Annotated in this window: 150 protein-coding genes and 1 riboswitch; of the genes, 64 read left to right on the forward strand and 86 right to left on the reverse strand. The window is 38.3% G+C overall.

Annotated features, from left to right (window positions below; all coding sequences use genetic code 11):
• Positions 1-326 precede the first annotated feature (326 nt).
• From trpA to AAOP42_RS13770, 13 genes are all read right to left on the reverse strand, one after another.
• Positions 327-1100: a tryptophan synthase subunit alpha gene (trpA, locus tag AAOP42_RS13710; RefSeq protein WP_349529101.1), complete on the reverse strand. Its 774-nt coding sequence runs from the start codon at positions 1098-1100 to the stop codon at positions 327-329.
• Between the two features lie 106 nt (positions 1101-1206).
• Positions 1207-2424: a tryptophan synthase subunit beta gene (gene trpB, locus AAOP42_RS13715; protein WP_349529102.1), complete on the reverse strand. Its 1218-nt coding sequence runs from the start codon at positions 2422-2424 to the stop codon at positions 1207-1209.
• Complete coding sequence (locus tag AAOP42_RS13720; RefSeq protein WP_349529103.1) at positions 2425-3042, reverse strand: phosphoribosylanthranilate isomerase; 618 nt, start codon at positions 3040-3042, stop codon at positions 2425-2427. It abuts the gene before it with no gap.
• Between the two features lie 30 nt (positions 3043-3072).
• Positions 3073-3852 (reverse strand): indole-3-glycerol phosphate synthase TrpC, encoded by a 780-nt coding sequence (trpC, locus tag AAOP42_RS13725; protein WP_349529104.1) that lies wholly within the window; start codon positions 3850-3852, stop codon positions 3073-3075.
• A gap of 28 nt (positions 3853-3880) precedes the next feature.
• A complete protein-coding gene (trpD, locus tag AAOP42_RS13730) occupies positions 3881-4870 on the reverse strand; it encodes an anthranilate phosphoribosyltransferase (RefSeq protein ID WP_349529105.1) in 990 nt (329 codons plus the stop codon).
• An 87-nt stretch (positions 4871-4957) separates the two neighbouring features.
• Complete coding sequence (locus AAOP42_RS13735) at positions 4958-5527, reverse strand: anthranilate synthase component II (RefSeq protein ID WP_349529106.1); 570 nt, start codon at positions 5525-5527, stop codon at positions 4958-4960.
• Between the two features lie 36 nt (positions 5528-5563).
• Positions 5564-6973 (reverse strand): anthranilate synthase component I family protein, encoded by a 1410-nt coding sequence (locus AAOP42_RS13740; RefSeq protein WP_349529107.1) that lies wholly within the window; start codon positions 6971-6973, stop codon positions 5564-5566.
• A 198-nt stretch (positions 6974-7171) separates the two neighbouring features.
• Positions 7172-8050, reverse strand: a complete 879-nt coding sequence (locus AAOP42_RS13745; protein WP_349529108.1) for a DUF4249 domain-containing protein — start codon at positions 8048-8050, stop codon at positions 7172-7174.
• A 4-nt stretch (positions 8051-8054) separates the two neighbouring features.
• Positions 8055-10691: a TonB-dependent receptor gene (locus AAOP42_RS13750; protein ID WP_349529109.1), complete on the reverse strand. Its 2637-nt coding sequence runs from the start codon at positions 10689-10691 to the stop codon at positions 8055-8057.
• 212 nt (positions 10692-10903) lie between these two features.
• A complete protein-coding gene (locus AAOP42_RS13755) occupies positions 10904-11899 on the reverse strand; it encodes a FecR family protein (protein WP_349529110.1) in 996 nt (331 codons plus the stop codon).
• 65 nt (positions 11900-11964) lie between these two features.
• Positions 11965-12558 carry an RNA polymerase sigma-70 factor gene (locus AAOP42_RS13760; RefSeq protein WP_349529111.1) on the reverse strand — a complete coding sequence of 198 codons (594 nt, stop codon included), beginning with the start codon at positions 12556-12558 and terminating at the stop codon, positions 11965-11967.
• 102 nt (positions 12559-12660) lie between these two features.
• On the reverse strand, positions 12661-13878 hold the full coding sequence (locus tag AAOP42_RS13765; protein WP_349529112.1) for a nucleoside permease: 1218 nt from the start codon (positions 13876-13878) through the stop codon (positions 12661-12663).
• Between the two features lie 124 nt (positions 13879-14002).
• Complete coding sequence (locus AAOP42_RS13770; protein ID WP_349529113.1) at positions 14003-14521, reverse strand: hypothetical protein; 519 nt, start codon at positions 14519-14521, stop codon at positions 14003-14005.
• Between the two features lie 311 nt (positions 14522-14832).
• Here AAOP42_RS13770 and AAOP42_RS13775 point away from each other — a divergent pair, with 311 nt between their 5' ends.
• The 4 genes from AAOP42_RS13775 to AAOP42_RS13790 all read left to right on the forward strand — a co-directional run bounded on the left by AAOP42_RS13775 (position 14833) and on the right by AAOP42_RS13790 (position 18204).
• The gene (locus tag AAOP42_RS13775; RefSeq protein ID WP_349529114.1) at positions 14833-15198 is read left to right on the forward strand and encodes a hypothetical protein; all 366 of its coding nucleotides are present in this window, start codon (positions 14833-14835) and stop codon (positions 15196-15198) included.
• 148 nt (positions 15199-15346) lie between these two features.
• Complete coding sequence (locus AAOP42_RS13780) at positions 15347-16918, forward strand: SulP family inorganic anion transporter (RefSeq protein WP_349529115.1); 1572 nt, start codon at positions 15347-15349, stop codon at positions 16916-16918.
• 16 nt (positions 16919-16934) lie between these two features.
• Complete coding sequence (gene can, locus AAOP42_RS13785) at positions 16935-17534, forward strand: carbonate dehydratase (RefSeq protein WP_349529116.1); 600 nt, start codon at positions 16935-16937, stop codon at positions 17532-17534.
• A gap of 109 nt (positions 17535-17643) precedes the next feature.
• Positions 17644-18204: a DUF2911 domain-containing protein gene (locus AAOP42_RS13790; protein WP_349529117.1), complete on the forward strand. Its 561-nt coding sequence runs from the start codon at positions 17644-17646 to the stop codon at positions 18202-18204.
• A 75-nt stretch (positions 18205-18279) separates the two neighbouring features.
• Here the strand turns inward: AAOP42_RS13790 and AAOP42_RS13795 are convergent, their stop codons facing one another.
• The 3 genes from AAOP42_RS13795 to AAOP42_RS13805 all read right to left on the reverse strand — a co-directional run bounded on the left by AAOP42_RS13795 (position 18280) and on the right by AAOP42_RS13805 (position 20913).
• Complete coding sequence (locus AAOP42_RS13795; protein ID WP_349529118.1) at positions 18280-19542, reverse strand: hypothetical protein; 1263 nt, start codon at positions 19540-19542, stop codon at positions 18280-18282.
• A 268-nt stretch (positions 19543-19810) separates the two neighbouring features.
• Complete coding sequence (locus AAOP42_RS13800) at positions 19811-20392, reverse strand: YqhA family protein (RefSeq protein ID WP_349529119.1); 582 nt, start codon at positions 20390-20392, stop codon at positions 19811-19813.
• Positions 20393-20508: 116 nt separating this feature from the next.
• Positions 20509-20913: an RDD family protein gene (locus tag AAOP42_RS13805; protein WP_349529120.1), complete on the reverse strand. Its 405-nt coding sequence runs from the start codon at positions 20911-20913 to the stop codon at positions 20509-20511.
• 98 nt (positions 20914-21011) lie between these two features.
• On the opposite strand from AAOP42_RS13805, the gene AAOP42_RS13810 reads away from it, so the two are divergent.
• Positions 21012-21551 carry an SRPBCC family protein gene (locus AAOP42_RS13810; RefSeq protein WP_349529121.1) on the forward strand — a complete coding sequence of 180 codons (540 nt, stop codon included), beginning with the start codon at positions 21012-21014 and terminating at the stop codon, positions 21549-21551.
• A gap of 82 nt (positions 21552-21633) precedes the next feature.
• Here AAOP42_RS13810 and AAOP42_RS13815 read toward each other — a convergent pair whose 3' ends face one another.
• The 6 genes from AAOP42_RS13815 to AAOP42_RS13840 all read right to left on the reverse strand — a co-directional run bounded on the left by AAOP42_RS13815 (position 21634) and on the right by AAOP42_RS13840 (position 30176).
• Positions 21634-23115: a hypothetical protein gene (locus AAOP42_RS13815; RefSeq protein ID WP_349529122.1), complete on the reverse strand. Its 1482-nt coding sequence runs from the start codon at positions 23113-23115 to the stop codon at positions 21634-21636.
• A gap of 21 nt (positions 23116-23136) precedes the next feature.
• Positions 23137-24618 (reverse strand): oligosaccharide flippase family protein, encoded by a 1482-nt coding sequence (locus AAOP42_RS13820; protein ID WP_349529123.1) that lies wholly within the window; start codon positions 24616-24618, stop codon positions 23137-23139.
• Positions 24619-24623: 5 nt separating this feature from the next.
• On the reverse strand, positions 24624-25337 hold the full coding sequence (locus AAOP42_RS13825; RefSeq protein ID WP_349529124.1) for an O-methyltransferase: 714 nt from the start codon (positions 25335-25337) through the stop codon (positions 24624-24626).
• A gap of 1 nt (position 25338) precedes the next feature.
• Entirely contained in the window at positions 25339-26550 is a 1212-nt protein-coding gene (locus AAOP42_RS13830; protein WP_349529125.1) for a glycosyltransferase family 4 protein, read from the reverse strand.
• A gap of 11 nt (positions 26551-26561) precedes the next feature.
• Positions 26562-29003, reverse strand: a complete 2442-nt coding sequence (locus tag AAOP42_RS13835; RefSeq protein ID WP_349529126.1) for a hypothetical protein — start codon at positions 29001-29003, stop codon at positions 26562-26564.
• A gap of 72 nt (positions 29004-29075) precedes the next feature.
• Positions 29076-30176 carry an aminotransferase class V-fold PLP-dependent enzyme gene (locus AAOP42_RS13840; protein WP_349529127.1) on the reverse strand — a complete coding sequence of 367 codons (1101 nt, stop codon included), beginning with the start codon at positions 30174-30176 and terminating at the stop codon, positions 29076-29078.
• A gap of 85 nt (positions 30177-30261) precedes the next feature.
• On the opposite strand from AAOP42_RS13840, the gene AAOP42_RS13845 reads away from it, so the two are divergent.
• Positions 30262-31443, forward strand: a complete 1182-nt coding sequence (locus AAOP42_RS13845) for an XdhC family protein (RefSeq protein WP_349529128.1) — start codon at positions 30262-30264, stop codon at positions 31441-31443.
• Positions 31440-32027: a nucleotidyltransferase family protein gene (locus AAOP42_RS13850; protein WP_349529129.1), complete on the forward strand. Its 588-nt coding sequence runs from the start codon at positions 31440-31442 to the stop codon at positions 32025-32027. Before AAOP42_RS13845 ends, AAOP42_RS13850 begins: the two co-directional genes overlap by 4 nt.
• Before the next feature lie 387 nt (positions 32028-32414).
• On the opposite strand, the gene AAOP42_RS13855 is transcribed toward AAOP42_RS13850, so the two are convergent.
• The 10 genes from AAOP42_RS13855 to AAOP42_RS13900 all read right to left on the reverse strand — a co-directional run bounded on the left by AAOP42_RS13855 (position 32415) and on the right by AAOP42_RS13900 (position 50386).
• A complete protein-coding gene (locus AAOP42_RS13855) occupies positions 32415-33164 on the reverse strand; it encodes a sulfite exporter TauE/SafE family protein (RefSeq protein ID WP_349529130.1) in 750 nt (249 codons plus the stop codon).
• Positions 33165-33312: 148 nt separating this feature from the next.
• A complete protein-coding gene (locus tag AAOP42_RS13860) occupies positions 33313-35385 on the reverse strand; it encodes a penicillin acylase family protein (RefSeq protein WP_349529131.1) in 2073 nt (690 codons plus the stop codon).
• Between the two features lie 43 nt (positions 35386-35428).
• Positions 35429-36907, reverse strand: coding sequence for a Gfo/Idh/MocA family oxidoreductase (locus AAOP42_RS13865; RefSeq protein ID WP_349529132.1), 1479 nt, complete (start codon positions 36905-36907; stop codon positions 35429-35431).
• 20 nt (positions 36908-36927) lie between these two features.
• Complete coding sequence (locus AAOP42_RS13870; protein WP_349529133.1) at positions 36928-37779, reverse strand: alpha/beta hydrolase; 852 nt, start codon at positions 37777-37779, stop codon at positions 36928-36930.
• 103 nt (positions 37780-37882) lie between these two features.
• Positions 37883-40267 (reverse strand): GH92 family glycosyl hydrolase, encoded by a 2385-nt coding sequence (locus AAOP42_RS13875; RefSeq protein ID WP_349529134.1) that lies wholly within the window; start codon positions 40265-40267, stop codon positions 37883-37885.
• A 145-nt stretch (positions 40268-40412) separates the two neighbouring features.
• A complete protein-coding gene (locus tag AAOP42_RS13880; RefSeq protein ID WP_349529135.1) occupies positions 40413-41864 on the reverse strand; it encodes a sulfatase in 1452 nt (483 codons plus the stop codon).
• Positions 41851-45666 carry a glycosyl hydrolase family 95 catalytic domain-containing protein gene (locus tag AAOP42_RS13885; protein WP_349529136.1) on the reverse strand — a complete coding sequence of 1272 codons (3816 nt, stop codon included), beginning with the start codon at positions 45664-45666 and terminating at the stop codon, positions 41851-41853. Before AAOP42_RS13885 ends, AAOP42_RS13880 begins: the two co-directional genes overlap by 14 nt.
• 6 nt (positions 45667-45672) lie before the next feature.
• Positions 45673-47286, reverse strand: a complete 1614-nt coding sequence (locus tag AAOP42_RS13890) for a glycoside hydrolase family 28 protein (protein WP_349529137.1) — start codon at positions 47284-47286, stop codon at positions 45673-45675.
• 39 nt (positions 47287-47325) lie between these two features.
• A complete protein-coding gene (locus tag AAOP42_RS13895; protein WP_349529138.1) occupies positions 47326-48720 on the reverse strand; it encodes a BNR-4 repeat-containing protein in 1395 nt (464 codons plus the stop codon).
• A gap of 118 nt (positions 48721-48838) precedes the next feature.
• A complete protein-coding gene (locus AAOP42_RS13900; RefSeq protein ID WP_349529139.1) occupies positions 48839-50386 on the reverse strand; it encodes a sulfatase in 1548 nt (515 codons plus the stop codon).
• 322 nt (positions 50387-50708) lie between these two features.
• Here AAOP42_RS13900 and AAOP42_RS13905 point away from each other — a divergent pair, with 322 nt between their 5' ends.
• From AAOP42_RS13905 to AAOP42_RS14010, 22 genes are all read left to right on the forward strand, one after another.
• The gene (locus AAOP42_RS13905) at positions 50709-54782 is read left to right on the forward strand and encodes a hybrid sensor histidine kinase/response regulator transcription factor (protein ID WP_349529140.1); all 4074 of its coding nucleotides are present in this window, start codon (positions 50709-50711) and stop codon (positions 54780-54782) included.
• A gap of 209 nt (positions 54783-54991) precedes the next feature.
• Entirely contained in the window at positions 54992-57247 is a 2256-nt protein-coding gene (locus AAOP42_RS13910) for a PVC-type heme-binding CxxCH protein (protein ID WP_349529141.1), read from the forward strand.
• A 306-nt stretch (positions 57248-57553) separates the two neighbouring features.
• Positions 57554-58153, forward strand: coding sequence for an RNA polymerase sigma factor (locus AAOP42_RS13915; RefSeq protein ID WP_349529142.1), 600 nt, complete (start codon positions 57554-57556; stop codon positions 58151-58153).
• 71 nt (positions 58154-58224) lie between these two features.
• Positions 58225-59277: a FecR family protein gene (locus tag AAOP42_RS13920; protein WP_349529143.1), complete on the forward strand. Its 1053-nt coding sequence runs from the start codon at positions 58225-58227 to the stop codon at positions 59275-59277.
• Positions 59278-59434: 157 nt separating this feature from the next.
• On the forward strand, positions 59435-62833 hold the full coding sequence (locus AAOP42_RS13925; protein WP_349529144.1) for a SusC/RagA family TonB-linked outer membrane protein: 3399 nt from the start codon (positions 59435-59437) through the stop codon (positions 62831-62833).
• 12 nt (positions 62834-62845) lie between these two features.
• A complete protein-coding gene (locus AAOP42_RS13930; protein WP_349529145.1) occupies positions 62846-64414 on the forward strand; it encodes a RagB/SusD family nutrient uptake outer membrane protein in 1569 nt (522 codons plus the stop codon).
• A gap of 208 nt (positions 64415-64622) precedes the next feature.
• Positions 64623-65954 carry a sulfatase family protein gene (locus AAOP42_RS13935; protein WP_349529146.1) on the forward strand — a complete coding sequence of 444 codons (1332 nt, stop codon included), beginning with the start codon at positions 64623-64625 and terminating at the stop codon, positions 65952-65954.
• Complete coding sequence (locus tag AAOP42_RS13940) at positions 65954-67093, forward strand: Sb-PDE family phosphodiesterase (protein ID WP_349529147.1); 1140 nt, start codon at positions 65954-65956, stop codon at positions 67091-67093. Before AAOP42_RS13935 ends, AAOP42_RS13940 begins: the two co-directional genes overlap by 1 nt.
• A gap of 94 nt (positions 67094-67187) precedes the next feature.
• Positions 67188-68591, forward strand: a complete 1404-nt coding sequence (locus AAOP42_RS13945) for a sulfatase family protein (protein WP_349529148.1) — start codon at positions 67188-67190, stop codon at positions 68589-68591.
• 8 nt (positions 68592-68599) lie between these two features.
• Positions 68600-70984, forward strand: coding sequence for a GH92 family glycosyl hydrolase (locus AAOP42_RS13950; RefSeq protein WP_349529149.1), 2385 nt, complete (start codon positions 68600-68602; stop codon positions 70982-70984).
• Between the two features lie 2 nt (positions 70985-70986).
• Positions 70987-72405: a sulfatase family protein gene (locus AAOP42_RS13955; RefSeq protein ID WP_349529150.1), complete on the forward strand. Its 1419-nt coding sequence runs from the start codon at positions 70987-70989 to the stop codon at positions 72403-72405.
• Between the two features lie 46 nt (positions 72406-72451).
• Positions 72452-73885 (forward strand): sulfatase-like hydrolase/transferase, encoded by a 1434-nt coding sequence (locus AAOP42_RS13960; RefSeq protein ID WP_349529151.1) that lies wholly within the window; start codon positions 72452-72454, stop codon positions 73883-73885.
• Complete coding sequence (locus AAOP42_RS13965; protein ID WP_349529152.1) at positions 73882-76152, forward strand: GH92 family glycosyl hydrolase; 2271 nt, start codon at positions 73882-73884, stop codon at positions 76150-76152. The genes AAOP42_RS13960 and AAOP42_RS13965 overlap by 4 nt, the downstream gene beginning before the upstream one ends.
• A gap of 31 nt (positions 76153-76183) precedes the next feature.
• Complete coding sequence (locus AAOP42_RS13970; protein ID WP_349529153.1) at positions 76184-78052, forward strand: sulfatase-like hydrolase/transferase; 1869 nt, start codon at positions 76184-76186, stop codon at positions 78050-78052.
• A 57-nt stretch (positions 78053-78109) separates the two neighbouring features.
• Positions 78110-79756, forward strand: a complete 1647-nt coding sequence (locus AAOP42_RS13975; protein WP_349529154.1) for an alkaline phosphatase D family protein — start codon at positions 78110-78112, stop codon at positions 79754-79756.
• Positions 79757-79857: 101 nt separating this feature from the next.
• On the forward strand, positions 79858-81441 hold the full coding sequence (locus AAOP42_RS13980; RefSeq protein WP_349529155.1) for a sulfatase family protein: 1584 nt from the start codon (positions 79858-79860) through the stop codon (positions 81439-81441).
• 24 nt (positions 81442-81465) lie between these two features.
• Entirely contained in the window at positions 81466-83040 is a 1575-nt protein-coding gene (locus AAOP42_RS13985; protein WP_349529156.1) for an arylsulfatase, read from the forward strand.
• A gap of 126 nt (positions 83041-83166) precedes the next feature.
• A complete protein-coding gene (locus AAOP42_RS13990; protein ID WP_349529157.1) occupies positions 83167-83691 on the forward strand; it encodes a DUF4494 domain-containing protein in 525 nt (174 codons plus the stop codon).
• A 270-nt stretch (positions 83692-83961) separates the two neighbouring features.
• On the forward strand, positions 83962-84198 hold the full coding sequence (locus tag AAOP42_RS13995; protein ID WP_349529158.1) for an acyl carrier protein: 237 nt from the start codon (positions 83962-83964) through the stop codon (positions 84196-84198).
• A 26-nt stretch (positions 84199-84224) separates the two neighbouring features.
• Positions 84225-85478, forward strand: coding sequence for a beta-ketoacyl-ACP synthase II (fabF, locus tag AAOP42_RS14000; protein ID WP_349529159.1), 1254 nt, complete (start codon positions 84225-84227; stop codon positions 85476-85478).
• A gap of 86 nt (positions 85479-85564) precedes the next feature.
• Positions 85565-86224 (forward strand): ribonuclease III, encoded by a 660-nt coding sequence (gene rnc, locus AAOP42_RS14005; RefSeq protein WP_349529248.1) that lies wholly within the window; start codon positions 85565-85567, stop codon positions 86222-86224.
• A 130-nt stretch (positions 86225-86354) separates the two neighbouring features.
• Positions 86355-88238 (forward strand): NAD(+) synthase, encoded by a 1884-nt coding sequence (locus tag AAOP42_RS14010; protein ID WP_349529160.1) that lies wholly within the window; start codon positions 86355-86357, stop codon positions 88236-88238.
• Positions 88239-88241: 3 nt separating this feature from the next.
• Here the strand turns inward: AAOP42_RS14010 and AAOP42_RS14015 are convergent, their stop codons facing one another.
• Together AAOP42_RS14015 and accC are read right to left on the reverse strand one after the other, a co-directional pair.
• Positions 88242-88820, reverse strand: coding sequence for a Maf family protein (locus AAOP42_RS14015; protein ID WP_349529161.1), 579 nt, complete (start codon positions 88818-88820; stop codon positions 88242-88244).
• A gap of 38 nt (positions 88821-88858) precedes the next feature.
• Positions 88859-90364, reverse strand: a complete 1506-nt coding sequence (gene accC, locus AAOP42_RS14020) for an acetyl-CoA carboxylase biotin carboxylase subunit (RefSeq protein ID WP_349529162.1) — start codon at positions 90362-90364, stop codon at positions 88859-88861.
• 234 nt (positions 90365-90598) lie between these two features.
• Between accC and AAOP42_RS14025 the strand changes: the two genes are divergently transcribed.
• Positions 90599-91852, forward strand: coding sequence for an aminotransferase class I/II-fold pyridoxal phosphate-dependent enzyme (locus tag AAOP42_RS14025; protein ID WP_349529163.1), 1254 nt, complete (start codon positions 90599-90601; stop codon positions 91850-91852).
• A 100-nt stretch (positions 91853-91952) separates the two neighbouring features.
• Positions 91953-92126, forward strand: coding sequence for a BF3379 family histone-like protein (locus tag AAOP42_RS14030; protein ID WP_349529164.1), 174 nt, complete (start codon positions 91953-91955; stop codon positions 92124-92126).
• 72 nt (positions 92127-92198) lie between these two features.
• Here the strand turns inward: AAOP42_RS14030 and AAOP42_RS14035 are convergent, their stop codons facing one another.
• Positions 92199-93341, reverse strand: coding sequence for an ABC transporter substrate-binding protein (locus AAOP42_RS14035; RefSeq protein WP_349529165.1), 1143 nt, complete (start codon positions 93339-93341; stop codon positions 92199-92201).
• Positions 93342-93473: 132 nt separating this feature from the next.
• A riboswitch (cobalamin riboswitch) is annotated at positions 93474-93683 on the forward strand.
• A 111-nt stretch (positions 93684-93794) separates the two neighbouring features.
• Here AAOP42_RS14035 and AAOP42_RS14040 point away from each other — a divergent pair.
• From AAOP42_RS14040 to AAOP42_RS14060, 5 genes are read left to right on the forward strand one after another with little or no spacing between them, the layout of a single operon-like run.
• Positions 93795-95693 (forward strand): TonB-dependent receptor plug domain-containing protein, encoded by a 1899-nt coding sequence (locus AAOP42_RS14040; protein ID WP_349529166.1) that lies wholly within the window; start codon positions 93795-93797, stop codon positions 95691-95693.
• An 8-nt stretch (positions 95694-95701) separates the two neighbouring features.
• Positions 95702-96382: a Dph6-related ATP pyrophosphatase gene (locus tag AAOP42_RS14045; RefSeq protein ID WP_349529167.1), complete on the forward strand. Its 681-nt coding sequence runs from the start codon at positions 95702-95704 to the stop codon at positions 96380-96382.
• 24 nt (positions 96383-96406) lie between these two features.
• The gene (locus AAOP42_RS14050) at positions 96407-96583 is read left to right on the forward strand and encodes a C1orf53 family protein (protein ID WP_349529168.1); all 177 of its coding nucleotides are present in this window, start codon (positions 96407-96409) and stop codon (positions 96581-96583) included.
• 4 nt (positions 96584-96587) lie between these two features.
• The gene (locus tag AAOP42_RS14055) at positions 96588-97313 is read left to right on the forward strand and encodes a Dph6-related ATP pyrophosphatase (protein ID WP_349529169.1); all 726 of its coding nucleotides are present in this window, start codon (positions 96588-96590) and stop codon (positions 97311-97313) included.
• Positions 97314-97368: 55 nt separating this feature from the next.
• Complete coding sequence (locus AAOP42_RS14060; RefSeq protein ID WP_349529170.1) at positions 97369-98502, forward strand: ISAs1 family transposase; 1134 nt, start codon at positions 97369-97371, stop codon at positions 98500-98502.
• A gap of 131 nt (positions 98503-98633) precedes the next feature.
• Here the strand turns inward: AAOP42_RS14060 and AAOP42_RS14065 are convergent, their stop codons facing one another.
• Positions 98634-99335 (reverse strand): hypothetical protein, encoded by a 702-nt coding sequence (locus tag AAOP42_RS14065; protein WP_349529171.1) that lies wholly within the window; start codon positions 99333-99335, stop codon positions 98634-98636.
• A gap of 338 nt (positions 99336-99673) precedes the next feature.
• Positions 99674-100666 carry a methylmalonyl Co-A mutase-associated GTPase MeaB gene (meaB, locus tag AAOP42_RS14070; protein ID WP_349529172.1) on the reverse strand — a complete coding sequence of 331 codons (993 nt, stop codon included), beginning with the start codon at positions 100664-100666 and terminating at the stop codon, positions 99674-99676.
• A gap of 294 nt (positions 100667-100960) precedes the next feature.
• On the opposite strand from meaB, the gene AAOP42_RS14075 reads away from it, so the two are divergent.
• From AAOP42_RS14075 to AAOP42_RS14085, 3 genes are all read left to right on the forward strand, one after another.
• Complete coding sequence (locus tag AAOP42_RS14075; protein ID WP_349529173.1) at positions 100961-102202, forward strand: CHASE2 domain-containing protein; 1242 nt, start codon at positions 100961-100963, stop codon at positions 102200-102202.
• Between the two features lie 31 nt (positions 102203-102233).
• Positions 102234-103151: a hypothetical protein gene (locus AAOP42_RS14080; protein WP_349529174.1), complete on the forward strand. Its 918-nt coding sequence runs from the start codon at positions 102234-102236 to the stop codon at positions 103149-103151.
• A 115-nt stretch (positions 103152-103266) separates the two neighbouring features.
• On the forward strand, positions 103267-104163 hold the full coding sequence (locus AAOP42_RS14085; RefSeq protein ID WP_349529175.1) for a gluconolaconase: 897 nt from the start codon (positions 103267-103269) through the stop codon (positions 104161-104163).
• Between the two features lie 31 nt (positions 104164-104194).
• Here the strand turns inward: AAOP42_RS14085 and AAOP42_RS14090 are convergent, their stop codons facing one another.
• The 4 genes from AAOP42_RS14090 to AAOP42_RS14105 all read right to left on the reverse strand — a co-directional run bounded on the left by AAOP42_RS14090 (position 104195) and on the right by AAOP42_RS14105 (position 113991).
• Positions 104195-105601, reverse strand: a complete 1407-nt coding sequence (locus AAOP42_RS14090; RefSeq protein WP_349529176.1) for a sialate O-acetylesterase — start codon at positions 105599-105601, stop codon at positions 104195-104197.
• Between the two features lie 73 nt (positions 105602-105674).
• Positions 105675-108275 (reverse strand): carboxylesterase family protein, encoded by a 2601-nt coding sequence (locus AAOP42_RS14095; RefSeq protein WP_349529177.1) that lies wholly within the window; start codon positions 108273-108275, stop codon positions 105675-105677.
• A gap of 190 nt (positions 108276-108465) precedes the next feature.
• Positions 108466-112689: a CHAT domain-containing protein gene (locus tag AAOP42_RS14100; protein WP_349529178.1), complete on the reverse strand. Its 4224-nt coding sequence runs from the start codon at positions 112687-112689 to the stop codon at positions 108466-108468.
• A gap of 162 nt (positions 112690-112851) precedes the next feature.
• Positions 112852-113991 (reverse strand): glycosyltransferase family 4 protein, encoded by a 1140-nt coding sequence (locus tag AAOP42_RS14105; protein ID WP_349529179.1) that lies wholly within the window; start codon positions 113989-113991, stop codon positions 112852-112854.
• A gap of 190 nt (positions 113992-114181) precedes the next feature.
• Between AAOP42_RS14105 and AAOP42_RS14110 the strand changes: the two genes are divergently transcribed.
• Complete coding sequence (locus AAOP42_RS14110) at positions 114182-115114, forward strand: fatty acid desaturase (protein WP_349529180.1); 933 nt, start codon at positions 114182-114184, stop codon at positions 115112-115114.
• Positions 115115-115142: 28 nt separating this feature from the next.
• On the opposite strand, the gene AAOP42_RS14115 is transcribed toward AAOP42_RS14110, so the two are convergent.
• Positions 115143-116090, reverse strand: a complete 948-nt coding sequence (locus tag AAOP42_RS14115) for a fatty acid desaturase family protein (RefSeq protein ID WP_349529181.1) — start codon at positions 116088-116090, stop codon at positions 115143-115145.
• A 184-nt stretch (positions 116091-116274) separates the two neighbouring features.
• Here AAOP42_RS14115 and AAOP42_RS14120 point away from each other — a divergent pair, with 184 nt between their 5' ends.
• The 6 genes from AAOP42_RS14120 (at position 116275) to AAOP42_RS14145 (ending at position 122788) form a co-directional block, all read left to right on the forward strand.
• Positions 116275-117399, forward strand: a complete 1125-nt coding sequence (locus AAOP42_RS14120) for a phospholipase D-like domain-containing protein (RefSeq protein ID WP_349529182.1) — start codon at positions 116275-116277, stop codon at positions 117397-117399.
• A 113-nt stretch (positions 117400-117512) separates the two neighbouring features.
• Positions 117513-118448, forward strand: a complete 936-nt coding sequence (locus AAOP42_RS14125; protein ID WP_349529183.1) for a CDP-alcohol phosphatidyltransferase family protein — start codon at positions 117513-117515, stop codon at positions 118446-118448.
• Positions 118449-118514: 66 nt separating this feature from the next.
• Positions 118515-119252: a phosphocholine cytidylyltransferase family protein gene (locus AAOP42_RS14130; RefSeq protein WP_349529184.1), complete on the forward strand. Its 738-nt coding sequence runs from the start codon at positions 118515-118517 to the stop codon at positions 119250-119252.
• Between the two features lie 58 nt (positions 119253-119310).
• Positions 119311-119928 carry a deoxynucleoside kinase gene (locus tag AAOP42_RS14135; RefSeq protein ID WP_349529249.1) on the forward strand — a complete coding sequence of 206 codons (618 nt, stop codon included), beginning with the start codon at positions 119311-119313 and terminating at the stop codon, positions 119926-119928.
• 128 nt (positions 119929-120056) lie between these two features.
• On the forward strand, positions 120057-122078 hold the full coding sequence (locus tag AAOP42_RS14140; RefSeq protein ID WP_349529185.1) for a dipeptidyl-peptidase 3 family protein: 2022 nt from the start codon (positions 120057-120059) through the stop codon (positions 122076-122078).
• Between the two features lie 116 nt (positions 122079-122194).
• Positions 122195-122788, forward strand: a complete 594-nt coding sequence (locus tag AAOP42_RS14145; RefSeq protein ID WP_349529186.1) for a TetR/AcrR family transcriptional regulator — start codon at positions 122195-122197, stop codon at positions 122786-122788.
• A gap of 7 nt (positions 122789-122795) precedes the next feature.
• Here AAOP42_RS14145 and AAOP42_RS14150 read toward each other — a convergent pair whose 3' ends face one another.
• Positions 122796-125666, reverse strand: coding sequence for an FAD-binding and (Fe-S)-binding domain-containing protein (locus tag AAOP42_RS14150; RefSeq protein WP_349529187.1), 2871 nt, complete (start codon positions 125664-125666; stop codon positions 122796-122798).
• A gap of 165 nt (positions 125667-125831) precedes the next feature.
• On the opposite strand from AAOP42_RS14150, the gene AAOP42_RS14155 reads away from it, so the two are divergent.
• Positions 125832-126659 (forward strand): AraC family transcriptional regulator, encoded by an 828-nt coding sequence (locus AAOP42_RS14155; protein ID WP_349529188.1) that lies wholly within the window; start codon positions 125832-125834, stop codon positions 126657-126659.
• Between the two features lie 6 nt (positions 126660-126665).
• Here AAOP42_RS14155 and AAOP42_RS14160 read toward each other — a convergent pair whose 3' ends face one another.
• Positions 126666-127436, reverse strand: coding sequence for a creatininase family protein (locus AAOP42_RS14160; RefSeq protein ID WP_349529189.1), 771 nt, complete (start codon positions 127434-127436; stop codon positions 126666-126668).
• A gap of 249 nt (positions 127437-127685) precedes the next feature.
• Between AAOP42_RS14160 and AAOP42_RS14165 the strand changes: the two genes are divergently transcribed.
• The 6 genes from AAOP42_RS14165 to AAOP42_RS14190 all read left to right on the forward strand — a co-directional run bounded on the left by AAOP42_RS14165 (position 127686) and on the right by AAOP42_RS14190 (position 137577).
• Positions 127686-129668, forward strand: a complete 1983-nt coding sequence (locus tag AAOP42_RS14165) for an FGGY family carbohydrate kinase (RefSeq protein ID WP_349529190.1) — start codon at positions 127686-127688, stop codon at positions 129666-129668.
• A gap of 159 nt (positions 129669-129827) precedes the next feature.
• A complete protein-coding gene (locus AAOP42_RS14170) occupies positions 129828-131312 on the forward strand; it encodes a xylulokinase (RefSeq protein WP_349529191.1) in 1485 nt (494 codons plus the stop codon).
• A 23-nt stretch (positions 131313-131335) separates the two neighbouring features.
• On the forward strand, positions 131336-132673 hold the full coding sequence (gene xylA / locus AAOP42_RS14175) for a xylose isomerase (RefSeq protein ID WP_349529192.1): 1338 nt from the start codon (positions 131336-131338) through the stop codon (positions 132671-132673).
• A 98-nt stretch (positions 132674-132771) separates the two neighbouring features.
• The gene (locus tag AAOP42_RS14180) at positions 132772-134331 is read left to right on the forward strand and encodes a Helicase associated domain protein (RefSeq protein ID WP_349529193.1); all 1560 of its coding nucleotides are present in this window, start codon (positions 132772-132774) and stop codon (positions 134329-134331) included.
• A gap of 217 nt (positions 134332-134548) precedes the next feature.
• Entirely contained in the window at positions 134549-135964 is a 1416-nt protein-coding gene (xylE, locus tag AAOP42_RS14185) for a D-xylose transporter XylE (protein ID WP_349529194.1), read from the forward strand.
• A gap of 239 nt (positions 135965-136203) precedes the next feature.
• Positions 136204-137577, forward strand: coding sequence for an amidohydrolase family protein (locus AAOP42_RS14190; protein WP_349529195.1), 1374 nt, complete (start codon positions 136204-136206; stop codon positions 137575-137577).
• 175 nt (positions 137578-137752) lie between these two features.
• On the opposite strand, the gene AAOP42_RS14195 is transcribed toward AAOP42_RS14190, so the two are convergent.
• The 4 genes from AAOP42_RS14195 to AAOP42_RS14210 all read right to left on the reverse strand — a co-directional run bounded on the left by AAOP42_RS14195 (position 137753) and on the right by AAOP42_RS14210 (position 142451).
• Positions 137753-139222: a NupC/NupG family nucleoside CNT transporter gene (locus AAOP42_RS14195; RefSeq protein ID WP_349529196.1), complete on the reverse strand. Its 1470-nt coding sequence runs from the start codon at positions 139220-139222 to the stop codon at positions 137753-137755.
• A gap of 125 nt (positions 139223-139347) precedes the next feature.
• The gene (locus AAOP42_RS14200; RefSeq protein ID WP_349529197.1) at positions 139348-140340 is read right to left on the reverse strand and encodes a FecR family protein; all 993 of its coding nucleotides are present in this window, start codon (positions 140338-140340) and stop codon (positions 139348-139350) included.
• Positions 140341-140420: 80 nt separating this feature from the next.
• A complete protein-coding gene (locus AAOP42_RS14205) occupies positions 140421-141785 on the reverse strand; it encodes a carboxypeptidase-like regulatory domain-containing protein (protein ID WP_349529198.1) in 1365 nt (454 codons plus the stop codon).
• Between the two features lie 114 nt (positions 141786-141899).
• Positions 141900-142451, reverse strand: a complete 552-nt coding sequence (locus AAOP42_RS14210) for an RNA polymerase sigma-70 factor (RefSeq protein ID WP_349529199.1) — start codon at positions 142449-142451, stop codon at positions 141900-141902.
• A gap of 195 nt (positions 142452-142646) precedes the next feature.
• Here AAOP42_RS14210 and AAOP42_RS14215 point away from each other — a divergent pair, with 195 nt between their 5' ends.
• Positions 142647-143717, forward strand: a complete 1071-nt coding sequence (locus AAOP42_RS14215) for an AMP-binding protein (protein WP_349529200.1) — start codon at positions 142647-142649, stop codon at positions 143715-143717.
• Between the two features lie 515 nt (positions 143718-144232).
• On the opposite strand, the gene AAOP42_RS14220 is transcribed toward AAOP42_RS14215, so the two are convergent.
• On the reverse strand, positions 144233-145780 hold the full coding sequence (locus AAOP42_RS14220; protein WP_349529201.1) for a sulfatase family protein: 1548 nt from the start codon (positions 145778-145780) through the stop codon (positions 144233-144235).
• Positions 145781-145954: 174 nt separating this feature from the next.
• Between AAOP42_RS14220 and AAOP42_RS14225 the strand changes: the two genes are divergently transcribed.
• Complete coding sequence (locus AAOP42_RS14225; RefSeq protein ID WP_349529202.1) at positions 145955-147235, forward strand: parallel beta-helix domain-containing protein; 1281 nt, start codon at positions 145955-145957, stop codon at positions 147233-147235.
• A 2-nt stretch (positions 147236-147237) separates the two neighbouring features.
• Entirely contained in the window at positions 147238-148314 is a 1077-nt protein-coding gene (locus tag AAOP42_RS14230; protein ID WP_349529203.1) for an SO2930 family diheme c-type cytochrome, read from the forward strand.
• Between the two features lie 459 nt (positions 148315-148773).
• Here AAOP42_RS14230 and AAOP42_RS14235 read toward each other — a convergent pair whose 3' ends face one another.
• The 34 genes from AAOP42_RS14235 to AAOP42_RS14400 all read right to left on the reverse strand — a co-directional run bounded on the left by AAOP42_RS14235 (position 148774) and on the right by AAOP42_RS14400 (position 204091).
• Positions 148774-149073, reverse strand: a complete 300-nt coding sequence (locus AAOP42_RS14235) for a GIY-YIG nuclease family protein (RefSeq protein WP_349529204.1) — start codon at positions 149071-149073, stop codon at positions 148774-148776.
• 394 nt (positions 149074-149467) lie between these two features.
• Positions 149468-152383 carry a leucine--tRNA ligase gene (locus AAOP42_RS14240; RefSeq protein ID WP_349529205.1) on the reverse strand — a complete coding sequence of 972 codons (2916 nt, stop codon included), beginning with the start codon at positions 152381-152383 and terminating at the stop codon, positions 149468-149470.
• A gap of 467 nt (positions 152384-152850) precedes the next feature.
• A complete protein-coding gene (locus tag AAOP42_RS14245; protein WP_349529206.1) occupies positions 152851-153573 on the reverse strand; it encodes a 3-keto-disaccharide hydrolase in 723 nt (240 codons plus the stop codon).
• 36 nt (positions 153574-153609) lie between these two features.
• Complete coding sequence (locus AAOP42_RS14250) at positions 153610-156066, reverse strand: prolyl oligopeptidase family serine peptidase (protein ID WP_349529207.1); 2457 nt, start codon at positions 156064-156066, stop codon at positions 153610-153612.
• Between the two features lie 257 nt (positions 156067-156323).
• On the reverse strand, positions 156324-157871 hold the full coding sequence (locus tag AAOP42_RS14255) for a sulfatase family protein (RefSeq protein ID WP_349529208.1): 1548 nt from the start codon (positions 157869-157871) through the stop codon (positions 156324-156326).
• Between the two features lie 45 nt (positions 157872-157916).
• Positions 157917-159479 carry a sulfatase family protein gene (locus AAOP42_RS14260; RefSeq protein WP_349529209.1) on the reverse strand — a complete coding sequence of 521 codons (1563 nt, stop codon included), beginning with the start codon at positions 159477-159479 and terminating at the stop codon, positions 157917-157919.
• Positions 159480-159492: 13 nt separating this feature from the next.
• Positions 159493-160971, reverse strand: coding sequence for a sulfatase family protein (locus tag AAOP42_RS14265; RefSeq protein ID WP_349529210.1), 1479 nt, complete (start codon positions 160969-160971; stop codon positions 159493-159495).
• Positions 160972-161059: 88 nt separating this feature from the next.
• Entirely contained in the window at positions 161060-162508 is a 1449-nt protein-coding gene (locus tag AAOP42_RS14270; protein ID WP_349529211.1) for a sulfatase family protein, read from the reverse strand.
• A gap of 20 nt (positions 162509-162528) precedes the next feature.
• A complete protein-coding gene (locus tag AAOP42_RS14275; protein WP_349529212.1) occupies positions 162529-164238 on the reverse strand; it encodes a sulfatase-like hydrolase/transferase in 1710 nt (569 codons plus the stop codon).
• Positions 164239-164435: 197 nt separating this feature from the next.
• Entirely contained in the window at positions 164436-166739 is a 2304-nt protein-coding gene (locus AAOP42_RS14280; protein ID WP_349529213.1) for a glycoside hydrolase family 95 protein, read from the reverse strand.
• 30 nt (positions 166740-166769) lie between these two features.
• Positions 166770-169118: a glycoside hydrolase family 95 protein gene (locus AAOP42_RS14285; protein ID WP_349529214.1), complete on the reverse strand. Its 2349-nt coding sequence runs from the start codon at positions 169116-169118 to the stop codon at positions 166770-166772.
• A gap of 118 nt (positions 169119-169236) precedes the next feature.
• On the reverse strand, positions 169237-170148 hold the full coding sequence (locus tag AAOP42_RS14290) for a ThuA domain-containing protein (RefSeq protein ID WP_349529215.1): 912 nt from the start codon (positions 170146-170148) through the stop codon (positions 169237-169239).
• Between the two features lie 28 nt (positions 170149-170176).
• Positions 170177-171730, reverse strand: coding sequence for a sialate O-acetylesterase (locus AAOP42_RS14295; RefSeq protein ID WP_349529216.1), 1554 nt, complete (start codon positions 171728-171730; stop codon positions 170177-170179).
• 23 nt (positions 171731-171753) lie between these two features.
• The gene (locus AAOP42_RS14300; RefSeq protein WP_349529217.1) at positions 171754-173727 is read right to left on the reverse strand and encodes a sulfocyanin-like copper-binding protein; all 1974 of its coding nucleotides are present in this window, start codon (positions 173725-173727) and stop codon (positions 171754-171756) included.
• A gap of 14 nt (positions 173728-173741) precedes the next feature.
• Positions 173742-175634 (reverse strand): 3-keto-disaccharide hydrolase, encoded by a 1893-nt coding sequence (locus tag AAOP42_RS14305; RefSeq protein ID WP_349529218.1) that lies wholly within the window; start codon positions 175632-175634, stop codon positions 173742-173744.
• Positions 175635-177200, reverse strand: coding sequence for a sulfatase (locus tag AAOP42_RS14310; RefSeq protein ID WP_349529219.1), 1566 nt, complete (start codon positions 177198-177200; stop codon positions 175635-175637).
• 29 nt (positions 177201-177229) lie between these two features.
• The gene (locus tag AAOP42_RS14315; RefSeq protein WP_349529220.1) at positions 177230-179458 is read right to left on the reverse strand and encodes a DUF7133 domain-containing protein; all 2229 of its coding nucleotides are present in this window, start codon (positions 179456-179458) and stop codon (positions 177230-177232) included.
• Positions 179459-179661: 203 nt separating this feature from the next.
• Positions 179662-181287: a sulfatase family protein gene (locus AAOP42_RS14320; protein ID WP_349529221.1), complete on the reverse strand. Its 1626-nt coding sequence runs from the start codon at positions 181285-181287 to the stop codon at positions 179662-179664.
• Between the two features lie 152 nt (positions 181288-181439).
• Entirely contained in the window at positions 181440-182927 is a 1488-nt protein-coding gene (locus AAOP42_RS14325; RefSeq protein WP_349529222.1) for a sulfatase family protein, read from the reverse strand.
• Positions 182928-182939: 12 nt separating this feature from the next.
• Positions 182940-184466 (reverse strand): alpha-L-fucosidase, encoded by a 1527-nt coding sequence (locus AAOP42_RS14330; protein WP_349529223.1) that lies wholly within the window; start codon positions 184464-184466, stop codon positions 182940-182942.
• Complete coding sequence (locus AAOP42_RS14335) at positions 184463-186004, reverse strand: sulfatase family protein (RefSeq protein WP_349529224.1); 1542 nt, start codon at positions 186002-186004, stop codon at positions 184463-184465. Before AAOP42_RS14335 ends, AAOP42_RS14330 begins: the two co-directional genes overlap by 4 nt.
• Entirely contained in the window at positions 186001-186687 is a 687-nt protein-coding gene (locus tag AAOP42_RS14340; RefSeq protein WP_349529225.1) for an SGNH/GDSL hydrolase family protein, read from the reverse strand. Before AAOP42_RS14340 ends, AAOP42_RS14335 begins: the two co-directional genes overlap by 4 nt.
• 11 nt (positions 186688-186698) lie before the next feature.
• The gene (locus AAOP42_RS14345) at positions 186699-188111 is read right to left on the reverse strand and encodes a sulfatase (RefSeq protein ID WP_349529250.1); all 1413 of its coding nucleotides are present in this window, start codon (positions 188109-188111) and stop codon (positions 186699-186701) included.
• A gap of 6 nt (positions 188112-188117) precedes the next feature.
• Positions 188118-190511 (reverse strand): hypothetical protein, encoded by a 2394-nt coding sequence (locus tag AAOP42_RS14350; RefSeq protein WP_349529226.1) that lies wholly within the window; start codon positions 190509-190511, stop codon positions 188118-188120.
• A gap of 656 nt (positions 190512-191167) precedes the next feature.
• On the reverse strand, positions 191168-191866 hold the full coding sequence (locus tag AAOP42_RS14355; protein ID WP_349529227.1) for a carboxypeptidase-like regulatory domain-containing protein: 699 nt from the start codon (positions 191864-191866) through the stop codon (positions 191168-191170).
• A gap of 136 nt (positions 191867-192002) precedes the next feature.
• Positions 192003-193868, reverse strand: coding sequence for a SusD/RagB family nutrient-binding outer membrane lipoprotein (locus tag AAOP42_RS14360; protein ID WP_349529228.1), 1866 nt, complete (start codon positions 193866-193868; stop codon positions 192003-192005).
• A 12-nt stretch (positions 193869-193880) separates the two neighbouring features.
• A complete protein-coding gene (locus tag AAOP42_RS14365; protein ID WP_349529229.1) occupies positions 193881-197666 on the reverse strand; it encodes a SusC/RagA family TonB-linked outer membrane protein in 3786 nt (1261 codons plus the stop codon).
• 138 nt (positions 197667-197804) lie between these two features.
• Positions 197805-198857, reverse strand: coding sequence for a FecR family protein (locus AAOP42_RS14370; RefSeq protein ID WP_349529230.1), 1053 nt, complete (start codon positions 198855-198857; stop codon positions 197805-197807).
• A gap of 104 nt (positions 198858-198961) precedes the next feature.
• Positions 198962-199555: an RNA polymerase sigma-70 factor gene (locus AAOP42_RS14375; RefSeq protein WP_349529231.1), complete on the reverse strand. Its 594-nt coding sequence runs from the start codon at positions 199553-199555 to the stop codon at positions 198962-198964.
• A gap of 102 nt (positions 199556-199657) precedes the next feature.
• Complete coding sequence (locus AAOP42_RS14380; protein ID WP_349529232.1) at positions 199658-200563, reverse strand: alpha/beta hydrolase; 906 nt, start codon at positions 200561-200563, stop codon at positions 199658-199660.
• A gap of 8 nt (positions 200564-200571) precedes the next feature.
• Positions 200572-201360 (reverse strand): polysaccharide deacetylase family protein, encoded by a 789-nt coding sequence (locus tag AAOP42_RS14385; protein ID WP_349529233.1) that lies wholly within the window; start codon positions 201358-201360, stop codon positions 200572-200574.
• 50 nt (positions 201361-201410) lie between these two features.
• Complete coding sequence (locus AAOP42_RS14390; protein ID WP_349529234.1) at positions 201411-202124, reverse strand: MCP four helix bundle domain-containing protein; 714 nt, start codon at positions 202122-202124, stop codon at positions 201411-201413.
• 70 nt (positions 202125-202194) lie between these two features.
• Positions 202195-203250 carry a S66 peptidase family protein gene (locus tag AAOP42_RS14395; protein WP_349529235.1) on the reverse strand — a complete coding sequence of 352 codons (1056 nt, stop codon included), beginning with the start codon at positions 203248-203250 and terminating at the stop codon, positions 202195-202197.
• Positions 203251-203383: 133 nt separating this feature from the next.
• Positions 203384-204091 (reverse strand): YebC/PmpR family DNA-binding transcriptional regulator, encoded by a 708-nt coding sequence (locus AAOP42_RS14400; protein ID WP_349529236.1) that lies wholly within the window; start codon positions 204089-204091, stop codon positions 203384-203386.
• Positions 204092-204308: 217 nt separating this feature from the next.
• Between AAOP42_RS14400 and dnaE the strand changes: the two genes are divergently transcribed.
• From dnaE to AAOP42_RS14440, 8 genes are all read left to right on the forward strand, one after another.
• On the forward strand, positions 204309-208529 hold the full coding sequence (gene dnaE, locus AAOP42_RS14405; protein ID WP_349529237.1) for a DNA polymerase III subunit alpha: 4221 nt from the start codon (positions 204309-204311) through the stop codon (positions 208527-208529).
• A 211-nt stretch (positions 208530-208740) separates the two neighbouring features.
• The gene (locus AAOP42_RS14410; protein WP_349529238.1) at positions 208741-209502 is read left to right on the forward strand and encodes a PKD domain-containing protein; all 762 of its coding nucleotides are present in this window, start codon (positions 208741-208743) and stop codon (positions 209500-209502) included.
• A 45-nt stretch (positions 209503-209547) separates the two neighbouring features.
• Positions 209548-212892: a SusC/RagA family TonB-linked outer membrane protein gene (locus AAOP42_RS14415; protein WP_349529239.1), complete on the forward strand. Its 3345-nt coding sequence runs from the start codon at positions 209548-209550 to the stop codon at positions 212890-212892.
• Positions 212893-212906: 14 nt separating this feature from the next.
• On the forward strand, positions 212907-214436 hold the full coding sequence (locus AAOP42_RS14420; protein WP_349529240.1) for a RagB/SusD family nutrient uptake outer membrane protein: 1530 nt from the start codon (positions 212907-212909) through the stop codon (positions 214434-214436).
• 17 nt (positions 214437-214453) lie between these two features.
• On the forward strand, positions 214454-215344 hold the full coding sequence (locus tag AAOP42_RS14425) for a substrate import-associated zinc metallohydrolase lipoprotein (RefSeq protein ID WP_349529241.1): 891 nt from the start codon (positions 214454-214456) through the stop codon (positions 215342-215344).
• A 3-nt stretch (positions 215345-215347) separates the two neighbouring features.
• On the forward strand, positions 215348-216730 hold the full coding sequence (locus AAOP42_RS14430; RefSeq protein WP_349529242.1) for a DUF4302 domain-containing protein: 1383 nt from the start codon (positions 215348-215350) through the stop codon (positions 216728-216730).
• Positions 216731-216828: 98 nt separating this feature from the next.
• Positions 216829-218142 carry a ribosome biogenesis GTPase Der gene (der, locus tag AAOP42_RS14435; RefSeq protein ID WP_349529243.1) on the forward strand — a complete coding sequence of 438 codons (1314 nt, stop codon included), beginning with the start codon at positions 216829-216831 and terminating at the stop codon, positions 218140-218142.
• Positions 218143-218214: 72 nt separating this feature from the next.
• Positions 218215-218829: a transcription elongation protein SprT gene (locus AAOP42_RS14440; protein WP_349529244.1), complete on the forward strand. Its 615-nt coding sequence runs from the start codon at positions 218215-218217 to the stop codon at positions 218827-218829.
• A gap of 2 nt (positions 218830-218831) precedes the next feature.
• Here AAOP42_RS14440 and AAOP42_RS14445 read toward each other — a convergent pair whose 3' ends face one another.
• Genes AAOP42_RS14445 through AAOP42_RS14455 form a run of 3 tightly spaced genes read right to left on the reverse strand, consistent with a single transcriptional unit; the run spans position 218832 to position 221063 of the window.
• Entirely contained in the window at positions 218832-219407 is a 576-nt protein-coding gene (locus AAOP42_RS14445; RefSeq protein WP_349529245.1) for a hypothetical protein, read from the reverse strand.
• A gap of 1 nt (position 219408) precedes the next feature.
• A complete protein-coding gene (gene murQ / locus AAOP42_RS14450; protein WP_349529246.1) occupies positions 219409-220218 on the reverse strand; it encodes an N-acetylmuramic acid 6-phosphate etherase in 810 nt (269 codons plus the stop codon).
• Positions 220215-221063, reverse strand: a complete 849-nt coding sequence (locus AAOP42_RS14455; protein ID WP_349529247.1) for an N-acetylglucosamine kinase — start codon at positions 221061-221063, stop codon at positions 220215-220217. The genes murQ and AAOP42_RS14455 overlap by 4 nt, the downstream gene beginning before the upstream one ends.
• Between the last annotated feature and the right edge of the window lie 446 nt (positions 221064-221509).

Raw genomic sequence — 221509 nt, forward strand, 5'->3', positions numbered from 1 at the left:
TTTGGTTGACTTCCCTGTCAAACACAGATTTACTGCCATCATTTTGAACTCCTTATCGAAGTGTCTTCTTTCTTGTTTCATCTTATGTAAATTTAGCTTAACGAGCTTAACTTACTGTCCTGTCAAATGTAGCAGTTCCACTGTGAATCACAAGTTACAATACACCTTTCCCAGACACCAAATACACTAAGTTTCGAATTGAATTATTTTAGTGTCTGTAATAGAAAAAAATACATCAACTATAAATTCTTATTACCACATATAATCAATTGATTTAAAAATAGTTAAGTATACATTTTTAGACAAGACTAAAAATGAAAAAGTGGCTAATTTGGTCGTATTTCCTGGATGAAATTACTGATCCTTTGGTCCAGGCTCCCCTCCTCTTTCAATGCATTGACAAAGGCACTTCCTATGATTCCTCCTTTGGAATATTGGCATACTTCATTGAAAGTATTGTTGTCGGAAATACCGAAACCAATGAGCATAGGAGTTGACAGTTCCAAGGATTTCATACGCTTGAAATAAGCTAGTTGCTCCTCAGAAAACTGACCTTTTGAACCTGTGATACTTGAGGAAGATACCAGGTAAATAAAACCTGTTGACTGCTCGTCTATGGTTTTAATTCGAGACGCAGATGTAGTTGGTGTGATCAGTAAAATATTATGAATTCCGTAAGTATCAAACATTGTTTTGTACTCACTTTGATACACATCTATCGGAAGATCAGGAAGGATCAATCCATCGATCCCCACCTGTTTGCATTGCTCACAAAATGCTTCCATTCCATATTGAAGGGTTGGATTAAGCGAACTCATAATCACTACAGGAATGGTAATCTTCTTCCTCATCCCCTGCAACTGTTCGAAGAGCAATTTCACTGTCATGCCATTTTCAATTGCCTGTAAATTGCTCTGTTGGATTACGGGCCCATCCGCCACTGGATCAGAAAATGGAATTCCAATTTCTATCATGTCCACACCTTCTGCCTGAAGCTTCTCCAACACAGGAATGGTATCCGTAAGGTTAGGATATCCAGCAGTGAAAAATATCGTAAGGATGTTGCTTTTATTTTCCAGTAAGTTATTTATTCGATTCATGTTTTTATTAGTCAATGGTGAACGGTGAACAGTTAACTGTCAATGGTCAACAGTTAAAAAGGTAAAGCACTTCAAAATACAAGCTTTAAGAATCCTGAAAGACTTCTCAAAGCACATTAGCGTCAACCTTCGATTGGTATTTGATATAAGTTTCCAAATCCTTGTCGCCTCTTCCAGATAAGTTGATGACGATAGTTTCCCCTTCAATAATATCAATTTTATCCAAAACAGCCAAAGCGTGTGACGACTCAATGGCTGGAATAATTCCTTCTGTTTTGCACAAAGCCATTCCGGCAACCAAAGCTTCATCATCAGTAACGGCCTCAAAATGCACCCTACCAGATTTAAACCAATGCGCCAAAGCCGGCCCGATTCCGGGATAGTCCATCCCTGCCGAAATAGAATAAGGTTCTACCACCTGTCCATCATCCGTCTGCATAAATGTAGTCATGCTGCCATGAAGCACTCCTCTTTTGCCAAGGAAAGTAGCCGCCGCAGATTCCCCCGAATCAATTCCCAATCCTGCTGCTTCTGCTGCAATCAATTCTACTCCATCATCTTCAATGTAGTTGAAGAAAGCCCCTGTGGCATTACTTCCGCCACCGACGCAAGCAATCACTTTATTTGGCAAAGCATTCCCAGTTTTCTCCAGCAGTTGTTTTCTAATCTCCTCACTGATCACAGATTGAAAGCGAGCGACCATATCCGGATAAGGATGAGGCCCTACGACAGATCCGATAATGTAATGCGTGTCAGAAGCATGGTTGATCCAATACCTGAGTGCTTCATTGGTGGCGTCCTTCAACGTTCTGTTGCCAGACATTGCTGGAATCACCTCAGCTCCTAAAAGCTTCATACGTCCAACATTTGGCGCCTGACGTTGAATATCCAATTCTCCCATAAACACCTTGCACTCCAATCCCTTCAATGCGCAGACTGTGGCAGTTGCCACACCATGTTGCCCTGCTCCCGTCTCTGCTATTATTTTTTTCTTACCAAGCCGTTCTGCCAACAGCACCTGACCAATAGTATTGTTTACTTTATGCGCACCAGTGTGGCATAAGTCCTCCCTTTTCAAATAAATGTTTGCCTTGTATTTTTCGGACAGTCTTTTAGCATAGTACAAAGGTGTTGGCCTTCCAGCATAGTCGTGCAACAACAGTTGCAATTCCTCCTGAAACGAAGTATCACCCATGATGGCCAAATATTGTTCCTGTAATTCCTGAACATTGGCATGCAGCATTTCGGGGATAAAAGCCCCACCGAAACTCCCAAAATATCCTTTTTCATTCGGGTACAATTGTGTCAATTCTTTCTCTTCCATCTATCTTATTGTCTTAATAAACTCCTTAACTTTTGTTGCATCTTTTAAGCCCGGCTTTATTTCAAACCCGCTATTCAAATCCGCACCCCATAGGGCATCCATCATTAAACCAGCTACGTCCTCGGCATCTTCCACTGTGAGCCCACCACTCAATAAAAAGGGCTTGCTCAGTTTATAATCCTCCAATGCCTTCCAATTGAATTTCATCCCATTTCCGCCATAGTTTTTCCCTTTGGTATCAAAAAGAAAATAATCAACAACATCCTCGTAATTCTTCAATTCGGCCTCATTCAAAGTGTCTTTTACTGAAAATGCCTTTATGATTTTATACCCTGCTTGCTTCAAGCTCTCACAATATTCAGGTGATTCATCTCCGTGCAATTGGAGAAGGTCAAGTTGGTATGCTTCGGCTATGTTCTTCACCTCTACCTCCTCTTCATTCACAAACACGCCTACCTTCATCACATTTAGTTGAGTAACAAATTTAGCATCTACATCCCCTTTACCCACACTTCTTGGTGATTTGGAGTAAAAGATCAATCCTATCCAGTCAACTCCAGCTGCTATCACCTCCTCTATATTCGATTGAGTATTTAAACCACAAACTTTAACTTTCATACTGATTTTACCTGGTTATCAACAATTTCACTAAACGGCTAAAAATGATTTCAATTCCCGGGCAGGGTCAGCATGCCTCATAAACTGCTCTCCTATCAAAAACCCTTTATATCCTGCCTGATTGATCAAATTCAAGTCGTCAATGCTCCTCAATCCGCTTTCGGATATTTTCACCACATCCTTTGAAAGTTTCTCTGCCAAATTGATGGACGTGTAAATACTGGTTTCAAATGTTTTCAGGTTTCTATTGTTTACTCCCAGAATGTCGATGTATTCCATCAAATCTTCCTGATATTCTTCTTCAGAATGGATTTCTAAAAGGATTTCCAACCCAACTTGCCTGGCCAGTTTTGCCAGATTCGTTATTTCGGTTTTGGAAAGGCATGCAGCAATCAGCAACATTACATCCGCTCCCATTGCTTTGGTTTCTATCACCTGATATTCATCGACAATAAAATCCTTTCTCAGCACAGGGCAAGTCAACTCCTTTCTTGCACGAATGAGGTCTTCGTAAGTCCCACCAAAAAACGGAGTATCAGTCAATATAGAAATACCTGATGCTCCAGCATGCTGATAGCCCTTTGTGGTTTCCACTACATCTAATTTATCGTTGATGATTCCTTTGGAAGGGGATTTTCTTTTAAATTCTGAAATGATTCCAAAAGGTTCAGCATCAATCAACCGTCGCTTCAATGAGATGCCTTTTCTTTGAAAGGATTCTCCTTTTTCCAGTTCAGATACCTTCATATTTTCTTTATGGGCAGCTACTTCCTTTTTCTTCTCTAAAACTATCTTTTCCAGTATATCCATTTCTCTTATTTCCTAAACCTATAAGGATTTATTTCCCTAAAAACTTATTAAAAGCATATAATGCCTTACCTGAGACCAATGATTCTCTTGCCATCTCTACTCCTTCTTTAAGACTATTTGCTTTTGAAGCACAAAACAAACCCAGTCCTGCATTGGCAATAGTTACGTCTATCTGAGCGTCTGTTGCTTCATTTTTCAACACATTAAGAAAAATCTTAGCTGACTCCTCTATTGTTCCCCCTGCATACAACGATTCTGGTGACAAGTGCTTCAAGCCTAAATCTTCGGGTTTGTATAGGTTAATACCGTTTTTATCGGCAACCATAAAATCACCTGTCAGTGAGATTTCATCGTAACCATCTACTGCATGCACCACAGCAAACTCAATGTTATCTTCTTTCAATAACGACTGATACAATCCCTGCACCTCCAAATTATAAACTCCGGACAATTGCTTCTTTGGACGGCTGGGATTGACCAAAGGGCCAAGCATGTTGAAAAATGTCTTCATTCCCAATTCCTTTCTCGCTGGACCTACGTGCTTCATGGCAGGATGAAACAACGGCGCATGAAGAAAACAAATCCCTGCCTGATCTATTTCTTTTCGCAGGCGATCTGCATCATTGGTAAACTCATAGCCAAAATGATTGAGCAGGTTAGATGAACCACAAGAAGAAGACACTCCATTGTTGCCATGCTTGGCTATATTTTGTCCAGCTCCGGCTACTACAAAAGAAGCCAAAGTAGAAATGTTAAACGTATCTTTTCCATCCCCTCCAGTACCACACATATCCATGACATCATAATCACTCAAATCCACTGGTACACAAAGATCTAGCATCGCATCTTTAAACCCTCCTAACTCCTCAGGAAGTATTGGCCTCATCATAAATACTGTCAGAAAGCAGGAAATTAAGCTATTGTTATGAGCACCACTGGCCAGCTCTGTCAAAGCTTCCCGTGCTTCCTGCCTGTTTAGGGTCTGATTCTCTAAAAGTTTGTTTAAGATGTCTTTCATATTCTATTAGGCTAAAGCCTTTTTGTTTTTAGTGCCACGGGTTAAAGCCTCGTGGCAAGTCAATACTCCTTATCAAGGATTCCAATTTCAAGTCTTCACCCAGTTTTCCATCATAATCTTTCCATGCTCGGTAAGGATAGATTCTGGGTGAAATTGTACACCTTTTACATTATACTCTTTGTGAGAGATGGCCATGATTTCTCCTTTTGGATCTACTGCTGTCACCTTCAAGTCTGCACCAATAGTATCGGGCCTGATAGCCCATGAATGGTAACGGCATACCTTAAATTTCTCAGGAATATTGCTGAAAAAAGCATCATTCCCCTGAGTCATCACATCGGTAGTTACTCCATGCAATACATCGTCCATATTGTACAATGAAGAGCCAAATACCTCACCAATAGCCTGATGCCCAAGACATACACCCAAAATTGATTTTGTAGGTGCGTATTTTCTAATCAGCTCCATCATTATCCCGGCATCCACCGGAACACCCGGGCCAGGCGAAAGCAATATTTTATCATAACTTTCCACCTCTTCCACAGTCATCTGATCGTTTCGAATAACATCCAGTTTTGCTCCATAGCCCAATTCCTTGAGGATATGCACCAGATTGTAGGTGAAAGAATCATAATTATCTAAAACCAATATTTTCATTATACTTTTATATTAATTCTTTATCTCCTTTGTAAACTATCCGATTTTCTCTGCCAATTCTATAGCCTTCACCAACGCTCCTACTTTATTGTAAACCTCCTGAACCTCACTGTCAGGAACAGACTTTGCCACTACTCCGGCACCTGCCTGAAAAAACAATGTATTGTTCTGACTCAATAGTGACCTGATGATAATAGCATGATTAAAATTACCCGAGAAATCCATAAACCCAATCATACCTCCATAATACCCTCTTTTCGTTTTCTCATAGCCATCAATCAACTGCATGGCTCTGTGCTTTGGAGCACCGGATAATGTCCCGGCAGGAAAAGTATCCGCAGCAACATCAAGTATGCCTTTATTCAACTGGGCTGACACTTTAGACACCAGATGTATTACATGCGAAAAGTATTGTACCTCCTTAAACTTTTCCACAACAACACCTTCACCTGACTTGCTCAGGTCATTTCTTGCCAGATCAACCAGCATTACGTGTTCAGATGTTTCCTTTTCATCGTTTGAAAGCTGAAGAGCCAACTCATAATCACGCTGATCGTCCCCTGTCCTTCTGTACGTTCCCGCAATAGGAAATATAGAAGCCTTATTGTCCTGTACTACCAGTTGTGCTTCCGGCGAAGAACCAAAAATCGTATAATTGCCATAGTCGAAATAGAACAAGTACGGCGATGGGTTGATACTTCTCAATGCCCTATAGACCTGAAAATCATCCCCTTTATATTTGGTAGAAAAACCACGAGAAAGCACCATTTGAAAAGTATCTCCCTTCTTGCAATGCATTATAGCTTTCTCCACGACAGACTTAAATTCTGCATCTGTAATCGGAGACACAATATTTTTATCAGTTTCAAAATCCAAAGTTGCAGGAGTATCATTGGAGTTGATCAATGCCAATACATCCTTTAGTCCGGATTTTGAATCAACTCCTTCGATGGTATTTTCTGTAATAAAAATACGGCTATTGAAGTGGTCAAAAGCTATGACATACCTAAAGAATACATAGTGCATAAGTGGCACATCATATTTAGAGTCTTTTTGTTTATCAAGTTTAATATCTTCAAAGTGTTCTATTGCTTCATAAGCTGTAAAACCAAACAACCCATTTCTGATGTACTTATCATTTTTAGTTTCCGCAGAAAAGGAAGCAACAAAATCCTTCACCTCATCCAATAAATTAATTTGAACTGTTGGTTTTTTATCAGTTTTTCCATCAGGATATGAAATGATAAGAGAATCTGAATCTGCTTTTAGATGAGCAATTGGATCTAATCCTAGGTATGAAAAGCTATTTTCACGAGCATGGTAATCAGAACTTTCCAGTAAAAAAGAATTAGGATATTTTTCACGCACTCTCAGGTAAACCCTGACGGGAGTTTCCAAATCTCCTAACATTTCTTTAGTTTCTGAAATTATTTTATAGTCACTCATATTGATTAAAAGTCATAAAAAAAGCCCGCTTGAACAGCGAGCTTTTGTAGTTTTATTTTTTACAAATACAGATTAATGCCGTTCACAACTCATATTGAATTGTTCCACCACCAAATCATATTTGTGTTAATCGTCTTCATTGTGCTGCAAACATAAAGTATGAAATGAATTAAAAAAATAAATTACCATAAAAAACTTTTATGGAGTCACTTCTGCATATTTCACTGTAATTTCAGAAGCACCAAAATAGCCCAGCACCAGCTCTTCTTGGTCATCCAGACAAAATATATTCCCCTTTACGGTAGAAGGCGGAGTGCTTGGCCCTATCTGATCACTACTTATCTGAGAGATCAATAACGAATAGTAATCAAATGCTCTCTGGCTTAGTGACCATTGCTCCAACTTCAATTTGTCTCCTGATTTCAAAAACACATCTGTCACCTTAGTCTCAAATACATTCCCATTAGTAAACTTATCATCAAAAATCACAATTTCTTCCGGTTTGTTCTTTAATGTATCATTGATATACATTTTCCATCTATAAAAATTCCGAACATTGGGAATATCATTGATAGCTCCTTTGGTGAAATACACTTTTGCATTTGGGTCTGTTATGGGCAGCTCCGGATCGAATGCAGTATCAAAAAACACTGTATCCAAATCAGATACAGCATTCAATACTTCCCAAGCCGAAGCATACTGCGACCCTCCCGAAATATTTACATGTAATACATAAGCATTTCCGGGAGTGCCCACCAGTTCGCTGGCATTGGAATGATATGTACCCGATTCATTCGTTTCTACAAAATCAAAACGATTAGAAAATCTATCCAACACATATACTTCAGCTCCGGAAATCCCAGGGTCGGTAGTTTGATCATTGAAACCAACGGTTCGGCTTACCGAAACCGTATAAGGCTCTTCCAAATTGGTAATCCATCCTGAAATAACTATTCTTTCAGCTCCCAAAGGCAAATCCAGATTAATAGAATCTTCACAGCATACTGCTAAAATAAAAACACAAAAAGCCAGTGTGTTTCTTTTCCATCTGGTAATATGACTTTGATAATGTTTCAAAAATTCAAAATTTAAAGTTGTAAGTTACGGAAGGAACCAAAACCCCTAAAAGGGAGTACCTTACCACCTCTGTTTGCTCCGGATTTTCTTCACTTTCCCTAAACAAATAAGCCTGAGTGTTCCTTCGACTGTACACGTTATACATGGAAAAAACCCAATAGCTTTTAGTCTTCTTTACTTTTCCATTCTTTTTAATTTGGCGTCCCTCTAGTCTGGCTGCCACATCCAACCTGTGATAATCCGGTAACCTATTCCTGTTTCTTTCTTCGTAATGGGGCACTATAAAACCATCAAAATTATATTTACCTGAAGGAAAAGAAAATGGCCTTCCTGTCTGATAAACGAAATTAGAAGATAAAGTCCATTTTTTGTTCAGACGATAAATTGCCGATAAGGACAAATCATGAGTACGGTTAAAGTCTGTTGGAAAATAGGTTCCATTATTAATCTTTTCTTCCTCATATTCTCCATCCACCATAATCTCCGACTTTGACAAAGTATATCCCAACCATCCACTCAAATTTCCCAAATCCTTCTTAAGAAAAACCTCAAATCCAAAAGATCTGGACGTACCCGAAAGTAATTCTGTCTCAATGGCCGGATTAAACAACAAATCTGCTCCTCCCTTAAATTCTACTATATTCTTGTTTTTTCTATAGAAAGCTTCTGCAGAAGCCTCAAAGCTGGATTTTTTAAAATATTTATAATATCCCACAGTAAATTGATCTCCTGTACTGGGTTTTAAGTAGGTGCCACTTGCTTTCCAAATATCAGAAGAAGAAGGGGTAATGGTATTAGACAACCTGTGCATATATTGCACCAAACTAGAATAATTCACCTTAAGCGCACTGGTTTCATTTAGTTGATACTTCAATGTAATTCTGGGATGAACATTGAAAAATGTCTTAATATTTTCTCCTGATGAATAAGATACAGTATCAACAATTGTATTGATTGTTTTTGTTGTGCCGGATGAATACATAAAAACATCGCCGGGACCAAGAAGAGAAAAATGTGAAAATCTAAGCCCTGAAGTCATTGTAACCTTCGGATTTAGTTTTATTTCATTACTGAAATAGGCATACGATTCTACCGCATGTTCACTTCCAAGGTCCACTTCATTGTTGGTTGAACTAACACCAGGAATCCTTTTACCAGGTGCCAGCCTATGAAAAGTAACCGAACCACCAAAATTATATATGTGTTCAGGGTTTCTAAAATAGTTGAAATCAGATTTCAAAGCATAGTCTGTGATTTTGGAAGTTCCAACAAAACTCGCTTTGTCGTCTTCTTCAATTACCCGATATGAATAGTTGCTGATGTATGCTGTAAAATTTGAAAAAAGCTTGACATTATGAATATGATTTAACCTCATACTAAACACATCATTACCCCATTTGCGTAATACATCTAATCCAAATTTATTTTCATCCTGTCCCACATAACCCGAAAAATAGATCTTGTTATTTTTATTAATATCAAAATTGAATTTTGCATTAAAATCTCTGAAATTGGCTCTATAGTCACTGATGGCAGGATTGTTGGCTCCTCTGGTTAAAAAATCCCAGAAAGTAGATCTACCTGAAATCAGATAGGAGCTCTTGCTTTTTTGAATAGGCCCTTCTAATAAAAGGCGACTGGTTATTAATCCCAATCCACCTGAAAGACTAAATTTTTCATTATTTCCATCTCTATGCCTGATATGCATCACAGATGAAAGCCTTCCCCCATAATTCACCGGGTAACTCCCTTTATATATTTCAATATCATTCACTGCATCCGGATTAAATACTGAAGTAAGACCAAAAAAATGGTGAGAGTTGTAAATAAGTGCTTCATCCAGCAATATTAAGTTTTGATCAGAGGAACCTCCCCTGACATTTATTCCGGATGTACCCTCTCCTACATTGGTTATTCCCGGAAGCAAAAGTGAACTCTGAAATACATCTACTTCACCCAAAAAATATGGAATATCCCCTACTACATCCATATTAAGTTTATTAGTTCCCATCAAAGTGTTTTGATAAGACATTTCTATTTCAGACTTGCTTTCCACTACCACATCGAGTAGTTCCTGGAGTTTAGGATTTAAAGAAAAATTGAATACTGTATTTTTGGTAAGGTGAATAGATTCCTCAATTGATTCATGCCCAATAAAATTGACCTTGACATTGTGTTTCCCTCCGGGAAGAGTCAACGAGTAAAAACCATAGGCATTGGCTACAGCACCTTTCTGATTTTCCTCAGACAATATGTATGCTCCAATTAATGGTTCATTGGTACCCTGTTCTCTTATTTTACCACTGATGGTATATGAATACTCATATTCCGGTCGATTGTAAAATTTTAAGAATATTTGATTATCCTCTTCGACCCAGACCAAATCCTCATTTCTGATGATTTCATCTAACACCTTCCCTACCTGATTTATCTTTTGTTTGAACCTGATTGTTTTTTTGAGAGGAACAATGTTGTCACTATAAGAAATTTGAATTTTATAGGAAGGAAAAACTTCTCTTAACACCTCTTCTACCAACAATTTGTCTTTCGGTAATTCAATCCATTTTTGTGATAATGAGCTTTGGGCTAAACAAAAAACAGTAGAGGTAATAATCATACATAGGGTAAAAGCAAGTTTCATTTTGCACCTTAATACTTCCATTGCGGCCTATTAACAGGATAGTCTTTCTTCTTATAATTCCTAACTATCCACGAAGATAGTATAGATTTATTTGTCAAAAATGAGATGTGAGAACGGAAAGTAAAAATAAACCATTTAGAGGGGGCATAACAAAACAGACATAAAAAAACCCACCGATGGTGGGTTAAATAAGTCCTGTTTTAAAGTTGAGATTATTGGCATCCTGGCCCTGAAAGAAGGATAACACCTTTATCCTCAGAGGATTTTATTTGGGCTATTATTTCAAAAACATTCAGTACCTGTTTCAAAGATTTATTTTCGAATGTAGAAGTAATCAGACATTTAGAAATATTGTCATCATAATCGATGTTTACTTTATACATTTTTTCCAGAACAGGTACAACTTTTGAAATTGGGGTTCCGTCAAATCTCAAATTGCCGGTTTTCCAGGATAAAGCATTTGGATCAACCTTAGCCAACGCTATAGTTTTTCCATTTTGGAATACTGCACCTTGCCCCTTTACAAGAACCACATTATTACCCTTTTCAGCCAGATTTCCAAATGCGACCCTGCCACTATACACATCCACTGAAGCAACATTGTTAGCAGTTCTTAAATTAAACGAAGTTCCTAAAACCTTTGTAGATGCACTTGGTGAATATATAATGAATGGCTTATTTGCATCTTTTGCAACTTCGAAAAAGGCTTCTCCCAGCAAATACACTTTCCTGCTATCTCCTTCAAATTGTTCTGAATATTTAAACTCAGAATTTTCATTCATCACAACCCTGGTACCATCGGACAGCATAAACTCTTTCACTTCTCCCTCTTTTGTAGCATAAGACAATTGAAATGAATCAAAGTCATCTTTGGCTAAGAAAAAGTAAGAAATACCCACAGCTATTACCAACATCGCTGCGATTCTAAAAAACAGTTGTAGATTGAATGATTTAGTGTCTTCACTCCCCAAAGGCATTTGTATCTCTTTTGTGGGAAATAAATGACCACTCACCTTTGACCAGCCTTCCTCTATATTGGGATTATAAGCTTTAGCATCATATAAAGAGAATTCATGAATTCTCTTTATTTTCTCAAATTCAATTCTATTTTCTTCTGATTCAGACAACATAGTCTCAATCTCTTTGGCCTCTTCCTGATCGGAAAATCCATTTAAATAGTTGAATATTTTTTCTTCTTTTAATAGCATGGCATTATGTTGTTCATTGGTGAGTCAAAATAAATCAGCTCCCCCCCTAAACAAATTTCTTTTTTTTAATTACAAATAAACATCAAAAATAAAATCACCTTATCCCACACAGGATTCAATTGCTCTCGCAATTTCTTAAGGGCTATTCCTATTTGGTTTTCTACTGTTTTTACAGAAATATCAAGTTCTTCTGCTATCTCCTTGTAAGTAAGCCCGGAATTTCTACTCAAATTAAATATCACCTTGCATTTTGAAGGAAGTGAGTCAATAGCCCTAGCTACATATACCTGTAAATCTTCAAAGACTATATCTTCTTCTTTATTTGTGGTATCAATAAATCCTGCATCATCAATATCTACCTTTTTATACTCCTTTGGTAATTGAAGTTTGATATAATTGAATGACTTATTGCGAACCGCAGTAAAAAGATATGATTTCATTGATGTACTGATACTAAGCTCATACCTGCGCTCCCAAATATTGATAAATATCTGCTGCACCAGCTCTTCTGCTATATCATAATCCTTGACGTAAGTCACACCGAACCGACACAAATCCTGATAATACGTTTTAAATATATACTCAAATGCCTTTCTGTTATCTTGTGCAAGGCATTCCATCAATTGAGCATCTTCTAGTTGACCAAAGTCTTTTTCCATCTAAAAAAATAGAGTTGATGTATTAATTGAAAAAACAGGGTGCTAAGTTAAAAGTATTTGTAAATTATGTTGTGTTTGAAATGTCATTGGTTACTTAACTTCTTAGTTTCCGCTCTCAGCCTTGTCTTCTGGTTGTTTAAAGGTTATGAAAAACATCACTGCCACCAGCAAAGCAAATATGGCTGGAATCCACCAGAATGTGGACCATTCTCTTTGTCCGCCAGTAGTAAACATATCCAGTACATTCCCGGATATTACCGACCCGATACCCATCCCTACTCCATAAGTAATCAAGGTAATAAATCCCTGCGCACTGGCTCTAATATCTTTGGGTGCTTTTTTATCCACGTAAATTTGTCCCGTAACAAAAAAGAAATCGTAACATATACCATGCAATGCAATACCCAAAAACAGCATCCATACCATTTCATCGGTATTGCCCATAGCGAACATTCCGTATCGAATCAACCAAGCGAGCATTCCGACCAAAAGCATTTTTTTGAGACCTAGCCTGACAAAAAACCAAGGCATTAAAATCATAAAAAGGACTTCAGACATTTGTCCTATACTTTGGATAGAAGCAGCATTTCCTACATTCAAATCATTAAGAAACAGATTGGTGAAGCTATAATAAAACGCCAATGGAATAGAAATCAATAAGGAACACAAAACGAAAATTGCAAACGAAGTATCTTTCAACAACCTCAATGCTTTTATTCCCAGAATATCTCCTATCGAAACATCCTTTCCTGTATTTTGAGGTGGTGTATTAGGAAGTGTAAATGAATATAAACCCAATAGTACTGAAATGACAGCTGCCATTTTTAATGGAAGTGTGGTAAGTTCTACATTGTCAAGCATAGAACCCAAAATGAAGTTTATTGACAACCCGGCTGCAATCCACCCTATTGTTCCCCATACTCTGATTTTAGGAAATTGTTCTCCCGGGTTTTCCATTTGCTGAAAAGAAATGGTATTGACCAAAGCCAATGTTGGCATGTAGCAAGCATTGTACACTAATAAAGTCAAAATAAGTGAGGCTGTTTCCGTAATACCGGTTGCAAAATAGATTACTCCTCCCCCAACTATATGCAACACACCCATTACCTTTTCAGATGAAAAAAAGCGATCTGCCACCATACCTATAAAGAATGGCGATAAAATAGCCGCTATGTTATTCATCAAATAAGTAGTACCTATCTCTGCTCCGCTAAATCCGATTTTTCCCAAATATGAACCTACAGTAACAAACCATCCCCCCCAAATAAAAAATTGAAGAAACATCATAAAACTTAGTCTTACATAAGTAGTGTTTGTCATTTGTTTAGCGTTTTAGTTGGCAATTCAAAGTAGTCCGGAATGTCTGTTATTTATAAAAAAACAATTCTTGTTTATCATATTCATTGGTAAACCTTACACAAAATCAAGTAATGCATTACAGGTACTAAAAAAATACTTTTGGTCCCGATTGCAACAAATCTTGAAATTCTGACGGCCCATCAACGAATTCATTTTTAAATTTATCCAAATCATCTAAAGTTTCTTGCGAAAGCAAATCTACAACCTCATCTAAAGCCACTCCACTTACCATATAAGGAAAGTGACCAAGTAACATTTGTTCTCCGCTGCATTGCGCATATACCTGACACTCACTCAAGTCCCCAATAATGATGTCTTTGACTATACACCTGTTTAACCAGTTTTCTACATCTGAATTTTCATTTTCCAACAATTTTCTTCTTGTTCTATTGGGATCAAAATTTTGTGAAAAATATTGATTGATGTTCTTCATTGAGTGTGCAGAAATCAAATTTCTCATCTTACCTGCACATGGCATACACATAGCATACTCAAAAATCGTAGAGTATGAAGAATATCCCTTGTATGGCTTTAGTGCTTTTTCTATTACATATTCAGTACCCGAAACCAGCAAATTACATTCACACGAAATACACTTATCCATTAGTGTTCCTGTCAAATCTGAGTAAAACACTTTAGGGATATCAACCGATAAAGGTGGGAATGAGTGACCTTCTTGCATTTGTCAAAAATAATTCTTTAAACAATGAATTGGTAAATCCTCTCAATATTTATGACTTTGAAACTTTGCATCAACCAAATTCTCCAACTACCGTTAAATGTGTGGTAATAAATACTGTTGTTACCTCAGCGTATTAATACTGTTAAATTATAGCTTTTAAGAACATAAATTTATTAGAATGATATACTTTTGCAAAGATGAACAAATGGCGTAAAAGCATTTTTATTAAAAGCATGGTTGTTATTCTTAGTTTTGCTATGATTGAACAAGCATATTCTTTTTCTGCCAATACCTCAAAAAGAATCCCGTCTTTGAGTGCAAATTCTATACAGGTTCTTCTACAGAGTTTGTTTGATAATGATTTTACCAAAGCTTCGGAAGCTACTCCGAAATCAAATCCTTTAAGTGAAAGTTTTCCTGAACAACAAGATGGTGAATCTGAAGAAGAAGGTTGTGAAGAAGACGACTTAAAACTTTTGTTTGCAGTATCAAAAACATCATACACACTTAGTATCGTACTTAAAAAGTACGATGATCACGATTTAGCATCCCTTGGATTCATGTTGGGGAAAATTCCAACACCTCCTCCCGAAGTGTAAATCACAACATCCACATTTTTTTGATGTAACCAAACATCAAACTCTCAAGAAAATCTAATCTTCTCTACTATGTATTGCTGTGCAATAGCAAAAGTATATATGGAGAAAGATCAAATGTTATAGTCAAAAAATTACACATCAAATAAGTATGAATTTCAAAGAAATATTTTTTCTTAAGCACATAAAGAATGACCTTTTATCAAGTGTAGTGGTTTTCCTTGTAGCCCTCCCCTTATGTTTGGGGATAGCTCTGGCTTCAGGAGCTCCCCTTTTTTCAGGCCTGATTTCCGGGGTAGTTGGAGGTATAGTTATAGGATCTTTGAGCAAATCTCACCTAAGTGTGAGTGGCCCTGCAGCTGGTCTGGTGATAATAGTACTCAATGCTCTCGAAACCCTGGGAAGTTTCCAAGCCTTTCTCCTGGCACTCGTGCTTGCAGGAGTTATTCAGGTATTTCTGGGCTATATGAGAGCAGGCATCATCGGTCATTATTTCCCTTCATCTGTCATCAAAGGAATGTTGGCTGCCATAGGATTGATATTGATCCTGAAGCAAATTCCGCACATGATTGGGTTTGACTCAGACGCCTTTGGAGAAATGGAATTCATCCAATCTGATGGTAGTAATACCCTGTCCTATTTAATAGCGTCTTTTGATCACATACACTTTGGGAGCATGTTGGTTGGTGTTGTTTCATTAGGTCTGTTCATTTTTTGGGAATCTAAATTCATAAAACAAAATCAAATACTAAAACAGGTACCTGCGGGTTTATTGGCCGTAATTACAGGATTATTAATAAACATTGGATTAAAATCTGCTTATCCAGAAATGGCTATTTCAGGCAGTCATCTAGTCAACATTCCAGTAATTTCAGGGATAAGTTCGCTATCATCAGTGCTCCAATTCCCTGATTTTTCATTCTTAACTGACATTAATGTATATATTATAGCCATTACACTAGCCATTATTGCAAGTTTAGAGACACTTCTTAGCGTAGAAGCTGTTGATAAAATGGATCCATTGAAAAGAAGGACTTCTCAAAACGCAGAATTGAAAGCTCAGGGTGTTGGTAATATAATATCAGGGTTGATTGGTGGACTCCCCATTACAGCGGTAATCGTACGAAGTACTGCAAACCTAGACGCAGGAGCCAAAAGTAAGATGTCAGCCATTTACCATGGTGTTCTTTTGTTGGTAGCTGTTGGCTTTTTTCCATTGGTCATGAATGAGATTCCACTTGCATCACTTGCCGCTATATTGATAGCTGTTGGGTATAAATTAACCAAACCAGCACTATATAAGACGTTATTTAAAATGGGAAAAGGACAGTTTATACCTTTTATTACAACTGTGGTCGCCATACTTTTCACTGACCTGCTCATTGGTATTTGCATTGGTATGGCAGTAGGTATATTCTATATCCTCCGAACCAATTATAAGGTTCTTTACCATTACGATGAAACAAAACACCCGGAAAATGATACAAACCTTATCACCATAAAATTAAGTGAGCATGTGTCATTTCTCAATAAAGCAGGGCTACAATTGACCTTCGAACGTCTTCCTGAAAACAGCCATGTATTGATAGATGGAAGTCATTCTAAAGAAATTGATCATGATGCATTGGAAGTGATTTATAATTACAAGAGCAATGCACACGAGAGAAATATCACATTCGATTTAAAAAACATCCCAGATTTAAAAACCACCAACTTTAACTAAGTAAATAAGAAATAACATGAAAACATATTATAGCAATCTAATAGACAACAACCGTAAGTGGGTAAGTGAAAAATTGAATCAGGATAGCGACTTTTTCAACAAGTTAGCTCATGGCCAGAAACCTCCTGTACTGTGGATAGGATGTGCAGACAGCAGGGTGCCTGCAAACGAAATTACCGGAACTCAGCCTGGTGAAATGTTTGTTCACAGGAACATAGCCAACATGGTAATACATACTGACATGAACATGCTAAGTGTTCTGGATTATGCTGTAAATGTACTCGATGTAAAGCATGTCATTGTTTGTGGGCATTATGGGTGTGGTGGAGTACTTGCAGCGATGGACACTAAAGAATATGGTCTTATTGACAACTGGATACGGCACATTAAAGATGTGTACCGTTTACACAGGCATGAATTGGACAGCATAGAAGATATGAAAGAAAGAGCCAATAGATTTGTGGAAATCAATGTTATCGAACAAGTAGCCGATTTAAGCAAAACTTCAATCATTAAAAATGCGTGGAAAAATGGAAAAGACACACAAATTCATGGGTGGGTGTATGACATCAAAAATGGACTAATTCAGGAGCTTGATGAACAAATCAAGTTTTAATAAGCGGTTTTACTTTTTTATATTTCATTAAATTGATTCATCTTTATATTTTACACTTAAAGAGTAGTTATCTAATTATTAAAATTTTAATCTAACAAAAAAATCGATTATGAAAATCATTAAAATGACCTTTGCTGTACTATTGATGCTTGTGAGTTTAAGCTCTATTGCACAAGACAAAAAACCAATGCCAAGCCCTCCCGGATCAGTATCTACTACTGTAGGCCTTACTGATATAAGTATTACTTATTTCAGACCTCAAATGAAAGGAAGAAAGATCTTTGGAAGTGGAGATGGGTATCTTTTGCCATATGACAAATTGTGGCGTGCGGGAGCCAACTCTGGTACTGTGGTGACATTTAGCGATGGTGTGAAAGTTGGAGGTAAGGATTTACCAGCCGGAGAATACTTGTTATTAGCCACACCAGGCAAGTCAAGTTGGACTGTTTTATTCTACAAAGACAAATCTATAGGCGGAAACATGTCTAAAGTAGAAGATGCTAACATCGCTGCGAAAGTAACTGTAAGCCCAACAAAATTGGGAGATACAATTCAGGTGTTGACTTACAATATTACTGACATCAGTAAAGACAGCAAATCAGCAAACATAGAGTTGGCTTGGGAAAATACTTCAGTTAAAATACCTGTTGTTGTTTCTTTAAATCAATAACCTTAAAAAAAGGTGGCCTGTTGTAAATCCAGCAGGTCATCTTTTTTTAAATTTCTAAGTGTTCAATAAAATAGCCTAAGAAATCTGATCTTTTCTACAAACAGTAAAACGATCTGATTCTTCACCAGTCATTCTGGTTTTTGCATCTACCACCACATATCTGTTTTCAGATTTAAAAATAGCATCAAATTGATTTTCATCTAGTGATATGTTGGTAGTTAATCTGGTATTATAGACCATATTCATGATACTGGTAACCATCCCTTCAAGGAAAAAGCAGATAGGAGCTTTGGTTTTTCCTACCATCTTAAGAAAGGCATTGGATTCACTACTTCCTGTAATATTAAACGTACTCTTGCCAGAAGGATTAAACCTTTCGACTTCCCATTTACCCCATCCAAGTGTATTGATAAATGCTAAAATTCCATGAAGCTGATCGTCTGTGCTATTTACAGATGGAGCAATGGTGGTGCTCCATTCTTTAGAAGAAATAAGGTTACCCAATAAATGGAATGCACTCATTTGGGCTGATTGTATCATGATGGTTTTGGCTTTGATTACTCCATCACGCTTGTATTTCTTCTCTAACCCCATCAATATGCGTACACTGATCAAACTGTAGTAGTTGGCATAATGCCGGGTAATTGTACTTCCAAAAGCTTCCATCAAGCCTGTTTCTTCATTGCCCTCAACTTCGACGGACGTAAAGGCCTCCAGAATATCACTGTAATTAATGGCTGTTTCTGTCGATTGGGGCTGGTTCTCAAAAGTTTGGACTACCCCTTCTCCTACTGAATTTTGAAGCTTCTTCTTCAGCCCTCTAAAAACATCTATTCTGGTGGATGCATCTCCTTTAGAAACACATCGAATTAGCTTGGCATCAAAGGTTCCCAATGCTATATCATGTATGGCCTCAGTAGCTCCACACAAAAAACCCATGGTAAAGTATGCTACTCCATGCTCTTCAGGTTGCCTTTGTCCATATATCTTTTTCCAGGAAAGACCATAATGCTCACTCTCAGTCTCAACATAACCACCCTTCCTATGTACGTTTTTGAGATTTATCTTTCCAAAACCACAAAAACTATAATAATTCCCAACAATTTCCTTCCGTTTCTCTGCCGACCAATTAGGTTTATTCTGAAAACACTTACTAAACTGAGAGTAAGCTATTTCTTGAGCAGAATTGATAAGTATAGAGTTGACATCTATATATTGTTTGATCTCTTCTATTGCCTTTTGAAGAAAGCAATTATAATAGTCTGTATGAATTGTTAATGGTTCCCCTGCAAAAACATAGGCATTTCTATCTTTATGGTACGATCCAAATTTCATCATCTACAATTCTCGTTTTTAATAAATTTCAAGATACAAATTAAATAGATATTAAAGCATATTGATCTATTATATCGAAATTTTTATATACTCTTTTTACTTTAATCTAAATTTCAATAGTCAACATTTAATATCCTTATAATCAAAATATTAGAATTAAATATTAAATAACAATAGTAAACATTAAAATTGAATACACAAAGGGAAGAAAAAAGGCAGTCAGAATTATCTGACTGCCTTAAATGCTTTTTTTAGCGAAATACTTGTATCTCTATTCCTCTTCTAAACCTTCCTTGTGTTTATGACCTATCGCATGATAAGAATGTACGGTTTTTTCTGTAACAGAAAGCAACAAAGCAGAAAGGATAAACACCATGTGAATACCAATCTCCATCACCACACTAATTACTTCTGGCTTATCACCAATTGCTGACTCCCTATAATCGACGAATGTTTTCAACAACTGCACTCCTGAAATAGAAGCCAGTGAAGTAGCCAGTTTAATCTTCAACATGCCAGCATCCAACCCATCCAGCCATAGAGGCTTATCATCATGCATATCTACATCTATTTTACTGGTAAAAATAGAATACCCACCAATAGTCACCATCACCACCAGATTCATCACCATAGAAATATCAACCAAACTCAATACGATTAACATGATCTTAGCTTCACCTTCGATTAGTAAAACATGTTGCAAATGCAGGAGTTCTTGAAAAAATTTGACAAGGTATAGAAAGGAACCGATAGCCAATCCGCCATACAAAGGTGCCTGTACCCACCTACTCCAAAAAACAAAAGCCTCAAAAGTATTCTCTAAACCATTAAAAGTCTTCTTAAAACTAGCCATGTGTTGATTTTATAAGTTTTGTAAAAATGTAAGGATAAAAATAGTGCTTATTTTGAATAATAAAACCGTATTAGACAATAATTATATTATTATTTAGGTAAAAATACGGATAAATTTCACTCTCGAACTACCAGGGTTTTCAGGATGATATCATGTAAGGATTTTCTGTCTTTCCTGAAATAAATGATAAAAATACCCAGAAAAAGAAACAATATTGAAACATACTTTAATAACACCCTGCAAAAAGCAATCGGTACAGAAATTCTGGTTCCATCCTCATTTATTACTTTAAGTTGATGGTACTTTTTCCCCGGGGTTCCCTGCCACACTGAAGATTCAAAAAGGGTGAAATAAAGAGTGATAACGGTCAAACAAATGGCGTATAATACAGTATTGCTTTCTACTACAAATGAACAAATCAAAAAAAACAACATCAGTATGGTAATATCAATATTGTAAGCGAACAATCTGGCGGAAAAACCAACAGGCTCGTATTTATTATCAATACTTTTGTGTTCCATACTCTTTCACCTATATCAAATTTGCAACACAAATTAAGTCAATATTTTGAAGGGAAATTTGATTTATTTAACTTCATACCAAACAAAACCAATCTAATATGAAAATCATTAAAATCATCGGAATTGCTATAGTGGCAATCATTGGTGTAGTTCTTATCGTAGGAATGTTATCACCAAGAGAGGTAGAACTGGAACGGTCGATTACAATCGACGCAAATGCAGAGTCTGTTTTTGAAGAGATCAAAGGAATAAAAGCATTGAATTCATGGTCTCCATGGCAAAAAATTGATCCTCAAGGTACTAAATACACTTTTGAAGGACCTGAAACGGGAGTTGGCTCTAAGATGTCCTGGGAGAGTGAGCATCCAGATGTAGGTACCGGATCTCAGGAAATTATAGAAAGTGTTGAAAACAAAAAAGTAAGGACTGAACTTTACTTTGGAGGTTTTGATACACCTAACTACGCCGACATAACGATCGAACCTGATGGTTATAAAAGTAAAGTAACCTGGACTTTTGAAGGAGATATGGGCTCAAATCCTGTATGGAAATTAATGGGACTCATGATGGACAGCATGTTGGGGCCATCCTACGAAGAAGGCCTTCAAAACCTCAAAGCTCAGGTAGAGTCAAAATAGAAAAAAGCAATGTTGAATCAACATAAAATTTAGAATATTCTTCATTGAAAGAAGGAATAATGCATAACCTGAAAATTGAACTTTAATTGGCTTTTAGCAACAGTTGAATCTTCTTGTATATCGGATATATTCTAAAAATCACCAACCATTTAATGAGAATGTATTTTAAACTTCCATTAACAGGAACTGCAAGTACATCTATTGATAATTTCTCAATGATTTTTCTATGTAGAACAGGGTTATACCTATCTCTGTATTTTTCATCCACTGACAGAAATATGGTCATTAACTCCCTGCAATTGAAAGGCGAAAAATCTTCAATAGCTGAACCCATAGCAGACCTGCCATTAGCAAACCAATTACCCATCTTCTCTTCCCAATAAAACATATCCAGAATATTATACCCATTATTCTTAAACGAAACTGCATTGTTGTCTATCCATTTTTGATATTGATCCTTCACAAAATCAAACTCCTCGAATTTATTCAATCGGGCAAGTATTGCTCCCGAAACATTGTTCTGGTTGGCTTGGTAATGGAAATAATTTCGGGCAGCTTCACTTACACAGGTAACATTCAATCTATCCTTATACTTTTTGAAAAATTCATTGTAAAATGCAGGATATAAAACAGGATTAGACAACTCGACATTCTTTGTCATCAAGGCTTTGACATCATCTTCCAGTTCAGCATCATACTCTATTACATAATAATCGACTCCCAAAATTTCCAACAACTTCTTAGGCGTTTTGATGTCTTGGTCTGTATCCTTAAGGTGTTTGTGCTTGAAAATAAAATAATGATGGCTATCAGGTATGTGCATAGATGCAGCCAGCATCATTCTACTATCCCATCCACCTGTCACAGCAATCATCAACTTATACCTATAGCTAGCGGCTTCTAAAAAGCCCTTGATGTATTTTGAGCTAAGCTTCACAGCCTCTTCCAATGGTAGTTTTGTGACTTTTTTCCCTGGGTAATATCTAGTGGATTCACCCCTGTGTAAATCGAGATAATGATTGACAGACAAATGTTTGACGCCAAAATATTGAGTAGTATCCAAAATTCGCTCTTTCCGCAATTGAAATTTTTCGGAGTTGTAAAACTCAGCTCCTTCAACACATTTCTGTAGCTCAACATATTCTGACAACAAACTAGGCTGTGAGGCAAGCCAAAGACTGCCTTTTTTCAAATAAAATACTTCCCTCTGCCCCGCTGCATCATGAAACAATTTAAAATTCCGGTCATCACAATAGATAATAAGAAACCGACCTGCATACTTTGCTGAATTTTCTAAGACCGCCTCAAATGTCTCATTTTCAACCAAGATATCTACTATCTGCTGATTGCCAAAAGTCGGATTTTTAGAATCAAAAATAAAACCAATAAGAACTACAGACTTACCATAAATGCTACTAATAGCAACCTCCAAATTGGGATGTGAGTAAACGAAGAGATTACCAATATTCGTGGTATTCCATTCATTGAACCCATTCAATTCAGAAGAAGTAATAATAAACTGTCTGTTAAATAAAAGCTCGTTTTTTTCTTCTTCTGTCATCATGGACAATTAAAATGAGATCAATCAATTGAATTTCTTAAGCAATTTCAGCAATGACGAATTTATGTCTTCAGAAATCTTTAATCCAAAAGCGGGAATCCAGTATATTAAGGTCAAAAGGGTTCCTCTGATAAGTATATTCAAATATAAATTTTCAAATACAGGTATAAATACCAGCAAACCAAAGCATACCAAGCCTAAAAGAGTAATCTTGATGATGTTGCTATCAAACGGTTGATAATCTAGTTTGATAAGTAGAAATACATATCTCAAAACATTCACCAATATAACAGCAAGAGCGGACGCTATAGCCGCACCTGTAATTCCATACAGGGGAATGAAAATATAGTTTAGAACGATCACCAAAAGAATCAATCCCGCTATGAAAAATGTGTTGTACCTGAAGTACTTGGAAGTGGAAATAATCTCAGTGTTTACCCCTGTCAGCATATCAAACAATTGCCCAATGCCAATGAACAATATCACATATTTACCCGCAGAATATTCTACGGGTATAAGTTCGAAAACAAAATCAATATTGAGCCATACCCCCAAAAACAAATAGACTGCAAACAGAAACTGGTTCAAACAACTCTTAGAATACACTTCCTTTATGGTAGATAAGTCATTGGCTTTCCAGGCATCTGAAACCACTACAATGGCTACTCTTTTGACACTTTTAGCAGGTATACTGACAAAAATACCAAAAAAGAATACGGTGGTGTAGATCCCATTCTCAGCAAGTCCCAACATATTGCTAATCATTACCCTATCCACTTCCAAAACTATAATAGTTCCCATACTCCCCAGCAATCCGTACAACCCCAACATCTTTATTTCTTTACCCAATCCTGTACTTGCTCTTTTGAATTTGGACAAGTCAAGATTGAAACTATTCTTGTAAAAGACATAAACCACTGTAACTATACCGGGAACACTCAAGCCAAAGATGTAAAGGATAAACAGATAGATAAAGTCATACCCTTCCAGCAACCAATAGGCAATCAGAGCAAATGTAAGAATGATTTTAGCCAGAAAGTTTTCTGTAATAGCACCAAGTACCGAATTGTACAGCATTCTAATGAATGTATCAAAATTCTTAAAGATCAAACGAAATAGAAACAACACAGTAAATCCTGCGACAAAGGGAGCAAAATACTTAGCTTCATTCCTGTCTTCTATTAACACATTTTCAAGTAATAAGAATGCAATTATCCCTAGAAGTCCCCCTATTACTGTCATTATCAATGAAAACGAAAAGTATCCGTTGTGACTTGAACTGCTCTGGTCTCTGAACTTAGGGAATATTTTTACCGTAACCAATGGAATACCCAAAGCAAAAATAGTAGAAAAAATCACGGTGGTAGAATTAAGAAAGCCAAGTAAACCTATGTCTTCCTTTGAAATAAGATTGGGCATCAATATGGTAGAATTCAAAAAACCAACAGCCACACCCATGTAGTTGAAAAGAGTAGATTGTATGGCTTGTTTTTTAATGATCCCCATATATGTTAGGGTTTAACCCAAAATGTAGTGTCTGTTGATCCTGAAGTGCAAGTGTAACTTTTCCACTCGCTTAATTTGTCAAAAACGATAGAATACCTTTCTCTTTCGGAATTGTCAAGAATCATTAAACCTCCACTTTTCAAATGTTTCATACTGGTAAACAAGCATTCAGGTCTGGCACGTCCATCTATCAGAATGTAATCAAAATAGCCATTTTCAAAGTCCTTCAGCACATTAAAGTAGTTGTTGTACATTTTTCGGTACTCAAAGTCCTTTGTCTTGAGGTTCCATTCCTTGTAAAATGCAGGCAGTTCCATTTCTTCACTTTCCGAATTGGCTGGCACAAATCTATAATCAACATTGTCAATTCCTTCTTTTTCCAGTTTTTGTTTCACCATGTGATACCAAGTTTCGTGGTGCTCTATACTCACCACAAATTTTGACCTTTCACAAAAAAAATGAGTGCTTCTGCCACTACCGAACTCCACTCCGATCATTTCATCGGTCAAGTATTTCTTAAAAAACTCGATGGCAGTGATACACAACCAAGGCAAACCCGGGTTAAAAGACTGATAGACCTTATTGTAAAATTTTATTAAAGGCCTTTGAACTCTCCATACCATATAGTCCAACCCTCTTTTTTTACCAGTTTTATAGTTTTTGGTGATAATTAAAGGATTACTATCAATCTTTTTCAACAACTCTAATGGATTGCCCATATCAACTAATCAATCTTTTTTTATAATATTCAACCAACTCCTGCCCCGTTTTATTCCAATGATACTTTTGAGCAACCGCCAGTTTTCCTTGCTCCGCACATTTGCTCCTTTTGGCTTCATCATTGAACAGTTCCAATGTTTTCAAAACAAAATCATCAACAGACCTGTCTTTAAAAACCATTCCTGTTTCGGTTTCATTCACCAGATTTTCTTGTGCAGTGCAGTCACTTACCAACAGTACTCCTCCCAATGCCATATATTGGAACAACTTGTTGGCATAAGTAGTATCATGATGGATGTTTCTTTCCAAAGGAGAAATGCAAATATTACTGGCTGCAATATAGGATGGAAACAAATCTGATTGCTGCCAGCCCAGGAAATCAACCTGTTCGGTAATTTTTAGGGATTCTACCAATTGAGCTAATTGGCTGTCAAAAGAACTTTTTCCAACCACTACCAGTTTTATATTCTGAATAGAACTCTTTAGTTTTTCAACTGCCTTGACGGCTGTAATCAATCCACGGCGCTCCGAAGTATCTCCCAAATACAACAACACAAAATTATCCTGATATCGATCTACAATAGTACTGTCTATAGATTGGCTAGAAGCATAATCCTCTTCAACTACATTTGGTGCCACCACTATTTTATCCTGAGCAATTTCTGTACGATTAACAATCTCTTCTTTGGCATGTTTGGTTACCACCACCACCCCATCGGATTTAGAGATATACTCCTCTTCTCTTTTTTTCCATATCGAAGGATAAATTAGAAGCTTCCACGGAAATGACCTGACATGTTTGTAAAACTTCATTATTTCAGGCCTGTTTTCATGTAAATCCAACACTACTTTAAAGTCGATTTTAGATTTGATCATAAAAACAGCTCTCGCCACCTGAACATCATGAATATGAACCACATGGCAACCCACTGTTCGGATGAATTCCGCAATTGGTTTTTTTAATAAAATGTGATAAAAAGGAAAAGTATATGCCAATGCAGATAGCTTATACAACAGCTTACTGCAATAAAACCTATGAACATGTATGCCTTTATAGATTTCCTGCTTGACAAAATCCTTGGAATAAGAAAATGCAAAAAGATGGACTTCCATTCCTGCATCGATCAAAACCCTGGCTTCATTCTCCACCCTGGGATCGGGAGGAAAATCATTGTCCAAAATCATACCGACTATAGGTTTCTTTTTTTCCAAAGAGAGAAAATCTAAGATTTTTTAACTGAAAGGTAAACACCACCCACAAAAACCAACAGTATCACCACGTTGAAAAACAACATTATCTTGTTGCCGATATAGTAAGAATCAGGTTTGAACTCAAATTCAATCAGATGGTTGCCTTTGGCCACTTCCAATCCCCTAAGGATGTAATTGACTCTTAAAATATCTACTTCCATATCGTCAATTTTAGCAATCCATCCTGTTGGGTAGTAAACCTCCGAAAACACCGCAAATCCATCTTCAAAACAATTGGTTTCATACTTTAGGTAATTGGGTTTCTGCTCAATCAATTGAATAATATTGGCTGCACTGTACTTGCTCTTATTGGTCTTGAAAAGCGTGGTATCTACTACGGCTGTTGATTTGGTATTGATTTCATTCAATACTTTCATCTCTTCATCCGCTCCTGAGACTTTCCTGATCTCACTGACATACCATGCATTTCCATTGGCTTCAGGATTGGCAATAACCGCATTGGCCTGGTCTCCAGCAACAAAGTATTTGGTATTCAACATATTGATCACATTGCTTTGACGAAAGTCAGGACTTCCACTTTGCAAGCCTGAAATCAAAGTGGAAGTTTCAGAGGTAATACCAAACTCTATCAGATCCTGATAACGCCTCATCTTAGCTCCATGGTAGCCCCCTATTGATTGATGAAAATAAGATGTACGTGCATCATTAAATGCACCAAGCAAATTATATACTCTGTAACTAAGGCTTTTGTCTTTCAGAATCTGTTGATCGGCAGCATTGGGAGTAAAATTGGTTTTGTGAGGGTTTCTTTTGAAAGAATCAGAATCAATAAATCGCTTATCGACTAAAAACATATCCAGAAATACCAATACACCAACTACTACCAAAGCAATATTCAGTTTCACTTTGCCTTTGAAATACAACCATAGAATGGCTGCTGAGGCAAGCACATAAAACAAAGACCGCAACGCATCCATACGTAACAAGCTCAGCCTGTCTGCCCTCAATGCAGGAAGGTACCAATCAGGAAAGCCCGCCAAACGCTGGTCTATAGGCCCGGCAAAACTTCCCATGCCAGCCAGTAATACGGTCAGCAAAGCAAATCCACCAGTAATCCCCACTGCCATCAAAAATTTCTTCTGTAGCTGATTTGACCAACCATCATTGATCATTTTTTCCAATCCTAAAAAACCACCCAGAATCATGGCAAAAACTGCTATCACAATAGCAAAAGTCACCGACCTGAATTTGTTGTAACCGGGCAAATAATCAAATAAAAAGTAATTGACTGATGAAAAATTACTTCCCCAACTCAATACTATTCCCAATACAAAAGCCCCCAAGATCCAATACTTTACTTTTTTGTCCAAAACAAAAAGTCCTAAAACAAACAGAAAAACAACCACAGCTCCTCCATAATAAGGTGCTGTCAATGGCTGATCTCCCCAATAAGCAGGTGCATTTTCAACCTGACTTTTGATTTGCCTCCTATCCATTCCATTTTTTTGCAATGCTTTTTCCAAATTGGAATTGCTGCCTAAATCCTGCTGAGATGCTCCACCAAAAAAATTAGGAATAAATAAAAATATAGGCTCTGCAATCCCATTGCTGTATTGAAAAGCATAGTCTTTATCCAACCCGGAAGTTTTGGCATCTTCCGTAGAGGTCAATTCTGATTTTCCACGAATGGAATACGGTCCATATTCATAAACAGTCCACAACCTCCCAATGTTCGCACCAACAGCCAATAACGCAGCTACGATAAGTATTCCCGTTGTTTTAGCGAAATTGACTTGCTCCTTTTCCATAATGGCAATCACCAACCTCGACAATCCGTAAATCAACGCAATGAGCAAAAGATAATAGGTGATTTGCAGGTGATTTACACGTAGCTCCAATGCCAAGCCAAGACTGGTAAGGATAAAACCCCAAAGCCTGTTTCTGGTATATGCCAAATGGATACCAGCTATTACCAAGGGCATAAAAGCCACCGCTGCTATTTTTATATTATGTCCTGCACCTATGGCAATGATTACAAACCCTGTCAAACCAAAAGCAAGTGCAGCCGGAATGGCCAACCATGACCTTACCCGAAAAGCGATCATCATAATGTAGAAGCCAACAAAGCACAAGAAAACGAGATTCACAGGGCTTGGTAGCCACAGCGACAATGCCTTTTGGACATACACTACCAAATCACCTGAAAATACAGTGCTGATCAGGTAAGCAGGCATACCGCCAAACATCGAGTTAGTCCAGAGGGCTTCTTCTCCCGTCTTTTCACGATAATCTATGATCTCTTTTGCTGCTCCTTCCCATTGCAATATATCGTATTGAGACAGACCTTTGTTTTCTAATATTACGGGAGAAAAAAATAAAACAGCAACTGCAAGAAAAACCAATGCAGCAATCGCATGTGGAATCAGCTGCTTTTTAAAATCTATTGAAGGCATAAAAATCTAGTTGAATGGCTAAACCATCGTTTTGAGTCTCGAACAAAAAGTAATATTAAGAAAATGACATGATTAATATTTCAAACAATCTATTAATTCGTCAATATCCTCAGTATTGTTATAAAAATAGACAGCAAATCTAACATAATCTTTACGTGGAGTACAGGCTATTTTTGCTTCTTTCAATTTTTTTAGAATGGTTTGATTAGACCTTATGGAAATAATGGAAGAAGCAGCATCACGAGTAGGGGTCAAAACCTCTATCCCCTTTTCATCCAACTTATTCCTCAATGACCTTGTCAACAATTTGGTTCGGCCTGCAATGGAGTCAAATCCTATTGATTTCATTTCATAAAAAGAATCAGATAACATTTTGATATTCTGAAATTTAACGTGACCTATCTCAAACCTAGATGCATCTGACTTGTAATTGCTTTTATCTTCCATGCTCCCTTCGGTATCCTTTAGCATATTCCATCCCGATTGATGGGCTCGGTATTGGTTGAGAATGGAGTCTGATACTGCGCCAATGGTAACGCCATATCCTGCCATAAACCATTTGAAGCAAGAAGCAACCATGAAATCTATGTGGGCTTTGCCCATATCCAGTTCAAAAGCACCCAAGCCCTGAGTAGCATCGAGTATGAAATAGCTATTGTACTTCTTACACAACTCCCCAACCTTTATGGGATCAATCATAAATCCATGATTGTAGAATACCCAACTCAGACATAATATTTTATTACCATCGGCTAATTCCTTTTCAAGAATACCCAAATAGTGATTGATAAAATCTTCATATTCAATCCACTTAACTTTGAATTGCTGAGTAATCCAAGGCAATGTCACCGACGGAAAATCTTCTCTGATCAAAATCACTTCCTTGTCTTTGGAAAGCAAATCACAGATTTTATTGATCCCATTGCTGACATTCGGAAAAAAAGTAACATTCGGTGCTTTGGTTTTCAGGTAATCTGCCAATTCAACTTTCAACCCATAATATAACGCCATCCATTCATCATATTTACCATTTCCATACACCAAGATGTCATCAAGATGCCTCTTCTGCGCTTCAATTGTATTGAGAGACAAGGCTCCAAATGAGGCTGTATTAAAATAACCACCTTTTTGAATCAATGGATAATTCTTTCTTATTTGTTCCCAGTCTTTCATTTTTTCAAGTGATGAATTCTAGTGCCAATTTAGAAAAACCGATATTCTAATTGTATCTTTATTGTCAAAAACAAACTCACTGAATTTGAAAGAATTTAAAACCATCTTAAAAACCTACCAGGAGACGGATCTAAAAGTACGCAAAGTAGCCCTTGCTACTGTCGTGCAAGTCAAGGGATCATCATACAGAAGTCCCGGGGCAAGAATGCTTATGCTGGACAATGGCAGGTGGGTTGGTTCGATCAGTGGCGGTTGTCTGGAAGGTGATGCACTGAGAAAAGCCAAAAAAGTGATTCTAAGCAATACCGCTCAAACTGTGACTTATGATACCACTAACGATGACGACAACCAATTGGGCATTGGCCTTGGTTGCAATGGAATCATTGACATCCTCATCGAGCCAATCGATCCTGATCAGGAAAACAACCCCATAAATCAGATCCAGTCTTTACTCGATTTTAAAAACTATGGCGTAGTAGCTTCCGTTTTTGCAACATCAGAAACAAGTGACATATCAGTTGGTGAAAAATGCATACTTCACCCGAACGGGGAGTTGTTTTCTACCAATGAGGCGTTAAAACAACTGGTTGAAAGTGACTTGAGCAAAGTATTGGAAAACAAAAAATCAGTTATAACTAGCTACAAGGAGGATAAAATAGAGATATTCTTCGAAATCATTCAACCCGGTATTGATTTGTTGATTTTTGGTGGTGGCTTTGATGCAAAACCTGTAACCGAACTGGCCAACGTATTAGGTTGGAATGTAACAGTGACAGACGAATGTGTAGCACATTTGATTCCAATTAACTTTCCCAAAGCGAACAGCATGGTTTCCTGTCAAAGGGATTTTGTTGCCAAAGAGTTTAACATCACCCCTTTCACCGCTATCGTATTGATGTCCCACAACCTGAATTACGACAAAGAAGTACTAATGCAAATAGCAGCATCTGATGCCGCTTATATTGGAATATTAGGGCCTAAGAAAAGGGCTGAGAAACTGATTGACCACCTCAGTGAAAACAATGTAGAAGTCACGGCTGAACTGCTTCACAAATTGCACTATCCAATAGGATTGGATATAGGAGCAGAAACACCTGACGAAATAGCCATTTCAATCATTGGAGAGATTCAGGCAAAATTCACCAACAGAAATGGAGGTTTCCTGAAATACCGCAAAGGTTCCATTCACCATAAGGATGGCAAAGACGATCAGGTGTTTAGACAGGTTTACTTGAAAAACTTCTTCCCAAAAGAAAAATCAAATTGATTGACCCTGAATTAGCAGTATTGATCCTTGCCGCAGGTGAATCAAAACGCCTCGGAAAACCAAAGCAGTTGCTCCCCTACCAACAATCCACGTTACTCGAACACAGCATATCATGTGCAAAATCAGTATGTGATAACACAATCGTAGTGTTGGGTGCAAATGCAGATCGTATTAAAGAGAAAACCAATCTGTCAGAGGATCAAATTGTCATCAATCCAAATTGGAAAAAAGGAATAGGAAGCTCTATTGCCTTTGGAATACAATCTATTGTCAAGAAATTCAGTTCGTGCAAACAAGTGATGATTTTGCTAACTGACCAACCAAAAATCAGTAATGAATTACTAGGTAAATTGCTTGTGTCTCACCAAAATGGAAATAGTTCAATCACCGCATGCGATTATGGTGTAACCATCGGTGTGCCTGCTGTTTTTGATCAAAGTCTATTCCCAAGCCTAGCTGAACTTAAAAACGATCAAGGTGCCAAAGCAATTATCAAATTGCATATTTCTCAAACCAGCCTCATCAATTTCCCCGAAGGACATATCGACATAGATACTGAAGGTGATTTGAAGTTTTTGGGGTAATACTAGACCTGTCAGGTTTTCTTTTAGAAAGAAGAGTTAAACTACCTTCTACACCTGAGTTTCTGACTTAAACCTGACAGGTCTCTACCAGTTTGAATTGGTCATATCAGACCTGCCAGGTTTTTTTCTGGAAAAGACAACCCAACTAATGGTTCCATCAGATTTCTTGGCTTAAACCTGGCAGGTCTATGAGGGTTTAAATTATTCCAATTACAATCGGAATATATGTGATGAGCAAAAGAGACCTCTCCTTCGTCGAGGTGACAAGGATGAATGATTCGTTTATTTTGTCATGTCAGACCTGTAAGGTTTTCATCTAGTAGGCAATAAACTACCTACATCACCTGATTTTCTGACTTAAACCTGGCAGGTCTCAATAAGTTGTTGTCAAAAAAACCAAAGCTTTATCGCCATAGCACTCACTGCTACTACCAAAAATATTCGGATCAGTTTGTCGTCTTTGTCCGCAGACCAACGGCTGGCAATCCACCCTCCTGTAGATGTACCCAGGGCAAGTGTAAGCCCGAGTGTCCAATTGACTTTGTCTTCCATCACAAATACTATAATGGCGAAAAAGGTATAAACCAACACTACGAAAACCTTGATGCTGTTGGTCTTGGCCATCGACAGTCCATTGATAGAAGTAAGCACCGCAATCATAATGAAACCAATCCCAGCCTGGATAAATCCTCCGTACAACCCAACAAAAAAATACAGGAATATAGACAATGCCTTTCTCTTTGGGGTCATCATTTCCACCGCATCCCCTTTTTTCTTTAATGGATTGAAAATAGTGATAATCAAAACCAAAACCATTACAACCGCCAGAATCCGATTGAAAAGTTCTCCCTTGATGTCAACTGCCAGTTTTGCACCAATGACCGCTCCCACCAATGCCGTGATCGCAAGGTAAATAGCATACGGAAAAACCGATACGCCTTTGGACTTGAAGCCAGAGACCGCAAACACATTTTGCAATAAAACCCCTACACGGTTGGTACCATTGGCCAAAGCCGGAGGTAACCCCATGAAAATCAGAACGGGCAATGTAAGCAGTGAGCCACCACCTGCAACGGTATTGATAAAACCAGCTATAATGCCGACAGCAACAACAAGTAAATAATCAAGGATTTCCAAAGGATAAAAGTTCGTTGGTTAAAGGTGGGAAGTTAAAAGTTTGACAGTAAAAAGATGGAAGGTTGAAGGTGAAAAGTTCTAAAGTTGAAAGGATTAATAGAAAGTGCACGACAAGGGAATAATAAAAACCTCTTCTGGAGAGGACGATTTACTCAGGATGATAAACCCTTTCAGCAGACTTCAAAACCGTTCCTTTGTCTAAGGTCATGGTCTTCAATTCTCGATTAACATACATCTGCATTTGATCGGTGTAGTGGGGACTGCTGGGTTTGGAGGAAGCTCCAAAAGCGTTTATCGATTCTGTTTCTACTCCGTCTTTAGAAAAACGGGCGAGTTGAATATAGGAGTCACCAGCACGGGCTCGCAATGTTCCATCTTCCTGCTTTGATGCTGACAGTGCGGCCAACACATCCGTACCGCCACTGACAGGTAAGTTCACTCCTGCCCTGCTGTGCCGTTGTAATCTCTTCAATGGCACATGGGCACTACCAAAATATTGGTTGCAATAATCTCGGGCATAAGTAATTGATTCTACTAAAAGTGCCTCGTTCAGTTTATCCCCTTCACTAAAATGTGCCGGATTTTTAACCTTCCCTTTTAAATAACTGATACATAAGTTAAACATGGCTGCCGCTTCACTTTCTATAACCGCCTCTCGGTTCCAATTGGCCAATAACTCAATACTTTCTTTTATTTCAGGGTATTTATCAGCATCCAAGTGAAAGATCGGCTCCAATTTTAGGGCAGATTTCAAAGGAGTATGGTAAAAACGATCATATTTGATTCTTTTAAAATCCTCATAACTCACCTTATCAAGTTCATTGAAAAGTTCATAAAAACGTACAGCCCTGTTGGTCAAGCTTGATGGAGGTTGGAAACCCATAGTGGCAGGTACGCTGGACAACTTAGGGTTGTCTTCGATACTTGAACTCAGAAAAGGAGTGTGATTGCAATTGTACACATAACCAGACACTGGATCCAATACATGTGGCAAACTGTCCATAGGATAAACCTCATCTCCCCACAAAGTAGAAGAAGTGTTTCCCGGAACCACTCCTTTCCAATCGTAATTTGGATTTCGAATTGGAAACCGCCCATTGCTTACATAATAAATATGCCCTTCACCATCGGCATATACAATATTGCTTGCAGCAATTCCCTGCATTTCCAAGGCTGTTTTAAATTCACTCCAATTCGTAGATTTCCCCATACGAAACCATTGCTCAGCTGTTTTAACGGTTCGGTTGGCAGGAAATTTCAAAGCAAAGAATCCATTGTCTGTTTCGAAGGTTACGCCGAATTTACTTTTATAAAATTTCTGCTTGGCACCTACCTTTAAAAAGCCCAATACTTTAATGTGCGCCTTGGTATTATAATGTTCAAGAGTTTCCCACTTCCCATCCAGTTTATACTTCAGCTTTTCTGTGGGATGCATTTCCAGTTGAAAGATGTCTGAAAAATCCGGATAGTTCAAGGTATGTGCCCATCCGAGGTAATTATTTGAACCCAAGCTAATAACCGGACTTCCTGAAAATGTTCCTCCCAATATATTCATCCCTTCTTCACTACAAAGGTGAGCCTCATAGAAAGAATTGAGACCTTCTAGTGGCTGATGTGCATTCACTGCCAGATATGTCTTTCCGTCTGTGGTCTTATTACCTGTGACTGCAAACGCATTGGAACCTGTAGCAGTGGTTTCCGGTAGTTTGATCGCTTTTACTTTATTGCCTGTCAGACTTTGCAGGTCTTTGACGGTATGAGACATCCAAGTCATAGACAATACAAAAGCCTTGATGATGTCTTTGCTTTCAACAGGGAATAATTTGTGGTGCAAAACTTCCTTAGGAAATTTCTTGGCATAAGCATTTACCCCACTACAGTAGCCGTCGAGATATGCTTTAAACTCCGGACTGATGTCGCTATCATACCTGTCATTCACCAACTGATGCGCTTCAATCAAATGAACAGCAACATCAACAGCCGCTCCTGTTTTGCCATGTACCAGTCCCATTATTCCTCTGATCGGAAGCAATTGCTCCTGCATCGTCTTGAAATCATCTTCGCAAGTAGCCCAACCAAAACCATAGGCCACTTCCGCATCAGTTTTGGCGAAAATATGTGGCACACCCCATTTGTCCCGAACAATATCAATGTTCTTAGGATCAATTTGAGTGTAACCAAAACTATTGGATGCAACAAGCGCAATTGTGATAAAGCACATTCGCCGAAATATAGACTTTATCATTTGCTTAATTTATGGTTCCCTATAGTTTATAAAATTCCTCCCATCCTTTTCTTGGAGGTGTCCCGACAAGCAATTGATTGGCGGTATCATTATTTGTTATCTTTTTAGCTTCCCTGTCAAATTTCAATTTAGTATTCAATCGTTGAGCCAAAGTGCCCAATGTAAACACCTGACTCAATGGACCAGCAATGTCAAATGACGAACGACATTCTTCCTCATCTTTACATGCCAGTAAAAAGTTTTTAAAATGATTGGAAGGACTTACTGGTACTTCTGGTAGCATAGACGCCATGTCTTTTGCCTTTTCTTCAGGTATAATCGACAAGGTACTGCCATGTGATCCACCTTTAAAAGTCAGGTCTTTACCATATATAATTTTTCCAGCCCCCAATTTTGTCGCTTGCTTTTGACCAGCTACAGGGGGAATATTCGGATCAATTTGCAACTCTCCGTATCCTTTGGGAAGTTCAGGTCTGTTGTCCACTCCATCGTACCAGGTTACTTTTACTTTTGGCATATTTCCCCGTTCAGGGAATTTAAAAGCCAAAGTAGAAGCCTGAGGATAGAACAATGCATTGTGACCTTCTATTTTTACCGGATCAATTTCATATGGCAATCCCAAATTCAGAAACTGGTGAAATGCATCCATTGTATGTGCTCCCCAGTCACCCAATGCTCCCATTCCAAAGTCATACCAACACCTCCATTGCCCATTCACAAAATCTTCTTGATAATCATGTGGCTGAGCCGTCATCAACCAGGTATCCCAATCCATCGTTCCCGGAACAGGCTGACCCTTAGGGAATTTACTCATATTCGTATCCCATCCATGCCAACGTCTTTTGCCGTTCATATGGGCTACAATTTCCTTCACATCTTTGATAATGCCCGCATCAACCCATGCTTTGAACTGAAAGTAGTTGGCCTCAGAATGCCCCTGATTACCCATTTGTGTGGCTACATTATATTTTTTGGCACCAGCCATCATCAATTCTATTTCATTAAAAGTACGTGCCATGGGTTTTTCCACATAAACATGTTTTCCTTTTGACATTGCCAACATCGTAATGGGGAAATGCGAAAAGTCTGGAGTACCTACACTCACTGCATCAATTTCGCCTTCCATCTTATCGAACATCTCTCTGAAATCCTGAAACTTTTTAGCATTTGGGTTTTCATTCATCCTTTGCAAGGTATGTGGTGCTCCCATATCTACATCGCACAGTGCCACAAAGTTTGACAGTCCAGTATCCATAAAGTTGCCCATAATACCACCTCCTCTATTTCCTATACCACAACAAGCCATATTTACCCGATCACTCGCCGCAACTGAAGCCCTTCGGATAATTTCTCCTTCCTTATTTCTCAACTCTGGTCTGGCAAACAATATATGGCTTGGAACTATAGTTATTGATCCGATAGCCAGTGCTCCTTTTTTTAAAAATTCTCGACGATTGTTCTTACTTGGGGATTGGTTTTGGTTTTTTCGGTTTTTCATTTGATTCTTGTTTTTTTATATTAAGGCTCGATAGAAATGGTAGGATCACCTTCTAAATAGCCCAATGAAGTCAGAAATTTATCTGCCTCCAATAAAGTTTTCAAATAGTATTGGGTATTTTTATAATTAAAAAATCCATGCTTTTGCCCTTCATATAAATGCACATCACACCTGCTTCCTATTCGCTCCATGACAGTCTTGTAATACTGCACAGTTTCCACAGGGATCAACGGATCTTCCGTACCCAAAAACAGGATGGTTGGAGGTGCCCCTTTTTGAATGTTATGGAGTGGTGAAAAGTCTTTGTATTCCATACCAATTCTTTCAAAGCCATAACCTCCCGGTCCATTATCAATCACAGGATTAAACAACACAAGTACCTGAGGTTTAGAGCTTATGGATAGATCTTCATTCGGCTCATCGTACTTGGTAATGATGGCCGTAGCTGTAGCCAGATGCCCTCCTGCTGATCCGCCTGATGCTATAATTCGATTGGCATCTATCTTCAGTTTTTCAGCATTAATTCTTAAATACCTGATTGCTGATTTAGCATCTTTTAGTGATTCAAATGGAGAGGTTTTTTGCCTGCTTTTTACTCTGTAATCTACCAATACGCAGATGAGTCCTCTTTCAGAAAAATATTTAGCATGAGGTTCAAACTGCATAGTACTGCCGCCATTCCACCCCCCACCAAAAAAGAAAATCATGGCAGGGTATTTTTTACCTGATTCGATAGAGGATGGATAATAAATATCCATTGTTAACGACACAGTATCTACCTGTTTATAGACCAGTTGTGTAACTGCCTGCTGTGCAAAAGATGGTATGACAAAAAAGATTAGCGCAATAAATGAAAAATAATATCTTTTCATGTTCATGTTTTAGCATATTGTATAAAAAAACTCTTACATCAAAAATGCCACTTTTTTATAACATTAAATGTCAAATTCTTTAGTAAAAACATAGAACAACCTCCTATTTTGAAACAGAACCAGGTAAGGTCTGTTTTTCTGAACCTAAATTCTTATTTGGTTTACTTCCCATTTCTAATTTCAATGTACCACCATTCACCACATCACTATGGTTAAGCCAAACTTTATTCAAGTTTTTGCCATTTAGATCAATAGATTGTAAATACCTGTTTTTGTCTGAATTATTGATTGTTTCAATCTCAAACTTTCTTCCTTTATAGTAGTCAGGGTTGAGTTGTATCGTTACTTTATCAAATATTGGACTCCCTACCTGAATCTCAGGATTTTTAGCAGCACCTCCCCTCATTTCAAAAATGCCCATCTTCATTAAAACAGCCAAAGACCCCATTAACCCCTGATCTTCATCTCCGTTATATCCATGCCATGGATCAAGGTCACTATAAATCCTGTTCACTATTTCTCTGGTCCAATATTGCGTCAACCATGGCTGTCCTGCATAGTTGAATATATAACCAACTTGCATAGAAGGCTGATTTCCATAATTCAACCAGGTTCTTTTCCGCTCCCTTTTAACAAATGGATCATTCCGAAAATTATGTGACACAAAATTATGCTGATCAGCAATATTAAATTGTCTGTCAAGCATAGTTGCCGCAGCTTCCTTTCCACCCATTAGGTCGAATAGTCCTTGCAAGTCATGAGGTACAAACCACGTGGCTTGAACAGAATTACTCTCAACGTATCCATGATGGTATTCTAAAATATCAAAAGGTTCTTGCCACTTGCCGTCCACATTTCTGGTTCTTGACCAACCAATCGAGGTATCAAATACATTTTTATAATTTTGAGCCCTTTTCATAAACATTTCATAATCATCATCCTTTCCCAAATCTTTAGCCATTTGTGCCAGACACCAATCCTGATAAGCATACTCCAGCGTTTGTCCCGTACCGTCATTATGAAATCCTTTGTTTTTATCCGGCATAGGATAAGGAACAAATCCATTTTCAATATAGTATTTCAAACCCCCACCTAAATCCGTGTCATGTTCATACCCGGCTTTGCCCATTATTCCTCCCGGCATGGCATTCTTCCTCATCCCTTCATAAGCTTTCTCTGCATCAAATCCTCTAATCCCTTTCATATAAGCACTTACAATAAACGGTGTGGAAGATGCTCCGGTCATTACATAGGTATAATTGCCTCCTGCAGGCCCACGGGGAATCATTCCTCCATCGTCGTACATCATGAGCATGGAATTGACAAATCCCTCTGTCACCTCTGGATAAACCAAATGCCAAAGTGTGTTGATAGTCCATTGGGCTCCCCAAAAGGAATCAGAATTGTAATGGTTGAATTTTGGTTGACCATTGGCATCAAGTGGAATCTGACCTGTTCGTTTTTTGTCTCCAGTCATATCACAATACTGGCCGTTAGCATCGCTGATAATCCTTCTGCCCTGGATGGCGTGCCACAAATCTGTGTAGAAACGACTTTGTTGCTTTTGGGTATTCCCTTCAATTTTTATTCGGCCAAGGTGTTCGTTCCAAACATCTTTGGATTCTGTTACAATACGATCAAAATCCCAATGAGGGAGTTCTGTATCCATGTTTAGTCTTGCCTGAGCCTCACTCACATAGGAAATGCCCACTTTCATTTGAATGACTTCATCTTTCTCAGTATCAAACTTCACGTAAACTCCTCCATTTTCACCTTCAAACTTCTTTACCTTGCCTAGAAGCTTTCCATTCTGCCATGCATTTAGTTCTAAAAACGGTTTGTCAAATTCAATAGAAAAATAGACATAGGTGGGTTTAGGCCTTCTGATGGTCGCTTCCATGATGGTGTAACCTTCAATTTTGGTATTCGATAATTTTTTAACATAACCTGCATCCGTTCCACTAGGTCCCAATTCCGTATTCATGTCGAGTAAAATGTGACTTTGATTGGATTTAGGAAAAGTATAACGATGGAAACCAACCCTTGTGGTAGATGTAAGTTCAGCTTTGATGCCATAGTCTTCCAGCAACACCGAATGGTACCCTGGACTAGCCGTTTCATTTTCATGAGAATATTTTGACCCATAGGCGTGTGGGCTCAAATGTCCTTTAAACTCACCGATTGTTGGCAAAACCGGCACCCCCGATAGCTGCCATGCATGGATGTGACTAAAAAAACGGATGGTATCCTGATCGTAACGATAGCCGGAATCCCATGCTCCACCCAATCCCATATCGGGACTAAGGTTGACCATACCAAATGGCCTGGAAGCTGAAGTAAAGAAAAACCAACGAGAGTTGGCTGCATCCACAAAAGGATTTACCAAATCTACAGGCCTTTGTGCAAGTGCGTTTCCAAACAAAAGGCTTAGCAAAAAGAAGCCCGTCCCCATGGTTTTCATAGTTGATTTTAAAACTTTAGTCATCATATTATTCATTTTGTGCTTTTTCTATTTCACTTTTCAGCCTTTACATTAAAAATGGGATTGCTTATCCTGTTGCAGTATTCCTTTTGTTTTTGAGTAAAAGTAACAGACCCCAGAACAAGTCTGGGGATGACTGACACTCAACGTACTACTCAGAATACGACCCCATTAGAGCTGCTTTAGAATCCGTTGGTATATATTTTTTTAGTTTTTGTATTATTTTATTGTATTTCGGATCTTCTGCAAGATTTGTCCGTTCTTCAGGGTCTTTATTATGATCGTACAATTCTTCCTGCCCGTCACCATAAGTGATATAGCGATAGCGTTCATCACGAATAGAATGATAATTTGGATTTATGCTTGAAACAGCAGGCATACTCCTCTTCTTTTCAGAATTTCGCAATTGAGGCACTAAACTCCGGCCTTCCAGTCCGGTTACATCAGGCAAATCGCATAAGTCAAGAAGAGTAGGATAAATGTCAATCAGACTCACTGCTTCTTTGCATTCACTCCCATTTTTAATCCCCGGAGCACTAACTACCAAAGGTATTCTGGTCACTTGCTCCCACAAAGTTCCTTTATGCCAATGTTCTTTTTCTCCAAGGTGATAGCCATGATCGCTCCAAAGGACTATAATTGTATTGTCTGCATAGGGGCTTCTTTCAAGGGCATCCAGCAGCTTACCAAACTGAGCATCGGCATAACTAACTGAAGCTAAATATCCTTGCACTGCTTCCTTCCATGCGCCCTGTTTCTTTATTGCTTCATGATCCTTATTTGAAACATCATTGTGAAGGTCATTTGGATCGGTAAAATTGGTAGTAGAAAAAGCAATATTTTTCCCAATCAATGGAACATCATCCAGGTCATTGCTATCTACTGATGGGAGTTTCAGGTCTTCCAACGAGTACTTGTCGAAATATTCTTTAGGATTGAACCAGGGTGTATGTGGTCTGAAAATCCCACAAGCTAAAAAGAATGGTTTATCGTGATCCTGATCGATCCGTTCACTTACCCATTTCACAGACCTTGCATCATAAGTTAGAGAATCTGGAGTTGAAAATGCCCCCCAGGTCACACCTGCAACATTCCTTATGTTTTCTGGTTCTGGGTTGTCCCTATTGTGCACAACACCCTCTTCCTTTCTTCTTCCGGAAAACTCATCCCAATCATCCTTTTCGTAATAGAACTTATGAAGCACTTTTCCGGCACCAGCTACATAGTAACCATTCTCTTTAAAGTGTTTATTTAATGTCTGCTTGTTTTTGTATAAATCAAATGGAGTATCGTTATTGGTGTAAATACCAGTGGTTGTAGGACGCAACCCGGTGATTACCGAAGCTCTGGAAGGGTTGCACATAACACCAGCACAATGAGCATTGGTAAACAACACACCTTTCTTTGCTAATCGGTCAATATTAGGCGTAAGTGCCTGAGGGTGTCCTTTCAATACTCCTTCCCAGTCATTGAGGTCATCAAATATTACAAAAAGGACATTTGGCTTTTTATTGCCCTCACCTGCCAAAGACAAAGTGGTACTTCCAAAAATCAGAAAGCAGCAAATCAATAGGAAAAATAAGCTTATTCTATTCAAATTCATTATCTACAATTTTGTTATCTGTTGCACCTGAAACCTCTATTGGTTTATGTTTCGCTTTTATTATTCTGTTAAAAGTGATATAATTTTCTGATGGCGGAATATCCTGAATGTGACCGGTATTCCATGATTTTCTATGCTTATGATCTGCATAGTCAGTACCTTTTCCTTCACCTAAAAACATCCCATTACTACCGGCATTCTCAATCACATTATCCATAATAATATTCCTGATAGCAGCAATCCGAAGAGTGTTGGCTTTCTTTCCAGATCCTAAACCGTAACAAAGTGCTATACCATCTCCTGATGAATTTCTGATGATGTTATTCCGTATTGTATGCCCGGAACCGTAGATTCTGATTCCCGGACCGTTAGAATTAATAAGCACATTGTCTTCGACTATACAATCATGGCCACCCCTAAGTACCAGTTGGTTGCAATTAATGAGGGTATTTCTTCTGTAAATATTTTGATTGCTTTTGTTGCTAATAGTCTCTGCATCACCCCGTATATTTTCAAAATGATTGTCTTCAACAATGGTTTTCAAAGTCAATTTTTCATAAGAATAATTCCTTACTGTCTGGGATACTTGTATCGTTTCTGAACCTTCGCCTCCTTCATTCATATTGAGATTTCGAAATTCATTGTGGTCAATCCTCGTATTGACAGGAAAACTATTTTCTTCCACCCGAATGGTGATGGTTTGTACATTGTCGTTTTGTATAAATTGACAATGATCTATCCGGCTGCCATCTGCATTTCCTTCGATACGGAGCATTTTCTTTTCACTTTTATCTCCCTGGATTTTCCCGAAATTGCAATTTGTGATTCTAACATTCTTTGATCCATTCAGCTTGAACAAAAAGCTCTCAAATACAATGTCATTAAAAGAAAACCCGTCCAGAATCAAATTACTTCCTGTTATATTTAATATGGGTTTATTGAGAATTTTAGAGGCAGAAAATATAACTCCCTGTGGCGATTCAGATTTTATTTTAATTGGCAATTTCTTTGATCCTTTCAATGAAACATTCAATGACCAATCTTTGTAAACTCCATTCTTAATTACAATCTCATCCCCTGGATTGGCTTTTCTCATTGCCTCCAAAAATGCTTCCTCAGTGGAAACAATGTAAGATTTAGTATTTTGGACAGAAGTGTCTTCTATAGCTGATATCGTATATGATTTACCTGATTCAGTTTCAAATTCGATCACATAAGTTTCAGGTCTCTCCGAGATATTCAAATCAGCATTGTTTACTATTTCGGGCTTGCCCGGATCAATAAAAGTGAAAAGAGGATTCAGTTTTTTCCCTTGACGGTTTGAGCTTTTTACTCTCTCTACTTTAATTGGCCACTTAGACCTCACCCGACAAATACCGCCAAGGTTAGATTTAATTATTGCTCTTTTTATTCTACCCTCACTCCAACAAATTTCTGTTTCAAATCCTCCCCTTGCTTTAAGGCCTTTTACCACCCCTTCTGGCCAGGCAGATGGTAAAGCAGGAAGAAGAAATATATCACCTGCATGGCTTTGTAGAAGCATTTCCGCTACTCCGGCAGTGAAGCCAAAATTCCCATCTATTTGATATACCGGTGTGCAACTCAACAAATTTGGAAAAAGTCCGGCATCATAAAACCCGGTAGCTCTGTCTGATTCTCTGGGTTCTTCAATATACCTGAGAAAATTGCTGAGTATTTTATATGCATGATCACCGTCCATCATTCTTGCCCACATATTAATTTTCCATCCCATACTCCAACCAGTAGCCTCATCCCCTCTTCTTTCAAGGGTACGTTCCACTGCTTTAAATAATTCAGGAGTGGTAATGGCATTGATCTGATTTCCAGGATGAAAACCGTAAAGTTGTGATAAATGCCTGTGAGTAGGATGTCTTTCAATATGGTCGTACTGCCACTCCTGTACCTGACCAAAAGAGCCTATTTTATAAGGCAACAGTTTGCTCAGTTTGGAATTCAATACGTCACTAAACTCCTGATCAATACCCAATTTCTCAGATGCTTCAATTGTTCTGGCAAAAGTTTCCCGTATCAGGCTCATATCCATAGTTGAACCTTGGCTCAGCACGCTTTTTTTTCCATTGACCATAAAACTGGTTTCAGGAGAAATAGAAACAGGTGTAACCAGTTGCCTTTTACCATTATCAACTAACCAGTCTGCGTAAAATTCCGCAGCTCCTTTCAGAACCGGATAAGTTTTATTCTTTAAAAACTCATCATCTCCTGTAAAAAGATAATGTTCCCACAAATGACTAACCAGCCAGCCAGCTGCCATTGGCCAGTATCCACTCATAGGATTGCTGTCTGAGGTTTCGGTATCTCTCCATAGCGTGGTATTGTGATGACAAAGCCACCCATCCCGACCATACATACCTCTGGCTGTTTTTTTACCACTTTCGGAAAGTTCCTTGACCAATCTATACATAGGCTCATGACACTCCGAAAGATTGGTAACTTCAGCAGGCCAATAGTTCATTTGTACATTGATATTGGTGGTATAATTGCTATTCCACGGTGGCAATGTTTCCTGATTCCATATCCCTTGTAGATTTAGGGGTTGGCCTCCAGGACGAGAACCTGATATCATCAGATATCTGCCGTATTGAAACATTAATTTAACTAAATCGGGATTTTCTGATTTCTTAAATTGATCAAAAAGATCACGGACTATCAGGGTATTTCCATTATCTTTTTTTCCTAAATTGAGTTCAACTCTGGAAAAAAGATCAGTATAATCAGTAGTATGCGCTGACTTTATTTCTTCATACTTTTTGGCAGAAGCTTTTTCAATATCCCGTTTAGTTGAGATTGATGGATCTTTGCCTTCTCTGGAAGGGCTCTTGTCGTAACCATTGAAACTTGTAGCTTCCGACAACAACAAAGTCACTTCATCCGCTCCACTCACTTTTATTCCTTCATCACTTGCCTCTATCTGTCCTCCTTCCGTAATTACTTTCAAACGGGCTTCAAAAAACATCCCTTTACCATCTGCTTCATCACCATACAATACCTGTTTAGCAAAAGATTTTCTGTTTCCTTTTTCGTCATAAATATCAGGATATTTATGTTGGTAATTCTTCTCTTCAATTTCTTCCAATGTTCTGTTGGTAAGAAATCCTGGAGCCTGACCTGTCAATATCAATTCTGTAAGCCCCTCTGAAGTCTGAACAATTGTCGGATGGATTGAGCCAAAATATGCTTTAAAATCAATTGATTCCTGCTTATCAGACGTAAATCTCATAGCGATCACCTGATCCGGATGACTTGCCAGGTATTCTCTTGTATAATTAACCCCTTTGTGTTTGTAATTTACTGTAACTAAAGACTCAGAAATATCCAAAGATCTTTTATAATCAGTAACTTCATCGTGAGAAAAATCTAAATAAAGATCACCCAGAGGCTGATAAGCCTGATCTGAGCTTCCCATCCAATGGTCTTTAACATATTGCTCTGCATCTGAATATTCACCATTTTTAATGTAAGCTACGACCTTTTCAAGACCTGCATCTGTCACTTGCATATCCTTAAATGCAGTGGAAGGTTCGCCTGAATACAGTGTATTCTCATTTAACTGCAAATGCTCAATTTCAGGAGTCCCAAAAATCATTGCTCCCATTCTCCCATTACCGATTGGCAAAGCTGCATACCAATCAGAAGCAGGTTCATTGTAAAAAAGCTGGATCCTGTTATGATTTTCCTGCTTGTCTGGAGTGCAACCAAATAAAAAAAGGAACAGCCAAATGAAGGATTTACAATAAAAAAACCTAATGTCTTTATTGATCATGAGCGTTTAAAGTCGAGTACTTTTCTTTGCTATTTCAGGTTGACTGATAAGTTCTACACCTTTGATTTTTGAATTTTCACCATAAGAAGGAATTGTCTTGATTTTCTCTCCACCGACAAACACGTTTTTCATCTCCAATGCCGTCACGTCTTTTACTACTACCTGAACAATTTTATTGGGCGATGTGATATTTCCACCTTCTATTTTGAGATTTTTTACATCATCAAAAACATACGCTGGTCGAAAATCTTCTTCTCTGACAGTGAGCTTTACATTCTTCAACTCCAACTCATCAACATGGCGGACATAAAAACCCCAGGAAGGAAGCTCTCCAAACATACTAAACTCCGGGTATTTTTCTTCAACTTCAGGCACAGAATGTAATCTCCACAACGGAATGTGAGCATACCCACGATTTGCCCTACCGGGATAAGATATTTCAACATTTTCTATCGTAACATTTTCCACATTGTGGCCTGGAAGACCTGAGATAGATGATGGAAAAGGGTTATGAAAAAAAGGCAATTCCGGGCCTCTTATTTTGTAATTGACGTCCGGTGCTCCAAATGGAATTTCTACTTTGACATTGCTTATTTTTATGTTCCTGACAGCCCCAATTTCCCCATCTACATTTCTATGCCCAAGCTTGATAAAAATGGCATTACCTGTATTGGTAGCCGTAATGTTGTTGGCCGTCACATTTTCAATAATTCCTCCATCTACAGCCTCAAATGCCAAGGCAGACCTGAATGTGTCATAAACTTTGATGTTCTCAATAGTTACATTTTTAAAACCTCCATGTGATGCCGTGCCAAATTTGATGGCACTGGCACTGGATCGAACCACATTATTGGCTATGTAAACCTGATCACAAAATGAATTGAGATCCTCAGATTTGAGGCAAATACCATCATCAGCAGCATTCACATTACAATTGGTAATTCTTACGTTTTTACAATCTCCAATATCGATCCCATCATTGTTCCAGTAGGCATCACTATCTACGGTTACATTATCAATTTCGAGTTGGTCACATTTATTGAACCGTAGTACCCAATCTGTAGCATCAACTGCGGTAATACCAGTGATTTTCACATTCTTACATTCATTAATTTTCAACAAGTTTGGCCTTCCTCCAGGTCGCATCCTGCGGTAGTTGTAATTCTCTTGAACCATAATCCCACTATGGTGTAAACTGTCAATATTCAACGCCAACTCCTGCCCTTGTCCATCAATAGTGCCTTCTCCTGAAATCACAATATTTTCCTGTCCTCTGGCAATAATCAACGCATTGTCGCCCTGCACTCTGTGGTAATCGTAGATATTGGTGCTTCCCAAAAGCATGGCACCTTTTTGCAAGTGCAACTCGACATTGCTTTTGAGTTCTAGTGTGGCCGTATAAAATACACCCGCAGGAACAATTACTTTACCTCCACCTGCATTAAATGCCTCATCTATAGCAGATTGTATAGCTTTTGAGTTTAAGGTAATACCATCAGGTTTTGCTCCATAATCTGTAATGAGGTAATCTTTGGCTTGCACATTGGCAAGACAGGCACATACAACTATTCCAGCCAAAATACTTCTAATATTATTCATGCGCTTTTTAGTCTCGTTCATTATTATCATTCTTTATGCAAATTGGATTTGCCACATTATTTAATTTCTCATTATCGATCCTGCATCACCAAATAGGTAGAGTTTACTGTATAAGCCAACCGGATTATTCGGAATTTCGCCCACTATTATCCGAGCATCCGGATGGGCATTTCTGATCAATGCACTCATTACAAATTTTGAATTGCTACTGGAAATAAAAGAATTTCCTTTTTCCCAGTTGATACCATTGTTGTTAGAATTCCACCACCCAATCTCTTCCGAACTTCCATTGCGTAGTGACAAGAGAAATTGAATTTTATCCTTACCTTCAAATACAAAATCCCCGTCATTAAATTTATATCCTGACTCCTTGATTTTTGACGTTTGCCAAGACTCTCCATTCCATCGATGGTATAACAGAAGGGGTTCTTTTGATGAATGTCTGAAATATGAATATATATTTCCTTTCGAATCTGCCCTGGTGGTTCCTAATCGTGTTCCTTTCCCATCAGAATCAAATATAAGAACCATTGCATCAGCAGATTCTTTAGTTAAAGGTATCTCTAATTTCTCACCCATGGCATTTTCCCAGGAATCATCAACTGTGTTCATCTTCATTGCATAGGAATTTACCCGAAGGGAAGAATGGTCAGGATTGGCACAAGGGTGATAATTGAAAGCTGCTATAACGGTATCATCAGGCCCTTCCTGAAACCATGCATACCAGGCATCATATACCGAAGAATTATCGGTTTGCTTTTTATGCTTGAGTATGGATACCGGGTCGGAAAAAGTCCTGCCGTTATCTATAGATTTTTGATATACCCAATCGCTTCGGTGAGGTCCATGCCTGTAAAATAAATAGATATTTCCATTAGACATTTTCATCAATTGGCTGTAAGTCCCAAATGGAGAAATATTGTCCAATACCTCCCAGGAAGATATATCCCCCGGATTTTTAGAAACTACATGTGTTTGTTTTCCACTTCCGGTAAACCCCAAAGGATTTGATCCCAAACCGAAATGTCCTCCATGTCCTCCAAAAAAAACATGGATATAACCCAGCTCATCTACAATCAACGCCGGACGACCATGATTGTCTATTTCATCAGGATCGGTCGGGGTTATGATATGTCCCAAGGCACTTGTTCCAGCCTGAATTGGCCCTACCCATTTTTTGGTTTTATGATTATAGGAGCAAACATAAGGATCTTCGTGAGGCCCTTGATATGACAGATATGTCACTTCCTTATAATATTCCCCGGCAGGATGTTGCATGGTACTCAATGGTTTGCCAAAACCATTATCTGCAAAATAACTGACAGTACCTGTCTTTAAATCGTCTGAAAGGCTACCATTATTTTCAATATAATATAATGAGCTAATTACCACAACCGCAATAACCAACAACAATGAAATCCAATAGACTTGAGGTATAGATTTTTCCCGAAACATATTCCTGTTAGGCTTTTAATTGATCCTGTGTTTACTTTTTAAATTCACCTCTTTTTATGATCTCTTCTTTCCAGTCAGAATGTCAATATCATTGGCAATGATCATATAAATTTTCAACCTACTCATCAGGTTGATCACTTTGCCCCAGGTCATTCAACAAACGATAAACAGCACTTTCAATGTCCCTTTTTTCAGTAACTGTATTGGTTTCTTTGATAAATTCTAAAAGCAGGATTTCCAATTCTTTGGTTTTAGCAGGATCTTTTTTAGATATATCGGTGGTTTCGCCCAAATCGGTGGAAAGGTCAAATAACTCTACTTTGGGAGTGCCTTCATATTTCCCATCCTTTTGCCAATACTTAATCAGCTTATAATCTCCAAGCCTTACTGCACTCCGGGATGGCCTGTGTGATGATTGATGAAAATACAGGGCATCTTTAGTACGGCTTACTTTGTCTTCCGCTTGATTCATCAATATAGGCCTTAAACTCCCTCCGTCAATTTCCTTTGGAAAACCGGACTTATATCCTGCCAAATCTGCAAAAGTGGGCAACAAGTCCAACCCCGTAACAGGAGTTTCACTGACCCTGTTGGATTGAATGCCAGGTCCGGCAGCTATAAATGGCACCCTCAGCCCACCTTCATAAAATGAATGCTTCCCGTCACGTAAAGGGATATTTCGATCACCTTCATCATTATAATGCACTTCGATCAGTTCTTTGTTCTCGTCTAATGAAGCCATTTGATTAAAAGTAAGCCTTCCACCGTTATCTCCCATCAAAAAAATATAGGTATTATCAGCAATCCCAGCCTTTTTCACATAGTCCATAATCATACCTATACTGGTATCTAAATCTTTCAGCATGGCAGCATATTCAGGGGATTTATGCCTGTCACCTTTAGATTTAGCTTTAAAATATTCATAGGTTTCTTTAGTAGATGATAATGACAGGTGTGTAGCATAGTGTGACAATTGAACATAAAATGGCTTACCTTCTTCAATACTCTTATTCATAAAGCCTTTGGCTCTTTCGGTAATTCCAAAGATATCCTTAGGATTTTCATCACTCCAATACAAAGATGGTTTTCCTGTCCTTCTCAGATTATCAGGATTAGGCACGTTGTTCTTTCGCAGGTATTCATTTGTGTTTTCGATATAATCCTTATGATTGATATAGCCTGCCGCAAATATTTCTCCTCCACCATTAGTAGGCATACCATCATCCAGATCAAAACCTGCTACTTTTGGTTCCATGGCGATATGCCATTTTCCAAAATGAGCAGCTTTGTAATCAGGATTGGCTTTTTTCAACACTCTGGGAATAGTGAACCAATCTTGCGTTTTCTTGTACCAATCTACATCCTCAGAATAAATATGACGGGCCGCATTCTGTCCAAACATCAGGCTGTTTCTGGTAGGCGCACAAATTGGATTTGGTGCATAACCTTGCGTAAACATTACTCCTGATTTTGCTAGTTTGTCAATATTTGGCGTTTCATAATAATCGCTTTTGGAATCCTTTACTTTAGGATCTGCCAGATGCGAAGTATGTATCCATCCATGATCATCGGTAAGAATGAATATAATGTTTGGCGACTGTTTTTGCTGTGCACATGAATAAAATACACTTAAGAAGCCTAGAATAAAAAATGATGTGATTCGCATTGTTTTCGTTTATGAAATTTAGTTCCTACTCTTATCAACCAGCTACGTATAACCAAACTTAGTTTATTGATATTACAAACCTAAATCAAGGAACTACACACAAAAAGTTGTAATTGTATCATTTACATAGGTAGATGTATTTCCAGTAAATTTTAGATTTTTATGGAGACAGAAACTGTATATCTTTATGCCTTAAAATAGGATAAATTGAAAAAACTAAGAGTGTTAAAATAGCACTCCAGTAACTTTACCAAAGAAATTTTTGAGAAAATTGAGGGTCATAAACATTGCAAAAATATATACGGTGTTCATCATGATATTAATGAACATCATACCCGCAGTGAGCCAACCTAAGTCTTACAGGTTTAAGCATTTTTCTACAGAACAAGGATTGTCCCATCATCAGGTTACGTGCACTATCGAAGATGTCAAAGGCTTTATGTGGGTTGGCACTGAAAATGGGCTGAACCGCTATGACGGGTATTCATTTAAACCATTTTTTCATGGTGCTAATGATTCCACCACTATAAGCTCTAACAGAATAAAAGCACTTTTCGAAGATTCTCAAGGCAATTTGTACATAGGAACTTCTAACGGGTTAAATATTTATAACCGACTAAAAGATAATTTTTCAGAGATCGCTATAGGAACTGGTGGTTCAAAAATGCAGATTCGTGATATAAAAGAAGATTTGCAGGGCAAATTATGGATCGCCACCAATAGCGGAGTATTTGTACTCAACAAAAATAAATCAGTTAATCATCACTATATAAATAACCCAAAGGATAACAAAACCCTTCCGGAAAATAATATTGGTAAAATTCTACTGACTAATGATGGCAACATCTGGATCGGTGGACAAAGTTATATTAGCCGTCTAAATCCTTACAGCAACTCATTGACCCATTTTTCAATTCACGAAAAGTTCAGAATAGACAAAGATCCACCCGTCAATACTTTAATTCAGGATTCTAAAGGCAGAATTTGGTTTGGATCAAATCAGGCAGGTCTTTCTTTTTTCAATCAAGACAAGCAACAATTTGAATATTATCCTTTAAAATCAATAAAAGAAAATGATGTATTGCTCAACAGAGTCAGAGACATACAAGAAGATGAAACCGGGAAGTTATGGCTGGCAACATTTGATGGGCTGATAGTTTTTGATCCTGAATCAGATTTTGAGCTAAAAATAACAAACGACCCCAATGACCCATATAGTCTGAACAACAATGGAGTCACTTCTATTTATGAAGATAAACGAGGCAACTATTGGGTGGGTGTATTTTTCGGAGGCATCAACTATCTGGACAAAAACTTCAATGTATTTAAGCATTACCAATACACCGGAAACAAAAAAGGGTTGGCATACAATGTAATTACTTTCATCGCTGAAGGAAAAGATGGTAGAATTTGGATAGCAACTGATCGTGGTGGGCTCAACGTCCTGGATCCGATTACTCAAACCTTCCAATATTTTAAACAAAAAAAAGCATTATCGGGAGCTGCCTCGAATCACATCATGCAAATTGAAGTGGGAGAAAATAATAATTTATGGCTCGGCACATTGTATGGTGGGCTCTATAATTTTGATATTTCAACCAAGGAATTTACTGCGGTTAATTTCAATAACTTAAACCTCAATGATTTAAGTGTCAACAGAATCAGAAGTATCAAAAAAGATTCGAATGGCAATCTTTGGATAGGTACTTCGGCCGGATTACACTATTATGATATTAATGCGAATAAAACCATAAAATACACTCCCAACCTCAATGAGGTTGATTTAACAAATACTATCAATTCCATATTTGAAGACAATCAAAAAAATATATGGCTGGCATTAAATCAATCCAGTGGATTGGTAAAACTAGGGGATGACGGTTGGGAATTTAAAAAATATGACATTCCATCCGTACAATGTATATTTCAGGATGAAGACTATATATGGCTTGGAACAGCAGCACATGGCTTGTACAGACTTGATACCAAAACAGAAACAATTAAGGAATTTACAAGTGCCAACTTAAAAGACGGTAACATCACAGGCATTCTGTCTGACAATAGAAATAATCTTTGGATCAGTTCTACTAGTGGATTATATCAATTCAACAAGGCTAATGGAAGCTTCAAGCATTTGCAAAGAGAACATGGGCTCCAAAGCGATCATTTTAAAAAAAATGCATACCTTAAGTCTGCAAATGGTGATTTGTATTTCGGAAGCCCCTATGGTATCATCACCTTCAATCCAGAAGAAATCACAGAAGAAATTTATGCTCCGACGATCGAACTTACTGACATTACAATAGCCAGCATCAAACGTAATAAAAAAGTATATAAACCTTCAGTAGGAAAAATATCAAAAGAAGGACGACTCAAACTCCCATACCATCAAAACACTTTGTTCATTGATTTTGTAGCATTAAATTATTCTCAATCCAAAAAAACAAAATACAGTTATCGTTTAGAAGGCTTTGATGACTGGAATTACATAGGATCAAACAGAAAAGCAACTTATACGAACCTCGATCCGGGTAAATATATTTTTAAAATAAGAGCTACCAATAGTGATGGTATTTGGGCTTCTGAGAGCAAACCTGTTATCATTTCGATCTCACCTCCCTCATGGAAAACCTGGTGGGCATACTTACTCTATGCTGTTCTTATAATCGGCTTTTTTTACCTGATCAAACAAATTATTGCTAACCGGCTAGAGCTTAAGAATGAGTTGAAATTAGAGCATTTCAAAAACGAACAGGAAAAAGAAATGCATGAGTTGAAATATCGGTTTTTCACCAATATTTCCCATGATTTACGAACACCATTAACGCTAATTTTGGGGCCCCTTGAAAAGTTGATCCGTTCTCATCACGGAGACAACATCACCCGAAATTTGTACAATACAGCTTACAAAAATGCAGAGCATCTACTCCGGCTTGTCAATCAGTTGATGGATTTCAGAAAGCTGGAAACCAATCATAGCCAGCTCCGTTGTGCAGAAGGAAATATAGTGCTGTTCATATATGAGATTTTTCTTTCTTTTCAGGAACAGGCCAGGTTCAGGAAAATAGACTACAAATTCACTTGTGAAGAAAAAGAAATCAAGGTGATTTTTGACCGGGATAAAATTGAAAAGGTGTTTTACAACCTATTGTCTAACGCTTTTAAATTTACACCTGATGGCTGTAAAATAGAATTAGAGATAATAGTTGATTCAGGTTCTTCAGTTTTTTTTACCGACGGTCAGGTTAAAATAATAGTAAAAGATACAGGAATAGGCATTTCAGAAAATGCATTAGACAGAATATTTGACCGTTTCTCGCAAGAAGTAAATACAAATTTTGCACAGGAAAACAGCAGTGGCATTGGTCTTGCCATTGCCAAAGGCTTTATTGAATTACACAAAGGAAAAATCTCCGTTGAAAGTACCATGGGCAAAGGCTCCAGCTTCATTGTGCAATTGCCTTTGGGTAATAGCCATTTAAGTGAAAATGATATTTTGAAAAATTTTCAGGACAGTGAATCCGAAAGTCATTATAACAAACTGACTTTGGAAAACACACCTTCCAATATCATCATTACCGAACAAAACAAAGATTCCAAACAGCTAGAAAAGCAACCACTCATTCTGCTCGTTGAAGACAACCTCGATGTGCAAATGTATATCGCCGGAATATTCAATACCAGCTACCGGATAGTGACGGCAAACAATGGAGAAGAAGGTTGGGAAAAAGCATTAAAATTCCATCCTGATCTTATCATTAGTGACGTGATGATGCCTAAAATGAATGGTATCGAGCTGTGTAGCAAAATAAAAAGAGACATTAAAACCAGTCACATCCCAGTAATCTTATTGTCAGCAAGAACATCCCTTATATTTAAAGTAAATGGACTGGAAACCGGTGCAGATGACTATGTCGGCAAACCATTTCCGCAACAGGTACTGGAACTTAAAGTCCAAAACCTAATCGAAAGCAGGCGAAAACTAAGAGAAAGATTTGTAAAAGAATTCAACCTAAACCCTAGTGAATTGGCAGTAACTACCGCCGATGAACGTTTTTTGGAACACATCATTAAAAGCATAGAAAAACACATGAAAAACCCTGATTTTGGAATAGAATTTCTGGGGCGTGAGTTCAAGATGACCAGAGGTCATTTGTACAGAAAAATAAAAGTACTCACTAACATGACTGCCACAGAGTTTGTACGTTCTATTCGTTTAAGAAATGCTGCCAATATGCTCAAAAATACACTCATGAATGTGAATGAAGTATGCTATGAAATAGGCTTTCAGGATCCCAACTACTACCGCAAGTGCTTCAAAAAAATGTATGGAGTTTCTCCTTCCGAATACAGAGACAGGCCTTTTGATCACCCAATATTGAGAGGGGAAGAATAAAACCCTTTGTCAATTTTCACTTATGACTACAATGCATTATATCAGCTTTAAAAAAGTCAATTGTACCATTTAAATAGCCAAATGTGCCTCATTTTAATATTCAATTTGACAAAAAGAAGAAAATAAAATATTCTCTTTACCTTCAAATTTGAAATAAAAACTAACAGCCAGTTTCAAACCATATTCATTACTCTCAATTACTCATTTGAATGTTCAGTACTAGTTTTTTGAAAAAATCCGTATTTCCACTTCTGGTTTCTATCTTTTTTATTTTTTCCTGTCAAAAAACATCGTTCGACGAACCGTTGATTCCTTTAGATGATTACAAAATAGTCGATGGGTTCAGTTTGCAGGTAGTCGCATCTGAACCCCTTCTTGATGCTCCTGTCACAATGGATTTTGACAATCAGGGTAGAATGTGGGTAGTGGAAATGATCGGTTATATGCCCAACATTGAAGGAATAGGTGAAGAAGAACCTTTAGGAAGAATTGCAATTCTGGAAGATCTGGATCAAGATGGCATAGCTGATCACAGCAAGGTTTTTCTTGACAATCTGGTACTACCCAGAGCAATTGCCCATCTGTATGGGGGACTGCTATATGTTGAACCACCAAACCTTTGGTTTGTGGAAATAGACAATGACATGCCGGGAAAAAGGACTCTAGTTGATTCTGTCTATGCAGATGCCGGCAATGTAGAGCACCAGCCAAACGGACTCATGATGAACCTCGACAACTGGATTTACAATGCTAATTCAAACTTCCGGTACCAGCGCAAAAATGGCAAATGGATCAAAGAACCAACCTCCTATCGTGGACAGTGGGGCATTACTAAAGATGATTTTGGCAGGTTGTATTACAACAGCAACTCCAACCAGATCAAAGGTGATTTTGTATTGCCCAACAAAGTAATCAGAAACCAATATTTGAAACCATCAGAAAATGTAAACCGAACACTGAACAAAAACCAGAGAGTATATCCTCTTCATCCCACCTCTATCAATCGCGGATATATAGAAGGTAATCTGGATCAGGACAGTATGGTTGTAAACACAACAGCAGCATGCGGACCTCTGGTATATAGAGGAGGACAATTTCCTGATGAATACAACCTAAATGCATTCGTTTGCATCCCGGAAGCCAATATTATCAAACGAAATATTCTGGCCTTCGAAGGAGTAAAAGTTGCAGCTACTCAGGCATGGGAAGGAAAGGAATTTATTGCTTCTACTGATGAAGGTTTCCGCCCTGTCAACCTGTTTAATGGACCTGATGGTGCCATGTATATTTTGGATATGCACAGAGGAATCATCCAGCACAAAGCATTTATTTCACAATACCTCACTCAACATCTGGCAGACAAACAACTCGATACAATTAAAACCATGGGGCGGGTGTTGAAAGTAACAAGCAACGATAAACCACTGAATGCTATTCCTGATTTTGAAAACGCATCGGGAGCAGAATTGGTGGAACTACTCCACAGCACCAATGGATGGATCAGAGACAGGGCTCAGCAATTGCTCATTACCAATAGTGATAATTCCATTCAAGAACAATTAATCAACCTGATTCGGGAGACAAAATCTTTCAAAACACAAATACATGCATTATACACTTTAGACGGGCTAAACTTACTCTCATTTGAGTTGCTCAATGAGGTCATTCTCACAAAAACAAACCATCCTAAAACTATAGTTCATTCTTTAAGCCTTTTGGAAAATTTCGTTGAAAAAATCAGTGTAAATTCCATGAAGCAGTTGACCACTATGTTGCTAAAAAGAAATGATCAACTGATTGATTTTTATCTTTGTACAACTCTAAACCCGTGGATAAAACTCGCAAAAAAAGAATTTCTGCCATACATTGAACAGCTTTCAATGCGATATACCGACGAACCAAATTATCAGGAAGCTATTGCCAGCAGTCTTTCCGGTTTGGAGGAATCATATTTAGAAACATACGGAAAGCCCAAATTGTTAAAGGAAACACTGGCAGGAATCATTCAAAATAAGAAAGATAGTGTCATCAATCCCATATATATCAATGTATCGGTGAAAGAAGATGCCCGAACCAATGGATTGAAACTATTCAGAAGTATCTGTGCAGCATGCCACGGGCCCAGCGGAGATGGTATTACAGAACTGGCTCCACCACTGAGAGAGTCCGAATATGTGACCGGATCAATAAAAAGGCTGGCTTCAATAGTGCTACACGGGCTTCAAGGCCCGGTTCATGTCAATGGGAAACTGTATGAACTCAACGGAACCATGCCAGGGCTAGCCAACAACAAATCCCTGTCAGATCAGGATATAGTAGATATTATTCGTTTCCTTCAAAATGCTTATGTACATGATAAAAAGAGTATTTCAACCAAGGAAATTAAAGCACTGCGCAGCAAACCACCTAAGAATGGCAAGCCCTACACAGAGAAAGAACTTTTAGAAATGAATTTTGAAAATTAAGATGATGTTTTCAATTCACTAAAGCGTCAGGGCGATCGCATTTAAAAATTCTTGCTATCTCCTGACCCCTGCCTCGCAGGCGGGTATTCAGGGGTCTCTTAGAATTGACTGTGACCTTAAAAGATACCGCAACTGGTGCGGTAAGGAGGTTTTGTTTTTAAAAACGATTACCCTGATTCAAGGGTGTACCTTATACTGTAAATACTAAGTAGATACTAAATTAATAGTTTGGTAAAAACAGGCAACTCTGTATAAAACCATTTTTAATATACCTTTGGTCTTATCAACCATACATGATTAGACCAAATGAAGTTAGACTCATCTAAAGTTCCTTCTGATTCCGAATTATGGGAGGCTCTCAAACGAGGCGAAATCAAAGCTTATGAGGTCATTTTCAAAACACAATATCAATTTCTTATCAATTACGGGCTCAAACTCAATTCTGACAAAGAAGAAGTTAAAGATTGCTTACAAATCTTATTTTCAAAAATTTGGGAAAGGCGATCAAATCTGGGTGAATGCAATTCTATTAGAAATTATTTATTAGCATCTGCCAGACGACTTATCCTTAAAAGAATCAATGACAGATCAGAGTTTGTAGAATTAGACCAAAAAAAACTCAGATTCCATATAGAATTATCAGTTGAATCTCGCATGATTCAAGATCAAACCTTGAAAACAAAAATTGCATCATTACAAAAAGGAATCGAAAAGCTCCCGGAACGTCAGAAAGAAGCACTCTATCTCAAATTTTATGGTGACCAATCTTTTGCTGACATTGCACATGCTATGAATATTTCCACCAGAGCATCTTACAAATTGATTTACAAAGCTTTAGATAACCTTAGCAAACAATTAAACACAGGATCCAAAGACCTCCCTTCACTCCTTACAATATTTTTTTAAAAAAAATCACATCAGACAGGGTCACTTCCTGACAATTACTGCTTTCTACTTATGAAGATTAAAATTATCACGTGGAAAAGCAAAAATATAATAAATACAAAACCTCCGACTTTATTCTTGATGAAGACTTTCAAAACTGGGTCAAAGGTTCTGACCCTAAAAATGAAAAAAAATGGAGTATCTGGCTGGATTCTAATCCGGCACTACAACCCAAAGTAGAAAAAGCCAGGCAAATTTTGTTGGCTCTAAATTTTAAAGAAGAAATTATAGACTCCAAAACTTTGGATGACGAATGGCAAAAGCTCAGAAATTCTAAAGATGATAGATCCCTCTCTCTTCAGACTATTAAAAATAAACCTAAAACCATTAATTGGTCAGTTAGAATTGCTGCTGCAATAGCATTTATAGTCATTTCATCATTAGTTGTACTAAAATTTACAATGCATGGTTCAAATAGAAAAGAAGTGACAATGGTGCATAAAAAAGCTGCATTAGGCCAAAAAATAACCCTTACACTAGCAGATGGTACCAACATAAAACTAAATGCAGGATCACACATTTCTTATCCTGACAAATTTTCTTCTGACAAAAGAGAAGTAATTCTCACCGGAGAAGCCTTCTTTAAAGTAACACCCAATGCTGATGCTCCATTTATAGTAAGAACCGGAAACATCTCTACTACCGTACTGGGAACTTCCTTCAACATCAATGCATACCCGGAAAAAGATCAGGTGCAAGTAGCTGTAGTTGAAGGGAAAGTCAAAGTAAATACTCACGACCCCAAGAAAAATATAGATGCAGAAGTTTATCTGACTCATGATGAATTAGCCAGTGTCCCAAAAAATGAAAGCGAAATACTGGTCACTCCATTTGAAGCCAGCGAACTTCTTGCATGGAAGGATGGAATATTACATTTTGGTCGATCTGATTTTAAAGAAGTTGTAAAACACTTAGAAAGATGGTACGGTGTAAAATTCACCATTCGCAAGAATAAAAAGATTGATCCGGAATGGCGTTTTAGCGGAAAATTTGAAAACAAATCACTTGAATATATTCTTGATGTTTTCAGCTATCCTGAGCGGTTTTCCTTTCGGATAGATGGCAGCAAAGTAACAATCAACTAAATACAAATCTTATGCATATTGAGATAAACAGTAGTTAAAAAAAACCGGTAACACGCAAATATTACCGGTTTCTAAAACTGCCTGAAGTCGTCTGAGTTGCACCTCATAAGATTCCTTTTGGCATCATTCAAATTTTATAATTCAAACATGTAAATTTATGAAATTCAAACTATTACCACAAATCATTGTGATAGCGAAATACACTTTCATCGGGGTTTACCTACAGTGTTTATTTGCTGGGCTATTGTTGGCAACAGATATAGCCGCACAGAAGAAAAGCATTGAAGATGTTTACATCTCTTTAGAACTTAAAAATACCAATCTGGAACAAGTGTTTTTAGAAATTGGTGCTAAGACTGATTTTAATTTTCAGTACGATCGAAAATTGGCAAAGAATAAAAACCTAAAAGGAAACTTCAGTGATGTAAGTCTTGCAGAGCTACTTCGATTTATCTCAAAAAAAACAAGCCTTAGTTTTAAAAGAATCAATGAAACGATACATGTTTCGAAATCTCCAATTGAACAACCTTCTGTTGTCGAGCTGATTAATACTAACAATAGTATTCAGGATATCGAAGTTACGGGAAAGGTAACTGGAGATGATGGTGAAGAACTACCGGGAGTAAATGTGCTTGTTGAGGGTACAATAAATGGTACAATTACAGATATCAATGGAAACTACAAGCTAAATGCTCCTGAAGATGGAGTATTAGTTTTCAGTTTTGTCGGATATACCAGTCAGCAGGCATCTATTCAGAGCAGGTCTGAAGTAAATATACAATTGACTCCAGATATTACTCAACTCTCAGAGATCGTAGTAATCGGGTATGGTACGCAGAAAAAAGTAAACCTAACAGGTTCAGTTACTCAAATAAGCACAGAAAGTTTCGCAGATGCACCATTGACAAATGCTGCTTTAGCATTACAGGGTAAAGGAAGTGGGGTTCAGGTAATTCAGGGATCCGGTGAAGCCGGATATGACCAACCATCAATTAAGATCCGAGGAGTAGGTACATTGGGGTCAGGTAGAAGTGGACCGCTTGTACTCATCGATGGTATTGTTGGCAACATCAACAACGTCGATCCTATGGACATTAAAGAAGTATCTGTATTAAAAGATGCTGCTTCAGCTGCTATATATGGAAACCGTGCTGCCAACGGTGTAATACTCGTAACTACAAAAAGTGGTAGCAGAGATGGAAGCTTAAAAGTTTCTTACAACACTTACTACGGGGTTCAAAATCTTACAAGAATGCCTGAATTATTAAGTGCTCATGAACATGCTGTCATGTATAATGAAGCACTAACCAACGATGGCCAGGGAGCTTTTTTTAGTGATGAAGACATAGCAAACCTGAAAAGTGCACAAAGAATCACTGACTTCAATTTTGGAAACAATCTCACGGCTGATCAAGTTGCAAATATCAATAATTATCAAGATGTAAGGACAAGTGATATGTACTATAGTTCTTCTGCCATACAAAAACATCATATCAGTTTGCAAGGCGGTGGAGAAAACAGTAAATCTGTTTTTAGTCTTGGGTATTTAGATCAAAATGGAGTAAAAGTTGGCAACTGGGCTAAAAACTACAACGCCCGCTTCAATCAGGAAATGTTTGCCATTGATGACAGACTCAGGTTGTATGCTCAATTTTACTGGATAAAAAAAGAAAGCGATAGAGGTGCCGATGATGGAATTGGTGCATGGGAACAAATTCCATGGTCAGGATATCGTTTTTCAAATGGATATTACACAGGCAGTTCGTTTCGTGAACTCCAACTAGGTGCTATTAACAACAAAGAAAGTGATTTTGTTCAGGGTATTGTTGGAGCAGATGCTGAGATTGTAAAAAACTTAAACCTGAAATTTGAATATGCAATTCAGCAGACACGTCAAAAATCGAAAAAATTCACACCTGCTTATAAAAGCTATGAATTTTGGCAAGATAGAATAGACAACAATCCCTCTTCTATTTCTCAGGGAGAATTTTCTTCTCAACGCCAAACAACCAATATTACACTAAACTACAATCTGGACGTTGACAAACACAACTTTACCTTTTTAGCAGGGAATGCCAACGAATTGTATGAAGAATCTTCATTCAGCGCAGGAAGGTCAAATTTGATCAACAATTTCCAGCCAGAACTGAAATTGGGCGATGTGGGAACAATGGTTAACAGTAGCTCCGCAGGTGCCTTTGGATTGGTTTCCTTCTTTGGAAGAGTACATTACGGGTATGACAACCGCTATCTTTTTGAAGCCAGTATCAGGCATGATGGTTCTTCAAGGTTTGCTGAGGGAAGCCAATGGGGTACTTTTCCTTCAGTATCAGCAGCATGGAGAATATCTCAGGAAAGTTTTATGAGCAATACATCATGGATTCAAAATTTAAAATTAAGAGGTTCTGTTGGGACATTAGGTAATCAAAATGTGGGAAATAATTATTACGCAGCTAGTGATATATTGAGTTTTGGGGCAAATTATCCAATAGGAAGTAATTTAGAACCGGGTGGTTTTTTACAGCAAATTGCAGACAAAACTGTTACATGGGAAACTACTGTGCAAAAGAATATAGGTATTGATGCAACTCTGTTGGAAATGTTTAACCTATCATTCGACTATTATCAACGAACTACAGAAGACATTTTGTTAGAAGTAAATCTACCTTTAACAGCTGGTGTTCAGGACAATCCAGTAAGTAATCTAGGTATTGTAACTAACAAAGGATGGGACATTACTGCAGGTTTTTTTAGAGATGTAGCAGAAGATTTCTCTCTAAGTGTCGATCTAAATCTTTCTTCATATAAAAATGAGGTGACAGATTTAGGAGAAACAGAAACCTATTTCTTTGGAAAAGATAGTAGAACTGATGGAAATCAATATGTATGGCAGGAAGGATCTGCCGCCAACTCTTACTATGGATTTCTTGTGGGAGGTATAGTAAATGCTGATAATATAGGAACTATTCCAACTCAGGTAGTTACTGTCGAAGAAGGTGATTTATGGTTCAAAGACATAGATGGTGACAATGAGGTTTCTTACGACAATGACAGGGTAATTTTTGGCACTCCTCACCCTGATTTGATCTATGCTATGAACCTGTCAGCTAAATGGAAAAACTTTGATTTGTCCCTACTTTTAGAAGGAGTAAATGGCATTGATGCTTTGACTTATAATGTACTCTATATGACCAACTTCAGAAACATTCACAATAAATTGGCTTACTTGAGTAATCGTTGGACTCCTGAAAATACAGATACAAACATTCCAAAACCTACTACGGATTCAGAAAAGCTTCCTGTATCTGATTATTTTATGGAAGACGGCTCATACCTGAGGGGCAAAGACATTACCCTTGGCTATAACCTTCCAAAAGATTTGTTGAGCAAAATAAGAGTTGAAAAACTGAGGGTTTATTTCAATATGCACAATTTTTTCACAGCAACCAATTATAGAGGGCTGGATCCTGAAAGACCAGATCCGGAATTAAATGTTTCTCCTCAGGTACACCCTCCCTTGAGATCAATGACATTCGGACTTCAGTTACAATTTTAAATGTTGGAAATCATGAAAAATATTATAACTAATACTTTATTTAAAGTGATTGTGTCATTGGCATTAATTGCTTCTACGGCATGTACAGATTATTTGAATCAGGATCCAATTGACAGCCTTGATCCCAACAACTTTTTCAGAGATGAAAGCGAAATCAGATCAGCAATTGTCGGTGTTTATAGCACACTCGAAATGGACTTATTCATTCGTTTGGATCGATATACCGACAACATTTACGGATTTAAAGACAATACAGCCAAAAGTTATCAAGCTGGCGAACATACCGCCTATGAAGGTGACTTTCTTGATAGATGGGCACTAGATTACAATGCCATTGGCAGAGCTAATCTTGCAATAGACGGAATCCAAAACAGCACAGTAGATGAGCAAATAAAATCTCCCTATCTGGGAGAAGCTTTGTTTTTACGGGGCTTCTACTATTTCGATTTGACTCAGCATTTCGGTGATGTTCCATTGTTAATAGAAAAACCCAGCGTGGCTCCAAATGACATTTTAGTCTCAAGGGAAACCAGAGCAAATATCATCGCTCAGATTATAAAAGATTTAGATGCTGCAGTCGAACTATTACCCCTTGAAAATGAAACAGGTAGAGTTTCCAAAGGAGCAGCTTTAGCTCTAAAAGCAAGAGTTATGTTATTTGATGGAGACATGCCTGGAGCTGCCGCTGCGGCAAAGGCTGTAATGGATCTTGGAGTTTATGGCTTATTTAAAGGAACAGATGCTTTCAAAAAGCTTTTCTGGGAAGAAAATGAGGACAATGAAGAGGTGGTTTTTAGTATCAAATACATGACCGAATTCAAGCCTTCTTTACTGAACAAAAGATTAGTGAATTCCAGTAGATATGCTGTTACTCTTTCTCTTGCCAACGAATTTGAAATGGCCAATGGAAAACTCATTGATGAAGCTGATTCCGGTTTTGATCCTGAAAACCCATTTGATAACAGAGATCCCAGGTTTGATTATACTATATTAAAACCAGGAGGCATACAGGAAGGGCTTTTCGAATCTGATGGTACTCCTACAATATATATTCCAACTGATAAAACCGCTACTTCCATGCGTTTCAACAAATTTGTGCAGTGGGATCGAGGGGATTGGGAAATTTACGATGGACAAGATTGGATAATGATCAGGTATGCAGAAGTACTCTTAATGTTTGCAGAAGCTACAAACGAAATATCAGGAGCTACCACAGAAGTTTATGATGCAATCAATGATATTAGATCAAGAGCCGGAATGCCAGATTTACCTACAGGTCTTTCGAAAGAAGCAATGCGTGATAGGATCAGGCATGAACGCAGGGTTGAATTAGCAGCAGAAGGTCTAAGATTGTATGACATAAACCGTTGGCAAATTGGACCAGAAACTGCCACTGATCTAATGGGCTATGACAAAAGTAAACTAAAAGACCCTAACAATCCTGACAAATGGAAATTGGTGGAAACAGTGGTACTCAATCGAAGTTGGAACACCGCCAAAGGATATCTATGGCCAATTCCTGGAATCGAAAGAGAAGTCAATCCTAAACTTACCCAAAATTCTGGATACGGAAGTGACTAAAGGCAAATCATGATAAAATATCAGGCTACTTCAAAAACAAGTAGCCTGATTACTTATGTTGTATCATTTTTTTGTAACACATCCATGTATGTAAATGGTACAATCATGCCTTCCAATCACTGGTTTCAAATGTTAATTTTAAAGGTAAAATGTATTCTGTTTTCTACAATTTTAAATCACTATCCAAAGAATCAAATTTCATATAAAAATGAAGAAAAATTTATTAATACTCTGTTCCATATTATGTCTGCTGCAGTTCGTCAATGCCCAAAGTGCAAATAAAAAACCAAACATCATTCTGATCATGGCCGATGACATGGGATTTGAATGCCTTGGAGTAAATGGCTCCCTCTCCTACCAAACCCCGGTACTGGACAAATTGGCAAACGAAGGAATGAGATTTACCAAATGTATATCACAACCCGTTTGTACTCCCTCCAGGGTAAAAATAATGACCGGAAAGTACAACTATCGAAATTATGTGGATTTCGGATATCTGGATGTAAAAGAAAAAACTTTCGGGAATATGATGAAAGAGGCAGGTTACAAAACCATGATTGCCGGTAAATGGCAACTGAGTGGTGCAAAAGAAAAAAGAGGAGGCTATGATGACATGCAACGCCCACAGCAATTTGGTTTTGATGAGTATTGTCTCTGGCAGTTGACAAAAAAAGGCCCTCGCTTCGCCAATCCTTTCATCGAACAAAATGGCAAACTTTTAGAAACAACAATTGACGATTATGGTCCGGATATAGTATCCAACTACATTTTAGATTTTTTAGAAAGAAATAAGAAAGAATCCTTTTTCGTCTATTACCCTATGATATTGGTACATAGTCCGTTTGTACCAACACCAGATTCACCAGAATGGAAAAATCCGAAAACCAGATCGAAGCATGACAATAAGTTCTTTGCCGATATGGTAAACTACTCTGACAAGGTTGTTGGTAAAATCATGTCCAAACTGAAGGAATTGAAAATTGATGACAACACCATTGTTATTTTTACCGGAGACAATGGCACAAATACCAATATAGTATCTAAAACCAAATTGTACGATAAATACCCCGGAGGTAAGAGTTCCATGCCTGACAATGGCACTCATGTGCCTATGATTGTAAGTTGGCCGGCAGGAAAGCAAAAAGGAATTGAAATCAACGAGTTGATTGAGTTTAGTGACTTCATGCCCACATTTGCAGAAGCGGCAGGTGTAACCTCCTATCCTACAGATGGTCAAAGTTTTTTCAAAACCCTGTCAGGAAAAGAAAAACCTCCAAGAGAAACCGCTTTTGTTCACTACCATCCTTACCCTGAGAAGGTTAGAGATAAAGACGGCCGGTTTGTACGCACACTGGACTACAAACTATACCACGATGGTAGGTTCTATTTTATTCCAGAAGACAAATGGGAGAAAAAGCCATTACAAGCCAATTTACTTTCTAACACTCAAAAAGCCATTTACAACAAGCTAAAAACAGAAATGGATAGTCAACCTCCTTATGATTTCACCATTACCAGCACAGACAATTCCGACGAATAATGAAGAACAAATACTCACTTCTATTGGTACTGGGAATTCTGATATCATTTACCATCAGAGCACAAGGCAACAATGACATTCCTGACATTCCCGGTTATAAGACCCTCAAATGTGATTTTCATATTCACACCGTTTTTTCGGATGGAAAAGTATGGCCTGAGATTCGAGTGACAGAAGCCATAAATGAAGGTTTGGATGCCATAGCTATTACCGATCATCTGAAGTATGGAAAACTGGGAAAATATCCTGAAGTACAGGAAAAAAACCGTAATCGTTCCTATGAAATCGCATTGGAAGCTGCTTCAAAATCAGAACTGATCGTAATTAGAGGAGCCGAGATTACACAAGGAATGCCCCCGGGGCATATCAATGCGATTTTTCTCACAGATGCCAATATTGCACAAAAAGAATACATGGATACCTTCTATGAAGCCAGAAAACAAGGTGCATTCATTTTCTGGAATCACCCCCATTGGAAATCTCCAGACAAGGACTTTAAACAGGATGGCATTCCTGAATGGTATGATGTACATTCAGAAATGTTGAAGAAAAAATTATTGATGGGAATTGAGATAGTGAATGGTCGAAGTTATTCCAAAGAGGCTCATCAATGGTGTATAGAGAAAAACCTTACTCTAATAGCCAATTCTGATATTCATATTCCCATAGGCATGGAATACGACTTAACTCTTGAGCACCGTCCAACTACTTTGGTCTTTGCAAAAGAAAAAAGTGAAAATGGCATTAAAGAAGCTTTGATGAATCAAAGAACTGCCCTATGGTTTGAAGACAATATTATTGGAAATGAAACGCTCCTTACCCATCTATTTCAAGAATCAATTAAAATCATAAAAACTGAATATCTCGAAAATCTCGCAGTAGTTACAATCAGCAATGAAAGTGGTATTGATTATCTACTTGAAAATACTGGGGAGTATTCTTTTTACAACAAAACCAACTTCGTAGAACTCAATGCCGCATCTCAATTGACTCTTATGGTTAAAACGGGGCAGGTAATGGATCAATTCCATTTAAAATGGAGTGTCAAAAACATGCTTGTCGCTCCAGACACCTATTTAACAGCAGAACTCTTATGTAAAAAGTCAGGAATCATAACAGACAAAAAAGAAATAAAATAGCCACTTGTTGCAAACGTTTGCAGGATTTATTTAAAAATTAAAAAAAGAACCTTAATGATTATATTAAATTGTGGGACACAAAAAATTATATTCAATGATTAAAAATTCGTTTAAAAAAATCACAATTCTGGCAGTATCAATGTTGATCACTTGCCATTCAGGTCTCACTGCTCAATCAACTAAAAAAAGTCAGAAACCCAACGTAATCATAATCCTCACTGACGATCAGGGATCGGTTGATCTGGGCAGCTATGGAGCAACTGACTTACATACTCCTAATATGGACAAAATCGCCAAGGATGGAGTGAGGTTCACTCAATTTTACGCTGGAGCTGCTGTATGTTCACCCTCACGTGCTGCTCTGCTGACAGGTAAAACGAACCTGAGAGCTGGTCTTCCCGGCAATGTTCCCGTACCGGAATATGCCAATGAAAAAGACAGGCACGGCATGCCAACTGAACAGGTTACAATTGCCGAAATGCTCAAAGACAATGGTTACTACACAGCCTTAATTGGTAAATGGCATTTGGGTCACGACGAAGATAAGCTTCCAAACGGTCAGGGTTTTGATTATTTTTTTGGCCACCAAAGAGGGTGCATAGACAATTATTCTCACACTTTTTACTGGCAAGGACCAAACAAACATGATTTGTATAGAAACACTGAAGAAGTATATTATCCGGGTCAGCACTTTTCTGACTTGATGGCTGACGAAATCAAACAAATCATCAACCATAAAAAGACCGAGCCATTTTTTATCTACTGGGCATTCAATGCACCGCACTACCCCTATCAGGGCTCTCAAAAATGGATGGAATATTACAAAGATTTACCAACCCCACGCAAAGAATATGCAGCTTTTGTATCCAACACGGATGAAAAAATTGGTATTGTATTAGATGAATTGGAAAAACAGGGAATTGACGACAATACCATTGTCATTTTTCAATCAGATCATGGACATTCTCTTGAAGAAAGAGCGTTTTGGGGAGGTGGTAATGCAGGGCCGTACAGAGGCAGTAAATTCAGTCTTTTTGAAGGAGGAATCCGGGTACCGGCAATTATCAAATATCCGGGTATAATTCCTGCCAATGAAGTACGTAACCAACTTGCAATGGAAATGGATTGGTTCAGTACTATAGCTGAATTAACCAGCTCAAAAGTAACTGAACAAATTGACGGTAAAAGCTTAATGCCCATCATTTTAAATGAAAGCACTCCTTCAACACATGAAGTGACCTATTGGCAATATGGCAGTTATGATGATGCCACTGCTCAATGGGCTGTTCGCAAGGGGTCTTGGAAGTTGATTGGTAACCCAAATGAGCCCTCCACAGATGGAAGTAAAATTGAACTTGATAAACTATTTCTGGTGAATCTGGATAATGATATTTCAGAAAAAAACAACCTGGTTGAATCAAACCCAAAACAATTGAAAGAGCTTTTGAAGCTGCATCAATCCTGGTTGAAATCGCTGAAATCAGAAATGAATCAGTAATTAATGAAATGATAAGAAACATCTCGAAAAGTATTTTCCTTATCTTGACATTTTGTTGTATTGGAAGCTGTACTTCCAATACAACAAAATTGATAGAAAAACCTCCGGTTGACTATATTGATCCGCTTATCGGGTCTGTAGCCAAAACCAAATATTACGGACGTACTTTTCCTGGAGCTACTCTCCCGTTTTCACTGGTTCAATTAAGCCCTGACACTTATACAGGTGGCGATATGGGCTCAGGGTATTCCTACGAACACAATACCATTGAAGGCTTCAGTTTTGTCCACATGAGTGGCATAGGTTGGTTTGGTGATTTCGGAAACCTACTCACTATAGCGACTAACGGTTCTTTTCATCCAAACAGAGGACAGGTCAATAAACCGGAAACAGGATATCGGTCTCGTTTTTCCCATAACTCTGAAATAGCTCAGGCTGGTTTTTACAGTGTTGATCTTGATGACTACCATATCAAGGCTGAAATGACCACTACACAACGAGCTGGTATGTTGAGGTTCACATTTCCTGAGGTTAAAACCAACAGAATTCAAATCGACCTGTCCAGAAGAATCGGTGGTACTTCCACCAAACAATACATCAAAGTTATAGACAACACCCACATCGAAGGTTGGATGCTTTGTGAATCAGATGGTGGTGGTTGGGGAAACGGCAAACCGGAAAGGCTGGGATACAAAATAAAATATACAGTTTATTTCCATGCAGAATTTTCAAAACCATTTACCTCATCGGCCATTTGGTCTGCCGACATTCCTGACGAGCAACCCAGAAAAGATGAGGATGTTCAAAGTGAAGCTTATCAAGGTATTATAGCCAAAAGTGAGATACTGAACAACGTAAAAGAACATGAAGGAAAACACATTGGTTTTACAGCCAATTTTCCACACCTTAAAAACAATGAGCAAGTGTTGTTCAAAGCCGGAATATCATTCGTTGACATACAAGGAGCCAAACAAAATCTTGCAGAAGAATTGAATCATTGGGATTTTGAGAAAGTGAAAAATGATGCCAGAAACAAATGGTCACAATCATTGAACCTGATCAAAATAAAAGGTGGAACTGAAGACGATAAAAAAATATTCTACACTGCCATGTACCACGCCAGAATCGATCCCAGATGTTTTACTGATGTGGACGGAAGATACTACGGCGGAGATCACCAAATTCACAACAAATCAAATTTCAATTACAGAACAATATTTAGTGGTTGGGATGCTTTCAGAAGCCATATTCCATTGTTGACCATAATCGACCCCAATTCAACAGAAGAATTGGTGAACAGTTTAGTTGAAAAAGGACAACTTGGGAAAATGGGGTTTCCTAAATGGGAAATTGCTTCCAGTTATTCAGGCTGCATGTTGGGAGATCCTGCCATTCCTGTGATTTTTGACGCATACAACAAAGGAATCCGTGGATTTGATATTGAAACAGCATATCAACTTGCCAAACAAACTTCCATTGGACCAAATACCACCAGAAATAGCTGGCAGGAATACAATGAATTAGGCTATGTCGCATGTGATCCCCAACCTGTACGCTGGAAAGGTTACTACAAAGGCGTATCTGCCACTTTGGAAAACTGTTATGCAGATTGGAACATCAGTCAGTTTGCCAACGCACTAGGTAAAACAAACGATGAAGCATTTTTTAGCAAAAGGGCTTTATACTATAAAAATATTTACGACGACAGTGTTGGCTATATGCGGGGTAAGTTTAAAAATGGCGATTGGATTCCCTGGGAAGGAAAATTGGGTTTTGAACAAGCATGTATCGAAAGTAACCCTTTGCAGCAAACGTGGTTCGTTCCGCATGATATTGACGGACTAAAACAACTCATGGGGAAAGAGCGGTTTCTTTCTGAATTGGAATTATTGTTCGACAAAACACCTAAAGATTTTTCCTGGAATGAGTATTACAATCATGCTAATGAACCAGTGCATCATATCCCCTACTTGTTCAACCATACAGACAAGCCGTGGCTTACTCAAAAATGGGTGCGCACCATTATGAAAAATGCCTACGGCACATCCCCTTATGGCATCATGGGCAATGACGATGTAGGACAAATGTCAGCCTGGTACATACTAAGTGCCATGGGGTTTCATCCGGTTTGTCCCGGCAGCAACCGTTACGAGCTAGGAAGTCCTTTATTTGATGAAATTAAAATAAAGCTTGATCCAAAATATTATGAAGGTCAAACCTTTAAAGTAACTGCAAAAAACAATTCTCCTGACAATGTATATGTGCAAGCAATATCTCTGAATGGGAAAAACCTCAACAGACCCTATATCACCCATGAAGAAATTGTAAACGGTGGTGAGCTACTTTTTGAAATGGGTTCATCTCCGAATAAAAACCTTTACCAAAATTTATAAGCATGAAAAAAATCATACTTTTCCTTAGTCTTATTATAGGTTTCACTTTTGGTATATCCGCAAGACAACCTGCCAAACCCAACATAATATTGGTAATGACAGATGATCAGGGTTGGGGGCAAACCGGGTATCAAAATCATCCTATTTTAAAGACTCCAAATATGGATGCTATGGCTGCTAACGGCCTCCGATTCAATCGGTTTTATGCCGGAGCACCAGTCTGCTCCCCTACCCGTGCGAGCGTATTGACAGGCCGTTCCAATGACCGCACCGGGGTTTATTCGCACGGTTACGCATTGCGTAATCAGGAAAAAACAATTGCTCAGGCATTAAAACAAATCGGATACAAAACTGCTCATTTTGGAAAATGGCATTTAAATGGCCACAGAGGGCCTGGAGTACCTATCTTAAAAGAAGATCCGAGAACTCCGGGAAAGTTTGGTTTTGATGAGTGGCTCTCTGTATCAAATTTCTTTGATATTGATCCTGTAATGAGTCGGAATGGGGTGTTTGAAGAAATAAAAGGAGAATCTTCACACATCATTGTGAACGAGGCAATCAGATTTATGGAAAGGGAAAAAGACAACAACCAACCCTTATTTATTGTAATCTGGTATGGTAGCCCTCATGCGCCGTGGAGAGCAAAGGATCAAGACAAAATGAACTTCACGCAATTGGAAGAAATTGCCCGGAACCACTATGCCGAAATTGTAAATGTTGATAAAAGCATAGGCAACCTGCGGGAATCTCTACGCAAGATGAATCTGGACAAAAACACCTTGGTATGGTTCAATAGTGACAATGGAGGATTGAGAAATTTCGGATCAGAAACCGTAGGGGGATTACGAGGTTTTAAAGGAAATATATACGAAGGAGGTATCAGAGTACCTGCCATAATAGAATGGCCTGCATCCATAAAAATCAGTCGTATTACGAACTACCCTGCCTCTACCATGGATATTTTCCCTACCATAGCTGAAATAGTAGGCTTACCAAAATCTTCCATGATTTCACCTATAGATGGAAAAAGCATAAAAAAACTGTTTGATAGTGATCTTAAATCAAGAGACAAAGCGATTCCCTTTCGGCACGAAAACAAAGCGGCATTGATCGACAACCAATACAAACTCCTTTCTCTTGATATAACCAAAGGTGAATTTGAGCTTTACAATTTGGACATAGACCCAAATGAAACAAATAACCTCATTGACATAGAAACCAAAATTGCAAAGAAAATGATTACTGCTTTCAATAATTGGAATGAATCTGTGGAATCCAGTATAAAAGGAAATGATTTCTCCAATGGACTTGAATCACCTGATCCTGAACGTGTTTTCTGGAACACATTGCCTCAATATCAACCTTACTTTAAAGAATGGAAAAAGAGGCCTGAGTATGAAAATGCATTGAAATCAAAATAGAAAACACAATAAATCAAAATATAGGCTATACAAAAAATCACTAAAAATGACATCTACGACACGCCTGATAATTTCATTATTCATGTCTTTGACAATTGCATGTACTTCCGGTAAAAAGGAAAACACATCTGCTGACAAAGACGAAAATGAGCCACCCAATATACTTATTCTTATGCCTGATCAGTTTCGTGCGGACATGATGGGTGTTGCTGGTCATCCCGATGTGCTCACTCCCAATATAGATCAACTCGCTGGAGATGGCATCCGATTTACCAATGCCATAAGTGGTGCTCCGGTTTGTTGCCCCACAAGAGCTACTATACAAACAGGACTGTATATTCATGAGCATAAGGTCACCAACAACAATATGCCAATGGACACCACTCTTACTACAATAGCAGAATTGTTGGGAAATGAAGGGTATGCAACCGGATTCATTGGAAAATGGCATCTGGATGGAGGAATCCCTGAAGAATCAGTTGGTGGATATATAGAAGAAGGTGCAAAACGACAAGGGTGGCAGGATTGGAATGGATATGAAAAATCTCACGAATTTTTCGAAGTATGGAAGTTCAATGAGAAAAAAGAAAAAGTTCGTGTAGAAGGCTACAATTGGGAACCTACCTGGCAAACTGATATGGCTTTAAACTTTATTAAGAAAAACACCGAAGAAAAAAAACCTTGGTGTTACTACATAGCATACGGACCTCCTCATAATCCATTTCAGTGTCCACAGAATTTTTTGAATATGTATGACCCTAATAAAATAGTACTGCCTCCGGACGTGGAAAATGAGTTGGATCAGGATGAGTTAAAAGAAGTGAGAAGGTTGCGACAAATCTATTATGGACAGGTTAGTTCAATAGACCATGAAGTAGGCCGTCTGGTAGAAGGGCTCGACAAAATGAAAATCAGTGACAATACCATCGTGCTTTTCATCAGCGATCACGGAGACATTTTAGGCAGTCATTCACATGAAGTAAAAGAAAGATATATTCAGGAAGGTAAAAAACTTGAGTTTTATCTAAGAACCAAAGGAAAGCCCTATATCACTGCTTTGCGGACTCCATTAATTATAAAATGGCCAGCTGTCATAAAACCCGGTAAGGTCAACGATGTACTGGTCAACAGTGTCGATATTGCTCCTACCCTAATTGACTTGGCTGGAGTAAAAGTTCCTTCAAAAATGTCTGGACAATCAATGGCAGGTTGGTGCATTTCCGACAATGGACCAAAACAAGACGCTTTATACCTTGGTCTGTTTCAAGGGAAAAATGCATGGCGTGGCGTTTGGGATGGTAGGTTCCTCTATTCCACATTGGACTATGAAGTATTATATGATCATTATACCGATCCTTATGAAACTAAAAACCTGTTTAACGATCCTGATTACAGCGAACTAAAGAAGGAGATGCAATCGAAATTAGAAAAGCTGGCAATTAGTACAGGTGACCCCATTATTTCTGAAATACGACAATGAGATATTCCACAAGTAATAATTCATTAATACAAAAACACTACATAACAAAAATCTACTGTGGGGTATTTTTGTTGTTAAACTTTTCCTGCCACTCCACCAAAGATACTCGTGTCAGAGAAACTGATTATTCGAAATATGTCAACGTATTTTTAGGAGTAGAAAAATGTGACAACAAAGACGGAATTCAAATAGCTGAAAACCTGCCAAGAATTGACACCTCCTGGTTTGATGTCCGTGAAATATATGGTGCCACCCACCCGGGAGCTACCCAGCCTTTTGGTATGGTTTCCGTAAATGCCATGGGCAGAAAAATCTACAAAGAAGGCTTTCCAACAGGATACAATGGTGAAGATTTCTATGGTTTTTCTCACTTTCATTCCTCCGGACCGGGAACCATCAGATGGTATTACAATTACTTCTTATTCACTCCTATATCTGGTAACCTTACTTTCAGAAAAACTACACAAAAGATAGTAAAAGAAAAAGCGTCACCCGGTTATTATTCTTGTGTACTCGACTCAAAGATCAAAGCGGAAACAACCGTTAGCAGCAAATCTGCAATGCACAGGTTTACTTTTCCGACAACCAATGACAATACTTTGGTTATTAATTTAAGTAACTACTACAAGGCGATAGACTCTATCAGGGTTATTCCTGAAAAGTTTCCGGAAAGTGTATCAGCTCAATTCATCTCACCTACTGAAGTGGAGGGGAAAGTAGTCATGGACGGATTTCCTATCTTTTTCTATCTCAGGTTGGATAAAGAAACAAAAAAATATGGCTTTTTTAAAAATTATGAAATTGTTGGTGAAAAACCTTTAATTGAAAACACACATTCGGACAACCTGGGTATATTCTTTGAATTTGATGAGTTGGCAGACAAGGCCATAAATACCCAAATAGGTTTCTCATTTAAAAGCTTAAAACAAGCAAAAAACAACCTAATCAATGACTCAGACTCTTTTAGCTTTGACAAATCAAGTGAAAACGCAACTAAAAAGTGGAATCAGTATTTATCTAAAATAGAAGTAATTGATGCTGACACAAAAGCCGTTGAACAGTTTTACAGTTCATTTTATAAAGCCATTCTGAAACCAGCTAATCTACAAGGTGAAAACCCCTTTTGGAGCTCAGACAATTACATTGCAGACCTTGCCACTTCGTGGGATATCTATGCAACTCAAATGCCTTTTGTCTTTACATTTTTCCCTGAAGAAGGACAAAAAACAGCTCAATTCTACATCGATCTCTTCAACCAGTTCGGTAGATTCCCTCCTGCTTATTTAATGAAAGGAGGTATGCCATGGGTATTCAGTAAGCAGGCCAGTGCCCTGGGCAATTTTATATTGGCAGATGCATTGGCAAGAAAAGTTCCTGGCATAAACTGGAAAGAAGCATTGAATGTCATGGTAAAAACCATTAACAACGAAAGAGGACAATTGTTTCAACAAAAAATCCCACTAGCCCCTTCACCTACCCACAACCAGGATTATGCCTATGCAGCTTTTTGCACCGCTCAAGTTGCAAAAGCAATTGATGAAAATGAATTGGCAAATCGGATGATGGAACTGTCCGGTTTATGGAGTAGTGTTTATGATTCCACAGGCATTTTGATGGAAACAGAGGATATGATAGAGACTGAACTATACCCGAAACAACATTTTCATTTTTACGAGGGAAATAAGTGGAACTACACCTATAGAATATGGCAGAATATGGAAGGTCTTATCAATTTACAAGGTGGAAAAGAAGCATTTATTAAAAACCTGGACTGGTACTATAATTTAACACCCAACAGTACAGAGTACCAATTTCAGGGTCTCAACAACGAAGTTGATTATTGTTCACCTTATGCGTACCTATACGCCGGAAGACCTGATAGAACACAGCAAATCCTTCGGATTGCGATGGAATACCGATTTAGAAATACCAGAGGTGGTTTGCCGGGAAATGACGATTCGGGAGCCATGACATCATGGTATGTATGGAATGCAATCGGGTTATTCCCTATTGCTGGTCAAAATTTATTATTGATTGGTTCGCCAACATTCGAATACGTCAAAATGAATACAGAAAATCCATTTGAGGTGAAGACCATCAATAATTCGGCAAACAATATATACATCCAATCGGCCAGACTTAATGGCAAACTAATAGACCAGTCGTTTCTAACTTTTACAGAATTTTATAACGGCGGAACCCTGGAACTTGAAATGGGAGACAAACCATCGAAATGGGGAAGCAATGAACTACCTCCATCCTATTGACTAAAACACTATTTGAACAAACTATATGAAGATGACTAAAGTAATTGTATCCTTAATTATAATTCTTGCAGGAGGCATTCAAAAGATCGAAGCACAAAGCCCTGACCGTCCCAATATTCTATGGATTTCTGTTGAAGACATTAGTCCTAACCTGGGTTGCTATGGTGATTCGTTCGCCAAAACTCCTGTTTTGGACAAGTTGGCGAAAGGTGGGGTAAGATACACCAATGCAATTGCCAGCTCTCCAGTATGTGCTGCTGCGAGATCCGCTATCATCACAGGTATGTATGCCAGTTCGCAGGGTACTCAACACATGAGATGTAAGGGAAGGCTGCCTGAAGGCTTTAAATTCTATCCTCAAGTGATGCGGGAAGCCGGATACTTTTGTACCAACAATGAGAAAACAGACTACAACCTTCCTCACTCCCCGGGAGAAATATGGGATGAATTGGGTAATGATGCTCATTGGCGCAATAGAAAAGATAAATCACAACCGTTTTTCTCCATTTTCAATCTGGGAATAACTCATGAAAGTTCAATCAATTCTAAAGAAAAACACGATTTAAAGACCAAAGACCTTCCAAAAGAGTTAAGGGCTGATCCAAAAAAACTCATCCTTCCACCCTATTTCCCTGATACTCCAAAAGTAAGAGAATTGTGGGCAAGGCATTATGATAACATTGCCATGATGGATATACTGGTTGGAAATATCCTGAAACAACTGGAAGAAGATGGATTGGCTGAAAATACAATAATACTTTACTTTTCAGATCACGGTACAGGCGTTCCGAGGCACAAACGTTGGATGTATGACTCGGGGTTAAAAGTGCCAATGATAGCTTATGCGCCTAAAAAATATCAACATCTGTTAACCGGAAAACCCGGGACTGCTACTGATGAGTTGATAAGTTTCATTGACCTTGCCCCTACGGCAATACATTTAACAGGAGCAACTATTCCTGCAAATATGCACGGCAGGGCATTTCTTGGAGAGAACCTAAAGCCAGAAAGGGCTTATGCCTACTCTACCAGAGACCGCATGGATGAAAGGTACGATATGCAGCGTTCTGTGCGAAGTAAGTATTTCAAATACATTAGGTATTACGAATCATACAAGCCCTATACACAATATATGAATACACCTGAAAAGGGTGATATCATGAAGGAAATCAGAAAAGCTCACGCCAATGGCACTCTTCCAGCCGATGGAGCACACATGATGGCTCTTACGAAACCAGACGAGGAATTATTTGATTTGAGAAATGATCCTGACGAGCTGACGAATCTTGCCAACGATCCCAACTACAGTCACATATTGAAAGAAATGAGAGAAGCTCACAATCGATGGTCTGATAATACCAAAGATTCCGGATTAATTCCTGAAACGATCATAAGAAGTTGGGAAAGCAAATACGATGCGTCTATCTATGAAATATTGAGGAATCAAAATGTACCCATCTCCGAAATCAGAGACGCAGCTTTTGGAAAAGACCTGAATGTATTGACTAAATCGCTCGATCATGAAAATGAGGCTGTTCGCTATTGGTCGGCAATTAGTCTGGGAAATGGCAACAATCTATCAGAAAACACAAAAGCTATTTCAGAACTAAATTCCAAACTGAATGACAAAGTAGCTGCAGTGCGAATTGCATCTGCCAGAGCACTCTGCAAAACAGGTGATTTTGACAAAACTGTCAAACTACTCAGGAAAGAATTGGAAAGTGATGACGAGTGGGTACGATTGCTTGCAGCACAAGTGCTTGATGAAATTGGAGACAATGCCAAACCAGCTATCAGCGAATTACAAAAACGGATTGATACCGATAAAAACAAATATGTAGCCAGGGTAGCGAATCACGCTGTAAATCTGATGCTGGGAACAAACAATGAAGTAAGGTAAAGTCTAGAGCAAACAAAAAATAAAGATCCACTTATAATTAAGAAGCAACCATTCATCATGAAAAAAAATTATATCTTATCAATAAGCATTTGTACCATTTTATTTCTCCAATTAATATTATGTGTTGATGTTTACGGACAAAATGAATTCCCTGAAGATGTACAATATAAGAAACTTCCGACCGAAGCAATTGCGAAAATAACACTTGGGAATCCTGATGAAGTGATCAAAGACATGGAAGGATTTCTGACCTACTTTCCAAATGATGCTGAAGGCCTCTACTGTATGGCTGTTGCCTATTCAGTAAAAAACAAGATCCCACAGGCAATGGAATACGTAAAAAAATCAATGGCATCAGGACTGCCTATGGAACGTTATTTAGCAGGCCCAAGTAATTTACTTAGCAAACTCATCAACAGCAAAGAGTTTAAACAATATATGCAAGGCAGGTATATCAAATTGGTGCATGGTCCTATGCTTGGCGACATAACTCCCACAGGTGTCAAAATATGGGTACGAACTGATCAGGTTTCTAGTGTAACGGTTAAGGTATCAGAAGATCAAAAAAAATGGAGTAAAGCTTTCGAAGCAACCACCTCCATGCAAAACGAATATACTGCTATCACTCAGGTAGATGGACTGAAGCCATCTACAAAATACTATTATACGATTTCAATTGATGACAGTCAACTCTATGAGAATGGATCGTTTACCACTTCGGAAAGCAAAGGAGCAAGTGGTAAACTGAAAATTGGTTTTGGAGGAGGTGCCGGATACACTCCGTGGTACGAACGCATGTGGGACACATTGGCTGTTCAGTCATTTGACGCATTTTTACTCTTGGGTGATAACGTATATGTTGACTTTCCTGAAGTACCAGAGGCTCAGCAGTATTGCTACTACAGAAGACAAAGCAGAGCTGAGTTTCGTAGGTTTACACCGAACGTACCCATCTATGCCATTTGGGATGACCATGACTTCACGGTCAACGACGGTGAAGGAGGTGCTGAAATAGAAACTCCTGCCTGGAAAAGACCCGTCTGGAATACTTTTCAAAATCAATGGGCAAATCCTTATTATGGAGGAGGAAAAGAACATCCGGGATGCTGGTTCGACTTCTCCCAGGGAGATGTGGATTTCATTATGCTCGATTGTCGTTATTACCGTGAAAATCCCAAAGAAGTAAGTGATCCGTCAATGCTTGGGACGTATCAGAAAGCCTGGTTATTGGAAAAGCTCAAATCATCAACAGCAACTTTTAAAATAATTGCCTCTTCAGTCCCATGGGCCATAGGTACCAAACCCGGCAGTGACGACACTTGGGATGGCTTCCCTAATGAACGTGAGGAAATATTTTCGTTTATCGAAGAGAATCAAATCGACGGAGTGGTGCTTATTTCGGCTGACCGACACAGGTCGGACGCCTGGAAAATGCAGCGACCGAATGGATATGTTCTGTATGACTTTATGAGTTCCCGACTAACAAATGTACATACTCATGATATCATGCCAAATAGCCTTTTTGGGTACAACAAAAAATGCTCTTTTGGTATGTTGGAGTTCGATACAACACTTGAAGATCCGTCCATGACTTACACTATTAAAAATATAGACAATGAAGAAATTCATAAGATGACAGTCTATAAAAGTGAACTTGATTTTGAAGGTGATAAGATTAAAAACAAAAAGAATTATAAGAAGTAAATGGAGTCAAACAAACCATTATCAACTCAGTTTATGCCCTCGCAGAACGAAATAGAAATCATGGAAATGTAAAAATGAACCCTACCTTAAATATTTGGAATATGAACAAATTGCTAAAACATTGTTTTTTATACGTGATCATTCTGACCACCTTAGCTGGTTGTGCCACAAAAGAAAAAGTTACTGAAGATAAAATTTCTACACAACCGAAGCGTCCCAACATCTTATTTGCATTTGCAGATGATCAATCTTGGTTACACACAAGTGTATCAGGCGATAAGGTAGTTCAAACCCCTGCATTTGACAGGGTAGCCAATGAAGGAATAAATTTCACTCACTCATTTGCAGCTTGTCCTTCTTGTACTCCATCGAGAAGTGCCGTCATCAGTGGTCAGGACATCTGGAGGATTCAGGAAGCTGGTGTACTATTTGGCTCCATTCCCAAAGATTTAAAAATATATCCACACATGCTTTCAGATGCAGGTTACCATGTGGGATATACAGGCAAAGGATGGTTGCCCGGCAACTATTCTGATCTTGGATTGGAGAAAGACCCAATTGGCAAGCAATACAATGAAATTTCTGAAGGCCACATTGCCAAGGGGATTACCAATATAAATTATTCAGCCAATTTCAATGAATTTTTAAAAGACAGAAAAGAAGGTAAGCCATTTTGCTTTTGGTTTGGTTCCAGAGAACCTCACCGGGTGTATGAAGATGGCGCAGGGCTTATGATTGGAAAAAACATAGAAGATGTTGATGTTCCACCTTTCTGGCCAGATGTTGATATAGTCAGAAGTGATATTTTGGATTATTACTATGAAATCGAATGGTTTGATTCACATCTGGCAAGTATGCTTAAAAAACTGGAAGAAATAGGTGAACTGGACAACACAATAGTAGTAGTCACTTCCGATAATGGCATGCCATTTCCAAGAGCCAAAACCACACTATACGATTGGGGTGTGAGAATGCCACTTTCTATCCGTTGGGGAGATAAAGTGAAAGGTGGAAGAACCGTAGATGATTTTGTTTCCCATACCGATTTTGCTCCTACTTTCCTTGAAGCAGCGGGAATAGAAATTCCAAAAGAAATGACAGGAAAAAGTTTGTTCCCTATTCTATTTTCTGACAAAGAAGGAACCATAGAGAGTAGTAGGAACAAGGTTTTCACGGCTACAGAAAGACATACCTGGTGCAGGCCTGATGGTGCTACCTATCCTGTGCGTGCCATCCGTACCAAAGATTATTTGTATATCAGAAATTTCGAACCGGATCGCTGGCCAACCGGAGGCCCATCCTTTTGGTCTTCTAACCGCACCTACCATGGAGATGTAGATGCATGCCCCACCAAAACATTTATGGTTGATCCTGCCAATCAAAAGAAATACGCTAAAGAGTATGAACTCAGCTTTGGAAAAAGGCCTCTGGAAGAATTGTATAAAATAGAGAACGATCCGGGACAAATCAACAACCTCTCAAACAACCCGGAATACAAAGAGATCAAAAATAAACTATGGAACGACTTGGAAAATCACCTCAAAGAAACAGGTGATCCGAGAATAAATGGTGAAGATCCGTGGCAAGCCTACACCTACCACCAAACTGATGGCTTTGGTGCTACATATAATATGAGCCTGTCCGAAGATATAAGAAATAGACACGCTCTAAGGCCAGGAAACTAAGCATAAAATCTAAAATCAGAGGAAATGAAAACAATAAGGAATAACACCTATTCAATGACATTGATAGCAGGATTGGTATTTTGTCTTTTACTAACCAACTGTTCGGACATTAAAAAAACTGACCAAGAAAAACCCAACATTGTTTTGATCATGGCAGATGATATCGGTTTTTCAGATATTGGGGCTTATGGTAGTGAGATCAAAACACCAAACATTGACGGGCTCGCCAACAATGGTATGAAGTTCAAGACATTTTACAACATGGCAAAATGTAACCCTACCCGGTCATCAATGCTCACCGGGTTGTACAAAGGCGGAAATGGTGCTGTTCACATTGCAGAATTGACCAGGCAAGCCGGATATTATAACATAATGAGTGGCAAAGAACATTTTGATAGCTGGGTACCGGAATACTGTAAAGCTGAAAATGTATTTGACCATTCGTTCTATTTCTGGGCTACCACCGAATATTTCCGTCCTCCTTCAGGAGAGTTTGAGCGACCATTTTATTTAGAAGGCCGTGAAATAAAAGCGGAAGAAATAGAATACGAAAAAGCACCAATGTACAAAACGGATTTTATCACTGATTATGCTATAAAGTGGTTAGATGAAGCTTTTATGAAAGAAGATCCTTTTTTTCTGTACCTACCCTATCATGCTGCACATTATCCTCTGCAAGCAAGGCCGGAAGACATAGCGAAATACCGTGGTAAATACCTGAAAGGATGGGATCAATTGCGAGCTGAACGTTTCGAAAAAATGAAAGAATTAAAAATACTTCCCCAAAACACCAAATTGAGTGCAGCAGAAGGAAATTTAAATAAAATCAGAGGACCATTCGTTCCGAGCTATACCGACTACTACCCATGGGAAGGACTATCTGACGCTCAAAAGGATTCACTTGATCTGGAAATGTCCGTGTTTGCTGCGATTATCGACCGTATGGATCAAAACATTGGAAGGGTTTTGGATAAACTCAAAAAGAATGGGAAATTGGAAAATACATTGATCATATTCTTGGTTGACAATGGATCTTGCCCTTTCTATTCTAACAAAATAAAAGAAGTACAGCCGGGTCCTGCCAACTCCTATTGGAGCTTAAGATCTACATGGGCCAACCTTGGAAACACGCCTTTCAGACAATACAAACAAAGTGGCTATGAAGGTGGAAGCCACACACCATTTATTGTCAGTTGGCCGGGTGTGATCCAGCCCGGAACTATCACAGATCAGCCTGGTCATGTTGTCGATATTGCCCCTACATTTCTTGATATTTTAGATACTAAATACCCTGAAACTATCAATGGACATCCAACCATACCACTACATGGAGGCTCATTGTTACCTATATTCAAAGGAGAAAAACGAAAAGAACCTGATTTTTTCATCTCTGGATTTACAGAAAAATTCAGAATGTTTAGAAGTGGCGAGTGGAAAATTGACAGAATGAATGGTGAAGACTGGGAGTTGTATCACATCAAAGAAGACGGAGCAGAAACGAATAATCTTGCGCAACAATTGCCGGAAAAATTAAAAGAGTTAACCCGTAAGTACGAACAAGTGAGAACAAGTGTGAATTTATCAAATGACTCCAAGTGAAATGAACAAATGTAGTTATGCTATAATCAATGGATTACTTTTCCACACTTCCTTTTAATTCTCTCTTTTGCTTCTATCTTCGCCAACTCATTTAAAATATTTTCAATTCAAAAATTACAAGGCAAGATGAAAACATGGTATTCGTGCAAAGTAAAGCATGCAGTGACAACAGAAGACGGAAGGATGAAACAGGTAACAGATACCTTTTTGGTTGACGGAGTATCGTTTACTGATGCTGAAAAGAGAATATATGAAATAAGTGAAAGAGATATTCGGGGTGAATTCATGATAACCAATATTGCTAAAACCAATATTTCTGAAGTCATCAACTACGAAGATTCCGAGACATGGTTCAAATGTAAAGTAGCTTATGTCACCATAGATGAAGAAGCCCAAAAGGAAAAAAAAATCAATAATTATTTTCTGGTTGGGGCAGACAATGCCAAAATAGCTTACGACAGAATTGAGGACAATTTGAGTTCAATGATGGTACCTGTAGAAATTCCTTCCATTGCTCAAACCACTTTTGTTGACGTATTTCCATTCAATGAAGAAGAACTGAATCAATCAGTACCCGATAATTTTGTACCAGTAAATGAAGCTAATAACACCATAGAGGAGCATCAAGAAAAAGAACAATTGCAAGATTAAATAGTCAAAACAAAAGCCTCAACAATATAGCAGGTATCCAATGTATATAAAATTAAAGAGGCAACAACAAACAAATATTTACTACTATTCACTCAATGATTTGTTATTTCAAGCATGAAAATCGAGGTACAATTATTAGTGATTAATAGCCTTTCCAGACCTGCAAGAAGCATATAATTCAAGGGGGTTTAAGATTGGCAATATTTGTTTTGGCATTAATTGTTTTAATGTATTTCTTTGCACATATTTTTTAAACCAAATATTAATATAATGTCAGAAATAGCACAAAAAGTAAATTCAATTATTATTGACAAGCTTGGAGTTGAAGAATCTGAAGTAACGCCAGAGGCAAGCTTCACTAACGATCTAGGTGCGGATTCATTGGATACAGTGGAGCTCATCATGGAATTTGAAAAAGAATTTAATATATCTATTCCAGATGATCAGGCTGAAAACATTGGTACTGTAGGTCAGGCTATCGCATATCTGGAAGAAAACGTAAAGTAATTTTCTATTTTCGAAAGAATTAATTTATGCAATTAAAACGAGTTGTTGTAACTGGCATTGGGGCATTAACACCTATTGGAAACAATGCACAAGAATATTGGGACGGTTTGTCAAATGGAGTAAGTGGCGCAGCGCCAATTACACGATTCGATGCAGAAAAATTCAAAACAAGATTTGCTTGTGAAATAAAAGGCTATGATGTGAATGATTTCTTTGATAGAAAAGAAGCTCGCAAAATGGATCCTTTCACTCAATATGGCATGATCGTAGCAGATCAGGCAATGGCCGATTCAGGATTAGATACTACCAAAATCAATCTTGACCGGGCTGGTGTTATCTGGGGAGCAGGTATTGGAGGGCTCAAGTCCTTTCAGGATGAAGTAATAAATTTTGCCAATGGCGATGGTACTCCCAGATACAATCCTTTCTTCATTCCAAAAATGATAGCAGATATCGCTCCCGGAATGATTTCTATCAAACACGGTTTTAGAGGCCCTAATTTTACCACAGTAAGTGCCTGTGCCTCAGGAACCAACGCCATCATCGATTCATTCAATTATATCCGACTGGGAATGGCTGATCTTTTCCTCACCGGAGGATCTGAAGCAGCAGTTACCGAGTCTGGTGTTGGTGGATTCAATGCACTCAAGGCATTGTCTGAAAGAAACGACTCACCGGAAACTGCCTCAAGGCCATTCGACAAAGATCGAAATGGATTTGTGTTAGGAGAAGGTGGTGCCAGTTTGGTTCTGGAAGAATACGAACATGCTAAGGCAAGAGGGGCTAAGATTTACGCTGAAATGATAGGATGTGGTATGTCTGCAGATGCCTATCACATGACAGCACCACATCCGGAAGGTATTGGAGCAACAAACGTAATGCTTAATGCACTCAAAGATGCCAACATTCCACTGACCGACGTTGATTATATCAATGTACATGGAACATCCACTCCTCTGGGAGATGTCAGTGAAACCAAAGCGATACAGGCTGTATTTGGCGAACATGCCTACAACCTTAATATCAGCTCAACAAAATCAATGACTGGTCACCTGCTTGGTGCTGCCGGAGCAATCGAAGCTGCCGCTTGTATCATGGCCATTCAAAACCAAACTATCCCACCAACCATCAATCACTTTACTGATGATGAGGAGTTTGATCCTAAACTAAACTTTACTTTCAACAAAGCCCAAAAGCGTAAAGTTAACATAGTCCTAAGCAACACATTTGGCTTTGGAGGACATAATACTTCTATTATATTCCGTAAATTTGAGGAATAACAAGTTCTACAATTTAAAGTTTTTGCAGTCTGTTTGGTCTAAATAAATCTACGAATAAGGATTACCAGAAACACTTAAAAAGTATTATTGGCAGTAATCCATCCAATCTGGAATTATACTTTCTTGCGATGCGTCATAGTTCGGCAGGAACAGAGGAACGCAAAGGATTTATTGAATCTAATGAAAGGCTTGAATACCTTGGTGATGCCGTGCTGAGTATGGTAATAGCTGAGTTTCTATTCACCAAATTCCCACTAAAAGACGAAGGGTTTCTCACAGAAATAAGATCAAGAATTGTTAACCGGGAAAGCCTAAACAATCTGGCTCGCACTATTGGATTGTCTGAACTCATCCAGTACAATGGTATCCAAAACACCAAAAGTCAATCTTTTAAATCTATCTATGGCAATGCCCTTGAAGCACTTATAGGTGCCGTTTTTTTAGATAAAGGGCATAAATTCTGTAGAACATTCATTCTAAAAAAGCTGATCATACCGCATTTTGATATTACACATGTAATCAACAATGACAACAACTTTAAGAGTAAAATCATTGAATGGTCACAGAAAGAAAACAAAAATGTATCATTCAGAGTAGTCGAAATAGACTCTGATAAACACTACAAAAGATTTGAAGCCAGTGTTGTGCTCGATAAAAAAACAATCAAAAAAGGCTATGGCCTAACCAAGAAAAAAGCAGAACAAGATGCTGCCGAAAAATCTTGTGAGCTATTAAAAATAAAATAATAGCTGCATAATTGCTATTATTTCACTTCATATTCCCACACTACTCGCTCCTATTCAAATATATTTGCAACATCTAAATTGTTTGCAACTATTTGCATTTGTCAGACAATATTTTCAATAACAAATAACAATGCCTGATACACACCCTCACACTTCAAAAGAAGGATTTATCAAGATAGGTGGAGCTTGCCTCAACCAGACTCCTATTGACTGGAAAAATAATTTTGAAAATATAGTTGATACCATTTCCTCTGCAAAAAAGGGAGAAGTAAAGATATTATGTCTGCCTGAATTATGCATTACAGGATACGGATGTGAAGACTTGTTTTTGAGCGATTGGGTTTCGGAAAAAGCATTAAGTCTTTTATATCAAATAGTTCCCTTTTGTGAAAATATTGCAGTAGCAGTCGGTTTACCCCTTGTTTTTGACGGTAAAGTTTATAACACTGCATGTCTGATTCAGAATAAAGAAATCAAAGGTTTTTATGCCAAACAGTTTCTGGCAAACGATGGTGTGCATTATGAAAAAAGGTGGTTCACAGCATGGGAGCAAGGACACAATGTCGATATCAATCTGCAAGGAAAAGCATACCCATTAGGAGATATTACTTTCGACCTATACGGAGTGAAGACCGGATTTGAAATATGTGAAGATGCGTGGCATCACGACAGGCCGGCATGTCGCTTGTATGAAAAAGGAATCCAATTGATCTTAAATCCCAGTGCAAGTCATTTTTCTTTTGGAAAAAACAAAATAAGAGAAGAGTTGGTCAGATCAAGCAGCAAGAATTTTGAATGCTACTATATGTATGTGAATCTGTTGGGAAATCAATCGGGCAGGATAATTTATGACGGAGATATACTTATTGCCAATCGGGGAGAATTGATCGGTAGAAATAAAAGACTTTCTTTTCATAAATTTAACCTGCTGGCCTGTGAAATAAACTCAGATAACAAAACACATGTTCCTAATGTTGAAGAAGATTGGAATGGTAAGAATATAGAATTTACCAGAGCCACCTCATTGGGTTTTTTTGATTATTTAAGAAAGAGTCGAACCAAGGGATTTACATTATCTCTTAGTGGCGGTGCTGATTCTTCTTCCATTGCTGTTTTAGTGGCTGAAATGGTTAGAAATGGTGTTGAAAACCTTGGAGAGGAAGTTTTTCTTAAAAACCTAAATCTGACCAACCTCAATTTTGATTCAGAAAAGCGCACTGAAAGAAATCAAATAATAGTAGGTCAACTATTGACAACTGCTTATCAGGGAACAAAAAATTCTTCAAAAGACACTTTTGAATCGGCTCAAGAATTGGCAAAGTCTATCGGAGCGATTTTTTACAATTGGAATATTGACAATATTGTAAAAGAAAATACAGATATCATCCAAAATGCCATTGACAGAAAACTAGAATGGACAAATGATGACATTGCCTTGCAAAACATTCAGGCCAGATCCCGGTCACCAATCATTTGGATGTTGGCAAACATTAAAGGACAAATCCTGTTGACAACCTCTAACCGAAGTGAAGGCGATGTTGGATATACAACTATGGATGGAGATACAAGTGGAAGTTTTGCTCCGATTGCGGGAGTTGACAAAGAGTTTATTCTCGACTGGCTCAAATATGCAGAAAAAGAGTTGGGATACGTAGGTCTGAAAGCTGTCAACAGCTTATCTCCTTCTGCTGAACTACGCCCCTCAAATATGGATCAGACCGATGAATCCGATCTGATGCCCTACCCTGTTTTAAGGTCTATCGAATATTTTGCCATCAGAAACCATCAATCTCCAAAAGCCACATTCAAAGCTGTGAAATCAGAATTTGAAATTGATTCAGAAGTATTAAAAGGCTATGTTAGGAAATTTTTCAGACTTTGGTCTATCAATCAATGGAAAAGAGAACGCCTCGCTCCTTCTTTTCATTTGGACGATTTCAATGTAGATCCAAAAACCTGGTGTAGGTTTCCTATTTTATCAGGAAGCTTCAAAGAAGAATTGAAAGATTTATAAAGGTCATTGTTTAGGAAAAATCCCGAATTTATTTTTCAAACAATCATATACTTTGTGTATTGGTAATCCCATTACATTATAAAAAGAACCTTCTATTTTGTCGATAGCTACCATTCCGATCCATTCCTGAATCCCGTAGGCTCCAGCTTTGTCATAAGGTTTATAATTGTCAATATAGTACTCTATCTCTTGAGCAGTAATTGGCTTGAAATAAACTTTAGTTGTATCGTCAAAAGAAATAGATTTTGTATCAGAAGAAATGCAAACTCCCGTAATCACGAGGTGAGAACCATCCGACATACTTTGCAGCATTGATCTGGCTTCATCTGCATTTTTAGGCTTACCAAGTATTTGGTCGTTGGCAATGACAACTGTATCTGAAGTAACTACTATTTCCTGATCCAATAATTTGCGGTATTCTATATTCTTTTTCTCAGCCAGATATTTTGCAACGTCCAAAATAGGCATACTTTCATCAACGGACTCATCTACATCCTGGGTAAATACTTCGAATTTGAACCCTGCCTGCGCCATCAATTCCTGTCTCCTTGGTGAATTAGAAGCCACTATTAGTTTATTCATTCCTTATATTATGTTTGATTTTTTGGTTGAAACCACTATCAATCCAAATAAGCCCTTTGCTTCCATTTTCCACCATTTCTGTCCTTTGAATCAGATTTAGTTTTTTGTTCCGAAACTGTATCGGTCAAAAGCATTAAAGCGATAGCAGTTGCTACCTTTTCCTCATCAAGTGATTCCGAATCAACCCGTGTAGCTTCAGGGCTAAAGAAATTCTTAACAAAATTGGTATCAAAACTTCCATTTATAAAAGCCTGATGATTAATAGCAAATTTACAAAACGACAAAGTGGTTTGAACACCTGAAATGTTAAACTCATCTATTGCCCTTGTCATTCTTGCAATAGCCTCGTTTCTATCTTTACCACTGGCAATCAATTTGCCAATCATCGGATCGTAATAGATGGGAATCTCCATTCCTTCCTCAAACCCATCATCCACCCTTATTCCAGGACCTTGCGGTCTTTTGTAGGTATTCAATGTTCCTATAGCAGGCAAAAAGTTATCCTCAGGATTCTCTGCATAAATTCTACATTCAATTGCATGCCCTCTGATCGATAAGTCGGATTGTTTCATGTCCAAAGCCTTCCCTTCAGCTATCTTAATTTGCTCTTTCACTAAATCTATCCCGGTAATTTCTTCCGTTACACAATGCTCTACTTGTAGTCTGGTATTCATTTCCAGAAAAAAGAAATCCAAATTTTCATCTACTATAAATTCAACCGTGCCCGTACCATAATATTCACATGCCTGAGCAACCTTAATAGCTGTTTCTCCTATTAACTGTCTCTTTTTATCATCAAACACAGATGATGGTGCCTCTTCTATAACTTTTTGATGCCTTCTCTGGATACTGCATTCTCTTTCGAACAAATGAATCGTATTTCCATGTTGATCGGCCAATATTTGTACTTCTATATGCTTTGGTGAGGTGATGAATTTTTCAAGAAATACAACTCCATTGCCAAAAGCCGATTTTGCTTCACTAATTGCTCTTTCCATTTGCTCTTGTAACTCATTCTCCCTTTCTACAACTCTCATACCCGTTCCACCTCCTCCAGCACTGGCTTTTATCAATACCGGATAACCAATTTCGTTTGCCGTTTTCTTTGCTTCTGCTACATCGGTGACTGGTTTATTTATTCCCGGAACCATGGGAATATCAAAAACCGACACGGCATTTTTTGCAGCCAGCTTATCCCCCATTATTTTTATAGACCGAGCAGATGGCCCAATGAAAATAACCCCTGCTTCTTCCACTTTTCTGGCGAAATCAGCATTTTCAGATAAAAAACCATAACCCGGATGAATCGCATCCACGTTTCTGTTCTTGCATATTTCAATTATCTTATCTCCTCTCAGGTATGATTCCGAAGATGGAGACTCACCAATACAAACTGCTTCATCCGCAAAACGTACATGTGGAGCATTCCTGTCAATTTCACTATAGACAGCAACAGTCGAAATACCCATTTCTTTGGCGGATCTCATTACTCTAAGGGCAATTTCTCCTCGATTTGCTACTAAAATCTTCTCTATTTGAGTCATATTATACTAAGTGTAAACAAGCCCCAAGATAGCAAACTCTGTTCATAAATATTGACACCTCAAATTGCGAGAATTTAATAAAGTTATTAAAAGCAGGAAAATCTTCTGAAACCCCAAATATGAGAGATAAAGTACATTATTTTAGATTTTTGAAATTTGCGTAGAATGATAGAAATATTAACTTTGCAGCGCAAAAAACAATCGCCAACTCTGGCATGCATCAAGATCTAATTAATGGATATATTCAAGAAATTTTCAGAGGATAAGGGACCACTTGGAAAACATTCCTCCCTCGATGAGGACAATTTTTATATGTTCCCTAAACTGGAAGGGCCTATTGCTCCCAGAATGAAGTTTAGAGGAAAAGAAGTACTTACCTGGAGTTTAAACAATTATCTTGGGTTGGGCAATCTACCTGAAGTAAGAGAGGCCGACACCAAAGCCACTGAAGAATGGGGACTTGCTTATCCAATGGGAGCAAGAATGATGACGGGTAACACTGTACAACATGAACAATTTGAAAATCAACTTGCAGATTTTATAAAAAAGGAATCTGTAATGCTACTCAATTACGGTTATCAGGGTATAATGTCAGTAATAGATGCTATAGCTGGCAGAAAAGATGTGATCGTATATGATGCCGAAGCACACGCTTGTATAATGGATGGCTTAAGACTTCATGTTGGTAAAAGATATGTGTACCAGCACAATGACATGGAAAGCCTTGAGAAGCAACTGGTAAGAGCCACAAAACTTGCCAATGAAAACGGAGGTGGTGTTCTTGTCATTACTGAAGGTGTTTTCGGAATGTCTGGAAGTATGGGAAATCTCAAAGACATTGTAGCTTTAAAAGAAAAATTCGAATTCAGACTTCTTGTAGATGATGCTCATGGCTTTGGTACCATGGGTGATACCGGGGCAGGAACCGGAGAACAACAAGGAGTGCAAGATGGCATAGATTTGTATTTTTCCACTTTTGCCAAATCTATGGCCAGCATAGGTGCCTTCATAGGTGGTGATCTGGAAATAATTGATTACTTAAAGTACAATACACGATCTCAGATATTTGCCAAATCTTTGCCCATGCCACTGGTAATTGGCAATATGAAAAGATTGGAATTACTCAGAACACGCCCTGAACTAAAAGAACAACTTTGGAGAGTAGTAAATGCTCTACAAAATGGTTTAAAAGAAAAAGGGTTTAATATAGGAAAAACTCAGTCCCCTGTTACTCCTGTGCTGCTTAGTGGCGGCTGGCAAGAAGCAGCCAACCTTATTAAAGACCTTAGAAACAACTATAATATTTTCTGTTCTATGATCGTTTACCCAGTTGTGCCTAAGGACGTGATTATGCTGAGAATAATCCCGACAGCTGCACACAGCTTGGAAGATGTAGAAGAAACTATTCAGGTATTTGAAGCTATAAAAGACAAGTTAGATAAGGGAGTTTATAAGAATACGGTAATCGAACCTATAGTTTCTCAGTAATTTTTAATAAAAAACCCTGTTTACTTTAATTATATAAACATTTTTAATATTATTGCCATCGCTTATTTAATTATCAATAACCTTAAAAAAATAAACAAACATGAAAAGATTTGAAGAAATCAGTAACTTAATAGCATCTCTTGAAGGAGATTTTGAAAAATTCTATGACAAAAAAAATCAGGCTGCTGGAACCAGAGTAAGAAAAGGTATGCAGGAATTGAAAAACATCGCTCAGGATATCAGAGTTGAGGTTCAAAATCTTAAGAACGGATAATTAAAGTAAGACTTTATATAAAAAAGGAGTGCAAATGCATTCCTTTTTTTATGCTATAATTTTCCTTATTACCTACTGTAGTTGTTTGTAATAATACAGTTCATAATCCGGAAGCAATTCAGGATGAATCATTTTGATATGATCTGCTAAAACAATATCTACCTTCAAAACTCCTGATTCGAAGTAATCGTTCGCACCTGCCTCGTTCACACGATTTACATAAGAATATACTCTCCTGTTTTTAAAAGCCTTGAAGTCGGCATAACGGGGATCAGCTTCTTTCAATTGTGAAAGACTTTCAAAACCACCAACTCCAATCCATACATCAGTGGATTGAGCTTTTTCGTAAACAACTTCAAAATCAAGGTTCAACCAGCCCGTATTGTCATCGTTGTTCCATAAATATTCCCCACCAGCATCTGAAATAAGTAAAGCTCCATAATTCTTCGCAGCAGGCATAAACCACGAACCACCATATAAAGAACCACTAAAAACATTTACTTTATCCACATCATTAACAAGAGAGACCAAAGAATCATACTTATTTACCATTCTATCAAAATATGAGTTTGCTTCTTTTTCTTTATCAAAAAACACACTCATAAACTTAATCCATTCTGCCCTGCCCAAAGCTGAAGTCTCCAGATAATCTGCATTGATGACAACTGGAATACCCAGCTCTTTCAACTTATTCAACTGTCTGTTTTCTCTGCCAGTATTAAATGCCATGACCATATCCGGATCAATTGCTAAAACACCTTCTATATTCATTTTGGCTTCTATTCCAACATCCGTAATACTTCCATTCTTCACCCTTTCAATAATTTGAGGTGAATAAATATATTGAGTTTGAGGAAAACCCTTCAATCTATCTATCAATCCTAACTCTTCCAGAAGAACAATCTGTGAGGTAGAATTGCAAACCAGATTTTCAACAGGAATGATTATTTCTTGCCCCAGACTTTTGATAGAATCAATCACAGGAGTGTCTTTGTGCCTTAATACATATTTCAAAGAAGAGCTACTACCCTGCCATGGCGTATTCAAAGTAACCACTTTATATCCCTGATCATATTCTATATCAAAAGCACTGGCGTACTGCACAAAAACTTGTGCTCTTGTCTGTTTGTCCAAACTGCTTTGATCCTTCTGTTGTACATTTTCTTTTGTTCGATTACAGCCAATTATGATGACCAATATCAATAGTTTCTTCAAGCTTCAAGTATTAGGATTAAAAATTGTAAAGATGAAAAAGAAATTTCTAGAACAAAGACCGTTTTGGATATTTAGAAGCCATTTTTCACAAATACATACATTCTGCTTATTGAATATAATAAAAAATAAACTAACCTTGCAGTGATTATTGGTTCCCGATTATGTTTTTCATATCGGGATTAAAAGGGAATCCGGTGCTCAATAACATTGAAAGTCCGGAGCTGTCCCCGCAACTGTATTCCTTTTGAGGTTTCTGAAATACCACAGCCACTGCTCCTTTTGGGGTGGGAAGGCTTCAGAAATCAGGAAAGCCAGGAGACCTGCCAACAATTATTTAATCTGAGCTTTCGGGAGAAAAGTGATGAATACTCAGCTGCCAATCCATGGTAAAGGCGGCTATCTATTCTCATTCAACCTTAGCTCATAGTTGTTTAATATTTATTTAAAAATACTATGAGAGAATTACAAAAAATTCGAACCAAGACTTTGGCAATAGCCGGAGCAACACTTTTATGTTTTCACAACACTTTAGCACAAGAAAACAATCCTGACATTAAAGAACTGCCTCTTGATAGAGTGGTAGTGACGGGAACCAAATTTGATCTGCCAATAGAAAAATCAGGTAAATCGATCTACAAACTAACTAATGAGGATATAGAGAGAAACTCTGGAAAGAGTCTTTCTGAAGTGCTCAACGAAGTACCCGGAATCCAAATTGATGGCAATTTTGGAACACCTGGTACAAACCTGAGCTACTACCTGAGAGGTGGTCGTGATAAAAACACTTTGATACTGATCGATGGCGTTCCCCTCAATGACCCGTCTGGAATCAATGCAACCTACGACCTCCGGTACCTTCCGTTAAATCAAGTTGAGTCTATAGAAGTGCTTAAAGGTGGTTTGAGTACCCTTTACGGCACAGGAGCATCAGCCGGAGTAATCAATATAAAGTTAAAAGAAGCCACTCAAGAATCCTTATCAGGACAAATACGTGCAAGTGCCGGGTCTTACAGTACATACGGCACCAGTGGTAACTTGAACGGTACTACGGATAAGTTTTCCTATTTTGTTTATGGAAACTATCTTTCTTCAGGAGGTTTTTCAGCAGCTTCAGATGAAAATTCAAGTTCCAAATTTGCTAAGGATGGTTTCAAACAAAAAAATGCATTAGTCAAGCTTGGTTATAAGTTTTCGGATAGTTTCAATCTGGACTTTCTCACAGGATATGATGACATAGAAGCGGATTATGATAATGATGCCTTTACTGATGGCAACAACCAGCAACTTAATAATCAGGTACGGGTTGGTATTACACCATCATACAAATATGACAAGGGTAAAATTAGTTTAAAAGCTCTTATCAACCTGAACGATAAAGAATTCATTAGCGACTACCCAAGCCACGACAAAGGGAAAAACATTCAAACAGATCTTGTGCATGAACATCAAATCAATGACTATCTGAAAGGATTGTGGGGAGTAAACATTCAAAAAATGGCCTATAAAGTGGACGGGGCAAATGATTTTAGTGACAATAATTTTACCATTATAGATCCTTACGCTTCTTTGTTTTTCGAAAACAACACAGGGCTCAATGTACATGCGGGACTAAGACTCAATTCGCATAGTGTTTATGACAGCAAATTGTTGTACAACATCAATCCTTCCTATCTGATCGAAGCAACAGATGCCATGAAAATTAAAGTATTGGCATCAATTGGCACTTCTTATATCACCCCTTCCTTATACCAATTATACTCAGCTTATGGCAACAGCGAATTAACACCAGAAGAATCCCTTAATTATGAAGGTGGGGTGTCTTTGTATGTCAACAAAAACGTTGAATTTAATTTCACATACTTTAAAAGGGAAGAAACCAATCCCATTGGATGGGATTCCTCCAGAGGTGATTTCGGTGGATATGCCAATCTGGGAGAAGACAGAACGGTAAGTGGATATGAAACCAATATCAATTGGAATATAGTACCTAAATGGATGTTAGCGGTTAATTATACACACACAGAATCTGATCAGACATCAACTTTTTACCGCATACCAAAAGATAAATTTGGGTTCACATTGAATTTTGATGCTACTGACTATACCAACATTTCAGCAAAATACAACTATACAAGTTCCAGAACCGTTCAGGATTTTAGCACATGGCCAGCCACGGAAGTAGTACTTGACAGCTACTCCATTGTTGATATTTTAATCCAGCAAAAAACTTTGAATGATCGATTGAAGTTCTTTGGAGCAGTCAACAATATTTTAGATCATGATTTTATTGGAGTTTTAGGATTTACTACCAGAGGTAGAAATTTCAATATTGGGCTAACATATAACTTCTAAGTTCTACAATGTCTTTGTCACCATATCATACAGGTAAAAGATCCCTACTCTGTTCATGGAGCGGTGGCAAAGACAGTTGTTTTGCCCTGATGAAAATACTCGAAGGAGATTATCACCTTTCAGGACTGTTAAACATGACCAACGAGTCAGGAGAACGATCAAGATCGCACGGACTCAAACCTGAAATATTAGCAGCCCAAGCCAAATCGCTCAGAATCCCTATCAAATTCATGTCATCTAGCTGGCAAAATTATGAATCAAATTTCATTAACACCCTTAAAAATTTAAAATCGGAATTGACTATTACTGATGTTGTTTATGGCGATATAGATATTCTAAGCCATAAGAAATGGGAAGAAAAAGTTTCGTACGCAGCAGGGCTTCAGGCACACCTTCCTTTATGGCAAAGTGAAAGAACAAAACTGGTAGAACAAATGGTGGATTCAGGAATAAAAGCAATGATAGTTTCTTGTAATCAAACACTTGGAGCTACTTATTTGGGAAGAATCATTGACAAGGATGTAATTACTGAATTTAAAAAAATTGGCGTTGATCCATGTGGTGAAAATGGTGAATACCATACTCTTGTTTTGAACTGTCCAATATTTAAGCATGAAATTGAGGTAGTATCAGGCAATAATCTGGAATCCAGCAACTATCATTTTTTGGATTTGAGCTTAAAAGTTTAGACCGAAGAAAATATTCTGATTCAAATGAAAAGTCAAAAAAACAAAGACCTTACTCCCATTATAGAAGGTGATTATTATGTAGAAAACGGACTGTATATTTTTACAAAACAATACCATCTGAAAAGAGGGTACTGTTGTAAAAACAATTGCCGACATTGCCCTTATGGTTTCCAAAATAAAAAGGAAAATCAACATCTATAAAAATATGAGAGCAAAGAAAATTAGTGTTAGTTGGAGTGGTGGAAAAGATTCATCTTATATGCTTTGGTCTATTCTGTCGCAACCTGATTTCGATGTTGTTGAACTTCATACGGTGATAGATGCCAAGACTCAACGAGTAGGATTGCATGGAGTACACAAGGATTTAATTGTAGCACAGGCTCAATCTATAGGCTTGCCTATCCGTTTCATTTTTCTTGAATCCGGCAACACAAATGAAAAATACGAAGAGACAATAAAAAAGTACTATACTGATTTGAAAAAGAGAAATATTGATTGCGTGGCTTTTGGCGACATCTTTCTGGAAGATCTGAAAAAATATCGGGACAACTTACTCACAGGTTTCAATCTGGAAGGAATATACCCGCTGTGGGGAATGAATACAAAAGATCTTGCCAAACAGTTCATCAAAGAAAACTTCAAATCAATTATCTGTGCTGCTGATGCGGACAAGTTTCCATTTGAAATTGCAGGCAGACACTATTCAACCCAACTATTAAGCTCTTTCCCCGAATCTGTTGACCCTTGTGGGGAAAATGGTGAGTTCCATTCTTTTGTTTACAACGGATCTATATTTAACCATCCAATCTGTATCAAGAAGACAGGAATTATTGAAAAGTTCTATGAGTTTAAAGATTCAAGTGGCAAGATTCAAAAATCATACTTCCATTTTTGTGATTTACAACCAGGGATTCCGCTTTTAAATTTTTGAGTTAGCCAGAATTGCATTATTTTTATATCGTTGAATTTGGGTAGCGTCAAAAAAAGTGCGCACTTCAACAATACTTCAAAAAAAATTCCCAGCTTTCTCAAAATTTTTCTCAACTCTGACTGACCCTAGAAGGACACATAAAGGTAATTTTTTATATCCCTTTGAGGAAATCCTTTTCCTGACTCTCTCTGCGATAATTAGTGATGCCAAAAGCTGGGAGCAAATCCGTGTCTTTGCTGAAGACCAATTGGATTGGTTACGAAAATTTTACCCCTATGAAAGTGGTATTCCATCAGCCGATGTATTGGAGCGGTTATTTGCCCGTCTGGATACAGAAGCGTTCAATGAATGTTTCATTGGATGGGTTCATGAAAAGACGGGGCTCCTCAAGGGAGAGATCATCGCTTTTGACGGAAAAACAGCAAGAGGCTCTTCCTGTAAGTTCTCTGGAAGCCCCGCCCTGCATATGGTTTCGGCCTTTGCGGCCAACAATAGGGTCACATTAGGCCAGATGGCCGTAGATGAGAAGAGCAACGAAATCACTGCCATACCCAAGCTCTTAGACCTGTTGACAGTAAAAGACTGCATCGTTACTATAGATGCCATGGGATGCCAAAAGGAGATTGCCAGCAAAATACGTGAAAAGAAAGCCGATTACATCCTGCAGGTAAAGGGAAACCAAAAAACATTATTGGAAGAGGTCGAAAACGTGTTTGGTATTACCAAAATAGCCTCTGCTGACCACCATGAAGACTTTGGACATGGTCGTATTGAATCCCGTGCCTGTAGTGTGATAACTGATCTGACATTTCTAGATGAAAAAGCAAATTGGGAAGGTATCAAAAGCATTGTCAGGATAGAGCGAAAAACAATTCATAAACAAAACCTGAAGCAGAGTAGTCAGACATCCTTCTATATCAGTTCAGCTAAGTTTTCTGCCAGCAAGTTCAATCAGACCATCCGGGGACACTGGGCAATAGAGAACAACCTCCACTGGTCGTTGGATGTACTTTTCCAAGAAGACTCCTCGCTCAAAAAGAAAGGTAACTCCACTAAAAACTTCAACATAATGTCAAAAATGGCCCTCTGTATGATCGAAAATGAGCCTGCTCAAAAAATATCACGGATTGGAAAAATGAAAAAATGTGCCTACAACCAAGGTTTCAGGGAAAAAGTACTCAATTGTTAAAAGCGGAATCCCTGGATTTACAACTTACTATTTAAGAGGAAGGTCTTATCGTTTTTTCTTCACGGCAACAGTATAACCAAATCTACTTGATTCTGTCCTGAGAGATTAACAAGCATTACTCACCATCAAGATCACGCTACCTTTGTTATCTTCATCTCAGGTTTTTCTGTTCTCTTTAAAGTACGTACATAGCCTTTCCCTTCTATCATTGAAGCTGCCTCAGACAACAAGTCTTCTATCCTTTGTTGATTAGCACCATGGTTAAGTTTGTTAACTCTTCTTAATTTTGATGTTTTGTCAATGGGTTGTTCAGGTTGAACTTCTTCCGACAACCTTTCATTACCTATTTGTACAGAATGCATTTTATTCAATTTATTGGCTAAATAATTTTCAGCAATTTCATCTATTGGTTTTAGTGAAATTGTGATTAAAAATTTAATAGATAGTGCCAACCACCAAACACTATCAAAGTAGTGATCTATAAGCGGTTCCAAAATAAGCTCTGACAAAATAAAAAGGACAGTGGCTATGGCTAAAGTGATCATAGCGGCTTCTTTGCCAATCTTTGTTATGGCAAGTTCTTCCTTGGCTCTTTTTAGCTCTTTGTTTTGGTCTAATGTACCGTCATATTTGTCATTATTCTTTGATTTTGGATTTTTGCCGGCTCTCTTCTTTGATTTCCTATATGCTCTGATGTCAATAGGATCTATACTTTCAAAATTTGAGGCATTATTATTTTGTTCAAAAGCAGGTATCACCATACGCACCAAGTTGAAAAGGGAAAACATCCCCTTCTCTCTTTTTTGGTTCGCTATGTTAACTTCCTTCGACAATGATATTATTTTTAGTTTAAAATTATTTTATAGGTCAAATCTATGAATGTATAATAGTAGATTGTGATAATCAAGGTGAACTGACATCATAGAAAGTCAAAAATTAAATTAATGTAGACGAATGGTTTTCAGTATAATCAAAAGAAACAGAGATCATCAATAAAAAAGCAGGATCAAAACTTGTGTAAAATGGAGTAATCCACTCCATTTACTCAACAAATTGAGTGATATGGATGCAAGATATGAGAGAGCAATAAAGCAGTACTTACCGATTTATAAGACCAAACATCAATTGTGATCCATTTGGTCTGACAAGATTAGCGGGATAGCTAAGGTTGCTATCTCCTAGAAAAAATTTTATTGAATAAAATAGTTAATGCTTCCTTTGGATTCAAAACTTCAGAAGACACCTGATGTTCAAGTTGTTTCCTTAACTCTACGTACGCTTCATTTTCAAAAATCTTATTGACCAGCTCTTGAGAAATTTGCCCTCTAAACCAATCAACATTTTGAGCAATTCGAAGTTTCTTTAAATAACCATTTCCTTCTAACAACCTGTAATGATCAAGGATCATTTCCCAAACCTCTTTAATACCCGATTTATTAACTGATGAACAAGTTATAACTCTTGGTATCCAACCTGATTCTGACACAGAAAACAGATGCAAAGCACTTTGATAATTCAATTGCGCCTGATTAGAAGAATAAATATTATCTCCATCAGCCTTATTGATTACTATACCGTCAGCCATTTCCATTATTCCTTTTTTCATTCCCTGAAGATCATCACCTGCTCCAGGCAACATAAGCAACAAAAAGAAATCCACCATCCCTCTGACCAAGGTTTCCGACTGGCCTACCCCTACCGTCTCAACAATTATAACATCATATCCTGCCGCCTCGCAAAGAAGTATATTTTCACGTGTATGATCTGAAACACCCCCTAAAGTATTATTAGCAGGACTCGGACGTATAAATGCATTTTCGTTCCTACTCAGGTCATTCATTCTGGTTTTATCTCCCAAAATACTTCCGCCAGTCTTGCTACTCGTAGGATCAATAGCCAGCACTGCCACTTTATTTCCTTTTGATATCAAATAACCGCCAAAGGCTTCAATAAAAGTACTTTTCCCCACACCCGGCACTCCCGTTATTCCGATACGCTTCGAAATTCCGGATTTTCCTGAGATTCCATTCAATATTTTTATTGATAAGTCCACATCCTCCGGGAGGCTACTCTCTATTATTGTGATAGACTTACTCAATATAAATTTATCTCCTTTTAAAATACCCTTGATGTAATAATCAACGGACTGCCTGTTATTTTTCAATTTTATGATAATTTATAAATCCTGACTTGTATCACCCGCTCGCCATCTATATTAAAACAATGAGTTAATTGGCACACGAAAAAATCAATTCATTTTTACCTCCTGACCAAAATCTAATTATACATTGTCATTCAACAATATAATCTTTTCTTCAAAATTCATTAGTTTGTGGATGAATATCCTTAGTTCGTCGAGTATAAATTGTTTTATATCAATAATAAATTATATTTTACTAATTTTGATATCACTAAGGTTGTTCAAAAAACTTTAATCTAACAACCTAACAAACATACTATGTTTAAGAAATTTTGGCTTGATACTATTCTGGGAACAATATTTATATTGTTGTTAATGCTTGGTTTTTCCCGACTCACATACTTTAAGATTTTTGATGTTCTGGATCCTATTGGTGATGCTTTTGCCGATATGGAAACCACTGACATTGTATTTTCTCAAATTCGACAGGCACCAACTGCCGAAGAAGACATTGTATTAGTAAATATTGGTACAGAAAACAGGGCAGGAATTGCTTATATGATTAGTATTATAAACCAGTTTAACCCTAAAGTTGTAGGAGTAGATACTTTTTTCAAAAACCCTAAAGATTCCATCGGTGACCAGTTGCTGGAAGAAGCTTTTGCATCTGTTGAAAATCTCATATTGGTAAGTAAACTTGAGAATACGGATGAAGATGATCAATTCGATTCTTTAGGTCTTTCGCACTCCAGGTTCAATCAACATGCCCAAACTGCGTTCGCCAACTTCATTACTGGTGCATCTACACAAGAGGATTTAAAAAACTGTAGAACGTTTGCCCCAAGAGAAATGGTAAATGGAAAAATGGAATACGCTTTATCCGTAAAATTAGCAATGGAGTTTGCACCTGAAAAAGCAGAGAAGTTTTTAAAGCGTGGAAATGATGTTGAAATAATCAACTATAAAGGAAACGTATTTGATTATGGAGCTACCAAATTTGGCACTACTTATTTTGCTCTAGATGTTCAGGATGTTTACAACCAAAATTTTGTGCCTGACTTAATAGAAGGAAAAATAGTTATTTTTTGTTTCCTTGGAAATTACCTCGGCGACAGACAAGCCCTTGAAGATAAGTATTTCACTCCATTGAATGCTAAATACACAGGAAAGGCTCATGCAGACATGTTTGGCGGTGTGGTACATGCCAATGCACTCTCTATGATACTAAATGAGAATTACATCGACAGCATGAGTGACAACTGGTCATATTTTTGGGCATTCTTTTTGTTGTATCTAAATGTCACCGCCTTCTGTTACATCTATAAGGTAGTACCTAAGTGGTACGATGGGTTAACAAAATTGATTCAGCTTTTAGAAGCCCTGGCATTATTTTCAATGGTAGTTTATGTGTTCAACTTCTATGATTATAAGCTCGAATTCAACCTGGCGATTATAGCAATACTATTGAGCGGAGACCTCTTAGAGATATATTTTGGAGTTATCAAAAACCTTTTTACCAAAGAAGGTCGCAGAGAACTCACTAAACTGAAAAAATTGTAATTTTGTATATAAATATTTAACAAATAGGATCATGAAAAATTTATTGTTTACAGCAACTCTTCTTTTGTTTCTGACTTGCACAGCTCTTGGTCAGGGGTATATATTCAGAGTATTAGCAAACAAAGGTGCTAATCAAGTGAAAAGAGCTTCAAATGGAGAAACCAGTCTTCTGAAAACTGGTGCTACACTAAACAGTGGGGATGAGATCATTGCAGCAAATGGTGCCTATATCGGGCTTATGCACAAAACAGGAAAGACCATAGAAGTACGTACAGCAGGTACTACTAAAATAACAGACTTGGAAAAAAAATTAGCCTCTTCCAAAACTGATGTTGCCAACAGGTATGCTCAATTTGTAATGAACAAAATGAACGAAGATGATGAAGACATTAATAAAAATTACAGAAGAAACATGAAGGCAACCGGGGCGGTAGAAAGAGCCACCAACAATGCTTCCATAAAAGTAATGCTTCCTAGTTCTATTGATGTTTTAAATCCTAACACTATTGTAAGATGGTCTGGTGCAGAAGATGGTGCGAGTTATGTTGTTACTGTTAAAAACATCTTTGATGAGCAAATATTTAAAGCTGAAACACAAAAAACAAGTATTAAGCTAAACCTTGATGATGAAAATCTTTCAAGTGAAAGGCTTGTGATTTTCAATGTTCAGGTAAAAGGAAATGACGAATTGAAATCTTCTGATTATGGTATCAAAAGGATGTCTTCTGATGATGCAAAAGCCATCAATGACAATCTTGAAGTATTGAAAGCAGAAGTGTCAGATGACACTCCTCTTAATAAATTGATATATGCATCATTCTATGAAGAAAACAATCTGCTTTTAGATGCTTTGACCAAATATGAAGAAGCAATTGAACTTTCTCCCGAGGTAGAAGATTTCAAAACACTATATGATGATTTTCTAATCAAAAATGGCTTAAGTAACTAAGTCCTGAAAAACTCAAAATAATTTTAAAGAAGCTGTCTCAATATAAAACGAGACAGCTTCTTTTTTTGTGTACCTTTTCTTAAATTGATCAATCAAATCTAAAACTTTAAGAAAAATGAAACCTCTATCCTATTTAGTACTTCTAACCTTATGTACCTTAATCATAGGTTGTAAAACAGAAAAGAAAGATTCAAACAAAGAAGAAACCAGTTCTACAAAAGAAACAATCGAGAAAAAAAGCCTGACCAAAATATGGGAAACCGATACACTTCTAACTACTTGTGAATCCGTATTCTATGATAAATCAAACGACGTTCTCTATGTATCCAATATTGGAGGTGTACCACCTGATGCACAAGACAATGACGGATTCATATCCAAAGTATCTACCAGTGGTGAGATACTGGAATTGAGATGGGTAGAAAACATAGATGCTCCCAAAGGCATGGGTATGGTTGGTAGCAATCTATATGTAACCAATATAGATGAACTGGTAGCAATCGATACCAAATCCGGTTCAATAACAGATCGAATCCCAGTTGACGGAAGTGTATTCCTAAATGACATCACAACATCCAATGATGGCACTGTTTATTTATCAGACAGCAGAGGGAATAAAATCTTTACTTACAAAGACAATCTTATGTCTACATGGATGGAGCAGGATGATTTTGGCGGACCAAATGGACTACTAAGCCAGGGAGGAAAAATGATGGTAGCAGCCTTTGGAAGTGGAAATTTCATGAGTATAGATATAGCTTCTAAAGCCATTGATATCACCAGTACAGGGCTAAAAGGAGGTGATGGCCTGGTACCAGTTGGAAATGATTACATGGTTTCTAACTGGAATGGTGAAGTCTATTTTGTAAAAGCTGATGGAAGTAAATCAAAGCTACTGGACACAAAAACTGAAAAGTTAAACTCAGCTGATATTGAATTCATAGCAGCCAAAAACCTGCTATTAGTGCCTACTTTCTTTGGAAATACAGTAGCCGCTTACGAATTGAAGTAATTTGTGAGACAGTAACACAGACAATTGGGGTTTATTGATCCCAATTGTCTGTTCTAAAAGATGAAGCTGGTAAACCTTCTACATTGTAGAGGCTGCCAGTTGTACAGTTGTCAAAGGCATATCTTACAGATACTGGATTTTTTACCGCATCTGACCATACCGTTATGGTTTTGTTGCCATTGATTCTTGCCCTTGCAGGAAAAAAAGTTTTGTCCTCCCCTGCTATTTGAAACCCTGTTAGTTCATTACCAAATGAAGACAATCCATTAGGAGCATAATCGAATGTTAACACCATTCTCCCATCGTTGGCTTTTTCAGAGGATTTATATACCGGACCACTATAAGCAACTCCTCCAATATTGTAAGTTTTAGCCAAAGCCCAATAAACCAGCCTCTCACCAACCAATTTCTTTTCTCTGGGATGAATATAATCACAATCTCCAATATCCATAGTAACAGCCATCCCTGTATTAGATACGTTTTGCATAGCATACAATTGTGATTCGCGAATAAATGCAGAATTGACACCTCCATTATATCCATAAGGAGCAATTTGTACAAAATAGAATGGGAATTCCTGTTGCCATTTTTCTCTCCAAAGTCCTATCATTGCCGGAAATAACTTTTTGTATTCTTCGGATCGGTTGCGATTGGACTCACCCTGATACCAAATAACACCTTTTATATTGTATCCAACAAAAGGATTTATCATGGCATTGTACAGAAGTGTTGGAGATTGATTGACTCCTTTTTCCGGAATTTCATTTGGAACATTAAGGTTTTCAAATTCCTCAATTGTATTCTCATCTACCCAAGCCTCAGCCGTTGATCCTCCCCAGGAAGTCTCTATTAAGCCAATGGGAACATCAAGAATGTTTTCCAATTTTTTAGCAAAAAAATAAGCAGTTGCACTGAATTCACCAACAGAATTTGGCTCAGAAAGCAACCATTTACCTGGCACATCTTCTTCCGGTTTCAGGCTGGTAGTACGTTCTGTATTGAACAATCTGATCCTGTCATTGGTAGAATAAAGAATTTCCTCATTGCTCCCATTTATTGGTTGGTTTTTGTATCCTTTGAGGGGCATTTCCATATTCGACTGCCCCGAACAAATCCAAACCTCTCCAATCAAAACATTTTCAAGTGTAATCGTCTTGCTTCCTTTTATAGTAACTGTGTAGGGGCCTCCTGCTATTGGTGTCTTTAATTTCACCTTCCATTTCCCTTCTTTGTTGGTCTTAACTAATACGGTTTCACCCCAACTTCCTGATACTTCTACAGAAGCTTTTGGGTCATCATTTCCCCAAATGGCTACTTCTTCATCCTGCTGCAATACCATATTGCTGCTAAAAAAAGAAGGAGTACTGGTTTGTGCATAAATTACCTGTGTAACAAAAACCAGTAAAGATAAAAGCGACAGTTTTTTTAATAATTGCATGTTTTGTTGATTATATAACTTTACCTGCCAAATATATACAAACCTTAATAAAACCAGTCGGAGATATACTTAATCAATCCCTCCATATAAAATCCCCAGCCTCTACAGACCAGTTGTTTCCAAAGAAGCCACTACATTTTACGCCTGAAATACCGTTTTTCATCATCGTGTGGTCAAAAACAAAGACATCAGGAAAAGTAGTACCATTTACCAGATAGTCATTGGCATAAGCTCCTTTCATTCCCTTCTTTCCTGTAGCAGTTACTACACCTATACTAGCGATATTGCTGTCAGGTCTTGGGTAAATAAAATAGCTACCCCATTGATCTCCGGTCAATGTTTTATCTCCTATTATCATTTGATTGTTTGAGACTTGTATTGGAGAATTTTTCAACAATACATCCCAGGCTGCATTATTATCTTTATTGCCATAAAGAATGACATTCTGATCGACATAATTAGAAGTACGGAATTCAGTATCTTTCACTATTTCTACATTTCCATTCGCCCGATACCAAAACTTCTCAGCATCAAATAGTGTCCGATTGTAGTACCATTCATTTTCTTCCTTAGAGCCTTTGGACGCATACACAAAAACCATTTTATGTCTGAATGCATCTTTGAAACCACCATTTCTTTGTGGACTTTTCTCTTTAGAATAAGTGGCTTCCACGATATCCCAAAGCCCTTCTGTCTTTTTCAAATACACCGCATTGTCATCTTTAGAAACAATCACTTCCTGATCATCAATCAAGATGGTGTCGTTTGCTACAGCCATTTCTTTAAGATCAATTGCAAGACTTTCGGCATTCTCGGTACCCATTACAGCTTGGTCTTTCTTCCTTTCAAAAGTAAAGGAACTAATTTCAAAAGGTTTTTCTTGCTGCACAATAGTAACAAAATGAGAAGTGGCTGATACTCCGGGAGATGCCGTATGAAATTCTATTTTCTCAATATCTTGCGATTCTTTTATACTCCTGTCCTGGAAAAAATCAAAAATTGGTTTCCAATCTACACTATGATTTCCATACCAATGCGTTCCATTCGGATATTCATAATAAGCAAAATCCGCATGGTATTTCCCCAAACGCTCACGCATATCTCTCGCCAAAAAAGTAGGAACAACAGTGTCTTTTTCTCCATGCAACACATACACACCGTGGTGTAGATAGTTGCGTTTCAGCTTCAATGTACGGCTAGGGTTGCCTGCCCTCCTGATCATCGAATCTAATAACACTTCATTATTATTGTCAAAAGTGGGTCCTGCTGCCCTTTTCAGAAATTCTGCCTTGGTGGTACCAAACCTGACAAAATCTTCTTCAGGCCTGTCTCGCATTCTTCTCACAAAACTTTGTCTGTACTCTAATAAATCAGGATAACCCGCACAAGGAGCAATGGCTGCAAAACGATCGGGATAAGTTGCACCCAGATACCATGTACCATGACCTCCCATCGAATGACCAGTCAAATAAGTATGTTGTGGATCAGTTTTCAATAGCTTTTCTGAGTGTGACAACACTTCTAAAGCATCCAGCCTTCCCCAGTCTTCCCAGGCAAAGCCAAATGGCCTGCGGTTTGTTGGTGCAACCAAGTGCCCCCAATCTTTTTGCTGGTATGCATTAGCCTGATTGACTGCTTCTACAGAAGCACCATGCACTGACAAAAACATGGCTTGGTTTTCAGTGTCCTGATCCAGTGAAGGAGCTACACTATAGTATTGAACACTGCCATCAACATCACTGATAAAAGTATTCTTGTGGTGCTTGTATTTGGATTTGACAGCCAGTTGAATGGTGTCTGTATCAAGTACTCTGCCTGACTTGTCTTTTAAAGACACTACAGCTTGTACTTTGCCTTCACTTTGCAAATCCTTAGGTACTGGTATAGAAAATGGTATTTTCCGTACGTTTAGTGGCGATACCGCAGGTATTGGCGATTTAAGCTCTGAACCATTGATATTGCAAACGATGCTTCCACCTTTGAACCAGTTTTTATTGGTATTCATAACCCGAATAGCACCTAAAAGTGATTCGTTTTCTTCAACGAGCATATCAGGCAATGTCAAATCCCTTTTGGTAAAACCAACAGATTTGTTGGCTTTCAATAGCCTGGCACGCATTTTTGGAAACCGACCTCCAGACATTATAAATTCATTCTTACCCTTCTTCAATTGCAGGGGGATCAGGTTCCAACCAAAATCGTAATGATCTCCTTCATGAGGCATGCCATTGATCATGACCATAGTATGCCCAGAAGCCTCAAACAATACGGTTTGAGCTGATTTAGAATTGTATTCCAAATACAAATACCCCGAACGAAGGCTTCTGTCGTCAAAGTCATTCTTATCTCCTACTTCTATCTTCTCCCATTTCAACCCGTTCTCGGAAGCTTCCTCTATTCCTTCTGAAATACCACTCGACCCATCACTAAGAATCCGTGCAAAAAGTGGGTCACTAAGAACTGAATTGGAACTGAAACGGTCTCCATTTTTCTTTAGAACCAGTCCTTCTTTGAAAAGATGCAGGACTTCTCCTTCATTGATTTCTTCTACTTTTTCCTTTCCAAAATATTGAACAATGTTGCCCTGCTTATCCTGGGCATACAAGTATCCGGAAATAATAATAAGGAATGATAAAATTGCTATTCTTGTAAGAAAATGTTGGCTTTTTCGCATCTGCTGGCTTTTTAATTTAAAAAAAATCAATGTTGAACAAATTTCTGGCCAACGAAAAATTAATGCAATAAAAATCCTGAATTTTACATGACTGGTAAATGTGTGGTTTTCATGGGACACCTTTCTGATAGATCACTCTATTTTACATAACATCAATATTGAATATTATTTATCAGTTTTTTGGATGATCTCAATTCAACCCAATCATAATGAATGGCCCCCAATAGATTGGGTCTACAAATTCTTCTCTTATTGTCTTTTTAGCATCTATGAAAGACTGGCGTTTGTTGCCAGTCTGTAGCCAGTTTTTATAGAACTGAATCATCAACTTCTGAGTGGCTTCATCCGAGACTTTGAACAAACTCATGATGATCGTTTTAGCTCCGGCTACAAGGAAAGCACGCTGCAAACCATAAACGCCCTCTCCTGCTTCTATCTCTCCCAATCCCGTCTCACAAGCACTCAAAACCACAAGCTCTGTTTTATCCAACTTCATATTCATTGCTTCATAGGCAGTAAGAATTCCATCGTCCAAATTAAAATTGGAAGTGGTCTGGTTCAAGATGTCACCCGCCCCAACCAAAAGGAGTCCTGTTTTCAACAAGGGGTTTTCTGCCACCAGGTTTTCTTTCAGGCCAATATCTTCAGAATTCAATTCTGCATTGGGTTGGAAAAACCCATGAGTAGCTATATGAAATATTTTAGGGTTGTCAATGTTTTTTACTTTCTCTTCGGTTGCATCTGTATTGGTATAATCTTCCGTAACCCAACCACTTTCTCTCAGCAGGGCTTTAAGATTTTTAATTTCCTCTTCAGTGCCTGGCAGCCTGCCAATAACATCAGGATTTCCACCTCTATGTTGACTGGCCTCTCCAGCCCATTGTCCGGGATCAGATGATACATAAAATATCGGGTCTCCAAACATCATAGCCACATTGGCATCCTGAACTATATTTGACCTTACTTTATTGGTGTATAAATCTTTGGTATTACTGACAAGTACTATATTGGACTTATCCAAAAGGAAACTACCATCTGCCAGTTCAATAGATTCAATATTAATTTGATTGTACACACCGTCTGCTGACAAATATATGGTGGATGGTTCTCCGATAACAAGTTCTATTGGTTTCCAGAAATTTTCATAAGACCGTTCATCAGGCAACTTGAATTTCATAATATTTCGGTAATACTTCAAGTATTTTTTCTCTAATTCTTCTCCATTTTTCAACAATATCAATCCAGGTTTGCTCTTGCTATTGTCATTTTTCACATACATTACTGCGTACATCACAGAGTCTGTGAAATGATGATTGAATACTCTAAACCGAACCATCTCAAGTGCTATTTCTCCCGGTTTCAGTGCATTTTTCACTTTCTCCCATGTCACAGGCTGATTGTCAAACTCAGAAGAAAATCCTGATGACTTTTCGCTTAACTGTTTTTCGAGGGTTTCTACTTCTTTTTGCACTGAATTCGGATCGATACCCGCTTCAGCTAGTTGAGATGCACTCATGGCAATCGCACGGGTTAGTAGTTCCTTTTTGGCTTCCCAATCACTATACAACTGAATCAACCCTTCATCTCCACTACTTTGTATTTGCTGTCTAATTTTAATAGAGGAATTTAACAACAATGCTTTGGTTAAAAGTGCATTGTTGTATAGCGAACCTATCAAATCAGTATTCTTGCTGTAGTTAATCACAAGCGTATTGTAAAATTCATAGTCCTGTTTGATTGTATTCCAAAACTTAGCCTTTTCTCTTTCACTCAAAGCAGGAAAATAATCTTTTATGAAATTATTGTAATTGCCCAAAACTTCTTCCAGTGCATCCTGGGCTTTCTTAGGATTACCTTGCATGAAATAGGTTTTACTCAATTTGGAAAGGACTTTTACATACTCGGGATGTTGATCGCTGAAAAAACCCTCATACAATTTTCTGGCATTATGGTAAAAATCATCCGCTTCATCATATTTTTTTTGAGCATATAAAATGTCTCCTTTTAAAATATTGATCGTGGCAGCATTAATATTATTTCTTTTCCCAATTCTCTTTTCCCAAATCCTACCTGATGTATTTAGCATCCTATTTGCGTCAGCATATTTCTTTTCCGCTATATATACTATTGCCAGGTTTTTTAATATTTCTGCATAATACGGGTTGGAACCACCCAGATTTTTGCCAATAATCTTTTCTGCTTTCAAAAACAAATCTTCTATCTCATAGACATCATCATCCTTATAGTATTTTACCAGTGCTAATTCTGAGATAGCTCGTGCCACATCTACATGTTGCTCTCCAAACTGCTTGGTTCTTATTTCAATGACGTTCTCCAGTAACGTTTCGGCCTTCACATAATCCCCTAAAGTAGTATATACTTTAGCCAACTGCATGGCGGCAGGAGTGACTTTGGTGGAATTCTCTCCAAAAGTCGTAACACCAATATTGTAAGCATCTCTGGCCAATTTTTCAGCCTCTGAATACTCACCTACTATCATTTTGTGCCGAGAACTCAACACAAGTGGTTCAGTCAGGTGACGATTATTCTCACCAAATTGTCTTCTCCTCTTTTTTAAGATTCCTACAAGAATAGTTTCGGCATCTCTGTATCTACCAATATCAAGATATACCTCAGCCAATTCATCTCCAGTATCAATAGCCGCAGATTCCACTGTTTTGATACCCCGTGCCTGTATCTTTTCAGAATAGATGATATCATTTTCAGCTGCATCATATTCTCCTTTAAGGGCTAACAAGGTAGCTTCAGTAATCAAAGCCTGTGCAAAATATGCTTCCGAAAATTCATCTTTTCTGCTTTTTAAAATCGTAATGGCTTCCAATATATTTGCCTCTGCTTTTGCATATTCGCCTATTTCTAATTGGAGGTTGGCAATTTTATCCAACTCTACAGCATAAGCAATATCCAAATTGTCATATTTCCTCCTGGCCGTTTCCAATGAAATATTGAGGATTTCATTAGCTTTTGCGTATTCATCATTTTCTTCATAAAAGAGAGCCAGATGATCAAGTATTTCTACATAATCCACATGGCCAGGAGTGATCTCTTTCTCCAATATCTCTCTAAAATTCTTTTGATATATTTCAGCAGCCTGATCAAAATCATCTGTATAGTCAACCAAATAATTAGCCATCTTAACTTTGGTCAAACTATACTCAGGAGAGTCTTCTCCATATAGCTCTTTCTTTATTTCCAATATCTGCTGAAGGTAATTATAGGAGTTTTCATTTCGGCCATTAATTAATGCCACTTTATTAGCAAACTCTAACAGGTCAATCCTTTTGGAGTGGTATTTTGGAATTACATTATCTGTGGCAAGAAACTTCATTACTTTATTTTCCAGCCCTCTGTCCCTGCCTCCGGACAACACATCATAGTCCAGAGTTTCAAGAATGATTCCATTAATACTCTTAGTTCCATAGTCCTTTTTTATGGTCTTTCGAAACTCTGTTTCCATGTTCCTAAGTTTCACTTTGTTATCATTCTTCATATAGCTCTTAATAAGCCTTTCCTGAATCATTATAGTGATATAATGAGAAGGGGCATATTTCCTAACTGTATGCAAGTACGCTTGTTCATATTTATCAACAACAGCTCCTACTTCCATACCATTTTGTTCCAAAAGAAGGGTGTTGTAAAACTGGTTGGCACTGTATAGTATATCAGACTTTTTGAGGTTATCCAAAATCCATTCATTCGCAAAAACAAAAGCCGAATCTGCACTCAGGTAATTTCCCATTTTCCTAAATGCATTTCCTTTGAACATCATCATTCTGGCATAGTCCCTCAGACGCTCTCTGATTTGTTTTTTCTTTAAATCATCAACATCCAACGTTCTTCCTCTATAGTATTCCAAGCTACCATTAATAAGAGTAAGAGCATCTTTATTAAACCCTTTACCAACTAAAATTTCAGCTTTCATTACATCGAATGATGCCTGTATATCTTCATTGAGCCCTCCCTGCTCTTTTATTACTTTATAGCTATCTTCCAAATAAGCTCCTGCCTGTTGAAAGTCTCCATATAGTATCATGACCTGACTGGCATCTTTTAATATAAATGCATGTTCAAGTGAGCCGACTCCACTTACTCCCTCACTCATTTGTATAGCAGAGTCCAGTGAAGCCTGTACATTTTTCAGAATGCCCAGAGCAACATCGTACTTGGCTTCAAGAGCCATAGCCATAGCGAAGTAGTTGCTATTTGCTCCATAAGACTTTATAGACTCTTTTTTTAGCTTATCTACAGTAGATCGGGCATCTTCATAATTTCCTATTTCGTAATCATCATCAGCCTTGTCCAATATTTTTTCCCATTTACTCTGTCCATACGAAGTGTGTATTACAACAATACAAAATAGGATTATTAGTAGATTTATTTGATTCTTTTTCATAAATATAAAATTACGAATTTTTTTTCAATTTGTATAATTGAATATATAGACATTGTTTTTAAATATATTGATAACTAAATATAGTCTAACAAGTAGCTGAATTCTAAAAGTTTAAAAGAACATCAAAATAAAACCCAATCAATAAAGAGACTATCTGACAAGTCATTTCAAAATTTCTTTATAAACCTTTAGTACTTTGCTGCTTACTGCCTTCCAATCATATTGTTTTACCTCTTTTCTTCCCCATGTTATCATTCTGTTTCTGACATCTGAATTTAAGTATAATTTCTCCAGGCTTTTGGTAAAAGTGTCTAAATCCCTGGGTTTGGGGAAGTACTCTAGCCACTCACCCTTAATGACATTTTTATATCCCTCATTACCAAATCCGACCATGGGTATGCCCATTGCCATAGCCTCCAATAAGACTATACCAAAGCTTTCACCAAAAAGTGCTGGTGCTAAAAACACGTTGGCAGTATTCATCAATTTAAGTTTTTCATTTTCTTCTATGTATCCTGTAAATACTACATCATCTAACTTTTGATCTCTTACGTATGCTTCTGCTTCCTCTTTACCATCTCCATCTCCTGCGATTATCAGACGTATATCTTCATATCTGCCTTTCAATAAGGCAAATGCTTTCAAAGCATATAAAACTCCTTTTCTGGGTTCCAACCTACCTACAAAAAGTAAGTTGAATTTTCCATCATTATATTCTTCTGAAATTTCCTGTTCCGCTTCATACACCTGCAAATCAATCCCATTTGGAATAATATTCATGGGTTTGAAAAAAAGACCTTTAATATACTTACTTTGAGAAGACGAAACCGAAATGCCAGCTTGTCCCAGAAAAGACATCACAAAAGCACCAAAAGGCATTAAACCTTTACCCACCAAATACTTTCCAATCCAACTATCAGTAGGTGTGTCATGAAAAGTAGCCAGATGTTTTGTTTTCTGAAAAAAACTTAAGAACCTGATTTGGTATGACAAAAAAGGAGTCCAGCCATTGTGGTAATGGATAATATCATATTGCTCTTTTTTCAAATGAGCTCTCAATCTTTTCACTTCGCTACCCAAAGCAAGTGACAGGTCTATTTTTGTTGAGCGTGAAGTAGTGCTTTTCTTCTTTCCAAATTGATACACTCCGGCTAATAACTCATCATCGGGATTAGATATCAGAGGCGTAAGTATGTCAACCTGGTATCCATGTGTTCTTAAAGCATTCGTAAGACCAATGATGTGATTTTTGACACCACCCGGCCTGGAAAAGTCATAAGGACACACTTGAGCTATCTTCATACTACTGTCGATCTAAAAGCGAAAGTATTCATAATTATACAAATTCATCAATTTCAATATTTGAAATACCTAAAGAGTTTTTTCGAAGTGTTTGATAAAGAGTATCAGAACTATTTTGAAATTAAAATCTTCAACGGTTATAAGAAAATAAAACAGTATTATCTTTGCTCTTTTAACAAGCCAATTTGCAATGGAAAAGAAAGGTTTTTACTGGTCTGAGGAAAGAGAGCCACACTTTAACAGAAGAAAGGAAATTCTGGAAAAACACCCTGAGGTCAGGGAGCTGTATGGAATTGACAAAGGGTTGAAGTATAAATCACTGGGGCTGGTAATATTTCAGTTGGTAAGTGCGCCTTTTATAGCTGAATTAGCCTGGTATTGGTATTTATTGATTGCCTATGTAATAGGAGCATCTGTAAGCCACACTATTTTTCTGGCCATACATGAATTGTCTCACGATTTGGCTTTTAAGAAAAAATCTTACAACAATTGGCTTGCTATCATTACAAATATTCCGATCGTTGCACCTTATGCTATTTCGTTCAAAACCTATCACTTAAAGCACCATTGGGAACAAGGTGACGAAAAACATGACACTGACCTGCCTACCGAAGCAGAAGCAAATACTTTTAGGGGCAGCATAATGAAACTGCTGTGGGCAACCAACCAGATTCTTTTTTATGCATTCAGACCAATGTTTGTACACAAAATAAAGCTTGAAAAATGGCATTATATCAACATCGTTTTTCAACTGATTGCCATTTCAGTTTACACTTATTTTGTTGGCTTTGGTGCGTTGACTTACTTACTCGTATCTATATTTATGGCTGGGAGTCTTCATCCTCTGGCAGGTCATTTTATTTCGGAGCACTATGTTTTCAAGGAAGATCAGGAAACTTACAGCTATTATGGCCCATTGAATAAGTTTGCCTTGAACGTAGGTTATCACAATGAACACCATGATTTCCCGACTATACCGGGAACGAGATTACCGAAACTAAAAAAAATGGCACCAGACTTTTACGACCATTTATTTGCCCATAAATCCTGGACAAATGTGATTTATCAATTTATCACAAATCCCAATATAGGATTGCACAGCAGGGTAAAAAGGAACAGGTAAAATTTTGATTCACTAAAAAGACAAAGCATCAAACTTCTGCTCCTAAATGAACAAGGTTTTCATTCTCACTGGTTTGATTGACCCAGTCTTCATCCTTATCCTGTTCTTTTGGAGGCAGTGAAATAATTTCATTCAAATAATTAATGCGCTTACCAGGATAGATACAAACTTCCCAAAGGTATGCTGACAACCAATACCTGTTCAAATTGGGGTGAACATAGGGAGCAAATTCTTTTTCATAAATCTCAGGCAAAAGACTCCAATGCAAAGTAGGTCTGTCATGATGCAAACCATGATAACCATTATTGAAAGTAAAGAAATTCAAAAAAGGATTCGTGAAATTTCTGGAGTGATTGTAAGGGTGATCTTTGTCACACCCATCGTGCTGCCAGTAATTGGTACCTACTATCCCCCACTGAGCATAGCCATGAGGTAAAAAAATCAACAGCAAGGCGGCAGGCCAGTTAATCAACAATAGTATAAATTTGATACCCAGAACTATTCCCAATTCAATTCTGTATTGTATATACCACTTGGGATTAGTTTTTTTCATTTTCTGAGCCCACCGCTTTTCAGCATTCAGAATATCAAACATTGTAATAAAAAAGAACAACACCTGATTTAGGAAATTCCACTTAAACCTCAATTTACTGGTTCTAGATATGTCTTTTAAACCAGCAAGATTCTGATGATGGCTCAGGTTGTGCCCGGCTACATAGCCACTTACTGAATGTCCATAGGTAAAGGAAAGTACAACCTGAAAAATTTTATTCGCTGTTTTGGATCTGAATATAGGAGTGTGAATGGTATTGTGGACAATAACTGCGCAAAAGAAAGACCACCAACAAACTCCCAAAACTATGACAGCATTTATATACCAAGGCATGATAGGAAAAACCACCCAGGCTATTGTGGTGAAAACAAAGTATAATATTACAAATACCAGTGTCCGTATGTCTGCCTTGTATTTCAACATTTTAGGTGAACGATTAACAGTTACTACATTCGTCTTAAAGCAAAGTTAAAAATATCAAGTTTAACATTGTCTAGGAATCAATCCTCAAAACTAGTCCAATATCTCGAACATAATATCCTTACTTTAGAATTCGAACGTGGTTTTGGCTTTATTTGTACTTCCTTTTATCAAACAATACTTCATTTTGAATCAAAACAGCGTACTGGTTGATGCCGAAGCATTCAAGCAAAGACTAGAAGAGACCATCCCTGGAGCCAAAGAGGTAATCTATGTCCAAGCTATGACTTTTGAAGGAGATAAAACAGGCAAATGGCTGATCGATTTATTGATTCAATCAACCGCTAGTGATATTCGCTTGTGCATAGATTCTTATTCAAAATTTGTGATTAATGATCATTTTATTTTCAGTCCAAAATATTTTCTCGACAAAGATTTTAGAACAGAAGTAAAAGAAACAAGATCCCTCTTAAAAAAAGCAAAAGCACATGGCATCAAAGTAAAGGTTACAAACCCATTGGGTTTTCTCTTCTTAAAATATCCATTTAGAAATCATAAGAAAATAGTTGTAGTAGATGACATCTCATATCTGGGCGGTATCAATTTCAGTGAGCACAATTTTCTGTGGCATGACATGATGATAGAAATACATGATGATAAAATCAATGAACAGCTAAGAAATGACATTAATCAGACATTTAATGGAATCAACCAAAACAAAGCTGTCAACTTAGGTGAATCCCAAGTTTATTTTCTCGATGGGTGGAGAAGTCGAAGTAAATATGATGAAATCTTTTCATCTCTCAAGGAAGCTCAGAAAAGCATTCATATTTTTTCGCCATATATATCCGATCCGTTGCTCACTTTCATAAAGAACAACATCAATCCAAATGTAGAATTGAATATTATTTCTCCCAAACAAAACAACAAGTCAATGTTCAAATCATTGCTTCAAAATGAAGTTTTAGAAGGATACTTCAACTTGTGGTTGTATCAAAACAGAATGTCTCACCTCAAAGCCATTTTAGTAGATAACGAAGTTTTAATAAGTGGCAGTAGTAATTTTGATTTTGTGAGCTACTACTTCGAACAAGAAGTTGTACTTGTCTCAAGAGATAAAAAAATAGTGTCTGATTTCGAGCGTTATGTCAAAATCCCGGACTTGAAAAACAGCACCCTTCTTTCAATATCAGGGATAAGAAAAAATCGTTCAACTCAGTTCAAGTATTTTATTGTGAAAAATTCCTGTCGGATTTTGGCTTTTATTTATAATTCTTTAAAGCATAACAGCAAAGAAACCAATACTATTTAATATGTGCATTTTCCAATTCTCACAATGAATTAACTATTGAGTTCAACACAATTAGTATCCTAATTAAATACTTTTGCATCCGGTTAACAATCCCAAGAATTAAGAAAATACTAATGATTCAAAAACTCCAAAATCATATCAAAAATCACTATGCTGAAGTTCTAACCACTATCAAATTAATGGATATAGAGGAGCGTTTTGATCTTGTATTTAGTCGTTTTTTTGGTCTTTATTTTGCTAAATTGGGAGTCAAGCTACGAATGACTCCAACTCAAGTTTCTTTGTGGAGTCTGTTTTTTGGTATCATCGGAGGTGCGCTATTATACTTCCAAAACATCTGGCAAATCACATTGCTCGGATCATTGCTGATCACTTTTGCCGGCATATTGGATAGTACCGATGGACAGCTGGCCCGGATGACAAATCAAGGCACTGAAATGGGGCGCATAATAGATGGTACTATTGATAATTTCGTTTTCCTTTCCTGCTACTTTTTCGGATGCACTTACTTTTTCTTTGGAGATATTGGTTGGCCTGTTGTATTGTTAGGATTAAGTGCAGGATTCATTTCGCACACATACAGTTCCGCTATCTATGATTTCTATAAATGTGATTTTCTGCTTTATGTTGGAGAATTCAAAGATTCAAAAATCCCAACAGTGCAAGAAGTAAAAAACAAAAACTGGGGAAACTCCTTTGTTCAAAAGATCCTTCATCTAATCTATATTAATTATACTCAGAACCAATACTTACTATACACCCGTTCAGAATCAACCAGGGATTTGTATGAACAAAAAGCGTTCAATAAAGGGACAAAAAAAGAATTCAAGTCATTGTATCGGGAAAAATTTGGTCCATTGATGTTCTGGTGGGCATTGGTAGGTGGTACCAATACACACCGCACTTTGATAATGGCATTCAGTATAGCTGGCAGGTTTGATCTGTATTTAATTGTTTGCCTGCTCAAATTGATTCCCCTCTTTGTAATTGTTTTGGCACAAAAACGCATTGACAAGAAGTTTGCAAAACGCATTGAATCTTTAGATTGAAAACCCATGGACTTGGTGTGTTGAGGCTTAATTGATTAACATTGCAAAAAACAATTGATCCTAATTATGGTATGTATCATTCTGGCTGCAGGTAAAAACATAAGACTCGACAATGGCATACCAAAATCCCTCTCTATAGTAGGAAATGAAACTTTGCTTGAAAGGCACATCAACCTTTTTCAAAAAATAGGTGTTACTAAATTTTGCATAGTTGTCGGATACAGAAACGACATGCTGGAGGAGTATATTTCAAATCTAACTTTATCTTCTGACATTGACATTCAGGTGGTTTACAATAAAGACTATTCCTTGCAAAATGGTCATTCATTGCTATGTGCCGCTGATTTTGCAGAATCAGTCAAATGTGAAGAATTTTTCTTTACAATGGCAGATCACTACTTTGATTTTACCTTGCTCCAAAAAGTAAAAACTGAACTGACCTTTTCCAATGATGAATTGAAACTGGTGGTAGATGCGCCAGGCGATCACAACAGGCATATAGATCTGGAAGATGTAACCAAAGTAAAATCTGAAGAAGGTTTTATTTCCAATATTGGAAAAGAAATAACCGACTACAACTATTTTGACACTGGTCTTTTTTATGCTAAAAAGAGTGTTTTTTCTCACTTGAAAACAAATATCCTTCAACAAAAAGGATCGATATCTGATTTAGTACAATTTTTATCTCAAAACAAAAAGTCTTCGATAATTGACCTTACAGGTCATTATTGGAATGATATTGATACACATGAAGACTTATCTCAAACAAGAAAAGACCTGTTGATAGAAGTTGTCAATCAGTGAAGCGTTAAATTTGAATCTGTATATCTTTTGAGCGAATACTATGGCAAATGATGCAAATATGCATATCGCAGTTTCTGGTAATATTGGTGCCGGAAAAACAACGCTTACCGAAATGCTGGCAAAGCACTACCGTTGGCAGCCAGAATTTGAAGATGTAGAGGACAATCCATACCTGACAGATTTTTACAACGACATGCACAAGTGGTGCTTTCATTTGCAGGTCTATTTTCTCAATAGTCGATTTGAACAAATAAATAAGGTAAGATCCGGAGGTAAGACTGTGATCCAGGACAGAACAATCTATGAAGATGCTCATATTTTTGCCAAAAGCTTATACAAACAGGGTTATTTCAAAGAACGAGATTATCAAAATTACAGAACACTGTTTGACTCCATGATTAAGTTTATCAAAGCACCTGACTTACTCATTTATTTGAAGGCTGACATTGGCAAACTGGTGCACAATATTGAATTGAGGGGCCGGGATTATGAAAATGCCATACGAATAGACTACCTCAAAGGACTCAATGAACATTATCAGGATTGGGTAGCAAATTATAAAGAAGGAAAACTCCTGATTATTGATGTCAACGATATGGATTTTGTGAACAATCAGGAAGATTTTTCAAGCATAGTCTCGCGAATTGATGTGGAGATATATGGCCTTTTCAGCTAATAGCGAGACCATCCAAAACACCCTGTCACCAACCAAAATCTAATCTCGCCAAACAGGATGGAACTATTGAATCTTTGGCCAGACAATTATAAATTGCACAATATTCGAAACATTCTAACTCCATAAAAATGATTAAACAATTTATTCTCTACTTACTTCTGATAACCGTACTGGTTTCATGTACTCCAAAAGAAGGAATCAAACAGGATGTTGCAAAAGCAGAAAACTTTCAGTACCTGAGTGAACAGTTTGCAGATTTAAAGATAATCAGGTATCAAATTCCTGGATTTGACAAGCTCACCACCAATCAAAAGAAATTGGTCTATTTCCTCACTCAGGCAGGTCTGTCTGGCAGAGACATTATTTACGACCAAAACTACCGACACAATCTTTCAATCCGTACCGCATTAGAAAGCATTATAAAGAATTATTCCGGTGACAAATCCTCTGAAGACTGGAAACAATTTATGGTTTATACCAAAAGGGTTTGGTTTTCAAACGGCATACATCACCACTATGGCATGGAAAAAATCATGCCTGAATTCAATCAGACTTTTTTCGAACAATTACTAAAAGATACTAATACATCCCTTGACAAGGAGGTAGTAAATATAATTTTTGATCCTTCCACAGATGTTAAAAAAGTAAACCTTGATCCTGGTAAAGGACTGTTACTTGGATCTGCAACTAATTTCTATGACTCAGACATTACAGCCAAAGAGGTAGATACATTTTATGCATCAAAAACGGATAACAATAAAGAAGAACCAATATCTTATGGTTTAAATTCAAAATTAGTCAGAGATGAAAATGGCAACCTAAAAGAAGAAGTATGGAAAGCAGATGGAATGTATGGCCCGGCTATAAAAGAAATTATAAAATGGCTCGAAAAAGCTACAGAAGTAGCTGAAAACGATCAACAGAAAAAAGGACTACAGTTATTAATTGAGTATTACAAAACCGGAGACTTAAAGATTTGGGATGATTACAATATCGTGTGGGCAAGTGCTACCGAAGGTGATATTGACTACATCAACGGGTTTGTTGAAGTATATAACGATCCTAAAAGTTACCGTGGGTCTTATGAATCCATTGTTGAAATCAAGGATTTTGAATCTTCTGCGAGAATGGCCAAACTGGAACAAAATGTCCAGTGGTTTGAGGACAATTCTCCTATCATGGATGAGCATAAAAAGAAAAATGTAACTGGTGTGAGCTATAAAGTGGTAAATGTAGCAAGTGAATCGGGAGATGCATCACCAAATTCTCCCATAGGAGTAAATTTGCCAAATGCCAATTGGATCAGGGCAAAGCATGGATCTAAATCAGTAAGCCTGGGAAATATCTCAGATGCCTATGACAAAGCAGGAAGTGGAGGCCTTCTAAAAGAACTGGCCTACAGTCCTGAAGAAATCGAAAGAGCCAGAAAATATGGAGAGATAGGAGACAAAATGCATACTGCCTTGCACGAAGTGGTAGGTCATGCTTCAGGTCGAATTAACTCTGGCGTTGGTACACCTAAAGAAACTTTGAAAAACTATAGCTCAGCACTGGAAGAAGGCAGAGCAGATTTAGTAGCTCTTTATTATTTGATGGATCCAAAATTAGTAGAACTTGGCTTGCTGGAAAATCTCGAGGCAGGTAAAGAAGAATATGATGGATATATCAGAAATGGAATGATGGCGCAACTAAGAAGGCTAAAGCTAGGGGATGACATAGAAGAGGCTCACATGAGAAACAGACAAATGATAGCGTCATGGGCTTATGAAAGAGGGCAGCCTGATAATGTGATAGAGAAAAAAACAAGAGACGGAAAAACATATTTTGTAATTAATGACTACAACAAACTACGTACGCTTTTTGGTCAACTACTCAGGGAAGTACAGCGAATAAAATCAGAAGGAGACTTTGAAGCAGGAAGAGACCTGATAGAAGGCTATGGGGTAAAGGTGGATCCAGAAATTCATCGTGAAATATTGGATCGGTCTAAAAATCTGAATTCTGCACCTTATGGTGGCTTTATCAACCCTGTACTAGAACCTGTGACAGATAGTAATGGAGAAATAACCGACATAGTAGTAAAATACCCAGCTGATTTCACCCAACAAATGTTGGAATATGGTGAAAAGTATTCTTTTCTAACTAATTAAGAAATGAAATTGTAGGAGAAGGCTTCTCTCAACATGAGTAGCCTTCTTTTTATTCAAACAAAATTTAGAACACACCGCATTTTGAGAAGACAACTTTTTAGTTAACTTGTCATTGAATGGAAGAAAAGAAACATCAAATTTTAGAAGCATCTAAAAACCTTTTCAGCAGACTGGGTTATAATAAAACCAGTGTGGATGACATTTCTCAAGCGGTGGGAATGAAGAAGTCATCCCTTTATTATTATTTCAAAAACAAGGAAGACATGTTTATGTGTTCCTTCAAAGACGAATGGGAAAGGCAGTTTAAAATTTTTGCAGAAGAGGCAAACAAAAACGACAATCCTGTTGACAAAATAATTGGTTACATCATTCAGTCACTCAACTACTATGAGCATGTGGTGATGCATCTCAAAATTCCTGTAAACGTACTGATCGAAACACGCAATCTGTTCAGGGAATTTATGAATCATATCAATGAGGGAAGAATCGGATTTTATCAAAATTGTATTCAGGAAGGGATCAACTCCGGTCAGTTTAAAGAATGTGATACCCGCAAAGTCGCAGAAAGCATATTCACAGTGAAATTTGCCATCCAGTACGATTCATTCAATATGTTTATGCATACCTACCCTACCAAGGAAGATTGGACTATCATCAGCGACAATGTACTTTTTGCGATTAGGTTGATTTTGGATGGACTGAAGAAATAACCACTTATTAGCCTTCCTCCTTCACCTTAATAGTTTGCACCCAGTGTTTTGATTTCACTCCCGTAAAATGTTCTATTTGATGACGGCAACTAAAGCCACAAGCCACAATTGTCTTGCTATCTTTCAATTTATCTACGGCTGGAAACAATACGGATTCTCCTATTTTTTTAGATAAATCGTAATGTTCTTTTTCATAACCAAACGAGCCCGCCATCCCACAACACCCCGAAGGAATCTCTTCCACAGAATTGCTTGTTTTATCATAAATAGACTTCATGGAACCTGTACCATAAAGTGCTTTTTGATGGCAATGCCCATGCACCGCTACATCCCCTACAGTTGACTCGAACTCAACGTCTATGTTTCCCGCATCAAACTCCTCAGCAAGAAACACATCTATCATCATCACTCCGGTTTTCAATTGTACTGCAAGTTTTTCATCGTCTATCAAATCAGGTAGGTCATCATTCAAAGCAGAAGCGCAACTTGGCTCACACACCACTACTTTCAGTCCTTCATCCAAATAGGGCTTCAATTTCATCACTGTTTCTGTCCCTTCCTTTTTCGCATCACGTAAAAATCCATGCGATATTTTTGGCCTTTGGCAGCAGCCAACATTTGCCAATATAACCTCATAACCACAAGAACGTAGCAACTCATAAGCGGATATTCCTACTTCCGGCTCATGAAAATTGATATAAGTGTCAGCAAAAAGAACCACTTTTTTGTCAGACTTGTTTGATCCATTTACATTTTTTTCAAACCACTTGTAAAATGGCTCAGATGCATACTCTGGCAAATTTCTTCTTTTATCGAATTTGATCAGGTTCTCCAAAACAGATTTAAAAACACTACTTTTCTGAACAGTATTTACGATTCCTGATTTCCATCCTGCAATATTTTTAGCTGCAAAAGACGAATCTCTGATCATTTTATCTCTCAATGAGATACCATGTTCATCATAATACAATTGAAGCGTGTCACTCTTCATTTTGGCCATATCCACATTGCTTGGGCACTCCGATTTACATGCTTTACACGACAAACACAAGTCCATTACCTCATGAAGCCTTTTACTTGTAAGTCCGTCTTCTCCCAGTTGGTTGGACATAGCCATGCGCAGTGCATTGGCACGCCCTCTGGTAGAGTGTTCCTCCTCCCGTGTGGCTTTGAAACTTGGGCACATCGTACCACCAAGCATTTTCCTGCATTCGCCTACTCCCGTACACATGTGTACAGACTTTGCAAACCCCTCCTCAGCTTTGTATTTAAATACAGGTTTGACTACTTCATCTTTGTATTGAGTACCATACCTTAGATTGTGTTCAATAGTCTGAGCTTCAAGTACTTTACCCGGATTCATAAGATTGTTTGGGTCAAATAACCTTTTGACCTGCAACAGTGCATTGTACACCTGGTCTCCGAAAAAACGCTGATTGTATGCACTCCGAACCAGTCCATCGCCGTGCTCTCCACTCCAGGATCCTCCGTATTCCATCACCAGTTCGAACGTCTCTTCCGTAATATTCTTTAATCTTTCAATATCTTCTGCCTGCCTCAAATCCAAAATTGGACGCACATGAATTACGCCAACACTGGCGTGAGCATACATAGCTACTTCAGTACCATGTTTTTTACACACTTGAAGTACTCTGTCGATATATTCTGGAAGGTGCTCTGATGGAATACCCGCATCTTCAATAAAAGGCAATGGCTTCTTATCTCCCTTCATACCAAGCATTAATCCCAACCCTTTTTTCCTCACTACCCAAACATCATCATAAGCTTTACCATCAGGAAACAACGGATATGCATACCCATAATTTCTTGACTTTTGGTCGGCAATCATTGCTTCAGCCCGTTGCTTAACATCCTCTGCCGTATCTCCATAAAATTCCACAATCAAAATAGCAGCAGGATTACCCTCAATAAAGTGACAATGGCGTTTTGTCATCAGATTTTCTCTGCTCAGATCAATGACCACCTTGTCAAGAATCTCCACCGCTGATGGATTAAACTGAAGCATAGTTTCTACACTACTGATCGCCTCCAACAGTACCGCATAATGCACTACGCATACTGCTTTGAACTTTGGCAATGGTTCCAAATTCAACTTCAACTCCAAAGAAGTAGCCAGTGTACCTTCACTTCCACAAACTATTTTACTTAGGTTCCATTTGTCTGTATTCACAAATTCATCCAGATTGTATCCCCCTACTCGCCTCATTACTTTAGGATACCGCTTTGCGATCTCTTCTATGTTGATCTCAATTATTTTTTGAAACTCACTGTAAATTTCACCTTCTCTGCCTCCATTGACTTTTATGCTTTCTATTTCCGATTTCTCTTTTTCATTAAAATAAACAACTGTACCATCAGCCAAAAGTGCTTTCACTTCAAGTACATGATCTACCGTTTTTCCATAGATAATACTTTTTGTACCTGACGAATTGTTCCCAACCATTCCTCCCACATTGGCACGGCTACTGGTAGCAGGATCCGGAGCAAAATGCAACCCGTATTGAGCCACCACTGCATTCAGATCGTCTCTCGCCATACCCGGCTGAACTCGCACCCATCTTTCCGTTTCGTTTATTTCTACTATCTGGTTCATGTATTTGGAAAAATCCAGCACAATAGATGAACCAACAGTCTGTCCGGCCAAACTAGTGCCAGCTCCACGTGGCAAAATTGTAATACCATTTTTACTGGCAATTTCAACTGCCGAGATCACATCCTCTTCGTCTTTTGGGAAAACGACCACCTTTGGTTTGATCTGATAAATACTGGCGTCAGTAGAGTACATACCCAAGGTGTAATCATCATCAAGAACTTCACCTTTTACTGTTCTTCTTAATGTTTCGAGAAAATCTGTCATAATGTTGTATAGCAATAGTGATCTGCAACCTTGTCAGGGTTGGTGATATAGCAATCAAATTAACCCATAAGATTTCATCATTACCACTCCTATTTTCTTGCTTAACTATACTATTTAAACTATTTTACAAAACTCAATTAGCTATAATAGTTTATATAATATAGAATGGAGCCATTGTACCAAAAAGTAGAAATAGATGAAAGTGCTTCTTTCTTTATGAAAGACACCTTCAATCCACTATTTCATTTTCATCCGGAATACGAGTTGATCTTGTTCAGAGAGGGTACAGGAAGAGGGATCATCGGAGATAAAACCACATCTTATGAACATTGTAGTTTTTTCATGCTCGGACCAAATTTACCACATTGCTTTACCAGCGATCACAATGATGAAAACAAAGCTTATGTTATTCAATTGAATGGTGATATTCTGGATAAAATCGTTAACAATATTCCAGAAACAAAGTCAATTCATATTTTGCTGGAAAAAGCAAAATATGGTTTAAAATTTTACGACGAGATAGGCCTGAAAAATCACGACAAATTCAAACAGATGTTTGAATTGAAACCATTTGAAAGACTCATTACCATTTTGTCTGTTTTAAATGAATTGTCAAAAACCACCAATCTGGAATTGTTGACTTCTCCCGGTTCTCAACCAAAAATAAACCTCAAGGAATACCAACGTATCAACACCATTTATGAATTTGTTTTTGAGAATTTTAAACATCAAATAAAGCTGGCCGAAGTATCCAGCCTACTTAATATGACTGAAATTGCTTTTTGTCGTTATTTCAAGAAAATAACACGACGCACATTCATCACTTATTTGAATGAATATAGAATTGGCCATGCCTGCAAACTTTTGTCCACTACGGACAAAAGTGTTTCTGAAATTGCATTTGATTCGGGTTATGAGAGTATTGCCAATTTCAACAAGCAGTTTAGAAAATACACAGGAATCAATCCCAGAAAGTATCAGGATAAATTCTAGTACCAGTTAGTCACCATACATATTATCTAAGTCTGCAGCTGCCAATTCCACCAAAAAGTCTCCAATTTCGTCAGTAACCATTTTCAGGTATTTTTCTCCCTTTTCTTTGGTCGCCAAAGCAGGATTGCCAACTCCGGTATCTTTTGTGACAGAAGTCCACTGTCGCTGAGCAGTTACCCAACCTTCTTTCAACCCCCTGATTTTAAACTTTCTTTCCGCACCATCACCTGCTTCAGAAAGAGGCAATACCAAATCCGGTCGAATATGCATTACTGCACTGGTTTCCAATTCTCCTGCGTGATCTCCCGGCTCATCAAATACAGTATGCGGATCAAAAGACCTCCACCAATCCAGCGTGCATACAAACACATCCGGATATTCAATATGCAACTCACGGATCATTTGTTTGAAATTATTTCCACCATGCCCATTCAAAATCAACAATTTATTCACCTTATGCCTGGAAAGGACATCTACCACGTCTTTCAAGATGGCATATTGTGTACTTGGATTCATATTCATGCACAAATCAACATCCAATTGACCTGTATTTACCCCAAAAGGAATGATAGGCAATACAATCGTTTTTGCTCCTTTTGCCCAGGCCTTCCCTGCCGATTCTGCTGACACATATTCCGCCTGATAGTTATCGGTAGCATAAGGCAAATGGTAGTTGTGCGCCTCTGTAGCTCCCCAAGGCAGAATCGCCACTTTATAATCCTGACTTTTTACATTTTTCCAATTTGTTTCAGCCAGTATATAAGGTCTCTGTTCCATAGTATTATTTTTATCAGTTGAAATTATCGACAAAATCACAAACGAAATTAACCATTCTATTCATCTTTTTTATAAAGAAGGCAAACTCAAAAACACCATTCTTAGGCACGTAATTTTATGACGTAGATTTTGACAGCAATAATGAGGAGTAAAATCTTCATTTTGGAAAACACCTGCTATTTCACACGTCAAAAATTTAACAAAGAAATAAAAACGACGTAGCTTTGACGTGTTTATACAAATTCAACTATGTATTTATTAGGATATGATATTGGAAGCTCATCTATCAAAGTAGCATTGGTCAATGCTGACACTCGTGAGACTGTTGATTTGGTGCATTATCCTGAGAATGATTTTGATATTATAGCACGGCAAAGTGGATGGGCCGAGCAACAACCTGAGCTTTGGTGGCAGGATCTCTGTATTGCTACCAGAAAAATCATTAAGAAAAACGACATCAACCCGTCTGACATCAAAAGCATTGGCGTAGCATACCAAATGCACGGGCTGGTTTTGATAGACAAAGACCAACAGGTACTCAGGCCTGCAATTATCTGGTGCGACAGCCGGGCGGTTTCTATTGGACAAAAAGCATTCAACGATTTGGGGCAGGCAGAATGTCTGGAAAACTACCTCAATTCTCCCGGAAACTTCACCGCATCCAAACTGAAATGGGTAAAAGACAATGAACCAGATATCTATGACAAAATATATAAAATACTGCTTCCAGGTGATTTCATCGCCATGAAATTTACCGACGAAGTACACACCACTATTTCTGGACTATCCGAAGGCATTTTTTGGGATTTTAAGAAAAAATGTATTGCAAAGAATGTTCTCGACTACTATGAGCTAACCGAAGACCACTTACCTGATGTGGTTCCTACTTTTTCAATACAAGGAAAAGTAACTCAGAAATCCGCAGAAAGAACCGGGCTCATCCCGGGAATTCCGGTGACCTACCGGGCGGGAGACCAACCCAACAATGCCTTGAGCCTGAATGTCTTAAATCCTGGAGAAATTGCGGCAACCAGCGGTACATCAGGCGTGGTATATGGAATAGTTGACAGGCCAATTTACGACATCAAATCGAGAGTGAATGCGTTTGCTCACATCAATTATGAAGAGAATTACGATCGAATTGGTGTGCTGCTTTGTCTGAACGGTGCAGGGATACAATATGGCTGGATGAAAAGCCAGATCGCATTAAGCGGGCGTCACTATGACGATATGGAAAGGATGGCTAAATCTGTTCCAATAGGAGCTGATGGCTTGTGCGTGCTTCCTTTCGGAAATGGTGCTGAAAGAATGTTTGACAACAGAAACATACATTCTCATATACTAAACCTGGATTTCAACAGGCACACACGAGCCCATATTTACAGAGGTGCGTTGGAAGGTGTGGCTTACTCATTTGCACATGGAGTGTATCTACTTAAGGAAATGGGTCTGGATGTTGACGTCATGAGGGTAGGAAATGACAACATGTTTCGATCAGAAGTATTTTCGATGACCATTGCCACTCTATTGGATTGTCATATTGAGGTGGTAGATACTACAGGGGCAGTTGGTGCAGCACTTGCCTCCGGAGTGGCTACCAAACAATACGACACATTGGAAGATGCTCTTTCCGGTGTAAGTCCAATGATGATTCATGAACCCAGGCTCAATCAGGCACAATGCAACCAGGCATACAGCTATTGGTTGTCTTCTTTGGACAAAACCTTGTATGAAATTCCATCCAGAGGGAATCGGCCAGAAGTATTGAAAGCCAAAAATATGGATCTGAAAAAAGAGGTTGATGACAAAAACAAAGCACTGGCTGCATCAAAAATGCAATTGATGGGCAAAGATGATTTTTTGCTGGAAATCAAAAGTTCGTTATCCGACTTAGGCAGTTCTTTTAACGAAGAAGAAAAAATAAAAAAGCTCAACAAGCTTATTACAAAAATTGAAAATAACCTCAGTGGCAATAAAGAATGGAAAGCGTTTGAAAATCAATTTGATTTGTTACACAGTGATTTTTTCAAAAAACTTAAAAGCGACTATCCCAAATTATCCATAGCTGAAGCCAAATTATGTATGCTTTTAAAAATGAAATTATCTACCAAGGAAATAGCCAGCCAACTGAATCTTTCCGTAAGAGGTGTGGAAACTCGTCGGTACAGATTAAGGAAAAAATTGCAATTGAACAAAGACCAGATTTTGGAGGAATTATTAGATCGACTTTAAAAATAATAATTTTAACCCCTGACGTATCAATGAATATATGTGAAGAAGGATTGAAGTACTTAGTTTTCAATAACACAAAGTGATAAGAATTTTCTTTGTTCTCTCAATTGAATAACTTTTTGACCAAACATAATTAACCTACAACCAGAATAAATAAAAATGTATTTAATAGGATATGATATCGGCAGTTCATCTATCAAAGCCGCATTGGTAGATGGTGCTACGGGAAAGACACTGGGCATTGCTCAATATCCCGAAACGGAAATGGATATTATTTCCACCCAGCAGGGATGGGCAGAGCAGCAACCGGAGCTTTGGTGGAAAAACGCACAACATGCCACTGAAAAATTACTAAAAGAATGCTCAATCAACGCTGGAGATATAAAAGGAATAGGCATTTCTTACCAAATGCATGGGCTTGTGTTAGTCGATAAAGACCATCAGGTTTTACGCCCCTCCATTATATGGTGCGACAGTCGTGCTGTAGAAATTGGCAACCAATCGTTCAAAGAAATAGGAGAAGAAAAGTGTCTGAAGCACTTACTCAATTCTCCTGGAAATTTCACTGCATCCAAATTGAAATGGGTGAAAGACAATGAACCGGCACTCTATGAAAGAATTCATAAAATCATGCTGCCGGGAGATTACATTGCCCTTAAAATGACAGGTGAGGCTAAAACCACCATATCAGGATTGTCAGAAGGAATGTTCTGGGATTTTGAAGAAAACGGTGTGGCCGAATTTCTTACGGAACATTATGGCATACACACCGATTTAATTCCGGAGATCGTGCCCACCTTTTCTGATCAAGGCAAGTTGAGTGCTGATGCAGCAAATTTCTTAGGATTGACAAGTGGCATCCCTGTAGGGTACAGAGCAGGCGATCAACCCAACAATGCCATGTCTTTGAATGTATTGAATCCTGGCGAAATTGCCGCTACGGGAGGAACTTCCGGCGTTGTTTACGGAGTGGTGGACAAACCATTTATTGATGACAAAACCAGGGTAAATTCCTTTGCACATGTCAATTACACTAAGGAAAACCCAAGAATCGGTGTATTGCTCTGCGTGAATGGTGCTGGCATTCAATACAGCTGGATGAGACAAATGCTCGCCTCGGATAAGGTTTCTTATAACGATATGGAAAGGATGATTTCCTCTGTGGAAGTGAATTCTGATGGATTGAGGATAATACCATTTGGCAATGGTGCTGAAAGAGTGCTCCAAAACAAAGATACAGGAGGTCATATCATCAACATACAATTCAACAGACACAGTAAAGCACATTTTTACAGGGCTGCATTGGAAGGCATTGCGTATTCATTCATTTACGGCGTACACATAATGAAATCGCTGGGATTGAATACCAACGTAATGCGGGTAGGCAATGACAACCTGTTCCAATCCAATGTATTCTCCACAACCATTGCCACCATACTTGATTGTGAAATAGAAATGATAGAAACTACAGGTGCTGTAGGCGCTGCAAAAGCAGCAGGGATTGCAGCAAATATATATGCTACCCCGGAAGAAGCTTTTAAGGATGTTGCAGTAATAAAATCCTACCAATCTGTTGGACAAGCAGAAGTATATAAAAACGGTTATGAAATCTGGAAATCTGATTTAGAAAAAATTTTAAAATAAAAAGACTTTAAACAATACGCATCATGGAAAAAATAAACATTGTAACAGGAGACAAAGAATTTTTCGAAGGAATAGGAAAAATACAATACGAAGGAAGAGGATCGGACAACCCTCTAGCTTTTAAATTTTATGACGAAAACAAAGTAGTAGGCGGCAAAACGATGAAAGATCATTTCAGGTTTGCAACAGCCTATTGGCACACCTTCTGTGGCACTGGTGCTGATCCATTTGGTCCAGGCACTAAAGTGTTTCCATGGGATGCCAGCAGCAATGTCCTGGATGCAGCCAAAGATAAAATGGATGCCGCTTTTGAATTCATCACCAAAATAGGAATGCCCTACTACTGCTTTCATGATTTTGACCTGATCCAGGAAGGAGCTACACTCAAAGAATCAACTGAGCGACTGGAGAAAATCACGGACTATGCACAGGAAAAGCAAAAAGCTTCAGGCGTGAAACTCCTTTGGGGAACAGCCAATGCCTTTTCAAACCCACGCTACATGAATGGTGCGGCTACCAACCCTGATTTTGATATAGTGGCTTATGCCGGGGCACAGATTAAAAATGCGTTGGATGCCACCATCAAACTAGGTGGTGAAAATTATGTATTCTGGGGAGGACGTGAAGGCTATATGTCTTTACTCAACACCAATATGAAAAAAGAATTGGAGCATCTGGCTACATTCCTCCACATGGCAAAAGACTATGCCCGAGCTCAGGGATTTAAGGGCAACTTTTTCATTGAACCAAAACCAATGGAGCCAAGCAAGCACCAGTATGACTTTGATTCTGCAACGGTAATCGCATTCTTAAGAGAATATGATTTGATGGACGATTTCAAGCTAAATATAGAAGTAAACCATGCGACGCTTGCTCAACACACATTTGCTCACGAACTGCAAGTAGCTTCTGATGCCGGATTGCTTGGGAGTATAGATGCCAACCGCGGAGACTATCAAAATGGCTGGGATACTGACCAGTTCCCTGTAGATATCTATGAAGTAACTGAAGCCATGTTGGTAATCCTAGAAGGTGGTGGACTACAAGGTGGTGGCGTCAACTTTGATGCTAAAACAAGGAGAAACTCAACCGATCTGGTTGACATTTTCTATGCGCACATCGGAGGGATGGATATTTTTGCCCGTGCATTGCTTACTGCTCACGATATATTAGAAAATTCTAATTACACCAACTTGAGAAAAGCACGGTACAGTTCGTTCAACACCATCCAGGGAAAAGAGTTTGAATCTGGCAAAATGGACCTGGCTACTCTGGCAGAGATTGCCCATAAAAATGGAGAACCAAAATTGAGAAGTGGCCAGCAGGAATTGTTCGAAAATATCCTGAACAACCATATTTAAAAACAAAAGTTTGTAAATTGAAAAATCCACCGTCTTTGATGATGGATTTTTTGGTTTATTCTGGATTATGGTAAATTGTTATATAGCATTAAGCCTACATGGAAATTATAGATAATATAGATTCTGATAAAAATCACAAGGAACATCTTCTTGAAATGATTAAGAAATCAGATGAAATATTTATTGCTAGTCCGTATTTAATGCGAGATTTTCGGGCATTTTTTGATAATGAAGTATTATCAAGGGTTAGGAAAATTACTTTAATTACAACACTGCAACCCAAAACCTTAGACCAAATTAAAAAGGTCTATTCTCTAAGGTCGCTTCTTAATATTCCACAAATAAAATCAGGCGATATTGAATGTAATATCTCGTTGAATAATAGACTTCATGGAAAAATCTATTTATTTAAACACTCAGGGAAATATGTGAGCGGTTTAATATCATCAGCAAATTTTACTGATAATGGACTATGGCTAAATCATGAGTGGGGGATCACCATTGATAATAATTTAATCTTAGAAAATCTTGAAAATTCTATTTATAGCACAGTTGAGCCAAATTTTCATTTTCTATCGCATAAAAGCATTCTAAAACTATTAGATCGTTTGGGTTCATTTCTTGATCACACCAGAGTAAATGAAGAAGAGATTGACCTTGATTTAACAAATTTTCTTGAAACAATTGAATCCGAAAAGAGGAAAAAGGAGAATAGAAATACAGGTAGCTCCGGTAAATCTTATGAATATAAAATAACCCAACAATATCTAGAATCATGGCAAGGTTATTTTGATGAATTTGTAATATTTAAAAAGAAAATGAATGAGGTTACTGTTCCGAGAGACTATGAAAATCCAGCTCTTTATAAATGGTATAGAAAACAAAAAATCTTTAATGCCAATGAAACAATTCCTGAAGATCATAGGAAAAAACTTGAAAAAGTAGGATTCTATTTCGGTGACGGTCATGAAATAAGATGGGCGAAAATTTGGGAAGAAAATTTTGATCTATTGAATGCGTATTTCGAAGAATATGGAGATTCAGATGTGCCTCATACAAGAAATAAACAAGACACATTTTATTCACTCGGAAATTGGGTCGCAATTCAAAAAACTTATTTCAATAATGGAGTTTTAAGTGATTACAAAATTGAAAAACTAAATGACTTAGATTTTATTTGGAGTAAGGATATTGAGTTTAATCCAATAAATAAAACATGGATGACCAGATATGAGGAACTAAAACTTTGGACGGTAAAACATGGAGATGCACATGTTCCTCAAACCAACGATGATGGAACACAAAACAAACTTGGTAGGTGGCTAAATGATCAAAGACAGTTGAAAAGGAAAGGAAGGATAAAATCAGATGGCTCAATTCGATACTTAGAGCAAGAAAGAGAGGATTTATTACTTGAGATTGGAGTTGACTTTGACCATGAAACGAATAAACATATTGACTCATTTGAAAAGCAAATTCAAGAATTCTTGAGTTATAAATATCAATATCCTAATCTAAATCCACCGACAGGGACTTTTAAAACGGAAAGAGATAATCTAGCTCAATGGAGATACAAATTTGACAAACTACCAGATTGGAAAAAGAAAAGACTACTGGAAGAAAAAATAATAGAAAAAACTGTACAACATTCAATATAAAATGATAACTGGTCAGTTACTAATGATGCTCTTCTGCTTTCTAGATAACCTACCAAATCGACGATTTGGTTGTTTGATAGAACATCATTTGGTGGGTCAAATCACAGATTTAACTATCTTGTACTTGAAAAGCTAATCATATCAAACCGCTACACCTCATATGATGGTGTTCATTTAGACTAATTTATCTTTCTTCTTACAAATCAACCTATCAACTATGCCCACTTACAACAAATCCTACATTGTTTACATCACTTTGGTTGCCACTCTTGGAGGGCTGCTGTTCGGATATGACACAGCAGTAATCTCCGGTACGGTGAGTTCATTAAAATCATTTTTCATCTTACCAAAAGGATTGGAAGAACTTAGTGCCAATTCACTTCTTGGTTTTCTGGTTTCCAGTGCCCTTATTGGATGCATTATAGGTGGGGCTGTCGGAGGATTGCTTGCTTTGAAACTTGGACGAAAAAAAAGCCTGATAGTAGCTGCCATTTTATTTTTGATTTCAGCCATTGGATCAGCCATGCCTGAAATGGGGTTCTCTCCTATTGGAAACGGCAGCCATATCCACCTCACACAATTCGTGATTTACAGAATCATAGGAGGAATTGGGGTTGGGTTAGCCTCCATGCTTTCTCCCATGTACATCGCAGAAATAGCTCCTGCTGAAAAAAGAGGAAGCTTGGTTTCCTGGAATCAGTTTGCCATTATTTTCGGAATGCTGGTCGTTTACTTCGTCAACTACTTTATCTCAGAATTGGGCAATGAAGACTGGCTGAATGCTGTAGGTTGGAGATGGATGTTTGCTTCAGAAACCATTCCAGCGATCATTTTTCTTACCTTGTTGTTTTTTGTACCCGAAAGTCCACGGTGGCTTGTACTTTCGGATAGATTGAACGAGGCAAAAACAGTACTGAACAAAATAAATTTACCGGAAGAAGCAGAAAAAATACTACACGACATCCAAACATCTCTGTCTGATGTAAGCTCAAAAAAAGTCTTTTCCTATGGATACCTCATCATTATCATTGGCTTACTACTTTCGGTTTTTCAACAATTTGTAGGAATAAATGTAGTACTCTACTATGCTCCTGAAATATTCAAAAACATGGGATCGGGTACTTCAGCAGCATTAATTCAAACCATCATAGTTGGTGCCATCAACTTGCTATTTACGGTTATTGCCATTGTTTCTGTTGACAGGTTTGGCAGAAAGCCACTTCAAATCATTGGTGCTTTGGGTATGGCAGTCAGTATGTTTACCCTTGGCGCTACATTTTTTATGGATCAACCGGGTTTTGGATCGTTAATAGCCATGTTGGTATATGTAGCTTCATTCGCTTTGTCATGGGGACCAGTAACGTGGGTACTGCTATCGGAAATATTCCCTAACAACATCCGAGGCAAAGCCATGGCACTGGCAGTAGCGGCACAGTGGATTTCCAATTATTTCGTTTCATGGACATTCCCAATGATGAACAATTCCACCTGGCTCACAGAGAAGTTCAATCATGGGTTTGCTTATTGGATATATGGTATTATGGGCCTTTTAGCAGCTCTATTTATGTACAAACTCGTGCCTGAAACCAAAGGAAAAAGCCTGGAAGAAATGGAAGGACTTTGGAGGAAATAGGCAGCTCATTCCAGACTTAACCTAAAAACCGTTATTCGAAATATTAGTAATCCGAGTTATTACTGTTTTAAAAAAACTATGTAAAACTAAAATACCACATCATTAATTGACACTCTTATAACACAACATAACTGATTTAATCTTGCTCATTGTCAATGGGTTTTGTAACTTTAGCTTATAATAGTACAAATCTTAATCTTTCTAAAGATTAAGATTATGCAAAACTCTTTTCCACACTCATGAAAAAATTCATCTTTATTTTCTGTCTTTTTGCAGCTTGTTCTGGTGCTGATCCGGAAGATCAACTGAGCGAAAATGCCATATTGATTCAAAATATCAACATCATAAATGTAGCAGATGGTAGCATCGCAGAGTCAAAACATATTTTGATTGATTCGGGTAGGATAGTTCAGATTTCCAATGAAACAATTGCTTTTCCTGAAAACAACAAATCAATAGACGGAACGGGTAAATACATAATGCCCGGACTGGCTGAAATGCATGCACACATTCCACCAGAACCAACCGGAAAAGAGCATATCGACAATATTCTCTTTTTATATTTATCCAATGGAATCACTACAATTCGGGGAATGTTGGGACATCCTTATCACCTGAAGCTTCGTGAACAAGCAAAAAATAATGAAATACTCAGCCCCAGGATTTTTACATCAAGTCCTTCACTAAACGGTAACACAGTGAAAACCCTTGAAGAAGCAAAAGAAAAAATCATCAAATACAAGGCTGATGGTTATGATTTCCTTAAAATCCATCCGGGGATTAAATTGGATGTTTTCGAACAAATCGTAGAAACAGCCAACGAAGTAGGTATTCCTTATGCCGGACATGTACCTGTAGAAGTTGGCATCCGAAGAGCGTTAAAAAGCCATTATGCATCAGTAGATCATGTTGATGGATATCTGGAAGGGCTAGTTCCTGAAAGTGCTGATGTTGAGGCCAATAAAAATGGTTTTTTTGGCTATAATTTCACAAACCTGGCTGATACTACTATGATTGATGAATTGATACAAATGACTCGGGACAACAATGTCTGGGTGGTACCAACACAAAGTTTATTCGAAAGATGGTTCTCTCCAGATGACCCTGGTATATATGCTCAGGCTGATGAGATGAAATACATGCCTAAATCCACAGTTGAAAAGTGGGTGACCAGCAAAACCAATCTCATTGGAAATGACAACTACAATGCGGCACAATGGGGCAAGTTCATAGAAATAAGAAGGCAACTGATTTATAAATTGAATAAAAGTAAACCGGGATTAATACTTGGGTCGGATGCTCCGCAGGTATTCAATGTTCCGGGTTTTTCAATCCATCATGAAATGCAAGGCATGATAGACGCTGGCCTCACTCCACTGGAAGCCATTCAAATCGGAACCATCAATCCTGCCAAATACTTTAATCATGAAGGTGAGTTTGGTGAGGTAATAGGAGGTGCAAGTGCAGATCTGATCATACTGAATGCAAATCCTTTGCTAGACATTAGCAATCTAAAAACTATAGAAGGAGTTATGGTTCGTGGACAATGGATCAGTAAAAAGGAAATTGATCTAAAACTGACTAAGATAGCAGAATACTTTTCTGATAAGTAAAAGAGACTGCCTACGTCAGGGCAAATGCATTTAAAAATTCTCATTATCCCCAGACTTATCTGGGGTCTGTTAGAGTTGACAGTAATTTCAAGGGATACCGTAACTTGTACGGTAAGGAGCTTTTTGTTTTTAAATGTGTTTGCCCTGCTGTCTACACCTTTCTATCCTTTTCCACTCAAATAATCATCCCCACAATAGTGGCAGAAAGCAAAGATGCCAAAGTGCCTCCCAGCAAAGCCTTCATTCCGTATTGAGACAGTAAAACCCTTTGATTAGGAGCTAAACCTCCTATGCCGCCTATCTGTATTCCAATAGATGCAAAATTCGCAAATCCACAAAGCATATAGGTGGACATTATGATGGATTTTTCGCTGGCAAACTTTCCTGCATTCTTTAGTGTTGCAAGGCTTTCATAACCAACAAACTCACTGGCTATTATTTTTTCACCAAGTAACCTGCCTACCAACGTAACGTCCTCAGAGGCAACACCTATCAGCCACATGACGGGGGCAAAAGTATATCCCAATATAAACTCCAATGACAATGAAGAGTAATTTCCACCCGAAAAATCAGCAATTGCATCATTCACATTCAAAACACTACCAATGCCGGACAGGAGATGGTTGAACATCGCAATAAAAGCAAAAAAAACTAAAAGCATAGCACCTACATTCATGGCCAGTTTCAATCCTTCAGTAGTTCCATTTGACATGGCATCCAAAAAATTACTTCCTACATTCTGTTTACTTATGTCAACATTCATGTCGATTTTTTTCGTTTGAGGCACTAATATTTTTGAAATAACTACTGCTCCGGGAGCAGCCATAATGGATGCTGCAAGTAAATGCTTGGCAAACAATAATTTTTGCACCGGGTCATCCCCTCCTAAAAAGCTGATATATGCAGCCAACACTCCTCCCGCTACAGTGGCCATCCCTCCTATCATCACCAGCAATATTTCAGACTTATTCATTTTTCCCAAATAGGCTTTGATCATCAAGGGTGCTTCTGTCTGTCCAAGGAAAATATTACCTGCAACAGACAGGCTTTCAGCGCCAGATAATTTCATGGCTTTGGTCATCAACCAAGCCAGGCCAAATACCACTTTTTGAATTATTCCCAAATAAAACAAAACACTGGTGAGGGCAGAAAAGAAAATGATGGTAGGTAAAATCTGAAGCGCAAATATGAAACCAAATGAATCTATGTCCATCAACCCTCTGAATAAAAAGGAACTTCCAGCTTTGGTGAAATCGAGGATTAACACGAATACTTTTCCAATAATCTCAAAAAAACCTCTGACAAACGAAATATGCAATATGGAAAGTGCCAACAGCAACTGTATGGACAACCCGGTAAAAACCACACGCCAGGAAATGGCTTTTCTGTTGGCACTGAACAACCAGGCAATCAAAATCAAAACAGACATACCTATACCTCCTCGTAATATCGACATGAAGCTACTTCTATCCTCTTCTATACTGTCATTGTTAGAAAGTAGGTTTGGTTTGCCTTCATCTTGGATGTTTGTATTCTCTATTATTGACACTACTTCTTCATGTTGATAAGGAGCTTTCACACCCCGAGCTGATGTAGTAAAAACAAAACAGAAAAGTAAACTGAATGGTAATAAGACATTTTTCATTTTACAAGCATTGGGTTAAAAGGCATCACTATTATGTCATAATAATAGCTCAACGAATACCAAATGTAAGTAAATGAATGAGAATAAAAAGGAAAAAATTGCTACTCTTTATCTATCAGATCGTTTTATAAACTTGTGGTACATCCCTCACCAGAAACCTTGTAAGAGTCAGAATCAACTTTTTCCATATTAAGGTTGAAAGTTTCGCTCATTATTTCCATGATAGACTCAATGGATTGATTGTCATATTTTGCCGACAATTTACAATCATTAATAGTAGAATTAGACACATCTATGTCTAAATGGTATGTTTCTTCCAACACGTCAAAGACATAATTCAGACTAGCTTTGTTAAAATTCAATACCTTTGTTTTCCATGATAAATAGTTGGGGTTTTCGTTCTTATATTTCTCTACACTTTTACCCGACAGGGTAACTTTTCCCACATCCCCCGGAACAAGCTCTACTTTATTATCCTTTTTAAGTTTTAGTGAAGACACAGCAACTTTTCCGGTTGCTACAACTACTTCGGTATGTTTTTGTATTGAATTAGCATCTACCAAAAATGAAGTACCCAAAACCCTGATTTCAGAATCATTGGTTTTAACTATGAATGGTTTTGTCGCATCTCTTTTCACTTCGAAAAATGCTTTTCCTGTGAGAAGCACTTCTCTGGTATCACCTGAGAGGGTTGCATTATAAGAAACGCTGGAATTTTCATTCAAATAAACTATGGAACCATCAGAAAGCGTCAGGTTTCTCACTTCGCCTTTTCCTGTTGCAACTTCAGTCAGATCAGTACTGGTATTGATATATACGTAAGAACCCAACACAGCCAAAAGTACAACAGCAGCATATTTCAAATAAGTTTTGAAATTAAAATTGCTGTTTATATCAACTACTTTATCTTCTTTATTTGACCTTGATAAAATTGCTTTGAAAACAGAATCGGTATCATCAGAAGAGTTATTTTCGATCAAAGTTGCCTGATTCCATGCAGAAGCAAACTCAAAGAATTCTTCAGCATTTTGTTGATTTTCATTACGCCAGGTTAAAACTTCTTTTTTTTCTGATTCTGACAGGTTTCCTGAAAAATACTTAGCAAGTAATTCGCTCATTTGTTTATAAATATATTAACACTTTGCATAACAACGACTTAATATTTTACCCCTATAAAACCTTTTTTATAAGTCAAGAATCAAGGCTCGTACTCTATAGGTAAATATTCAGCTACCCTCTCCCAAGACCAATATCCAAATGTAGCTACAGCCAACGGCTCTTTAAAGAAACCTCTGGAATTAATGGTAGCAACAGGGAAATTTAATTTCATATAGGAAGTTTGTTTCCCCAGGCTAACTCCTCTCCTTACCGAATTGTAATAATCCTTGACATAAGGATCGATCCCCATAGCCTGCTTGACCTGATTGTCAGCATAAGCCGAACTTTCATTTTCTTTGGTATAAATGATCTTCAAATAATTATTGAACCGAAGCTGCTTTTCATTCCCGTTTTCCGAATCGAACAAAACGGTTTTCATGTCAATTTCTTCGGCTTTTACATCCTCTTTCTCTGGCAACTGTTCTACCGAAAAAATCTTATACCCCTCTTGTTCAAAATCATTTTTGACCAATGACCTTAAAAAATGAGTCAGCGAACCTTCATAACTTTTCAATCTATTCTTTGTCCAACGTCTCTCCTCTCTTTGATTTTTAGGATCAAGTTCTTTAAAATTTGAAATACCAGTGCTTCTCGTATTCCCATTTCCTATTTCAAAATACTGCAAATAATAGTCTAATTTATATCCCAGCGCAGTATTGATGATAATCAAAGGCTTATATGCTTTCACCTCAATGGATTTTTTAAAGCTATTAAAAGTAAAATCTAATACTTCGGGATTGAGAATATCGCATTTTCGGGCATTTTGTGTACTGCCCAAAAATTCTTGTTTAAAAATACTGTAATACTTTTCCCATTCTTTGTACTTCAATGAAACCACTTTCAGCTCTTTCAATTGATTTACTTTGGGATCCAATTTAAAATTAACTTTGGTTTCCAGGCGGTCTTTACCTATTTCAACTTTTGAAATAGCAATATGATAAGAAATGTGAGATGCTGCCAACTCAAACGTTCCGGCAGCAACATTTTCTATTTTAAAAACACCATCCAGATTTGTTGAGCTGCCCATGAGTGTACCTGCAATGAACACATTTACGCCAACTACAGGCTCTTTTGTGTACTTATCCTGTACCAGACCACTCACCGTGTACAAAGTTGCAGAAGAAGGCTCATCCAATTTGAACAAAACAATTTGATTATTCACTACTTTAAAATCCACTCCGGTTCCAATAAAAAGTTGTGTAATCACCTCCCTCATAGAACTATTTTCCAACTCAAGGGTAAACCGTTGAGTTTCTTGAATCAAATTAGAATTATAAGAAAAAAAAACACCGGACTCTGCGCTAATCTGATCCAATACATTTTCTATTGTGGCATTATCGAATGATACACTGATAATTTTATCCAATGGATGCTGCTGAGCGAGAGATACTTCCGTAAGTAACAATAAAAGAAAAATTAATCTGTATGGCTTAGAGAAGAAGTTCAAATTACAGGCGTAATGAAATATGCTTTAAACGATTAAGCCATAAATATAAGAAGGAAGCTTAAATATATGGTCTTAAGAGATACGAATATAAGCACGTAACTTCTCTCTCAATACTTTTAATGCTTTCCCCATTTGTACTTCGATCGTTTTGATTGACAACCCAAGATGGTCAGCGATCTCCTGATATTTCAATCCTTCAAACCTGCTAAGCTTAAATATTTTCTGACACTGAGGTGGTAACGAATCTATGGCATCATAAATCTTCTTTTCCAGTTTGGAATCTTCCACATCATCAAAAAAATTATGAGACTCAGTTTCCATTTTGACCATGACATATTGTTTGTAATTGTCACGAACTTTTAAGTGCTTGATGTGATTCAGGCAGGTATTGTGAACTGATCGGTATAGATATGATTTGATTGAAGAATCGGGAGCGATGGACTCACATTTTTCCCAGAATTTCACAAAAACTTCCTGAACTATCTCTTCAGCTTCATCCACTTCATCAAGATACTTATTGGCATAACCACACAAAGGTTTGTAATGGCTGTTAAAAACCATTTCAAAGGCTGCTTTATCCTTATTTCTAATTCTGCTAACAAGAATGTCAGTTTGATCTTCCAACTTATAGGCTTCTAGGTGGTATAAAGTTTATCATTATAAATACTCTACTTTTTAACGAAATTTGTTCGAACCATTTAATTCATTCAAATTTGATTAAAAATACTCAAGTATTGTTATAGTACAATACTAACAATCTATAATAATATACATAGACACTTAAAACGAGAAAAAGGTTTAATTAGTCTGAAAATAAACATGAATATCACGTATAAAAATGAAATTTACAGTCTAAAAAATCTAAAAAGGCTACTTTCAGAAGCTCCATTTTTTTCATCCGGTATCTCATTTATCAATCAATGGGTTTCTTTACAAAGTGTTTTTATTTTTAAATCATCGGGATCAACAGGAATAGTAAAAAATATTGAAGTCTCCAGAAATCAAATTCTGGAAAGTGTGAAACTCACTACAAACGCTCTAAAGCTTAAAACCTCAGACAGATCTTTGGTATGCCTTGCACCGGAATACGTCGCTACCAAGATGATGCTGGCAAGATGTCTGATACTGGACATGGATATCATTTTAGTTGATCCTTCTTCAAATCCTCTGGCAGGTTTAGACGAAAATGAGCAAATAGATTTTGCCTCTTTTGTGCCGCTACAGGTGCAACAAATCATTGACTCAGACAATTCAGACAAACTGAACAAAATCAGGAATGTATTGATCGGAGGGGCTCCTGTATCCGATGTGCTTACGGAGAAATTGAACTCGTTTCAAAACAACATTTACCACACGTACGGAATGACGGAGACCGTATCTCACATTGCCATGAAATGCCTGAGTAAGAAAAGGAGTTCTCCTTATTTCAAATGTCTCAGCGGGATACAAATAACAAGCAATAATGATGACTGCCTGGTGATTAAAGGCTCTGTAACTAATAATAAAGAGGTAATAACCAAAGACCTGGTTGAAATAAAAAACGGGAATGAGTTTATATGGCTTGGCCGTCAGGACAATCTGGTTAATTCCGGAGGTGTAAAAATCATACCCGAGCAAATTGAAAGTCTGCTCAAACCCATTTTTAAAGAAGTACAGATGCCTAATGAGTTTTTTCTGGGTGGAATTAAAGACCCTGTATTGGGACAAAAACTTATCCTCATTGTGGAAGGAACCCTACCTACAACAGGCTTTGAAACACTGATAAAAACCAAAATTGAAGAGTTTTTTTCCAAATATCATGTACCAAAACAAACTATCTGTTTAGATCAATTTATAAGAACGTCTTCTGGAAAAGTAAAAAGAAGTGAAACACTGAAATTGATCAACTAATCTTATGCATCAAAAGCAGGGCTCTTAAATAATTTTCCATAAAAAAACACAGATGTGGATTGGATTTATAAATACTGATTGTAAATTGTCTCCCATGTATATTAAGATATGCTAAAGACATCAGGGCTTCCTAATAGAAGCTTTTTTAGTTTATAGCGTACAATAATATAACGATCAATTAGTTTTGATATCAACAATGAAAATCAGGTATTCTTTAATAATTTCTTCTTTAATCATACTAGCACTGAGCTTTGGCTGTGCCGGTAGTAAGAACAACAGAAAAGTGAAAATTGTTAAGCCAAAAAACAGAATTCTTCCATACAATCCCCGGAAAAATAAAGACAGTAAAAGAACGAAAACGGTGAAATACAAGTCACTGTAACCCCGATCAGTAGATCATACCAAAAGTGAGATTTTGAAGTTGAATGACAATAGAATACAGGTTGTATGACTTTATGAGATTTCTGCCTATGTAGAAATGACGGAAACCAAAGGCAAATACCTCAAAATAGATTTCAATCCCAATATTTAGCAAGAACTTCTTTCATCTTAGGAAAAGCTTTATCGTCATCCCCTGCGAGTGCTTTTTGTTTGAGCAGTTCTACTTTCATTTGTTCAATCACCTTGGCATATTGGGTATCAGTGTATGCATTGTGATTTTCTTTTGGATCTTCTTTCAAGTCATAAAATTCCCAGGCAGGCTCAGTATTCACTTTTTTTGTTCCAGCCAAATTGAGGTGTTGTCCATAGAAAAAAGCAAGCTTGTAGCGGTCATTTCGGATACCAAAATGTGCCGGACGATCGGGAGTATGTGCCCAGTACCTGTAATACATTTCTTTCCTCCAATCCTTAGGTGTTTGTCCTGTCAGGTTTTTCCTAAAGCTCTTTCCCTGAACAAAATCAAGCGTTTCAAGTCCGGCATAGTCAGCAAATAAAGCGGCAAAATCTATATTCAAAATGATGTCATTAATGCGACTGTTTCCTTTGATTTCTTTAGGATAACGAATCACAAACGGCATCCTCAGTGACTCTTCATAAATCATTCTTTTGTCAAAAAAACCATGCTCGCCGAGAAAATATCCCTGATCGGCTGTATAAATCACTACTGTATTTTCAGCTTCCCCCGATGCTTCCAGATAGTCCAACAACTTACCAATATTATCGTCAATAGCTGCCCCACAACGCATAAAATCTTTCACCAGTTTTTGATAAGTCTTTTTTCTAATTTGAATGCTATCCAGACCTTCTATAGAAAATGGCAGCCCCGGATAGGGCATAAAAGATTTGTCCGGATTTTCAGATGCCTTAACCCACCTTTCAGTCAGGTAATCTAATTTTTGTCCCATAAAACTCCTGCCCGTAGTTTCCGGGCCAAAATCGTACAAAGATTCCGGTTCAGGAATATCAACATTTTCAAACATGTCTTTGTGCCTCTCCGGATAATCAAAAGGCTCATGTGTGGCCTTAAAATGAGTCATTAGAAAGAAAGGTTTAGTCTTTTCTGTCTTTTGTAGCCAGTCGATAGAATAGTCCGCAATAACATCCGACGAAAACCCCTTATAGACCTTTCCTCCATTATTACCTTCTCCCCAATCTTCCTTTACTTTCAAAATAGGATCATTATACCTCCCCTGACCGGGCAATACCATGAAATGATCAAAACCTGTGGGTTGTTTTTTAAGATGCCATTTGCCTATGATTGCCGTTTGGTATCCATTTTTCTGTAGTTCCTTAGCAATATTCATACTGTCAGGTTCCAATGATTGGGAAAGTGTATATACTCCGTTCAGATGGCTGTATTGACCTGTAAGTATGCTTGCTCTGCTTGGCACACAAATAGAGTTGGTACAAAAAGCATTGTTGAGTACCACTCCTTCATCTGCAAGCCTTTTGATATTTGCATTTTTCACATAGTCTTTTAACACACCACCATAGATACCCCAGGCCTGAGAAGTATGGTCATCAGACATTATAAATAGGATATTAGGACGTTTGTCTGCCTTGGAAGCACATCCCAAAATCATTGCAAATGCTATAAAAAAAATACCGTTTTTAATATTCATCAATTATAAGAAATTAGTGGAATTCAAAACTACTTATTTATACACAGATACCTGATTGTTTTCTTGTACCATTTACCTATACAAATGTGTCATAACAGGAATAATCAAATCATCTCTTTTTAATTGAGCAATTAACTTCATATATTAACTTCGAATAGACATAACCACAGCAACATGAAACTCAAAAAAAACCTAAACCAACGGGTTTTCAATCTCATATTGATAATACTTGGATTGCTTACAGGGTGCAATTCCATGCCATCATACAACCCTGAAAGGGCTTTTAAAAGCATAGAAAAATCTTTAATGTCAAAACTATTAATGGCAGAAGACAGCTCGGTGATAGAACTAGACGAAGGACATTTTATATTTAAAAACACTCTGATACTTGATGGTAGAAAGCACATTACTATCAGAGGAAAAGGCATTGATAAAACCATTCTTTCTTTTAAACTGCAAGAAGACGGTGCGGAAGGAATTAAAATTTCAAACTGCTCAAATATTGTACTCGAAGATTTTACCATTGAAGATGCTGCGGGAGACAACATCAAAGTGACTGATACTAATGGCATCACATTCAGAAGGGTAAAGTCTGCATGGACAGGAGAGGTAAACGAGGACAATGGTGCTTATGCACTGTACCCCGTAATCTGTCGCAATGTATTGATCGAAGAGTGTGAAGTAATGGGTGCCAGTGATGCCGGCATTTATGTAGGACAATCTGAAGAAGTTATAATTCGCAACAACACTGTCTATTGGAATGTAGCTGGTATTGAAAGTGAAAATTCTGAAAATGTGGAAATATACAATAACAAATCCTACAACAATACGGGTGGGATATTGGTTTTTGATCTTCCCGGGCTTACTCGTTATGGCAGAAACATTAAGGTATATAACAATGAAATTTATGAAAACAACCTGACCAATTTTGCTCCTAAGGGAAATATAGTAGCTGGTGTTCCTGCCGGAACAGGTATCTCCATTTTGGCTACCAGAAATGTAGAAGTGTACAACAACAATATCAGAAACAATAAAAATATAGGCGTGGGCGTGGTAAGCTATGGGCTCATGACTGCAATGAACAATTCCAAACCTGACGACACAAAGAAAAAATCAAGCGCACAACGCTTAAAAGGCAAGCACGACAAAGACCCCAATTACGACCCATTCCCGGGCCAAATTTTTGTACATGACAACAGTTACTCCAATTCTTACTGGCTACCCAACATGGACAATGACTTTGGAAAATTATTTCTAATGAAATTTGGATTGAGCCGACCGGATGTAATCTGGGATGGAATTCTCTCACAGCAATACCATCTTGCCAACGGAAAAGTCAATCCCGACTACCAAATTTGCATTCAGGAAAAAGGTATAAAAACTGCCATTCTGGATGCTGCAAATAACTTTGAAGGCCTGGTCTCTAATCCTGAAAGTCTAAACTGTACGCTTTAAAAATGAATAAAAGCACACTATATATTCTTGTCATCACATTATGGCAATTGTCATGTCAACAACCTAAACAAAACGAAAAAATAGAATATGAAGAAGAAGTATTCGATCAAAGCATTTCCTATTCGGAATTGGGTTTGATGAATCTATCAGAATACAAATTTTTCGAAGGGAAACTATCAGAACTCATTCCGGCGAAAAACGTCATCCCCTATGACCTGAATACTCCTCTATTTTCTGATTATGCTTTAAAAAAACGTTTCATATATATACCCAAAGGAAGCAAAATTGATTATCATCCAACTGAGGTTTTAAATTTTCCGGTCGGAACAGTTTTAATCAAAAATTTCTACTACAATGATGCACAACTAACAAACTCGACTGGCCGGATAATGGAAACAAGATTGCTCGTAAAAAAACCGGAAAAATGGGTGGCATTGCCCTACATCTGGAACAAAGAGCAAACAGAAGCTAAGCTTGAGATCACAGGTGGAGAATCAAAAATAGCTTTGCTTGGAAAAGACCCCATCAACTATCAAATCCCCAACATGGCACAATGCAAAAGCTGCCATGAAAAAAACGGAAACATAGAACCCATCGGCCCTACCGCCAGACAACTCAACCGCATGAACACATTCGACGGAAAATCATCTAATCAATTGCTCAAATTAAAAGAATTAGGGTTAATAAATAACCTACCAGAGAAAGAAGCACTACCAAAAGTGGCTGTATGGGACAATGAGGCTACAGGTACGTTGGATCAAAGAGCCAGAGCATATCTGGAAATCAACTGCGCCCATTGCCACAATACTGAAGGACCAGCAAAAAACTCAGGACTTTACCTTACCTATTTTGAATCAGATCAACATGCTCTGGGCATTATGAAATCTCCCGTGGCGGCTGGTCACGGATCGGGCAATTTGAAGCACGACATAGTTCCTGGCAAACCGAAAGAGTCGATCATGCTTCACCGCATGAATTCCACAGAGGCATCTGTAATGATGCCCGAGCTTGGCAGAAAAATGATCCATACCGAAGGGGTAGAATTGATCAGGGAATGGATCAAGGCTATGAAAGAATAAGGAAGTATTTGAAGTCTAAAATGCAAAAAGTGTTGACATCTTGATGATGATACTATTTTTACTTTGGATGTAGTTTTTAAAAAAATAGATTCTTCACTGCGTTCAGAATGACAAAGCAGAGATTTCAGATCATCTCTACCGTATTCCTGTCTAAAGAAAATCGTTACAGCGAATATCAAGGAAACACGCATGTGTCCACATTGTCATATTGAGTGTAGCGAAATATCTCTTTGTGCTAAAATATTCAAGCATGTTATAGCCTATTATCATTTCTATTCCTTACTTGAAAATAGATTCTTCATTGCGTTCAGAATGAAAAAGCAGAGATTTCAGGTCATCTCTACCGTACTCCTGTCTAAAGAAAATCGTTACAGCGAATATCAAGGAACCACGCATGTGCCCACATTGTCATATTGAGCGTAGCGAAATATCTCTACCACTAAAGTCATGAATTTGACCTTAATCGATTTCATCATTAAGAAACTTCCAGTCGGGATTGAATTCGTTTATCAGATCATCTTTTCTAAATCGTTTCCAACCTTTGATTTCCTTTTCTCTGTCTATAGCATGTTGAATCCATTGATGACGTTCCCAATAAACCAAATGGTAACAATTGTACTTTCCTGCAAAAGTCTTTTTTATCCCAATTGAATCCTCATAGTGTTGAAACAATCTGGTTCTCAAATCATTGGTTACACCAACGTACAGGACTTTCTTATACTTGTTTGTCAGAATATATACAAAATAATTATGTTGCACTTCAACAAGATAATGTGAAAGAATTACTCTGAAAAAAGATTCTTTACTCAGTTCAGAATGACACAGCAATGGTTTCAGGTCTCCTTTACCATATTAAAAATCGTTACAGCGAATACTAAAGTAATGCAAATGTTTCAACCTTGTCATCTTGAGTAAAACGAAAGATCTCTTTGTAATCAATATTCGAACATGCATGTCTATTACTACTTCTGGGTTTTAGTAATAAAGAGATTCTTCACTGCGTTCAGAATGACAAAACCTAGGTTTTCTGGTTACCCCTGTCATATTCCTATCTTAAAAATATAGTTAATGAGAATATCAATATAACACACATGTGCTCGCTTTGTCATATTGAACGCAGTGAAATATCTCTAAAGAGCATTTCCAAACCCACTTACACCACCACGTTAATAATCCTACCCGGCACGATAATTACTTTCTTAGGCGGTTTTCCTTCCGTCCATTTCTGAACTATATCGGCAGCAAGCACTTCTGCTTCAATTTCTTTCACATTTTTATCCAAAGGAAAAGCCATTTTAGCCCGTACTTTTCCATTGATGGAAACAGGGTACTCATGTGAAGCCTCTACCAAATAGGATTCATCAAACTCAGGATAAGCAGCACTGCTGATACTACCCTGATGTCCGAGTTGCTCCCAAAGTTCCTCTGAAATATGTGGAGCAAAAGGCGACAAGATCAACACCAGTTTTTCCAACACCTCACGTTTGTTACATTTCAAAGCAGTCAACTCGTTTACAGCGATCATCATGGCACTAACAGAGGTATTCAAAGACAAGCCTTCTATATCTTCCTGAATCTTCTTGATTACCTTGTGAATGACTTTTTGTTCGTCCGCTGTTGGTGTTTCATCCGATACTGAAAAGTTTTCACTCTCATCATGGAATAAACGCCATGTCTTTCTCAAGAACTTAAATACACCGTCTATACCATGGGTATTCCAGGGTTTAAACTGCTCCAAAGGCCCAAGGAACATTTCGTACATGCGTAGGGTATCTGCTCCATATTTTTCAATGATGTCATCTGGGTTAACTACATTGTACTTGGATTTGGACATCTTCTCTACTTCCGAAGTGGTTTTAAAATATTCAATTTTTGATTCTCCAAAATACTTGAAATTCCCATTTCGCCAATATCCCATTTCAGTAACAAACACAGAATCAGCGAATTCTTTATCGTTTCTCCATTCTAAGTATTTTTTAATATCTAAATGACTATCGACAAATTCAATAGGAACATGATGAAGAGTGAATTTGTTTTTTGGAAAGTTTGAAATTGCAGATTCACTTACGAAAACATGACAAGGTTCGGGCAACTGATAATTAGTTGGAATTCCATCAATCATAAAATTCAACCATTTTTCTTTAGATCCTAAATTACCGAGCTTATATATTTTTTGAGATAAACCCTGAATCATCCCTTGATTCACCAATTTCTTAAAAGGCTCATCTTCCTTGACCAATCCAAAGTCATACAAAAACTTATTCCAGAAACGGGAATACAACAAATGCCCTGTAGCGTGCTCCGAGCCCCCGATGTACAAGTCCACATCCTTCCAATAAGACTGAGCTTCATCGCTTACAAAAGCTTTGTCATTATGTGCATCCATGTAGCGGTACCAGTACCAGCTAGACCCTGCCCAGCCAGGCATGGTACTCAACTCCAAAGGATAGGCAGTAGTCTCTCCTCTTGGTGTGTAAGCAAAATCTGTCGCCCGGCCCAATGGCGGATCACCATCTTCAGTCGGCAGGTATTTGTCTATTTCCGGCAAAATAATCGGCAGGTCTTCAGCATCTACAGGGTATGGCAATCCATCTTTGAAATAGATCGGAACGGGCTCACCCCAGTATCTTTGTCTGGCGAAAATCGCATCCCTGATGCGGTAGTTTATTTTGGCATTGCCTATCCCCTTTTCTTCCAAAAATGAAATGGCAGTATCGACAGCTTCATCATAAGTCAAGCCATTGAGAATTCCTTCATTGATAACCTTGCCCTCTTTAGTAGGATTGGCACCTTCACTTAAGTCTGTATTTTCATATACTGGTTTGATAGGCAAATCAAAGTGCTTCGCAAAATCATAGTCCCGCTGATCTCCTCCTGGTACAGCCATTATCGCTCCTGTACCATATCCTGCCAACACATAGTCAGCTATCCAAATCTGCAACTTTTCACCTGAAAAAGGATGAATAGCATACGCTCCTGTAAATGCCCCCGAAACGGCTTTCACGTTGGACATTCTGTCCCTTTCTGACTTGTTTTTAGCGACAGAGACATAAGCATCTACCGTTTCTTTCTGTTCTTTGGTAGTGATCTCAGCCACCAATTGATGCTCTGGCGCCAAAACCATAAAAGTCAAACCATAAACGGTATCAATCCTGGTGGTAAAAATTCTGATGGTTGCATCATGTCCCTCAACTGCCACATCCATCTCTGCCCCTATGGATTTACCAATCCAGTTGCGTTGCATTTCTTTCAATGGTTCAGACCAGTCTATTTTATCGAGACCTTGAAGCAATTTTTCGGCATAAGCTGTAATCCTCATGCTCCATTGCCTCATCAATTTTCTTTCTACTGGATATCCTCCCCTTTCGGAAAAACCTTCTTTTACTTCATCGTTTGACAAAACCGTACCCAATTCCGGACACCAGTTTACAGTAGTTTCTGACAAATAAGTGAGCCTGTAATTAAGTAAAATAGTTTGCTTTTCATTATGAGAAAAAGCATTCCATTCTTCATCTGAAAAAAAAGGTGTATTTTCATCACAAACAGCTTTTACTTTGACATTACCTTCTTTTTCGAAAGTTGTAATCAGACTTTCAATGCTTTCGGCTTTATCTGATTCGTTGTTGTACCAGCTATTGAAAAGTTGCAAAAATATCCACTGAGTCCATTTATAGTAACTAGGATCGCAAGTTTGCAACTCCTTGTCCCAGTCGAAGGAAAAACCTATATTTTTCAGTTGCTCTTTGTAGCGTTTGATATTCGTTTCGGTAGTGATGGCAGGATGCTGTCCCGTCTGAATGGCATATTGCTCAGCCGGCAAACCAAACGCATCAAACCCCATCGGATGCAAGACATTAAAACCCTTAATCCTTTTGTACCTCGACACAATATCAGAAGCGATATATCCCAACGGATGGCCAACATGTAATCCGGCTCCTGAAGGATAAGGAAACATATCAAGGGCGTAAAACTTTGGCTTTGAAATATCTACTTCAGCTTTGAAAGTTTCATTTGTTTTCCAGTATTCCTGCCATTTTTTTTCAATTTCCGAAAAATTGTATTCCGCCATGTCTTGTCCCTTGTTTGTTGAGGAGATGTTTTAAAGGGGGCAAAATTAATCGGAAAATGGGGAAATGCTAAACAGAGGATGTAAATGATTTTCTTAACCAGACAACAGTCAATAGATGAAATTAGAGTGTACCCCAATAAGACATCCGAAAAGTCTTTTCCTTATTAGAGTTTAGAACCTGAGGTTTCTTTATGAAATTTCTGTCTGGTAAGAAATAACGAAAAGTAGCAGGCCTCCAATGTCTAAGAATTCGAATGTTCAGTGATCTGTTAACGTACAACACCAACAAAGACCAAGGTTTATTGGTTACACCTAAATTCCAATGAGATTTTTCACTCCGTTCAAAATGACAAGGACGCTATAAATATCAAAACAAGTTCTGTGCAATCCGAAACCACACCTGTTGTCATCCTAATGCAATGAAGAATCTCGATTCAACTTGTTCCTACCTCAATCAGACACCAATATTACTCCAACAAACGAATCCAGATATTCCTAAAGCTTACCAGATCAGAATGATCCTGAAGCATAAGTGGTGCTTTGCCATGAGGTGCCTGCCCTTTCAACTCCACATTGTGCTGGATGAGTACTCCGTTATGGAGTACTGTCACCTTACCTGATGATACTTTTATACTGTCAGCATTGAACTTTGGCGCAGTAAACAAAATGTCATAGGTCTGCCATTCTCCGGGTTTTCTACTGGCATTGACCAAAGGAATATGTTGCTTATAAATTGATCCCGCCTGTCCATTCACATAAGTAGAGTTATTGTAGCTGTCCAGTATCTGTACTTCATAACGTGATTGGATGTACACCCCGCTATTTCCACGCTTCTGTCCCTCCTCCTCTTCTACTATGGCTGGCGACCTCCATTCCAGATGAAGCTGGCAATCTCCAAACTCCTGCCTAGTCTTAATACTGCCAGTTTTGGGCATAACAGTCAATACTCCATTTTCACTTGTCCATGGCACGGCAGCACCATCTCTGGTGGAAACCCACTGATCCAGACTTGTTCCGTCATACAAAACAATTGCATCCGATGGTGGAGTTTTATCATCCAGTCCGGTATCCACTTTGCGGGGTACAGGAGCCCATACTTCCTGATACTTATTTGGGTTGTAGGGGTTTTGTGCCAAAACCTGAAGCGTAAATAATACAAGTATGAAAGTATATATTGATTTTGAAAACATATCTATTAAGTAGTTATTAACCCTATATATAAAATTTTAATCCTTCCATTGAATATCACCGTTTTCGATACTCCAATCATTGCCAAAGTATCCGGCAGCTTTCACGCCATCAAATCCATGACTAAACATTTCTGCTGAAAAAACCATAACATCGGGAAATCCCGTACCGGATACAAAATACCTGTTTGGGTTTACCGACAGAGCTCCTTGTATTCCCGTTCCGGCAACCACTCCCACTGAAGCTACATTACTGTCTGTTCTTGGCCTGATAAAATAAGTTCCCCATTGGCTTCCTCCTAATATTTTATTTCCTATCGAAATTTCATTCCTTTTTACCTGAATAGGGCTATCCGCTAAAAGCAGCTTCCAGGCACTATTCGTAGAAGCATTGCCATAAATAATTACAGACCGGTCTTTGTATTTCTCCAGTTTAAATTCTTTATCGGGAATAATGTCTATAGAACCGTTTCCACGGTAATAGAAAGTTTCAGCATCAAACCGTGCTTTATTCAATGCCCATTCGTTTTCCTCCTTAGTGCCTTTAGTAGCATATACAAAAAGCATTTGGTGTCTGAAAGCATCTTTAAAATTGCCATACCTCACAGGATTTTTACGGGTAAAATCATTCGGCTTCTCGATCACCCCCCAAGTGTTGTCAGATTTACCGAACCAAACTTCCTGGCCTGCCAAACGATCCAATCCTTCAAAAACGACCTCATCCACCTTCACAGTCAGCGTATCCGTACCCTGGCAATGTGCCAAATCCAGTTTGAAAATATTGAGGTTTTCTGTTTCAACTTCAATCAAATTGTTTGTTAAAATCTTATCAGGTTCCAATCTTTTCTCTCTTCTGGTCAAAGTTGTCTGATTAACCTTTACTCCACAAAACTCAAATGGATTGGTCTGCTCGTACAAAGTAACAAAACGGCTGGATGAAGATATGCCCGGGCTGGCTGTACGAAACTCAAAACTGATTACATGTTTGTTTTCCGGTACTTCATGCCACTTAAAATAGTTGAAAATTGGTTCTTTGTCTATACCAAACCAATGCCCGGCTTCCGGCTCTTCCTGATAAACAAAGTCAGGGTGAAATTCTCCAAGGTGTTTTCTCATATACCTCGCCTGCTCCACAGGTACATTATTGTCTGCATCGCCATGAAGTATATACACCCCAAGATGCAGATAATTTCTGGACATTTCGAGTGTATTGCTTGAATTACTTGCACGCACAAACATGTCCTGAACAGGTGTTGGATCGCTTATTTCCTTTTTTCCACCATAAGAAAAGAAAGAATACCATCCGGAAACAGGAGCTATAGCAGCCCATTTCCCGGGAAATATCGCTCCAAGTTGCCAGGTACCATGACCTCCCATTGAGTGCCCTGTAAGGTAAGTATGCCTGGGATCTGTATGGTACATATTCTCAGCTATATTTTGTACTTCTATAGCATCCCATCGCCCCCAGTCTTCCCAATCAAACCCATATTCCCTTCTGTTGGTCGGAGCAATTACATGCCCCCAATCTTTGTTTTTATACGAACCAGCCTGACCAATTCCTTTCACCCCTGCTCCATGTACAGAAAGAAACATTGCAGGTTTTTCACCTTCAGGAATGATTCCCTCTCTTACACCGAAATATTGTACACTACCATCAATATCCGAAATAAACGTCCTTTTATAGTTCTTTTCAACATCCTTTACATCGTAAGAAACCACTATCTCATCCAATAGTTTATTTCCATTATATAGTTTGAGTTTTACATCTACTTTTCCAGCTTCAGTAGCATTGTCCTCTAATGTATAAGGCACTTTCCTGGTTGTCATTGGTATGATAGAAGCTACAGGGCTTTCAAGTGTTGCTCCACCAATCTCCGAGACTATTTTTAAGTTTTTTTGGGTGGAACCCGATGCATTCACAATTCTGATGGCTGCAATTTTTTCGTTGTTTTCGGTAACAAGCAAATCAGGAATGGTCATGTCTTTGGTTGTAAAAAACACCGTTTTTTTCTGATCCAACCATTTCATTTTCACTTTACCCCTTGATCCCTTTATCAAAAACACATTTTTGCCCTGTTGTAATTCAATAGGAAGTAATACCCAGGACTTGTTGTAAATATCGCCACCTCTGGGAACACCATTGATATATGCTTCCGCATGACCGGAAATTTCCAACACCCTGGTTTCTTTCTTTGGGGAATCAAAGGTGAGGTATAAGTATCCTCCTCTTAACTTCCTGCTTTCAAACTCCCCTTTGTCATTAACAGATATTTTCTCCCAGCGTAAAACCTTGTCCTCGTACCCAATACCCACTGAATCATTTTCCATAGGTTCTTTAAAATCACCATTGGCCAACTGATAAAAAACCTGATCAATAAATATGGCAGACCTGCCTCTGGGACCTGAAGCCCCAACAGCCAACCCTTTGTCCAAAGAGATATCCTGGCTCATCAAACCAGTAGAAACAAACAACATCATACTGGCTATGAAAGTCATAAATCCAGCCTTTTTTCTTAAAGAATATTTTTCAAAAAACATTAACCTCACTATTCTATATAAAACTTCTTACAATCTTTGGATCATCGAAACCCAAATTATATCACTTCAATCTCAAAGCAAACGCATTTAAAAGCTCTAGTATCCCCAGACTCCTGACTGCCGTCAGGCAAGTTGTTCTGGGATCTATTAGAGTTGACTATGCCTCTAACAGATACCGCAACAAGTGCGGTTTTTTAAATGCGTTTGCACAGACTTCAATTCCAGTATTTGGCAAAAATTTCCTGCATTACAGGATAAGCCTCGTCCGAATCATCCACCAAAGCTTTTTGCTTTAGCAATTCCACTTTCATCTCTTTGATGATATCAGCATATTGAGCATCCGAATAGGCATTGTGTCCTTCTTTAGGATCTTTTTGCAGGTCATAAAACTCCCAATCAGGTTCTGTAGTTGTAGCTTCTGTTCCCGGCTTTCCAAGCGGCTGTCCATAGAAAAAAGCCAGCTTGTAGCGTTCATTTCGGATACCAAAATGACCCGGTCTGTCCTGGCTGTGCAACCAATAACGGTAGTACATGGACTTCCTCCAATCTTTTGGGGTATTGCCTTTTAGGTTTTCCCTAAAACTCCTTCCCTGCATTCCGGCAGGCTTATCTATTCCGGCATAGTCGGCAAACAAGGCAGGAAAATCAATATTCAAAATCATATCATCAATCCTTATTCCGCCTTTGATTTCTTTAGGATACCTGATCACGAATGGCATTCGTAAGGATTCTTCATAGATCAGTCGTTTGTCAAAAAAGCCATGCTCACCCAAGAAATAACCCTGATCTGCAGTATAGACCACAACCGTATTTTCCGCTAAACCACTCTCTTCCAGATAATCCAGCAACCGTCCAATGTTCTCGTCGATTGCTGCTCCGCAACGCATAAAATCCTTGATGAATTTCTGGTACACTTTCTTTCTAGCCTGAATGCTATCCAACCCATCGGTAGAAAAGGGTAAACCGGGATAGTCCGTCCACCAAGGCCCTGAACTTGCTTTCATATACCTTATACCAAGGTTGTCCATGGATTGGCCTTTAAAGCCCCTTCCATTGGTTTCCGGACCAAAATCGTACAACGAAGATGGTTCAGGGATTTCCATACCTTTGTATAGGTCAGCCAGCCTGTCAGGAAAATCAAATGGTTCATGAGTTGCTTTAAAATGACACATCATCATAAAAGGCTTTTTCTGATTCCTCTCTTTCAACCAGTCGATGGTAAAGTCAGTAATCACATCACTGGAAAACCCTTTGTATTCTTTACCTCCTTCATAATGATCTTTCCAATTTTCTTTTGTTTTCAATATGGGATTATGATAACGACCCTGTCCCGGCAAAACCATGTAATGATCAAAACCTGTTGGTTCTTTTTTCAAATGCCATTTACCTATAATGGCAGTTTGGTATCCATTCGCCTTCAAGACTTTGGCAATATTGGAACTATCTGGCTCGTACGCCTCAGAAAGAGTGTATACTCCATTCTTGTGACTGTATTGGCCACTCAATATGGTTGCACGGCTGGGAGTACAAATGGAATTGGTACAAAAAGCATTGTTTAAGACTGCCCCTTCATCTGCCAGTCTTGAAATATTTTTATTTTTCACATAGTCCTTTAATATACCACCGTAAATACCCCATGCCTGCGAGGTATGATCATCCGACATTATAAATAATATATTAGGCTTTTCATTTTTCTTTTCAACGTTGCAACTCCAACAGGCGCAAATGATAAGGAGTACCATTAGGTTCGTAATTCTCTTCATATTTCTCAAGTCATTATTTTATTGCGTGTAAAATTAACCCATCTTCTAGTTTAACATCCATTCATATTGTTCCGACAGGTCGGTATTGTTCTTTTGGAAAGCACCCGAAGTAGTGCGTCCATTTTTCACATAATCCTTTAATCTGGAAGTCATTTCAGCAACTCTCTTTTCATTCGATTCTATCAGGTTGTATTGTTCCGTAGGATCTGCATTCAAATTATACAATTGGTACTTGGGCAGTCCTGCTTCTTCAGCTTCCTTATTGGTAGGATGAGAAAGCCAGCCACCTGACCCGGCACACATTTCCAGCTTCCATTGATTTTCTCTCAACGCCAATGAGCCACTTGATGCTGCATTGACTACCGGCCTTTCAGGTAATTCCGAATTATTATTTTGAAGCAATGAATACAAACTAAAACTGTCCTCCGCTGTTTGATCATTCAGTTCAAAATTGGTAACATCGGCAACTGTTGCCATGAAATCCACCAAGCTTACAGGTTTAGTGTATTCTCTTTTTTCTTTTAACAATTTGGGGAAGGACATAATAAAAGGTATACGGTGACCTCCTTCAAAAATGTCTCCTTTTGCTCCTCTAACACCACCGCTGGAATTATGACCATTGGACAATAGCACCGGGTAATTGGCCGATCTAGAACTAGAGCCATTGTCAGAAGCAAAAACAACGATGGTATTGTCATAAACGCCTTTTTGTTTCAGCGCTTTGATGATCTCACCAACACTCCAGTCCACTTCCAGACAAAAGTCCAAATAGGGATTCACACCACTTTTACCTTGAAATTCCTTAGAAGGTACTATTGGTGTATGAGGTGCTGCCAAGGGGAAATACAGGAAGAAAGGCTTTTCCTCATTTTGTTTTTCTATAAAGCCAACCGCCCTTCTGGTAAAGTTGGGAAGCACATCATCGAAACGCAAGTCAGGTGCCAGTAGCCCAGTTCTCCAAAAATCATACTGACCAATACTGGTACCGGGCACAATACTGTCCGGAACAGCAGTAGGTTTGGTGTTTTCGACATACACATAAGGTGGTATGTCCAATGAAGCCAGTATACAATAGGAGTAATCAAATCCTGCTGTATTTGGTGATCTGCTAACTTCCTTTGAAAAATCAATTTCCTTTGAGTCTTCTGACTTGAAAACCCAGTCCCAACCCAAATGCCACTTGCCAATCACTCCGGTGTTGTAGCCCTGCTTTTGCAACATAGATGCTACCGTTTCTCTTTCTTGTCTAATGAATGCTCCATCGTTTGTCCATAGAACGCCCTTTGGCAAATCTGAACGCCAGGGATAACGACCTGTCAGAATACTGTACCTGGATGGGGTACAAACAGCAGAAGTAGAATGTGCGTCTGTAAATACTATCCCTGTCTCAGCCAGTAGATCAATACTGGTTGTCTGTATTTTCGATTTATTATTCAATACAGAAACATCACCATATCCCATGTCATCGGCAAGGATATATATGATATTGGGCATTTTACTTTCTTTTTCTACTTCCTTTTCCTGAGTCGAACAAGATATAAGAAACAACGGTAGAATCAGTAGGTAAAACCAGTACCAAAGCCTAACATGATCGTATATTAATTTCATCTTGTTTTTTTAATCAAACTCCTTTTTGGGCAGGCCATTCTTCCGGCTCTATCTGCCAACCACAATCACGTTTTCCTATGCCAGTTTCTTCACTATCTCCCAAATCATTTTTCATCCCTTCTATTTTTTCCATCAATGATTTTACCACTTCCGGATATTGCTCTGCCACATTGGTAGTTTCACTAATGTCTTTTGATAAATCAAAAAGAGACAATTCAATTTCAGATTTGATTCCCAGTCGGCCATGTACATTTCCTGAATCAGATTTCACTACCATACTGTATGAGTGAGGGAGGTGCAGTTTCCATTTGCCACTTCTTACTGCTTCCAGTTGCCAACCCCTGTAGTAATAGAAAGCATCAGTCGGACTTTTCGCTTCCGGATTGCCTGAAATAAGATCCCTGATGTCATGCCCATCAATTTTTTTGTCTGGCAAACGAGCTCCTGTGATACCAGCGATAGTGGGCAACAAGTCTAAAGTAGAAGCTATCTCACTGCACACAGTTCCTTTTGGGATGGTTTTAGTCCATTTCATGAGACATGCCACTCGCTGACCACCTTCAAAGGTGGTAAATTTCCCTTCCCTTAACGGATCAGCCGAACCACCATGATCACCGAAAATGAGCCACGGACCATTATCGCAGGTAAAAATCACCAAAGTATTTTCTTCTAAGTCCAATTCTTTGAGCGTCTTGTTGATTTGACCAACAGACCAATCGATTTCTTCTATCACATCACCATAAATTCCATTTTCCGAATGTCCATTATACTTTTCTGAAGGATATAGCGGAATGTGTGGCATGGAATGAGGTAAATAAACAAAAAACGGATTGTCTTTATTTCTCTTAATGAAATCAATAGCATGCTCAGTGTATTCAGAAGTGAGCATAGATTGATCATCCTCCATAAACCTATGTGTTTTGTTTCCATCCATCAAAGGCAAGTCAGGATAAGATTGTTTGTTTTTTTTCTTACCTGGCCGCATATCATTAGAGTATGGTAACCCAAAGTATTCATCAAACCCTTGTTGCAAGGGTAAAAATTTCTTATGATGACCCAAATGCCATTTGCCAAAAGCACCTGTAGCATAGCCTTTTTGTTTGAGCATTTCAGCTATGGTGGTTTCACTTTCATGAATCCCCGTCTTAGTACGCCTTTCTTCAGGATTCCATTCTGTATTTGTCTTTTCCGGAAAAAGAACCCCGGGGATACCGACCCTTTGTGGATAACAACCTGTAAGTAAGGCGGCTCTCGATGGAGAACAAACCGATGAACCTACATAAAAATCGGTAAATTTCATTCCTTCAGCAGCCATAGCATCCAAATGAGGAGTCTCAAAACCCTTGGCACCAAACACGCCCACATCAGAATAACCCTGATCATCAGTGAAAATGATTACGATGTTAGGAGGTGGGGTTTCTTTTTTGGCACAAGAACAAACAACGAATAAAACAATTATAGCTACAAATTTCAGATAATAAATATTTTTCATGTTTTGTTTATTTTTTTAATGCAGATCAATGGAAAATAAAAAATTCAGTAAACAAATTGCCAATGTATGCTCTCTATTTTTTCCTCATCTAATAATCCAATCCCTCATCGCTTCTCTTACAAGATTCTACCCAAACTAATAGTTCTTGCTTCATACTCTCTACCAACTTCTTATTTCCTTTAGCAATGTCGCTTGTTTCGCTCTTATCTTTAATGAGGTCGTATAACTCGTAGGTTTCCCCTCCATCCTTTGTTATCAATTTGTACTGATCTGTCACCCATGATTTTTGATTACCAAATTGAAACCCAATTGACTTGTTTCTCAATGTTTCGCCAGTTTCCAATATGTTTTTCAAACTTTTCCCATCAATAGGCCGATCTGCGTCAGGATAATCAATACCCAAATAGTCAATAACTGTAGGCAGGTAATCACTAGTCACTGCCGGTACATCAGTAACCTGATTTGCTTTTATTTGACCTGGCCAAATCATAAAAGCAGGCACTCTTACCCCGCCCTCATGCAAACTTCTTTTTCTCTCACGAAAAGGACCGGAAGTCCCCGGTGTACCTCTTTCAGGTCCATTATCACTACAAAACCAAAGCATCGTATTGTCTGCCTGACCAAGTTCTTCGAGTTGCTCCCATAGCCTTCCTACTTGTTCGTCCATCATAGTAATAGAAGCGTAAAGCAATTGTTCTTTATAAGAGTAATCGCTGTATTTTTCTCTGTATTTTTTTGTAGCTACCAATGGGAGGTGTGGTGTATGAAACCATATCACAGAAAAGAAAGGAGTGTTGTCACTCGCCGAAGACCGCACAAATGGTATTACTCTGTCCATGATAATTCTGGAATCATCACCATCTACATTTTCAAGCTCCAGTTTTTCCTTTCCTTTCCAATAATAAGTCCCGTAAGATTCTATTTTTCTTGCATCATTTTTATCCTCTACTGCCGCCCATCCATAGTGTTTACTCTCACCTATTCCTTCATTGAATTCCGTAGGAACAATCATTGGATCATAAGTTGGAACTTTTGATTCAGAAACAAAGTATTGATCATATCCATTGGCTGTTGGAATCGAGTAGTTTGAATAATCCCTTGGATTTCCACGATTAGCATCTTGTATTGAAGTGGTCAGCGTTCCTAAATGCCACTTGCCAAAATGACCTGTATTGTATCCTTTTGTTTTCAGTAATTCGGGTAATGTGATTTCCTCTGGTTTCATAAAACCACGGTTTGCTGTATATATTCCCATTCTGAACGGGTTTCTTCCTGTAATACAACTAGCCCTTGTTGGCGAACAAACAGAACCGGCAGAATAGAACCTGTTAAATTTAGTCCCTTGACTGGCCAATCGGTCAAGATTAGGTGTTTTGATCTTTTCATTACCATTAAACCCAACATCTCCCCACCCCAAATCATCACACATGATCAGGATGATATTAGGTCTGGTGGATTCTTCAACGGTCTTATTTTCCTGAGCTTGTAACTGTAGTGCTCCAAGGAAAACGGCAACAATTACTATCGATTTTTTCAAGTACATCATTTTCTGCATTTTCAATTTATATAACTTACATGGACATAGTTGGCTCCCCAATCTGGGTGATCTATAGAATCTCTTGGTGGTTGAAAAGTTGTAATCATATCATATCTACCCTTTTTAAGTTCCAATTCTAAAATGGCTTCACTATCCGTTACATCAATATCAGATTGTGCCTTTACATCCCCAACTTCAACAATAGCTGCTTCTGCCTCAATAGCAAATGGTGCTTCCCTGGGCCACCTTCTAAGTTCGAACTTGTATTTTCCGTCTCTGGCTATATCAACCAGCCATTTACCCTGGGCGGTTTTATTTTTTAATCCCTGTTGTGTCCAGGGTGCATCTCCTTCATACCAATCCATGGCAACCAAGCGTACATGAGGAGCTTCACTTGCCCCCAATATATGTGCTGATATCAACTCATCGGCAGACAATAATGAATTCCAAAATGATTCGTATGTCTTGGTAAGTTCATCTACTAACTCCGGATTATCAGTTGCCAAATCATTTTTTTGCCCAAAATCATTTTCTATATTGTACAATTCCTTCCCATCAACCAATCGCCATTTCTTATACTTCACCGAAGTATTTTCCCATTTATTTCTAACTCTCGATCTGGGACATTGTACAATAAGTTTTCGTTCATCATCCCAATCGCCCGAACCATCTAACAAAGGTTTCAGTGATTGTCCATCGAGGTTTGTAGGCTGGTCGATACCACAAACATCCAAAATGGTAGGTAATACATCCACCATACCTGTCAACTCATCATTATCTCCTGGGTTCTTATCTGTGAGTTTTGGATATTGGATCATACAATATACATGGTGCTTTTCATCAAAAGACAGCCCTCTGTTTTTAAAACTTCCAGAACGGTGCTCGGCTGCACCCCGATCATTTACTCCCTGGTCGGAAGCCAGTACAACCAGCGTATTTTCCTTCAAACCTGCTTCCTTCAAATAATCCAACAGCTTGCCAACATTGTCATCTACATTTTCAATCATAGAATACAGTGCCAGGTACTCATTGTCTTCCGCTCCTCTTTTCAACAACCGTTCTGAGGTCACTGGATGCCTGTTGGTTGGAAAATGAACTGCCGGAGTGGATATGTAACAGAAAAATGGTTCTGCATTCCTCTTCTTAACATCCATGTATTTTATGGCCTCATCAAATAATACGTCAGTTGAAAACCCTTTGGATTTCTCGTATTTACCATTGTGTTCATAAGTTGCATTGATATGGTTGTTGCCGTAATAGTCGCCTAATTGGCTTACGCCACCACCGCCATGAACGAATACTTCTTCAAAACCTCTGTATTTCGGGGCATAAGGATAACCGGATCCCAAATGCCACTTACCAAAAATGGAAGTATGATAGCCTTCCTTTTTAAGTATTTCAGCCATTGTGGTTTCATTTTTATGCAAAATAGAAACCCCACCAACCGTATTATGGATACCAGCCCTAAGCGCATACCTCCCAGTCAAAAGTGCTGCCCGACTTGGAGAACAAAAGGGAGGTGCATTGAAATCTGTAAAATTAACAGCCTGACTCGCCAGTTTGTCTATCCTTGGAGTCTGTACTACCTGATGCCCATTTCGGCTCAATTCAAAGTACCCCTGATTGTCGATCAAAACCACCACAACATTAGGTTTAGATTCCTGAACTTTCTTCTTTTCGTTACAAGAAAAAAATGCTATGGTGGTAAATAGAATAAGTAAATACTTCATGTATTTATAGTTTGTTGTTCTAATACAATGTCATTCACAAGTAGTGTGACTAACCAATAAAACCAGCCATGTCATTTCGACGAAGGAGAAATCTTACTTTGAAATCTATGCAAATAATTAACAAGATTCCTCCTTCGTCGGAATGACAGAATATTGACTGCTTAGCATTAGCCACACATTTTATTTCCCAACTGCTATTAACCAATTTTCTTAAGCTTTCCATTGAATTTATAGGTTTTACCTTTTTCAGTTTTTATATCTATGCTCCTGTTTTTGTACCTCAATTTGCATACCTTACCTGCTTTGGACAACACTTCTATGTTCTGAAGTTCACCATCTTTCCAGGAGAAAGCAAGCTCAAATCCTCCACGTGCACACACACCTGAAATATTGCCTTCAGGCAGTGCATCCGGCAATGCAGGAAGAAGGTCTATTGTTTCCAAATGGCTTTGCACCAACATCTCAATAATACCAGCTGCACCTCCAAAATTGCCGTCAATCTGAAATGGTGGATGTGCATCAAAAAGGTTCGGGTATGATCCCCCACTCAATTCACGAAGTGGTTCTTCAGCCGGGCTCAGCAACATGTGAATCAACTTATATGTACGATTGCCATCAAGAAACCGAGCCCAGAAGTTTATCTTCCATCCAAGGCTCCATCCTGTTCCGGCATCACCTCTAAATATTAGCGATTGTCTTGCGGCTTTCATCAAATCAGGTGTTTCTACCCAGTTGATTTCATTGCCAGGATGCATCCCCCATAAGTGTGACACATGACGGTGTTTCACCTCCGGATCGTCAACGTCTTCCATCCATTCCTGTAGCTGACCCAACCTACCAATTTGGTTTGGGGCAATTTGCGAAATCATGGCCTTTAATTTGGAAGCAAATTCTTGATCTTTATCAAGAATTTCCGATGCTTCAATACAGATCCTGAAAAGGTTTCGAATGATCTGGTGATCCATAGTGGGCCCGGCCACTAACCCACCTATTTCCGGAGAATTAGATGGGGTACTAATCAGGTAACCTGTTTTAGGGTCTTTTACTAAAAATTGTGTAAAAAACAGTGCGGCTCCTTTGATTACATCATATTTTTCAGCCAGAAAATCTTTATCCTGAGTAAACAAATAATGCTCCCAAAGGTGTGAACAAAGCCATGCTCCCCCGGAGACCCATATTCCGTGATTAGAGGCATTGATTGGTGCCGCACCCCTCCAGATATCAGTATTGTGGTGCAATACCCAACCATCGGCATTGTAGTGCTCTTTCGCAACAATTGCCCCGGTTTGTGAACATTCATCAATCATATTGAAGAGTGGTTCATGGCACTCTGAAAGGTTGGCTACTTCAACTGGCCAATAGTTCATTTCTGCATTGATATTTACTGTCCATTTGCTCTGCCATGGCGGATCCAAACGGTCATTCCAAATGCCTTGCAGATTGGCTGGCTGTCCTCCTTTTCTACTTGAGGAAATCATCAAATACCTGGCATACTGTACATATTGAGAAATGAACTGCGGGTCGTTTGGATCTTTCCAAAACTCGTAGATTCTTTCATTAGTAGGAACAGATTCCCTGCTCTTTCCTGCGAAATTAATATTGAACCTGTTATAAAGTGCCTGATAATCTTTAGTGTGCTTTGCCTTCACTTCATCATAGTCCAACGATGCGAAGGTTTTGAAGGTACTGTTCACATACCGCTGGGGAATACCACTTATATCCTGAAAATTAATAAAATTGGTATAAGCAGTCAGGTATATAGTGGCAGAAGTGGCATCTGAAACAGCAATATTCTTATACCGGGGATTCACTGTTCCATCAGTAATAACTTTTAGCATTGCTTTGCCATACATCTCACCATCTGCAACTCTGACATCCAATACTTGTTTATCTTCATTGGTGTCAACTGATTTTTGAAAATGGTGGGAATCCAACCCCAAATCAAAGTTCAACGCTCCCGGTTTATCTGACATTATTTTGATTGCAATCACCTGATCAGGAAAACTTACAAACACTTCACGTGTGTATGTAACACCATTAACCTGATAGGACATTTTATTGATAGCATTTTCTAAATCAAGTTCCCTTTGATAATTTGAAAATTCTTTATGATCCGGAAAATTCATAATCAAATCCCCAAAAGGTTGATAGGCCATTTGTCCCAAAGGCTGGCTCATAAATACCTCACTTGCCAAATCCTGAGCTTCTACCTGCTTCCCTTCAAAGAGCAATTGCCTGATTTTGTCCAGATGTTTTGATGCATCTTTATGTGAATAATCATGAGGTTTACCTGTCCACAACGTTTCTTCGTTGAATTGAATCTGTTCCTGAATTACACCCCCATAAACCATAGCACCTAAGCGTCCATTACCAACAGGAAGGGCTTCCAACCAATTTCTGGCTGGTTCCTTATAAAACAATCTGTTTTTTGACTGTGCATAAATTTCGTCTTCAGGTGTGAAGAACAAAAGACCAAGTACAATGAGTAATATTTTTTTCATAGGTTAAATATTCTTTTTCGGTTTAATCAATTACTTGTATGTATTTTTCAATTCTTTGTTGAAAGTATAAACTTTACCTTTTTTCGTTTCGAATTTCACTTTTTTGTCCCTGTACCTCAAAGTACATTCCTTGCCTGCTTTGGACAAAACAGATACTTCTTCTAATTCACTGCCCTTCCAATCAAATGACAATTCAAACCCACCTCTGGCACAAACCCCGGACACCTTGCCTTCAGAAAGGGCGTCTGGGAGTGCAGGCAGTAGATCAATACTATTCAAATGACTTTGAACAAGCAATTCTACAATACCAGCCCCACCACCAAAATTTCCATCAATCTGAAAAGGAGGATGTGCATCAAATAAATTAGGATATGATCCTCCCCCGGTTTTCTTTTCCGGTTCTTCAGCAGGACTCAACAGGTTATGTATCAATTTATATGCACGATTGCCATCCCTAAACCTTGCCCAAAAATTGATCTTCCATGCCAGGCTCCATCCCGTACCATTATCTCCACGATAGATCAGCGATTGCTTTGCAGCTTCCATTAGCTCCGGGGTATCTTCCCAATTTATGTCTTTGCCGGGATGCACTGCCCACAAATGAGAGACGTGCCTGTGATGTTCATTAGGGTCATCTTTGTCTTCCATCCATTCCTGCAACTGCCCATATTGCCCAATTTGATTTGGAGCAATCTTGGGAAGCATCATTTCTAACGAATCTGCAAACGCCTTATCCGCACCTAAAATCCCTGAAGCCTCAATACAAACCTTAAAGAGGGAACGAATGATTTGATGGTCCATAGTAGGCCCTGCAACCAATCCTCCAATTTCGGGCGAGTTGGAAGGGGTACTAATAAGCCAACCTGTTTTAGGGTCTTCAATTAAAAACTCACTATAAAACTGTGCGGCTTTCTTTATTACCTGATACTCTTTCCTCAAAAAATCTTCATCCTGTGTGAATAAATATTTCTCCCAAATATGATGACTTACCCAACCTGATCCTGATGGCCATGGGCCAATAAAAGGCAGGTTGATTGGGGCAGTTCCACGCCATATATCGGTATTGTGGTGCAGTACCCATCCATTGCAACCATAGTGTTCCCTTGCTGTCAGTTCTCCGGTAATGGCACATTCATTGACAAGTTCGATAAAGGGTTCATGGCATTCTGAAAGGTTGGTAACTTCCGCAGGCCAGTAGTTCATTTCAGCATTGATGTTGGTTGTGTATTTACTTTTCCATGGAGGGTTTATTTGATTGTTCCATATACCCTGTAAATTAGACGGCTGTCCTCCAGGACGACTAGCTGAAATCATCAAATAACGACCATACTTAACATACAGAGACAACAACGCCGGATCATTTGGATCTTTCCAAAACTCATATATTCGTTTATCCGTTGGTATATTTTCCCTGTTTTCCCCTGAAAACTCTAGCTCAAACCTACTGTACAAGGCTTGGTAATCTTCAATATGTTTCTTCTTTATGCTCTCGTAATCAAGAGTCTCAAACTTTTTCAGAGCCTGATTTACTTTTGCTTTTGGGTTACCTGTCACATCTTGAAAATTGATAAAATTGGTATAAGCAGTCAGGTATATGGTAGCCGATGAGGCTCCTGACACCAAAATCTCTTTGTATTTTGGTGTAACCTTACCATCCGTAATTATTTTTACACCTGCTTGCCCAGTCAAGACACTCTCTTCAGAAATTCCTGTAAACCTTTGAGGCTCATCACCAGGCCTTACTTCCAATAATTGTTCGTCGTAGTTGGTGAAAACAGACTTCTTAAAGTGAACTGACTCCAGATGAAAATCAAAATCAAGCTTACCCTTTTGACTTGATGTGAGACGAACAGCCATCAGCTGGTCAGGATAGCTAATAAACATTTCACGCTCATATTTCACCCCATCTACAAAATAAGATACCTTACTTATCGCATTTTCCAGGTCTAACTCCCTTTGATAATCAGAATAATCCGTATGTGTTGGAAAATTAATAATCAGATCACCAAAAGGCTGATAGGACATCAAAGAACGGGGCTCACTCATAAATTCATCAGCCATTAAATCCTGTGCTTCCTGTTGCTTTCCATTAAACAACAATTGTCTTATTTCCTTAAGATACTTACTTGCCCCTTGATGGGCATAAAACCTCGGCTTCCCTGTCCAAAGGGTTTCCTCATTGAATTGGATGTGTTCTTGTGACACTCCTCCATGTACCATTGCACCCAACCTTCCATTTCCCATTGGGAGTGCCTCCAACCAATTTGATGCAGCCTGATTATACCAGAGTTTATTTTGTCCAAGAGCAAAACCATCACTAACATCCATGGCAATGATCCCAATGAACACAATAAATATTTTTCTAAATTGGACAACCACAATATTAACTTGTTACTATCTATATGTATTTTTTTACAAAAAAAACCGGAAGGATTGATCGCCTAAATCCTGACAGGAAATTGTCTCCAATATTTCCCTCTATACTTTTTTTATATAATTACTCAGGTACTTTCATATCTTCCCAGATCACAACATTCTCAGCATCAGGAAATTGGCTGCTAACTTTTTGGGTTACATTACCTGTCACCACCCATTCTGCTCCACGCAGGTAAGTTGTCATAAACCCGGCATCTAATGTGGTATTGTTATGATTTTTTCCTGTATGCCCCATTACAGAATGAAAGACTCTTCCTTTACCGTATTTAACAGTCATCAAAACGGGTTCCTGACGACCAGAACCACCACGGTCTTTGGGTTGAGATGATGTTGCCAATACCTGCATGTTTTTAGCAGGTCCTCGCAGACTATGGTAAAGCTCATCCGGAGTATGCAACCAACTCTCAGGCAGTCCTTTCATTATCGGGTGATCCGGCATTCTGGTATGCACCACATATTGATCCTGCTGACCATGAGACCCACCCCTTCCTTCCGAAGTGTCCTTTTTGATTTTGCCGTCTTCCCAATATAAAATCGGTCCATCCTTTTCCGTTCTTCCACCCCAGCCACCAACACCAATCATTTGGTTGTATTCTTCCCAGTCAGAAAAGGAATTGTCAGAAGCATGGAAAACCACCAATCCTCCTCCTTTTTTTACAAAGTCAACAAAATTTAATTTCGTTTCCTCAGGCCAGGAATCTCCATTGTAGTCCAAGCAAATTAAATCGTATTTACTAAAATCAGGTCTGAACCCTGACATGTCTTCTCCCTTAGCAGGAGTGGTCACAGTGGTGGCATTAAACATACCACTATTGTTCAAAATACCTTCAATCACCACCGAGCTTCCCTGCCAATAATGATTGTTCTGTCCTGTAATGATTAGTGCTTCATACTTTTGAGCTATGACAGTATTGCCGGACATCATCAATACCAGCATGCATATTGTAAACAACGGTTGAAATAATTTTCTCATGAGTGTTTTTCGTGTTAGTAATTTAGAATTAAGGAAAACTCAAATGGATTTCTCCTTCTGTAGTGTCTTTCCAATTGTCAGTTTTAAAAGGTGATACTGGCAAATTGATTTCGTTGAATAAGTTAGTAATCAATGCATTTGACCAGCCAAACCTTACGGCCACTGGTTTTTTGATATTCTCAGACCAAACTTTCACCTGATTGCCATTGACTATTTCGGCTTTCGCCTTGACGAACTTTTGATCCTTTCCGGCTATGGTGAAACCTACTATTTCCTCTCCCCTAACTTTCAGTTCAGTTGCATGCTCAAAACTAACTATGACTTTATTGCTTTCAATTTTCTGAGATTTATACAAAGGGCTGGTATATTCTCCGTCTAACTCTCCATAGTCATTGTGCAAAGCCATCTTAGCAAACCTTGCTCCCACTTCTTGCTTTTTTCTTGGGTGAATGTCATTGATATTGGCAATATCTGTCACTACCACCATTCCCGTATTTTTCACAATATCCAAAGTTTTGGTTTGGGCATCTCTCAACTCTGCAGACTTCACCCCATCAAAATCATTGTAATGGTAAGGAGCGATTTGGACATAATAAAAAGGGAAATCCCCCTGCTGCCAGACATTCCTCCAACTTTTGATCATTGCAGGAAATAACGTTCTATACTGATTGGCTCTGGATACATTCGACTCACCCTGATACCACAAAGCTCCTTTGATCGAATATCCTTTGATCGGATGAATCATACCATTGTATAGTGCAAAAGGAATGTGCTGATCTCCGGGAAGCTTTCTTGCTGGCCGTGATGACCAATCAAATGCGCCTTCTTCTTGTTTCGCACGCCATTCCGCAGTAGCCTTTATCCATTCGAAGCGAAGGTCTTTCATCTTTTGCTCGTGCTCGTTGTACCAATCTACAATTGCCTGATGGCCTTCTTTTCCAGCGGTTTCCTTATCAATCCAAGCCTGTACTCCAGAGCCGCCCCACGCTGACACAATTAGCCCGACAGGTACATCCAATTTGTTTTGAAGCTCTCTGCCAAAGAAATATGCAATGGCACTTTTGTTTACAACGCTCTCAGGAGTGCAAACCTCCCATCGTGCTTCCACATCGTCTTGAGGTTCCCAAGCCAGGGTATTAGGAACATGCAAAAAACGTATCGATGGATAATCAGCATTTTTGATTTCGTCATATGCATTGTTAGAATTTTTAACCGACCATGCCATGTTGGATTGCCCTGAACAAAGCCAGACCTCACCGATCAATACGTTCTTCAAATAGACCACATTGTTACCCTTTAGAATAATTTGTTGCGGCGTATGACTGCCTTCTGGCGTAGCAATTTCTGTTTCCCATTTACCTTTAGCATCAGCTTTTACTGTCATTTCTATTCCCCAGCTTGCCATTACCTTTATTTCTTCACCCGCATCAGCACTTCCCCAAAGCCTGGCATTCGTTCTTTGTTGTAGCACCATATTGTCTCCAAATGCCGACGGTAACTCTACGTCTGCTCTGGAAATAAATGGTGCTAGCACCAAGACGACCAGCATCATTTTAATAAAGTGATTCGATTTTTGTTTCATAACAGAAAGTTTTTCGGCGAATATTATTTGACTATTAATTTAGCTCTCATTGTTTTAGAATGTCCCGGAAATGTACACACTATCCAGTATTCTCCTCTTCTTTTAGGTACCTGAAAATAAATACTTTCTGAACTTTCCGGCTGCAAAATCCCTGTGTGAAACAATACCAAATCCGAATCAGGAACATAGTTCTGGTCAGGACCATCTAATCCAAGCTCCAATGCCAAAGCCCCCACCTGATCAGGACCATCAGGTACAGGCTGCACCACCACCAGGTTATGCAGCATATCATCATTATTGTTGAAAGTAATTTGTACACGGCTATTCCTTTCTACTTCAATCTCAGTCACATCGAATTTCATCCCGGGCAAAGTACCTACCAGTATTTTCTTATCAGGTCCATCCATCCAGGTCACTGGCATTTTGTTAGTTCTTTTCGGCTGATCTACAGCCTTACCTGATTTTGACATTCCCGGCATAGGTGGTGATTTAAGCTCACCTCCAGGCACTTCATTGAGTGTATAAAATCCCGTGTCATGCAACAGAGGTTCTCCGGAAGGAGTCTTAACTCCAGAGCAGTTTAATTGATGGATGAAACCTAATCTCATACCATGAATGGTTAGTTTCACCGTTTTACCATCTTCAGATAGTTTTGCGGCATGTATCATCGCAGCTTGTTGATCTACAATCGGACTGCCATAAGTATTGTGATAATGGTAAGTAAATGTTGCCAGTTTGTAGGATGAAGTCTGCTCAGCCAATTGCTTCGAAACAGGTTTGGTAAATTCCACTTCAAAACCATCAGCCTGAGCTTTTATCGTTTTGATTTCAAAAGGTGTCTTTCCTGTCCAGACCAATCTTTGAAGACCATATTCTTCCTTACCTGTCGAAGACCAACCCCGACTGGTCATTCCCACAAACATACTGGCATCACTGCCCCATATCATCCTGAGAATACCGGAAGAAAAACCCTCTCTAAATGCAAAAGCAGCTCCCTGATACACTCCATTTACCTTTTCTATGGCTACACGCATGATTTTACTATGTCCCTGATCCCCTACGAACATCTGACCATCAAAAGGGCCAAACTTATCTGCATTATGATCTATTAAAATATCTGAAGTAGAAATACCCAAAATGGTGTGAGGAAACCAAACAGCAGGTGCTTTCATTTCCGGAACAATTTTAGCATATTCATACAGGCTCATTCCAGATTGTTTCTCAATGTCATCCGGCTTTAATTTCAATGGAGATTGAGGATCATCAGTCCACCTCAGACCTGCCGGATTTCCGGCAAAATCTCCAACATTCAGATGAGTCATTCTACCGGATCCAACCCAGTCTCCCTGATTCTCAGTATAAAAAATATCACCTGCATCATTGACCCCAAATCCTGCCGGAGACCTTAACCCGGTAGCTATTGGAGTCATTTCTCCTTCAGGTGTGATTTTTAATAACCATCCACGCCACTTAACCAAACTCACTCCACGGCCTTCCCATCCCAGATTAAGGGTTACCAACATGTCACCATTTGCTGTAAACTTTGGCCCGTAAGAATAATCGTGATAGTTTCCTGACAAAGGCCATGAATAAATTGTTTTGTACAAATCGGCTTTCCCATCTCCATTTTTGTCCTCCAAACGTGTAAGCTCTCCTCTCTGTGATAAATAAAATCCATTGTCACGAAATGCCAAACCTAAAGCTTCATGCAAACCATGAGCATACCTGCTATACTTTGGGTTTGAGCCATAAGGTTTGTCTATCACCCATACTTCTCCTCTTCTGGTTGATACCCCCAATTGGTCTTTATCGGTCAATGCCAATCCTCCCACTTCCAATATAATGTCTTTCGGAATCGGAACATCTACGATCTTATAATATTTCGATTCCTTAGCTATTATATCAGCATTGGACTGAGCTAACATTGTAAAACCACCCACCATCAATAGTAACAATGCTAAAAAGTATTTTGCGATATTTTTATCTATATAGTTCATATTTCAATTCTTTATTACCAGATGATTTTATAAGAGAGTTCTTTTTTTCCTTCTGATATATTTACCAAAAGCTCTTGCTTTCCTGCTGCCTTTCCCTTGCGGATCACTGGCTCTACACCTTCACTTTCCGAAAAATCAACAAAATAATTTTTATCATCTATAGCATAAGTATTGTCCGGTAGTGCTTCAATTATACTTCCCTCAGCGATTTTATGCCATATGTTCTTGTTTAAATCAGTTTTAATAATTCTAGTGAGCTTTCTCAAGGTATCTGAAGGTATAAACTCATTTTTAATTAAACCACCATCTACTTCCATCAAAAAAACAGGTGTCCCATCTTGGCTTAATTCATAACCCAATTGATGATAGGAAGTGGAAATACTGTCTGGCCAGTTAGACTTTTCATTCTCTAAATAAGCAAAATCAGGATTGCCATGAATCGAAACAGGCAAGCCGATTGGTTCAGCCAGTTGCTGACCACCCCGGGAATGCCACATTTTAGCAACATTCAAAAAACCTCCACTCCATGCCTGCAACAACGAACCAAAAGACACATCATAAGAATAGTTTATACCTTGTGGAGTAGCAACTGAAATACAATGTGTACGCTTGGTATCTCCGTGCATGAGAAAACTACGCTGCATCACTGCTTCATCAGATGCTGATACAATCATCTCAGGTAAGCTTCCTTGATTTATAGTAATTGAACCTTTGGCATGAATGGCATATTTGGCTATTTCCGGGCCTTCAACAAACAAAGCCAACCCTCTTTGATAGGGACGATGTTTGTTGTAGATTAAAGTAAATGGTACATCTCCTTTTTGTAAAGAAGCCAAACCAAACCCGGGAGCATTAACCTCAAAATCTCCATTTAAATTAACAATAGTATCACTGTCAATAATTAATACTCCACCACCTCTGTGGACTTTCATATCAAAAATATAATCACCTGAATTGGGGATATTCATCTTACCATTGTAAACCAACAACTTTTGTGGGTTTTCACCAGTCGCCATTGTGGATGAAATAGAATCAGTCTTTATTTCCCGAACCACCACCAGAGTATCCAGGTCAGGAATTAACTGACTTTTGTTTTCATACTCTTTCATGGTTAGATTCTTAAAAGCTATTTTTTTATCTTCATACAATTTGTACTTAATATTTCTAATAGCAACAGCTGCATGGTCTCCCTGAATCATTAATGGCCCCATTGGTTTTTCATCCTGAAAGGCACTGGCACGGGTAGGCCCGGACACTTCCTGATTTTGATGTAAAAGTGCCCCATTCAACCATACCTCTTCAAACCATGCATTTTTTATTTTTTTACCGGAAGAATCAAATTTTGGTGCATGAAATATGATTTTAAAATGCTGCCATAGTCCGGGAGCTTTTGCTGCATTCATACTTGGTGCGTAACCTTCAAAACGTTCATTTCCCTTGCCTCTGGATTCGTCCCATCGTTGATATATTCCACCAATATCTGAAGACTTGGCTTCTGCTACCCCCCAGCTATCCAAAAGCTGAATCTCATAGCGTCCCTGAAAATACAGTCCCGAATTAGAGTGTACCGGCATCATCACATCAAGTTCCAACTCTATATCACCATGCTCGAAAGCCGTAAACAAGTTTTCTTTCATTCCTTGTTCAGGTTCATTCAACAAAATGCCTGTTCCCGGTGATGAAACAAAAACTCTTTTTTGTTTCTGATCTACATAAGTATCACCAACGATTTTCCAGTTTTTAGCTACAGGCTTAAAACCGGATAAATCATCCAAACTGAGTATTTTGAAAGGTAAAACCTTAATCGGATCCGTTTTTTGTGTATCCACTATTTCACTAACTCTTTCAGAGCAGGACAACAATCCACATAAAACAAGTGTGAATATCGTTTTGATTAATTTGTTCATTTATATAGTTTGCTTAGGTTGTGTTCTGTTTGAATTTTCTAAAAGTTTCTTTTTTTCCATTCTTTGACGATTGGCAAATTCATAATAATAATCCTTACCCAATTCACCTGGTTTTGAAGAGTCAAAATCCGGATTGACAACAGGCATTTCTGCATTTATATCAGCCAAATACTGCTCCATCAATTGAACCATTTTTTCCATTTTACCAGTTTCTATTTCTGATAAATCGTTTTGTTCATAAGGATCTTCTTTCAAATTAAAAAGTAAATACTGATCGTCAACATCATTGTAAAAACGAATTAACTTCCAATCATTATCAATCAAAGCTGTAGCCGGACTAGTGGCGTGAGTGTAATGCGGAAAATGAAAAAATATTGGTTGCTGATTCCAAGCACCATCTTTGGTCAAAAGAGGATAAAAGCTGTTTCCATCCTTGTGCAAATCCGGTTTCTTTGAAATACCTGTAATATCAAGGATGGTAGGAAATAGATCAGTTTGAATGATCCTGTGTTCCTGATTCACTCCCGGTGCAATCTTTCCTTTCCATCTCACCAAAAAAGGTATTCGCATGCCTGCTTCAAATATGAAACTTTTTCCTCCAAGAAGTGGATAATTAGAAGTAGTAGGAACAGGCCCGCCATTATCCGAAGTGAAAATAACAACTGTATTTTCATCAATTCCTACCTTTTCAATAGCCTGTAGCACTCTACCCACACTTTCATCAACACTTTGCATCATGGCTGCATAGACTGGTTTGTCCTGATCTGTGGTAGGTTTAATGCTAAATCTCTTCACATAATCATCTTTTCCTTCCAATGGGCCGTGAACCAGAAAATGACTCAACACCAGCATAAAGGGCTTCTCTGTATTGGCATTTTCATTAATATAATTAACCGCTTTATCGGTTAGCTTATCACCAACGTAATCATTGGGTTTTAAATCTTCCATTCCATACATATTACCTATCACAGATTTGCCAAAGTGGGAGGATGGGGAAGGTATGATTCTAAAGCCTTCTGCATATTCAAACCCACGTTTATTTGGCCAAAATTCTGGATCCCAACCACAATGCCACTTACCCAAGAATCCGGTTTTGTATCCATTCTGGCTTAACACATCGGCAAATGTGGTTTCTGTCAAAGGCAAAGTATGGTAGTGTAATGCATCTTCTGTTCTGTTGTTGAACTTCTTTCTTCCATTTCGTTCTCCTTCTTTTGCAACCGTTCGTAGTTCAGCTACAGAATCTACATGATGGCCAAAGACTGTTGAGAATTTTGTCCTACCTGAGTATCTGCCCGTATATATAGCACCTCTGGACGGACTGCATACAGGAGCAGATGAATAACCTTTTGTAAAGCGTATTCCTTCACGAGACATCCTGTCAATATTAGGCGTTTCATAATAAGTACTTCCCGCCTCACCAAAGTCCTTCCATCCCATATCATCAATCAGAATAATTATAATATTAGGACGTGTAACATTACGCTCTTGAGTACAACTCAATTGTATGACTGCCAATAGCACAATCAACAATAAAGAAGTTCTAAAGTAATCTGATTTATACATCCTATGTCGTCTAAATTAAATTTAACAAATTATTGAGCCAGTTCCTTCATAGTCCAATAGGAATCTCTATCTGCATACTTTTCCCGGACATCCCGAACATCCCTTGGGCTCACTAACGTGGTGTCATTCATTGAACGGATATAACTGGTTACATTGGCAATCCAATTGTTGTCATTGTCTTTCATCGCCATCATTATACCGTATTCCTTCCCATCTACAGGCCCAATCAGACCATTGAGAAGTATCCTGATCAAAACATCCTTATCTCCCATAACTCTTGAAGAACCAATCAATGGAGGAGCTATAAGCGAATTCTCTGTTGGAACGCCCTTTAAATCAGCCCCATGACATGTTATACACAACTGTTTGTAAATATCATATCCATTCAATATTCTGTTTTTATCACCATTACTTCTGTCTGAAATTCTTTTTTTAAGCATCTGAAGTTCTGAATCATCTTTTTTCAAACTTTCTTCAACAGAAATAGATACAACTTCATGATCTTTGAATTTCTCCTGTATCTTATTCAATAATTCCGTAGATTTTTTACTCGGGCTATATCTTAAACTCAATGCCAATTGATTTACTATATTGATGTCCTGATCGGATACAAATTGCTCCAAATGAGGCAATATATCTTCGTCACCATTTTTTAAAAATGCCTCACTCAACCTTATGGCCGTCATTTTCACTCTGGCATCCTGATCTTTGAACTTTTCTATAATCAGGTTTTTATCGACAATACCCAGTCCTTCCAAAGTCCAAAGAGCATGAATTCTACCCAAAGCATAATCATCATTTCCAATAAATTCAGCCCAAAATGGTTCATTATCTAAAGCCATCTCTTTCAGTTTTGGAACTACGGATTTGTCTCCTTTCAGAATAATTAACTTTTGTGCAGTATTTCTGTACCATCCATTTGGGTGTCCTAAATAGTCTAACAATTCGTCTGCTGTTTTATCAAGCAAGTCGGGTTTTCCTCCTGGTTTGATCTGTTCATGAACAATACGGTAAATTCTGCCTTTTCCGATGTTTTTATCCAATCCCTTTCGTACAATTACAGGTCGAATCTTACTTCCCTCTCTTGTCCAGTTACTTTCCTGAATGATCCCTCTGTACATATCTACAATGTAAAGGCATCCGTCAGGTCCTGTTTGTGCCTGTACTGGTCTGAAGTTTAGGTCAGTAGATGCCATAAACTCCTTTTGATCGTAGGCATTATACAGTACCTTCTTTCCATTTTCGTTTTTCACCTTCGCTCTTCGAATCAACCGCCCCACCGGTTCAGGAATGAATAAGTCGCCGTAAGCTGATGGTGGTAATTTGTCTCCTCTGAAAATTTCCTGACCAGCCACTCCTGTAAAATGATTAAGGGTACCATCTTCACGTGTTCTATGCTCGATACCACCTTGCACATCCAGCGTGCCTACTACCGGCCATGGTTCTATAAACCCTTCAGACAAACGACCTTCAAGATTAACATGTCCATATACAGCTGGTTGTTGAAACCCGTAAGCCGGATTTTCTCCTCCTGCCGAGCCATAATACATCGTACCCATATCATCCTGAGTCAAGCCCCATTGTCCTCCAGGATAATTATCCAATGTATCTATTTCCACCTCTCCCTTGGTAAAACGAAACCGGTATGGAATTGTGGTCATGTATATCCAATTGTCCAGATTCCATATCAAACCACTTTGCTGATGTTCCAGATTGCCACCACGACGGTTAGGATTCGTGTAAATTGCGGTTTTTTCATCAGCCACACCATCGCCATCTGTATCTCTGTAGCTCCACAGGTTATAAGTGTAGGTTTCATTAACAATTAAGCGATCGTCAAGTGGCAAAATCATTCTGGGTAATACCAGATTGTCTATGAAGATGGTCCTTTTGTCCATTTTGCCATCACCGTCCAAATCTTCTAATAGCTTCACTTTGCTGATGGGTTCATCCGTGCCTGTACCATCAACATCTTGCATGTAAGTATCCATTTCTGCCACATACATTTTACCATCTCCATCCCAAGCTATCGCAACTGGTTCATAAATCATAGGTTCGCTTGCAACCAGTTCCACCTTATACCCTTCTGGCAAGTAGAACGTTTTCATGCTCTCTTCCGGAGAAAGAAAATCCACAGGTGCATCATATACAATCTCCGGTTTTTCATATATTTTATCCTTGTATTCTACCTCACCACACCCAATAGCCAAAACGGTAAAAAGTAATATCAATGAAGCCCCTCGGTTGTTTTTTAACATGCTATTCATTTTATTTTTTTCAATATCTAAGTTTAGAAAATCAGTGTCAATTGTTAGAAATTTGAGTTTAATTCTACGCAAATCAACCCATGCAAGCTAAGCTGATATTGTGCCATATTGAATAAATATTTACTTCAAGGGTTCGTCAGTACCATTTCTTTAATACGTCAGTGACGTGCTTCATTTTTCACTGATGCATCCCTTTATTTGTTCCAATTTTCGTCTATGATTGATTGAATATGAGGGTAGTTTTCGTCTGTTTCCTTAAACTCAGCCCTGAGTGACTTCAGTTCCTTTTTCAAGTTTGCAGTGATCTCTTCATAGCCTGCTTTACCATACAAATTATCCATTTCAAACGGGTCATTCACCAGATCATATAGTTCCCAACCTGGGGGAGTAAAGTATTCAAAAGGCCTTTTCACACTAAATTCTATTCTATCTTCAGGCCAATTTCCATCCTTCATCCTTTTGATATAGTCGCATCCATAAAAAAAGATCAGTTTATACTCCTTAGTTCTTACTCCAAAATGAGCCGGGTTGGCATGAGCATGCGCCATGTGCATCCAATAGCGATAGTAAGTGGACTTGCGCCAATCACTTGGCTCATTACCTGTTGACAAAATTTTCTTAAAACTTTTTCCATGCATGTAGTCAGGTACTTTGCCTCCGGCCAATTCTATAATGGTCGGAGCAAAATCGGTATTATTGATAATAGCATCCGTTCGTGTGCCTGCTTTGATCATTTTCGGATACCTCACAAGAAAGGGCATTCTCATGGATTCCTCATACATCCATCGTTTGTCTATATAATCATGCTCCCCTAGCATAAAACCCTGATCACCAGTGTATATGATAATCGTATTGTCCATAAGACCTTCTTTTTCCAGGTAGTCAAAAATACGCTTCACATTATCATCTACTCCTTTTACACATCGCAAATAACGTTTGAGGTATTCCTGATAGGCCAAATGAGTATATTCAGGATCTGGAATGCTTTGGTCTATTTTCATGTGTTGTCCCATATTTCTGTTCTCATCTCTATGAGAAACAGACGAGCCAATATTGTGTAGCATGTCTCCGTTTTCACCTTTGGTGGCAACAGACCCATTATTTGCATTGTAATATAAACTGGCAGGTTCAGGTATTTGAGTCTTTTCCAGATAGTCTTTGTACCTTGGAGCAAACTCAAACATATCATGAGGTGCTTTAAAATGATGCATCAGAAAAAACGGTTTGGATTTGTCTCTTCCCTTTAACCATTTCAAGGTTTGATCAGCAATTATGTCACTGGAATGTCCTTCATACTGATGTCCTTTTACGGTAACTTTCTTTTTCCCTTGCATTATTTCAACTGTTTCATCTGACCCTTTTTCGTATAACACAGAATTAAAATAACTACCCTGACCATGAAGTACATTGTAATAATCAAAAGTTTCCGGTGCTTCTTTCAGATGCCATTTGCCAATAATCGCCGTTTCATATCCAAGTTTTTTGACTTCATGTGCCAGGTATTGATTTTCAGCTTTCAGTCTCCCATTCAAATCCTGTACACCATTGGCCTGGCTATACTGGCCAGTCATGATAGTGGCTCTTGAAGGTGTACAAATTGAATTGGTACAAAATGCATTTTCAAACAAAATACCTTCATGTGCCAGACGGTCTATTGTTGGCGTAGGATTCAATTTGGCCAACCTGCTGCCATACACACCAAAAGCCTGACTGGTATGATCATCTGACATGATGTATAGTATATTAGGTTTATCCTTAGCCTGAGTGACTCCTGACAAAATGAAAAACAATAACAACAAGATACTTCTTAAATTAGTCATAGCATATAATGTTTTTTCTACTAAATATTTGTTAAATGCATTGTAAATGTCCCGTATTTTCGGGTCACTTACTTTCTAAATTTCTTCCTGAAATGATACTTTTTTATCCCCAATCATTGAATGATAAATGTTAAAGAGAAAAATAGATCAGGTTATTTCAATGAAACCTGAAGGGTATCCCCTACTTCTTTCTGTAAATCCAGAAGCTTACTATACATTTCTTTTTTGATCTTCTTATATTTTTTATCGTCAATGACATTTAGCATTTCCTGAGGGTCTTTTTCCAGATCAAACAACTGCTGATGGCCATTGTGTGGATACAAAATCATCTTATACTTATCTGTTCTTACCATTCGTTGAAAATGCCTGTAATTTCCAAAAATAGCTTCATGGACTTTTTCTTGCTTACCATCCAATATTCCCTTCAAACTTGGAAAATCAACTGTCTCGGGAATTTCCAATCCTGCCATTTCACATGTAGTAGCAAAAATGCTTTGGAGGTAAACCAATGCATCAGATTGTTTCCCTGCATTGATACCTGGTCCTGAAATAAAAAATGGCATTCTAATACTGTGGTCATACATGTTTTGTTTTCCCATCAATCCATGATGCCCAACAGCTAACCCGTGATCAGCGGAAAAGATTATGTAGGTATTGTCTGCTTTTCCACTTTTTTCAAGAGCTGTTAAAATACGCCCAATCTCATTGTCCATGTGGGTGATAATGGCATAATACTCGCTTCTATGCACTTGAACCTGATGTTTGGTTCTTGGAAATGGTGCCAGGTTTTCATCTCTTAATTTATGATCTCCCTGATCAAATGGATGTTCCGGAACAAAGTTTTCCGGTATTTTAATGTTCTCGGGAGGGTACATATCCACGTATTTTTTTGGTGATTGTCGCGGGTCGTGTGGCGCATTGAATGCCACATACATAAAAAACGGATTGTCCGAATCGGCCACTTTGTTTTGAAGAAAACGGATTGCATTGTCTGCATATAACTCAGATGTATGTTGCTCTATCACATATTCAGGGCCAATGCTTTTGTTTCCATTTTCATCATAAACTACATCTTTTACTTTTGGTGCCCAATGACCTGTATATAATGGATCAGTAGGATCCCATGAATTATTTTCCTCTGTCGGTCTTCCATAACCCGGCTTCCATTTAAGTTCCGGATGCATCGTTTCATACATCCCCTTACCAATGCTTTTGGCATACTTAAAGCTTTTCAGTACAGTAGCATCTCCATTGTGCCATTTCCCTGTAAGAAATGTCTCGTATCCGGCATTAGAAAAGGTTTCTCCCCAAAGCTGATTATGATTCACACCTTCCCTTGCAGCAAACATATATTGTCCTGAATTGAGCATGGCACGGCTTGCAGCGCAAACAGCTCCTCCCCAGGCTCCCTGATTGAAACAATGTGTAAACACCATTCCTTTGGCAGCCAGCTTATCAAGATTCGGTGTTTTCACTTCTGAATTGTTAAGTGAACCAATGGTAGAATACGCCTGATCGTCAGCGAATATGAAAAGAAAATTTGGGCGCTCGCCAGCTTTTTTCTCTTCCTTTTCTTTCGGAGAAGTACTAGCCGACAATACTACATACAGGGCAAATAATATTAATGGTAATTTTTTCATAATAAAGTTCATCTATTTTCTTGGTGTAATTTTAAATCCATAAGCGAAATCATAAGGTTTTTTGTCTGGCATTGTAACATACAACCCCATCCCATCCTGCTTCCATTCAATATCTCCTACTCCGAGCATGGTAACTGACTCAATAGGATTGATCGCAGCATTGTAAGGAGTAATTAATTTGAACCTTACTTCTTTGCCTTCACCAGGCCAGTCCATCACAAAAGCATAAAGCGTATCCCCTTTGGTAGTATATCTGATATCTTGAGCAGTATATTGAGACAATCGAGCCATCTCTGCCACGTTATTGATAATACCTTCGCCAAACTCGATCCATGGCCGGGTACCATAAATTCCTTCACCATTCAGATCCATCCACTGTCCCATTTCTTCCAGTAATGTGATGCTTTCCTGATCGAATGAGCCATCAGCTTTGATGGGTATGTTGAGTAACAGGTTTCCATTTTTACTCACAATATCGATCAATTTGTCAATGACTGCATTAGTGGTCTTGTACTGCGCACCACTTTTATAACCCCATGGACCAATCGTATCATCGGTTTGCCAGGGATCAATCCTGATCTCAGGAGCCTTACCTCTTTCATAGTCCAAAGTAGTGAGATCAGGAACATAGTAGCCGGTAAACGGTCTCGGCTTGGTACACATCACAGCTTCCTGCTTTCCTCCGTTTACTTCCATTGAGTGGTTATACAAATGAGCTATTACCTCCATTCCTGCCTTGCCATAATCTCCTCTGAATGGAATAGCTCCATCAAAATAAAAATGGTCGGGATGGTAATTATCAATCAGATCCTTCATTCTTTTCACCCATTCGTCCTTCCATTCTTGTGGTGGATTTTCCGGGCCAGCAGAAGACAGATCACCATGTTTTTTGAAATAAAAGTCATCGTACTCCGGGTTATCTCCATCGTAGGGTACTCCTGCCAAAGACCCATTCTTATCCGATTGATTGGCCACATTCATCCAACTGTATGCCCTAGCCACATGAGTGGTTACACCAAATCTTAACCCATGCTTCAATGTTGCTTCTCTCCACATTCCAATCAAATCCTTTTTCGGCCCCATTTCTTTGGCATTCCACCTATGATATTTCGAATCCCACAAGTCAAAATTATCATGATGAACAGCACATGGGGTAAAATATTTAGCTCCTGCCTTTTTAAACATAGCCAGTGTGGCATCAGGATCAAATTTCTCAGCCTTCCACATGGGTATAAAGTCTTTGTAACCGAATTTTGAAGGGTGTCCGTAAGTTTCTACATGATGTTTGTAAGAACCCGACCCTTCCTGATACATCCGGCGAGGATACCATTCATTCATTTCTGCGACTGAATACACACCCCAGTGAATATATATCCCAAATTTGGCATCATTGAACCACTCCGGGGATTTGTAATTACTTAATGATTCCACTGTACCTTCAAAAGGTACCTGGTTATCTTCTATTGGTTGTTCCTTTTTCTGTTGACAAGAAATCACCAACAGAAGTATTGAAATACCTATTGAGAATTGATACCTCATTTTCTTCCCGTTTTTTCCAGGTACTCTTCTCTGGTTACTGGCAAACTCTTAGCTGCTCCTTTTTTCCCTCCCAAAGCAACTTTGTTCAATTGTTCGGCAGGATGGTCATAGTAAGATGTATCCCATTGATAATAAACAGGACTGGCATCTTTCTTTGGCAAACCATCCAGAACTTTTTGAAATTTCTCTATAGATGCCAATATTTTAGGATCATCGGAATCTATCAGATTGATTTGCTCATCCGGATCATTTTTAAAATCTATAATTTCATAAATATGTCCTGTGGTATCCACATAAACTTTGTATTCCTTATCACGAATTACTCTATCACGAAACTCCTGCACGCTTGTGACTTTGTCATTAACTAACATAGCAAATCGACCACCAAGCCCCTGAATCCATTGTCTTTCTGTATCGGTGCTTTTTCCTAAAATAAGGGGTGCAAATGAATGTCCGTCATAAGTAAATTCCTTATCCATTTCCGCTCCCGCCAAATCACAGAAAGTTGGCAACAAGTCTGTAAAATCCACTAAGGCATCAGTTACTACTCCTGCAGGCACAATACCCGGACAGTTAACTATAAAAGGTGCATTCAATCCATTCTCAGTCAGGTGCATTTTACCCCCTCGCACATAACGGTCATTCATTCGGCCAATCTGTCCGGTTCCCGTTCCGTTATCTGTTGTCCAGACTATGATAGTATTGTCCCTGATTTTCAACTCTTCCAATGCGTCAGTCAATTTCTTTAGAATGATATCAGTATATCTGGTCATGGCTTCATGCTGATCTTCCTTGGGGGCATCAGGTTCTGCAGGAGTAGTAGTAAGTGGACCATGAGGCAGACACATTGGATAATAAATCATCATCGGTTTTTCTTTGTTCTTTTTCATAAAATCAATGATGAAATCTGAAAAAATATCTTCCCCAAACTGACCTTTATAAGTCTTACTACCTTCTTTTGTGTGGATATATGGATCCCAATACCGCAACTGACTGGCAGCAGTACTCGGCCCTCCATTTTCTCCACCTGTCCACATACAATATTCATCAAAACCAGCCTTAACCATTGCTTCAGGCTCAAGTCTGAAATCATTGATTTGCCATTTTCCAGCAGCACAAGTAGCATATCCTGCGTCTCTGATCATTCGACCAAATGATGGGTTCATAATCGGATCGAACCTGCCTCCATGTCCAAGTCTGGGTACATCATAATGATTCACCCAGCCATGACGCCAGGGATATTGACCTGTCAGAAGTGTAACTCTGGAGGGGGTACACTGTGGCATAGAATAAGCATTTTCAAATCGCATTCCTGTACGGGCCAGTTCATCAATATTGGGAGTACTTATGTCTTGCGCACCATAAGAGCTTATCCATTCCTTACCTATATCATCGAGCATGATAAATAGAATATTGGGCTTCTTTTTAATTGGTTTTTCCGATGTGCAACCAGATAAAAAAACACTTGTTAAAAATATGATTATCGTTAAGCTTTTATAGGCCAATGATCTCAAGTCAATCAATTTATTATCTATCATATCACAGATTTAATTTTTTTCACCACTTCTCTAGCTAAGAACTCACTTCCAGCTTCTGTAAAATGTACATTTTTAGGTGGCTGTAATTTTTCCAAATCAGGTAAGGTCAGGGCATTCAAGTCATTCACCATAATGTCATTTTTCTTCATAATTTTCAAAGCCACTTTATTGTATTTTTCAGGTTGATCTGCCCTTCTGAGAGGACCACCCGGCTTATCAGGGTAAGATGTAGTAGTGGCAAAAATAAGTTTAGCACCTGTAGCCTTTAATTTCGCTACTATCCCGGTTAAATTCTTTTCGTAGGTTTCCAGATCCGCTTGCTGTGGATCTTCCTGTTTGTTGCTGTTTTTTCCAGTTACAGGGTCAACATGCTTAAGATCATGTAGCCCAAAATTAAAATGAATTACATCCCATTTGGTATCTCCAAGCCATTCGTCTATATATTGAACTCCTTTGGTCGTTCCTTCACAATTCAAATAGCCTCCTCCAGAATTTAATGGACGTTGCACATTAGCCACGCCATCCATAAAGCCTTTTACATAATTTGTATAACCAATAGAAACCGAATCACCAATGAGCAACACATTAGGTAGTGCATTTTTGGAATATGCCAGTAGCACATTGGGGCTAATCGCAATGCCAGTACCTATCATTGTTTTCTTTATAAAATTTCTTCTTTGCATCGTAGCTGAATTTAATTTTGAACAGGTTTGTTTTTATTTAGAAATGATACCAGCCGATTTTTCATAGAAAGGGTCAATTCTTTATTTTCAACTGATAGTTCTTTGTCCTCAGAAATATCTTTTTTGACATTATACAATTTCACTTCTTCCGTATCCAAATCCAGAATCAACTTATAATCACCTTGCCTCATTGCTGCAGACGGTGTATGTCCCGAAACATGTTTGAGAGGATAATACCAATACATCTCCCTTTTATTTAGTTTACTGTTTTCTTTAGGATTAAAGACATTTACACCATCGACATGCTGATTAGGTAACAATGGAAGTCCGGCAAGTGATAATAATGTTGGATAAAAATCGTAACCACAAATCACCTGATCAGATTTCGTTCCTGATTCAACCTTTTTTGGATACTTGACAATAGCCGGAACTCTGATGCCTCCTTCGTACATCCATCCTTTGCCAAACCGTAACGGGAGATTGGAAGTTGGCATTTGCGGTGTGCCCCCCTTGGTGGTGGAAAAACCACCGTTATCTGAAGTAAAAACAATAATAGTATTCTCTTCCAGCCCTAATTGTCTGAGCGTATTCATGATCTTACCAACACTTTCATCCAAGCTCTGTACATTGGCTGCATACACCGGATTTGATTGCCTGATTCTGGAATACGCCCTGTCATCTATTTTTTCCAACACATCTCTGGTATCCAGTTCATTGCCTTTTGGTTCGTAATGTTTGATATACTCTTCTTTTCCTTGCAAAGGAGTATGTACAGCATAATGAGAAAAGTACATGAAAAATGGTTTTTCTCTATTGTTCTGAATGAAATCAATCGCTTCATCGGTAAGTCTGTCTGTAAGGAATTCCCCTTCTTTTCCTCCGGACAGCCCAAGGACATCTCTTTCTATAATTACCCTTCGTTTACCACCAATCCAATCTTGTCCAATATCTTCGTAAGGATAAAAATAAGATCCCGGCTGTCCGGCATAATTCACCCCAACAATCTCATCAAATCCCTGATTGGCAGGATGCCGCCCCTCAGTCATACCCAAATGCCACTTACCTGTAAAGTAGGTGGTATAACCATTTTCTTTAAATGCTTCTGCCATGGTTTTTTCATGAGTTGACAAACTTCCGGTCACACCAACATTTCCGGTTTTAACAGGCATCTTACCTGCCATGATTCCCGCCCTACTTGGCCCACATACAGGATGAGGTGCATAAGCTGCCGTAAACAAAATCCCTTCCTTAGCCAGTTGATCAAGAGCAGGAGTTTCATAGTATTTGCTGCCATAGCATCCCAAATCCATCCATCCCAAGTCATCAGCCAAAATAAAAATGACGTTTGGTTTGTCTGCTCTGACCTGGCAAAAGATAAATACTAAGAAAAGAAAGGATATTATGATTTTCCTTGGTGCAATCATCACTGACTATAAATTTATTTTTTCTTCATTTCCTTCCTGCTTCACTATCAGGTTTACAGTCATATCATCATCCCCAGCAAAAGAGCAATCAAAACGGAAGCTATGAGATCCTTTCCTCAGTACGGGTGGTTTTCTTCCCATATCATAAGTTTCAATAAATCTGCCTTTTGAGTCATAAATTCTCAATTCCTGAGACCCATTGCACACAACGGAAGCTCCAACTTCCATTTTATCCGGCAGGTTGAATTTGAAAGAATTGTCAAACTCTAGTGACAAGTCAGAAATAGTACCGCTACTTTTTTCCTGATCGCTTTTCAATGTCAATCTAAATTGAAGGGGTTGTTCTTCACTTCTGTTTGAAAAAAACCATTCCGAATCAGTAGGCTCGCCCGGCTGAAGTACTTTCTTCACATGTTCGAAACTATTAGTGGAAAACGGATGTAACAGCAGTGTTTTAGCATCCACTCTTTCCAGATGAAATTCGTTGTTTCCGTCTTTAAGTCTTTCCCGTTGTTCATCAGAAAATGCACCTGATAATCTGGCTTCTTCCCATAATTTGATCAAAGCCAGCAACTCATCGGTATATGGATTTGCTTCTAAAGATGGCCTCCTGAGTACCATTGCAAAGCCTGCATTGTAGCCAGCGGCTCTTGCCATCATCCACTCAATATCTGTAGGAATAGTGGTTGGAGTGATCATAAACCAACCCAACATATTCTTCAGATAATTTCTTTCTAAAAAAGGCTGAACCTTGAACCTACGATCGGCCTGACTTTCTCTAAAACCTCCATACCAGGGTTCACCCCAGTTGATAAAATGATTAATATGCCAGTAAAAATGCTTTAATCGACTGGAACTATTTACCGTAACATGATCCAACTGATTGTACCAGTCCAATGCAAATTTATCCATGGCGTAATCTCCATTTCCTGTAGCAAAACACCCTTCATGACCATCGAATCCCATTTGATTCACTCCGGTTTCATTTAAAACATTAGTAATATTCTTAACCATATCTTTCTGCATGTCCCAGTTAGGATAGAAGGTTTTATAGGCAAAATCCAATAATCTTACCGTTGTTTCTCCTTTTGAATGAGCTGTCGCTTTAGTTCCAAACGCTCCTCTCTGGCAATCATACAATATGAAAGGTTTTTCTGTGCTGACTGTTCCGTACCGAATTAGTTCGTCACCAATACGAACAGTATTCATCTTACTGTTTTTTTGGCTCAAGATCATTGCATTGTCAGAAATCTCAATATCATAATCTGAATCGCTGATATCTTCCACCAACTCTGCTGAACCTGATATTGCCAGTCTCCTGTCAGGAACAGGGGTAATGAATTTATCGTTTGGTGTAATGAAATTACTAAGTGTATGCACACCTACATTCAGCCCACTTTTTTTGGCTTTGTCTGCGCAAGCTTTCAAACCGTCTATACCACTGGGAAAAAACTTTTCATCTAACTCAAAATTACCCCAGGTTTTGAAAGGCCCTTCATGATACAGTGATCTTAACCCTGCCTTATTGGTATATTCGATCATTACATCCACATCTTCTTCTGTAAAAGGTGAAATGGCATAAGCTCTGTTTGTCTCCCTGGATTCCTTTACCCAGACACCATTTATTTCCGGATGAGGCAAACCTTCGGCCACTTCAATAGCTCCAATAGTTTTCAAAGCCATTTCCGGCTTACAACCAAAAAGTGCTATGGCAGAACCAGTGATCTTTCCTTCCTGGTCATTCAAAATATCTATAGGCCTGTCAGGAAATTTATTCTCCCATCCTTCCCAGGTAGATGAAGACCTGTCTTTTGTCCTGTCAATTGCAAAGGCCTGCAAAACCGAACCAAACTCAGTTGCTTCGGCTACAGTACCATGATAGCTGGTTACTCCCCTGATGTTATCCAATTTTCCGGCAGAAGTTTTGGGATTCAAAGATTGAATACCGATCGCAAATTCCTTGTTTCTGACCACTCCTACATTTTCTCCTATAGTTTCCGTTATTTCTGTAGGATAAGGGCCCCAAATAATGGCTTCAAGCCCCTCATCATTTGCAGTACTGGCTACTGTAAATGACACATGGGTTTTCTTTTTTTCTATATTTAAAACTACCTGAACCTTTGTCTGTTCAAATCCCAGTCTATATTTCGTGCCATCTAGTTTCTTGAAAGAAGCAGGCATACTCAGTTTTCCATCTGAAACTATGGCAAGTAAAGCACCTTTGTTTGCAGAAGGAACATAGTTTTTATTAGTTTTTATATCTATCAAAGAAGTAACAAAACCACTTTGATCTATTTCAATTTTAAAACTGTCAGTAATAAATGCATCTGATCCTTTTTTCTGAAATGAAAATAAGGCAAATACTATGGCTAATGCCACAAATCGCATTGTTTTATTCATTGTTTGTTTAACGTTTAATTGTTCAGGTTTTCGTTATTTGTTAGACCTGAAGTATTCGAATTAATTAATATCATTTATTGTATAAATGTCATTTTTATCAATAGACCAATACAATAGACACTCATAGATAGAGTCGCTCAGTTGATACAAATCCCTCAACAGATCAACCATTTATATACTTATCCATTTTCAAGAAATACGCAAAGTCGTTTTCATAGCTACCTTTACTAACAGGACGATAAATCACCTTCTCACCTACCATGTAAATACAATTATTTTACATTTTATTTTGAGATCAGAGTTTTCGGGTTTTACCTCCATTAGACTAATTGTAAAAAATGCAAAGCCAATGCCAAGACCAGATTATAAGTCACTCTGAAACACTTCAATAATTCGTCATTTATATTTTTTCGATACGTCAGTTGGATAGATAACAAAAAATAAACAGGTGAAAACCAAAGGGTATCACCTGCAATTTTGAAGCACTTTATAACCAATTATTTCAAAATTTAATTTTTTATGAAATAGCTGTTGTATGGTATTAACTACCTCCTACAAAAGACTATCATCCCACCGGCTTTGATATGAATCGCCGCATCAATATTACCAGTAATTAACCTGTTGAGCTATGCGTGTCTAAGTACAGATACAAAAAATCACTTGGTTGTGATCACAATAACTCCGGCACCTCCACTCCCTCCATAAACCGCTGCTGCTCCACCTTTAAGCAAGGATACATCTTTAATATTTCTTGTATCTAAGTTTGTGACGGTAGATGATGTGATTTTTGAGCCATTCAAAACTATGATAGCTGGTGTACTTTGGGTTCCGACACTTCCTGACAAGCCTTCTCTGAAGTAAGCATTATTGTTTTGAACTACTACGCCTGCAATTCTGCCTCTTATTATATCCCATACTGAATTGTAAGAAGCAAATTCCTGTGCTCTTCTCTCTTTCAGACGTTCAATAGCATTAGTCCTATGCGCCTGTGGTATGTAGCGAAAACCATCGTTTACCTGCTCCTTTCCATCTTCGGAGAAATCATCAGACAAAAGTTCCATTTCCACATTTATTTCCTGACTATCTCCTTTGATACTGACCTTTTGTGTTATAAAACCATCTCCAGAAAACCGAAGTTTATCTTTGCTACTTACTTCGATAGAAAATTCTCCATTACTATTACTAACTGTTTCCTTTTTACTTTTAGATGCGTATATCGTGATTTTTTCAAGTGGAATATCATTCCATATTGTCACTCTGCCTGAAATGATAACAGGATCGGCTAGTACAATATTCAAAAAAGAAATTAAGCCAGTAAATAAGAGTAATAAGGTTAATGATTTTATCTTTTTCATATTTTGGAGTTTTGATTTAAACCTGCAAAAGTTTTTTAATACTCTGCTTCTATGAACTAAAAAAGAGACTGTCTCAAAAGAATTAGGCAGTTGTATTTATACCTTTTGAGACAGCCCCTTTTCAGTTTAGTTCTTGTTAATCTTTAAAAGTCTCCGGAATACCCGGATATTCAACAAAATAATAAATATCATTTTCTACATATGGATTTGTGCCACGCTTACTTTCCGGAACCCAGAATATAGGTGAAGTGAAGTTACTTTCATCTGCAACTGCCTTGAATTGCTCGGTGTTAAAAATACCATCATCTGCATCATAAGGGATGCGTTCTACAATTCCATTGTCTTCCCTCAACACATTACCTACATCTCTAAATTTACCTAAAATAGGATGTCTTGTCCTCCTGATTTCTGCGGATAATTCAAGTGCTTCTATGACATTGATATCTATGTATTTTTGGCGCATCAGAATTTCCATTTTAGCTTCTGTATCAACGGCATTTTCAAAGTCTTGCCCGATTTTGGTTGCCCATGTCTGGATCACAGCATCAGACGGCTTACCAGGAAAACACATATTGTAAAAGTTAACTCCTTTTCCATTATAGTTGTCAACATCCAATGTGGCAATATTTGATGTATTGGTTGTTTTCCCCCAATTGTTCATAGAGTACCAATAATTGATAGAACTCACTACTGCATTTTCAATATGCTGCCTTGCAGTTGAGCCTGTATTGGCCAAACCTTTCAATGCAGCTTCTGCCAATAACAATTCGATTTCTGCTCTGGTAAACACTCTTACAGGTTCAATAAGGTTGGTAGTAGAAAATGGATTCCAATGCGACCATCCATCCAAATCAAAATGTTTATCGGCCTGATTATGACGCTCATTATTTGCTCCTACATGAATAGAAGCGTCCGTTCCATGATCTGCAATATTCCATTCACTAACCTTCAGGTCGATTGCTGTAGAAACCTCATAACTATACGATACCGGCATATATAAGCCCTCTCTGTTAGGAATAGCAAGAACCGGTAGTCTGGGATCGTCCAATCCCTCTGTATATACATGATCTCTATCTTCATCCAACCAATACATCAACTCAGGAGGAAACCACAGTGCATTACGGCTATTATTTGCCATATTGGCTTTGTAGGTACCGGCACTGGCCTGATTGATCCAGCTTTCATCCCGTGGGCCTTCAATATCTCCTGCAGGAAGATTGCCCCCACTTAAGATATCGGCTATAACCGCACCTGCTTCTGTTGGGTGCACATCACTTACACGTACGGCTGCCCTCAAGCGTACAGCAGTAGCAAACTGTACCCATTTGGTAACATCTCCTTTGAAAAAGACATCATACTGCTCAAACAAAGCCCTGCCTTTGGTCGATAAACCAGCATCCGCAGATTTTATCCCATCAGCATGCTCTTTAAATTTGGCCATTATATCCTGATAAACTTCCCACGGATCATCATACTGAGGAAAATAAACTCCCTCAGAACCCTTTAGGCCATCGAAATAAGGAATTGAATTATAAAAATCCACACTCTTCATGGCACTGTACAATCTGAATATCCTGGCCATATGAGAATAAACCAAATAATCTTTTTTCTCTTCTTCATCCATATCGGCTATCAAACCTTCCATTAGTGGTAATTCCTGAAAATATTGATAATTGTAGTCGTACAAGCGTTGAAACCCGGTCGTTGGCCAACTAGCTGTAGGATCATCATAATTTCCATATAGAGTACTACTGGTCCGGATAGTAGAATTCAGATGTATTCGATTGGGGATTCCGTGCCCATTAACAGAATTCTGATACCAACTGAATCCCTGATTCTTAAAGTCAGCCATATCACCCATCATCTGAGTCCACATCCTGGGCACAATATCCTGATCGTCAAAATACGTATTCGGATTGTCAAAAAGTTCTTGCAAATTATCCTGGCAGGCTGTTGAACTTAGTAACAACAGCGTCAATAGTATTAATAAATATTTTTTCATGATACTGTATTTTTAAATTCCAAAAGAAAGCTGAAAACCAAAACTCTGAGTAGATGGCAACACATCTTCGCCTTTGAAAGTCTTGGTGCCGGTAGATGCTTCTGCATCAAAATTTGGCATGGTTTTGTACAAGTACCCAAGATTTCTGGCAAACAAGCTCACAGAAAGGTTTTGTAAACTAATTTTCTGAACAAATGTGCGTGGAAAAGCATACGACAAAGTAATTTCCCGTATCTTGATATAATCATTGTTATATCTGGTATTAACACCATCTAATACCTGTCCACCTGTGGTAAATATGAATTTGTTGTCACTACCATAATACTCACTGGCACTTACAATAACATCATTCTCCGTATATACCGGATTCTCAGGGTCTGAAGCATCTTCTTGCACACCATTGACAATCATACCATCGTGGTACAATAACCCATCCATTGCATTTGCCGGAGCTGTCTGATCATGCTGCCATGGTACTTTCTCGCTGGTATCTTCATCAATATAGTATGCTAAACCACCATATTTTTCATTTCTCCCAGGCAGAGATTGTACTGTGGTTCCAGTACCTTTCAAAACATAGTCTGCAAAATTATACACTGTTGCCCCGTAAGAATAATCTAAGAAGAACCCAAGATTAAATCCTTTGTAGCTCAGGTTGGTAGAAAACCCACCAAGTAAACTTGGATATATATTTCCCATCAATATGTCTTCTTGTGAATCTATATCATAACCAACCCCATTAGAAGCAACAATTTGTCTTCCGGCAAATTCCCCTTCTTGTACTATCCTGGGCCCCTTTGCATAAATATTTCCTGACTGCTCACCTTCCCTTGCTATCACCTGAACACCATGCCCTACATCAGTAATCACTTTTTGTGGTAATCCCGGAAACAACTCTTGTATTTGGTTGTGCTGACTTGCCATAGTCCAGGTCATATCTAAACGCAGGTCATTCGTTTGCAGGGGTGTACCCTTCAACATAAGTTCATAGCCCCAGTTCCTTACATTTCCGGCATTTACTTTAATGGCATTAGCTCCTGTAACAGGATGCAAGCTTACAGACATGATCTGATCATACACATTATTTGTATAATAAGAGAAATCTAAACTCAACCTGTTGTTTTTGAAAAAGTTCAACTCAGTCCCTATCTCAAATTCTCTTTTTCTCTCTGGTTTGATAGCTCCTCCAAAAAGAGTTGCTGGTGCCTGTACACGTAGGGCATCTGTATCATTTAACAAATTGCCTGCCTGAAAAGAAAAATTTGAAGCAAAGTAAGTACTTGGAGCATCCCGGCCAATATCTGCAAATGAGGTTCTCAACTTACCGAATTGTAAGAAAGGAACTAAGTTTCTGGCTTTTTCTGTGAAGTTCCAGGTAAAAGCTACTCCCGGATAAAAATACGTATTGTTATCCGGATCCAAAGTAGAAGTCCAATCCCTTCTCGCATTTAATTCCAGAGTATAAGTATTATCCCAGGTAAAAGTAGCCAATCCCAATACACTATACAATTTCCTTTCATCGGTCGTATATCCTCTTACATTACCTATCTGGTCAGAGTTTTGTGGCCAATAATTGACATCCTGAGCAACCAATTGATTCCCTAAATTAAACCAATCAGCATAAATAAAACCGCCTTCAGAATTGGTATAGACACCTGCATACAATTTATCATTATACAATCGGCTATACGTAGTACCACCCATGGCAAATATTTTCAAACGATCATTAAGAACCAGTTTGTCAAAATTCAAAAATGCCCTGTATTCCTGATTAATTGCTTTTTCCTTTTGCACCCTGTACTCACCACCCAAAATATCAGGGCTAACAGCAGTGGGCTTCTCTTTATTTTCAATATCAGTATTAGTAAGATCCATACTGGCCTGACCTACAAAATACAACCAGTCTGTGAAATAAACTGTAGGACGAATGGAAGAAATCAAATGGGATTTTTCATCAACGTACCTATCTGCCTGTCTGCCATAATACTGGCGTGCCATAGGCAATTCAGGATACCAATTCTCCAAAATGCCCGGCACATAGTCCGGATCAAAATTATCACGGTAGTCATCTGTATATAAATACCCATAATTAGGGCTGTCAGGGTCAGTAACCATATACTTGCCATTGGCAATCAATTCTTCATATGGGGCATCCCTGTTTATACCGTTCACCATTCCAACAGCCCATTCGCTTATCCTGTTCTGAGTTTTTACATTGTAATAGTTGGAAGAAAAGTCCAGTGTAACTTTCTTGGAAACATTTAACTTTCCTGCAAAAGAGAATGTATTTTTCTTTTGAAAGAAATCAGGCACAATCCCCTGATAATCATAATTGGTATATGAAAACCGCATATTGCCATAATCCCCCCCATTGGTTACAGCAAAGTTTGTGCTTTGTGTGTGGCCATTTTCATAAAAAAACATATAATTGTTAGGATATGCCCGATACGGCCGGGTCACACCATCCCAATACAACAAATTGACATCTTCATTGCCGGCAAAAGCAGGCCCGAAGTTTAAGTGTGTAGCATGCTGTGTAAGTGTGTTTACTCCATTGACATCTATCCAGTTGTCTGAGCCTGTGCCAAAATCCCTGAATGCATATTCATTCTCTCCAGATCCAAATTCATTCTGAAAATCGATGTAGTTTTTTGGTCGCTCAACTGAATACTGGTAGTTCACATCCACTCCAAAACCTTTGGAGCTTTTACCTTTTTTGGTAGTAATCATTACTACTCCATTTCCCCCTGCACTTCCATACAAAACTGCAGCCTTGGCACCTTTAAGGATTTCCATAGACTCTATGTCCAATGCATTCAGGTCATTGATTCCACTACCGTAATCCCCCTTTCTTTCGGCATTTCCACCACCGTCATAAATCTCACTCTCAGTATCGTACATAGGCACCCCGTCTATCACAAACAGAGGCCTTGTTTTGGCATCAAATTCAAGTGCATTTGTGCCTCGTATATTGATTTCCACACCACCTGTTGGACCGGACACGGACTGCCTCACATTAACACCAGCGGCTCTTCCCTGAAGTATGCTGAATGGATTAACGGGGTTGCCAGCTTTAACCAGATCCTTACCTTCTACTTTACTTACAGCATAACCAAGCGACTTTCTATCCCTCATTACTCCCATCGCAGTTACTACTACTTCTTCAAGCTCCGTTAAGTCCGATTCTAAAACAATATCAACAATAGACCTTCCGGAAACATCAACTTCTTGAGAAGCATATCCTATAAAAGAAAATACTACTATAGAACCTTCCGGTACTTCAATTTTATAATTACCATCAATATCTGTAACAAGTCCGGTAGTGGTTCCTTTGACTATAATATTAACCCCGGGTAAGCCATTGCCTTCTGTGTCTGTTACTTTACCAGATACAGAAACATTTTCCACCATATCCAGAACAGAAAAACTTTTTTGCACCCCTTTTCTGTTTACAATAATTTGATTGTTTACCCTTTTGAAATCAACATCAGCTTTTTTAGAAATGTCCTTTAAAATGTCATAAAGATTTTCATTGTCCCTATCGATTGATATTTTTTTCTTTAAGGGAATGTTATTGGTAGCGTAAGAAAATTCAAAGGAAGTCCCATTTTCCAAAAGCTGAAATACTTCCTTTAAAGTAATATTGTTGGCCTCAAGAGACGTATTGATGTCTTTCAGGCTTTGGCCTTTAGCCAAATCAGTTGCCAGGAGCATAGAAGCACCCAGGCAATTCAAAAACAATATTAAAAATGTGTACTTGCTCACCTTAATAATTGTGTTTAAGTAGGATTTTTTCATAATTTTACAATGTTTTTAATGAAACATAAGTTTTGTTAAAAGAATCTAAGAAGAGCCCAGACGACCGCCAGAAGTCAAGCTCTTCTTTTTTTTATTTTTCTATAGCATAGGCATATCTGTTTTTTTCTATCGAATAGTTTAGTTCTGACAACCCTTTCCGGTTATTATTATTTGTTCATTCTTTATTTCATACCTGGAGCTTGTGGCAAAAGTGATGGCCTCTAACATGGCTTCCAATGATGCATTTTTAAAATTCGTCTTAATAAGACAATTGTTTATTTTTTTGTTTTTCACTATAAACTCTACACCATACCTTCTTTTTATAGCCTTTAATACTTCTTCCAATTTCACATTGTCGAAAGCAAAAATATTATCCTTCCATCCTACAATACTTCCCAAGTCCACACTGCTGATCTGACCTAATCTGGTACTGGTATTGATAACAACCTGCTCATTTGGCCTAAGCAGAAAGTGTTCATTTTTTTTATTTTCATGAAGATTGCTGAAAACTTCTACACTACCTTCCAACAACGAAACATTTACATTAGACTCATCTGGAAATGCATGTACATTAAACTTAGTGCCCAGAACCTTAGTACTAACGTCCCTGGTTCTGACAATAAATGGCCTTGTTTTGTCTTTGGCAATTTCGAAGTAAGCTTCTCCCTCCAACTCTACCACCCGCAAAGAATCGTTAAATATTGAAGGTCTTGACAGTTTACTTTCACCATTCAAAACCGCCTTAGACCCATCTGAAAATGTAATCGTTGAAAGCTGTCCGGAAGCTGTCTCTGTCACTTTCCATGAAGATTTAGAAACTACATTGTTTTGATTGTTTTGTTGAGAATTCAGACTAACATACAAGTAACCCAATGAAAGAATAAGAGTAATCGACGCAGCAACTTTCATAAATACACGCCCTATGTAACTTTCCCTGAGGTAAATTCGACCTTTCTCAAAAGCAAAAGAACTGTCTTCTTTTGCTATTTTCTGAGCAGTCATCTGCTTTCCTGATGCTATGTTGAAAGAATCTTTTTCATTTAAAGCAGTTTCCCAAACATGTTGTAATTCATTAAACTGTTTTTTATAGCTGTCATTCAAAAGCATTTGGTCTAACTCCGTTTGTTCATGCTCTTGTATTTCTCCTGAAAAGAACTTTGAGGTCAGTAGATGGAATTTTTTATTTTTCATAATTTTTCCTTACGACCATATAGACGACAATAGAACAACCAACCTACTAGTGAGGAGAAAAAATATTTTATTGAGGAAAAATCTCTACAAATAGTATAGAGAAATTAATAGTATGCTATCACCAAACTTATACATAGAAGTGCAACAGTCGTTATCAAATTCATTAAATCCTGACGATATGAAGACATATATTTGACAGCCTCAACCATGTGGTTCTGAACTGTTCTGGGTGAAATCGACATGGCTATTGCTATTTCATTATAGCTAAGCCCCTCCAGCCTGCTCATTCTAAATACCAATTGTCTTTGCTTTGGCATTTGCTTAATTATTTCTTCCAGCCGTGCAGAAAATTCGGTATAGAGAATGTTGTGATCAGCCCCTTCAGTTTCTCTAAGTGAATTTAAAATACTTTCGTTCAATTCTTCCGAAGGAATTTTAGAACTCCTTAGTTTGGTAAGAGAGAGGTTCTTGACTGATCTGAATAGATAAGATCGTAAATTTGATTTCAGGTTTATTTCTCTTCTTTTTGACCAAATGTAAGCAAATACATCAGATACGATTTCCTGAGCTGTCTCATGATCCCTGACGAATTTATTGCAATACCCACAAAGTTGAAGGTAATACTTCTCGAAAATTTTTTCAAAAGAAGCTATATTCCCCTTCTTGACCTTTTCAAATAAAGCAATATCTGCGTCCATATTATTAAGTCATCACCAGTCAATCTACAATTATTGACAAATTGATTCGAAACTCAAAATAAAAGGAATGATTTCAGAACGATTGCTTTGCGGGTTACATTACTACATAAAACCACTTTTCTGCATCCACTCCAGTAAAGGCAACATCCATTCGTTGATTGGGAGGCTCAAAACAAAGCCATGATTTCCTTTTGGGTAGAGGTGCATCTCAGCAGAAACTTTATTCCGGATCAAAGCCTGATAAAAACGAATACTGTTATCGACAGGTACGACAGTGTCATCTCCGGTATGGGTGATCCAGGTTGGCGGAGTATTGGCAGTGACTTGCAATTCATTGGAAAAAAGTAAAATCTGATCAGTATCAGGATTCTTTCCAAGCAAGTTTGTTCTTGATCCTTCATGTGTCAGGTCATCTGTCATGCTAACCACAGGATAAACCAAAATCATAAAATCAGTCCTTAAGTTTACATTTTCTTTATTTTCGATATAGGATTTATCGAAATGCGTTCCGGCTGTTGAAGCCAAATGACCACCTGCGGAGAATCCCATTATGCCTATTTTATCCGCATCAACATTCCAGGTATTAGCATTTTTTCGAACCATTTTGATCGCTTGTTGGGCATCTTGCAGAGGTCCTATCGATTTGTCCAGCATGATCGAATCACTTGGCAAACGGTATTTCAGAATGAAAACTGTCACACCATTGGATGTAAACTCTTTAGCAATCTTTATGCCTTCAAGGAGATAACTTTCCATTCCATATCCACCTCCGGGACAAATGATTACAGTGGTACCTGTCGCTATTTTTTTATCCGGAAAATAGACCTCAAGTGTAGGTTGAGAAATGCTTTTGTAACCAAAAAAATTACCATCTTTTTTCAGCTCTATTTCTTTCATCTGATAAGGCTTACTATTTGGAACAACTCCTGTATAAAGTGGTAACACTTCCTGAGCCTTTGAAATAAAAACTATAAAAACAAAAGAAACTAATGCAATTTTATTCTTCATGGTAAATTTTAATTTTTGAGCCTCTTTGTTAAATCCGGAATAATTATTTTCATCGCTTGTTTTACATCTATATAGTCATTCAAATCTTTCAGCGTTACCACTTTATAATTGTGTTTTGATAAGTATTGCAGGTATTCTTCAAACAACTCCGGTGGCGTATTTACCCAGGGGTGTTCAAGGTCTGGAACGCCATGGATGGTCAGGACAACAATCTTTCCATCTTTCGCTTCTTTCAGAGCTTCCATTATCTCACTTTTGTTATCTGCCACCATTGCCCAACTGGGCACTAACAATGGATGATCGCTCAACGGATCATAAGCCCTGCTTCCTCCAGCTCTGGCAAATTTATACCCTTGTTCTTCCAATACATCTATTGCTGCCCGGTTCAGGTCATAACCGGGATAAGCGAAATCGGATGGTTTTTCTATACCAAGAGAATCGCATTTGTCTTCAATATAACTGAGCTGGACTATCAACTGATCTTTGGAAAGTTTACTAACACCTGCATGGGTTGCGGTATGATTGGCTACTTCAAACCCCATTCGATCCAGTTCCTGCATTTGCCTCCAATTCATGTACAATAAGCTATCCTTGTAGTTTGGTGGAAACTCACAGACAAAAAATGTGGCACTAAAACCATACTGCTTTAATAATGGAGCTACCACAGAATACTGGCTTGCAGGAGCATCATCAAAAGTAAGAATGACCAAACTGTCAGGAATTTGCTTTTTCAGAATCTGAGCATTGCATATTGTAATGGCAAAAAATGATAAAAAGAGGAAGGTGTTTTTTTTCATTGAAAATGAGTTGATGCAAACAACTCTAAATACAGAACAAGATAAATTCTTCAATTCAAAGATTTGTTTTGAGGTATCTTACTGGTGATTGATTTTGAAGCAAAAATCAATCCCTGAATAATAAATCCGATCAATATCAGTACACATATTTCTAACTGCGAAGCAACATTGCTACTGGCGATGAGTCGTTTGGAATTGTCAATGATATTGCGGGCTTCAGAAAGCTGGACATCAGAAAGCTGATCCAAATCAATAGCTATTTTCTTGTGATACATAGCAATTGATTTTTTTAGCATTTCGGGATCATCAGCAGAATTGGAATTAATAAATTTAATTTCCTCCTGCTCCAATTCAGTTACCTGTTTTTTCAGATCCGAGAAAAGATGCGATTCGGCAGTTGTTAGTTTTGTCTTCTCATAGCTGTAAATCAAATCGGCAATAGAGTCATTAAGCATTTGATTTTTTTCAATGAACTCAGAAACATCAACCTGTTCGTAATAATCAAACAACAACTTCTTCTTGTGTACCTGGCTCGCTAATTTGTAGATATAACTTTCTACTACCAACCGGTCTTTATATACCGATGCGAATGAATCCTGCAATTCCAAAAAATGGCTCTTATCCATCATATTGGTAGCAAGCACCAACAACAAAACGACACCCAAGGCTATGGCCACCTTAATTTTTCCAGCAATAAAATAAGTCCATTTCATAGTGATGTAATTGTAGTTGCATAATAGTGCCAGATGCAATCCGGCTGTCATTTCTCTTAAAGACAGAAAATATTTAAGAATTCCCGTCAGTCATTCGTTTCGTGTTGATAAATACGCATTCTCATTCAACCCCACTCTCAAGAATAGTCAATTTAGCCTTGTCCACATCCAGCTCCGCTTCAATGCCAAATGGCAGGGTGGAATTGTCATCAATATGCCCTATTGGCAAGCCATACAGCACTGGAATATTTAGATTAGCCAGTCGGTCTTCAAGCACTTCCCTAAGTGAAAGTGACTGGCTGAAATCCGGATCATCCGGTTTGGTTTCGCATCCTGCAAATACACCCAACGCCAATCCTTTTGCCTTGTGAAGTTTTCCTGAATTCAACAGATGAGTCAACATCCTGTCAATTCTATATGGCGACTCACCTACGTCCTCTATAAACACAATTTTATCATCAAAATCCAGGTCATAGGGTGTACCCATAACAGATACTATCAACGAAAGATTCCCTCCTGCTAATCTGCCTGTTGCCGTACCTGTATTTATTTTAATTAAATTAAAGACCGGATCCTCTATCTCGTCCCACTGTCCGGGTCGTTCAATGACAGATTTGTTTTTTCCTTTGATTAAATTTCGCTCAAACTGGTCAGTAGTAAAATCCGAGTATTCTGATGCGCCAACCGGTCCATGAAAACACACCAATCCTGTTTTGGCATGTATGGCAAAGAGTAAAGCAGTAATATCACTATAACCTACCAGTACTTTGGGGTTGGATCGGATCAGGTCGTAGTTGATGTGAGGAAGAAGCCTGCCCGATCCGTACCCTCCTCTGGCACAAACAACTCCTGCTACTTCAGGGGTTTCAAACATAGTGTGCAGGTCTGCCAATCGTTGCTTATCTGTTCCGGCAAGAAACCCTTTTTTCACACGCATGTTTTCGGAGTATTTTACCCTGAAACCAAAGTTTTCCAGATTTTCAACAGACTTTTCAAAGGCTTCACGAGTTACAGCACTTGCAGGCGTAATAAGTCCTACAGTATCTCCTTTACTAAGCTTTTTTGGTTTGATAAGAGCTGGTGAACCCTCAGTCTTATTTGCTTTTACAGTTGTCAAAGACAACCCTGATACTACTGATGCTACTGCTGTGACCTTTATAAATTTTCTTCTTTCCATTTAATCTCCTGAATCGGGCCAGATATCAGCCCATTTACCATAAACTAAAAGTACCATAGTTTTGATGATAATCAAAAGTGATTTGGTATTTCAAAGGAAAAGAAAAGGTGAAAGTTAAAAATGCAGCGTTCGATTATGCCATTGTATGGTAAACCTGCTGTACATCCTCGTCTTCTTCCAGCTTTTCCAATAACTTTTCTACTTCCTCTACCTGCTCTGGATTCAGTTCTTTGGTCATGGTTGGAATACGCTCAAATTCAGAACTTATGATTTCCAGATTCATTTCTTCAAGTGCTTTCTGAATCGTCCCGTAACTTGCAAATTCTCCGTAAATAATAATATTCTCATCTTCCACAAACAACTCTTCCGCTCCAAAGTCGATCAGTTCAAGCTCTAGCTCTTCCATATCCAGTTCTCCTTGTGCTATCTTAAAATGACATTTGTGGTCGAACATGAACTCTACAGAACCGGACGTCCCCAGACTTCCTCCATATTTGGTAAAATAGCTTCTGACATTGGCCACCGTCCTGTTGTTGTTATCGGTAGCTGTTTCTACTAACACCGCTATTCCATGTGGTGCATATCCTTCAAATAATACTTCCTTATAATCTCCGGAATCCTTATCAGTAGCTTTTTTCAGTGCCCGCTCCACATTTTCTTTAGGCATATTCTCTGCCCTGGCATTCTGAATTATCGCTCTCAATCGTGAATTCCCGGCAGGATCAGCACCACCCGCTTTGGCTGCCATGGTAATCTCCTTCCCTATTCTCGTAAAAACTTTGGACATGTGTGCCCAGCGCTTCATTTTTCTTCCTTTTCGAAATTCAAATGCTCTTCCCATTCTAAAATTATTTTGCTTAAAACTTAACCCCAAACTTAATAAGTTGGAACAAATTAAAATCAATAATACTATTCAAAATTTCAAATTCAACTTTGAATATTTGAAACCGACAACAATAATTTTCTTTATGTGGAAAACTTCCAACTTTCCTTTTCCGATATCTCAATATAATTCCTCAACTTTATAAGTTCGATTTACTACCATTAAATGCCGACGGATGTACCTGATTTTTGATACTGAGACCACTGGATTACCAAAACAATACAATGCCCCTTTAACGGATTTTGACAACTGGCCAAGACTGGTGCAATTGGCATGGCAACTACATGCCAATGATGGGTCTCTCATAAGTCATCAAAACTATATTGTGAAGCCTGATGGTTTTACGATTCCATTCAATGCGCAAAAAATTCATGGCATATCGACTCAACGAGCCGAAGAAGAAGGTTTTGAATTGAAATTCGTATTGGAGGCATTCCGAAAAGACATTGAAAAAACCAGGGCTACAGTAGGTCACAATATCGAATTTGACAACAATATTGTTGGCTGTGAATATTTAAGGTCAAACCTTCCCAATGTGCTGGAAAATCAATTCTGCATTGACACGAAAGAAGAAGCAACGGATTTCGTAGCTATTCCCGGAGGTCGTGGAGGCAAGTTTAAGTGGCCCACTCTGACGGAATTGCATACCAAACTGTTTGGGGTGCCTTTTGAAGATGCTCATGATGCAGCTTACGATGTTGATGCTACTTCCCGGTGTTTCTTTGGGTTGCTCAAAGAAGGTGTGATAAAAACCCTGGATGAAACACCAGCTTCCTCTATCACTTACGAAGCTCCAAAGTTAGCTGATGCTAATTTCGCAAAAGAGGATGACGCAAAAAAAGATAACGGACTTACCAAAGGAAATGCAAAGGACATTACCTCTCCATTTTGTCACATTCATGTGCATTCACAATATTCAGTGCTTCAGGCAACAGGAGATGTTAAGTCTATAATTGAAAAAGCCAAAGAACTCAATATGCCTGCCGTCGGACTGACCGATCTGGGCAATATGTTTGGTGGGTATAAGTTTGTGCAGGGAGCCATAGCCAGCGGCCTCAAACCTATTCTGGGATGTGAATTTTACTTATCTGAAAATCGATTGGTAAACAAATTCACCAAAGACAATCCTGATAAAATGTCGCAGCAGGTACTGATAGCAAAAAATAAAGCAGGATTTCACAACCTCGCCAAACTCACCTCTTTGGGATACATTGAAGGGCTATACGGACTCTACCCCCGTATCGACAAAGACTTAATCCTTCAATACAAAGAAAATTTAATCGCCCTTACCGGTGGTCTAAAGAGTGAAATACCTTATCTGATACTCAATGTCGGAGAACAACAGGCAGAAGAAGTTTTTAAGTGGTGGCATGACAATTTAGGGGAAAATTTTTATGTAGAAATCAACCGTCATGGGCTGGAAGAAGAAGAGCATTTGAATGAGGTATTACTTGGTTTCGCTAAAAAATACGGCACTAAAATAATAGCCTCAAATGATGTTTTTTATTTAGACAAAAGTCAATCAAGAGCACATGACATATTACTCTGTATCAAGGAAAACAAAAGTATAAATGACCCTGTAGGTACTGGCCGGGCTTATAGGGATGCTTTGCCCAATCAGGAATATTATTTCAAATCTCAGGAAGAAATGAAAGCTCTCTTTGCGGATATCCCTGAGGCAATTGAAAATATACAAGAGTTAATTGATAAAATTGAGACTTACGAACTCAAGAGAGAAGTACTTCTTCCAAAATATGACATACCAGATGAGTTCAAATGTGAAGAAGACGAAACAGATGGTGGAAAAAGAGGGGAAAATAAATTCCTCAGGCATCTGACCTATGAAGGGGCAAAAAAGAGATACGGAAACATCACGCCCGAAATAGAAGAAAGACTCGATTTTGAACTGATGACAATTGAAAAAACCGGTTATCCCGGTTATTTTCTTATTGTTCAGGATTTCACTACCAAAGCAAGAGAAATGGGTGTGGCAGTTGGTCCCGGCAGGGGATCGGCAGCAGGATCAGCTGTAGCCTATTGCATAGCAATTACGAATGTTGATCCCATAGAATACGACCTACTGTTTGAAAGATTTCTAAATCCGGATCGGGTATCACTTCCCGATATTGATATTGATTTTGACGATGAAGGACGAGACAAAGTCATTCAGTATGTCATAGAAAAATACGGATCAAAACAAGTGGCTCAAATAATCACTTACGGCACCATGGCTGCTAAATCAGCCATAAAAGATGCCGGACGTGTGATGGATTTATCATTGCCTGACACTTCATCCATTGCTAACCTTGTTCCAGAAAAACCAGGAACAACTCTGGACAAAGCTTTTGCGGAAGTAAAAGAACTGCAAGATCTTTTTAAAAGCACTGGTCCAAGAGCAGAAGTACTTCAGCAAGCCAAAGTATTGGAAGGATCGGTAAGAAACACCGGCATACATGCATGTGGAGTTATCATTACCCCGGACGACATCACCAACTACATCCCAGTAGCCACAGCCAAAGATGCGGATTTATTGGTCACGCAGTTCGACAACAGTGTGGTAGAAAATGCTGGTATGTTAAAGATGGACTTTTTGGGACTAAAAACATTGTCCATAATAAAGAGTGCCATTGTCAATGTAAAAGAAAGACATGGCATAGCCCTTGATCCTGATACCATCCCACTGGATGATGCTAAAACTTACGAACTGTACCAAAGAGGAGAAACCAACGGCACTTTTCAGTTTGAATCTCCTGGCATGCAAAAACACCTTAGGGCATTAAAGCCCGACAGGTTTGCCGATTTGATTGCTATGAACGCACTCTACCGTCCCGGCCCAATGGAATATATACCCAATTTCATCGCCAGAAAACATGGAAAAGAAGAGATTTCATATCCGCTAAAAGGCATGGAGGAATATCTCGCCGAGACCTATGGTATCACCGTATATCAGGAGCAGGTAATGCTACTTTCCCAGACGCTTGCCGGGTTTACCAAAGGCCAGGCAGATGCCCTGCGAAAAGGCATGGGTAAGAAGAAGAAAGAAATAATTGACGAACTAAAACCAAAATTTGTAGCTGGTTGCGCTGAAAGAGGCCATGATCCAAAAATAGTAGAAAAGGTATGGAGTGACTGGGAAGCTTTTGCCGCCTATGCTTTCAACAAGTCTCACTCAACGTGCTACTCTGTAGTTGCTTACCACACTGCATACCTCAAAGCCAACTACCCTGAAGAGTACATGGCTGCTGTGCTTACCCACAACCAAAGCAATATCGAAAAGGTGAGCTTTTTCATGGAGGAGTGTCGCAATCGCAGCATCAAAGTATTGGGGCCTCATGTGAATGAATCGGGAGTTAATTTTAAGGTAAACAAAGACGGGCAAATCAGATTTGGATTAGGTGCTATCAAAGGAACCGGCGACTCTGCTGTAACGGCCATTATAGAAGAAAGGGATGAAAACGGGCCGTTCAAAGATATTTTTGACTTTGCCATCAGGGTAAACCTACGCTCTGTCAACAAAAAAACTTTTGAAGCCCTGGCCATGTCGGGTGCTTTTGATTGTTTTAAAAGCTACCATAGAAGACAATACCTGATCACCGACGATGGGGAAGCCAGCCTGATTGAAAAGGCCATTAAGTATGCTACAAAAGTGGAACAGGAAAAACAAAGTGCTCAGGCATCTTTATTTGGTGGAGAAACCGGAGTATCCATACCTGCTCCTAAGGTATCGGATGTTACACCCTATACAGAACTTGACAAGCTAAAAATAGAAAAAGAAGTAGTCGGCCTTTACATCTCAGGGCATCCGTTGGATCAATTCAAATTTGAAGTAGATAAATTTTGTAATACCAGCATCTCCAAACTCAATGAAAACCTGGAAGACCTTAAAAACTTAGGCAATATAAAAATTGCCGGAATAGTAACCGAGGTAAGCCATAGAATGACGAAAACAGGAAAACCATTTGGAACACTTACTGTGCAGGATTTCACTGATACCTATACGTTCTTTCTATTTTCTGACGATTACCTCAATTTCAAAGAATTCTTTACACCTGATTGGGGGATCTACATTCAGGGAGTCATCCAGAACAGGTGGAAAGGTGGAGAGCTTGAGTTGAAAATCCGAAGTATCAGTTTGTTATCTGATTTAAGAGAAAAACTTACAAAAGGAATTAACCTGCAAATTAATCTGGAAGACCTAAACCAATCTGTAGTAGATGAAATAATACAACTGGCGACATCTCATTCCGGCACTTGTGACCTCAAACTGAACATACGAGATGCTAAAAGTGGTAAAACAGCCAGATTATTATCCAGAAAGTTCAAAGTAGATCCTGCAGACGAATTACTCGAAAAGCTAAATACTATGGATGAAATTGAATACCAGGTGACAACTTAGATTCTTAAAGAAGAATAATTATTTCAGTTTCTGATTTTATCGTGTATATTTATTTTAGAAAGGATAGTAAGGGAAACTAAATACTGTGATTGTTCATGAATGTCGGTTAACAAAATTAGAAGGATTCTTTAAAAGTTATAAAAATCATCTATTCTTGTAAACTTACTAAGTTACCTTTCAAATATTTTACATTAATTATAACATTGCACGTATGAAGAAGCTTTTACACCTTTTTTTATTTGTTGGTTTGGCCGTTTTGGCATCTTGTGGTGGAGATGATCCTCTGCCAAGTCCTGTGGTTAGTTTCATTACTGATCCCGGAGTGGTTGAAGTTGGTGTTCCTGTCCAGTTTGAAAACCAAAGTTTAAAAGCTTCGAGCTACCTGTGGGATTTTGGAGGTGGAGTCACATCAGAAGAAATATCTCCAACAGTTACTTTTGACAGCCGTGGAGACTTGTATGTAAAACTCACAGCCAAAACAGATGACGGACAAATGGTAATTGACTCTGTACTTGTATCTGTTAAGGAAAGAGTTCTGACTGGTTATTATGTAAATATCTTCCCTTCCACGAATGGGGATGAAGCGTGGGATCCTGAAGAAGAAGGCTCTGCACAATACGCTGACATTTTAATTCAACTATATCCTACGGACGATAACAATACAGATGGATTGCTGGACGGTATATTTGTAGATTGGCCTTATGGGCCACTTGCAGCTGAAGTGGAAAGTAATGTTTTTGGAGAAATCACATTGACTGACGATGATTGGGTTTTAGTCCTTTACGATTATGATGGAGACTTAGAAGCTGATTTTGATGAAACTAAATTGGCTACAATGACTGGTGTACAATTCAATCCGGTTCAATCTATTACTTACAAAAGTGATGATGAAACATCAGGTTTCTTGTCAGTTCTATTCACCGATTCCAATAACAATACTTTGGATGTAGATCTTACATTCGAAATAAAGTAACAAAAGATAGCTTTAAATTTTCTTCGTTTATCAAACCAATTGTGAATGACCCTTTATACTGATGAGGTTAGAAGTAAAATAGTATTCGTACTAATAGTAGCAATACTTACATTTAGTACATGTAATGTTTTCGGGCAAGGTGGAATCTCCATTAAAGGTCAGGTAAAAGACGAAACGGGTGAACCTCTTATTGGTGTTACAGTACGGATAGAAGATACAACTACCGGATCTATTACGGATTTGGATGGCAATTTTTCCATCATAGGGAACAAAGGGCAAACCATAGTATTTACCATGGTGAGCATGCAAACGCAAAAAGTAGTCATTCAGGATGCCTCTCCTATTAATATCGTATTAAAAGAAGAAGCGGCAGTACTTCAGGAAATCGTTGTTAACGGCTTTCAGGAGATGGATAGAAAGCTTTTCACAGGAGCATCCGATAATTTGAAAATGTCTGACATCAAAGCCGCAGGTATGGTGGACGTCAGTCGGGTGCTGGAAGGGCAGGTTGCAGGGGTAAACGTTGACAATGTGTCGGGCACATTTGGTACTTCCCCAAAAATAAGAATTCGGGGAAATGCATCTATCAATGGCAACAATCAGCCTCTTTTTGTGGTAGATGGGGTTATTCTGGAAGACTTAACCAATGTAAGCACAGACGATTTTATTTCAGGAAATGCGAGTACTCTTACAAGTTCTTCTATAGCAAACCTCAACCCGGACGATATAGAGTCCTTTCAAATATTAAAAGATGCATCAGCAACAGCAATCTATGGTGCAAGAGCTGCCAATGGTGTGATTGTAATCACTACAAAAAGAGGCAGAAGTGGTGACTTACAAGTCAGTTATTCAGGAAATTATTCCGTGAAACTCAGGCCTACATACAATCAATTCAACCTGTTAAACTCAGCAGAAGAAATGTCTGTTTACCGTGAACTTTACGATAAAGGCATAATAGATATTACTACTTCTGCAAGGGCTCAAAACTATGGTGCTATGGGAAAGATGTTTTCACTCATTGCCAATCATGATCTGGATTGGGGGCCGGGAGGAGGGTTAAATGAAGAGTTTCTTAATAAATATGAAAATGCAAATACTGATTGGTTCGATATATTATTCAGAGATTTAGGATTGCAACAGCAGCATTCGCTGAGTTTTACTACAGGTACAGAAAAGTCAAACAACTATTATTCCATTAGTTACCTGAATGATCAGGGACAAACAATTGCAGATCAGGTACAGAGGTTCACAGGAACGGCCCGAAACACTTATTTCCTTTCCAAGGAATTTACGTTTGGTTTGAAAATGACAGCAAGTTATCGTGATCAAAAAGTGCCAGGGACAAGGAATAGAGAATTGGATCCACTGACAGGACGCTTCAGTAGAAGTTTTGATATCAATCCATTCAGCTATGCATTGAATACAAGCAGGTCAACCAGGCCCTACAATGACGATGGCAGCCTGGAATATTTCAGAAGAAATTATGCTCCGTTTAATATCCTCGATGAACTTGAAAAAAACTTCATAGACATCAATGTAGTTGATGTTTCAGCACAAACAGATTTTGAAATTACACCAAGAAAAAACATATCTATCAAAGGTGTATTTCAGGCCCGGTATGCCAATACAAAAAGAGATCATACAGTACATGAAAATTCCAACCAGGCTGAAGCTTATCGTGCCAACAGCACTCAGTATATTCAGGATGCCAACAATCTATTGTTCAGAGATCCTGACAACCCGGGTTTGAATCCCGTGGTAGTACTCCCTCAGGGAGGTTTCAACTATTTGGATCAAAGTGAATTTCTGAACTTTTTCAGCCGGATCAGTGCAGAATGGAATACCACCATTGCTGATAAACATGAAATCAATCTTTTGGGAGGCCAGGAAATCAGGTTTACCAACAGGCAGGCAAGCAGCACCACGGGAATAGGCGTAATATACGAGAGTGGAGGGATTGTAGTAACCGACCCTAACATTATTGAATTCTTCAACCTGCAAAACATAGACTACTATACCTTAAATAAAGAAAGAGACCGATTTATTGGGCTTTTTCTAAATGGAGGATATGCATATAAAAGTCGGTATGTAGGGAATTTTACAGTAAGATATGACGGCTCCAACCAATTGGGAAAAAGTCAAAAAGCCAGATACCTGCCAACATGGAATGCCAGTGGAGCATGGAATGCACACAACGAACCTTTCATGCAAAGATTTAAGTTTATCAACGAATTGAAATTAAGAGCTACTTATGGAGTTTCAGGAAACCTCCCCCCAAGTGCAAGTGCCTTATTGAATCTTCAGGCGGATGTAACTGTGAGACCAACGGATGTAGAACCGTACCTGTACATAGAAGACTTAACCAATGAAGAACTAACCTGGGAAAAATTAAAAGAATTTAATGTCGGAATGGACTATTCTGTATTAGACAATAGAATTTCCGGATCATTGAATTTTTACAAAAGACAGGCATTTGACCTGATTGGCATAGTTCAAACCAGTGGAGTTGGCGGCCAGGGATTGAAAGCCGGAAACTTTGCTGACATGGAAGCAACAGGTTATGAATTTACCATTTCTACGGTAAATTATAAAAATGATAAATTCTCTTGGCGAACAAATTACAACTTTGGCTATACCATCGACAAAATCACCAGGCTTGATTTTGGGCCGAGATTGGTTGATGCCATTGGCCAGGGAGGTGCAGCCGTGCTCGGAGGGCCAAGAAGAGGGCTTTTTTCAACAAAATTTGCAGGGCTCAACAGTCAGGGAATTCCCACTTTTTATGATGCCAATGATGAAACAATCCTTGAACTTGATTTACAAGAAAGAGAAGACTTAATAAGTACACTTCAATATGAAGGAGCCACAGAGCCCAGAGGAGCAGGTGGTCTTACCAACACATTCCAATATAAAGACTTTACTTTCAGCTTTCTTCTTTCTTACAAAATCGACTACAAAATCAGGTTAAATGACGCTATTTACTCCTCTTACACCGATTTTGATGCATTACCCGGTGAATTGGTAAACAGATGGATAGTGCCCGGAGACGAAGCGAATACAAACATCCCGGTAATTTTGGACAATGGCCTGGCCTCAACCGACAGTGAAGTGGTTTCGGCTTATAGCCTATACAATAAGAGTAATGTGAGAGTTGCTTTTGGTGACTACATCAGGCTTAAAAATGTAAGACTTTCTTACAACCTTTCTGCTAAAACAGTAAAGAAAATTGGAATATCAAGAGGTTCTTTCAGCATAGAAGGGCAAAATTTGTATTTGTTGTTTTCAGACAAAGAAGCACTCAGAGGGCAAGATCCGGAATTTTTCAGCTCGGGAGGAGTATCATTGCCTCAACCAAAAATGTTAACCTTTTCATTAAATATAGGACTATAAACATGACCAATTTGATGATGAAGAAAAGAATACATACTACGACAAAAAGGTCAGCTAATAAAGTAGCAAAAACTATCTCTATTATATTGTTGGCCATATTATTCAACAGTTGTGGGGATTTTCTGGATGAAGTGCCCGACAACAGGGTTTTTCTTGATGATCTGGACAAGGCGGCACAACTTCTAACCAATGCTTACTCAGTGGCTAGCCCGGCATTTACAGACTGGATGTCGGATGATGTAGGCTATACCAGAGGTACTACAAAGAGACCAAGTCATGAACGCCTTTATGCCTGGGAAGATGACACTTCAGACCCGACAGAACAAGACTCCCCTGCTTATTTCTGGTTCAATACTTATGAAGCAATAGCCCATTCAAATGAAGTTTTAGCTGCACTTGCTGACATCCCGACAACCTCTGAAGAAGAAATAGCACGTAAAAAATCAATACAATCAGAAGCACTTCTTACCCGTGCTTACGGCCATTTCATGTTAGTCAACCTGTTTGCTAAGCACTACGATGAAACAACAGCTACATCCGATTTGGGGGTTCCGTACATAGAAACTCCTGAGACGGTATTTATTGCTACTTATAAAAGAAATACTGTACAACAGGTGTATGATAAGGTAGAACGAGACATGCTACAGGGAATTGAAATACTCGATGACAGTTTTTTTGCCAACTCCGGAAAATATCATTTCAATAGAAATGCAGCTTTGGCCTTTGCATCAAGGTTTTACCTATTCAAAGCAGACTATGCAGAGTGTGTTAAATTCAGTGACATGCTGTTAGGATCAGACCCCTCCCCTTTTATCAGGGACATGACATCTACAGAATTTCAAAACGTTAGTTCATCTGTCGATGGATATCCTCAATTGTATTCTTCTCCTGATCTGGCAAGCAATCTCCTGTTGATGAGAAAAATCTCACTGATACAAAGAAATGATTTTGCTTTTGGTCCTTTGGACACGGAGTATTCTCAGTTGTTTGGAGACAATATGTTTGGTGGTACTACTGACCAGAGAGAAAATCCTGCTTTTGTAAAAGGAGACAATTCGGTTTTTCCAGTCAGATACCAAAGTCTTTTTGAACGAAGTAGCTTAAACTCTAATACCGGACTTCCATACCATATTGCCCTTCCCTTTCGTGGAGAAGAGGTGGTCTTAAACAGGGCTGAAGCAAATATTTTTTTAAACAGGGTTGATGACGCTATAAGTGATTTGCAAGCATTAACAGACAGAAGGTACAGTCTCGGATCAGGAAGCAACAGAACTATCACTATAGAGAAGGTGAGGTCATTTATTGGTATTTTTAATAATGACAGGTTTGCTCTTTACATCTATATTGTAGAATTAGAAAGAAGAAAGGAATTTATCATGCAAGGCATGCGTTGGTTTGACATTAAGAGGTTAGGCATAGAAGTAACTCATGTTTTACAGGATCAGTTTTCATCAATCACTTTGGAACAAGATGACCTGAGAAAAGTAATTCAGATTCCTAAAACGGCTATAGATGTAGGTGGACTAAAAGCTAACCCAAGATAATTACAGAAATGACAATTTTGTATAAGATATATTCTACTCAAACCCAAAAACTCAAATTAAAAAGCTGGGCTTTGCTTCCACTGTTTCTGGTGGCCTGCTACCCATCAGAAGATTTGAACGTGCCTGTAAAGGATGCTGACAGCATACCTGCTACTGAACTCGATATTTATATTCAGGAAGAGTTCATTGACAAGTACGATATGGCAATAAGGTACAGATACGTGGACAACTACGTGAATCCGGGTGAAAGAGTAGCACCTCCCGACATTGATAACGTAAGGCCAATGCTTGATTTTATTGAAGATTTTTGGATCAACCCTTATTTGGAAATAGAAAATGGCGAAGCATTTTTCAAAGAACATGTACCACCGGAAATAATCTTCTTGGGAGGATTGATTTACAATTCGGATGGTACGGTAACACTGGGAACGGCTGATGCTGGTGCCCGAATTACATTTACCAATGTAAACGGAATAAATCCTGAGGATGAAAGTTGGGTTTCTCAACAACTCAATGTAGTATATCATGAATTTGCCCACACCATTCACCAGAGGTATAAATTACCTGCTTCTTTCGAAACTATTTCTCCATCGGGATACACCAGTTCAGGAGCCTGGTTTACACTTACCGATGAAGAGGCTTTAAGAAGAGGGTTTGTGTCACCCTACGCCACAAGTAACCCCAATGAAGACTTTGCTGAAACAGTATCTTTCTTTCTGTTTGACAAAGGTTTTTATGAAAATTACATTACTCTTGAAGAAGACTGTACGGATATAGACTGTGAAGAAAGAAATGAAGGAAGAAAGAAAATCAACCAAAAATTGAATGCTATCATTGACCATTACGAAAAAGTAGTAGCAATAAGCCTGGAAGAACTCCGGGCTGCCATTCAATCAAGATTAGGATAAACAATGAGAAAATTATTAGTATATATCACCATAATATTTATTTCTCTGGGGATTTTCTCATGCGGAGATGATGGCGTAAAGGATTTACCAACTGTAGAAGAAAGGGTATCCAAAGCTAAAGACTCTTTAATCACTGCCCTGATTGCTCCTGCATTCGGTTGGAAAATCAACTATCAACCTGATCCCAATTCAGGTTCTTTTATAATACTAATGAAATTTGATGAGGATGGTAATGTCAATATTAAATCTGACGTGTATGACAATGATGGCGAATTTCTTGATGCCACCATCACTTATCGAATAGACAATGCTCATGGGCTCGAATTGATACTGGAAACTTATGGTGTCTTTCATTACTTCTTCGAGTTTTACAATGGTGAATTTGAATTCGTTCTTCTTGACTATATCGACAACAACCCCGTATTTCAAAGTAAATCAGACTTTTCTAACCCAACGATATTAAGTTTTGAACCAGCTGCAGAAAATGATGCTGAACTTTTAAATAATGAAATAACCAAAAATCTTAAGAAGACATTATTTCATAGTGAACAACTAAAACAACTAATAGGCAGTAATGTTTATTACCAATTGTACCTGATAGATAAAGCTATTTCTATTTTCATAACCCTGGATTTAGACCTGAGAACAGCAAAAATACTGAATGCAGCTGTAGGAGAAAGTATTGAGGAGATTAACAACACAAACAACAGAGTCGATATTTCTCACAAAACCAACTACACCATTGAGGGTGAGGCTATCGTCTTCAATACACCTTTCAATTTTACCTTAAATGGACAAAGCATACTTATTTCCGAATTTGAATTGTCCAATTTTCAGGAATTAACAGATAGTTTCTGTGATGGACAAACACTCAATATTGGGAAATTTGATGGTAAAATTGGCAATGAAAGCATAACATTCACCAGTACTCTATACTCTGCCGGAACAAATTTCACTCCTATTAGCGATGGGTCTTACAATGTAAATAGCATTGGAATATTTGACAATCAAGATGAAACACTACAGGACATGATAACAGCTATTTTTCCAGATGTAGCAGGCATTCAATTCTATTTTAAGTTTCCGCTATCAGATGGAGATTTTTATGGTGTTGGGTTGATTGTAGTGAATAACAGTGGTGAAGCTGATTTCTTTTTGAGGGAATTTGCACCACCTACATTCAATGGCAATCAGATGAATATTACTTTCACGGGACAAACTCTGATTACCCGTGAACCTACAGTTGCTGAAGAGCAAGGTTTAATTGACATAACAGATTTAGTATTTGGAAGTGGTCAGGTATATGTTCTTGAATTTGCAGGTGATGATGATGGTTTTGAATTGTACAATGCCTGCAACAATCACAAACTCTTCCTGTTTAAGTAAAACCCGACACAATATCAAATATTTATAATTGGGGCATAGGTTTAATCTATCTCCCCTTTTCGTTACATTTGCGACCTTAAACCAAAATCCCCTCTATTTTGTCAAATATAGTAGCCATAACAGGTCGTCCAAACGTAGGTAAGTCCACACTCTTTAACCGTCTGGTAGAAAGAAAAAAAGCCATAATGGACAATGAAAGTGGAGTCACCCGTGACAGACACTATGGCTTTGCCCAATGGAATGGTAAATATTTCACAGTGATTGATACAGGTGGGTATGTAACCGGGTCAGACGATATTTTTGAGGATGCCATTCGAACTCAGGTTAAAATGGCATTAGATGAAGCTTCTGTAGTGCTTTTTATGGTTGACTGCCAGAACGGTGTTACCTCAATGGATGAGGATTTTGCCAACATTCTACGTGAATTAAAAAAACCGGTAATCCTTGTAGCAAATAAAGCAGACAATCCCGATCTCGAACTGGCTTCTTCCGAATTTTACAGCCTGGGGTTAGATGCTAATCTTTATACCATAGCTTCTACAAGTGGTTCCGGCACAGGTGAGCTATTGGATGAGGTAGTAACGTATTTTGATGACAATGATAACGAAAACCCGGAAGATGGCATTCCCAGAATATCCATTCTTGGCAGGCCAAATGCGGGTAAATCTTCATTTCTAAATGCTTTACTGGGCAAGGAACGTACCATTGTCACAGACATAGCGGGAACAACAAGAGACTCTATCAACACACGATATAAACTTTATGACAAAGATTTTATTCTTACAGATACGGCAGGAATAAGAAAGAAATCAAGGGTAACTGAAGACATAGAATTTTACTCTGTGCTCAGGGCGATCCAATCGTTGCAAGATAGCGATGTGTGTATCGTAATGCTGGATGCCGAGCGGGGGTTTGAGTCACAAGATATGAACATCATATCTCTGGCTCATAAATACAAAAAGGGTATCATGATTATGGTGAATAAATGGGATTTGATTCCTGATAAAGACAGCAATACAGCCATCAAATTCAAAAAAGAAATAGAGGAGAAACTTGGACCTTTGAGCTATATTCCAATAATTTTCACCTCTGTATTGAACAAGCAACGTATTTTCCAGGCAATAGAATTGGCGATGGAAGTGAATGAAAACAGGGTTAGGAAAATTTCGACATCAGCTCTGAATGAAATCATGCTGAAAGAAATCGAGCACAATCCACCACCTGCACTAAAAGGAAAACACATTAAGATCAAGTACATTACTCAACTCCCTGTACATACACCGATGTTTGCTTTTTTCTGCAACCTGCCACAATATATCAAAGAACCTTACGAACGATTTTTAACCAATAAACTAAGGTCTCATTTTGACTTTAAAGGTGTACCTATTAAAATTTCTTTTAGAAAAAAATAATAAGGTTACTCTTGCTATGGGTAATGAAGGATTCAATGTAATTTAGAATCGTGATCTAAAAAAACATAAATTTTGCCAGCATTAAGTGACAGAGAAATCTTTGTAAAGCACCTGCCTGAATTTTCGGTAGAGTATTGTTATCAACTTTGGGTGAAACTGGATTTCATTTTCAACATCACCAGAAAAAGAAACTCCAAACTTGGTGACTATCGGTATGACCCTGCAACCAAACAACATTCAATCTCGGTCAATAACAACCTGAATAAATATTCTTTCCTGATTACCTACATTCATGAGGTAGCCCACCTTACTACAAGGGAAAAATACCAAAACAGAGTACTGCCTCATGGCAATCAGTGGAAACAGGAATTTAGAAAATTACTCTTGCCTATGCTCAATGACAAAGTATTTCCCGACGATGTATTAAGGATACTGGCACTTCACATGAAAAACCCAAAGGCATCAAGTACATCAGATAAAAACCTCTATTTAGTATTGAGAAAATACGATAAACACTCCAATGAAACACTGTTGGGTGAATTAGCACCCGGTATTACTTTTCTTTTCAACAAAAAGATTTATAAGAAACTGGAAAAACGCAGGACAAGAAGTCTGTGTCTGGATGTAAATTCCAACAGGAAATACCTGATTTCTGAAACTGCTCCGGTGAAAGAATTTAAAAATTAAAATCAATTAAGCCTCTTCTGTATAAGACTCTCTACGGTCATGCAAAATTGTAGCGGATGAAGTGTTCTCCAATTGGCGATTTGAAGACTCCCTCCTGAGTTGATATATGAATCAATATTGAAATTGCTCATTTCATCCAACACATGCTCTTGAAAATTAACAGCAGCTATCCAACCTTGCTGGCCATCCTCCACATCGTCAAACCACTCTTCATAATAGCAATCGTCTGACCCATGAAAATTGAGTACATTTTCTCCAATCAAAACAAAGTGGCTAATGCCATCACCAATAAGCAAATCAATAATGTTTCGCTTTAAGTGCATGATATCGTTGTTGATAGCATCATTCCACTCTCCGATAAATTCAATTATTACATAACCCTTTTCATAATCAGCGTAAAGGATTTTTATATACAATGTTTCTGAACCCATATAATCCCATGCAGGATCAATATAGTAGCCATAGATAGTCTCAGAATACAAGTCGTAATTGTATTCCTTCCCGTTAAATGGTGAAAGTTCATCCCTGGCAGGATCGTAATACTTCAACCATCTGTAAAATGGTTCAATCTGATGCACTCTACTTTTCTTTGTTATAAAAATCTACTGCTTCCCTTACAGATTTGTTGTCTTGCAACAGCCCCTCAGCTACCTCTCTCTCTACCTGAAGTTCCTCCATTACCATCTTTATAGCACGATCTACCAGCTTTTCGTTGGACAATTGCATATCCACCATTTTATTTCCTTTGACTCTGCCAAGCTGAATCATAACGGCCGTTGAAATCATGTTTAATACCAATTTCTGTGCTGTCCCCGCTTTCATACGGGTACTTCCCGTTACGAACTCCGGACCTACTATCACTTCCACCGGAAACTCAGCAGCTTCAGCCAATTTGGAATTTTCGTTACACGTAATGCAGCCAGTCACAAGGCCTTTCTCACGGGCTGATTTTATACCGCCTATTACATAAGGCGTTCTACCGGAAGCAGCTATTCCGATCAGGGCATCAGCATCTGTGATCTCATGTTCTGCCAAATCCTTCCATGCCTGATCAGGATCATCTTCTGCATGTTCCACTGATTTTCTAATGGCAGTGTCTCCCCCTGCAATAATACCCACTACCCTGCTGGCTGGCATTCCGTAAGTAGGGGGAATCTCCGAAGCATCCACTACTCCCAACCGGCCACTGGTACCTGCTCCAATGTAAAACAGCCTTCCTCCTGCTTTCATTTTCACAACTATTGCCTGCACAAGTTTTTCAATTTGAGGAATGGCTTTTTCGATAGCATAAGGAACTGTTTTATCTTCTGAATTGATATTGATCAGCAACTCATTGACAGACATGTTTTCGAGCTTATCGAAATGTGAAGGGGATTCTGTAGTACTCATTTTTCTATTTCTTTTTGATGATAAAGTGTCAATCCGGCTATAGGCCCTTCTACAATATGCCTGAGATGAATACCCAAATCGGCAGCAACTTTTCTCAGTATATTAGAATAATAAAAAGAAACCGATCCGGTAAAATTCACAGCTTCGTTTTTATAATCGGTGTATTTCATGATGTTTTTTTCAAAAAAAAGAACGAACCCATCATAAATCATTTTGTAGAGGTAAGGTTCTTTTAGGTTTTGGAAAATGAATTTGGAAAAGCCTGCCAGATACCTGGCTGGCATAGCGTTTTGATACACATTTTCCAATATGATAGACTTTGACAAGTCAAACCGCTTATCCATTCGGTCTATCAGATTTTGTGGTAAATCTTTTCTGAGGTAGTCACCTAAGAGTTTATTTCCAAAATACGCTCCACTGCCTTCATCTCCCATAATATAACCCAGAGGTGCTATATTTTCTACCACTGACACACCGTCATACAGACATGAATTGGCACCAGTACCTAAGATGCAGGCAATACCCCGTTCATGCCCACACAATGACCGGGCTGCTGCAAGTAAATCTGTGTCTATTTCAATGGATGCATTTGGGTACAAACTTTGAAAACATTCTGTCATCTTCTGTTTGTTGGCATCTGAAGAACAGCCAGCCCCATAAAAGTATATTTTATCAACAGGTAAATGCAAGTGAGCTGAAAGCCCTTCCTGCAAGAGGCTCATTACCTCCTTTTCATCCTGATAATAGGGGTTGATTCCGGCAGATTTAATTTGGGAAATGCTTCCATCGGCATCTATTAAACGCCACTCGGTTTTTGTTGACCCACTATCTGCTATCAGTATCATATTCAAATTTTGATGCAAAGTAAGCAAAGAATTTGATTTGTGAGCCCGGCAAAAAGAGTATAAGTAATTCTATGATTTAAACTTGTTGTCAAAAAAATAACCTTTAGCTAAAGTAGTATGCCCACACTTGGCTGACTGGCATTACACCATACACACCACTGATTCCAAAAACCACTGCGTTCAGAAAGAAAAACACCAGAACCTCGAAAAGTTTCATAAGAAACAGTCTCTTGCAGAAGGCACAGATTGGCGGTCGGTTTGTACAAAAACTGGCTAGAAGCACGTGGTATCTTCAACTTTAGCGACTGTTGAACGAACCTCCTTCGTCGGAAGCCCTTCGGGGAATGCCAAAGAACTTCTAACTTCGGAGTTCACAAAATAAGAATTGAAGTTATGAAAAAAAAGTAAAACAATCATTGAAAAAGCATGTGAACAAGTACCTAATT

The organism is Reichenbachiella sp. MALMAid0571, from assembly GCF_040151475.1.
Classification (GTDB): domain Bacteria; phylum Bacteroidota; class Bacteroidia; order Cytophagales; family Cyclobacteriaceae; genus CAXBNB01.

Coding starts and splice junctions, on each gene's coding strand:
- trpA (WP_349529101.1), bottom strand. CDS start 1,100: ATGAATCGAATAAATAACTTACTGGAAAATAAAAGCAACATCCTTACG.
- trpB (WP_349529102.1), bottom strand. CDS start 2,424: ATGGAAGAGAAAGAATTGACACAATTGTACCCGAATGAAAAAGGATAT.
- AAOP42_RS13720 (WP_349529103.1), bottom strand. CDS start 3,042: ATGAAAGTTAAAGTTTGTGGTTTAAATACTCAATCGAATATAGAGGAG.
- trpC (WP_349529104.1), bottom strand. CDS start 3,852: ATGGATATACTGGAAAAGATAGTTTTAGAGAAGAAAAAGGAAGTAGCT.
- trpD (WP_349529105.1), bottom strand. CDS start 4,870: ATGAAAGACATCTTAAACAAACTTTTAGAGAATCAGACCCTAAACAGG.
- AAOP42_RS13735 (WP_349529106.1), bottom strand. CDS start 5,527: ATGAAAATATTGGTTTTAGATAATTATGATTCTTTCACCTACAATCTG.
- AAOP42_RS13740 (WP_349529107.1), bottom strand. CDS start 6,973: ATGAGTGACTATAAAATAATTTCAGAAACTAAAGAAATGTTAGGAGAT.
- AAOP42_RS13750 (WP_349529109.1), bottom strand. CDS start 10,691: ATGAAACTTGCTTTTACCCTATGTATGATTATTACCTCTACTGTTTTT.
- AAOP42_RS13755 (WP_349529110.1), bottom strand. CDS start 11,899: ATGCTATTAAAAGAAGAAAAAATATTCAACTATTTAAATGGATTTTCC.
- AAOP42_RS13760 (WP_349529111.1), bottom strand. CDS start 12,558: ATGGAAAAAGACTTTGGTCAACTAGAAGATGCTCAATTGATGGAATGC.
- AAOP42_RS13765 (WP_349529112.1), bottom strand. CDS start 13,878: ATGACAAACACTACTTATGTAAGACTAAGTTTTATGATGTTTCTTCAA.
- AAOP42_RS13770 (WP_349529113.1), bottom strand. CDS start 14,521: ATGGATAAGTGTATTTCGTGTGAATGTAATTTGCTGGTTTCGGGTACT.
- AAOP42_RS13775 (WP_349529114.1), top strand. CDS start 14,833: ATGGTTGTTATTCTTAGTTTTGCTATGATTGAACAAGCATATTCTTTT.
- AAOP42_RS13780 (WP_349529115.1), top strand. CDS start 15,347: ATGAATTTCAAAGAAATATTTTTTCTTAAGCACATAAAGAATGACCTT.
- can (WP_349529116.1), top strand. CDS start 16,935: ATGAAAACATATTATAGCAATCTAATAGACAACAACCGTAAGTGGGTA.
- AAOP42_RS13790 (WP_349529117.1), top strand. CDS start 17,644: ATGAAAATCATTAAAATGACCTTTGCTGTACTATTGATGCTTGTGAGT.
- AAOP42_RS13795 (WP_349529118.1), bottom strand. CDS start 19,542: ATGATGAAATTTGGATCGTACCATAAAGATAGAAATGCCTATGTTTTT.
- AAOP42_RS13800 (WP_349529119.1), bottom strand. CDS start 20,392: ATGGCTAGTTTTAAGAAGACTTTTAATGGTTTAGAGAATACTTTTGAG.
- AAOP42_RS13805 (WP_349529120.1), bottom strand. CDS start 20,913: ATGGAACACAAAAGTATTGATAATAAATACGAGCCTGTTGGTTTTTCC.
- AAOP42_RS13810 (WP_349529121.1), top strand. CDS start 21,012: ATGAAAATCATTAAAATCATCGGAATTGCTATAGTGGCAATCATTGGT.
- AAOP42_RS13815 (WP_349529122.1), bottom strand. CDS start 23,115: ATGATGACAGAAGAAGAAAAAAACGAGCTTTTATTTAACAGACAGTTT.
- AAOP42_RS13820 (WP_349529123.1), bottom strand. CDS start 24,618: ATGGGGATCATTAAAAAACAAGCCATACAATCTACTCTTTTCAACTAC.
- AAOP42_RS13825 (WP_349529124.1), bottom strand. CDS start 25,337: ATGGGCAATCCATTAGAGTTGTTGAAAAAGATTGATAGTAATCCTTTA.
- AAOP42_RS13835 (WP_349529126.1), bottom strand. CDS start 29,003: ATGCCTTCAATAGATTTTAAAAAGCAGCTGATTCCACATGCGATTGCT.
- AAOP42_RS13840 (WP_349529127.1), bottom strand. CDS start 30,176: ATGAAAGACTGGGAACAAATAAGAAAGAATTATCCATTGATTCAAAAA.
- AAOP42_RS13860 (WP_349529131.1), bottom strand. CDS start 35,385: ATGTGCTTTATCACAATTGCGCTTGTTGCATCCAATAGTTTTGGTTAC.
- AAOP42_RS13865 (WP_349529132.1), bottom strand. CDS start 36,907: ATGAAAAACCGAAAAAACCAAAACCAATCCCCAAGTAAGAACAATCGT.
- AAOP42_RS13870 (WP_349529133.1), bottom strand. CDS start 37,779: ATGAAAAGATATTATTTTTCATTTATTGCGCTAATCTTTTTTGTCATA.
- AAOP42_RS13875 (WP_349529134.1), bottom strand. CDS start 40,267: ATGATGACTAAAGTTTTAAAATCAACTATGAAAACCATGGGGACGGGC.
- AAOP42_RS13880 (WP_349529135.1), bottom strand. CDS start 41,864: ATGAATTTGAATAGAATAAGCTTATTTTTCCTATTGATTTGCTGCTTT.
- AAOP42_RS13885 (WP_349529136.1), bottom strand. CDS start 45,666: ATGATCAATAAAGACATTAGGTTTTTTTATTGTAAATCCTTCATTTGG.
- AAOP42_RS13890 (WP_349529137.1), bottom strand. CDS start 47,286: ATGAACGAGACTAAAAAGCGCATGAATAATATTAGAAGTATTTTGGCT.
- AAOP42_RS13895 (WP_349529138.1), bottom strand. CDS start 48,720: ATGTTTCGGGAAAAATCTATACCTCAAGTCTATTGGATTTCATTGTTG.
- AAOP42_RS13900 (WP_349529139.1), bottom strand. CDS start 50,386: ATGCGAATCACATCATTTTTTATTCTAGGCTTCTTAAGTGTATTTTAT.
- AAOP42_RS13905 (WP_349529140.1), top strand. CDS start 50,709: ATGAACATCATACCCGCAGTGAGCCAACCTAAGTCTTACAGGTTTAAG.
- AAOP42_RS13910 (WP_349529141.1), top strand. CDS start 54,992: ATGTTCAGTACTAGTTTTTTGAAAAAATCCGTATTTCCACTTCTGGTT.
- AAOP42_RS13915 (WP_349529142.1), top strand. CDS start 57,554: ATGAAGTTAGACTCATCTAAAGTTCCTTCTGATTCCGAATTATGGGAG.
- AAOP42_RS13925 (WP_349529144.1), top strand. CDS start 59,435: ATGAAATTCAAACTATTACCACAAATCATTGTGATAGCGAAATACACT.
- AAOP42_RS13930 (WP_349529145.1), top strand. CDS start 62,846: ATGAAAAATATTATAACTAATACTTTATTTAAAGTGATTGTGTCATTG.
- AAOP42_RS13935 (WP_349529146.1), top strand. CDS start 64,623: ATGAAGAAAAATTTATTAATACTCTGTTCCATATTATGTCTGCTGCAG.
- AAOP42_RS13940 (WP_349529147.1), top strand. CDS start 65,954: ATGAAGAACAAATACTCACTTCTATTGGTACTGGGAATTCTGATATCA.
- AAOP42_RS13945 (WP_349529148.1), top strand. CDS start 67,188: ATGATTAAAAATTCGTTTAAAAAAATCACAATTCTGGCAGTATCAATG.
- AAOP42_RS13950 (WP_349529149.1), top strand. CDS start 68,600: ATGATAAGAAACATCTCGAAAAGTATTTTCCTTATCTTGACATTTTGT.
- AAOP42_RS13955 (WP_349529150.1), top strand. CDS start 70,987: ATGAAAAAAATCATACTTTTCCTTAGTCTTATTATAGGTTTCACTTTT.
- AAOP42_RS13960 (WP_349529151.1), top strand. CDS start 72,452: ATGACATCTACGACACGCCTGATAATTTCATTATTCATGTCTTTGACA.
- AAOP42_RS13965 (WP_349529152.1), top strand. CDS start 73,882: ATGAGATATTCCACAAGTAATAATTCATTAATACAAAAACACTACATA.
- AAOP42_RS13970 (WP_349529153.1), top strand. CDS start 76,184: ATGACTAAAGTAATTGTATCCTTAATTATAATTCTTGCAGGAGGCATT.
- AAOP42_RS13975 (WP_349529154.1), top strand. CDS start 78,110: ATGAAAAAAAATTATATCTTATCAATAAGCATTTGTACCATTTTATTT.
- AAOP42_RS13980 (WP_349529155.1), top strand. CDS start 79,858: ATGAACAAATTGCTAAAACATTGTTTTTTATACGTGATCATTCTGACC.
- AAOP42_RS13985 (WP_349529156.1), top strand. CDS start 81,466: ATGAAAACAATAAGGAATAACACCTATTCAATGACATTGATAGCAGGA.
- AAOP42_RS13990 (WP_349529157.1), top strand. CDS start 83,167: ATGAAAACATGGTATTCGTGCAAAGTAAAGCATGCAGTGACAACAGAA.
- AAOP42_RS13995 (WP_349529158.1), top strand. CDS start 83,962: ATGTCAGAAATAGCACAAAAAGTAAATTCAATTATTATTGACAAGCTT.
- fabF (WP_349529159.1), top strand. CDS start 84,225: ATGCAATTAAAACGAGTTGTTGTAACTGGCATTGGGGCATTAACACCT.
- AAOP42_RS14010 (WP_349529160.1), top strand. CDS start 86,355: ATGCCTGATACACACCCTCACACTTCAAAAGAAGGATTTATCAAGATA.
- AAOP42_RS14015 (WP_349529161.1), bottom strand. CDS start 88,820: ATGAATAAACTAATAGTGGCTTCTAATTCACCAAGGAGACAGGAATTG.
- accC (WP_349529162.1), bottom strand. CDS start 90,364: ATGACTCAAATAGAGAAGATTTTAGTAGCAAATCGAGGAGAAATTGCC.
- AAOP42_RS14025 (WP_349529163.1), top strand. CDS start 90,599: ATGGATATATTCAAGAAATTTTCAGAGGATAAGGGACCACTTGGAAAA.
- AAOP42_RS14030 (WP_349529164.1), top strand. CDS start 91,953: ATGAAAAGATTTGAAGAAATCAGTAACTTAATAGCATCTCTTGAAGGA.
- AAOP42_RS14040 (WP_349529166.1), top strand. CDS start 93,795: ATGAGAGAATTACAAAAAATTCGAACCAAGACTTTGGCAATAGCCGGA.
- AAOP42_RS14045 (WP_349529167.1), top strand. CDS start 95,702: ATGTCTTTGTCACCATATCATACAGGTAAAAGATCCCTACTCTGTTCA.
- AAOP42_RS14050 (WP_349529168.1), top strand. CDS start 96,407: ATGAAAAGTCAAAAAAACAAAGACCTTACTCCCATTATAGAAGGTGAT.
- AAOP42_RS14055 (WP_349529169.1), top strand. CDS start 96,588: ATGAGAGCAAAGAAAATTAGTGTTAGTTGGAGTGGTGGAAAAGATTCA.
- AAOP42_RS14075 (WP_349529173.1), top strand. CDS start 100,961: ATGTTTAAGAAATTTTGGCTTGATACTATTCTGGGAACAATATTTATA.
- AAOP42_RS14080 (WP_349529174.1), top strand. CDS start 102,234: ATGAAAAATTTATTGTTTACAGCAACTCTTCTTTTGTTTCTGACTTGC.
- AAOP42_RS14085 (WP_349529175.1), top strand. CDS start 103,267: ATGAAACCTCTATCCTATTTAGTACTTCTAACCTTATGTACCTTAATC.
- AAOP42_RS14090 (WP_349529176.1), bottom strand. CDS start 105,601: ATGCAATTATTAAAAAAACTGTCGCTTTTATCTTTACTGGTTTTTGTT.
- AAOP42_RS14095 (WP_349529177.1), bottom strand. CDS start 108,275: ATGCGAAAAAGCCAACATTTTCTTACAAGAATAGCAATTTTATCATTC.
- AAOP42_RS14100 (WP_349529178.1), bottom strand. CDS start 112,689: ATGAAAAAGAATCAAATAAATCTACTAATAATCCTATTTTGTATTGTT.
- AAOP42_RS14105 (WP_349529179.1), bottom strand. CDS start 113,991: ATGAAGATAGCTCAAGTGTGTCCTTATGACTTTTCCAGGCCGGGTGGT.
- AAOP42_RS14110 (WP_349529180.1), top strand. CDS start 114,182: ATGGAAAAGAAAGGTTTTTACTGGTCTGAGGAAAGAGAGCCACACTTT.
- AAOP42_RS14115 (WP_349529181.1), bottom strand. CDS start 116,090: ATGTTGAAATACAAGGCAGACATACGGACACTGGTATTTGTAATATTA.
- AAOP42_RS14125 (WP_349529183.1), top strand. CDS start 117,513: ATGATTCAAAAACTCCAAAATCATATCAAAAATCACTATGCTGAAGTT.
- AAOP42_RS14130 (WP_349529184.1), top strand. CDS start 118,515: ATGGTATGTATCATTCTGGCTGCAGGTAAAAACATAAGACTCGACAAT.
- AAOP42_RS14135 (WP_349529249.1), top strand. CDS start 119,311: ATGCATATCGCAGTTTCTGGTAATATTGGTGCCGGAAAAACAACGCTT.
- AAOP42_RS14140 (WP_349529185.1), top strand. CDS start 120,057: ATGATTAAACAATTTATTCTCTACTTACTTCTGATAACCGTACTGGTT.
- AAOP42_RS14145 (WP_349529186.1), top strand. CDS start 122,195: ATGGAAGAAAAGAAACATCAAATTTTAGAAGCATCTAAAAACCTTTTC.
- AAOP42_RS14150 (WP_349529187.1), bottom strand. CDS start 125,666: ATGACAGATTTTCTCGAAACATTAAGAAGAACAGTAAAAGGTGAAGTT.
- AAOP42_RS14155 (WP_349529188.1), top strand. CDS start 125,832: ATGGAGCCATTGTACCAAAAAGTAGAAATAGATGAAAGTGCTTCTTTC.
- AAOP42_RS14160 (WP_349529189.1), bottom strand. CDS start 127,436: ATGGAACAGAGACCTTATATACTGGCTGAAACAAATTGGAAAAATGTA.
- AAOP42_RS14165 (WP_349529190.1), top strand. CDS start 127,686: ATGTATTTATTAGGATATGATATTGGAAGCTCATCTATCAAAGTAGCA.
- AAOP42_RS14170 (WP_349529191.1), top strand. CDS start 129,828: ATGTATTTAATAGGATATGATATCGGCAGTTCATCTATCAAAGCCGCA.
- xylA (WP_349529192.1), top strand. CDS start 131,336: ATGGAAAAAATAAACATTGTAACAGGAGACAAAGAATTTTTCGAAGGA.
- AAOP42_RS14180 (WP_349529193.1), top strand. CDS start 132,772: ATGGAAATTATAGATAATATAGATTCTGATAAAAATCACAAGGAACAT.
- xylE (WP_349529194.1), top strand. CDS start 134,549: ATGCCCACTTACAACAAATCCTACATTGTTTACATCACTTTGGTTGCC.
- AAOP42_RS14190 (WP_349529195.1), top strand. CDS start 136,204: ATGAAAAAATTCATCTTTATTTTCTGTCTTTTTGCAGCTTGTTCTGGT.
- AAOP42_RS14195 (WP_349529196.1), bottom strand. CDS start 139,222: ATGAAAAATGTCTTATTACCATTCAGTTTACTTTTCTGTTTTGTTTTT.
- AAOP42_RS14200 (WP_349529197.1), bottom strand. CDS start 140,340: ATGAGCGAATTACTTGCTAAGTATTTTTCAGGAAACCTGTCAGAATCA.
- AAOP42_RS14215 (WP_349529200.1), top strand. CDS start 142,647: ATGAATATCACGTATAAAAATGAAATTTACAGTCTAAAAAATCTAAAA.
- AAOP42_RS14220 (WP_349529201.1), bottom strand. CDS start 145,780: ATGAATATTAAAAACGGTATTTTTTTTATAGCATTTGCAATGATTTTG.
- AAOP42_RS14225 (WP_349529202.1), top strand. CDS start 145,955: ATGAAACTCAAAAAAAACCTAAACCAACGGGTTTTCAATCTCATATTG.
- AAOP42_RS14230 (WP_349529203.1), top strand. CDS start 147,238: ATGAATAAAAGCACACTATATATTCTTGTCATCACATTATGGCAATTG.
- AAOP42_RS14240 (WP_349529205.1), bottom strand. CDS start 152,383: ATGGCGGAATACAATTTTTCGGAAATTGAAAAAAAATGGCAGGAATAC.
- AAOP42_RS14245 (WP_349529206.1), bottom strand. CDS start 153,573: ATGTTTTCAAAATCAATATATACTTTCATACTTGTATTATTTACGCTT.
- AAOP42_RS14250 (WP_349529207.1), bottom strand. CDS start 156,066: ATGACTTTCATAGCCAGTATGATGTTGTTTGTTTCTACTGGTTTGATG.
- AAOP42_RS14255 (WP_349529208.1), bottom strand. CDS start 157,871: ATGAAGAGAATTACGAACCTAATGGTACTCCTTATCATTTGCGCCTGT.
- AAOP42_RS14260 (WP_349529209.1), bottom strand. CDS start 159,479: ATGAAATTAATATACGATCATGTTAGGCTTTGGTACTGGTTTTACCTA.
- AAOP42_RS14265 (WP_349529210.1), bottom strand. CDS start 160,971: ATGAAAAATATTTATTATCTGAAATTTGTAGCTATAATTGTTTTATTC.
- AAOP42_RS14275 (WP_349529212.1), bottom strand. CDS start 164,238: ATGAAGTATTTACTTATTCTATTTACCACCATAGCATTTTTTTCTTGT.
- AAOP42_RS14280 (WP_349529213.1), bottom strand. CDS start 166,739: ATGAAAAAAATATTACTCATTGTACTTGGTCTTTTGTTCTTCACACCT.
- AAOP42_RS14290 (WP_349529215.1), bottom strand. CDS start 170,148: ATGAGAAAATTATTTCAACCGTTGTTTACAATATGCATGCTGGTATTG.
- AAOP42_RS14295 (WP_349529216.1), bottom strand. CDS start 171,730: ATGAAACAAAAATCGAATCACTTTATTAAAATGATGCTGGTCGTCTTG.
- AAOP42_RS14300 (WP_349529217.1), bottom strand. CDS start 173,727: ATGAACTATATAGATAAAAATATCGCAAAATACTTTTTAGCATTGTTA.
- AAOP42_RS14305 (WP_349529218.1), bottom strand. CDS start 175,634: ATGAACAAATTAATCAAAACGATATTCACACTTGTTTTATGTGGATTG.
- AAOP42_RS14310 (WP_349529219.1), bottom strand. CDS start 177,200: ATGTATAAATCAGATTACTTTAGAACTTCTTTATTGTTGATTGTGCTA.
- AAOP42_RS14315 (WP_349529220.1), bottom strand. CDS start 179,458: ATGTTAAAAAACAACCGAGGGGCTTCATTGATATTACTTTTTACCGTT.
- AAOP42_RS14320 (WP_349529221.1), bottom strand. CDS start 181,287: ATGACTAATTTAAGAAGTATCTTGTTGTTATTGTTTTTCATTTTGTCA.
- AAOP42_RS14325 (WP_349529222.1), bottom strand. CDS start 182,927: ATGAAAAAATTACCATTAATATTATTTGCCCTGTATGTAGTATTGTCG.
- AAOP42_RS14330 (WP_349529223.1), bottom strand. CDS start 184,466: ATGAGGTATCAATTCTCAATAGGTATTTCAATACTTCTGTTGGTGATT.
- AAOP42_RS14335 (WP_349529224.1), bottom strand. CDS start 186,004: ATGATAGATAATAAATTGATTGACTTGAGATCATTGGCCTATAAAAGC.
- AAOP42_RS14340 (WP_349529225.1), bottom strand. CDS start 186,687: ATGCAAAGAAGAAATTTTATAAAGAAAACAATGATAGGTACTGGCATT.
- AAOP42_RS14345 (WP_349529250.1), bottom strand. CDS start 188,111: ATGATTGCACCAAGGAAAATCATAATATCCTTTCTTTTCTTAGTATTT.
- AAOP42_RS14350 (WP_349529226.1), bottom strand. CDS start 190,511: ATGAATAAAACAATGCGATTTGTGGCATTAGCCATAGTATTTGCCTTA.
- AAOP42_RS14355 (WP_349529227.1), bottom strand. CDS start 191,866: ATGAAAAAGATAAAATCATTAACCTTATTACTCTTATTTACTGGCTTA.
- AAOP42_RS14360 (WP_349529228.1), bottom strand. CDS start 193,868: ATGAAAAAATATTTATTAATACTATTGACGCTGTTGTTACTAAGTTCA.
- AAOP42_RS14365 (WP_349529229.1), bottom strand. CDS start 197,666: ATGAAAAAATCCTACTTAAACACAATTATTAAGGTGAGCAAGTACACA.
- AAOP42_RS14370 (WP_349529230.1), bottom strand. CDS start 198,857: ATGAAAAATAAAAAATTCCATCTACTGACCTCAAAGTTCTTTTCAGGA.
- AAOP42_RS14375 (WP_349529231.1), bottom strand. CDS start 199,555: ATGGACGCAGATATTGCTTTATTTGAAAAGGTCAAGAAGGGGAATATA.
- AAOP42_RS14380 (WP_349529232.1), bottom strand. CDS start 200,563: ATGAAGAATAAAATTGCATTAGTTTCTTTTGTTTTTATAGTTTTTATT.
- AAOP42_RS14385 (WP_349529233.1), bottom strand. CDS start 201,360: ATGAAAAAAAACACCTTCCTCTTTTTATCATTTTTTGCCATTACAATA.
- AAOP42_RS14390 (WP_349529234.1), bottom strand. CDS start 202,124: ATGACAGCCGGATTGCATCTGGCACTATTATGCAACTACAATTACATC.
- AAOP42_RS14395 (WP_349529235.1), bottom strand. CDS start 203,250: ATGGAAAGAAGAAAATTTATAAAGGTCACAGCAGTAGCATCAGTAGTA.
- AAOP42_RS14400 (WP_349529236.1), bottom strand. CDS start 204,091: ATGGGAAGAGCATTTGAATTTCGAAAAGGAAGAAAAATGAAGCGCTGG.
- dnaE (WP_349529237.1), top strand. CDS start 204,309: ATGTACCTGATTTTTGATACTGAGACCACTGGATTACCAAAACAATAC.
- AAOP42_RS14410 (WP_349529238.1), top strand. CDS start 208,741: ATGAAGAAGCTTTTACACCTTTTTTTATTTGTTGGTTTGGCCGTTTTG.
- AAOP42_RS14415 (WP_349529239.1), top strand. CDS start 209,548: ATGACCCTTTATACTGATGAGGTTAGAAGTAAAATAGTATTCGTACTA.
- AAOP42_RS14420 (WP_349529240.1), top strand. CDS start 212,907: ATGATGAAGAAAAGAATACATACTACGACAAAAAGGTCAGCTAATAAA.
- AAOP42_RS14430 (WP_349529242.1), top strand. CDS start 215,348: ATGAGAAAATTATTAGTATATATCACCATAATATTTATTTCTCTGGGG.
- murQ (WP_349529246.1), bottom strand. CDS start 220,218: ATGAGTACTACAGAATCCCCTTCACATTTCGATAAGCTCGAAAACATG.
- AAOP42_RS14455 (WP_349529247.1), bottom strand. CDS start 221,063: ATGATACTGATAGCAGATAGTGGGTCAACAAAAACCGAGTGGCGTTTA.